The following is a 165,248-nucleotide window of genomic DNA, read 5'->3' on the forward strand; positions in this document are numbered from 1 at the left end:
TGGGTTATGAAGACGCCGCCTTCTTCAGTCGGCTGTTCAAGCGCATCGCCGGGCTGACCCCGGGCGCGTATCGCCGACGGTACCGCGTGCCGGCGATCACGCTGCCAGGGTCGACGCCAGAAGCGCGGGAGTAGACCCCGCTCCGATTTCTGCCGCACGTCAAGAGGCCGGCGGTGCCGTGCTCTCGCGTACGACGAGGCTGGTCGCAAGGTCCATGCGGGGGGTGGTCGCAGGGGTCTCGTCGGCCAGGCGGATGACGAGCGATGCGGCCTCTTCGCCCATGCGCTTCAGCGGCTGGTGCACGGTCGTGAGTCGCGGAGTGAGCCAGCGCGCGAGCGGGATGTCGTCGTAGCCGACGACCGAGAGGTCATCTGGAACGCGGAGGCCGCGCTCGCGCGCCGCCTCGAGCACGCCGAGCGCCTGCATGTCGCTGCCGGCGAAGATCGCCGTGGGCCGGTCGGATGCGTCGAGGAGTTCGCGCGCGCGATCGCGTCCGCCGGTGACGTGGAAGTCGCCGAACCGGATCCACTCGGGATCGATCGGCAGGCCCGCCGAGTTCATCGCCGAACGGTAGCCGTCGATGCGAGCGAGCGAACACATCATGTCGGCGGGGCCGGTGATCGCGGCGATGCGGCGATGGCCGAGGTCGATGAGGTGCCGGGTGGCCGCGAGACCGCCCGACCAGTTCGCCGAGCCCACCGACGGCACGTCGGGCGACGGGTCGCCGGCCGGGTCGACGATCACGACCGGGATGGCCCGTGAGCGCAGCCGTTCGCGGTACTCGGGTGCGAGTTCGCTGAAGACGAGCACGATGCCGACGGGTCGCCTGCGCATGACGCCCTCGATCCAGTCGGGGTCGGGGGCATGGCGGCTTCCGCTCACCGTCAGCACGACGCTCAGGCCGTGGGCCTTGGCGACCGACTCGACGCCCTCGATGAGCTCCATCGACCAGATCGGATCGAGCTCGTGGAAGACGAGCTCGATGAGGTCGGACTTCGCGTCGGCACGGCCCACGCGGCGCTGGTAGCCGCGCTCGGCGAGCAGGCCCTCGACCCGCGCCCGGGTGCCGGCGGAGACATCCGATCGCCCGTTCAGCACCTTCGAGATCGTCGACAGCGACACGCCCGCCTCGTCGGCCACGGCGGCGAGTGTCACACGGTCGTCGGAGGCGGGCGTTCTCATGTTTCGAATCCTAATCCCGAAACTTGCGACCCGATCACGTCGGACCGACACGGAGTTGCGAACGCGGGCAGGGATGGCTTATGTTGTAACCTACAACAAATCACCGATGACGCTGAAAGGCGGATCCTCCATGGCTCCCGCGCCCACTCGCGACGACAAGTTCTCCTTCGGCCTGTGGACCGTGGGGTACAACGGCACCGATCCGTTCGGCGGCCCGACCCGCAACGCCCTCGACGTCGTGCATGTCGTCGAGACGCTCGCCGAGCTCGGCGCCTACGGCCTCACGTTCCACGACGACGACCTCTTCGCCTTCGGCTCGACCGAGGCCGAGCGCCAGAACCAGATCGACCGACTCAAGGGCGCACTCGCCGACACCGGCCTCATCGTGCCGATGGTGACGACCAACCTCTTCTCCGCTCCCGTCTTCAAGGACGGCGGCTTCACCGCGAACGACCGCGACGTGCGCCGCTTCGCGCTGCGCAAGGTCTTCCGCCAGCTCGACCTCGGCGCCGAGCTCGGCGCCAAGACCTTCGTCATGTGGGGCGGCCGCGAGGGCGCCGAGTACGACTCGGCCAAGGACATCCGTCAGGCGCTCGAGCGCTATCGCGAGGCCGTCAACCTGCTCGGCGACTACGTCACCGACAAGGGCTACGACATCCGCTTCGCGATCGAGCCGAAGCCCAACGAGCCCCGCGGCGACATCCTGCTTCCGACGCTCGGCCACGCGATCGCCTTCATCGACTCGCTCGAGCGACCCGAGCTCGTCGGCCTCAACCCCGAGGTCGGGCACGAGCAGATGGCGGGGCTGAACTTCGCCGCGGGCATCGCACAGGCGCTGTACCACGGCAAGCTCTTCCACATCGACCTCAACGGCCAGCGCGGCATCAAGTACGACCAGGACCTCGTGTTCGGCCACGGCGACCTGCACAACGCGTTCGCGCTCGTCGACCTGCTCGAGAACGGCGGCCCCGGTGGCGTCCCGGCCTACGAGGGTCCGCGCCACTTCGACTACAAGCCGAGCCGCACCGAGGACGAGAAGGGCGTGTGGGAGTCCGCCGCGGCGAACATGCGCACGTACCTGCTGCTCAAGGAGCGCGCTGCGGCCTTCCGCGCCGACCCCGAGGTGCAGCAGGCTCTCGAGGCCGCGAAGGTGTTCGAGCTCTCGACCCCGACACTCGACGAGGGCGAGACGTACGACGACTTCCTCGCCGACCGCTCGGCCTACGAGGACTTCGACGCCGACGCGTACCTGGGCGGAAAGGGCGGCGGCTTCGTCCGTCTGCAGCAGCTCGCCACCGAGCACCTGCTCGGCGCCCGCGGCTAGCCGCGCATGGCACTCGTCGCCGGCGTCGACTCGTCGACGCAGTCATGCAAGGTCGTGATCCGCGATGCCGCGACGGGTGCGCTCGTGCGCGAGGGCCGGGCGTCGCACCCCGTCGGCACCGAGGTCGACCCGCACCATTGGTGGGAGGCCCTGCAGTCGGCGCTCGCCGCCGCGGGCGGGCTCGAGGGTGTCGCCGCGGTCTCGATCGCGGGGCAGCAGCACGGCATGGTCGTCCTCGACGGCGAGGGCCGGGTCATCCGCCCCGCCCTGCTCTGGAACGACACGCGATCGGCGCAGGCGGCGCGTGACCTGATCGACGAGGTCGGCGCCGCAGCGTACGCCGAGCGCACGGGCGTCGTGCCGGTCGCGTCGTTCACGGCGACGAAGCTGCGGTGGCTGCGCGACGCCGAGCCGGCGAACGCCGAGCGCGTTGCCGCGGTCGCGCTGCCGCACGACTGGCTGACGTGGCGGCTGCGCGGGTACGGTCCGATCGATGCGACCGATGCGCCGCTGGGGCCCGTGCTCCACAAGCTCGTCACCGATCGATCCGATGCCAGCGGCACCGCCTACTGGGGCACCGGGGGATATGACCGAGAGCTGCTCGTGCGCGCGCTGGGTCATGACGCGGTGCTGCCGCGAGTCGTCTGTCCATCGGATGTCGCAGGTCACGCCGCGAACGGCATCCTCGTCGGCCCCGGGGCGGGCGACAACGCCGCGGCCGCCCTCGGCCTCGACGCCGCACCGGGTGACGTCGTCGTGTCGATCGGAACCAGCGGCACGGTGTTCGCCGTCACCGAGGCGTCGGTCGCGGATTCCACGGGCACCGTCGCGGGGTTCGCCGACGCGACGGGCAACTTCCTCCCGCTCATCGCCACGCTGAACGCGGCGAGAGTGCTCGACGCGACGGCAGGCCTGCTCGGCGTCGACCACGAGCAACTCGGCGCGCTCGCGCTCGAGGCGGAGCCCGGGGCATCCGGGGCCGTGCTCGTCCCGTACTTCGAGGGGGAGCGCACGCCGAACCTGCCCGACGCGACCGCCTCGTTCTCGGGGCTGACGCTCGCGAACACGACCCGCCCCTCGATCGCGCGCGCCGCGTTCGAGGGGCTGCTGTGCGGTCTCGCCGACGGCCTCGATGCCGTGCGCAGCCTGGGCGTCGCCGCAGAGCGCGTGCTGCTCATCGGCGGCGCCGCGCAGAACCCGGCGGTGCGCGCGATCGCAGCGCAGGTGTTCGACGTGCCCGTCGTGGTGCCCGAGCCGGGGGAGTACGTCGCCGACGGCGCCGCGCGACAGGCGGCGTGGGTGCTCACGGGCACTCGCCCGTCGTGGCCGGTCGCGATCGATGAGGAGCTCGTGGTCGACACGCGTGGAGTCATCCGTCAGCAGTACGCGGCGGCCGCGGCGGCCGCCGCTCCGGCCGCGTCCTGACGCACCCGGAGCGTCGCGTCACGCGAGCGCGGCCTCCACGGCATCGGCCGGCTCCATCGTCTGCCCGACCCGGCGCGCGTCCTCGAACGCGGGCGCGTCAGATCCGGCCAGCACGCGCTCGAGGTAGGGCTCGAAGAACGACAGCGGCGAGCGTGTGGGCAGGCCCTTGCGCGCCCGGATGTCCTCGGCAGCACCGAACATGCGACCGGCGCGCTCGATGTCTCCTGACGTCACGGCCGTCGCGAACATCCCCTCGAGCGAATCCGCGATCCCCTCCTCGTGCCCGATGGCCGAGGCGAGCAGGAGCTGCTCGGTGAAGCACCCGCGTGCGCCCTCGGTCTCGCCGCCGAGCAGCCGCGCCCATCCGAGGTGGCTGATGGAGACCGCTTGGCCGAGCGTGTCGTCGATGCGGCTCGCGAGCGCCCGGCTCGTCTCGAACTGCCTGACGGCATCGTCGACGCGCCCGCGCGCGAGCCAGATGCGGCCGACCATGATGCCGACGACGGCGCCGCCGAACGCCTCGTCGAACTCATCGGCCAGGCGGAGCGACCGGCGGGCGTTCCGCTCGGCGCCCTCGATATCGGGCGGCTCCTCCGCGAACTGCGCGACGGCGAGCGACGCGAGTGTGAGCGCCTCGCCGCGGCGATCGTCGACTCGGCGGAAGTACGCGACGCACCGGGCGATGGCGGGGACGACCGACTCATCCGACGTCCCCCAGTAGCGGATGGCGTTGACGCAGTACTCTGCGATGACCCTGGCCCGCTCGGTGAGCTCGACGCCGGGTTCGAGGAGCCGATTCATCCACGCCCGGATCTCACCCGCGCGCCCGCCGCCCCACCAGAACGAGTAGAGCGGCCACGCCAGTTCGGCGACGGCGTCGAACTGACGCGTTTCGAGGAGGTGGTCGACCGCCGCCCGCACCTCGTCGTGCTCGTCGAGCAGGCGGGTCACCCTCTCGACCTGCAGCTGCCAGTTCGCCGCCGAGCCTGCTGAGGTCGCGAGCCCGACGTAGAACCCGGCATGCCGCCCCTGCGCTTCGGCCAGCCGCCCATGCTCGGCGAGACGGTCGCGACCGTACTCGCGCACGGTGGCCAGCATCGTGAACCATGCCCGCGGGCCTCGATCCTGCTCACGCACGAGACTGCCGTCGACGAGTGCTCCCAGCGCCCCGATCGCGTCGACTCCGCTGACACCGTCGGACATCCACTCGACCGCATCGAGCCCGAAGCCGGTGCGGAAGACGCCGAGGCGCAGGAGCAGTTCCCGTTCTCCTTGCGAGAGCAGCTGGGCGCTCCACTCGATCGTGGCTCGCAGTGTGCGCTGCCGTTCGGGGAGATCGCGCGCTCCTCCGACGAGCAGGGGCAGCGCGTGGTCGAGGCGTTCGAGCAACGTGGATGGCGTCAGCACGCGCAACCGTGCGGCGGCGAGCTCCAGCGCGAGCGGCACGTTGTCGAGCGCCTCGCAGATCGCGACGACGTGCCGGGCGTTGGCGTCGGTGAGTTCGAAGTCGGGCTTGACCGCGCGGGCGCGATCGACGAACAGCTCCCCGGCCTCGCGCGACGGAAGCGGTCCGAGCGGGACGTTCTGCTCGCCACGCACCCTGAGCAGGATTCTGCTGGTGGCGAGGACTGATGCATCCGACTGGCCGAGCAGGGCGGTGAGCTTCGGCGCGGCATCGACCACCTGCTCGACGTTGTCGAGCACGAGCAGCACCCGACGACCGGCGAGCGCGCTGGAGACCTTGTCGGCGATCGGTCGATCGCCGGCATCCCGGATGCCCATCGCATTCGCGACCGCCGTGATCACGAGGCCGGGTTCCAGCACGGGAGCGAGGTCGACGAACACCACGCCGTCGGGGAACGACGGCTCCGCATCGCGCGCCGCGGCCACGGCGAGCCGGCTCTTGCCGATACCGCCGGGGCCGGTGACGGTCACCAGGCGCTGGCCGTCGCGGGTGAGCATTCTCGTCAGGGTCGCGAGTTCGTCGGCGCGGCCCACCAACCGGGTGAGTGGAGTCGGCGGTCGCACGGGTTCCGTCGAGAAGACCTCGGCCGCGGGAATCCCGAGGTGCTCGTGCCGGCCCCCGCCCGCGTCGAAGCGCTCGGCGAGCAGCGTCGCGAGGTCGGCGGTGACGAGATCGGCGAGCGATGCGGCATCCGTGAACTCGACGTACGACGCGCCGTCACCGTCGCGGATCCGCGCGATCAGGCCGTCAAGCCGCTCCTGCCGGTGCGCGCTGCGCTTCAGATAGATGAGTTTCGGGATGTCGGGCGCGAGGTTCCACTCGTCCTCGAGCCCCGACACGTCCTCGCCGGGGGCCACCCAGCCGTACTGCTCCCAGTAGAGGCCGACGAAGATGTCGCTCTGGTCGAGGTAGGCGCGGTACAGCTCCCTGGGCGGGTGCGGCCGCGCGCCGAGCTCGAACATCACCGGCGCGAGTGCGAGCCGCTCGATCGCCGATCGCACCGCGCGCCGCTCGGGCGCCAGCTCCTTCAGCGTCGAGCTGACGAAGACGCGCAGGCGCTGGTCGGGCGTCCGGATGCCACCGGCCACCGGGTTCATGCCCCACAGTCTCGTGGTTCGTCCGCACCCGTGTCCAGATGCAGCCGGATTGCGAACTGTCTCGGCATCGAGCGAACATGGGCCGTGACCCGCGTCGCACTCTGGCCGCGATCGAACGGCGGTGGCAGACTCGAGGCATGAGCGATCACGTCGACGGTCGAACGCCCACCCGCCACCTCTCCGAAGACGAGTGCTGGCAGCGCCTTGCCGACGCACCCTACGGTCGCATCGCGATGAGCGCGGCCGGCGAGGTCGACGTGTTCCCCGTCAACCACGCGGTCGACAACCGCACGATCGTGTTCCGCACGTCGGCGGGCACGAAGTTGCTCGAGCTCACCATCCGGCACGGCGTGGCGTTCCAGATCGACGGCTACACCGACGCCGAGGCGTTCAGCGTGGTCGTCAAGGGCGTCGCCCAGGAGTTCGACCGCCAGGGCGAGGTGTACCAGGCCGAGAAGCTCGGCATCACCCCGTGGGCTCCGGAAAACAAGGACAGGTGGGTGCGCATCACGCCCACCGAGGTGCACGGGCGCCTGTTCGAGCGGGCCTCGGGTTCGTAGGCTGGTTTCGTACGACATCGTGAGCGTTCGGTGTCCGACCAGGGCTGAAGTGTCGTCCGAACCCGATGCGGACGGCCCGCTGTCAGCCGCGTGCGGCACACTTGAGCCGTGATCGCGGACGAGGCCCTGAGCTGGCGGCCGCGGCATCCGACCGACCTGCTGCAGACGGTGGGCGTGCTGCGCCGGGGCGGCGGCGACCCCGCGTTCGCGCGTGACTCGGCAGGCGCGGTATGGCGCACGACGCGCACCGCCGACGGCATCGCCACGATCCGGCTGAGTCAGCCGTCACGAGATGGGCTGCGATGCGAGGCCTGGGGCCCCGGCGCGGCGGCGGCCGTCGCCCAGGCGCCCGAACTGCTCGGCGAACGCGACGACCCGAGTGAATTCGACCCCCGGCTGCCGCTGCTCGACGACGCACATCGCCGCAACCCCGGGCTGCGTATCGCACGCTCGGCGCAGGTGTTCGAGGCGCTCGCTGCGGCGATCCTCGAGCAGAAGGTCATCACGCTGCAGGCGCACGACTCATGGCGTCGCCTGGTCGCCGAGTTCGGCACGCCGGCTCCCGGCCCGACGCCGAGGCCCATGCGCGTCGTGCCCTCGGCCGACGAGTGGCGGGCGATCCCCAGCTGGAAGTGGCACCGCGCCGGCGTCGACCCGCGCCGGGCGAGCACCCTGCAGAACGCGGCGCGTTACGCCGGTCGCCTCGAAGAGGCGGTGTCGATGAGCGCCGCAGATGCCGCAGCTCGCCTCACCCTCATGCCCGGCATCGGGGCGTGGACGGCCGCCGAGGTCGCGCAGCGCGCGCTCGGCGACGCCGATGCCCTCTCGGTGGGCGACTACCACCTCGCGAACTTTGTCGGCCACGCCCTCGCGGGTCGCGACATGACCGACGACGAGATGCTCGAGACCCTGGCACCGTGGGCCGGTCACCGCTACCGCGTGGTGCGCCTGCTGGGTGCCGCAGGCGTGCGGGGCCGGCCGCGGCGCGGGCCCAAGATGTCGTTGGTGGATCACCGTGCGATCTGACGCGGGCCGCGCTGCGGCATCCGATCGCTCGGCCTCCGCGATTGCCCGGCGCTTCGCCCCGATCACTCACCGCACAGGCATAGCCAACGCATACCTTTCTCGCGTACCGTCGCTGACGCGGCCCGAATTCGCCGCGCTCCCAAATCGAAGGACATCATGACTTCCACCACGCCCCGCTCCCTCAACCTGCCGCTGCTCGGCGCCTGGCTCGCCGCAGCGGTCATCACGATCGCCGGCGTGGTGCTGTTGATCACCTCGAACGCCGCGCAGGTGGCCTACTACACCGAGCAGATCGCCGATCCCGCGCCCATTCTGGCGGCGCAGTCGGGCACGACGCTCGGCGGCCTCCTCATCGCGGTCGGCGTGCTCGGCCTCGTCATCGCGCTGGCCACGCAGGCGCTCATCGGTGCGGCCGACCGTCGTCACGCCGAGTCGGTGCTCGCGGTCGACGAGTTCTTCGACCTCGACGAGGAAGACGGGCTCGACGTGCTCGACGCCGAGCGCGCGCCCGCCGCTGCTCCGGGTGCCGTCGCTGCGCCGGCCCTCGTCGACGACGCGGCGCCCGCGGCCGCCGCCGAGACGACTCCCGCACCCGCGACCGAGGCGGCACCCCTCACCGACGCCGCGCCGGCCGACGAGCCCGCGAAGACCGCCGAAGCGCCCACCGAGAAGTAGGTCGCGTCAGCCGCCGAGCGCGGCGTCGAGGCTCGGGTGCAGATGCCGTGTTCCGAGCACGGATGCCGCGTGCTCGGCGCCCGCCCGCAACGCGTCGGGCACCTCGGCGCCGGCCAGCGTGGCATCGAGCACGCCGGTCATGAACGCGTCGCCCGCGCCGTTCGTGTCGAGCACGTCGACCGGCACGGCCGCGACCTCGTGGCGCGACATCCGCCCGCTCGCATCTCGGGCGACGGCGATCGCGCCGCGCTCGCCGAGGGTGCACACCACGAGTGAGGCGCCGGCCTCGGCCTGCGCCTGCATGAAGGGCAGCGGGTCGGGGCCGATGCGGTCGGCGTTCATGAAGATCACGTCGGCGGCCTCGATGAACGACCGGTGGAACTCGGCGGTGCCGTCGTAGTCGTGGATGTCGGTCCAGATCGGGCGCCCCGTGGCGGTCGCGAGCGGGATCAACTGCTGGGCGACGGGGGCGAGATCGAGCACGATCGCGGATGCGGCGGCGATCGCCGCTGCGACGGGCTCGCTCGGGGGATGCGAAGCGGTCGGCGTCGCGAGGTAGAGCGAGACCCGTTCACCCGCCGGGGTCATGAGGTTGAGGTGGCGCTCCGTCGCGCCGCCCGCGCCCGGGATGACCGTGACGCCCGCGGATTCGAGCAGGCCGCGCACGCGCTCGCCGTCGACGTCACCGCCGAAGAGCGCGTGCAGCACGACCGGCCGGCCCAGTCCCGCGAGTCCGAGCGCCTTGCCGGCCGACGTCCCGCCGACGGTCTCGTACTCGTCGAGCGCGAACTGCATGTGCGGCACCGGCTCGGGCAGGTGGTCGAGGTAGACGATGCGGTTCCATGAGGCGGCGCCCGCGACGAAGACGTGTTCGGTCACGTCGACCATTCTGGTGGGTTCAGAGCTACCCGGTGGGGCGCTCGGCGTCGTGGCCGAAGGCCGTGCCCCACTCGACCAGAGGCTGCAGCACCTCGATGAGGCGCAGTCCGGCCGCGCTCGGCGTATAACTGATCGTCACGGGGGTGGTCGGGCGCACGTGCCGTTCGATGAGCCCTTCGATCTCGAGCTCGCGCAACCGTGCGGTGAGCAGCCGATCGGAGATGCCGGTGACCGCCGCCCGGTACTCGGAGAAGCGGCGTGCGCCGCGCACCCCGGCGAGCAGGATCGCCGCCGTCCACTTTCGACCTGCGAACTCGACCGTCGCCTGGAAGCGGCGGCACGCGGCCTCGTCGATGTGCCCGAGGTCGTGCAGGCGTTCGCGGTGCCGGTCGAGGTCGGCGACCGGGGGAGTGGGCTCATCACTAACCATGAGTAAGTAGCTTACCCGAAACCTGCGCGTGGGGCGTCCGATCGCCAGAATGGAACGTGCGCGCCGCAGACGTGTGCGCCCCACGACCCGCAACCGACCGATCGGAGCACGATGCACTACGGCCACGAGCTGCAGTTCGGCACCTTCATCACCCCGACGAACGACCCGCCGCACACGCCCGTGCGGCTCGCCGAGCTCAGCGAGGCCGTCGGGTACGACCTCGTGACCTTCCAGGATCACCCCTACCAGCCGCGCTTCCACGACACGTCGACGCTGCTCACCTGGGTGGCGGCACGCACCGAGCGCATCCACCTGTCGGCGAACGTCGCCAACGTGCCGCTGCGCCTGCCCGCCGTGCTCGGCCGGGCGGCGGCGAGCCTCGACCTGCTCTCGGAGGGCCGATTCGAACTCGCGCTCGGTGCGGGCGGATTCTGGGACGCGATCGAGGCGATGGGCGGCCGGCGGCTCACCCCCGGGCAGGCGGTCGACGCGCTCTCGGAGGCCATCGACATCATCCGCGGGGTCTGGGATCAGGGCGAGCGGACACGGTTCGAGGTCGACGGCGCGTACTACCGCGTGAGCGGGGCGAAGCGCGGGCCTGCGCCGGCGCACAACATCCCGATCTGGATCGGCGCCTACAAGCCGCGCATGCTTCGACTCACCGGACGCAAGGGCGACGGCTGGGTGCCGTCGCTCGCCTACATGAAGCCGGGGGAGTTCGCCGAGAAGAACGACATCATCGACGACGCCGCGACCGCGGCGGGTCGCGATCCCCGCGAGATCCGGCGCATCGTGAACATCGGCGGTCGGTTCACCTCGGGCAGCGCCGCGGGCGGCGGTGCACGCGGCGGCTTCCTCGACGGGCCGGCCCAGCAATGGGTCGAGCAACTGCTGCCCTACGTCGTCGACGACGGCGTCGGCACCTTCGTGCTCGCGAGCGACGATCCCGGCACGATCCAGCACTTCGCCGAGCAGGTCGCACCCGCGCTTCGCGAGGCGGTCGCCGGAGAGCTGCGCGAACGTCGCGTCGGTCAGGCGGGCGAGCTGCGCGGGTCGGATGCCTCGCTCCTCGCACCCACGTACACCTCGCGGAGCACCGCGGTGCGGGCCAAGCGCCGCGACGGCATCGACTACGACGCGGTGCCCGAGCACCTCGCCGCGAAGGCGATCGAGCCGGGCGATGCCGGGTTCGCGCGCGTGAAGTCGACCTACATGCGCGGCGGCTCGCCGGGCCTCGTGCTGCAGCCGGCGAGCAGCGACGAAGTCGCCGCGGCGCTCTCGTTCGTGCGCGAGAACCCGACGGTGCCGTTCGGCGTGCGCAGCGGCGGCCACGGCATCAGCGGCCGCTCGACCAACGACGGCGGCATCGTCATCGACCTCTCCGACATGCGCGACATGCGGGTGCTCGACGCGACGCGGCGCCTCGTGCGCATCGAGGCCGGCGCGCGCTGGCAGGACGTCGCGGCGTTCCTCGCCCCGCACGGATGGGCGCTGTCGTCGGGCGACTACGGCGGGGTGGGCGTCGGCGGCCTCGCGACCGCGGGCGGCATCGGCTGGCTCGTGCGCGAGCACGGACTCACGATCGACCACCTGCGTGCCGTCGAGGTGGTGCTCGCCGACGGTTCGATCGTGCGAGCGGATGCCTCGAACCATGCCGACCTCTTCTGGGCCGTGCGTGGGGCGGGCGCGAACTTCGGCATCGTGACCGCCTTCGAGTTCGAGGTCGACGAGGTCGGCGCCGTGGGCTTCGCGCAGTTGTCATTCGACGCGAGCGACATCGCAGGATTCCTGGAGTCGTGGGGCGACTGGGTCGTCGACGCGCCGCGCGACCTCACGAGCTTTCTCATCGTGAGTGCCGGACGTGCTGGTCAGCCGCCGATGGCGCACGTGATGGCGATGGTCGACTCCGACGACCCCGACACCGTGCTCGAGCGGCTGCAGCCGCTCGCCGATGCCGCACCGCTCGTCGGGCAGGACGTACGCATCACGACCTACCAGTCCGTCATCTCGAACGCGGGCGACGCGAGTCACGGCGCCGAGGGCGAGCCGACCGCGCGTTCCGCGCTGATCGGGCGGGTGACCCCGTCGTTCGCCGCCGATGCCGCGCGGTTAATCGAGAGCGGCGCCACGTACTTCTTCCAGTTCCGAGCCGTCGGCGGCGCGGTGCACGACGTGCCGGTCGACGCCACGGCGTTCGCACATCGCTCGGCCGAGTTCTCGGTCGTGGCGTTCGGTTCGAACCGCCGGCACACGAACGAGCGCTGGAACGAGTTCATCGCCCCGCACTCGAGCGGTGCCTACCTGAGCTTCGACACCGAACCGGGCCGAGCCGCAGTCGAGGCGGCGTTCCCGCCGGCGACGCTCGCACGGCTTCGCGAGCTGAAGCGTCGGTTCGACCCCGACAACGTGTTCCGCGACAACGCGAACATCACGCCCGCGTAGCGGGCGCGCACGCGACATCCGTTCACGTCGGCTCTGCGGGCGGGTGCGGGGGTGACCACGCTCCCGCGTCGGGCAGCTACTGCGCGGCTTCGGGGGCGGTGCCGCGCTTGATCGCCGAGATCTCGAACTCGAGCGTGATCTTCTCGGAGACGAGCCAGCCTCCGGAGTCGAGCGCCATGTTCCACTCGAGGCCGTACTCGCGGCGGTCGATGCGCCGCGTGCCCTCGAACCCGGCACGAAGCGCGCCGAAGGCGTCGGTCTGCGCGCCGGTGAACTCGAGCGGAATGGTGATCGACTTCGTGACGTCGCGGATCGTCAGGTCGCCCGATACCACGAGCGCGTTGTCGCCGACCTCCTCGATGCGGGTGCTGCGGAAGACGATCTCGGGCCACTTCTCCGCGTTGAAGAAGTCGGCGCTGCGCAGGTGCTCGTCGCGCTGCGTGTTGCGGCTGTCGATGCTGGCGACCCCCAGAGCGATCTCGGCGGTCGACTTGCTCGTGTCGTCGAAGTCCACGTGCAGGCTGCCCGTGACCTCGTTGAAGGCACCGCGCACATTGGCCACCATGGCGTGCTTGGCCGAGAAGCCGATGCGCGAGTGAGCCGGATCGAGATCCCAGTCGCCGCTCAGGTCGAGTTCGTTGTCGGTCATGATCTCCCCATGCATTGATGCAAAACCCGCTCAGTCTTTCATCCGCTGGCTGATCGAATGCTCCACATTTCGTTCGATGGCTTCCGGGCACGCCCTGATTCCCGGTGTGCGCCGACAGGCGGACACTAGGCATGAGGAACACTCATGAAAGAGGTGTGCCATGTCCGTGACCATCGGCGGCGTAGAGCTCTACATGGGACCGAAGTCGGTCGGCGCCCCCGACGACCTCGATCTCGCCATCCGCGACTTCATCGGCGCGGCCGAGCACAGCCTCGCGATCGCCGTGCAGGAGATCGACTCGCGACCGATCGCCGAGGCGATCCTCGAGGCGAAGCGGCGAGGGGTGCGGGTGCGGGTCATCCTCGAGGGCGACTACCTCACCGAGGAGAAGGCGCTCGCCGATCCCTGGAACAGCAAGGGCGCGCACGAGGAGAACCGCTTGATCCAGGGCGCGCTGCTCAAGGCGAAGGTCGACGTCATCACCGACCTGAACCGCAAGATCTTCCACCAGAAGTTCATCGTGCGCGACTCGCGCAAGCCGCGGGCCGCCGTGCTCACGGGGTCGACCAACTTCACCCTGACCGACACCGGCACGAACGCGACCGCGGGAATCGGTTCCGGACAGAACCTCAATCACATCGTCGTGCTGCACGGACAGCGCGCGGCGACCGAGTACGCTCGCGAGTTCGAGCGCATGCGGTCGGGCACCTTCGGCGACCTGCACGAGCGGGTCGAACCCAAGCCCAAGGAGTTCGACCTGCCCGCCGTGCGGATCAAGCCCCTGTTCGCACCGCGGCACGGTCCCGAGATGGAGATCATGAAGCAGATGCTGAAGGCGAAGGACTCGATCGACTTCGCGGTGTTCACGTTCTCGCAGTCGTCGGGCATCGACGACACGATGATCCGGATCCGCCCGCTCGTCGGACGTATCCGCGGCGTGCTGGACCGCGACCAGGGCGCGGCGAAGTGGGCGGCGACGAGCAATCTGGGGCACGGCGACGTGCAACTCTTCGCCAACAAGCGCAACACCGGCGTGCGCAAGCTGCACCACAAGCTCATGGTCATCGACGAGCGCATGCTCATCGTCGGCAGCTTCAACTACACGGAGCCGGCGAACACGCTCAACGACGAGAACATCATCGTGATCGGCGACCTCGAAGAGCAGGATGCCGTCGCCGAGGCGGCCCAGCGCGAGCTCGCCGCCTACGCGCTCACCGAGATCGATCGCATCATCGCCGACCTGTCGTCACCGATCCCCGTCGTGTGAGACCGTGAATCACGGATGTCCCGCCCCGGCGGACTCGTCGAGGTGCGACATCCGCAGCCCGCAGCCGATCAGACCCGCGTGAGGTAGGCCTCGATGCGGTCGAACGCGCCGACCCACGCCATCGTCTCGAAGAAGTCGCGGATCTCGGGCGTCGGGAATCCGGTCTGCACGACCGTCATGAGGGTGCCGCCGTCGACCGCGTCGAAGGTGACCTCGATGTGCGTGGTCATCTCCTGGCCGCTCGGGTCGCTGCCAGTGGACTCGGTCACGAGCCGGTGCGGGCGGTCGATCTCGAGGAAGGTCTGCACCTCGGTGAACAGCGTGTCGCGGTCGGGACCCCACACCGCCTTCTGCGTGCCGCCGACGCGCAGGTCGACCTCGATCTCGACGATGCCCGGCTCTTCGTCGAGGATCGAGAACCAGATCTTCTGCCTCTCGGCGTCGGTGTAGGCGTCGAAGACCGCCTCGGGACTCGCGGGCAGCTGCCGCGTCATGCGCAGGCCGATCGTCTCGTTCGTCTGGGTGTCGCTCATGATTCCGTTCCCTTCGATTCTTGCTTCGTTTCGTCGTGCAGGGTGAAGTACGCCTCGAGGCCGTCGAGCCTGCGCTCCCAGAGGCGCTGGTAGAAGCTGATCCACGCCATGGCGTCGTCCAATCGCTCGGTACCGAGCCGGCACTGCCGTACACGGCCGACCTTCTCGGTCGTCACGAGGCCGGCCGCCTCGAGCACGTCGACGTGCTTGCGGATGCCCGTGAGCGTCATGCCCGCCGGCATCGCGAGCTCGGTGATCGTGGCCGGGCCGTCGCCGAGCCGGGTGAGGATGCCCCGCCTCGTCTCGTCGGAGAGGGCCGCGAACGCTCGATCCAGCGCCTCGCGCCCCGATGTCTCGCGCCCCGATGCCTCGCGCCCCAATGCCTGTTGCTGAACCATGTGGTTCAGTGTAGAACACTGAACCACAAAGTTCAATATCCATCTGGAGACTACATGGTGTCGAGGATCGCGACCAACTGCTCGAACGTCGTGTTCGGGCTGACGATCGCGAAGCGCGTGTTCGGCCTCCCGCCGTGCGAGCTCGGAGTGACGAACGCGCGCTGCTCGTCGAGCAGTCGTGCCGACCAGGCGTTGTAGTCGGCCTTCGTCCAGCCCTCGCGCTCGAACACGACGACCGAGAGCTGCGGGTCGCGTACGAGCGAGAAGCCCTCGCGCGACTCGATCTCGCGGGCGATGTCGGCGGCGAGCGTGATCGAGTGGCCGATGGCCTCGCGGTATGCAGCGCCACCGTAGGTCGCGAGCGAGAACCAGAACGGCAGGCCGCGGGCGCGGCGGGTGAGGTGCGCGGCGTAGTCCGACGGGCTCCACTCGCTCGTCTCGGTGAGGGTGTCGAGGTACTCGGCATGCTGGGTGTGCGCCCGGCGCCCGGCCTCGGGGTCGCGGTAGATGAGCGCGCACGCATCGAACGGCGCGAACAGCCACTTGTGCGGGTCGACGATCACCGAGTCGGCGTGCTCGACTCCGGCGAAGCGGGCGCGGGTCAGCGGCGAGAGCATCGCGGCGAGTCCGTAGGCGCCGTCGACATGCAGCCAGAAGTCGAAGTCCTCCTTGAGCGCGGCGATCGAGGCGACGTCGTCGACGATGCCGAAGTTGGTCGAGCCCGCGGTCGCCACGACGGCGAAGACGGATGCCCCGTGCTCAGCCAGTGCCGCCCGCACGTCGTCGCCCCGCAGCATGCCGTCGTCGGCCGGCTTCACGGGCACCACGTCGACGTCCATGACGCGTGCGGCCGAGGCGATCGAGGAGTGCGCCTCTGCGCTGCAGACGACCTTCCACCGGCCTCCGGGCGGGGTCGGGGCATCGGGAGCACCGGACTCGGCGAGCACGTGCCGCGCGTGGTCGCGTGCCGCGACCAGCGCCGAGAGGTTGCCGAGCGTGCCGCCCTGCACGAACACGCCGCCCGACGTCGCGGGCAGGCCGAACTCGTGGGCGAGCCACGAGAGCACCTCGTTCTCGGCGTACACGGCTCCGGCGCCCTCGAGCCAGGAGCCGCCGTACAGCGCGCTCGCCGAGACGACGAGATCGAACGCCGTCGCGGCCTTCGTCGGCGCGGTCGGAATGAACGAGAGGTATTGGGGGTGGTCGGTCGTGATGCACGCCGGTGCGAGCACGTGCTCGAACACCGAGAGCGCCTTGGTGGCTCCGATGCCGCGCTCGGTGATGGTGCGACCGGCGAGGCGCGTGAGCTCGGCCTCGGTGCTCGGCTTGTCGAGCGGGGTGTCGTCGCTCAGGATGCGGCGGCGCGAGTAGTCGAGTACGAGGTCGACGATCTGCTCGGTCTCGCCTGAGACGGTGTGCATGCGGTTCGCCGATGCGGGCTCGTGCCGTGCGTTCATGGGTGGATCCTCTCAACTGCCCGGCCCGGGGCTGACCGCGGGCCCGGAGAAGGTTCGCACACGACCGGGCGGTTCTGCAAAAAGACGCTGGAGAATCGGCGCTAGACGCGCGATCTCCGCGTCGAATCAGGAATCTATGCACATTCAGTGCGTCGTCTCACGGATGCCGCAAACCGAAGCTGCGACATCCGTGAGCCGTACTCGCAACCCCTATGCGCGGTCGAAGCGCGCGCCCGCCGGGACGGAATCGAGCAGCATGAACACGAGCAGGATGATGCTGCCGACGAACGGGATGAAGGCGAGGAAGAAGTACCCGCCCGACCGGTTGGTGTCGTGCAGGCGGCGCCACACGAGGGCGAGCCCGGGCACGACCGTGGCCAGCGCCCACGCCGCGTAGATCGCCACGCCGAGGCCGAACAGCGGGCCGGGAACCATGCCACCGGTCGCGCTCGTGGTCGCACCCGAGAAGGCGAGCGTCATCATCAGGCCGTACAGCACGCTCGAGATGATCACGCTCGCGAGCGTCCACCACCAGTACTCGCTGCGGCTGGCGCGACCCGAGAACGTCGCGTACTTGGTGAAGAACCGCGAGACGGCCTGGCCGAAGCTCGCACCGTAGAGCGGTGCGGCGAGCGGAACCTGAGTGGTCGGCACGGTGGTGTTGGTCATGGAACTCCTTCGGGATCGGGTGGCGGCGGTGTGCGCCGCGCCAATACTGTCGGACGCCGGGTCCCGAGCGATAGGGGGAGCGGTGCCCTATTCCGCTCCCGGCCCTTTCAGTTCGATGCTGATCTGCTCGGCGTCGAGCTCCTCGAGGGCGGCACCGAGCGCGGCCGCGCTGAAGAGTCCCTCGTCGCGTGCGTCGAGCAGGGCCTCGCGCTCGGCGCGGATCATGCGCAGTCGCAGCAGCCGCACCTGCTCGGCGTCGATCAGGCGATCGGATGTCCCGTGGCCGCGGCCTGCGGCATCCGCACCGGTCTTCGCAGCGGTGGCCGGCGTCGGCTCCTCGTCGGCGCCCTCGTCGGCCGACGTGAGCCAGGCCGCCCGCATGCGCTCGGCCGTCGTGCGCAGTCGCGGGTCGAGCGAGTCGTCGGCGTCGAGCTCGTCGAACGCGGCGGCGCGCATGACCCGCTTCAGCTCGTGCCGCTCGGCGTACGTGTCACCGGGGTCGCGCACCGGCAGCAGCCACCGCACGAGCCACGGCAGTGTGCCGCCCTGCACGAGCAGCGATCCGACGGCCACGACGAACGCGATGAGCACGAGCATCGCGCGACTCGGCGTGTCTGCGGGAAGGGTCTGGGCGGCGGCGAGGGTGACGACGCCGCGCATGCCCGCCCAGACCACGATCGTTCCCTCGCGCCAGCCGAGCGTCTCGTCGAGGTAGTAGTCGATGTCGGCGACCCGGCGGCGCATCATGGTGCGGAACCGTTCGGACTGCGCGGTCGAGGGCGCGCGCGAGCCGGTGGGCGAACCAGCCGTCGCGCCCGGCGGGAGACGCCCGGCTCGGTCGGCCAGCATCTGCTTGAACTCGCCGCCTCGCCGCGCGCGCCGACCGAGCGCCGCGAGCAGCGGCGCCACGTAGGCCGCGCGGATCAGGATGACGGCGACGAACGCGATCGCCGCGATGCGGATCGCGGCCCACACGCCCTCGTGCGCACGCTCGACCTCGTCGACGATGGCGGCCAGCTCGAGCCCCATGACGAGGAACACCGCGCCCTCGAGCACGAGCTCGACGGTGCGCCAACTCTGCACGTCCGAGAGCCGATGCTGCGGTGACAGGAACCGCGCCGCCCCCCGCCCCGTGATGAGGCCGGCGACGACCGCGGCGACGAGACCCGAGGCGCCGAGCTGCTCAGCCGGGATCGACGCGATGAAGGGCATCGTGAACGAGATCACGGTGTTCACGGTCGGGTTCGACACGCGTGCGCGCAGGCGCAGGTTGAGCCATCCGACGATCGCGCCGATCACGATCGCGACCGCCACCGAATAGACGAACGTGCCGACGACGCCCCAGAGCGTGACGGATGCCGCTGCGCCCGCGATCGCCGTGCGCAGCAGCACAAGCGCGGTCGCGTCGTTCAGCAGACTCTCGCCGTCGAGCATCGCCGAGACCCTCGGTGACACTCCGAGACGTTTGACGATCGACGTCGCGACGGCGTCGGTGGGGCTGAGGATCGCACCGAGCGCGATGCCCATCGCGAGCCCGAGGTCGGGGATGAGCCAGGTGAAGAGCACCCCGAGCAGCACCGAGGTGATCACGACGAGCACGACCGAGAGGCCGCTGATGGCGGTGAAGTCGCGGCGGAACTCCATCGTCGGCATCGACACCGCGGCCGAGTACAGCAGCGGCGGCAGCACACCGGCGATGATCCACTCGGGGTCGACCTCGAACGGGGGCACCTCGGGGAGCAGGCTCACGCCGATGCCCACGAGCACGAGCAGCAGCGGCGACGCCACGCCGAGCTTCGGGCCGATCGCGGCCGCGCCGGTGATCGCCAGCAGCGCGAGTACCGCGATGACGAGCAGTTCCATCGGCGCCGAGGCTACTCGTCGTCGTCGTCGTTGTCGTCGTGGCGGCGGGGCGGAGCCGGATTGTCGATCGCCGGGTCGTGGTCGGGCAGGTGTTGCGTCGTCATCGGCTTCCCCCTCCACCGATCGCGGAATGCCGCGAAGCCGGGTGCGTGCCCCGTGGTCGGCAGAATGGCACGGCACGGCGTGGGCCGCAATGGTCGCGTTCGCCTCGCGTTCGCCTCGCGTTCGCGCTCGCGCGATGTGGGCGGGTCGTGGTCGAGTGGTCGCATGGGCTTCGATGCGCGGTTCCTGGGGGTTCGAGCGGCGATGCCGCGATTCGAGGCGACGGATGTCTCGACCGGCGTCGTTCGCGAGGCCACCGTCGAACTCGACTACCGGCATTTCGCGGTGGTGCTCGACACGACCCGCCGCTTCGCGCGTGCCACCGGCGTCAACATCGACGGGGCGGCGCTCGTCGACCTCGACCGCGGCGGCAACGAGTGGCGGTTCGACGAGCGCATCCCCGCCGACTGGCAGGCCGGACCCGAGGTGTACGCCCGCAACGACCTCGACCGCGGGCACCTCGTGCGCCGTCGCGACCCGGTGTGGGGCGCCCCCGCGGTCGCGGCGAAGGCGAACGCCGACACGTTCCACTACACGAATGCCGCGCCCCAGGCCGCGGGCTTCAACCAGTCGAAGGAGCTCTGGCTCGGCCTCGAAGATCACGTCCTCGAGCACGCCGCCGCACACGGGCAGCGGCTCAGCGTGTTCACCGCCCCGGTGCTCGGCGAGGCCGACCCGCCCTACCGCGGTATCCAGGTGCCGCTGCGGTTCTGGAAGATCGCGGCATGGAACGCCGGCACCACCGACGACGCAGAGCTCGCCGCAGTGGGGTTCATCCTCGACCAGGCGCCGCTGGTCGACACGAGCGAACTGCGCGAGTCGACTCCCGGCGAGGCGCCCGCGGTCGGCCCGTTCCGTACCTTCCAGGTACCCATCGGCGACATCGCGGTGATCACGGGGCTGCTCATGCCTGAACTCGTCGCCGCCGATCGCCTGCCGGCGACCATCGCCGCCGCGGGATGGCGCGAGCTCGAGACATCCGATCAGATCCTGCTCTGAGTGAGCCCGGCTCAGGCGACGGGCGAGGAGTCCTGCAACGCGTGTGACCTTCTGGGGGTTCGGCGACATTCCTGTAGTGAGCGGTGCCGTGGACCGAAGCGGCGGCATCGACATCGCGCGTCCGGGAGTACGAAGCGCACACGGAAGGGGTGATCCATCATGGTGATCCGTTCTCTGCACACGCTCGCTGTGGTCGCCGTCGTGTTGGCGGTCACTGCCTGCGCATCGGGTCCGGCGTCCGGGCCAGGCCCGAGTCCGTCGCCTGCCTCGCCGCCGGCGACATCCCCGGATTCGATCCCGTCGGAGGCTCCGCAGATCACCATCGGGAGCCCGGTCGCCGACGCGACGGTCTCAGTCCCGTTCACCGTGAGCGGTGAGGCGAATACCTTCGAGGCCGCGCTCACCGTCGACGCCGTCGACGAGTCGGGCATGGTTGCGTGCGTTCGCCACCTCACCGCGACGTCAGGCTCGGGCACGCCCGGCACCTGGGAGGGCACGCTGGCATTCGGGCCGGAGGAGGACGCGCTGCCAGTCAGGTTGCGTGCGTATGCGCGCAGCGCGAAGGACGGCTCGGTCGTCGGCCTGGTCGAGTTCCCGATCACGATTTCACCCGATCGACCGCCGATCATCCTGACGAGCCCCGCCTGCGGCCAGGTGTACGAGGTCGGGAGCCTCATCCTGGTGACGGGCACGGCGAACCTCTTCGAAGCCGCGCTCACGGTCGATGTGCGCGACGCGTCGGGGACGACCGTCGCCACGCTTCAGGTGACGGCGGATGAGTGCTGCGTGGAGTCGAACTTCAGCTCGAGGTTGACGCTGCCGGCCGACCTTTCGCCCGGCCTCTACGACGTGGTGGCCTACAGCCTGAGCGCGAAGGACGGCAGCGTCGAGAACGAGTTCCCGGTGCAGATCGAGGTCCGTGGGTGAATCGCGCGAGGGGCCGCTTCTCTCACGGCATGGGAGCCGCCCTCAGGATGTCGGAGAGCATGTCGCCGCGACGAGGTATCAGTTCCGGCGGCATCCCCGCACCATCGAGCGGGTCAGGTCTTGTAGCGAGCGGGTGAAGCGTGCTGGCTTGGGCGGTACTGTCGGACCCGTGACCGGGGAGGACCTCTGATGCGCAGCGTGACCTATTCGATGGGCGTTTCGCTCGACGGATACATCGTCGGGCCCGACGGCGGCTTCGACTGGACGGAGCCCGACAAGGACGTCTTCCGCTTCTGGATCGACGAGATTCGAGACGTCGGCGTTCACCTGTTGGGACGACGGCTGTACGAGACGATGCTCTACTGGGAGACCGCCGAACAGGATCCATCGCTCGATGATGCAGAGCGCGAGTGGGCCGCACTCTGGAACCCGCTCCCGAAGGTGGTGTTCTCCACCACGCTGTCCACGGTCCAGGGCAATGCCCGCCTGGCCTCCGGCGGCCTGGCGGAGGAGATCGAGCGGTTACGCGCCGAGCCGGGGGAGGGCGACATCGCGATCGGCGGCGCGACGCTCGCCGCCGAGGCGGCCGCGTCGGGCCTGATCGACGAATACCGGGTCATCGTCTACCCGGTGCTGGTGGGCGGTGGCATTCCCTTCTTTCCCCAGCACGAGCGCCGCGTGGATCTCGAACTCGCCGAGACCCGCACCTTCAACTCGGGAGTCGTCTACCTCAGCTACCGCGTGGCGCGCTGACTCGGTCAGACTCAGTTACGCGACCTGCGTACGCGTCGAACTCGCACGCGGTCCCCGACCGCGCTACTCGTCGAGGTTGATGTCGACATAGATCGCGGCATGATCGGACGCGGCCTCGTGGTCGGCCTCGATGGTGTCGAAGTGGGGGAACAGGGTGCCGTTGATGCCGCCCCAGACGCCCATGCGGAAGATGCCCGCGTTGGTCGCGCGGGTGAACAGACCGGGTGAGAGCAGCAGGTAGTCGATCTTGTTCGACTTGGTGCCATTGCCGAACGTGCCCGGGCGATCCTCGTCGGGGTCGCCGTCGTCGAACGGCTGCACCAACGCGAGGTCCTTCAGGTCGGTGTCCGCGAGCAGCGGTTGCAGTGCTTCGCTGTCGGGTGTGTCGTTGAGGTCCCCGAGAACCACGACATGCTCGACGCCGGCGGCGCGGAGCTCGTCGTAGATGTCCGCGACCCGTTTCGCCTGTCGTTTCCGCCTGGCGATGCTTGCGGGGTTGTTCCCGCCGAACTTGCTCTTGAAGTGATTGACGAGCACGACCAGCTGCTGCCCGGCCAGAGCGGACCCCGCTGGGAAGGTGAACCAGTACTCGGGGCAATCGCGACTGAACACCCGATCGCCGAAGGGGCCGTCATCGATGTGAGACCGCATCATGCTCAACGGGTACGCCTTCGTGGCGATGACGCCGACGTCGATGCCCCGGGGATCGTTTCCGTCGATCACCATGACATGCGGGTACAGCGGTTCCGCGTCGACCGGGTTCAGAAGCAGGGAGTCGGTGAACCGTGCCAGGGTGAGACGGTCCTCGGCCTCGACGACGCCGACGATGTCCGCCGCGACCTCGCGGATCACACGGGCGGTGTTGGCGATCGCCTTCTCTTCGATGCGGTCTTTGATCAGGTCGACCCAGCCCGTCCAGGCGCCTCGCCCACTCGCGACCACGGTCACCTGCGACCCGTCGGGGTCGTTCTGCGGCCGCCGCAGCAGCCGACCGCGAATGCGCCGCAGGATGGCGAACGTCGAGGTCCGCGTCACATCGCCGTCGTCTCGGAGCAGCTTGAGCTCCTTGAGCAGGACGAGGATCTCCGCCTTCACCTCGGGTGTGTACACCTCCTGATCGAACAGCTCATTCACTCGCGCATGCGCACGCAGAACCGCTGCCGCGACCCCTACGGGCTGATTCATCGCACGTGGACGGGAGAACAGGTTCTCCACGTTGTACGCCGCTATCCGGATCGTGTGCTGCACCATGGCTCCCCCTCGTGCCTGTACACCGACAAGTGTGACAAGAGTGCCCCGTCGCTGTAAATGAACACGACATGGCGAAGTGGCCTCGTCGGCCGAGAGCTGCGGGGCGCACAATGGCCCCAATCGAACCGATTGGAGCGCCGATGCGCGACTTCGGCGGCCCCGGATACTGAGGGGCGCGACCCCTCAGCCGGGGCTCCCGACGGCGAAGCGGAAGGCGTTCCGGAGCGAGTATCCGCCGTCCACGGCGAATGGGCGCGCTGCGGTCACGACCACATCGCGGAGCGCAGATTTCCGCGAGGGCGGTTCGCCGAGCAGCACACCCTCGATGAGCGTTTCACGGTCGGCAACATCCCACGTCACGGGCACCAGCCCTGCGACGGTGACGGTGATTCCTGCTGTCTCGAACAGGCGCTCGAGACCTCCCTCGCATCGGTAGTCGTCGTCTTGGCTGACGTCGGCGCCGTCGAAGCGCGCCACCGCGTCTTCAAGCGTTTCAATGTCGTTGTAGCGCGCCTCTGCCCAGTTCGCGATGCCGATCCGCCCGCCGGGGCGGAGCACGCGAACCGCTTCGCGGAGCGCGTGGGTCATGTCGTCGGCGAATTGGAGGGAGTTCACGGCCACGACGGCATCGAAGGTGCCGGCCGGCCAAGGTATCTGTGCGAAGTCCCCGCGCCGGATGTCCGCACTCGCCGCGGTACGCCTCGCGGCATCGAGCATGCCCGCGGCAGGGTCGATCCCGGCCACTGTTGCGCCGACATCGGTCAGGAGGCGAAGAAACTCGCCGCTTCCGCATCCGATGTCGAGCACGCGCTCGCCCGGTCGGAGCACGACGGCATCGATGAGCGCGGTTCGGGCCGCGTCCGCAGCCCCTCCCCACGTCGCCGCCCAGGCATCGGCGACCTCGGACCAACGATCAGTGCTCGATCCGTTCATCTCGTTCGTATCCCTGCGTCTCTCCATCGCAACGCGCTTCTACATGGTTGCGCTGACCGGGTTCCTCCGAGAGCGTTGCAGCGATGGTAGTCGAGATGGGTCGGTGATGGTTCATCCGCCCAGACGGCCCCGCGCCGAACCGGGTCTGGCGCCGTGCGCGACTCGACCGCTACTGTGACGAGCACAGCACGGGCCGGGTTCCCGTGAGATTGGGGCAGGCCATGGGCTTCTGGAACAGTTTCTGGGACATCATCTGGTGGTTCTTCTGGATCTTCGCGTTCACGGCGTACCTGTTCGTGCTGTTCGCGATCGTCGCCGACCTGTTCCGCGACCACAAGCTCAACGGCTGGTGGAAGGCGGTGTGGATCGTCTTCCTGGTCTTCATGCCCTTCCTGACGGCGCTCGTCTACCTCATCGCGCGCGGCAAGGGCATGACCGAGCGCAGCGTCGAGCGGCAGCAGCAGGTGCAGGAGGACTCGGCCGAGTACATCCGCTCGGTGTCGTTCGCGAACCCGGCCTCGGAGATCACCAAGGCCAAGGCGCTGCTCGATCAGGGCACGATCACGCAGGGCGAGTTCGACGCGCTGAAGGCGAAGGCGCTCGGCGACAAGTTCTGAGCTCGCGCGGACGCGTCAGTCTGCGGCGGCGGCGTCGGGGTTCACGGCGGGCTGACCCGCCCTGCGGGCCTTGCGCGCGGCCTTCGCGTCGGCGTCGAACTTCGCCATGATCGCCTTGGTCTCGTCGAGCTCGCCGAGCATCGGGCGCACCCACGCCATCGCCGGGTTGGTATCGACGAGCAGCAGACGCACGAGCAGCGTCAGCGGGATCGCGAGGATCGCGCCGATGGGCCCGATGACGACCGCCCAGAACAGCACCGAGAAGAACGTGATCGTCTGGCTCAGGTTCACGGCCTTGCCCACGACACGCGGCTGGATCACCGACTGGATGATGCCGTTGATGACGCCGTAGACCACGATGACGGCGATCACCATCGGCCAGCCCCCGACCAGCCCTCCGAAGATGATCGGCGGGATGATCGCGATGAAGTAGCCGATGTTCGGGATGAACGAGCAGACGAACGCGAGCAGACCCCAGATGAACGCACCCGGTACTCCGATGATGAGCAGGGCGATCCAGTTGATCAAGCCCTGCGCCAGCCCGAGCACGGTGGTGACGACCATGTAGCGGCGCACGTTCGATCCGTAGCTCACGAGCGAGACTGCGACCAACGGCCGCACCGGGTACTGCTGCTGCAGCAGGGTTGGCACGAACCCCGCGTCCATGGCCATGAGCAGCAGCATCGTGAACACGATGACGAGGATCGAGACCCAGCCCGTCAGGCCGCCGACGAGCCCGCCGAGGAACCCGATGAGCGACGAGGGGTCGAAGCTCGAGGCGATGTCGTGCAGCTCGTCGGCGTTGATGCCGATCGACGACAGCCAGTCGGCCGCCGACTGGCCCCATGCGACGATCTGGTCCTTGAACTGCGGCAGCAGCTCGGCGAACTGGGTGAATGCCACGAGCACGGCATAGCCGAACGCGATGAGCAGCAGCGTCACCGCCGCGATCACCGAGCCGGTGGCGAGGCCGCGTGGCACGCCGCGCTTCTCGAGCGCGATGCGCAGCGGGTGCACGCAGATCGTCAGTATGAGGGCGAAGAACACCGGGGCGAAGATCCCCCCGATCGCGGCGATGCCGAACGCGGTGACGGCACCACCGGCGAGGCCGAGCAGGATGAAGGCGTTGCGGTGCTGGCTCACGTGAGTGGCGGCCGCGGCGGTGGCTTCGGTCGCGGCAGCCTCGTCGGCGGCCTCGGCCTTCTCAGCCTCGGTCTTCGATCGCCTTCTTGTCCACCACATGAGGACTCCGATCCGCGAGCCGCCCCGACCCGCGCTCGTGCTCACACTAGCGAGCCGGTGCGGTCGCGGTCATCATCCAGTTCGCATGAGTCGACGCCGAGAGTCCGCGTCGCGCTCGACCGCACGCGTGACGCCGGCGGGCACGGGTGGCACAGTGGAGCCATGGCGGGCCCCCGCGAAGAGCTTCACGCCGACGTGCTGGTCGTCGGCGCCGGCCCCAGTGGGCTCATGGCCGCCGTGTGCCTCGCGAAGCTCGGCGTCGACGTGCTGATCGTCGACGGAAAGCAGGGCCCCACCCGCGAGTCGCGCGCGCTCGGCGTGCAGGCGCGCTCGATGGAGTTGTACGACCAGCTCGGCCTCGTCGACCGCGTGCTCGCCGAGCGCGCACCCGCACCCGCGGTGGTGCCGGGTGCAGGTCGCCGCGCGTTCGGCCGGGTCGAGTTCGCGGGGCTCGGCGGCGGCGTCTCGCCGTACGCCGAGATCACCGTGTTCGAGCAGAGCCGCAACGAGCGCCTGCTCGTCGAGGCCCTCGGCGACCTCGGGCGCGAGGTGAGATGGGGGCACGCGCTCGAGCGACTCGAGGTCATCGGGCCAGCGGATCTCGATACGCGCTCCGCGCTACTCGATCAGCGGGAACGCGACGAACCTGACGATGAACGCCGGGGAGGGGCATCCGTCATCGCGACGCTCGCCGGTCCCAAGGGTGAGGTGACCGTGCGCGCCCGCTACTGCATCGGCGCCGACGGGTCGCACTCGCGCGTGCGCGAGTCGCTGGGCATCCCGTTCGAGGGCGTGACGAACGCCTACACCTATTACATCGCCGACGCCAGTGAGGTGACCGGCCTGGCGGGCGACGCGGTCAACCTTCGGTTCACGACCGAGCACTTCCTGCTCGCGTTCCCGATGGGTACAGGCCCGAGGGGCGAGCGGCGGATGCGCCTGCTCGGCATCGTGCGCGACGACGACCTCGATGCCGACGGGCACCTGCGCGAGGCGAACGTGCGGGCGCTCATCGGGCGCGAGTTCGGGGTGGAGTACGTGCAGACGTCGTGGTTCACGACCTACCGGGTGCACCATCGGCTGGCGGGGCGGTTCCGTGAGGGTCCGTGTTTCATCGTCGGCGACGCCGCGCACATCCACTCGCCCGTCGGCGCGCAGGGCATGAACACCGGACTGCAGGAGGCGCACAACCTCGCCTGCGCGCTCGCCGACGTGCTGGTGGGCAGCATGCCCGACCGCCGCCTCGACCGCTTCGAGGCCGAGCGCCGGCCGGTCGGCAAGACCCTCGTCGCAACCACCGACCGCATGTTCGGCGAGATCACCGCGGAGACGCAGTTCGCCCGCTTCGTGCGCGGACGGGCGCTGCCGTTCTTCGGGCCGCTCGGCGTGCGACTGGTGCCGCGGCTGGTCGGCGGCCGAATCTTCGGGTACCTCTCGCAGACGCGAATCCACTATCGGATGTCGCCCCACGACCTTCGGCGCGACCACGTCGTCGGGCGCCGGCTGCCGTGGACGGGCGACAACTTCGACGTGCTGCGCTCGATGACGTGGCAGGTGCACGGCTACGGCGTCTACGCACCCGAGGTGCACGCGATCGCCGCTTCGGTCGGCCTCGAAGGTCACGCGTTCGGGCCCGACCCGCACGGTCGGCTCGATCCCGCGCTCGTGTACCTCGTGCGGCGCGACGGATTCGTCGCGGCCGCGGCATCCGCTCGCGCCGTGCCCGGCGGGCCGCCCGCGTTCCGCGAGCAGCTCGCGGGGTGAAACGCACGGGCGCGACGGCGTCGCTGCAGTGGCGGCGTATCGTCGTACGGTGACCCCTGATTCCGCCCAGCCGCCGATGCCGGATGCCTCACTCCGACGCCGTCGCTTCGCCGGCGCCGCGACGCAGCTCGGCACCGAGGTCTCGATCAACTTCGGCTCGTCGCTCGCGGGCCTCGTCATCCCGGTGGTCGGGTCGTTCGTCGTGGTGGCTGCGCGCCAAATCGTGATGGTCGCGGCCGTGCTGCCGTTCTATCGGCCCAAGCGTGCCGAGCTCACGTCGGCGCGGCTGTGGCCGGCGCTCGCGCTCGGCGTCGTGCTCGCCGTCATGAACCTCACCTTCTACGAGTCGGTGCACCTGCTCGGGCTCGGCATCGCCGCGACGATCGAGTTCCTCGGGCCGCTCGCGATCGCGCTCCTGACGTCGCGGCGACCGCTCGACGTCGTGTGCGCGCTCGCCGCGGGCGCCGGCGTCGTGCTGCTCATCGCACCCGGAGCGTCGGATGCCTCGGCGATCGATCCGTGGGGCGTGGCGCTCGCCCTCACGGCAGCAGCGGCATGGGCCGGGTACATCGTGCTCACCCGGCGGGTTGCCATCGGGTTGCCAGGCCTCGAGGGGCTCACGGTCGCGAGCATCGTGAGCCTCGCGTTGCTCCTGCCGTTCGCGATCGCGACCTTCGACGCCGGCGTGATCGACTGGCGCATCGTCGGACTGCTCGCCGGCGTCGGCGTGCTGTCGTCGGCGTTGCCCTACAGCCTCGACACCTACATCCTGCGGCGCATCAGCCCGCGCCTCTACGCGATCATCACGAGCTTCGGCCCCGTGATCGCGGCGATCTTCGGGTGGCTCGTGCTCGGCGAGACGTTCACGCTCACCGAGGCCATCGCGATCGGCGTGGTGTGCGGCGCCGCAGGCACCGCCATCGCGACCCAGCGGGAACGGCCGAAGTCCGACCTCGAGCAGACCGCCGAGGGCATGGCCTGACGGGGCGGGCCGGACGCCGGGGCATCCGCTCGCCCGTCGAGGAATGTGCATTCCTGCACATCGGGTGTGCGAGATGCGTCCTTGCAAGTGCATCCGTGACTGGCAGAATCACCTGAGCGCGGTCCCCTTCACTCGCGCGCAGACTACAAGGAGGTAGTTCCCATGACAGCCGACGTTTCGGTCCCATCGAGCGGATCCAAAGGTTCATCAGCCCCGAGCGGCCTACGCAAGGTCGTCGGCGCCTCGATGGCCGGCACCATCGTCGAGTGGTACGAGTTCTTCCTCTATGCCACTGCGGCGACCCTCGTCTTCAACGTCATCTTCTTCCCGCCGAGCGAGAACCCGCTCGACAACATCATCAAGGCGTTCCTGACCTACGCCGTCGGATTCGTCGCGCGCCCCCTCGGCGGCATCGTCTTCGGCCACTTCGGTGACAAGTACGGCCGCAAGAAGCTGCTGCAGGTCGCCATCATCCTGGTCGGCGTCACGACGTTCCTCATGGGGTGCCTGCCCACCTTCGACGCCATCGGCTACGCCGCGCCCATCCTGCTCATCGTGCTGCGCTTCTTCCAGGGCTTCGCGGTCGGCGGCGAATGGGGCGGCGCCGTACTGCTCGTCGCCGAGCACTCGCCCGACAAGCAGCGCGGGTTCTGGGCCAGCTGGCCGCAGGCCGCGGTGCCCGCCGGCAACCTGCTCGCGACCGTCGTGCTCCTCACGCTCTCGTGGACCCTCTCGGAAGAGGCGTTCCTCAGCTGGGGTTGGCGTGTCGGCTTCTGGCTCTCGGTCGTGATCGTCGCCGTCGGCTACTACATCCGCACCAAGGTCACCGACGCCCCGATCTTCCTCGAGGCGCAGGCCGAGGTCGAGGCCGCCAAGAAGACGAACTACGGCGTCATCGAGGTGCTCAAGCGCTACCCCCGCGGTGTCTTCACCGCCATGGGCCTGCGCTTCGGCGAGAACATCATGTACTACCTGGTCGTCACGTTCTCGATCACGTACATGTCGGCACACCTGCAGATGGACACCTCCACGATCCTGACGCTCGTGCTCTTCGCCCACGTCGTGCACTTCTGCGTCATCCCGGTCGTCGGCCGGTTCAGCGACAAGCTCGGACGCAAGCCCGTCTACGCGGTCGGCGCAGCGCTCGCCGCCGTCTGGGGCTTCGTGGCCTTCCCGCTGTTCGACACGCAGAACGACGTGCTCATCGTCGGCGTGCTCATCCTCGGCCTCGTCATCCACGCGCTCATGTACGCCGGACAGCCGGCGATCATGGCCGAGATGTTCCCGACGCGCATGCGCTACTCGGGCGTCTCGCTCGGCTACCAGGTCACGTCGATCGTCGCGGGCTCGCTCGCCCCGATCATCGCGACCATGCTGCTGTCGACCTACGGCAGCTGGGTGCCGGTGGCGATCTACCTCGCGATCGCCGCGGGTGTCACGCTCATCGCCGTGGCGGCGCTGCGCGAGACCGTCGGAACGTCGCTCCGCGCGATCGACGACGCCGACCGCGCGAAGGTCGCCTCGGAGGAGCGCGTCGACGCGTAGGCGGAATGCACTGTCGGATGCCGCGGGCGACCGGTTCTTCGGAGCCGGTCGTGCCGCGGCATCCGGATCCGCCGCGCATGTCGCGGGCCGACGTGATGCAAGGATGGTCGTGGTGTCTTGAATCGGACGACGCGGGGGAAGTAGCCGAGTGACCGGTGATGCGGGTAAGGGCATATTCCGTGAGCCCGCATTCACTCGATACTTCTCTGCAGTCGCGGTTGGTGCGTTCGGCACGGCATTGACAGCGGTGGCGCTGCCGGTGCTGGTGGTCGATGTGCTCGATGCGAATGCGTTCGAAGTCGGAATCGTCAACGCGGCGCAGTTCGTCCCCTATGCCGTGCTCGGGCTTCTTGCCGGCGTGTATGTCGACCGCTGGCAGCGTCAGCGCGTGCTGGTGTGGGCGAGTCTTGGGCGGGCGCTGAGCCTCGGGCTTGTACCGGTGCTCTGGGTCGCCGGGATTCTGCACCTCTGGGTGCTCGTCGTGCTGCTCCTCCTCTTCGGTGCGTTCTCGGTATTCGGATTCGCCGCGACGCAGTCGCTCCTGCCGCAGATCGTCGAGCGGCGTGCCCTGCGCGCCGCGAACGCGCGACTCGATCAGGCCGAGGCGGGCGCGCAGACTGCCGGTCCGGCCCTCGGTGGCCTCTTGGTCGGTGCGATCGGCGCACCACTCGCGATCGCCGTGGATGCGGTGACGTACGTCGTCGATGCGGTGCTGATCGCCGGCATGCGCGTCCAGGAATCCGTGCAGCGGACGTCGGTGCGGCGTTCACTTCGACGCGAGGTGGCCGAAGGACTGCGATGGACATATCGTCATCGAACTCTGGGGCCGCTCGCCTGGTCCACTCATGTCTGGTTTCTCGCGAATGCCGCTGCGCTCACGGTGCTGGCGGTATTCGCACTGCGCACGCTGGGCGTCTCACCATTCGTCTACGGACTCTTGTTCGCGGTGCTCGGGGTCGCGACGCTGATCGGTGCCAGCTTCGCTTCACGTCTGGGCGCACGTTTCGGTTCGGGCGCGACGATCACCGCGGGACGGGCCATCTATCCCGTCGCCTGGATCATGGTCGCATTCGCGCCCGCCGGGGGTGCACCACAAGCGGATGCCGTGGCCGTGAGCCTGCTGTTCTCCGCACTTGCGCTCCACGGTTTCGCAGGCGGGCTGGAGAACGCGAATGAGATGAGCTTCCGCCAGGGTGTGACACCCGACGCCCTGATGGGCCGCACGAATGCCACGATGCGAGCTGCGAACCGCACGATGGCCGCCGTCGGTGCGCTGGCAGGCGGCACCGCCATGACGCTGCTCGGCGAGCGGCCGTCGCTCTTCATCATCGTCGGCGTGTACGCGGCCGCATTCATCATCGCGATCGCCTCGCCATTGCGGGCGGCGCGTGACGACGAAGACACCGATGACCGAGAGATGTCCCGCCTCTGAGGGTTACCGTGCTCCGCCTGAAGGAGGTACGAAGTCCTGCCGCCGATCACCGGTGCGTCGCCGCCCCCCTGCCGTACGACCCGCCCGCACGGCGTCGTACTCCACCAGCGCGCGGAACGCCGCGGCGACCGCCGGGTTGCGCAGGCTCTCTTCACGGGTGACCGCCCAGTACGCGATCGGGTGGTGGTACTCCTCGGCGAGGATGCGGCGCAGCCTGGGCGCGAGACCGGCGACGTAGTCGGGCATCAGGCCGATGCCCGCGCCCGCGACCGTCGCGGCGAGATGCGCGAACACGCTCGTCGAGCGCATGCTCGGCAGCGTCGGCGGGAGCTCATCGACGGCGATGTCGAGCTCGTCGATCTGCAGGGCCGACTCGATGTAGTAGTTCAGCCGGTGCCGCGACATGTCCGCGAGCGTGCGCGGCTCGCCGTGCTCGGCGAGGTACTCCTCGCTCGCGTAGAGCGCGAGGGCGTACTCGAACACGGGTGTGGCGAGGGCCTTGCGCACGTCGGGCCGGCCCACGGCCACCTCGATGTCGACTCCCGAGCGCGTCTGGCGCACGCGCTGCGTCGCGCTCAGCAACTCGAACGAGAGACCCGCGTTCGCGATCTGCAGCGGGGCGAGCGCCGGCGCGGCGTAGAGCGCCGTGAACGCATCGGGCGCGGCGATGCGCACGAGCCCGGTCAGGCCGGGCTGGTCGATCTCCACGAGCGAGCGCAAGTCGGATTCGATGCGCTCGGCCGTGGCCATCGCACGGGCGCCGAGCGCGGTGGTCTCCCAGCCGCCGGCGGCACGGGTGAGCACGTGCCCGCCCATCGCCGCCTCGAGCGCTGCGATGCGTCGCGAGACCGTGGAGTGGTTCACGCCGAGCACCTGCGCTGCGGCGGTGTAGCGGCCGAGGCGGGCGACCGCGAGGAACGTCATGAGCCATTCGGGATTCGGGTCGCGCGTTGAGATCATCCGACCATCGTGCATGAATGCACAGGCGTGGTGCAAGATTCGGGGGTTTGCCTCGTTGGTTGTGCGTTGATCGTCACCGTATGGTGAATCTGCGCGGCGCCGTCGGGGGAGGGCGCCGCGTCACGAACATCACGATGTCAAGGAGGACACGATGGCGACGATCGCATGGATCGGTTTGGGCAACATGGGCGGTCCGATGACCGCGAACCTGGTCGAGGCCGGCCACGAGGTCGTGGGATTCGACCTCGACGCCCGAGCGAACGAGGCCGCCGCCGCGCACGGCGTGCGCATCGCGACATCCGTCGCCGATGCCGTCGGCGGTGCCGGCGCGGTGTTCACGATGCTGCCGAAAGGCGAGCACGTGCGCGGCGTCTACGACGGCGACGGTGGTGTGTGGGCGAACGCGCCGGCGACGGCCCTGCTCCTCGACAGCTCCACCGTCGACATCGAGACCTCGCGATACTGCCACGAGGCATCGGCCGAGCGGGGGTTCCGTTTCGTCGACGCGCCCGTCTCGGGCGGCATCTCGGGCGCTGCCGCAGGCACCCTGACGTTCATGCTCGGCGGCGCCGAGGCCGATGTCGCCGCCGCGAAGGTTCTCGTCGAGCCGATGGCCGGCAACGTCTTCGCCGTCGGCGGCGCCACCCAGGGCATCGCAGCGAAGCTCGCCAACAACATGATGCTGTTCATCTCGCTCGTCGCCGCGGCCGAGGGCTCGCAGCTGGCGTCGAGTCTCGGCATCGACCCGCAGATCTTCTGGGACATCGCGCGTGTCTCGTCGGCCGACTCGTGGGCCTTGCGCACCTGGTACCCGGTGCCCGACGTCGTCGAGTCGTCGGCGGCGAATCGCAACTTCGACGCGACCTTCGCGACCACGCTCGCGCTCAAGGACGTGGCGCTCGCGCTGGGGGCCGGCGACGCCGCCGGGCTCAGCCTGCCCGCCGCGCAGCTCGCCCGCGAGCAGTTCGAGCAGCTCATCGCCGAGGGGCTCGGCGGCAAGGACTGCAGCCTCATCGCCAAGCTCGTCCACCCCGACGGCGCCGTCGCCGGCTACGAGCCGGCTTCAGCGGGTTGAGGAGGAGCGAAGCGACGTCTCGAAACCCTGCCGCACATGCCCTGGGTTTCGAGACGGTCGCTGGCGCTCCCTCCTCAACCCGCTCGACGGCGCGTCTCGCGGTTTCGAGACGGTCGCTGGCGCTCCCTCCCCAACCCGCCGATTCTTCGAAAGGAACCACAGACATGACCGACACCCTCACCGCCGTCAAGACCACCATCCCGCACGTGATCGCGGGCGCCCGCGTCGACGACGACGCCCGCCGCGGACCCGTGTTCAACCCGGCCACAGGCGAGCAGACCGCCGAGGTCGTGCTCGCCGACGCCGCGCGCATCGACGAGGCCGTGGTCGCGGCATACGCTGCGCAGATCGCCTGGCGCAACACCGGACTCGGCCGCCGCTCGCACGTCATGTTCAAGCTGCGCGAGATCATCGAGCAGCGCAATATCGAACTGGCTCGCCTCATCACGGCCGAGCACGGCAAGACCGTCGACGACGCCCTCGGCGAGGTCGCCCGCGGGCTCGAGAACGTCGAGTTCTGCGCGGGCCTCATGCACCACCTCAAGGGCGACTACTCCGAGCAGGTCGCGCGGGGCGTCGACGTGCACCAGGTGCGCCAGCCGCTCGGCGTCGTCGCATGCATCACGCCGTTCAACTTCCCCGCGATGGTGCCCCTCTGGATGGTCACGACGGCGATCGCCGCGGGCAACGCCGTCATCCTGAAGCCGTCGGAGCGCGACCCTTCGGCCGCCGTGTGGCTCGCCGACGCATTCCGCGAGGCGGGCCTGCCCGACGGCATCCTCAACGTCGTGCACGGCGACAAGGTCACGGTCGACGCGATCCTCGACCACCCCGACATCAAGGCCGTCTCGTTCGTGGGCTCGACGCCCATCGCGAAGTACATCTACACGCGTTCGGCCGAACAGGGCAAGCGCGTGCAGGCCCTCGGCGGCGCCAAGAACCACATGGTCGTCATGCCCGACGCCGACCTCGACGCTGCGGCCGACGCCGCCGTGTCGGCCGCCTACGGCTCGGCCGGCGAGCGCTGCATGGCCGTGTCGGTGCTCGTCACGGTCGGCGAGGTCGCCGATCCGCTCATCGAGAAGATCAGCGAGCGGATGTCGCGACTCGTCATCGGCGACGGCGCGGACCCCGCCTCGGAGATGGGTCCGCTGATCACCCGCGAGGCGCGCGAGCGTGTCGCCGGGTTCGTCGACGGCGCGGCGGGCGAGGGCGCCACGGTCGTCGTCGACGGGCGGTCGCACGAGTTCGAGGGTGACGGGTTCTTCATCGGTGCGTCGCTGGTCGACCGGGTGCAGCCCGGCATGCGCGTCTACGACGAGGAGATCTTCGGCCCGGTGCTTTCGGTCGTGCGCGTCGACACCTACGACGAGGCCGTCGAGCTGATCAACGCGAGCCGCTACGCGAACGGCGTGGCCGTGTTCACGCGCGACGGCAAGACGGCCCGCAGCTTCGAGTACGACATCGAGGTGGGCATGGTCGGCGTGAACGTGCCGATCCCCGTGCCGGTGGGCGCCTTCTCGTTCGGCGGCTGGAAGGACTCGCTCTTCGGCGACACCCACATGTACGGTCCCGAGAGCTTCAACTTCTACACCCGTCGCAAGGTCGTGACGACCCGCTGGCCCGAGCCGAGCGAGTCGCAGATCGACCTCGGCTTCCCGACCCACTGAGGCACGACTCGTGACCAGGCGCATCACCGGGGCGGTGCTCGAGGAGGTCGGGCGGGCGCGTCCGTTCGCGCAGTCGCGCCCGATCGGGGTCGTCGAGCTCGACCTCGACGGCCCCGGCCCCGACGAGCTGCTCGTGCGCATCGAGGCGGCCGGCATCTGCCACTCCGACCTCTCGGTGGTCGACGGCAACCGGGCGCGCCCGATGCCGATGCTGCTCGGCCACGAGGCCGCGGGCATCGTCGAAGAGGTCGGCGACGCGGCATCCGCTGCGGGGTTCTCCGTCGGCGACCGCGTCGTGATGGCGTTCCTGCCGCGGTGCGGTGAGTGCGACGGATGCCGCACCGGCGGCGTCATGCCGTGCGTGCCGGGCACGGCGTCGAACACGGCGGGAACGCTCTTCGACGGCAGCAGCCGACTGACGCGCGACGGCGTTCGCGTGCACCACCACCTGGGCGTCTCGGGGTTCGCGTCGCACGCGGTCGTCGATCATCGCTCGGCGGTCGTCGTGGGCCCCGACGTGCCGCCAGAGGTGGCGGCGGTGCTCGGCTGCGCCGTGCTCACCGGTGGGGGCGCGGTCGTGAATGCGGGTGCGGCGAAGCCGGGCGACGACATCATGGTGGTCGGGCTCGGCGGCGTCGGCATGGCGGCGCTCATCACGGCGGTCTCGCTCGGGTACGGGCGGGTCATCGGCGTCGATGCGGTGCCCGAGAAGCTCGATCGGGCGCGCGAGCTCGGCGCCGACGCGGTGTACACGCCCGATGAGGCTGCCGAGGCCGGGGTGCGAGCCGCGCTCGTGGTCGAGGCGGCCGGGCATCCCCGGGCGTTCGAGACCGCGTTCGCGCTCACCGCCCCGGGCGGGCGCACGGTGACCGTGGGCCTGCCGTCGCCGTCGGCCGTCTCGAACGTCTCGCCGCTCACCGTCACGGCGGAGGCGCGCACGATCGTCGGCAGCTACCTCGGATCGGCGGTGCCATCACGCGACATCCCGCGCTACGCCGAGCTGTGGCGGCAGGGCCGCCTGCCCGTCGAGGCGCTCATCTCGTCGTACGTCACGCTCGACGACATCAACGAGGCGATGGACACCCTCGCCGACGGGCAGGCGATCCGCCAGGTCATCCGCTTCTGAGGCGGTGGACGAGGCCTCGACACGCGTCCTCCTTCGTCGGGCGCTGCCCGACCACCGGAGGAAGCGCCGACGTATCGTTGAGGCAATGCGCTACGTCGACGAGGTCGGGAGGGGTCATGACTGACATCGCATGGATCGGGTTGGGGCACATGGGCGCCCCGATGGCCGGGCACCTCGTCGCAGCGGGGCATGACGTGCGGGGCGTCGATCCCATGCCCGCCGCGCGGGCGGTCGCCGTGGAACGCGGCGTGCGGGTGGTCGACACGATCGGCGAGGCCGTCGACGGCGCCGACGCGGTGTTCACGTCGCTGCCGCGCAACGAACACGTTCGCGAGGTCTACGGCGGCGATGCGGGCATCTGGGCCACAGCGCCCACCACCGCGCTGCTGCTCGACACATCGACGGTGGATGTCGCGACGTCGAGGTTCTGCCACGAGACCTCCGCCGCTCGTGGGTTCGCCTTCGTGGACTCGCCCATCTCGGGCGGCATCGCCGGCGCCGAGGCCGGAAGCCTGACCTTCATGCTCGGCGGCGAGGCCGATGCCGTACGGCGAGCCGTGCCGCTCGTCGAATCGATGGCCGGGCACGTCTTCGAACTCGGCGGCCCGACCATGGGCATCGCCGCGAAGCTCGCGAACAACCTCATGCTCTTCGTGTCGCTCGTCGGGCTCGCCGAGGGGTCGCAACTCGCCGAGCAGCTCGGGCTCGACGCGGCGACGTTCTTCGAGGTCGCGTCGGTGTCATCGGGGGAGTCGTGGCCGCTGCGCACCTGGTACCCCGTGCCGGGTGTCGTGCCGACGAGTCCTGCGAACCGCAACTTCGACGCGACCTTCTCGACCGTGCTCGCCGAGAAGGACCTGTCGTTCGCGCTCGCGGCGGGCGACCACGCCGGGCTGCACCTGCCCGCCGCGCACCTCGCCCTCGACCAGTTCGAGCGGCTCATCGGCGAGGGCTTCGGCGGCAAGGACTGCAGCCTCATCGTGAAGTACGCCTCGGCCGACGGTTCGCTCGAGTGGTTCGATCCTGAGGCCTGACGCCCGCCCCGATCAGGCGCCGGCGCGCACCGCGTCGATGACCTCGGTGAGGTGGTCGCGCAGCACGCCGAGCTCGTCGAGGCTCATGCCGAGCCGATCGACGACCTGCGGAGGAATGTCGAGCGCGCGCTCGCGAAGCGCGCGGCCCTCGTCGGTGAGGGCGACATCGAGCGCGCGCTCGTCGCGTGCGTTGCGGTGCCGGGTGACGTAGCCCTGCGCCTCGAGGCGTTTCAGCAGCGGCGAGAGCGTCGCCGGCTCGAGCTGCAGCGCCTCGCCCAGGTCGCGCACGGTGCGCGGGTTGCGCTGCCAGAGCGCGAGCATGACGAGGTACTGCGGATGCGTCAGCCCGAGTGGCTCGAGGATCGGCCGGTAGAGGCCGATGACACCGCGGGCGGCGACCGCGAGGGCGAAGCACACCTGGTTCTCGAGGGCGAGCAGGTCGTCGGATGTCGCGGGCCCCGCGGTCTCTGAACGCGTCGTGAGTTCGGTCATCGGAGCCCCATCTTGCTCGACCGGCGATCTGCGCCGGATTTGTTTAGTACACTAATGATTATGGCACGAAAGAACCGAGACGGCGACGAACAACCGCGACGCGGCTACGCGGGCCTCATCGACCGGTTGAACGCCACGCTGCTGCCGTACATCGGTCCGCCTCCGCTCGGCCCCTACGACGAGGAGCCGAAGCCGAATGCCGCGCCCACCTGTCCGCTGTGCGGAAAGCCGATGGCCGACCACGAGATCGACCGATCGGGCGAGCGCACGCAACTGCACTGCCCGTGACGGGCGGCTGCGCGTGACCGGCGGTTGGTGCCGTGATCACCCGTGCAGCGCGACGTGGCGGCTCACCCACCGATCGAACTGCCCCCACGGGTCGTCGACGCCGGTGCTGAGCTCGGCCACGTGGGCGACGAGTGCCTCGTGCCGCTCGAACCACTCGGTGCCGACGATGCGATACTCGGCGAACTGCGCGTGCCGACGTCGCTCGAGCAGCCGACCGCCGCGCTCGAAGGCGAGCACCTCGTCGTGCGGCAGGCTCGCGACGCGCTGCCGAGGGTTGGCCGACGTGCCGATCTTGATGCGATCGCCGTATCGCAGGTAGTAGACGACGTCGACCCGGCCGTCGGCGATCGGGCCGTCGGGCAGCTCGCCGACGCGCCACTCGCACACCGCGCAGAGCCAGCCCGACGGGTACCGAACCCCGAGCCGTGACCCGCACGCCAGGCACGGGCTCGGCAGCAGGTCGGTCACCCCGAATTCGCGGGCGACCCAGTCGTGCGCCTCGAGGAGGTGCGTGAGGCACAGGTCGAATGGCGCACCGGCCTCGACGACGGACCCGCACGGGCCCTCGCCGTCGACGAGCGCGATGCAGCGGCATCGGTCGCTCGTTGTTCTCTCCATCTGCGAACGGTACCCATGGCCGCCGACATCGCTCGCCGACGTCGGAGGGCGAGCGTAGTGTGCAGCCCATGACGCTCAACGACGGTCTCGTCACGGCCAATCTCTCGATCTCGCTCGACGGCTTCGTCGCCGGGCCGAACCAGTCGCTCCAGGATCCACTCGGCGAGGGCGGTGAGCGACTGCACGACTGGATGTTCCAGCAGCGCGAGGCCAACCAGGCGATCGTCGACCAGATCCTCGCCGCGCGCGCCTACATCATGGGGCGAAACATGTTCGGGCCGATCCGCGGCGACTGGCCCGACGACGAGTGGAAGGGCTGGTGGGGCGACGAGCCGCCCTACCGTGGGCCGGTGTTCGTGCTCACGCACCACCCGCGTGCTTCGGTCGAGATGGCGGGCGGCACCACGTTCCACTTCGTCACCACCGGCATCGACGACGCGCTCGCACAGGCGAAAGCCGCCGCCGGCACGGGCCGGGTCTCGATCGCGGGCGGCGCGAGCACCGTACGCCAATACCTCGCCGCCGGCCACATCGACCGCATCATCCTCAGCGTCTCGCCGATCACGCTCGGCGCCGGCGAGCGACCCTTCGACGGGCTCCACGACCTCAGGCTGAAGCCCGTCGACGTGTTGGCCAACGAGCTCGCGACCCACATCACCTACGAGCGTCCGTAACCGCAGCGTGCACGGTTCGCTGACGCGACCCCCGCGATAAGCTCGATTCGGCCGCCGAATGGGCGGTGGATCCGTGGTCGAAGGGCGAACGCGATGGCCTTCTGGCGCAAGCGGCCGAAGCGCCGATTCCGTGCGTTCGACCGCAGCGAACTGCCCGAAGCACCCCAGCCGTCGTTCGACGACATGCTCGCGGAAGGCCTGATGGTCGCCGAGGCGGCGGCACGGATGTCCCTGCGCAACCGATTCGTCATGCACGCGCTGCGCGGCGAAGAGCCGTATGAGCCCGAGCGCGCGTCGGCCGCGGCTCGCGAGGCGCTCTACGAACTCGTGCAAGAGGCCGAAGAAGTCGCCGAACGCACCGCCGACGAGCGCGAGGCGGCCGCGCGCCGTGAAGGTCGCAGCTCGCACGAGCACGACTACCGTCGCGCCGACGGCCCGAACCTGCGGCGACGCGAGAAGGTCTACGCCGCGATCTCCACCGAGCTCTGGAAGCGCCGCAGCGATCCCCAGTACCTCGCCGCGCTCGCCGAGCGCGCACGCGAAGAGGCCTGGGAGGAAGTGGCCGGGGCGATCGACGCCCGTCTCGCGCGCGAGTGGGGCGAGTGGCCGCAGATCGAGGTCGACGAGACCTACGAGGCCGAACGTGAGGTTCGCGTGCACGACCTGCTCGCCGACCTCGACCGCGACGTGCGCGCGGCCGAGGACGAGCGGGCCCGGCGGGCCGAGGCGGCCGATCCGTTCCGCGGGTACGTCGGCTGAGCTACGCCATGCCGTAGCTCGGCTCGCGAACGATGCCGAGTTCGTCGAGCAGTGCGCGCACGCGCTGTTCGACGTCGTCGCGGATGACGCGAACTCGGGCAAGAGACTGGCCGGCAGGGTCGTCGAGCTCCCAGTCGAGGTACCGGCGACCGGGGTACACCGGGCACGCGTCGCCGCAACCCATGGTGATGACGAGGTCGGCGGCACGGACGACCTCGTCGGTCAGGGGCTTGGGGAACTCGTTGCCGATCGGCGCACCGATCTCGTCGAGTGCATCGATGATCGTCGAGCGCAGGGCGCGCACCGGCCTGGAGCCGGCGCTGCGCACGTGCACGCGATCACCCGCGAGGTGCTTGAGGATCGCAGCGCCGAGCTGCGACCGACCCGAGTTCTGCACGCAGACGAACAGCACCTCGAGGGGAGCGCCGGCCGCAGGCTCGGACCGGGCCGTCGCGACTGCGACCAGCCGGTCGGCGGCCCACTGCGCGGTCTCGGCGGCGGTGTCGCGCACGCCGTCGCCCGGCGCATCGTGGCCCGGCGCGTCGTGGTCGGACGTGAACCGGTCGTGTGCGATGTCGCCGCGAGCGGCGAGCAGGTCGTGGCTCTCGCGAACGTAGCGGCCCACCGTTTCAGGGGCGAACACGCCCTCGAACCGGTCTGCGAGTTCGGATGCCACGCGCGCGAGCACCTCGTCGGGTGCGTGCGCGGGGACATCGGGGCGCAGCAGATCGTCGACTCGGCGGGTGGCAGACGGCGCGATCGAGCACCAGACGCGTCCGCCCTCAGTCGAGCACTCGATGACGCCCTCGGAGACGAGCGCACCGATGTGCTGGCTCACGGTGGGTTGTGCCGCGCCGATCTCGTCGACCAGCCGACCCACATGGGTGCGCCCGCCGGCGCTCTCGCGGATGACTCCGAGCATGCGCAGCCGAATCGGATCGGTGAGCAGTCGGATGCGCCGGGCCTCGGTCGATCGATTCATCGCGGTGAGTCTAGCCCTGCGGCATTCAGTCGGCCGGCGGGATGTTGTGGTTCTGCCGGAAGACGTTGCCGGGGTCGACCTGCGCCTTCACCCGACGAAGTCGCTCGAACGTGGCCGGCGGATACATCGAGCGGGTCACGTCGTCGCCGCGTTCGGGCGAGAAGCCGCCGTACGCCCCGTGCGTGAACGCCAGGGCGGCATCGCTGCCCGCCTTCAGCGCCGCGACCTGCTCGGGCGCCGCATCGGGAGCGACGATGGCGTTGACGATGAGCAGTGCCTCGGCCTCGCGATAGGCGATGGCGGTCGCGTCGGGCGAGATTCGCGAGAACGCGCCGCCGAGTGCGCGGAGCAGCACCATGGTCGGGACCTCACGGGCGAACTGCGCGGCGATGACCCCGATCGCCTCGTCGGTGAGCTCGGGCACGAAGCCGTTGCCGCCGACGAACTGGAACGGCGGCTTGCCGGGCGGCGCGTCTTCGAGCAGGTCGCCGAGCGTGACGGGGCTGAGCGACACCGACGTCACCGACGGGAGCGACAGGAGCGGCGCGAGCAGGCGGCGCAGCTCGTCTTCGGTGCCGCGGGTGGCGACGGCGAGTTGCGGGCCCGACGGGATCTCGGGGGCGAACGGCGGCATGAGCATCAGCGACGAGTTGAGAGCGTCGGGCCCGGCTCGCATGACGTCGCGCCACGCGCGGATCACCGCTGCGACGTCGGTCGTGTCGAACATGACGTGACCGCCGACGAGCCCGTCGGCCGGTGCCGCCTGGAAGGTGAACCGGGTCACGACGCCGAAGTTGCCGCCACCCCCGCGGACGGCCCAGAACAGGTCGGGGTGCGACTCGGCGTTGACCGTGAGCACCTCGCCGGCGGCGGTGACGAGTTCGACCTCGCGGAGCGCGTCGACCGCGAGACCGTGCGCGCGCACGAGCCACCCGATGCCGCCGCCCAGCGTGAGCCCGCCCACGCCGACGTCTCGTGTGTCGCCCGAGCTGATGCCGAGGCCGCGCGGGGCGAGTGCGGTCGCGATGTCGCCCCAGTGCGCGCCGCCGCCGACCGTGACGAGTCCATCGTCGCCGACGTCGATCGAGGTGAACTCGGCGAGGTCGATCACCAGTCCGTCTTCGACGGGCAGCAGGCCGTGGCCGCCGCTGCGGACGGCGATCGCCTGACCGGCCGCTGCGGCCCTCGCGACCGCTTCGGCGACCTCGCCTACGGTGTGCGGCCGAACGACCGCGTCGGGTTCGCCGACGCCGGCGAAGACGGTTCGCCCGGCGTCGAACTCGGAGTCGCCGGGACCGAAGGCCCGGCTCGGAACGCTTTCTCTCAGGTCAGTGAGCAACGACATTTCGACAGTCTGGCAGCGGGCACCGACATGCGGAACCGTGCTCGCTCAGCGCGGAATCCCTGCGTTCGCATGCATCAGCGCCGGCCGCGACGTGAGCCGGCATGCCAGGCCGCCCGGCCGACCTCGCGCCTACTCGCCCGACGGATGCGCCCCCGCCGCGTCGATCACCCACGCGTACGCGAACGCCCGCTCGCGCCACGCCGAGTACCGCCCCGACACCCCGCCGTGTCCGGCCGCCATCTCGATCTTCAGCAGCGGGTCGGCTCCGACCTCTCGCAGCTTCGCCACCCACTTCGCCGGCTCGACGTAGAGCACGCGCGTGTCGTTCAGCGACGTCACGGCGAGGATTCGCGGGTAGTGGTTGACGTGTACGTTCTCGAGCGGCGAGTACGACCGCATGTACGAGTAGACCTCTTCGTCGTCGAGCGGGTTGCCCCACTCGTCCCACTCGATCACGGTGAGCGGCAGCGACGGGTCGAGGATCGAGGTCAGCGGGTCGACGAACGGCACCTCGGCGAGGAACCCCGAGAAGTACCGCGGCGCGAGGTTCGCGACCGCACCGATGAGCAGGCCGCCGGCGCTGCCGCCCTGGGCGACGAGCCGGTCGGGCGCGGTGAAGTCTTCATCGATGAGGTGCCGCGCCGCGGCGATGAAGTCGGTGAAGGTGTTGCGCTTCTCGAGCTTCTTGCCGTGCTCGTACCAGAGCCGGCCCATCTCGCCGCCGCCGCGCACGTGCGCGACCGCGAAGATCATGCCGCGATCGAGCAGCGAGAGCCGCGGAATGCCGAAGCCGGGGTCGATCGAGTGCTCGTACGACCCGTAACCGTACAAGAGGGTCGGCGCGGGCTCGCCGAGGGTGACGAGATCGTGCCGGTACACGAGCGAGATCGGCACGCGGGTGCCATCGGAGGCGGTGGCCCACTCGCGACGCTGCGCGTAGCGGGTCGCGTCGTAGTCGCCGAGCACGGGCTGGCGCTTGCGCAGCTTGCGCTCGCCGGTGGCCACGACGACGTCGTAGACGGTCGACGGCGTCACGAAGCTCGTGTAGCCGATGCGCAGGGTCGGCTGCTCCCACGCGGGGTTGCCGCCGACGCCGACCGAGAAGAGCGCCTCGTCGAACGAGAGTTCGTGCAGGGTGTCGTCGGGCGTTGCATCGGCGGGCAGCCCCTGCGGCGGCACCTTCGCGATCGCGACGCGCGGCAGTCCCTCGCGCCGGTACTCGATGGAGACGAAGTCGCGGAACGCGTCGACGCCCTCGATGCGCACCGCGGGATCGTGCGGCAGCAGCATCCGCCGTGCCCCCTGCGGATCGGATGCCGCAACGCTGACCAGCTCGAAATTCACCGCGTCGTCGTTGTGCACGATGAGCAGCCGGTCCCTTCCGCCGGCGACGACGTGCTCGACGTCGTACTCCACCCCGTCTTTGCGCGGCCAGACCACGCCGAACTCGCCGGTGGGGTCGGCGGCGTCGAGCAGCCACGACTCGCTCGTGACGTTCGACCCGGCCTCGATCATGAGGAAGCGGCGGCTGCGGGTGAGGCCCACGCCGAGCCAGAACCGCTCGTCGGGTTCGTGGAAGACCGAGACGTCGTCGGATGCCTCGGTGCCGACCTCATGCCGCCAGATCGTGTCGGGGCGCCACGACTCGTCGACGGTCGCGTAGAAGAGGTGGCGGCCGCTCGGGTCGAAGACCGCCCCCGCCGCGGTGCCCTCGATGACGTCGGTATAGGCGCGGTCGGTGCCGTCGATGGCCCGCAGCCGGATCGTGTAGCGCTCGTCGCCCTCGACGTCGACGCCGTAGAGCATGGTCGATCCGTCGGCCGTGATGTCGAAGCTGCCGAGCGAGTAGAACTCGTGGCCCTCGGCCTCGACGTTGTCGTCGAGCAACACCTGCTCGCCCGGCAACGGCGCGCCCGACTCATCGGTCTCCGGGGGTTCCCAGTCGTCGGGCGAGGCGACCGGCACCCGGCAGTGGATGCCGTACTGCTGGCCCTCGACGGTGCGCGTGTAGTACCACCAGTCGCCCTCACGGGTGGGCACGCTGAGGTCGGTCTCTTTCGTGCGCGCCTTGATCTCGTCGAAGAGCTGCTCCTGCAGGATCGCGAGGTGCTCGGTCTTCGCCTTCGTGTACGCGTTCTCTTCATGCAGGTGGGCGACGACCTCGGGATCGTCCTTCGCGCGCAGCCACTCGTAGTCGTCGACGTAGACGTCGCCGTGGTGCACGCGTTCGATCGGTCGCTTGGCTGTCTTCGGCGGAGTGAGCACGAGTCCACGGTACTCGCCGGTCTCACCGGTCGAGTAGTCGCCGCCGGTTCGGGAAATCGGCTTTGGTTAGGCTAAGCTAACTTGTCCACACTCCATGATCGCCGGGAGCCGAGCTGTGCCGATTCGTTCCGACGTCGCCGGGCTGGCGCTCGCGCGCGGCCGCGTCGAGCATGTCGCGCTCCTGACCGACGAAGGCGAGCTCACCTTCGGCGGGCTGCGCGATCGCATCGACGCGCGCCGCCTCGAGCTGGGCGCGACACGGCGACTCGTGATGATCGAGGGCGCCAATGCGCTCGAGCCGGTCGTCACGTACCTCGCGGCACTCGAGGCGGGACATCCGGTGCTCTTCGTCGACGGCGACCCGCAGCGGTCGGCGCACCGCGACGCGCTCGTGCAGCGCTTCGATCCCGACGTCATCGCATCGGCCGGCGACGAGGCCGATGCGGGCGCCGCCGGCGGCGCGTGGCGGCTCGACGAGCGTCGCCTCGGCACGCGGCACACCCTGCATCCCGAGCTCGCGATGCTCGCGAGCACGTCGGGATCGACCGGCTCGCCCAAACTCGTGCGCCTGTCGCACGAGAACCTGCTGAGCAACGCCGTCGCCATCGGCGACTACCTGAACCTCGGCACCGCCGACCGGGCCATCACCACCCTGCCGCTGCACTACTGCTACGGACTCTCGGTGGTGAACAGTCACCTCGTCTCGGGCGGCTCGCTGCGCCTCACCGAGCGGTCGGTGGTCGACGGCGAGTTCTGGAACGAATTCGCCGAGGCCGGGGCGACATCGTTCGCCGGAGTCCCGTACACGTTCGAGATGCTCGAGGCGGCGGGCTTCGCCGAGCGCGAGCTGCCGACGCTGCGCACCATCACCCAGGCCGGCGGGCGGCTCGATCCCGAGCGCACGCGGCGTTTCGCCCGGCTCGGACGCGAGCGCGGGTTCGACTTCGTCGTGATGTACGGCCAGACCGAGGCGACCGCCCGCATGGCCTACCTGCCGCCGGCGCTCGCCGAGAGCGCCGCGGGCTCGATCGGCGTCCCGATCCCCGGCGGCCGGTTCCGCATCGACATGCCCGCCGGTGCGACGACGGATGCCGCCACCGATGCTCAGTCCGACAGCGAGGCGGTCGGCGAGCTGGTGTACCAGGGACCGAACGTCATGATGGGCTATGCCGAAGAGCCCGCCGACTTCGCGATGGGCCGCACGATCAGCGAGCTGCGCACGGGCGACCTCGCCCGCCGCCGTGGCGACGGCATGTACGAGATCGTCGGTCGCAACAACCGCTTCGCGAAGATCTTCGGGCTGCGCATCGACCTCGACCGGGTCGAGCGGCTGTTCGCCGACGAGGGTCTCGCCGTGCGTGCCGTGAGCGCCGATGAGCAGCTGCTGCTGTTCGTGCTCGCCGACCGGTTCCTCCATCGCGTGCATGCGCGGGCGGGGTCGCTGTTCGGGCTTCCGCTGCACGCGGTCCGGGTGCACGCCGTCGCAGAGTTCCCGCGCACCTCGAACGGCAAGCCCGACAACGCCGCACTCGTGCGCCACGCCGAACTGCTCGCGCACGCGGCATCCGCCACCAACACGGGCGCCACCGACACGGGCGTCGTGGACGCGACGCCCGACACGATCCGGTCGCTCTTCGCCGAACTGCTCGGACGACCCGACGCCTCGCCCGACGACTCGTTCGCCGGACTCGGCGGCGACTCGCTCAGTTACGTCGAGGTGTCGCTGCGGCTCGAGCAGTTGCTCGGCGCGCTGCCGCGGCAGTGGCCGACGATGTCGGTGCGCGAGCTCGCGGGGCTGGCTGCGGTGCAGACGTCGGAACCCGTATCGGCGGATGCGCCCGACGTGTCGGCCGCTGGCGCGCCGGTTGCCTCGAGCACAGCGCGTCCGGCCGCGCGCTCCGGTCGAGGTCGACGTCGGATGCCCCGGCTCGAGACCCCCGCACTGCTGCGCTCGATCGCCATCGTGCTCGTGGTCGGCACGCACGCGAACCTGTTCACCGCGCCGGGCGGTGCGCACCTGCTGCTTGCCGTCGCGGGCTACAACCTCGCGCGGTTCCAGCTCGCCGACGTGCCCGGCCGGGGCCGCGTGCGCGGACTGCTGAAGAGCGGCGCACAGGTCGTCGTGCCCGCCGCGCTGTGGATCGGCGCGGTCGGGCTCATCACCGGGGGCTACGCCGCGACGACCGCCCTGTTCGTGAACAACTTCACCGGCGGGGCGCGCTGGAGCGACCAGTGGCAGTTCTGGTTCCTCGAGGCGATCGTGTGGTCGATGCTCGCGCTCGCCGCGGTGTTCGCGGTGCCGCAGGTCGATCGGCTCGAGCGGCGGCATCCGTTCGCCTTCGCCCTCGGTGTGCTCGCCCTCGCCGTGGCCGCGCGCGTGCTGCTGCTCGGCGGCGTCGGGGCCGAGGGAACCGAGCGATACGCGATCGAGACCGTCGTGTGGTGCATCGCACTCGGCTGGGTCGTCGCGCGGGCCGCGACCGTTTGGCAGCGCATCCTCGTGTCGGCCCTCGCGCTCGCCAGCGTGCCGGGCTTCTTCGGCGACCCGGCGCGCGAGGCGATCGTCGTGGCGGGCGTGCTGCTGCTCGTCTGGGTGCCGCGCATTCCCGTGGCGCGCATGCTCGTGCCGGTGATCGGCGCGCTCGCGGGCGCCTCGATGTTCATCTACCTGACGCACTGGCAGGTGTACCCGCCGCTCGAGAACGAGTTCCCCGCGCTCGCGACCGTGCTGTCGCTCGCCGTCGGCGTGGTGGTGTGGAAGGGCTACACCTTCGTCGTCGCCCGCGGGGGCGCCTGGTTCAGGCGACGGCGGGCTGCGGCTCGTCGCCCGTGACGTCGTCGGTGACCTCGTCGACGACCCCCGTCTCGTCGGATGGGTAGAGCACCGCGCCGCCGTCGACCCGGATCGCCACCCGTGAGCCGGGCCGCAGGTCGCCGAGCTGGTGCGGCGGCACTCGAAGCGTGATCACCGCGGGGTGCGCAGCCCCGGCGGAGCCCGCGAGCAGCGAGACCTCGGCGAGCGATCCCATGGGTCGCACCTCGTGCACGACGGCGTTCAGTCCTGGGGCATCGGTCACGAGGTCGATCTGGGCCGGACGCACCATGGCGACTGCCGCCCGCGACCCGTTGCTGCGGTCATGCCGCACGGGGATCGTGCCTAGCGCGCACTCGGCACAGCCGTCGCTGCGCCTGGCGGGCAGCAGCACGGCCGGGCCGAGGAACGAGGCGATCTCTGGGGTCTCGGGGTCGTCGAACACCGCCGACGGCGAGCCGGCCTGAGCGAGGCGGCCTTTGACCATGATGCCGATGCCGTGGCCGAACGAGAGCGCCTCGTCTTGGTCATGGGTGACCAGCACGGCCGTCGTGCCGGTGAGCTCGAGCGCGTCGATCACGGCACGGCGGGTCTGCTCGCGCAGGCCGGTGTCGAGGGCGCTGAACGGCTCGTCGAGCAGGATGATGCCGGGGCGCGGGGCGAGCGCCCTGGCGAGGGCGACGCGCTGCTGCTGCCCACCCGAGATCTGGTGCGGATAGCGGCCTGCGAGCGCCGGGTCGAGCGCCGTGAGCTCCATGACCTCGCGGACCCGGGCGGCGCGGCCGGCGCGGCCGGCACGGGGCACCCCGAACGCGATGTTTCCTGCCACGGTGAGGTGCGGGAAGAGGCCTCCGTCTTGAGCGACGTAGCCGATGCCGCGCCGGTGCGCCGGAACGGACGTTCCCGGTGCCGCGAGCGTGCGGTCGCCCAGGGTGATGCGCCCGTCGTCGGGGTCGAGGAAGCCGGCGATGAGCCGGAGCAGCGTGCTCTTGCCGCTGCCCGAGGCGCCGACGATCGCGGTGCGTGAGCCCTGCGCGACATCGAGCGAGATGTCGTCGAGCACGCGGGTGGCGCCGAAGGCCTTCGAGATGCCGGTCACGGTGAGGTTCATCTGGCACGTCCTCGAATCTGGGTGAACATGAGGGCCACGGCGGGAATCGACAGCAGGATCAGCAGCAGGGCGTACGGCGCGGCCCCCGCGTAGTCGATCGACGAGGCGGCCGACCAGAACTGGGTGGCGAGCGTGCGCGTGCCGGTGGGCGCGAGCAGCAGGGTCGCGGTGAGCTCGTTCGCCGCACCGAGCGCGACGAGGGCGCCGCCGGCCGCGATCGCGGGCACGAGCAACGGCACGGTCACGCGAGCGCGCGCCACGATCGGGTGCGAGCCGAGCGAGCGCGCGGCCTCTTCGAGCGACTCGGGCACCTGCGCGATGCCGGCCCGCAACGACACGAGCGCCCGCGGCAGGAAGACGATGACGTAGGCCGCGATCACGGTAGCCGGCGTCTGGTAGAGGCCCGGCACGAGGCGCAGCGTGACGGTGACGAGCGCGAGGGCGACGATGATGGCGGGCAGGCTGCTCGCGACGTAGTACGGACCCTCGAGCGCCTTGCTCAGGCGCCCCGGGTACCGACCCGACAGCCACGCCACCGGCAGCGCCACGAGGATGGCGCCGATCGCGCCGCCTCCGGCGAGCAGCATCGTCTGCAGGAGGGCGCCGGGCATCTCGCCGAACGCACTCGCATCGGATGCCGCGATCCACCGCACGACGCTGGCGAGGGGCACGACCGTGGCGGCGATGCCGAGCGCCACCAGGGCGGTGAGCGCGAGCGGTGTCGCGCGCCCGAGTCTCGTTCGCTCGGCCGGCTGCGGGCTGCCGCTGCCGACCCGCGCGTAGCGGCTGCGCCCACGTGCTCCGGCCTCGATGACGAGCAGCACGAGGCAGAGCGTGGCGAGCACGACGCCGAGGGCGGCCGCCGACGAGCCCGCGAACGTCGACTGGTAGGCGACGACGATCGCGGTCGTGAACGTGTCGAACCTGATGAAGGCGAATGCGCCGTACTCGGCGAGCAGGTGCAGCGCGACGATGAGGCCGCCGCCGAGGATGGCGAGACGGAGCTGCGGCAGGATGACCCTGCCGAACACCGCCCACGAGCCGAGGCCGAGCGACCGGGCCGACTCCTCGAGCGCGGGGTCGAGGCCGCGCAGCGTCGCGAGCGCGGGCAGGTAGACGAGCGGGTAGTACGCGAGCGTCGCCACGAGCAGGCCACCCCAGAGGCCCTGGATCGACGGGATCGCGCTGGCCCAGCCGTAGCTGCTGACGAACGCGGGGATCGCGAGCGGGGCGACGAGCAGCACCGAGAAGAAGCCCCGGCCCGGCAGGTCGGTGCGCTCGACGAGCCATGCGCCGCCGACGCCGAGCACGATCGTGGCGGGCACGCCGAGCAGGAGCAGCAGTACGGTGTTCACCAGCAGCTCGCCGACGCGGGGCCGGAAGATGAGCGGTGCCAGGGCGTCCCAGCCGATCTCGAGCACGGTCGCCACGACGTAGCCGACCGGAATGAGCATGCCGACGGCGAGCACGACGACGATCGCGATGAGCGATGCGGGCGGTCGCGGGGTACCGGCGCCCGCCCGGCCCGCGTCGCGGGTCGGGGCGGTGATCGCCGTGACGGTCAGAGCAGCCCCGCCTCCGTCATGAGGTCGATGACCTCGGGTCCGTTGAGGGTCGACGGGTCGACGGCGGGTGCGTCGAGGGTGTCGAGCGCGGGCAGGGGCGGCCTCGCCGGAACGTCGCTGGCGACCGGGTACTCGAAGCTGTAGCCCTCGCCGAGGATCTGCTGGCCGCCCTCGCCCGCGAGGAACGCGAGGAACTGCTGCGCCTCGTCTTGGTGTGCGCTCGACTTCAGCACACCCCCGCCCGAGACGCTCACGAACGCGCCGGGATCTTGATTGCCGAAGTAGTGCAGCTTCGTGTTCGCGCTGTTCTCTTGCGTGCCGTCTTGGTCGCGGTACCAGTAGTAGTGGTAGATCACGCCGCCCGGCACCTCGCCGGCGTTGACGGCCTTCATCGTCGCGATGTTGTTCTGGTAGATCGCCGCGTTCTGCTTCATGCCGTCGAGCCACGCCGACGTCGCCTCGGTGCCCTCGAGTTCGAGCACCGCCGAGACGATGGCCTGGAAGTCGGCGCCGCCGGGCGCGGCACCCCAGCGGCTGTTCCAGTCCTCGTTCTGCAGGTCCATGAGCGAGGCCGGCAGCTCGGACTCGTCGAGCAGCTCGGGGTTGTACACGAACACGGTCGAGCGGGCGGCGATGCCGGTCCACAGGCCGCTCGACGGGCGGTACTGCTCGGGCACGAGGTCGAGCGTCGCCTGGTCGACCGGGGCGAGCAGGTCGGCGTTCTCGACGAGCGACATGGCGGGGGAGTTCTCGGTGAGGAACACGTCGGCGCGCGAGGCCTCGCCCTCTTCGACGAGCTGGTTGCCGAGCTCGCTGTCTTTGCCGTTGCGCAGCACCACCTCGATGCCGGTCTCTTCGGTGAAGGCCGCGACCCACTCTTCAGTGAGCTGTTCGTGCTGCGCGTTGTAGATCACCAGCGCGTCTTCGGAGGGAGCCTCCTCACCGGGAGCCGCAGCTCCCGCGCACCCGGTCAGCGCGAGTGCTGCGATGGCCAGGGGTGCGACGGACAGGGCGATTCGGCGGGATCTCATCGAGCTCTTTCAGATCATGGGCAGGAAAGGCTATCCTAACCTGCCAGGTGCCTGTCGCTCTACGGCCTGGCCCGCCCCAGTACGGTGGACGTCAGCGCTCGACTTCCTCGATCTCCGAGACCTCCCACTGGTCGCCGCCGAGGCTCTTGATGACCCCTCGAATCCGCAGACCGTCTCGTTCGGCCTGGAATGCCGTCACGGCCGGTTCGCCCGGAGCCTGGACCACGTCGGCCGAGAACGTCGGCGAGGTGTAGCCGATCGCCTCGAGTGCCTCGCGTCGCTCGCTCTGGTCCCACGCGCCGGGCATGATCGCGAACATGCTCGCGCCCGCGAGCGCGGCGATCAGGAACAGCGACGTGCCGAGCTCGCGCACGCCCTTCTGGTGGTGGCGCGTGCCGCGGCTCGAGATCACGACGCCGGCGACGGCGACGAGGGCGGGAATGACGAGCGGCCAGGCGTTCCACGGGGCGATCGTCACGATCTCGTTCATCGGCTCGGCCGGCCTTCTTCGCGGTGGCGCGCGGTGCGGGCGCGCCGGACGACCACATTCTATTGCCGGCCCCCGACGACGTCGAGGATCGTCGCGTGCATCAGGGCGAGCGCCTCGCCCAGCAGGGTGTCGCTCGGGCTGGCGTACCCGAACACGATGCCCTCGCGCTCGTCGCCGGGCACGGCCGAGTACTCGGCGAGGCGGGCGACCGCCACGCCCTCGCGCGCGAGGCGGGAGACCACGGCATCGGATGTCCCGGCCGCGTCGAACTCGATGACCGCATGCAGCCCGCCGTCGAGGCCCGACAGCCGCGCGCCGGGCAGGTCGCCGAGCGCGGCCTGCACGAGTCCGCGTCGATGTGCGTAGTCGCGGCTCGTGACCGCGATGTGCCGCCGCACGGCGCCGCTCGCGAGCAGGGCCGCGGCGGCCTCTTGGGCGACGCCCGGCACGGGGCACTGCTCGTCGACGCGCAGCGCCGTGATCGCCGCGCGCAGTGCGGGGTTCTGCGGCAGCACGAGGTAGCCGAGGCGCAGCGCCGGCGTCAGCACCTTCGAGAAGCTGCCCACCAGCACGACCCGACCCTCATCGTCGAGTGACGCGAGCGCGGGCAGCGGCGGCCCGAGATGCCGGAACTCGCTGTCGTAGTCGTCTTCGATCACGAGGGCGTCGGCGTCGCGCGCCCAGTCGAGCAGGGCGAGACGGGAGGCGACCGGGAGTCGGCCGCCGAGCGGATACTGGTGGCTCGGCGTGACCATGACGGCATTCGCGGGCTGCGACATCCGACGCAGGTGCTCGATCGAGATGCCGTCGTCATCGACCGGCACTGTGGTGATGCGCACCCTGCGGTGCTCGATGACGCGCCGCGCCGACGGATACCCGGGGTGCTCGACCGCGATCGTCGGCTGCCGGCCCGCGCGGGCCGGCAGCGCCGTGGCGATGAGCGCGACCGCCTCACCGGTGCCTGCCGTCACGACGATGTCATCGGCCGAGCAGACCACGCCGCGGGCGTGCCGCAGGTGGTCGGCGATCTCGGCGCGCAGCCGCGGCACGCCGAAACGCGGCGCCGAGTCGGAAGGGATCTCGAGGGCGGCCGCGTGCCGCCACGCCGCACGCCACGCACGGGTGTCGATTCGTGCGGTCGACGGGCGCCCGGGTCGCAGGTCGACGCGCGGCGACGGCGTCGCCGGAAGCGTGGCGACGGGCGGGTTCTCGCGGCGGCTCGGGACGACTCGCGCCGCGTTCGGTGCAGGCGGGCGGCCGGATGCCACCGGGCCCGCGAGTCGCGCGACGCGCGTCGGCGCGCCCTGGCGCATCTCGAGGTAGCCCTCGCCCGCGAGCTGCTCGTAGGCGGCGACGACGGCGCTGCGAGAGACGCCGAGCTCGGCTGCGAAGGCACGTGTCGATGGCATGGGGTCGCCGGGCTGCAGCATCCCGCCGAGGATGCCGCGCCGCACGCCCTCGACGAGTTGCACGCCGATGGGGGTGTCGGTGGCGCGGTCGATCACGAGCAATGGGCCGTCCATGTGCCTTCCGCCAGGGACATCCGATCGTGAACTGGACTGGTCTTTCGTGCGTGAACTGGACTGTTCGCAAGACCAGTGTACGGCGACACTCGTTTCGTGACCACTCTCGAAACCACCGCACCCCGCCGCATCCGCCGCCTCGCCGAACGCCAGACCACCGATCGCACCGCGCTCTTCGAGCTGCTCGACACCGAACTGGTCGGCCACCTCGCCGTGGTCGTCGACGGCACGCCGCTCGTAGTGCCCATGGGGTTCGCCCGCGACGGCGAACACCTGCTCGTGCACGGCTCGACGGGCGGCGGCTTCGCCCTGCGCGCGGCCGCCGAGCGCGCCACCGTGGCCTTCGCGGTGACGGCCCTCGACGGGCTCGTGTTCGCCCGATCGCTCTACGACAGCTCGATGAACTACCGCAGCGCCGTGGTGTACGGCGTGCTCGAACCGGTCGCCGAGGACGAGACCGATGCCGCGCTGCTGGCGCTCACCGAACGGCTGATGCCCGGGCGCTCGTCGGAGGTGCGGGCGACGACTCGCAAGGAGCAGGCGTCGACGCGCGTGCTGCGACTGGCACTCGACGACGTCGTGATGAAGGTGCGCGCCGCTGGTGCCGGCGAAGCCGTCGACGACGGCGAGGACCACTCGGTCTGGGCCGGCGTCGTGCCGCTGCGCCGCGCCTGGGGAGAACCCGCGGCCTCAGTGCTGACCCCGGCGGGAACCCCAGTGCCCGACTCCGTGATCGCCCTGACGACGGGCGACCGCGGGTCACGCAGGATCTCGTGATGGAAAGGAGGTGCGCCATGTTCGCAACCATGCTCGTGCTCGGACTGATCTCGGCGTCGGCGATCGTCGCCGCGTTCGTGCAGTTCCGCCGCGACGGATACCACCGCACGCCCACCCGGCTGGCGTGAACCAGGCCACCCGCCCGCGCATCTGAGGCGCCTGCGGCGCGGGGTCGAGAAGAAATACGGCGATCGCCCGATGAGCCTCAGACGCCTTAGCGAGCACGCTGAAGGCATCCGATCGCAGAGGTCGGGGAAACCACAGGAGGACATCGTGCAGTACTCAGCAGACTTCGTCGCCCTGCACACGCATCAGGCGAACGTGCAGGTCGCCGAGCGGCGGATGGCGTTCCGGCGCGCTGTCGAAGAGCGCGACTCGGCCGACGCCGTAGCGTCGGACGGAGGCGTGACGGCGAGCCGCCGCCACCACCACGTGCGTCACGCGCCGCGACTCGCGCTGCGGTGACCGCGAGTCCGGGACATCCGCAGACCCCGGCGATCGTCACGAGCGTCACGCCGTGACGATTCAGCCGCTGGCGATCACGGATGTCCCATCCGGTGCCGCTGTCGGTGCGGCGTGGCACGATGAGAACGTGACCACGTCAGCACCGGCGATGATCGGTCGAGACGCAGACCTCGCCCGGCTCAGCGAGCGCCTCGACGAGGTGCGCGCCGGCGCGCCGTTCACCGTCATCGTCGGCGGCGAGGCGGGCATCGGCAAGACGCGCCTCATCCGAGAGTTCCAGCGCGGGCTGCCGAACGACGTGCTGCTGCTCACCGGCCAGTGCGTCGACCTCGGCAGCGTCGCGGCGCCCTACGCGCCCGTCAAGACGGCCCTGCGCACGCTCGTGTCCGAGGTCGGCGCCGAACGCGTGCTCACGGCCGTCGGGCCTGGGCGGGCGGCCCTCGTGGCCCTGCTGCCCGAGCTCGCCCAGATCGAGCCCGGTGAGATCGGCGCCCCCGGCAAGGGCATCGAGAGCAGCCAGCTGCACGAGGGCATCGCAGTGTTGCTCGAGACATTCTCGCGCGACCGGCCCATCGTCTTCGTCATCGAAGACCTGCACTGGGTCGACGCCGCGAGCCTTGCGCTGCTGCGGTTCCTCATGCGCGCGCTCGGCTCGAGCCGCGTGCTCACGGTGCTCAGCTTCCGCACCGAAGACGTCACTCGCGGTCATCCGCTGCGGGCGTTCCTCGCCGAGGCCGATCGCGACCGATGGGTCGAACGGCGCGAGCTCGGCCGGCTCACGAGGCCCCAGGTGCGCAAGTTCGTGAGGTCGATGATCGTCGACGACGCCCCGAGCGAACGGGTGCTCGACAACGTGTTCCGGCGCAGCGATGGGGTGCCCTTCTTCGTCGAAGAGCTCGTCGGCATCGACGGATGCCGCGACGAGGGCTTCGTGCCCGACACACTGCGCGAACTGCTGCTCGCCCGCTACGAGCGACTGCCCGATTCGGCGCAAGAGCTGCTGCGCCTCATCTCGACGGGTGGAGTGCGCGTCGCACATGCGCTGCTGTCCGAGGTCTACACCGGCTCGGCCGACGAGCTCGATTCCGCTGCCCGCCAGTGCGTGCAGTACGGCGTGATCTCGATCGACGGTGATGACTATGCGTTCCGGCATGCCCTCGTCCGCGAGGCGATCCTCTCCGACCTGCTGCCCGGCGAACGGGCACGCTTCCACGCGCGCTACGCCGAGGCCTACGAGGCCGCAGCCGAAGCCGGCACCCGTCGTCTCGCCGCCGAGATCTCGTTCCACTGGCTCGGCGCGCACGACGCAGCCCGCGCATTCCCGGCCACGATGCAGGCCATGCGCGAGGCCCGCGCCGCCGCCGCCTACGCCACGGCGGCCCAGCTCGGCGAACGCGCGCTCGGCCTCTGGGACGTGGTGCCCGACGCGGCCGCTGCCGCGGGCATGGGCAAGCTCGAGCTCATGGGGCGCACCGCGTCGCACCTGCGCAACGCCGGTGAGGGCGAGCGAAGCCTGGCGCTCATCCGCGCCGCGCTCGCCGAATGCCCCCGTGACGACGCCAACTATCCCCGACTCCTGCGCGACAAGGCGCTCTACCTCGGCAACGTCGGCAAGGGCGGCTCGATCGAGGTGCTCGAAGAGGCGCTCGAGGCCCTCGACCGGCTCGGCGACGCCGTGCCGGGCGAACTGCGCCCCACGGTCCTCAGCGCCCTCGCGGGCCGACTCATGATCGACGGCCGGCTCGACGATGCCGCCGAGGTCGCCGACCGGGCCCTCGCGGCGGCGATCGAGCTCGGCTCGCCGCGGTACGCGTCCATCGCGACGAACCTCGCCGCCATCAGCCGCTCCGACCGCGGCGAGGTCGAGGCCGGGCTCGCCATGCTCGAGCGCGCCCGCGAGCTCGCCCAGGGCGACGGCGCCGCCATGCTGCGCTACTGGGTCAACGCCTCAGACCTGCACTACCTGATCGGCCGTTACCCCGAGGCCGTGCGCCTCGCCGAAGACGGCCTCGCGCGCGCCCGGGCTCAGGGCGTCGAGCGCAGTTCCGGCGTCATCCTCGCGTCGAACGCGGTCGATCCGCTCTTCGCACTCGGCGAGTGGCAGCGTGCCGACGCGCTCATCGAGCGCGCGCTCGCACTCGACCCGCCCGTCCCGTTCACGGCCTACCTGCAGCGGGCCCGCATCTGGGCCGCGCTCTGGCGCGGCGACGTCACCGGCGCCACCGACATGCTGCGTCGCGCCAAGCCGGCGATGGCGTCGGTCATGGAGGTCGAGATGCAGACCCGCCTCGCCGTCGGACGAGTGGCCGGCGAGGTGGCGCTCGCCAACGACGACCTCGGCGCGGCGTGGCGCGAGGCGAACGTGCTGCTGCACGAGCAATACCTTCCGCTCCCCGGCTACGCGCTGCCGTTCGTCTGGGTCGCCGCGCGCGTCATCGCCGCGGTGCGTGCCCGTCCCGGTGCGGTACCGCCGACCGTCGCCGACCAGGTCGATGCCGCCGAACCGGCGTTCCGCGAATTGCTCGAACGGCTCTCGAACTGGCCGACGCACGCGCTCTGGGCGGCCCTCTTCGATGCAGAGCTCGCCACGGTCGACCAGGGCAGTGGTGCCGACGTGCCCGGCGCCGACCCATCGGCCTGGCGCCGCGCGGTCGAGGCCGCTGCCGCGCCCGAGGCGCCGGGCTTCCTCGCGCCATACGCCCTGCTCCGGCGGGGCGAGGCCGAACTCGCCGCCGCCGACCGAGCTGCTGCCCGGGCCACACTGCAGCAGGCGTTCGACCTCGCCGAAGCGGGCGGCGTGGGTGCCGTGCGCGAGCGCATCGAGCGGGTCGCGAGCACCGCCGCCATCGCCCTCGAGGGCGCCGCCCGCCCGCACGGCGCCGAGGCCGCGGGAATCGCGGGGGCCGCGACATCCGACGCCGACGCGCTCGCCGCAGCCGAGCTCACGGCACGTGAGCGGCAGGTGCTCGAACTGCTCGCCGAGGGGCTCAGCAACCGCCAGATCGGCGAGCGACTCTTCATCAGCGGCAAGACCGCGAGCGTGCACGTCTCGGCGATCCTGCGCAAGCTCGGTGCGGCCACCCGCACCGAGGCGGCCTATCGCGCGGGTGCTCTGCGCTGAGCGCCCCGGTCCCGTTGCCGCCGCCGAGATCGCTACAGGCGAAATCCACGATGCCGGATGAGCGCCGGGGCGACCGCTGTGGGCGACGTCGCCCGCGGCTCGTCCTGCATCCTGGGGCGGTTGCGCCTCACATCGTCGGGCGGAACTCCTTGGCGACCTCGATGAGGATGCGGGTGCCGTAACCGGTGGCGCCCTTCGACCGCCACGAGTCGTCGGCGTCGGACTGCATCGTGCCGGCGATGTCGAGGTGCGCCCACGGCGTCTCGCCCACGAAGTGGTCGAGGAACAGGGCCGCGGTGGTCGCCCCGGCGTAGGGGCCGCCGAGGTTCGCGATGTCCGCGACATCCGAATCGAGTTGCTTGCGGTACTTGCGTTCGAGCGGCAGGCGCCAGACCTTCTCGTCGGTCGCCGCGGCGGCCCGCTCGACGAGGCCGGTCACACCGCCGTCGTTGCCGAGCAACGCGGCCATCGAGGGCCCGAGCGCCATGAGGGCCGCGCCCGTGAGGGTCGCGATGTCGACGATCGCGTCGACGCCGTCTTCGTTGGCGAGCACGATGGCGTCCATCATCACGAGGCGCCCCTCGGCGTCGGTGTTCTTCACCTCGACCGTCGTGCCCCCTCGCGCGGTGAGCACATCGCCGAGCTTGTAGGCCGAGCCCGACGGCATGTTGTCGGTGCACATCAGCCAACCGCTCACCGTCGCGGTCGCGTGCAGCGCACGGAGGGCGGTGAAGGTCGCGAGCACCGAGGCCGCACCGCCCATGTCCATCTTCATGAGCAGGTGCATCGGGTCTGACGGCTTGAGGCTGATGCCGCCCGAGTCGTACATGATGCCCTTGCCGACCAGGCCGAGGTGCCCGGTCGAGTCGGTGGGCGGGGCGTAGCGCAGCTTGATCATGCGCGGCGCTTCGGCGCTGCCCGAGTTGACGCCGAGCAGGCCGCCGCAGCCGAGGTCGATGAGCTGCTGCTGGTCGAACACCTCGACGTCGAAGCCGAACCGCCTGCCGAGCTCGACGGCGACCTCGGCCATCTCGGTCGCTGTGAGGTGCCCCGGGGGCGCGTTCGCGAGGTCGCGGGCGATGTTCGCTGCGCGGGCGGTGATCGCGCCGGTTTCGGCGCCCCGCGACGCCGCTCCGATCTCGGCGCCGTCGATGCGCAGCTCGACGCGAGTCAGCGGCACGTCTTTCGGCTCGCGCTTGAGGGCATCGAACCGGTACCGAGCGAGCAGCGCGCCTTCGGCGAGCGCCTGCCCGGCCGTCGCGGCGTCGGCGTCGCCGGTCGCGGGCACGCGCAGGCCGATGCGCGCGAACCTGGCGGTGGCGCGCGTGAACGCCGCAGCGGCGTCGCGCAGGGCCGAGGCCGTCAACTCGCCCGCGGGACCGGCGCCGACGAGCACGAGCAGCGGGCCCGAGCCGTAGGGCAGCACGAGCGTCGAACCGGACGTGGCGTCGAAGCCCGCGCGCTCCAGCGCCGCGCGGTCGAGGTCGAGACCGTCGGGCAGGTCGCCGTCGGTGGTCACGACCACGCCGACGGCGTCGAGGCCCGACTCGTCGAGCCCGTCGACGACCGCGACCGACACCTCGCGCGACCGTTCGAGCGACGGGATGGCCGTGAAGTCCTCGGGGATCAGCTTGTTCGGGCTGCGGCTCATGCGACGGTCTCCTTCTCGTCGACGGGGTCGATGACGTCGTCGTCATCGGGTTCGAGCTTCTCGGGCAGATCGCCCTCACGGCGACCGGGCATGCGTGTGGCGGGCACGATCGCGAGCAGCGAGATCGCGCCGAGCCCGAGCAACGAGATCTGCAGCGCCCGAAGTCGTGCCTCGGCATTGACCGCGATCGCGGCGTCGAGCTCAGGGCCGCTCGCCCGCGATTCGAGCACCGCCGCGAGCTGCTCGTTCGTGAGGAAGTTCGCCTCGTTGAAGTTGACCTGCGCGATGAGCTCGTCGCTGATCTCGGGGTGCTCCTGCGCTCCGGCGAGCAGCATCGACGAGAGCATGCCGACGGCGAACGCGCTCGCCACGGCGATGCCCACGCTGCCCGAGAGGTTGTGCACGAGCCCGCGCCAGGCGCCGACATCGCCGGCGAGCTGCTTGGGTGCGGCCGACAGCAGCGTGTTGAAGACGAGCGCCACGATCGAGCCCTGTCCGAGGCCGAGCAGGATGAGTCCGGCGACGACGAACCCCTGGCTCCACTCGCCGCGAACCGTGAAGGCGAGCAGCGTGAGCGCCGCCGCGACGACGATGAACCCGGTTGTCGCGAGCAGCCGTGGGGTGAATCGCCCGTAGAGGTACGCGACGAACGTCGACGCGAGGAAGATCGAGAGCGTGTACGGGATGATCGAGAACGACGTCTCGATGCTCGAACGCCCCTGCACGACCTGGATGTAGAGCGGGATCAGGAAGTTCGCGGCGGTGCCGACGAAGAGCATCGTCGCCATGCACGCCGTCACCGCACGCTCGGAGCCCGTTGCGAGGACCCGAAGGTCGAAGATGCGCGGCTTTCCCTCACGCCCGCGACGGCGCAGCCACGAGAAGAACACCTGCCCGACCACCAGCCCGAGGATCACGAGCAGGGGAGCCGGCGAGATGCCGAGCACGTCGAACGGCGCCTGCGGCGTGGCGAGCCAGATGCCCCATGTCGCGAGCCCGCTGAACCCGAAGCTCAACAGGATGACGGCGACGGCGGCGATGATCGCGCCGGTCCAGTCGATCGAGAGGCCGGGTTGCGCCGGCACCTTCTTCACGAGGAAGCTCAGCACGAGGTTGACGCCCGCGAGCGCGACCATGAGCACGAACGACCACCGCCAGCCGATCGTGGTCGCGAACCAGCCGGCGAGGATCAGCGCGAGCACGCCCGCCGCCGGGATGGCTGCGGCGAGGAATCCGATCGCCCGGGCCTGCTGCGCGCCGTGGTAGTTCGTCGCGATGAACACCGTGAGCGCCGGTGCGATGAGGGCGATCACGGCACCTGACGACGCCTGCGCGATGAAGAGCATCGCCGGGCTCACGCTGAGCGCCACGCCGAGCATCGCGAGCCCGTGGATCGCCACCGCGATCTGGAACACGCCGCGGGTGCCGAATCGCGAGCCGACCTTCGCGCCGAGCAGGATGAATGCGGCCATGGCGAACGTGCCGGCCGTGATGGCGGTGCCGACGGATGTCGCGGGCGTGTCGAGGTCGGTCGTGATGCCCGCCATCGACACGGTCAACGCGTTCACCGCGAACGACGCCTGGATCTGCGTGAGCACCACCACGATGAGCGGCAGCCATGAGGTCGCCGACGGGCTCTCGTTCGATGCGGTCTCGGTCGGTGCCGCTGCCGTCACTCCGCGTCCCCTCTCGCGTGGTGTCGCGAAGACCGCACCGTCGCGGCATCCGCTCGCCCTCACTGTATTGCCGCGGAGAGCGTGAGCGCCATGAATCCGGTCGTGGTGAGATTCGTGATGCCCTGCCTCGCCCCTGCACCGTAGGCTCCATGGACATGGGCATCGAGCCGGGGAGTCGACGCAAGCCGAGCGGCGCTGCCGGGCGCACGGGCCTCGCAGAGGTGGCCGCCGAGGCCGGGGTCTCGCCATCAACCGTCTCGCACGCTCTGAACGGAACGCGTTCCGTGCGTGCCGAGACGCGAGAGCGCGTCGTGCGGGCGGCCGAGCGTCTCGGGTACGCACGCGACCGCGTCGTGGGAGCGCGAGCGCGGCGGCAGACGGCGGTCGTCGCACTCGTCGTCGACGGGATCGCCGCGACGCCGTTCGCCGGCCGCATCATCCAGGGGGCGCAGGAAGCGGCGCGCGAGCGCGGCACGCTGCTCATGGTGGTCGATTCCGGAGGCGACCGCGATGTCGAGCAGGGCCACCTGCGCTCGCTCGCCGAGCGGGGAGTCGACGGGATCCTGATCGCGCGCGGCTCCCACCAGGAGATCGAGCGCCCCGCCGCGGTCGGCGAAATCCCGGTCGTGCTCATCGACGCGGTACCCGCGCCCGGCTGGGTCGTGCCGGCGGTCGCACCCGACGAGCACGGCATCGCGGCGGCCGCCATCGAGCACCTGCTCGGGGCGGGTCATCGACGCCTCGCGTTCATCACGGCAGCGGACGACACGCCTGCCACCCGCGGTCGGCATGCGGGTTTCCGGTCGGCCGTCGAGTGGGCGGGCCTCTACGACATGCACGCGTCCGTCGAACGCACCACCCCCGATGCGGTCGGGGGGCGCCGCATGGGGCGTCGCCTGCTCGACCACCCCTTCGGTGAGCGCCCGACGGCGATCTTCTGCTTCAACGACCAAGTGGCGATGGGTGTCTACCAGGCCGCGGAGGCACTCGGGCTCGAGGTGCCCCGCGATTGCTCGGTGGTCGGCGTCGACGATCTCGAGGTCGTGGCGGCGGCGCTCGAGCCCGGCCTCACGACGATGGCCCTGCCGCACCGCGAGATGGGCCGGTGGGCGATGACCGCGCTGCTCGAGCGCATCGCGGGCGGCGCAGCGGATGTCCCGGGGCCGGTCCTGCTCGCGGGTGAACTCGTGGTGCGCCGCTCGGTCGCGCCGCCGCGGCGTCGCCTGGGGTGGCTCAGCCGCGGGTGAGCGCGCGGTCGGCGCGAGGACGCCGCATGCCCATCAGGTACGGCATGCCCAGCCCGGCTGCCGCGAAGGTCCTGCCGAGGCGTCCGCGCCACGACGGCCCGGGCAGCGGCGGGAGTTCGCCGTCGAGGTCGCCGACGTCGACGAAGTAGGCGCGGACGGTTCCGATGCCCTCGAGCTCGGGCGAGATCTCGTGGACGTCGCCGGGAAGCGATGCCTCGCCGGTCGTGTAGAGCGCTTCCGAGAGCAGCACGTACTCGGGGATCGGCACCGGATTCTTCAGCAGCCGATGCACGAGGATGACGTCGATGCCGACGAGCTTGTGCCGCTTGTGGATGGTCTGGGTGGCCACGTCGCCGACGTGCGCCACGAACTTCAGCTTGAGATTGCCCGCCTCCTTGCAGCCCGAGCAGGGGCAGAGATTGGTCGCGACGTTCTGACGTTCGAGGTGGAACGCTCGATGCATGGCGACGGCGGCGTGCAGGATCTCGGTGACGATCGCGTCGTCGCCGCGGGAATCGGCTCTGCGCGAGAGGAACGCCGCGTCGCCCTCGATCTCGATGAGTTCGTAGCCGGGAGCGGCATCGATCATCTTGTCGAGCATGCGCGCGGTGTTGACCTCGGCATGCGAGAGGCTGAACCGATGGGTGCTCATGTAGTCGGTGTAGCCACCGATGTCCGCGATCAGAAGGACTGCACGTCCGGACTCCATGCGGCTTAGGCTCCCACCAAACCCCGGGGTGCACAACCATTGAGTGCGCTCACGGCGACGCCGGCGGTTCTTCGAACGGCGCCTTCGGCTCGTACCGGTGCAGCATGTCGTCGACGACCGTCGCCGCCTGTCGGGCACTCGGCGTGTACCCGAGCACGACGGGGAGGAACCGGTCGGAGCTGAGCGCGCGCAGCCTGAGCGCGCTCCTGGCCACCACGGTGGCCGTTCGGCGCGTACGGCGCAGCAACGCGATCTCACCGAAGCCCTCACCCGGGCCGAGCGTCGCCACGACCTGTCCGTCGCCCACGACGTCGACCTCGCCCGATTCGATCAGGTAGTACCGGTCGCCGACGTCTCCCTGCGCGAACACCACCTGGTCGGCGGCCACGGCGACCGGTTCGAGTCCACGGGCGAGCCGCTCGACGGCGGGCAGCGGCAGGGTGCCGAACATCGGCACCTGCTGGAGCAGCCCGACATCGACGTCGAGGTCGCCGACCGACCGGTCGAGCCGTCGCAGTCGGCGCCAGGAGACCGCCGCCAGCACCGGGCACAGCAGCCCGATCGCGATGAGGGCGCCCTGGACGCCGATCCACGCGATCATCAGGGACGCGAAGACGGCTCCGATTCCGATGAACACCGTCACGAGGCTCTCGAGCACGCCGAAGACGCGTGCCAACACCTCGTCGGGTGCCATCCGGCCGATCAGCGTGAACCCGGCGACGTCGATGAGGGCGTTGCCGACGCCGATGAATGCCAGCAGGGGAAGTGCGGCGGATTCCTGCGGGATGAGGCCGACGAGGGTGAGCGGAAGGCCCCACAGGCCGACTCCGACGGCGAACCATGCACCCAGCCGACCGGTGCCGACGAGCAGCGAGGCCGCGAGCGACCCGAGCACCGCGCCCACGCCGACGGCGGTCATCAGGGCGCCGACGCCGGGTTCGCCGGTGCCGAGGAGCTCGATCGCGACCACCACCGACAGCACGGTGAGCGCGCCCCGGGTGAGGGCCTGCGCCGCCGCGAGACCGAGGATGAGCATGAGGCCACGATTCTGCGTGACCGCACGAACCCCGTCGACGGCCTCCTTGGCCAGGTTGGGACGCGCCGGCGCCGGTGGGCGCGGAGGGGCGTCGTACTTGAGCCGCAGCAGCAGCACGGCCGCCCAGAACGACGCGGCCGCCGCGACCGCGAACACGACGTCCACTCCGGTGAACTGCAGCAGCACGGCCGCCAGCAGCGGGCCCACGAGCGTGGCGGCGGAGTCGAGGAGACCGCGGACCACGTTGGCGCTCGCGAGCTCGTATCCGGTGCGGCACAGCGACGGCAGGAGCGCGGAATGCGCCGGACGGTAGAGCGTGGCGGCGATCGTCGACAGCACGGCGAGCGCATAGATGACCACGGTGGGGCCCGCCAGCGCAATCACCAGGGCGGCCGCGGCGGTCGCGACTCCGCGCACGACCGAGACGAGGATGAGCACCCGCTCTCTGCGCCCCCGGTCGGCGATGGGCGACAGCAGCGGCGCGAGGATCGCGGACGGCAACATGCGCAGCAGTCCGACCAGGCCGACGGCGGTCGCACCGCCGTCGCGGTAGGCGACGATGCCGAGGGCGACGGTGAACGCCCACTCGGCGGTCCACGCGCCGAGGAAGCTGAGCTGGGCGCGGCGCAGATTGCGGTTGCGCCAGTTGCTCGTGAAGGCAGCGGCGGCCTGGCCGAGCCTGCTGCGGCCGCCGTCATCGTCACCCATAGGGTGACTCTAGGGTCAGGGCTCGCAGCCGACCAGCCCCAGAGTGGGCACAGCGCGAACGAGCATCGAAGGGTGAGGTGCCCGCGTTCGCGACGGGAATCACGATCTGCTGAACCGAGCGCAGCGTAGGCTCGGTGCCCGTGGGGGAGCGGCGATCGGATGATGCGACGGGGCGTCGCCCGAGCATCCGCGCGGTGGCCGCGCTCGCGGGCGTCTCGCCGACGACTGTGTCGCATGCCCTGAGCGGCACGCGCACAGTGCGAGCCGAGACGCGTGACCGGGTGGTGCGCGCCGCAGCCGACCTCGGATACTCACCCAACCGCCTCGCGAGCGGCCTGCGCCTGCGGCGCACCGGGGTGGTCGGGCTTGCGAGCGACCGCATCGCCATGACGCCGTTCGCCGGCCGGATCGTGCAGGGTGCACAGGAGGCCGCCCGGGAGCGCGGCATCGTGCTGATGACGGTCGACGCCGAGGGTGATCCGCAGCTCGAGGATGCGCAGCTGCACGCACTGCTCGACCACCGGGTCGACGGCATCCTGCTTGCGCGCATGTCACACGATGAAGTCACCCGCCCGTCGGCGCTCGCTGAGACCCCAACCGTGCTCGTCGATGCTGTTCCGGTGGGCGGATGGCGCGTGCCCGCCGTGGCTCCCGACGAGCACGGCATCGCCGCGACCGCGGTCGCCCGCCTCGTGGCTGCGGGGCACCGCCGCATCGGCTTCGCCACGACGATCGATGAGGGCCCGGCGAGCCGCGGTCGCGAGCAGGGGTTCCGCACCGCGCTGCAGGAGGCCGGACTCGACGGCCGAGCCCCGGTCGAACGGGCGTCATCGGACGCAGCGGGCGGTCGAAGCGCCGGCCGCCGACTTCTCGACGTTGCGGCGGCAGAACGCCCGACCGCCGTGTTCTGCTTCAACGACCAGGTCGCGATGGGCGTGATGCAGGCGGCATCCGCGCTCGGCCTGGAGGTGCCGCGCGACTGCTCGATCGTGGGGGTCGACGACCTCGAGATCGTCGCCGCCGCGCTCGTGCCCGGGCTCACGACGGTGGCGCTGCCGCACCGTGAGATGGGCCGTTGGGGCATGTCGACGCTGCTCGACCGCATCGACGGCGCGGTGACGGATGTCGCGGAGCCGGTGCTGCTCGCGTGCGCACTCATCGAGCGCGGGTCCGTCGGCCCGCCGCCGTCCGCGGGTTGAGGAGCACCCGGCGGAGCCGGACGTGTCTCGAAACCCTCGATAGCGCGAACGGGCTTCGAGCCGCCCGCGGTGCGCTCTGCTCAGCCCGTGGGCGACTGCAGCCGTTCGACCGGCGCGACCGCGAGCGGCGCGAGACGAAGGCTGCGCACGTCGGTGGTGCCGCCCACCGACTCGACTGCAAGGCCGTTCGCGCCGGGTGAGCCGAACACGAGGCTCGAGAGCGCCGCCTCGCCGTCGTTGACGAACACCTCCACGGAGGAGGCGTCGACGATGACGTCGAGGGTGACGACTCCGTCGCGCAGCTCTGCGGGTGCGGTGCGCACTGTGCGGTACTCCGCGGGGAGGTCGGCGGCTGCGGCATCCGCATCGCGAGCGATGAACGCGACGCCCGACGCGAAGTCGACCCCGACGGCGGCGAACGTGCCCTCGCCGTCCTTCACGCGGAAGCGGACCTCGGAGGCGGGCGCGCGCGGGTCGGGCGCGACCTCGACACGAAGGCGGTACGCATCGGCGGTCGGCCGCGGGAGCTCCGGTTCGGAGTCGTTCGGCACGGCGAGGTTCCGCACGGTCTGCGCCTCGCCCTCGAGGTCGGCCAGCGCGGCGACCGGGTTCGAGACGAGGGTGGGCCGCCCGTCGACCGTGCGAAGTGCGAGCTCGCGGACGACCGAGTCGCTGCCGCCATGCCAGTCCTCCGTGGGCAGGTTGCCGGCGTAGGCCCAGTTGTTGAGCCAGCCGATCGCGTAGCGCGACGCGAGGCGGTCGTCGTCAGACCGACGAGGGTCGTCCCAGGTGACGGCCGCATAGAAGTCGGCGCCTCGGTCGAGCCAGGCGGGATCCGTGGCATCCGCGGTGAACCGCTCGCCGTCCCATCCTCCGATCCAGTAGGCGGTGCCGGTGGTCATGCCGTACTCGGCGCCGTTCACGCCGGCGGCGAGCACCCAGGTGGTCTTCGCCGGGTCGCCGTCGAGGGACATCTGGAACAGGTCGGGGCACTCGAGGATGCCGAGGTCGTCGCGTTCGAAGCCCGAGCGGTAGGTCCATTCCTTCAGGTCGGGCGAGGAGTAGAAGCCGAGCTTGTGCCCCTCGGCGAGCACCATGAGCCACTCGGCGCGGGCGTCGTCCCAGACGATCTTTGGATCGCGCCAGTGCGCGGCGCCGGGGTTGTCCATCACGGGGTTCCCGTCGAACGGCTCGAAGCGATAGCCGCCGTCCGTCGAGACGAACAGCGACTGGCGTTGCACGCCCTCGTCCTGCTGGGTCATGATCGCGATCACCGCGCCGCGGCCGAAGCCGGCGGTGTTGTCGGTGTCGATTACCGCACTGCCGGTCTCGATGTCGCCGAGCCCGTTCTCGTACTTCGCGATGGCGACGCCCTCCTCGCGCCAGTGCACGAGGTCGGTGGAGGTCGCGTGGTACCACTCGGTGCCGTTCCCGTCGGGGTAGTCGGCGTTGTAGAGGTAGTAGTAGTGCCAGCGACCGTCGAGCCAGAACGGGCGCTGCGGGTCGTTCATCCACCGCTCGGCCGGGGTGAGGTGCACCGCCGGCCGGTAGGTCGACCAGTCGGCCGGCCGGGTGTACTCTCGGCCGGGCTCGGGCTGCCCGGTCGTCGTGGGCGTCGAGGGCCCTTCGCCGCCGGGTGTCTGAGCGGGAGCCGCGATCGCGGCGACGATCGCGACGGCCGCGACGATCGCGACGCCGGAGGTGGTCGCCCAGGCGACCCGTCGTCGCCACCACGGTCGTCGGCGTGCGGGCGCGTCGGTGCCGGGCGGCGCGCCGGGTCGGTGTGTTCGGTTCATGATCCTCCGTCGTGGGTTCGCACACCGCACGAGGTCCCGTGGCGCCGGTGAGGCGTTCCGGTTGGGAATCGACGGTGCGCCTTCGCAGCAGTTCTGTTGGGAGGAGCGCAAGCGCCACTCGAGGAATCGGGGTCACGCTACCGCGATGCAAATCGATTTGCAAACGCCACGAACTTCGTTCATGGCGTGAAAGCGCGACCATCCGCAGCAGGCCGCTGATCGGGGAATCTTCCTTCGATGGCACTGGACATCGATGTTTCCATGCCAGGTTGACAACGTTGTCAGGATGCGCATAGCGTCCTGTGTCGGGGGAAGCACAACGCCACGTTCTCGAGGACCGATCTGGCTCCGGCCGACGATCCACAACGAAAGCGAAGAACGTGAAGGCACCAGACCATGCACCGCGCACGCATCGTGAACGCGGTCGCGCCGTCCGTGAGCGGAGGATCCGCTCGCGGGGCGCCGATGGTCGCGTCATCCGACGGCGTGAAGGGCTCGTCTGAGCCCTCGCGTCGCACCACGACTCCCGACCGCACGGCTGACGCCGTCGGATCGGGCCGGTTCGGATGCCGCGCCCGCGGCCACGCCCGTTCGCGGCATCCGAACCGCCATCGCCGCCAACTCGGCGGCACCGTTCACCCTACGAAAGGCACACCATGTCGACACTCACCCGGCGCATCAGGCGCCCGATCATCGGAGGCATCGTCACGGCCGGCGCCGTGGTCGCGACCCTCTTCACCGGCACGGCGGGAGCCGTCGCCGCTCCTGCAGGCCTGCAGCCCGGTCCCGAGCCGACGGTGCACACGCAGGAGGCCTACGCACCCGAGGACGACTTCACCGCGAAGTGGACCCGTGCCGACGCCAAGCAGCTGAAGCGGCTGTCGGATCCCGACGCCCCGTCGCGGGAGAACTCGATGCCGGCCTCGCTCACGATGCCCGAGGTGCCGCAGGACTTCCCCGACATGTCGAACGGCGAGGTCTGGGTCTGGGACACCTGGCCGCTGACTGACGAGGACGGCAACCAGTACAGCGTCAACGGCCAGGAGGTCATCTTCTCGCTCGTCGCCGACCGCAGCCTCGGCTTCGACGAGCGGCACCACTACGCGAAGATCGGGTACTTCTTCCGGCCGGCGGGAATCGCGGCCGACGAGCGACCCGAGAACGGCGGCTGGACCTATGGCGGCCTGGTGTTCGATGAGGGCGTCACCGGGAAGATCTTCGAGGACCAGTCATTCAGCCACCAGACCCAGTGGTCGGGCTCGGCGCGCATCTTCAAGGGCGGCCAGATCAAGCTCTTCTTCACGGATGTCGCGTTCTACCGCAACCCCGATGGCTCGAACATCAAGCCGTACGACCCGCGCATCGCGCTGAGCGTCGGCACGGTGCACGCGAACAAGAACGGCGTGAAGTTCACCGGATTCGACAAGGTCACCGACCTGCTGAAGGCCGACGGCACCTTCTACCAGACCGGCGAGCAGAACGAGTTCTTCAACTTCCGCGACCCGTTCACCTTCGAGGACCCGGCGAACCCCGGTGAGACCTACATGGTCTTCGAAGGCAACTCCGCCATGCCGCGCGAGTCCGCGAAGTGCACCGAGGAGGACCTCGGCTACCGCGAGGGCGACCCCTACGCCGAGACGGTCGACCAGGTCAACGCCTCGGGCGCGACCTATCAGATCGGCAACATCGGCCTCGCGAAGGCGAAGAACAAGGAACTCACCGAGTGGGAGTTCCTGCCGCCGATCCTTTCGGCGAACTGCGTCACCGACCAGACCGAACGCCCGCAGTTCGTGTTCGAGAACGGCAAGGCCTACCTCTTCACGATCAGCCACCGCGGCACGTTCGCGTCCGGCATCGACGGCCCTGAGGGCGTGTACGGCTTCGTCGGCGATGGCATCCGCAGCGACTTCCAGCCCTTGAACGGCGGCTCGGGTCTCGCGCTCGGCAACCCGACGAACCTCAACTTCGCCGGCGGACAGCCGTTCGCTCCCGACTACAACCAGCACCCGGGCCACTTCCAGGCGTACTCGCACTACGTGATGCCCGGCGGCCTGGTGCAGTCGTTCATCGACACGATCGGCACGCATGACGACTTCGTGCGCGGCGGCACCCTCGCCCCGACCGTGAAGATCGACCTCGACGGCGTGAACTCGGCGGTCGACTACTCGTACGGCGACGGCGGGCTCGGCGGCTGGGCCGACATCCCGGCGAACCTCGACGTCAACTCCGGCGGCAAGGTGCAGTAACGGCTCGCAGCGCGAACGACGGATGCCCCGGGGAACCGTTCCCCGGGGCATCCGCTCAGCGCAGCCGGCGATCAGCCGGCGACCTGCACGACGAGGACGCCCCCGTCGGTGGTGCCGACCGAGTTCTCGAGCTCGACCGAGTAGCGGTGCTCGCCGGGTGCGGCATCCGTGATCGGGAATTCGACGACGCGCTCACTGTCGGCCGAACGGTAGACCCGGCCGATCACCGAGCCGTCCTCGACGAGCCGGACGACCGTCGTCGGCGCGCCCTTGCCGACCTTCACCTTCACCACGTAGTCGCCGTCGGCGTCTGGTCCGCGCTTCGGGCCCGTGAGCGCCGAGACCTCGGCGGCGGGCGGCGCGGCCGCGGCGTCATCGACGCCCGACTCCTTGTACATCGCGCCGTGCAGCGGCGTCACCGTGAGCGACTCGAGCGTCGCGCCGTCACGCTCGGCCCAGAGGCCGATCGCGCGGGCGCCGGCGTTCGGGAACACCTGGTCGGTGATCGTCGTGCGCCCGTCGGCGGTGAACACCTCGACCGACGAGCGGTCGACGTACGCGGTGATCGCGATGCGGCCGTCGACGAGCTCCACCGGCGCGTCGTCGAGCGACGCGAACGCCGAGTGGAACGCCGTGCTGCCCGAATCCCGTCGGTCGACGAACAGCCGACCCGTCGTCGCGTCGTACCCGATGCGGGTCGACGCCTCGTCGTCCCCGAGCACGCTGAGGCCCACCGCGTCGGCGTCGCCCGGCGCGAAGACCGCGTCGATGCGCACGACATCGCCCGATACGGGGAGGGTCTCGGAGCCGTCCGCGATGGGCAGCGAAGCCTGCGTGAAGGCTCGATCGACCTGCTCGAGCTCGGCGAACTCGGGTGCGACCCGCTGCACGAGCCGCGGCCCGCGCTCGGTGGTCGTGAGCGACACGTCGCGCGGCAGCGCCATGGCGCTGCGCCACGACCCGGTCGGGATGTCGTTGGCGTAGTCCCAGTTGTTCATCCAGCCGAGCATCACCCGCCGCCCGTCGGGCGCGTTCGCGAACGACACGGTCGCGTAGTAGTCGCGCCCCCAGTCGAGCCAGTCGTAGCCCTCGATGCGGGGCGCCGCCGGGGCGTCCGCGAACATCACCTGGTCGACGAGGATGTGGCCCCAGCCGAAGCGGTTGTTGTCGACGATGCGAACGGATGCCTCGCGCCCGACATACTCGCGCACGTCCCAGCCGACCCAGTCGAGGGTCTCGCCGTTGCGGCCCGTCGCGGTGCGCACGACCTCGCCGTCGACGACGAGGCTCACGCTCGTCTCATCGGACCGCGGCTGCGCCGGCTCGGCGCCGAGCACGAGGTGGTCGACCGTGAGATGACCCCAGCCGCCGGTGGCGTCGTCGTGCACCTGGAAGCGGGCCTCGGCGCCCGCGAGATCGGACACATCCCACGACTGCCAGTTCAGCTGGCCGGCCTCGGGGCCGGTCGCGGTGCGCACGACCTCGCCGTCGACGACGAGCCGCACCTCGAGGGTGCCGTTGAACCGCTTGCCGCCGCCGATCAGCAAGCTCAGGTGATTCTCTCCGGGCTCGATCGTGAACGCCGGCGAGGTGAGGTCGCCCACGTTGTCGTCGCCCTTCGGTCCGCCCTCCCAGGTGTTCACGCGCTTCGCGCCGAGGGAGTAGTCGCCGCCCGAGGTCGAGGGGTTGCGCGCAGGCTCGGTCGCGAAGTCGCCCGTGATCTCCCAGCCGGAGTCGGCGAGCGTCGTGCCGTCGGCGAGTTCGAAGCCGTCGAAGAGCACGCGGCCGGCCGGCGGCTCGTTGCCGAGCTGCGTGCCGTCGATGTGCGGGTGGTTCCCCCCGCCCACGAGGAGGTTCACGTAGTCCTGCTCGATGGTGAACACCGGCGACTCCATACTGCCCACGGGCCAGTCGTGGTCGGCGAAGCCGTTCACGAGGCCGGCGCCGACGAAGCCCGATACCGTGTTCTGGCCGGGCAGCGTGCCAGCGGCCGGGGCGTCCGTCCACGGGCCGTTCGCCTGGTTGCCGGGCTCGTTGCGCACGGTCCAGCCCTCGTAGTCGCCGCCGTCGAAGCCCGCGAAGACGGTGCCTTCGGGCAGGGCGTCGGCTGCGACGGTGCTCTCCGAGGTGAACGCCGTCCCGTCGAACTCGCCGACGAAGTACTGGCCGCCCGAGCCGCCCGCGACGCTCCCCGGGTTGAGGTTCACGACGAGCACCCACTTGATGTTCGCCGGGTCGCCGTCGACCGCGATCGGGAAGAGGTCGGGGCACTCCCAGATGCCGCCGGTGGCGTTGGCCGGACCGAAGTCGCTGAGGTGCGTCCAGGTCTTCAGGTCGTCGCTGCGGTAGAGCACGACCTGGTACTCCAGGGCCTCGACGGCGACCATCACCCAGTACGACTCGCCGGTGTCGGGGTCGGTGTAGCGGATGACCTTCGGGTCGCGGAAGTTCGCCGAGTCACGGTCGAGCACCGGGTTGCCCTCGTACTTCGTCCAGGTCTGTCCGTGGTCGGTGCTGTAGGCGAGCGACTGCGCCTGCTTCCCGGCGTGGGTCGGATGCGCCGGGGTGTATGCGCTGGTGTAGATCGCGACCATCGGCGGCTCCTCGGCCGTGCCGAAGCCACTGCTGTTCGTCTCGTCGACGACGACGGAGCCCGAGAAGATGTCCTCGATCGCCCGGCCCTCGTCGTCGAACGTCTGCGGAATCGCGACCGGCTGCTCCTCCCAGTGCACGAGGTCGTCGCTCGTCGCGTGGCCCCAGCTCATGTTGCCCCAGCGGGTGCCCGAGGGATTGTGCTGGTAGAACAGGTGCCAGGTGCCGTCCTCGTAGACGAGCCCGTTCGGGTCGTTCATCCAGTTCCGCTCGGGGGAGAAGTGCAGGTACGGCCGGTACTGCTCCTCCGCCGGGTCCGGACCTCCGTCGTCGGCCATGGCCGGAATGGTACCGGTCAGGCCGGCCGCGAGCCCGGCGATCGCGACGGCCGCCAGGCTCGTACGCCACCATGATTTCGTCGTCATCGTCTCTTTCGCCCTTCGTTGCGCGAGTCACCGTTCAGTTGTGACATCGTTGTCAGTCGACGGCGGCGATGCTACGCAGTGTCTGCTGGACAATGCAAGGGGTTCGGATGCCGCGACGTCGCGGCCCGACGTCAGCTCGGGTCGATCTTCTCGTGCGTCGGCATGCGCAGCAGCGCGCCCTCGTGGCGCACCGTGGCCGCCGCGATCGTCATCGCCTCGCGCAGGGCGCCCCTCCAGCCGTCGGCCGAGCGGGGGACGCCGTGCACCGCGAGGTGGTGCACGGCGGCCGAGAGGGTCGCGTCGCCGGCCCCCATGGTGTCGATGATCGGTCCGGGAAGCACGACGATGTCCTCGTGCACGGCCGCGTCGCCGACGTGCACCGCGGCACCGTGGCGTCCGGCCGTGGCGAGGATCGCCTGGGGTGACCCCTGGGCCGACTGCAACCGCGCGACGAAGGCGTCGAGCGAGTCGCCGAGCAGCAGTTCGGCGTCGTCGTCGCCGACCTTGACGAGCAGCGACCGCGTGGCGAAGTCCTCGAAGTTCGCGAGGAACGCATCGCGGTCGGACAGCATGCCCGACCGCGGGTTGCCGTCGACGACGAGTCGCTCGCGCGGCCGTTCGATCGCCTCGACGAGCGAGGCGTACTGCGCGGCATCGTCGAACGGGTAGCAGCTCACCACCACGACGTCGGCTTCGTCGAGCGCGGCGCGGGTCGCATCGTCGAAGCGGATGCTGCGCCGCCATGCCGCCTCGTTGAACTCGTAGCGCGGCTCCCCGCCTTCGGAACGGTCGGAGATCGCCCGCGACGTGCCGTGCATCGACGGGCTCTCGACGAGCCGAACCCCGTAGTCGCGCAGGTAGGCGCGGATGTGCTCGGCGGGTTCGTCGTCGCCGAGCATCGCGATGAGCGTCGCTTCGTCGCCGAGCACGGCGAGCCCGACCGCCACGTTCAGCGCGGCGCCGCCGACGAACTCGCGCGACCCGTGCGCATCGCGCAGTTCGTCGATCAGGGCGTCGCCGACGACGGTGACCCGTCGAGGAGTTGGAGTCGCGTCGGTCATGCGATCAGCCTTCCCGGCGCGGCGGGATCTCGCCTGAGCCGCGTTCGATCAATCGTGTCGGCACGATCGTGCGCACCGGGGGCGAGTGGTCGCCGTCGAGCCGCGCGAAGACGCGCTCGGCCGCCGCCCGCCCGATCCCCTGCGGGTCTTGGGCGACCACGGTGACGCCGGGGTCGAGGAGGTCGCCGAGGGGCACGTCGTCGAAGCCGACGAGCGCGGTGTCGTGGTGTCGCCCGAGCTCGCGCAGGGCGCGGATGACGCCGATCGTCACGAGGTTCTGCGCGCTGAAGATCGCGGTCGGCGGATTCGGCGAGTCGAAGAGCGCGATCGTGGCGGCGCGGGCGGACTCCTCGTCGTGGAGGCCGTCGACGACCGGGACGCCGCGTGTCGCCACACCGGCCCGACCGAGCTCCTCGAGGAACCCGCGACGTCGCTCGCGCGCCGTCTGGATGACGGGCCGGTCGCCCAGGTAGGCGAGTCGCCGATGACCGCCCTCGAGCAGGTGACGGGTGGCCAGTGCAGCGCCGTCGGCATTGTCGCTCACCACAGCGTCGGAGGTGATGCCGGCCGGCTCGCGGTCGACGAACACGACGGGTGTGCCTCGGCGCAACTCCGGCGCGAGGTAGGCCTGACTCTCGGTGACCGTGGTGAGGATGAGCCCGTCGACGCGGCGCCGAAGGAAGGCGTCGACCGACTCCTGCTCGCGGTCGGGGTCGTCGTCGAGGCTCGAGGCGAAGACCGCGACGCCGTGCTGGAGCGCCACGTCTTCGACCGCGCGGTGCACGGCCCCGGCGAACGGGTTGTCGACGCTGCCCACGAGCAGCCCGAGGGTGCGAGTGCGGCCGTCGGCGCGCCGCAGGTTGCCGGCGTGCAGGTCGGGCTGGTAATCGAGGGTGCGCGCGGCCGCCATGACCTTCGCGATCGTCGCCGCCGACACGTTCGGCTCGCCGTTGATCACGCGCGAGACGGTCTTCACCCCGACGCCCGCGAGGGCGGCGACGTGCCGCATCGTCGGGCGGGAGCGAGGGTTCGCCGGGACCTGCGACGTGGTATCTGACAACGATGTCACGATGTGATCTCCAATTTGAAAGTTCGACTTGACTATACACACGGGCATGGTCTAGACCTAGCATGACATCGTTGTCAGGGAGACAACGGTCGCCCAACACCCGGAGGAGATTCATCGATGAATCGCACAGCACCCGCGGCATTCCGCCGCCGCATGATCATGGCCGGCTCGCTCACCGCGGCCGCCGCACTCGCCTTCACAGGATGCGCCTCGAGCGGGTCCGCCTCGGGCGCCGCCGAGGGCGGTGACGAGCCGATCGGCGTCTCGCTGATCGTCAAGACCACCACCAATCCGTTCTTCGTCGCCATGCAGGACGGCGCCGAGACCGCAGCCGAGGACCTGGGCGTCGAGCTGACCTTCGCCGCGGGCAAGGAGGACGGCGACGAGGACACCCAGATCCAGGCCGTCGAGAATGCCATCTCGAAGGGCGACGCCGGCATCCTCATCACGCCGAACGGCCCCGCCGTCGAGGACGCGCTCGTGAAGGCTCGCGATGCCGGCCTCTACGTCATCGCGCTCGACACCCCGCCGGCCGACCCTGAGTCGGTCGACATCACGTTCGCGACCGACAACTTCCTCGCGGGCCAGGAGATCGGCAGGTGGACCGCCGCGAAGCTCGGCGGCGAGAAGGCCACGATCGCGCTCGTCGACCTGTTCGACGACAAGGTCGTCTCGGTCGACGTCAACCGCGACCAGGGATTCCTCGACGGCCTCGGCATCGACCTCGGCGACCCCGCAGTGAACGGCGACGAGGAACCGACCGGCAGCTACAGCGGCGGCGACTACGAGATCGTCGGCAACGAGGCATCCCAGGGCGCCGAAGACGGCGGTCGCACCGCCGCTGAGACGCTCCTCTCCAAGAACCCCGGCATCAACGTCGTCTACACGATCAACGAACCGGCCGCCTACGGCGCGTTCGAGGCGTTCAAGGCTGCGGGCGCGACCGACGATCTCATCGTCGTCTCGGTCGACGGCGGTTGCGCCGGCGTCGCCGCCGTCGCCGACGGCACCATCGGGGCGACGAGCCAGCAGTACCCCGTGAAGATGGCCGAGCTCGGCGTGCAGGCGATCTTCGACCTCATCGAGACCGGCGAGGCGCCCGAGGCCACCGACGGCCTCGACTTCTACAACACCGGTGTCGCACTCGTCACCGACGACGCGCAGGACGGCGTCGAGTCGATCGACACCGCCGAGGGCGGCGAGATCTGCTGGGGCTGATCCCCGGCACCCGACCGTGAGCGCGGTGCGGGTCGGGGCGGATGTCGCGCGAGGGCCGAGCCCCGCGGCATCCGTCACTCCCCACCGATCCGCACCCGCCCACTTCACCCTCACCGAACACACAACGGGAGTAACCACGTGACTCAGCACACGACCGAGCCGCCGACATCGGCGCTCGACCTGGCCGAGGAGTTCCTCGACCGCACCACCCCACTCAGCCGCATCCGCAACGTCCTGCACCGCTACCCGGCCATCAGCCCGGCGATCGTGCTCGTGCTCGCCGTCATCGTGTTCGGCCTGCTCAACGACCGGTTCCTGAACCCGGCGAACCTCTCGCTCATCACGCAGCAGGTCGCCGTGGTCGGCACCCTCGCCGTCGCCCAGACCCTCATCATCCTCACGGCGGGCATCGACCTGTCGGTCGGCGCCGTGATGGTGCTGATCTCGATGGTGATCGCGCAGACGACCGTGCAGATGGGCCTGCCCGCGGTGCTCGGCCTGTTCCTCGGCCTCGTCGTCGGACTCGCGGCGGGCGCATTCAACGGCTTCCTCGTCACCCGGCTGAAGCTGCCCCCGTTCATCGTCACCCTCGGTACGCTGAGCATCTTCGTCGCGCTCACCCTGCTCTACTCGGGCGGCGCGACCGTACGCGGCGGTGAGATGCCCGAGCTGCTCACCGCGATGGGGGCGACGTTCAACATCGGCGGCGTCAACTTCACCGTCGGCGTGCTCATGATGCTGCTGCTCTACGTGGTCGTCGCGCTCATCCTGCAGAAGACGGCGTGGGGTCGGCACGTCTACGCGGTCGGCGACGACCCCGAGTCGGCTCGCCTCGCCGGCATCAGCGTGAACCGGGTGCTCCTCAGCGTGTACCTCGCGGCGGGTGCGATCCTCGCGCTCGGCGCGTGGATCCAGATCGGCCGCACCAACGCGGCCTCGCCGAACGCGGGTGCCGAACTCAACCTCGACTCGATCACCGCCGTCGTCATCGGCGGCACGAGCCTCTTCGGCGGACGCGGAACGGTCTGGGGCACCCTGCTCGGTGCGCTCATTGTGGGCGTCTTCCGCAACGGGCTCTCGCTCGCCGGCCTCGACGTGCTCTGGCAGACCTTCGCCGTCGGCGTGCTCATCATCGTCGCGGTCGCCGTCGACCAGTGGATTCGAAAGGTACGCAAATGACCATCGCAACGGATGCCGCGGGGCAGACCCCTGCGGCCGGCTCCGCCGAGACCCGCACGCCGATCCTCCGGGCCCGCCGGCTCGTCAAGACGTTCGGCAGGGTCGTCGGCCTCGACGGGGTGAGCCTCGAGCTCTTCCCGGGAGAGGTGCTCGCCGTCATCGGCGACAACGGCGCCGGCAAGTCGACCCTCATCAAGTGCCTGACGGGCGCCGAGATCCCCGACGAGGGCGAGATCTTCCTCGACGGCAGGCCGGTGCACTTCAAGCGCCCGCAGGACGCCCGCGCCGCCGGCATCGAGACGGTCTACCAGAACCTCGCCGTCTCGCCGGCGCTCGACGTGGCGTCGAACCTGTTCCTCGGGCGCGAAGAGCGGAAGAAGGGCATCCTCGGCTCGGTCTTCCGGGTGGTCGACCAGAAGGGCATGCGGCAGAAGGCGAGGGACGAGCTGACGGCGCTCGGCATCTCGACGCTGCAGGACGTCACGGTGCCCGTCGAGAACCTCTCGGGCGGCCAGCGCCAGGCAGTCGCAGTGGCCCGTGCCGCGGCGTTCGGGTCGAAGGTCGTCGTGCTCGACGAGCCGACCGCCGCGCTCGGCGTGCGCGAGTCGAACCAGGTGCTCGAGCTCATCCGCAACCTGCGCGAGCGGGGCATCCCCGTCATCCTCATCTCGCACAACATGCCGCACGTGTTCGACGTGGCCGACCGCATCCACGTCCAGCGCCTCGGCAAGCGCGCGGCGACGATCAGGCCTGAGACGCACACGATGACCGACGCCGTCGCGATCATGACGGGCGCGGCGCGCGAATGAGCTGGTCGAGCGAGGATGGCCGGGTCGAGCTCATCGCTCGGTTCACCGCCCTGCCCGGGCGCGAGGAGGAGGTCGCGAACCTCCTCCTCGCGCTCACGGCGAAGGTGCGCGCTGAACCCGGATGCCTCGCCTTCGAGCCGTACCGCGTCGAGTCCGCTCCACCGGGATCCGGTGCGGTCGCCGGGCCCGAGCCGGCCGGCGCCGCCTTCGTCGTGCAGGAGGCCTACCGCGACGAGGCGGCGTTCGCCGAGCACCTCGCCGCGGGCTACGGCGCCGAGTTCAATGCGGCCCTCGTCCCGCTCATCGTCGAGGACGGATCGGTGCTCACCTTCACCGCACTGCTCGGCTGAGTCGAGCCAGCTCGCTGACGATGGTCGGTGTGGTCGGTGTGGTCGGTGTGGTCGGTGTGGTCGGTGTGGTCGTGCCCGGGCCATAGGCTCGAGGAGACATGAACCACGAGCACGCCCGAGCATGAGACCCGGCCCCCGACGCAGCCTCACCCACGCTGAGATCCTCGACGCCGCCTTCGACCTGCTCGAGGCCAAGGGTTTCGCAGCGGTCTCGGTGCGTGGTGTCGCCGGCTCGCTCGGCATCACGCCGACCGCGCTGTACACGTACTACCCGAGCAAGAACGCGCTGCTGCGGGGCATGGTCGAGCACCTGCTCGCCCGCCTCGACCTCGGCACCCTCACCGAAGCCGACAGCGCGGAAGTCGGCGTCGCCGCGGTGCGCGCCCGCCTCGTGCGGATCGCCCTGTCACTGCGCGAACTGCTCGCGGGTCACGCGGGAGCCCTCGGACTCATCATGAGCGGCCCGCTCGACGGACCCAACGCGATGCGGCTCAACGAGACGCTCCTCGAGCAGTTCTGCGCGACCGGGCTGTCGCTCGACGACGCGGCTCGCGCCGCGTACGCGTTGCAGGTCTACGCGCTCGGCTCGATCGCCCTGGAATCGGCCGAGGTCGACGTCGAATCCGACGCCGCGACATCCGACCCGCTGATCGTGACGGATGCCTCGGGCGCGGCCCTCTGGACCGACCTTGCGAGATTCCCGATGAGCGAGCAGACGATGACCCTCGTCGCCGAGCGGAACTCGACGGCGCAGTTCGCCTGGGGCGTCGAGCGGCTGCTCGCCGGGCTCATCGGCTGAGCGGAGCCCGCTGCCCGCACGGCGAGCCTGCAGTCGCCGCCGAGCACGGGCGAGAGGTGCACGCTCGGCGCAGGCGAAATCCCCATCCTGCGCCGCAACGCGACGAGGCGCCGACCCCGGGAGGGGCCGACGCCTCGTCGGTGGTGCTGATGGTTGCGCTGCTCGGCGATCAGCCCGCGGTCGGCGGAGTGATCTCGATGAGCGCGGCGCTGTTGCCGTCGAGGGCCTTCTTGACCTTCACGACCGTGCCGTAGCCCACGCCCGAGTCGGCCGGGTTGCCCGAGCCGAACGGGCCGAGGCCGATGTCGAGGCCGTCGTACGCCGGGAGGCGGTTGCCCTCGAGGTCGTACAGCGGCGTCGTGTACAGCGCGTTGCCCACCGACGGGACGGCCGTCGAGGCATCCCGGTCACGGTAGAACAGCGCGCCGTCGGACTCGCGGAGCGCGAACCCGGGCACCCAGCCCTGGTCGTCGGTGAAGGTGCTCACCGGCTCCTGGGCCGCGATGTCGGTGCAGTACTCGGTGAGCGCGGCGTCGGTGAAGCACTCCGTGAACGGGTGGGTACTCGTGAGTCCGAATGCCGCGTTCGACGACTGCGCCCGCGACGGCATCACGTTCAGCGTCGACGGGTCTGCGGCGGCGGCCGCACCGGTGCGCTGCAGCGGGTCGAAGTGGCTGTCGACGATCAACAGGCCACCCTTCGCGCCGTAGCTCGGCAGTGCCGCCTCGTTCGTCGTGATCTGGTTCGAGCTGCCGTACGTCGTGTCGCGGTACCAGACGAGCGCGCCCGGTGCGTTGTAGGCGAGCTTCTCGACCTTCCACGCGCCGACGCTGTACGTCGAGTTGTAGGCGTGCTTGAGGCCCTCGTCGAAGCCGTCGAAGTTGCGCCACTCGACGAGGTAGTACTGCGCCTTCACCGACGTGCCGGTGTCGAGACGCCAGCCGGGTCCGGTCGTGGTCGTGAACGAGGCGACCTCGGCCTTCCAGCCGTTGTCACCGTTCTCGACGTCGTCGGCCCAGACCTGGGTGCCGCCGCTGGTCAGTGCGAAGTCATCGCTGAACCACCCGCGGTCCTGGTAGGCGGCATCCGTGGCGAGGCGCAGGCGCACCTGCACGGTCTCGCCGGCGTACGACGACAGGTCGACGTAGTGGTGAGCCCAGCCGTGCGAGTCGCCCGTCAGGCCGTACTTCTTGTCGCCGTAGTCGGCCATGCGGCCGTTGGGGTCGGCGTAGCCGTCGGCAGTCGAGACCTCGGTGCCGTTCTCGGCGTAGACCTTCTGCTCGGTCCACGTCGTTCCGCCATCGGCCGAGACCTCGACGAAGCCGTAGTCCCAGTCGCCCTCGATCACGTAGTTGTTCCACATCCAGAACTTGGCGTCGGCGGGAACGTTCTCGACGGTGCGGCCCAGGCGCAGGTCGGCCCAGTCCTGGTCGGCCCCGGTGTACCACATGTTCTCGCCGCTGTGCGGCTGGGCGAGAGTGACCACCTTGTCGGGCAGGTTGACCTTGACGCCGTCTTGCGTGCCCTTCTTCGGCCGCGAGTTCTGGCCGACCTTGACGGTCGTCACGTCGTCGCCGGGGTTCACCTCGACGGGGTCGGCCCAGCCGAGCACCCACTTGTCCCAGAGGCCCATGTGGGTCGGCATCGACTGGAAGATCGGGCCGGAGTGGGAGCCCGAGCTCATGAGGTCCCAGAAGTCGACGTCGGAGCTGCCGACACCCGAGGTGTCGTACAGGTCGGGCAGGCCGAGGTCGTGGCCGTACTCGTGCGCGAACACGCCGACGCCCGAGTCCTCGGGCTGGACGATGTAGTTCGAGAGCTTGAGGTCGGTGCCGGGGATGTCGGCGCCGCCGGCGACCGCCGACGAGTGCGCCCAGAGGGCGTAGGTGCCCTCGGCGCCGCCGCCGCCCGACTTGTCTTCGCCCGCGTGCACGAGCACGACATGGTCGATCACGCCGTCGGGCTCGAGGACGTTGCCGTCGCCGTCGCGGTCGCCCTGGTCCTCGATGTCATAGTCGGCCCAGGGGAAGTCGGGCTGCGCCTCGGCGAGGGCTGCGACCGCATCGATGGGCAGCTGGCCCGGCCCGAGCGGGTTGTCGGGGTGGCCCTGCATGTCCTGGATCGCGCCGGCCTCGTAGACGCCGGCCTCGTTCTTGAAGCAGAGGCTCGCACCGTAGTACGCCTCGGAGTGGGGCACCGTGATCCACGGGGTCGCCTCGCCGGTCACGGTGTAGGCGCCGCGCGACATCTCTTCGTACATGGCCTTCATCGTGTAGCCCGAGATGTCGAAGCCGGGCTCGCCGTCGGGGCCGGTGAGGTCGGTGCGCACTCGCTCGGTGATGCCATCGTCGGTGAAGAGCATCTTGTTGAAGTGCTCCGACGAGAAGTCCTCGACCCACATCGAGTTGTTGTCCTCGAGCTCGTAGTCAGCCGGGTTCGGGATGTTGTTGTGCATGGGACCGTTCTGCACGGTGCCGGGCGTGCAGTCGGTCGCGCCGAACGCGGACGGCACGTAGGACCCGGTGAAGTCATCGTTCGCGGCGTCGTCGAATTCGACGAGGATCGTCAGCAGCTTCGCTTCCTGCGTGCCCTTCGACTGCTTGAGCTGCTGCTGCTTGATCTGCTTCGGGCTCTTGCCGGTCTGGATCGACTTCGACTCGAGCTTGGCGAGACCCTGAGCCGCGACCGGGTTGCCTTGGCCGAACTTGCGGTCGAGCGCGTCGGCCTTGGCGACGGCCGCACTCGCGTCGACCGCCGCGGCTGAACCGGCGACCGTCTTGCCCGCAACGTCGACCCCGGCCGCGTCGTCGGTTCCGAACGCCTCCTCGGCGCGCGGCGCGACGTAGTTCATGTAGTACTCGGAATCGCTGATCACCGGTGGCGATACCGGCGATGCGGCTGCGACCGCAGTGCTCGCACCGAACGACACCAGACCGGTGGCGGCGAGTGCGAGCACTGGAATGGCCGCGACCGCGCGCTTGCGCGCGCGGGGCGTGAATCCAGACATGCTTCTCCCTTCGAATGCCCCGCTGGAGGTGACCGCGGGACACGCACGGCGCCCGCCGGTAGACGGACGTAAACGGCATCCTGCCCCGAACGGGGGGTCAAGGGGAAGCCCCGATGGCGAAATCTTGCGTGAGGAAGCCTCAGTTCATCGCGCGATACCGCAGATCGTGTGGGAGGACGGCGGAATACGCCGGAATCTGCGAATCCAGCGGCGAGAACGTGCGTGGGTCCGTGAAGCTCGTGCGCGCCTCATCGCACGTGAAGACCTGCGGATGACCCGGCACCTACGGTCGCGCCGGCAGGCGCAGCCTGCGCCGGGGCAGCACCGCGGACGTCCCGGCGCACGCACCCCGGGACATCCGCTCGATCAGCCCAGCAGCAGGTTGCGCAGCTGGTCGGCCGAGTGCACGACGGCGTACGAGTCGCCCACCTCGGCGGGGGAGCCGTAGCCCCACTCGACGAGGATCGTCGGTACGCCGTTGGCGAGCGCACCGAGGGTGTCGTAGCCGCGATCGCCGACCATCACCGAGTTGCCGGTGTCGATGCCGGCGGCCTGCAGGCCGCGCAGCGCGTGGGCGACGACGTCGGCCTTCGTGCTGCGCTCCTCGTCTTCGCTGGCTCCGGCGATGACGGTGAAGTACTGGGTCAGGTGATTGTGGTCGAGCACCCGGCGAGCCATGGACTCGGGCTTCGACGTCGCGAGGGCGATCGGAACGCCGGCAGCGTGCAGGCGCTCGAGCACCCCGGCGACGCCGGGGAAGACGGGCGACGAGAGCAGTCGGTCGGCGTAGTGGTCGCGGTAGAGGTTCAGCGCCTCCCACGACTCGGCGTCGCTGAACCCGGCGGTCATGCGCAGGCTGTCGAGCAGGGGCGGGCCGACGTAGGAGCGCAGCACCTCGTCGGGGGGAACCGGAAGGCCCATCTCGGCGAACATGTGCGCGAGCGAGGCGGTGATGTCGGAGGCGGAGTCGACGATCGTGCCGTCGAGGTCGAAGAGCACGGCCGACCACGTACGGGTGGGGGAGAGGGTCGGGGAAGTCACCGTGACATCATAGGGGCCACCACGGCGCATCGTCTGTGCGTCGAGTGGGCAACTTCTGTGCGCAACCGGACACACATCTGTTCGAGCGTCGTCAGAAGAGGCGTGCATGCCCGCCGTCGACGCCCCGCATCGCGTCGTAGTCGAGGACCAGGCAGCGGATGCCCCGGTCCTCGGCGAGGGTGCGAGCCTGGGGTTTGATCTCCTGGGCTGCGAATACCCCGGTCACTGGCGCAATGCGAGGGTCGCGGTTCATGAGCTCGAGGTAGCGGGTGAGCTGCTCGACGCCGTCGATGTCGCCGCGGCGTTTGAGTTCGACCGCCACGCTCCCGCCGGTGGGGTCGGTCGCGAGGATGTCGACCGGACCGATCGCGGTCATGTATTCACGGCGCACGAGCCGATGACCCTCGCCGAGCAGCTCGATCTGCTCGGCGAGCAGCTTCTGCAGGTGCGACTCGACGCCGTCCTTGACGAGCCCGGGATCGATGCCGAGCTCGTGCGACGAGTCGTGCAGCACCTCGTGGATCGACACGATGAGCTGGTCGGCGGTCTTCTGGTGCGTGACGTTCCAGATCTCGGTGATGCCGACCGCGACCTGGTCGTCGTCGGGCTCGGCGGTCGTGAGCGTGCACGGCGGGCTCATCCAGTTGAGCGGCTTGTAGCTGCCGCCGTCGGAGTGCACGAGCAGGCTGCCGTCGCCCTTGACCATGAGCAGCCGCGTGGCGAGCGGCAGGCGGGCGGAGAGGCGCCCCGCGTAATCGACGGAGCAGCGGGCGATGACGAGACGCACCCGGTGAGTCTACTTGCGCCCGTGGCGATCGGCGAGCACGTCACGCTGCGCCGAGCGCGCGCCTGCGAGGCGATCGCACGGCGGGATCTGACGCGCTCGCCGAGTTCTCATGCCGCGGGGCGGGTGTCAGGCTCCGGTGCGCGCCCGCGGGCCCGAGCGTTCCCGTGCCGCGGGCGCCGCGAGCCCCGCCAGCGCCATGAGCCCGAGCAGCAGGATGAGTCCGTTGAGGATCCCGAACACCTCGCCGAGGAACCCGATCAGGGGCGGGCCGACCAGGAAGGCGCAGTAGCCGATCATGGCGACGGCGCTGACGCGAGCCGCGGCATCCGCTCGATCGGGAACGTCGGCCGCAGCCGACATGCCGACCGGGAACGCGAGCGAGCAGCCGATGCCCCAGAGCACCGTGCCCGTGACGATCATCCACGGCTCGCTCGAGAAGATGAACAGCGCGAGGCCTGCGACGCCGATGATCGACATGCTCTGCAGCATCGCGACGCGGCCGAACCGGTCGATGAAGGGTCCGCCGAGCACGCGGGCAGTGGTGATGGCGATCGTGAACACCGTGAACATGGCGGCGCCGGCGGTCTGGTCGAGGCCGTGCCCGTCGACGGCGGCGATGGCCAGCCAGTCGTTGGCACTGCCCTCGGCGAACGACATGCCGAGCATGACGACGCCGATGAGCAGCAGGCGCGGGTCGGCCCAGACGCGAAGGCTGCGCCGCAGACGAACACCCCACGGCTCGCGCGGTGCGTCGGTGTGCGGGTCGTCACCCAGCTCTTCACGTACCGGCACGAACCGCACGGCGATGATCGCCGTCACCGCGATGAGGGCGGCGATGATCGCGAGGTGCGTCAGCACGGGCAGACCGACGGCGGATGCCGCGACCGCGAGTGATGCGCCGGCGACCGTGCCGAAGCTGAAGAACGCGTGCATGAGCGGCATCACCGTCTTGCCGAGCTCGCGTTCGGCTTCGGCCCCTTCGACGTTCATCATGACGTCGACCGCCCCGTTGCCGAATCCGAACAGCGCGAGGCCGACCACGACGAGCGTCACCGACGGCGCGACGGATCCGCCGATCCCGATCAGCACGAGTCCTGCCGCGACGATCACCAGCACGCCCGACATGCCGAGCCGGGCGCCGAAGCGGGCCATGATCCAGGGCGCGCCGATGAGCCCGAGGATCGAACTGATCGACATCGCGAGGATGACGAGACCCACGCCCTGCGTGCTGACGCCGATCTCGTCGCGAATCGCCGGAAGCCGCGCCACCCAGCTCGCGAGACTCAGCCCTGACAGGAAGAAGATCGTGAAGATCGCATTGCGCCACGCGACGAGCTCGCGGGTCGGGCGGGCGGCGGCCGTGGGGCGGGGAGTTTCGGTCATGCGAGCTGCTTCTTCGTCTTCGGCGGATTCATCTGGGTCGAATCGATTCGACCCATCTGCTGTTGAACATTACCGATCACGTCGACTGATCGCAATGCGACCGGATTCCGGGCCGCGATTCCGCAGGCGCCGCGCCGGCATGCCACGAATCGGCGGTTGACGCGATCCGGACACCGCGCTATCTTCGCTCTTGCTAAACGATTAACATCTTCGTCAAGCCCCATCTGTCCCCGTCCGCAAGGTCTTCACACAGAGAGAGAATCATGCTCCGTACCACCACCGGTCGCACCGTCGCGGCCCTCGCTGCTTCCGCGGCGGCACTGCTCGCCCTGAGCGCCTGTTCGTCGGGTTCCGGCACGAGCTCATCCGACGACGTCACGATCTCGTACGGCATCTGGGACCAGAACCAGCAGCCCGCCATGGAGGAGATCGCCGAAGCATTCACGGCCGAGCACCCGAACGTCACCGTCGAGATCCAGCTCACGCCGTACAAGGAGTACTTCACCAAGCTCCAGACCTCGGTGTCGGGCGGCGCCGCCCCCGACGTGTTCTGGATGAACGGACCCAACTTCCAGCTCTACGCATCGAACGGCGTGATCGCGCCGCTCGACGACCAGGGCGTCGAGGCATCCGACTACCCGCAGGGCCTCATCGACCTCTATACCTACGACGGATCGCTCTACGGGGTGCCGAAGGACTTCGACACCGTCGCCCTCTGGTACAACACCGAGCTGTTCGACGCCGCCGGGGTCGAGTACCCGAGTGCGGGCTGGACGTGGGACGACCTGAAGGCCGCCGCGGCGAAGCTCTCCGACCCGGCCGCCGGCGTCTACGGCATCACCGCCACCCAGTACGGCCAGGAGAACTACTACAACTCCATCGCCCAGGCCGGCGGCGAGGTCATCAGCGCCGACGGCACCGAGTCGGGCTACGGCAGCTCAGAGGCGCTCGAGGGCATCACGCTCTGGACGGACCTCATCGCTGCGGGGTCATCGCCGACCGCACAGCAGATGACCGACACCGCAGCCGAGGACTTCTTCATCTCGGGCAAGGCGGCCATGTTCCAGAACGGCTCGTGGGCCGCGATCGCGTACGCCGAGAACCCCGACCTCGCCGAGAAGGTGAACGTCGCACCGCTGCCCGCGGGTGCCGACGGCAACCAGAGCGTCATCCACGGCATCGGCAACGTCGCGAACGCGAAGAGCACCAACCTCGACATCGCCAAGGAGTTCGCCGCGTTCGCGAGCGGCGAGCAGGCCGCCGCGATCCAGTCCGAGTCGGGCACCGTGATCCCCGCCTTCAACGGATCGCAGCAGGCCTGGGTCGACGCGCTCCCGCAGTACGACCTTCAGGTCTACATCGATGCCCTCGAGAGCGCCGTGCCATACCCCGTGTCGAAGAACACCGCGGCATGGACCGCCCTCGAGAGCGAGATCCTCTCGCAGGTCTGGGCCGGAACGGTCTCGCCCGAGGACGGCCTGACGCAGCTCGCCGAAGAGATGCAGGCGGCACTCGACGCGGAGTCGGAGTAGTCGCATGAGCGACCTGATCGCGCAGCGCACCGCGGCGCCGATCGCCGAGCTCGACGGGGGGCGGCCCGGTGCGGCCGCCCCCGCGCCCCGGCGCCGCCGCCGGGGACCCGGCCAGTCGGGTTGGTGGGCCCTCGTCTTCATCGGGCCCACCGCCGTCGGGCTGTTGGCGTTCTACCTCTGGCCGACGGTGCGCACGTTCATCCTGTCGTTCACCAAGTCGGGGCCGTTCGGCGGCTCGGAGTTCGTCGGGCTCGACAACTACGTGCGACTCCTCGAAGATCCCGAGCTCATCGGCGCGCTCCGGAACACGGCCGTCTACACGGTCCTCGTGCTCGTCGGCATCCCGATCGCCGTGGGCATCGCAGCGCTCCTGAACACCACCGGCCTTCGGGGCCGCGGCATCTACCGCACCCTCTACTTCATCCCCGTCGTCACGATGCCGGCGGCGATCGCGCTCGTATGGCGCATGATCTACAACGGCGACTACGGCGTGCTCAACGAGGTGCTCGGCGTCTTCGGCATCCCGGGCAACAGCTGGCTCACCGACCCGACCACGGCCCTGGTCTCGATCGCCGTCGTCGGCATCTGGGCCGGCCTCGGCACGAACATCGTGATCTTCCTCGCCGGGCTGCAGGGCATCCCCGACACCGTGATGGAGGCGGCCGACCTCGACGGCGCCGGCCCGGTGCGCAAGTTCGTCTCGATCACGATCCCGCTGCTCTCACCGAGCATCTTCTTCGTGAGCGTCATCAGCGTGATCGGGGCGCTGCAGGTGTTCGACCTCATCTACATGATGCTCGGCCAGAACAATCCGGCGATGCCGAACACCCGGACGATCGTCTACCTCTTCTACGAGGCGGGCTTCCTCGACAACGAGCGCGGGTATGCGGCGGCCATCGCCTTCCTCCTGCTCGTCATCATCCTCGTCCTCACCGTCGTGCAGTTCCGGCTGCAGAAGAAGTGGGTGCACTATGAGTGACCTGACCCTGACCGAAGACCTGTCGACCCGAGCGGTCGTCGCGGGACCGACCACCCCCGCGGCATCCGCTTCGCCCGTTCGTCGCGGGCGACGCACCGGAGGCGGCAACTGGATCGTGCACCTCCTGCTCGGCTTCGGCGCCGTCGTGATGGTGTTCCCGTTCGTGTGGCAGGCCCTCACCGCGTTCAAGACGTTCCAGGACTCGGTGCAGGTGCCGCCCGTGGTCATCCCCGACCCGTGGGTGTTCACCAACTTCGTCGAGGTGTTCGACTCGATGCCGTTCGCCCAGATGTTCGCGAACTCGGTCCTGCTCACCATCGGCCGCACCGTCGGGCAGGTCATCCTGTGCACGATGGCGGGCTACGCATTCGCCCGCATCCCGTTCAGGGGGCGCAACGTCGTGTTCGTCGTGTTCCTCTCGGTGCTCATGGTGCCGTCGCAGCTGTACCTGCTGCCGCAGTACGAGATCATCCAGTCGCTCGGCTGGCTGAACACCCTGCAGGCGCTCATCGTGCCCGGCATCTTCAGCGCCTTCGGCACGTTCCTCATGCGCCAGTTCTTCATGTCGATGCCGGTCGAGCTCGAAGAGGCGGCCCGCATCGACGGGGCCAACCCGTGGCAGACGTTCTGGCGGGTCATGGTGCCGCTCGCGAAGCCCGGCATCATCGCGCTCACCGTGTTCACCGTGCTGTGGTCGTGGAACGACCTGCTGTGGCCGCTCGTCGTGACGACCGACCCCGAGAAGATGCCGCTCTCGGTGGGTCTGTCGCAGCTCGTCGGCCTGCACGGCACTGACTACCCTGTGCTCATGGCCGGCGCACTGCTCGCGACGCTGCCGATGCTGATCACGTTCATGATCCTGCAGAAGCAGTTCATCCAGGGCATCGCGTTCTCCGGGACGAAGGGGTGACGCGGATGACGCAGGCGAACGAGTCCGACCGCGACCGCGCGACGCGATCGACCGGTGCGAACGGTACCGGCGCGAACGGCGCCGCGCGCCGCCGGCCCACGCTTCGCATGGTCGCCGACCTCGCCGGGGTCTCGACCGCCACCGTCTCGTACGTGTTCTCGGGTCGGGGCGGCGGCGGTTCGGGCGTCGCCGAGCACACGGCCGCGCGCGTGCACGCCGCCGCCCGCGAGCTGAACTACCGGCCGAACCGTGCCGCGCGCACGATCCGTACGGGTCGCAGCGACACCGTGCAGCTCTCGCTGCACATGCTGAGCGACCCGTGGTCGCTCGCCGTCGCCGCGGCGGTCAACGAGGAGGCGAACCGGCACGGGCTCACGACGCTGATCCTCGCCGACGGCGACTGGTACGCCGCGCTCGACCGTGTCGAGAGCGACGTCGCCTACCTCGACGGGGCGGTCGACACCGACGACGGCAAGCGCAAGCTCGCCTCGCTCGTGGAGCGCGGCCAGCGGCTCGTCGTGTTCTCGGAGACGCTCGAGCCCGAGGGGTACGACGTGATCCGCTCCGACGCGATTCCCGGCTGCCACCTCGCGATGGACCACCTGCTCGAACGCCACACGGCGATCGGATGCCTCGTCGCCGAGGCCGCGTTCAGGGCGACGGGCCGTTCGCGATACACGCCATACGTCGAACGCCTGCGGTCGCGCGGACTGCCGGTGATCCCGTCGCACACCGCGACCTTCACCGAGACGCAGGCGAGCGCGTTCACTGCAGCGGTCACGCTGCTCTCGCAGCCTGAGCGGCCGACCGCGATCTACGCCACGACCGACTTCGCCGCGATCGCGGCGATCAACGCGGCGCACATGCTCGGGCTTCGGGTGCCGCACGACGTCGCCGTCATCGGTGTCGGCAACACGCCCGATGCCCGCCTCGTCTCGCCCACGCTGACCACCGTCGGCCCGACCGACTTCTACGAGCGGCAGGCCGAGATCATCGTCGCCCGAGCGCTCGAATCCCACACCGAGGAGCCCCGGCTCCACGACTTCCGCTGGTCGCTCGTCATGGGCGGCTCGACCGATCTCGACACGCCGCCGCGCACGCCCCGCCTGCGCGAACGCGACGCGTAACCCCCTGAAGGAGCACCACCCCGTGGATCTGAACATCGGCATCGTCGGCTTCGGCGCGCGCGCCTCACTCTGGACCGAGGCACATCGTCCGGGCCGCGGCTCCCGCGTCGTCGCCGTCTGCGACCCCGCCGAGCGCGCCCGCGCCGACGCGCGCACGGCGCTGCCCGAGGCATCCGTCACCGAATCGCTCGACGAGCTGCTCGCGATGGGACTCGACGCCGTCATGGTGCTGACCCCCGACCACCAGCACGCGCCCGTCGCGATCGCCGCGCTCGAGGCCGGCGTGCCGGTGTTCTGCGAGAAGCCGCTCGCAGTGACCGTCGGCGACGCCGACGCGATCCTCGAGACCGCGCGCCGCACCGGCACCAAGCTCTACGTGGGCCACAACATGCGGCACATGTCGGTCGTGGTGCTCATGCGCCGGCTCATCCACCAGGGGCGCATCGGCGAGGTGAAGGCCATCTGGTGCCGCCACTTCGTCGGCAACGGCGGCGACTACTACTTCAAGGACTGGCACGCCGAGCGCGAGAAGACCACCGGCCTGCTGCTGCAGAAGGGCGCGCACGATCTCGATGTCATCCATTGGCTTGCGGGCGCGTACACGACCGAGGTGCAGGCGATGGGGTCGCTGAGCGTCTACGGCGACGTCGGCGACCGGCGCGACCGGTCGGGCGAGCGTATGCGCGACTGGTTCAGCCTCGACAACTGGCCCCCGGCCGCGCAGACGGGGCTCAACCCCGTGATCGACGTCGAGGACATCTCGATGGTGAACCTGCGGCTCGGCAACGGCGTGCTCGCCTCGTACCAGCAATGCCACTTCACGCCCGACTACTGGCGCAACTACACGGTGATCGGCACCGAGGGTCGCATCGAGAACTTCGGGGATGTCTCGGGGTCGGAGGTGCGGCTCTGGAATCGGCGTCACCACGGGGCGGCGCCCGCCGACGAGACCTTCATCGTGCCCGAGTCGCCCGAGGATGTCGGTCACGACGGCGCCGATGCGCTGCTCGTCGCCGAGTTCCTGCGATTCGTGCGCGACGGCGGGCTCACCGAGACCTCGCCGGTGGCCGCGCGCGAGGCGGTCGCGGTCGGCATCCGTGCGACGGAGTCGCTGCGCGGCGACGGGGGCTCGCTCGCCGTGCCGCCGCTCGAGCCCGACCTCGTCGCCTACTTCGAGGGCGGTCAGGTCGAGTCGGCAGCGCTGGGTCGTCTGATCGACTCGCGCCGCTACGATGGCTGAGTCATCCGGCGCACCCACCGGACCACCCGCATGAACCGCCGCACCCAGCGGTTCGTGCGCCGAACAACGGAGTTCTCAGCACGATGAAGGCCCTCTACAAACCCGCCCCCGGCGCCGGCCTCGAGTACGTCGACCGGCCCGAGCCCGAACCGGGGCCCGCCGAGGTGAAGATCCGGGTACTCCGCACGGGCATCTGCGGCACCGACCTGCACATCGAGAAGTGGGACGACTGGGCCGCATCGACGATCGCCGCGCCGCTCGTGCCCGGGCACGAGTTCTACGGCGAGGTCGTCGAGGTCGGCGAGCTCGTGCACGACGTCGCCGTCGGCGACCACGTGTCGGGCGAGGGGCACGTCGTCTGCGGCATGTGCCGCAACTGCCGCGCGGGGCGCCGCCAGATGTGCATCCGCACCCAGGGCCTCGGGCTGCACCGCGACGGCGCGTTCGCCGAGTACGTCGTGCTTCCCGGCGAGAACGTGTGGGTGCACCACGCGCCCGTCGATCCCGAGGTCGGCGCGATCTTCGACCCGTTCGGCAACGCGGTGCACACCGCCCTCGCGTTCTCGGTCGTGGGCGAAGACGTGCTCGTCACGGGCTGCGGCCCCATCGGCCTGATGTCGATCGCGGTCGCCCGCCACGTCGGTGCCCGCTTCATCGTCGCCTCCGACGTGTCGCCCGCGCGGCTCGAGCTCGCGCTCGCCATGGGCGCCGACGCCGTCGTCGATGTCTCGGGCGAACGCATCCGCGACGTGCAGCCGCGGCTCGGCATGCGCGAGGGCTTCGATGTCGGCTTCGAGATGAGCGGGTCGCCTCGAGCGCTGCCCGAGATGATCGAGAACATGAATCACGGCGGTCGGATGGCCCTGCTCGGCCTCCCCGCCGAGCCGTACGCCGTCGACTGGGGCAAGGTGGTCACGCACATGCTCACGCTCAAGGGCATCTACGGTCGCGAGATGTTCGAGACGTGGAACTCGATGAGCGCCATGCTGCAGACGAGTTCGCAGCTGCGCTCGCGGGTGGCGTCGATCATCAGCGACCGCTACCCCGCGCGCGAGTGGCGCGCGGCATTCGACGCGGCCGCCTCGGGCGGCGCCGGCAAGGTCATCCTCGACTGGACGGAGCTCTGAACATGTACGGAACGGTTCGCGACCAGCTTCGCGCCGAACTCGACGAGATCGAGGCCGCCGGCCTCACGAAGCGCGAACGCGGCATCCACGGCCCGCAGTCCTCGCAGATCGAGGTCGCCGGGCGCGAGGTGCTGAACTTCTGCGCCAACAACTACCTCGGGCTGGCGAACGACCCGCGCATCGTCGCCGCGGCGCATCGGGGCCTCGACGAGTGGGGGTACGGCCTCGCGAGCGTGCGGTTCATCTGCGGAACGCAGGAGCTGCACCTCGAACTCGAACGCCGGGTGTCGGAGTTCCTCGGCTACGACGACACGATCCTGTTCTCGTCGTGCTTCGATGCGAACGGCGGGGTCTTCGAGGTGCTCTTCGGGGCCGACGACGCGATCATCAGCGATGAGCTCAACCACGCCTCGATCATCGACGGCATCCGCCTGTCGAAGGCGCAGCGGTTCCGCTACAAGAACCGCGACCTGGCCGACCTCGAGGCGCAGCTCATCGCGGCAGCCGGCGCGCGCCGCCGCGTGATCGTCACCGACGGGGTCTTCTCGATGGACGGCTACATCGCGCCGCTCGCCGAGATCTGCGATCTGGCCGACCGGTACGACGCGCTCGTCTTCGTCGACGACTCGCACGCCGTGGGCTTCGTCGGCGAGCACGGGCGCGGCACGCCCGAGTACTGCGGCGTCGAGGGCCGGGTCGACATCACGACCGGCACGTTCGGCAAGGCCCTCGGCGGAGCATCCGGCGGCTATGTGGCCGCGCGCGCCGAGATCGTGGCGCTGCTGCGCCAGCGCGCCCGGCCGTACCTCTTCTCGAACACGCTCGCGCCGGCGATCGTCGCCGGCACGATCGAGGCGCTGCAGCTCGTCGCGGGCTCCGGCGAGCTGCGTGACCGACTGCAGGCGAACGCGGCGCTGTTCCGTGCGCTCATGGAGGCCGAAGGCTTCGACCTGCTGCCCGGCGAGCACCCGATCGTGCCCGTCATGTTCGGTGACGCCGCGCTCACGGCTCGCATCGCCGACGCGCTGCAGGCGCGCGGTGTGTACGTGACGGCGTTCAGCTTCCCGGTGGTGCGGCGGGGACTCGCGCGGATCCGCGTGCAGCTTTCGGCCGCGCACTCCGCGGAGGAGATCCGTCGCTGCGTCCAGGCGTTCGCGGCCGCGCGCGACGAGGTGGCTGTGGGCGCCGCGGCCGAGTAGCCTCTCGCCGGCACTGTCGTTGGTCGAGGAGGCGCGCCGGCGCCGGCACTGTCGTTGGTTGAGGAGGCGCGCCTGCGCCGTCTCGAAACCCGCGCCGCGGCGATCTGGGGTTTCGAGACGCTCGCTGCGCTCGCTCCTCAACCCACGAATGCGCTGAACAGCAACCCCCGATCGAATCGATTCGGCCTAGAATCGGGCGCATGCAGTCCGATGAGCTCGCCCGACCCACGCTCGCCGACGTCGCGGCCCGCGCCGGCGTGTCGGCATCGACCGCCTCGCTCGCCTTCAGCGGCTCCGGCCCGGTGTCTGATGCCACCAAGGAGCGAGTGCTCGCGGCCGCCGCCGACCTCGGCTATGCGGGGCCCGACCCGCGCGCCCGGTCGCTGCGCCGCGGCCGCTCGGGCATCGTCGGCGTCGTGCTCGAGGAACGCATCCGGGATGCCTTCCTCGATCCCGTGAACATCCAGATGCTCGACGGCATCACCGAGGGCATCGCGCCGCTCGGCGCGGGACTGCTGCTCCTGACCGACACCGGCGAGGCGGGCGGCAACGCCGTCGGCATCGAGAGCGCGCCGGTCGACGCCGTCGTGCTCATCGGGTGCAGCCCGCGCCTGGGTCACTCGGTCGAGGCACTGCGTCGTCGCGGCATCCCGGCGGTCGCCATCGAAGGCGCGGCCGGCGAGGACATCCCCGAGATCTCGATCGACAACCGCGAGGCCACGAGGCGCGGGGCCGAGTACCTGCGCGAACTCGGGCACACGGATGTCGCGCTCGTGACACTCCCGTTCGACGCCGACCGCACTCGGGGCGAGCTGACCCCCGAGCTCATCGCCGGAAGCACCGCCGACACCGCGAGCGAGCGGCTCGCCGGAGCCCGGCTGGTATTCCCCGACGCCGGCGGTCGCGTGGCCGCGACGAGCTCGATCGAAGAGGGCCGAGAGGCCGGGCTCACCCTGCTGGCCGACTCGGCGACCCGCCCAACGGCGATCATCGCCCAGAGCGACCTTCTGGCAGCCGGGGTCATCAACGCGGCTGAAGAGCTCGGCATCGCCGTGCCCGCCGAGCTCAGCGTGCTCGGATTCGACGGCATCCGCGTCGACGGTTTGCAGCACGACCTCACGACGCTGGCCCAGCCTTCGGTCTCGAAGGGCAGGGCGGCCGGTGAGGCCGTCGTGCAGTTGCTCGCCGGTCGCCCGGGCGAGTCGGTGTGCTTCACGAGCACCCTGCACGTCGGCGACACGACGGCCGTGCCGCACCACCGCTGACGCGCCGCCGCACCACCGGTGACGCGCCGCCGCACCACCGGTGACGCGGTTGTGCCATGTCGCACTCTGGGCATCCCACCGGGCACCGCACCGGCCGGTGGAGCGCCAGACTTCACCGTATGCGTCCCCGTCACATCCCTCGAGCTCTCGCCATTCTGGCCACCGTCACCGCTCTGGTCGTCGGCCTCACCGCCCCGGCCGCCGCAGACGCGGCTGAGCCGCCCGACCTGACGCAGGCGGCAGGTGCGCTCGGAGAGACGCACGGCATCACGCTGCTGACCGGCGACCGGGTCGAGGTGGCCGAGTCCGCCGACGGGCGGCGCGCTGCCACGGTCACGCCGGGTCCCGGACGGGAGCAGGTCACCTTCCAGACCATCGAGGTGGACGGCGTGCTGCAGGTGCTGCCCAGCGACGCGATCCCATTCCTCGCCTCCGGGGTCATCGACGACAGCCTCTTCGAGGTCAGCACCCTGATCGAGGAGGGGTACGCCGATCTCGAGGCGCTGCCGCTCATCGTCTCCTGGTCGCCGGGCGTGCGGGCGGAGGCGATGGCCGTCGCGGGCGCCGAGCAGACCCGGGCCCTGCCGAGCATCGACGGGGCGGCACTCTCTGCCGGGGTCGACGACCTCGGGCAGGTGTGGGCGGCGATCACCGGCGGCGCGGTTGCGGAAGCGCCCGCGAATGGAAGTTCCGCACTGATGGCCGGTGGCATCGAACGGGTGTGGCTCGACGGTCGGGCCTCGGCCTCGCTGGACCAGAGCGTTCGACAGATCGGTGCGCCCGACGCATGGGAGGCCGGCTACCGCGGCACCGGCATCCGGGTGGCGGTGCTCGACACCGGCGTCGACGGGTCGCACCCCGACCTCGTGGGGCAGGTCGAGGAGGCGGTCGACTTCACCGGCAGTGAGACCGGCACCGCCGACCTCTTCGGCCACGGCACCCACGTCGCGGCCACCATCGCCGGCACCGGAGCGGGCGCTGGAGGCGCCAGGCCCGGCGTAGCGCCCGACGCCGACCTGATGATCGGCAAGGTGCTCAGCGACGACGGGTACGGGTACGACTCCTGGATCATCGCCGGCATGGAGTGGGCGGCGGAGCGCGCCGCAGTGGTCAACATGAGCCTCGGCGGCGGCCCTTCCGACGGGACGGACCCGCTCAGCCTCTCCCTGGACGCGCTCTCCGAGCAGACCGGAGCCCTCTTCGTCGTGGCCGCAGGCAACGACGGCACCGACGAGGCGGTCTCCACCCCGAGCACCGCACCCGCCGCGCTGTCGGTCGCCGCGGTCGACCGGGACGAGTCGCTGGCGGAGTTCTCCAGCCGTGGGCCGCGCACCGGCGACGGCGGGCTGAAGCCCGAGATCAGCGGGCCGGGGGTGGGGATCGTCGCAGCACGCGCGTCCGGGACGGCGATGGGCTCACCGGTCGACGCGCTGTACACGGCGTCCTCCGGCACATCGATGGCGACCCCGCACGTGGCGGGTGCCGCCGTCCTCCTCGCCCAGCAGCACCCCGACTGGACGGGGGAGCGGCTCAAGGACGCCTTGGTCAGCACCTCGCGGGCCAACCCCGACCTCGGGGTCTACGAGCAGGGCGCCGGCCGGGTCGACGTCGCCCGTGCGGTCAGCCAGCAGGTGACCGCCACGGGAATCGCGGACTTCGCGCTCCAGGGTGACGCGGTGGACGACGCGGTGCGCGAGCGCACCGTCACCTACCGCAACGAGGGCGATGAGCCCGTCACCCTCGATCTCGCCATCGAGGCCGCGAACCCCGACGACCCGGGATCCAGTACTCGCGCCTTCAGCGCGCCCGAGCAGGTCACCGTTCCCGCGCACGGCTCCGCCGAGGTCGACGTGGCGATCGACCAGTCCGCGCTCGACCAGGGCCGGTGGAGCGGCGCACTCATCGCGACGGCGCAGGGCGACGTGCTCGTGCGCAGCGCCATCGGTGCGGTCAAGAGAGGTCCGCGGCACACCGTGACCATCCGCGCAGTGGGCTTCGATGGCGGCGACACCTTCGTGCCGTCCCTCTCGCTGATCGGCGACCGGCCAGGCACCGAGTACCTCGGCTACCTCGACACGGGCGAGGTCGCCACCCTCGAGGTCGAGGAGGGCGACTACGTCGTGCAAGGCATCATCGAGGACTTCGGCAACGCTCAGGCGGAGCGGACCGGCACGGTGATTCTGCCCGACCTGGAGGTGACGTCCGATGTCGAGGTGGTGATCGACGCGCGAACGACGCGCCCGATCGAGATCCGGACCCCGGAACGGGCCGAGCAGCAGGGCGTGCTCAGCTGGTATGCCCACCGCCTCCTCACCAACGGCCGCGACATCCAGCACGGCGTCATGTCGTTCGAGCGGACGATGCCCTGGGTGACCCCGACCGATCCCGTCCGTGAGGGCGAGTTCGAGTTCTCCTCCCGATGGCAGCTCGTGCGCCCCTCCGCACTGATCACCCTGCCGGGCACCGAGCTGAGGCCCCAGGCCGGCCTGCTCATGGAGTCCGCGGTGCTCGACAGGGCGCTGCGCCTCGAACTCGTGGCGCCCGGACCGGAGCTGGAGGGCGTGAGCGGCAAGGTGGTCGTGGTGGATGCCCCCGACCAGGGCGCCGAGGTCGCACAGGTGGAGGCGGCTGCGGCTGCGGGCGCGCGGGCGATCATCCTGGTCCGACCCGCGACGAACAGCATCTTCACGGTGTTCGAGCCGGGCTTCGACCCGGGCCCGATTCCGGCGATGGTCACCACCGCCGAAGACGGGGCGGCGCTGATCCGGCACGCGCAGCAGCCGGGCAAGCAGCAGGTGGTCGTCGAGGCGAGCCGCACCAGCCCCTACCTCTACGACGTCATGCAGGTCTCGACCGGCGCGATCCCCGACGAGATCGTCCACCGCGTGACCGAGGCCAACAGTCACCTCGTCACCACCACCTACGTCGAGAGCGGCGGACGGCCCTACGCCCGCGAGCAGCGTTTCGGCTGGCGTCCGTGGATGACCTACTCGTGGAACGACGCGCAGCGCACGGTCGCCACCGGTGAGAGCCGGGTCGAGTGGGTCTCGGCGGGTGACTCGGTGTGGCAGCACCGGGTGCTGCACACCTGGGACAACTGGATCGGCACGGTCATCGGCGGCATGGCCGGACCGGCGCTCAGCTATGAAGCGGGACGTTCGAAGGAGCGCTGGTTCGATCCGGTCGTGCGTCCGGCTGCGATCGCCTCGATGCCGTCGACCCGCAGCGGTGACCGGATGCAGTTGCGCGTGCCCGAGCTCGTCGACGGCGCGGGTCACGCGGATGTGGGCGGTGTCTCCTCGAGCGCACGGCTCTACCGTGACGGCGAGCTGGTGGAGTCGCTGCCGAACGCACGACAGGCCCTCGATGTGATCGCCGAGGAGGCCGAGTACCGGCTCGAGCTCGATGTCGCCCGCGACGACGCGGAATGGCAGCAGGGTGTCCGCTCGTCGACGGCGTGGACCTTCCGGTCCGGCCGGCCGGACGAGGGTGCGACCGAGACGCTGCCGCTCCTGCAAGTGGTCTACGACGTTCCGACCGACGACGAGGGGCAGGCGACCAGTCGCCGTCACACGGTCTCCTGGCAGGTGACCGACCAGCTGGGCGCGGTGCGATCGCGTGCCACGCTGCAGGCGGAGGTGTCGTTCGACGATGGTGCGAACTGGCAGTCGTTGGCGGTCCGGCGGGACAAGGACGGCTTCTCCGCGGTGGTGCCGGCCGGCAGCGCGCCGGTCACGTTGCGGGTCACCGCCGTCGACGGCTCATCCACGGTGACCCAGGAGGTGGTCCGAGCCTACGCTCGGGGCTGAACGGAGTCAGAGCCACCCGCGCCGCGCCGCCTGATAGGCGAGCGCGGTGCGGGTGTCGACGCCCGCGATCGCCATCAGCCGGTCGAGGCGGCGCTGCACGGTGCGCCGGCTGATACCGAGCTGGGTCACGATCGACTTGTCGGGGGTCCCGGCGACGAGGAGCGAGAGCAGCAGGCGCTCCGCGTCGCCGATCCCGTCGAGCTCTCCGGGGGTGCCGGTTCTGTCGTCGCTCTCGGCGACACCGGTGCGCGGGAGCGGGCTGGCCCGCGCCCAGTGACCCTCGAACAGATCGAGCAGCGCGTTGAGCAGTTCGCCGCCTCGGATCACTGCCGCGCTCGGCTCGCCGAGTCCGCGCTCCTGGTCGTGGATCAACGGACAGATGGCAGTGCGCCGGTCGACGATCGCGAGCCGGATCGGGAGAGCGGGTGCGACCCGCGCCTCCTCGCCCCAGCCGATGCCCTCGAGCACGCTGTCGAGCTCACCGGGTCCTTCCAGCAGTGCACGCTCGTAGACCGCCCGGTAGCGGACGCCACGGGCAAGGGCGTCACGTTCCTCGGTGTTGTCGGCGCCCTGCATGGCGAGCGGGTTGGCCCGACAGAACCAGAGAATCTCCTCGCGAGCGGACTGCTGCAGGTCGCGCAGCCGCTCGCGCAGCGCCCCGGCTCCGACGACCACCTCGACCACGTGGTCGGCGTCGCGGCGACGGGCGACGGCGCGGAACTCCTCGCTCAGCCCGGCCACGAGCCGACGGTCGCCCTCCAGCGACTCCTGACGCCGAAGCAGGGCGGTGCCGAGCGCAACGTCAGGCGGTTGCGGGCGGAAGACCGGATCATCGCCGTACCGGACGACGAGGCCCTTCGCCTCCAGCCTGCGCAGGAGGTCGCCGGCCTGCTCGGCCGTGTGACCTGCGACGTCGGCCAACTGGTCGGCGCGCGCGACGGCGAGGCCGACGAGCAGCCGGTAGGCGTTCTCCTCCGCCGGATCGAGTAGCACTGACTCCTGCATCGGCTCCTCCCAGGGGCTCGCGCCCTGTCAGTTTCCGATCGCGGCCGCGCGCGGCTGCCGCGCCTGGCTCCGGAACTGTGCGGGCGATGAGCCCACCACGCGGCGGAACGCGGTGCTGAACGCGCTCTCGGACAGATAGCCCGTGGCCTGTGCGAGCTCGGAGATCGACAGGGCGTCGCGCGCGAGGGCGTCGCGAGCGAGGCTCATGCGCCAGTGGATCAGGTACTCCAACGGCGGGACCCCGACGTGGCGCTTGAAGGCCTGGGCGAACGCGGAACGCGACATGTGGCTGATCTCGGCGAGTTCCTTGAGGCTCCAGGGGTGAGCCACGTCGGCGTGCACGGCGCGCAGGGCTGAACCGATGCCATCCTCGTTCAGGGCACCCAGCCAGCCCGTGGGCCGGTCGGTCTGAGCGGCGTGCGCGCGCAGCATGTGCACGAGCAGGATCTGTGCGAGGTGGCTCTGCACCAGCGGGCCGCCGGCGGCGGCGGCGCCGACCTCGGTGGCCAGGAGGTCGATCAGCTGCGCCAGCCGCCGACCGTGGGGATCGGATTCGCGGACGATCACGAGCGGCGGCAGCAGGTCGGTGAGGAGCGCCGCGTTCCTGTCGTCGAACGCGATGTGCCCGATGCAGAGGTGGAGGTCCTCTTCCGACTCGGGGCCGATCCGCACGGAGCCGTTGTCGACCGCCGCCCACACTCGCTCCGCAGGGCGCGGGCTCGCGTCGAGCGTGCCGGCCAGGACGAACGGCGGCGGGTTCCCCAGCAGGAAGGTGTCGCCCTCTTCGAGGAGAACCGGCTCGTGCCCTTCGAGGATCAACCAGCACGAACCGCGCACGAGCCCGCCGATCCGCACGTGCGGGAACGTGTCGAAGCGCAACGCCCAGGTTCCGGCGGCGCGAAGGCTCGGCCAGACCTCGGTGCGGGGCCGGAGCATGCCGATCGTGTCGGCCACTGGATCCGCGAATCCGAGCATGATGCACCCTTCGGACGATACGTAAAGAATTGTGGACTCTGGTTTATGGATCATACGCCACGAGTCCGGCAGGATCGATGTTGACCTGATCGACACAGAGAGTGATGGAGACACCCATATGGGACAGCTGGATGGCAAGACGTCGGTGATCACCGGAGGAAGCAGCGGGATCGGTCTGGCCACGGCCGTACGACTCGCGGACGAAGGCGCCTACGTGTTCGTCACCGGCCGGCGCGCGGCCGAACTGGAGGCCGCCGTCGCGACCATCGGCGCCGACCGGGCCACCGCCGTCGTCGGCGACGTCTCGAGGCCGGAGGACCTGGACCGGCTCTACGACGCAGTCCGAGCGCGGGGCAGAGGCGTGGACGTGCTCGTCGCGAACGCCGGAATCGGTGGGTTCGTGACACTGGAGCGGACCAGCGAGGAGCACTTCGACCAGACCTTCGCGGTCAATGTCCGAGGCACGTTGTTCACCGTGCAGAAGGCATTGCCGTTGCTCAACGACGGGGCCTCGATCGTGCTGGTGGGTTCGACCGCCGGCGACCGTGGCGTCGAGGGGTTCGGCGCGTACGCGGCGTCGAAGGCGGCCGTCCGATCGTTCGCACGGACGTGGTCCACGGAACTCAAGGGCCGCGGCATCCGGGTCAACGTGGTCTCGCCCGCCTGGATCGAGACCCCCGGCGGAACCGCCGCATTCGGCGACGAGGCGACCGCCCGGGCAGTCAAGGAGACGGTCGCCGCGACCGTGCCGAAGGGCCGCATGGGTCAGCCCGAGGAGGCCGCCGCGGTCGTGGCGTTCCTGGCCTCGGAGCAGAGCAGCTACGTCGTCGGCTCGAACCTCGCCGTCGACGGCGGCACGAACCAGATCTGATCGCCGGTCCGGCCGAGACTGCGAGCACGTCCCGTTCTCCGGAACGACCTCGGGCTGCTCGGCGGCATCGGCCGAACCCGGCCCCAGGACACGGCGGAGCGGTCCATTCATGGGGGATTCCCTTGTTTGGTGCGGAACGGCTTCCGGTGGTCTCGTTCGCGTTCTCGAGAGAAACTGCGTTGTCGGAACCGGGTCAAGCCGCGCCGGCCTGCGCCGGCTGCGCGGCGTCGTCGGCCGTCGCGCGGTGCGCCGCCAAGCGCTCGTTCGCGAGGATGCCGGCGCGTGCGAGCACGTCGATCTGGGCGGGGTTGTACAGCTCCGCCACCGCCTCGATGAACGTCTCCCGCGTCACGTGCTCGCTCTTCGACAGGCGCCCCACCGGGTCCGAGAGCCACGGATACTCGATCAGGTTCTGCAGCAGGGTCGGCGCGAGCCGCTCGGCGAGCCGTTGCCGGGTCGCCTCGTCCGCGTCTGCGGCGAGCGCGTTGATCTCGGCCCCGACCGCAGCGGTCTCGGCATCCACCTCCACCATGCGACGCACATCGGCCATCGCATCGTCGTCGTAGAACTGCGTGTAGATGTGGATGATCGAGCTGTCGGCTTCCGAGAGATGCGACGCGACGGATGCGAACCCGGGGGGCGCATCGGCGGGAGCGTCTTCGCGCAGGATCGCCGCGATGTCGGCTCGCGCCTGCTCCAGGCGCTCGATGTTCGCTGCGAGTTCCGCGTCCAGTTCCCGCAACGCGTCGGGTGTGCTCGCATCGCCCGAACTGACCTGCCCGATCTGGGAGAGCGGCACGCCGAGCTCGGCCAGCCGCCGGATCCGCAGCAGGCGCACGAGATCTCGCACCCCGTACTGCTTGTAGCCGTTGTATCGGCGATCGGGCTCGTCCAGCAGGCCGAGCCGGTGATAGTGCCGGATCGTGTTGACCGTCGTCCCCGACAGTTCGGCGAGCTCTCGCGTACTCCAGGCCATGATTCCTCCCTACGTGCCGCCTGCTGTTCGTCGGATCAGGGTCCCGTCGGTTCTCCTTCCCCACCTCAGCACGGTGCCGCCGAGCACGGCAGCGAGGCTGATGCCGCCCGCGCAACGGGTGCCCTGGTCGTCTGTCGCAGATCGAGGACCGGTCCGGGATCGACTGCACCGAGCGACGCGCCGCCTCGCTTCACCGCGCCGCCCGGGAGCCTGCGTCGCAGGCGACTGCTCTCTCATCAGTGCGTTCCTTCCCGATACGAATCGGTCAGCGCGCGGCGACCGCCGCGCCGAGCTCGTCGAGGACGGTGCCCTCGTCGTGAGTCGCGCCGAGGAAGGCGAGGAGGGCCACGTTGACGTCGTCGGCGTGCGTCCAGAGCAGCCCGTGCGGGGCGCCCTCGACCTCGACGTACCGTGCTTCGGGCAGTGCATGGCGGAAGCGGCGCGCGGTTGCGTCGATGGGGAGGATCCGGTCGGCGGTGCCGTGCAGAATCAGCGCCGGCTTGCCGCTGGCGCGTACCGCCTCGACATCGCCGCGGAAGTCCTCGATCCACGAGGAGACGACGGCGTGGGCGGCGACGGGTGCGCTGGAGATCGCGACGTTCCAGCTGGCGGTGACCGCCTCCTGGCTGATCCGGCTGCCGAGGGTCTCGTCGAGGTTGTAGAAGTCGGAGAAGAACTTCGTGTACCACGCGTAGCGGTCACCCGTCGCCTGCGACTCGATGCCGTCGAAGACCTCCCGGGGCAGGCCATCGGGGTTGTCGTCGCGTGCAAGGAGGAAGGGCTCCAGCGAGGCGAGGAACGCGAGCTTCGCGACTCGCTCGTGGCCGTAGCGCGAGACGTAACGGGCGAGCTCGCCCGTACCCATCGAGAATCCGACGAGGACGACGTCCCGGAGGTCGAGCGTCGTCAGCAGGATGTCCAGGTCGGCGGCGAACGTGTCGTAGTCGTACCCCGACCCGACCTTCGACGAGCGGCCGAAGCCGCGCCGGTCGTAGGTGATGACCCGGTACCCGGCCGCGAGCAGTTCGCGCGTCTGGAGCTCCCAGCTGTGGCCGTTCAGCGGATATCCGTGGATCAGGACGACGGGCTGTCCGGCTCCCTGGTCCTCGTAGTAGAGCTCGATCGGGGTGCTGTTCTCGTTCCCGACGGCGATGTATCCCATGGTCTCTTCCTTCGTTCGCGGGGGCGGTTCCGACCGAGACCGTCTTCGCCGGTCCTGGTCCTGCCGTCAGGGTCCCATCGGGGCCGCTGTCTTCGCGTCGGTAGAAGCCCCGATGACCTGGCAGGTCGCGCGAAGTCGGTTTCGCCTGGTGCGGGTCGTTCGCGTCGGTGACAATTGCGTAAGCAACCGATGTTCCGAGGGGAGCGACTCTGGCGGAGATGTTGGGCCGACGCGCCGAGCGCGACGCGGTCGAGATGCTCCTGTCCCGGGCGCGGGCCGGGCGAAGCGGGGCGCTCGTCGTTCGGGGCGAAGCCGGGATCGGAAAGACGGCGCTGCTCGAACACGCTCGTGATGCGGCCGGCTCATCAGGCTTCCGGGTCGAGTCCTCGACCGGCGTGGCGGCTGAGTCGCAGTTCGCGTTCGCCGGCCTGCACCAGTTGTGCGCGCCGTTGCTCGATCGTGCCGATGCCCTGCCCGAACCGCAGCAGGCCGCCCTCGGGGTCGCGTTCGGACGACGGGGCGGCGTCGCGCCGGACCGGTTCCTGGTCGGGTTGGCCACCCTCAACCTGTTGGCCGAGGTCGCCGAGGAAGCGCCGCTGCTCTGCTTCGTCGACGATTCGCAATGGCTGGACGAGGCATCCGCCCAGGTGGTTGCGTTCGTCGCGCGTCGGCTCGCGGCCGAACGGATCGCCCTGGTGCTCGGTGCGCGCGACCAGGCCGACGGCGAGGCGCCCGCATTCGCCGGACTGCCCGAGCTGCGCCTGGGCGGGCTCGGCGAGCGTGATGCGCGGGAACTGCTTGCGGGCGCCGTCCGCACGCCGCTGGACGACCGGGTACGCGATCGGATCGTCGCCGAAGCGCGCGGGAACCCCCTGGCGCTGCTGGAGCTTCCTCTGAGCTGGCAGCCGGCACGACGAGCCGGCGGGTTCGAACTGCCCGAGGGTCTCGGCGTTCCGAACCGCATCGAGGAGAGCTTCCGACGACGCTCCGGCAGCCTGCCGACCGAGACGCGGCTCTTTCTCCTGGTCGCGGCGGCCGAGCCGACCGGCGACGTCGCACTCCTGTGGCGCGCGGCCGCGCAGCTGGGGATTCCCCGAGAGGCGGCCACGCCGGCGGAGGACACCGGGTTGCTCGAGATCGACACCCGGGTGCGGTTCCGTCATCCGCTGGTGCGCTCCGCGGTCTACCAGGCCGCGACGCTCCCCGACCGGCGTCGCGCGCACGGTGCGCTGGCCGATGCCACCGACCCGCAGGTCGACCCCGACCGGCGGGCGTGGCACAGCGCCCATGCGGTGGTGGGCACCGACGAGGAGGTCGCCGCCGAGCTCGAGCGCTCGGCCGGGCGGGCGCGTTCCCGTGGCGGGATCGCCGCCGCCGGCGCGTTCCTCCAACGATCGGCGGAGCTGACGCCCGAGCCTTCCGACCGGACGAGGCGCGCGTTGGAGGCCGCACATGCCAAGCAGGAGGCGGGCGCGTCGGAGGCGGCACTCGAACTTCTCGCGGTCGCGGCGGCCGGGCCGCTCGACCCGCTGGAGCGAGCACGACTCGCGCTGCTGCGCGCCCAGATCGCGTTCCACCTGACGCGCGGCCCGGAGGTGCCGGGAATGCTCCTGGATGCCGCCACGACGCTCGCCCCACTGGACCCCGCGCTGTCTCGCGAGACCTACCTCCACGCACTCGATGCGGCGATCATCAACGGCGGCTCAGTTGCGGCAACCATCGCGGACCGGTGCCTCGCCGCGGTCTCGCCGGGGATGCCGGCGCGACCGGTGGACCAGCTCTTGGACGGGCTGGCGGTGACCATGGTCCGCGGGTACGAGGCAGGCGTGCCTCGGCTCCGGTCCGCGCTGGAGGCGTTGCGTGACGCCGCGCGCGAGGACGCGGTGCCGGACGACCGGAGCCGGCCGTGGCTGTGGTTGGCGGGCCGAGTCGCCGTCGGCATCTTCGATGACGATCTCGCTCACGAGCTTGCGACCTGCAACGTCGACCTCGCGCGTGCCGATGGTGCGATGGCCGGGCTCCCCTCGGCACTGAGCTTTCACGCCAACGTCCTGATCATCAGCGGGCAGCTCGCCCGCGCCGGCGAGCTGACCGCCGAGGCGACGGCGATCACGGAGTCGATCGGCGGCGTGATGCTGCGCCACGCCCACATCATCCTGGCTGCGTGGCGTGGCGACCGGGCAGCGGCGACCGAGCTGAACGACATGACGTTCCGGGATGTCAGTTACCCCGACGAGGGCACGGATGTCGCCTTGGCCCAGTACGCGCTGGCGGTGCTCCACAACGGGCTCGGCGAGTACTCGGCCGCACAGCAGCCGGCCCGGACTGCGTGCGACTCCGTTGAGCTGTCGATCAGCAGCGTCGCCCTGCCCGAGCTCATCGAGGCATCCGTTCGTGCGGGTGACCCCGAGCGCGCGGCGCTCGCCCTCGATCGGCTGAGCGTGCGAGCGCGTGCCTGCGGCACGTCGTGGGCCCTCGGCCTCGAGGCACGCTCCCGAGCGTTGACGATCACCGGCCCCGAGGCCGAAGAGCACTACCGCGAGGCGATAGCCCACCTCGGGGGGTCCCTGATCGCCGGCGAAGCCGCCCGTGCCCACCTCCTGTACGGCGAATGGCTGCGACGCGAGGGGCGACGTCAGGACGCCCGCGAGCAGCTCCGCACCGCCCACGAGATGCTGTCGGACATGGGCGCCGAGGCGTTCGCCGCGCGTGCCGCCCGTGAACTGGCCGCCACCGGGGAGCATCCGCGCAAGCGGACCGCGCAGCCGAGTGACGCGCTCACCGCGCACGAGCAGCACATCGCACGGTTGGTGGCCACCGGGGCGACCTCTCGGGAGGTCGGCGCGCAGCTGTTCCTGAGCCCGCGCACGATCGAAGCCCACCTGCGCACCATCTTCCGAAAGCTCGGCATCACCTCCCGGCGCCAACTCCGGGAGCTGCCCCTTCCCTGAGTCGGCCGCTCCGTCCCGGTCTGCTGCGACGTCGATGCGGCGTGTTCATTCGTGCAGGTGGGGTGCGCCGGACTGCACATAGGGGTCCGCTACCGACGCGAACCCGCCGTCGCTGATGCGAGCCTGAGGACCCGCACCCCAGGGAGGCCCATGACGACCGCAACCGGCGACCGCTCCCGGCACGCGCAGCGCGACGGACGGAGCACTCGATGAAGGTGTTCATCATCGGCGTCAGCGGCGCCGTCGGAGGGCTGCTGGCGCGGAACCTGATCGACTGGGGCGATGAGGTCTCAGGCCTGGTGCGACGTGACGAGCAGAGAGCCGAACTCTCGACGAGAGGGGTTGCTGCGCGCGTCGCTGAACTCGCGGACCTGACCGCCGATTCGCTGGCATCCATGTTCGAGGGGATCGACGCCGTCGTGTACACCGCCGGATCGAACGGAGGTGCTCGCGACGTCACAGCAGCGATCGACGGTGAGGGCGCCGTGCGAGCCCTCGAGGCGACGCGCCTGGCGGGCGTGAACCGCTTCGCGCTGGTGTCGGTGCTCCCCGAGGCCGCGCGTGGGCGGCCCGTCGACGACGACGAGGAGTTCTACTTCGCGGTGAAGAAGCTCGTCGACGTCACCGTCAGTTCGAGCGACCTCGACTGGCTCATCCTCCGGCCGTCCATGCTCGTCGATCGCGCCGGCACCGGAACGATCTCGCTCGGTCCTGCACAGCCGCACGACGAGGTGTCGCGCGAAGACGTCGCCGCCACGCTGGCAGAGCTGCTCCATGAGCCCCGGATACGCCGGCAGATCCTCGAGCTCACTCAGGGTCCGACGCCGATCGTCCACGCCGTCCGTGCGAACATCCGCTGATCGACTCGAACGCCCGATCCCCGCCCATCCGGGACGACGAACGAAGGAGGCGCTCCATGCCTGCCACACATCACCGCACCGTCATGGTTCGTGGGCTCGAGGTGTTCTACCGCGAGTCCGGGCCGCCGGACGCTCCCGTGCTGCTCCTGCTCCACGGGTATCCGACGAGTTCCCACATGTTCCGGCATCTGATTCCCGCGCTCGCCGACACCTACCGGGTGATCGCGCCCGATCACATCGGGTTCGGCCGCTCCTCGGCCACCACCGTCGACGAGTTCGAGTACACCTTCGACGCCCTCGCCGACGTGACCCGGGCATTCCTCAGCGAACTCGGCGTCGCCGAGTACACGGTCTACGTCCAGGACTACGGCGCACCGATCGCGTGGCGGCTCGCGCTGGCAGACCCCGCTGCCGTCGAGGGCGCCATCTCCCAGAACGGCAACGCCTACGAGGACGGATTCGTGCCGGAGTTCTGGGAGCCGATCTGGGCCTACGGCGCCGACCCGTCCGAGCAGAACGAGCAGAACCTCCGCCCCGACTCCGGCACACCGGTCCTGGCGGTGTGGGGCAGGAACGACGAGATCTTCGACGCCGCCGGGGCGAAGGCCTTCTTGCGCGACGCTCCGGCGGCGCGCGTCGAGCTCATCGACGCAGGCCACTTCCTGTTGGAGTCCCACCTCGACGACGTCGCACGACTCATCCGCGACTGGCGGGGCGGCTTCTGAGGGCCGGGGAGGTCGTGATCGAGACCCTGAACTCCGCTGAAGTGGCCGAGGCAGGACGGACCGGCGTGGGTCATGGCCGACACCGACCGACGCGTGACGGATGCCGACGGCTGGACCCTGCGCAGCGCGTCCGGCTGTCGAACGGCGCACACCGAGCACACCATCGCAATCACCGAGACCGGCGCGCAGATCCTCACCTCGCCGTCCCTCGTCTCCTCGTTCGCGTCCGAACGGCAACGTTCACCGACGTGTCGTCCACCGCCTCTCGGTGCTAGCCGGCTCGCGTGTTCGAGGCGGTTGAGACGCGACGCTCCGGTCGCCGTCCGATCCAGCCCATGTGCGTGTGTCCGAATGCGTCCGGCAGCTTCAGCCCGTAGCCGAGCATGCGGTCCACCCCGACGTGGAACGCCCAGGCGGAGGCGATGATCCCGCTCCAGGTCGCGAGCGCGGGCAGCGCTCCGGTCGCCGTGAGGGCGAGGGCGACCACGCCGAGCGCGGCCGGCCCGGCGTAGTTGTGGACGAGGTTGTAGGTGATCGCTCCCGCGGCCGGCGATCGAACGTACCCGAGCATCGAGAGATCGAACAGGAGGAAGGTCGCGAGCGGCATCCACCACAAGGCGGGGTCGATGATCAGCGTCGCCGTGATCGACAGAGCGGTGATCATCCCGCCCTCGAGCCGCTGCACGGCGTTCACACCGTCGCGCGTGTCGTCGCGCGGTGCCGTCGCATCGGTGGAGGTGCTCATGTTCGTCGCCCTTCGGTCGTGGTCGGCAATGGGTGCGGAGCGCTGAGGCTCGGCCGGTTCACGGGATCATCGGTTCGCGAGCCGGAGGATCCGTCGAGAGCCGGTGCCTAGGCGAGAGCCGGCGCCTAGGCGAGGACCGCTGCGGCTTCGATCTCGACCAGGAGCCCGGGGCTCCACAGGCCTTGGACCCCGATCAGGGTGAGGGGTGGCATCGGGGTGCTGTAGCCGTCGGACTCCTGTGCGCGAGCGATGCCGTCCATGAGTCGGGCCGCCATCTCGGGAGTCCAGTCGACGACGTATACGGTCAGTCGCGCGATGTCGCTGACGTCGCCTCCGGCGCCTCTGACCCCGGTGGCCACGTTCTGCAGCGCGGAGTGGACTTGTCCCGCCAGATCGGTGGAGGTGACGTCGCCGGCGGCGGTGACGGCCACCTGTCCGGCGAGCAGCACGAGACGGGATCCCGTTCCCACGGCGACCGGCGCGTAGTCGGATTGCTGAAGCAATCCATCGGGGTGGCTGAGTTGCACGGGCATGTGTTGCTCCTTCGTTGAGTGCGGGATTCGGGGGCTAGATTCGGGGCAGGACGGTCGCGGCGATGATCACGTTGCTGACGACGATGGCGGTCACGGTGCGCGCGACCGCTTCGGCGGTGGCGCCGGCCCCCCAGTTGCCCTGCTCGAGTTGCTTCGCGCGCGTGATCACCGGCGTGCTCCACGGGATGTCGCGGTAGAACTGGGGCAACGTCCCGCTCCCCGAGATCAGGGCCGCGAGCGCCGCGATGCGAGGCTGCGGTTCCACGCCGTCGACGAGCACGTCGCGAACGCGCTGCAGCAGATCGGCGCGCCGCCCGGTTCGGCCTTCCACGAGCGCGGTCGTATCGAACAGTCCGAGCGCCGTGCGAGCCTCCTCGCGGATGTCGCCGCGCTCGACGAGCCGCGCCAGCAGCGGCGCTCGCAGCCGGGGGCCGGTCGCCGCGAGCACGGTCTGCACGCCTCGGGGCTTCTCGGACACGTAGGCCCACGTGGAGTGGAGAGTGTCGTCGGCCGGGACGCGGTCCTCGACGGCGTGCACCACCATGGATCCGGTCCGGGTGGCGGTGGACCTGACGTGGCCGCGGAGCGCGAGATCCGCGAGTACCGCGCCGGCGAGCACGTAGAACAGGTGGTTCTCGCCCGCGATCGTGCCTGAGCGGGGCTGGAAGAGGAGGAGCAGGAGGTCTTCGGCGAGCGTGGGCTCGCCGGCCCGGCGCAGTTCGGCCGGAGTGCGGAGTTCCTCGCGGGTGGGCTGCTCGTCATCAGGTCCATCGGTCATCGTCGTGTCTCCTTCGTCAGTCGATGAACGGGGTCGGGATGGCGAGACCCCGAACGTTGAGAACGGGGTTCTCGATGCGATTCATGACTCCGAGTGAAGACCGTGTTCACGGAACATGGTCAAGTCGGACCAGGAGACTCTCAGCCACCCGCGCCGGTGATCGCATCGTCACCCGCGGCGACCGCCCGGTCGGCTTCTCCCGCGGCGGAGCCGTCCTGAGAGCCGCACCTAGGCGGGAGCGCCCGTCACCATCCATGCCGAACCGCGCGCCCGCAGCCAGAGGGTGACGCCGCGTGCGGCGAGGTACCCGATCGCGAAGGCCGCCATCAGCCACGCCGGCCCGGCCGCGCCCGGCGGCGCGACGACCACGACCCACGACGCGAGGGGCACGAACACCGCGAGGTTGACGAGACCGGTCCAGGCGAGGTATCGCGCGTCGCCGGCGCCGATGAGCACGCCGTCGAGCACGAACACGAGCCCGCCGAGCGGCGCCGAGACCCCGAGCACGACGAGCGTCGGCGGCAGCAGCGCCTGTACGTCGGCCGAGCTCGTGAACAGTGCGGGCAGCACCCAGGCCGTCGCGGCGACGAGTGCCCCGACGACCACGCCGACGCCGACGCCCCACTGCAGGCAACGGCGCAGCACGACGCGCACCCGGTCGACATCGCCCGCGCCGAGCCCGAGGCCGACGAGCGCCTGCGCGGCGATGGCGAGCGCGTCGAGCGCGAACGCGATGGTGAAGTAGATGGTCATCGCGACTTGGAACGCGGCGAGTTCGTCGGATCCGAGCGAGGTCGCGGCCCACGTGGCCAGCAGCAGCGCCGCCCGCAGGCTCGCGGTGCGAAGGAACAGCCACCCGCCCGACCGCGCCCCGCGCAGGACGCCGGCGTGATGCGGCCACGGGCTCGCCCCCGCGCTCGCCGCGTGGCGCCCGACGACCACGACGTAGACGAGCACCATGCCCCACTGCGCGACGACCGTGCCCCAGGCCGATCCGGCGATGCCCCAGCCCAGCACGTAGATGAACACGAAGTTCAGCGCGATGTTCACGGTGAAGCCGATGCCGGCGACCCACAGCGGCGTTCGCGTGTCCTGAAGGCCGCGCAGCAGCCCGGTCGCCGCGAAGACCACGAGCATGGCGGGCAGCCCGGCCATCGAGATCGACAGGTACACGGATGCCTCGGCGGCGACGTCGCTCGCAGCGCCGAACACGCCGACCAGCAGGGGAGCGGCGAACCAGCCCGCTACGGCGAGCACCGCGCCGAGGCCGAGCGCCAGCCAGAGACCGTCGATTCCCGCCGCGACCGCGCCGCGGCGATCGCCCGTGCCGACGCGCCTCGCCACGGCCGGCGTCGTCGCGTAGGCGAGGAAGACCATGAGCCCGATGATCGTCTGCAGGATCGCGCTCGCGAGGCCGAGCCCCGCGAGCGGCGTCGCCCCGAGGTGTCCGATCATCGCGGTGTCGGCGAGCAGGAACAGCGGCTCGGCGATGAGCGCGCCGAGCGCGGGCACCGCCAGCCGCAGGATGTCGCGATCGACGGCGCGTCGGGCGAGCGCGGTGCTCATGCGCGCTCGACGATCTCCTTGCCGAGCGGCAGCAGCGAGATCGGCACCATCTTGAAGTTCGCGATGCCGAGCGGGATCCCGATGATCGTGATGCAGAGCAGGAGTCCGGTGATGAGGTGTTCGAGCGCGAGCCACCATCCGGCCAGGATGATCCACAGGATGTTGCCGAGGAACGACCAGACACCCGAGAGCACGAGCCAGATGACATTGAGGAGGGTCTTCATCGCATCACCCATCCAATCACGCCATCGTCGTGGCGCCTCGCTCGCGCTGCAGGCTCCGGTGGGACATCCGCTCACCCGCAGGCGATCGGTGCGGACTACTGTTGCGTGGTGAGCACTGGCACGAGGCTGCGAACAGGGCGGCGGATGTCTCGCCGCAGGGCATTCCGGCTGCACCCCGAGCAGGCCGTGGTGGTGGGCTTCGGCTCCGCCGTGCTGGTCGGCACCGTATTGCTGATGCTGCCCATCTCGACGGCCGCCGGCGAGTCGCCGTCGTTCGTCGACGCGCTGTTCACCGCGACCTCGGCCGTCTGCGTGACGGGCCTCACCGTGCTCGACACCCCCACGTTCTGGAGCCCGTTCGGGCAGGTCGTCATCATGCTGCTGATCCAGCTGGGCGGGCTCGGCATCATGATCTTCGCCGCCCTGATCGGCCTGCTGCTCGCGCGCCGCATGTCGGTGCGGTCGCGCCTCAATACGGCGAGCGAGGCGAAGGCGGTCGGATTCGACGACGTCCGGGGGCTCGTGAGGGGCATCGTGCTGATCTCGCTCACGATCGAGGCCGCGGTCTTCGTGCTCTTGTTCCCGCGGTTCATGCTGGGGTACGGCTACGGGGTCGGCGAGGCCGCGTGGCATGCCGCGTTCCACTCGGTGTCGTCGTTCAACAATGCCGGGTTCGCGCTCTACACCGACAACCTCATCGGGTTCGTGAGCGATCCGTGGATCTGCCTGCCGATGGCCGCCGCGACCATTCTCGGCGGCCTCGGCTTCCCGGTGATCATGCAGCTCCGCAAGGAGTTCACCCGCCCGCTGCACTGGACGATGAACACCAAGCTCGTACTGACGGGCACCGTGACCCTGCTCGTCGCCGGCACCGTGTACATCACCGCGATCGAGTGGAACAACCCCGAGACGCTCGGCGGACTCGACCCTGCTGCGCGCGTGCTGGCGGGGTTCTTCCACTCGGTGCAGACCCGCACGGCGGGCTTCAACTCGGTCGACATCGGCCTGATGCACGACGAGACCTGGCTCGGCATGGACGTGCTGATGTTCATCGGCGGCGGCCCCGCGGGCACGGCCGGCGGCATCAAGCTGACCACGTTCGCCGTGCTGTTCTTCATCATGATGACCGAGCTCCGCGGGGAGGGGGCGGTGAACATCTTCGGCAAGCGGCTCTCGCGCGCGGTGCACCGTCAGGCGATCACCGTCGTGCTCCTGGCGGTCGCGGCCGTGGTCGTCGCGACGGTTGTGCTGATGCTCATCACCGGACTCGACCTCGACCGGCTGCTCTTCGAGGCGGTGTCGGCGTTCGGCACGGTGGGGCTCTCGACCGGCATCACGCCCGGACTGCCCGACGCGGCGAAGGTCGTCCTCGTGCTGCTCATGTTCCTCGGCCGGCTCGGGCCGTTGACCCTGGGCTCGGCGATCGCACTCCGCGACCGCCGGATCCTCTACGAATACCCGAAGGAGAGGCCCGCAATTGGCTAGATTCGCGATCTTCGGCGCCGACACGTCGCGGCGCATCGCCGAGGCCGACTCGGTCGCCGTCATCGGCCTCGGGCGGTTCGGCAGTTCGCTGGCGCTCGAACTCATGGCCGGCGGCACCGATGTGCTCGGCATCGACGTCGACGAAGACCTCGTGCAGGCGCTGAACGGCCGGCTCACGCAGGTCGTCCGCGCGGACTCCACGAAGGAGGAGGCGCTGCGCCAGCTCGCCGTCGATGAGTTCGATCGTGTCGTCGTCGCGATCGGCGACGACATCTCGGCCTCGATCCTCACGTGCTCGGTGCTGTTGAGCCTCAACATCCCCATCATCTGGGCGAAGGTCGGCGACGATCGCCACGGCCTCATCCTCGAGCAGCTCGGCGTGCACCACGTCATCTACCCCGAGAAGGACATGGGCCGCAAGGTCGCGCACCTCGTGCGCGGCGCCGCGCTCGATTACATCGAGGTCGACCAGGGCTATGCACTCGTGAAGATCGCCGCGCCGACCGTGCTGCTCGGGCAGCGGCTCGGCGATACCGGCCTGCGCAAGACCCACGGTGTCACGATCGCCGCGTTCAAGCGCGACGACCAGGCATGGCAGAACGCCGACGCCGACACGGTGCTGCACGCCGGCGACACCGTGCTCGTCGTCGGTCCGACTCCGAGGGCTGAGAGTTTCGCCCAGCTCCGCTGAGTCGCGGCAGCCCGCGCATAGGCTGTGGGGATGACCGACGTCGCACTGCCCTCCGGAATCCAGCACGACGAGCTCGACGAGACCGTGCGCCCCCAGGACGACCTGTTCCGCCACGTCAACGGCCGATGGATCGAACGCACCGAGATCCCCGCCGACAAGGCACGGTACGGCTCGTTCCTCGTGTTGCACGAAGAGGCCGAGCAGGCCGTGCGCGAGATCATCGAGGAGGCGCAGTCGGCCGAGCCCGGCACCGAGGCGCGCAAGGTCGGCGACCTCTACGCGAGCTTCATGAACGAGCAGCACGCCGAACTGCTGGGGGCGACGCCGATCGCCGCGCAGCTCATGGAGGTCTCGCTCGTGAACTCGGTCGAGACGTTGCTCGGGACCCTCGGCCGCCTCGAGCGCCAGGGCGTCACCGGCTTCGCCCAGCTCTTCGTCGACAACGACCCCGGCAACCCCGAACGCTATCTCGTGTTCGTCGAGCAGGGCGGCATCGGCCTGCCCGACGAGAGCTACTTCCGCGAAGAGCGGTTCGCCGGAATCCGCACGGCCTACAACGCCCACCTCGAGCGCATGTTCGGACTCGCCCAGCTCGACGACCCGGCCGACCGCGCCGTGCGCGTCTTCGACCTCGAGACCGCCATCGCCGCAGCCCACTGGGACAACGTGGCATCCCGCGACAGTGAGAAGACGTACAATCTCACCGGTTGGAACGAGGTCGTGGCCGCGTCATCCGTCGATCTGAACCTCTGGCGTGACGCCATGGGCGTGCCGGGCGGCGCGTTCGACGAGGTCGTCGTGCGCCAGCCCTCGTTCGTCGCCGGCCTCGGCGCGCTCCTCACCGAAGACCGGCTGGCGGCGTGGAAGGACTGGCTCGCCTGGCAGGTGATCCGCTCGAGCGCCGCCTACCTCTCGAACGACTTCGTCGAGGCGAACTTCGACTTCTACGGACGCACGCTCACGGGCACCCCGCAGATGCGCGAACGCTGGAAGCGCGGCGTCTCTCTCGTCGAGGGCGCCATGGGTGAGGCGGTGGGCCACATCTACGTCGAGCGGCACTTCCCGCCCGCGGCGAAGGAGGCCATGGACGAACTGGTCGCGAACCTCGTCGAGGCCTACCGGCAGTCGATCACCGCGCTCGATTGGATGGGCAAGAAGACCCGCGCACGCGCGCTCGACAAGCTCGCGAAGTTCACGCCCAAGATCGGCTTCCCGGTGAAGTGGCGCGACTACTCGTCGTTGCAGATCACGGCCGACGACCTCGTCGGCAATGTGCGGGCGACCGCCGAGTTCGAGTTCAACCGCGAGCTGGGCAAGATCGGCAAGCCGATCGATCGCGACGAGTGGTTCATGACCCCGCAGACGATCAACGCCTACTACAACCCCGGCTTCAACGAGATCGTGTTCCCGGCCGCCATCCTGCAATACCCGTTCTTCACGCCCGAGCGCGACGCCGCTGCCAACTACGGTGCGATCGGCGCGGTCATCGGCCACGAGATCGGCCACGGATTCGACGACCAGGGTTCGAAGTACGACGGCGACGGCCGCCTCACCGACTGGTGGACCGAGGCAGACCGGGCGGCGTTCGAGGAGCGCACGAAGGCGCTCATCGCGCAGTACGACGCCCTGGTGCCCGAGCAGCTGGCCGACCGCGACGCTGACGCCGAAACCGACGCGGGCTCGGTCGACGAAGGCGAGGGAACCGAGTCGGATGCCCCGTCCGCGACATCCGCTCATCGCGTGAACGGTGCCCTCACGATCGGCGAGAACATCGGCGACCTCGGCGGTCTCGCGATCGCCTGGAAGGCGTACGCGCTCTCGCTCGGCGGCTCGGTCGACGACGCGCCCGTCATCGACGGGCTCACGGCGGCGCAGCGATTCTTCCTGTCGTGGGCACAGGCCTGGCAGATGAAGGGCCGCGACGAGGAGGTCATCCGCCTGCTCGCGATCGATCCGCACTCGCCCAACGAGTTCCGCTGCAACCAGATCGTGCGCAACATCGACGAGTTCTACGCGGCGTTCGACGTGAACGACGGTGACGCGCTCTGGCTCACCCCGGCCGAGCGCGTCACCATCTGGTAGGTCGGTCTCAGCTCCTGACCGAGATGTCGCCGACACTCGTGGTGAACTCGTACTGACGAGCCGCCGACGGGTCGCTCGTGGCATCGACGTCGACGTCGCCGAGGTCGGTGTCGGTCGTGAGCGCGTAGTGCCCCTCCGGCAGGTCGACGTGCACCTGGCCGACTTCGGACTCGACCCGGAGCCCGCTCGGCAGCGCCTCGAGCTCGAGGGTGACGTCGCCCACCGCCGACCGCGCGGTGAGCTCGCCCTCGGTGCTGAAGCGGTCGAGGTCGATCTCGCCGGCATCGGTGTGCACGTCGAGTGAGTCGGCGGTACCGCGCAGCGCGACGTCGCCGACGTGGCTGCGGGCCGAGACATCGGCGAAGGTGCCGGCGACGTCGATGTCGCCGACGTCGGTGCTCAGGTCGAGGGCGATCGGCTCGCGCTCGAGCGACGCGGGGAGCACGAGCACCAGCTCGGCGCTGCGGTCGCCGAACCACGGCCACCAGAGGTCGGGCATGCCGAACTCGCGCACGTGCCGCAGCGAGACGTGCAGCGTGTCGCCACGCACCTCGTGGTCGAGCTCGAGTCGAGTGCGCGCGTCGCCCTGGCGAAGCGTCAGCTCGCCTCGGGCGACGTCGCCGTACTCGACGTTCACGTCGGCCAGGTCACCGTCGAGCACCACGGAGTCGAAGCGCCCGTCGACCTCGAAGGTGCCCGACGCATCGGGGCGCAAGGCGGTGCGAACGACGCCTGCGGCGAGCCACGCGACCATCGCGACGATGATCACGCCCACGACGATCAGCGCGACGGTTCGGCCGGTGTGGGAGGGTCTGGGGGTATCGGTGGCGGACATCGTTCACTTCCTGGGTCGAGCCGCCGAAGCGGCATTCCAATGGGGATGTCACTCACGCTACGAAGCTCCCGCGAACGACGGGAGCCGGGGAGCCGCCCGATCTGTCGGGGGATAACCCCCGCCGCGCCGGTGACGCGTCGGCGGTGACGCCGACGCGTCATACACTGGCTGGGGAGTGATTCCCGATCCCGCCCACCGACGGTCGCAGTCGCGCAGCGACGATCCGGGAATCGACCGCAGCAAGAGTCCAGTCCATCCTTCTCGAGCGCGCCGCGGACCGCGGTGGGGGAGCGCCGAGCCCCCAGAGGAAGATCGTGCAATCACCGTGGTGACGTCGTCGCAGGGTTCCGAGCGCCGCGCACGACACGCCAGCTTCCGCCACGGCCGTCACCGCACCGAAGAGGCGAACGAGGACTTCACCCGGGGGTTCAACGCCCTCGGTGAGCTCGCGCTCGCGGGCGTGCAGGTGTCGGCCCGCGCGACCGACCTCGCGACCGGCAAAGTGCTCTTCTCGGTCGACGACCACGTGGTCATGCCCACCGCGTCGATCGGCAAGGTGCTGCTGCTCGTCGAGGTCGCGTCACGCCTCGTCGAATCGGGGGCCGAGGCGTTCACCGTGCTCGACCGCGACCCGCGCGACGCCGTCGGCGACTCGGGCATCTGGCAGCACCTCCAGTCCCCGTCGCTGCCGATCGGCGATCTCGCCGCGCTCGTCGGCGCCACGAGCGACAACCTCGCCACCAACGTGCTCATCCGCTACATCGGCCTCGAGTCCGTGCGCGCACGCACCGAGGCGCTCGGGCTCACGCGCACCGCGCTGCTCGACCTGGTGCGCGACCATCGCGGCCCCGACGACGCCCCGCAGCTCTCGATCGGGTCGGCGAAGGAGCTCACCTGGCTGTTCGCGTCGCTCGCCCGCGGCGAGATCGTCTCGCCCGAAGTGTCGAAGCGGGTCGTCGGCTGGCTCTCGCTCAACGCCGACCTGTCGATGGTGGCCTCGGCCTTCGGACTCGACCCGCTCGCGCACCGTGCGCCCGACCACAACGTGTTGCTCATGAACAAGACGGGCACCGACGCCGGCGTGCGCAGCGAGGTCGGCGTGCTGCGCGGGCCGAGGGCGAGCGTGTCGTACGCCGTGTCGATGTACTACGCCGACACGATGCTCTCCTCGCGTCTCGCGGTGCTCGACGGAATGCGCCACGTCGGCAGCGACCTGCTGGAGTTCGTGCACTGAACCCGAACCACGGCTTCCGGCCCGTGCGCCATGAATTCGACGCGCGATGGGTTCGACGGGACCGAAGTCCCGGGTGGAGGTGACGAGCGGGGGCAAGGTGGGGGTCGACCCGGCGCTGGCGACGGGCACGATGGCGTGCCGGCCGACACGGGATGCGAGGTGGCGTCATGGACGAGGAACACGGGCTGCGGCCGCTGATCAGCCGACGGCCGATCAGCCGGCGCACGTTCATCGCGGCGGCAGGGGCGGCGGGCGCCGGCTTCGTGCTGTACGCCGTCGGGCCAGGGGGCACGCGTGTGGCACTGGCGCAGATCGCCGGCGGCACGCTGTCGCCGGGCGACGTTCCGAGGTTTCAGACCCCGCTGCTGATTCCCCCGGTGATGCCGAGGGCGCGCACCGCAAAGGCGCGCGGCGGCAAGCCGATCGACGTCTACGAGATCTCCGTACGGCAGTTCGCCCAGCAGATCCTGCCGGCCGGCCTTCCGGCGACGACCGTGTGGGGCTATGGACCGGTCGCGGCCGAGCGCGCGAACGACCCGATGATCCACCATGCCCCATCGCTGACGATCGAGGCCAAGTGGAATCGCCCGGTGCGGGTGAAGTGGGTCAACGGACTCGTCGACGCGAGCGGGAACCATCTGCCGCATCTCCTGCCCGTCGACCCCACGCTGCATTGGGCGAATCCGCCGGGAGGGACCGATGGACGTGACATGCGGCCGGTGTTCGAGGTCACACCCGACGCGTACGACGGGCCGGTTCCACTCGTCACCCACGTGCACGGCGCGGTTGGCGTCGGCGACGAGAGCGACGGGTACGCCGAGGCGTGGTACCTGCCCGCGGCGGCCGACATCCCGCCCGGCTACGCCACCGAGGGAACCTGGTACGACTTCGTCGCGGCGAAGGCGAGCGCCGCCCACGGCGTCGAATGGGGGCCCGGCTTCTCGACGTTCCAGTACCCCAACGATCAACGCGAATCGACCCTCTGGTACCACGATCACACCCTCGGGATGACTCGGCTCAACGTCTACGCCGGCCCCGCGGGGTTCTTCCTGGTGCGTGGTGGGCCCGAGGGCGAGAAGGCCGTGCTCGACAGCCGCGCGGGCACCGCCGCGGTGCTGCCGGGTCCCGCGCCGAAGCAGAACGACAAGTTCCCCTCCGACAAGAGGTACTTCGAGATCCCGATCGCCGTGCAGGACCGCTCGTTCAACGACGACGGCTCGCTGTTCTACCCCGACTCACGCGAGTTCTTCGACGAGATCGTCGGCGACTTCATCCCGGTCGGCGAGTTCTCCCCGATCTGGAATCCGGAGTTCTTCGGCAACATGCTCATCGCGAACGGCGCCACCTGGCCGTACCAGAGCGTCGAGCAGCGCCGGTATCGGTTCCGGTTCCTGAACGGCTGCCAGTCGCGATTCCTGATCCTCGACTTCTCTGACATCCCGGGTGTAGAGGTCTGGCAGATCGGCAACGAGGGCGGCTTCCTGGCCGCGCCGGTGGACGTGACTGCAGACCACGGCGGCCGCCTCCTCCTCGCGCCCGCCGAGCGCGCTGACGTCATCGTCGACTTCGCGAACGTGCCGCTCGGCGAGCACGTGCTTCGCAACGTCGGGCCCGACGACCCCTTCGGCGGCGGCGTTCCCGGCGTCGACTTCGAACCTGCCGATACGGCCTCGACCGGGCAGGTGCTGCAGTTCCGGGTGGTCCCGGCGACGGCGCCCGACCCGACGACCCCGCCGCGGTTCCTCACCCTTCCCGCCATCACCCCGCTCCCACAGGAGTCCGTGACCCGACCGCTCGTGCTCGTCGAGCGGTCGGGCGCCGGGTTCGATGCGAACGGCGAACCGAAGGAGGGTCCGGTCGAGGCGGTCCTCGGCACCGCCGACGGCGGAGTCCCGGTCGAGCACGAGTGGGAGGATCCCGTCACCGAGAACCCGGCTGTCGGGTCGACCGAGGTCTGGGAGTTCGTCAACACGACCGCCGACGCGCACCCCATGCACGTGCACGAGGTCGCGTTCGAGGTCGTCGACCGCGAGGGCCTCGTGCGCGACGCAGAGGACCCCGAAGACATCGTCGTCCCCTTCGAGCCCGACGGCAGCGTGTCGGGCCCCGAGCCGTGGGAGACGGGGTTCAAGGACACGGTGATCGCGTATCCGGGCCAGGTCACGCGAGTCAGGGCGACGTTCGTCAATCCGGGCCAGTTCGTGTGGCACTGCCACATCGTCGAGCACGAGGACAACGAGATGATGCGGCCGTACCGCATCGGGCCCGAGCAGCCCGATCAGCCCGAGTGACGTCGCCTCACCTCAGGAGGAGGGTTCCGCGTCCGTCGCGCCGGTGCCAGCACCGTCGGCGGCGCTGGCGTCGGCGTTCGTGGGGTCGCGCGTGAGCATCGCGATGCCGTCGCGCACGGCCTGCAGCGTTTCGGGTGCGTCGAGCACGCGGAAGTGGCCCGGCACCGGAACGCGCACGTTGACCGCCCCTTCGAGCGCGCTGCCGTCGGGAACGTGCGGATCGAACGTTCCGAACACCGACACGATGCGCGCATTCACGGATGCCGCATTGCCGAGCATCACGATGGTCTCGTCGCTCGGCAGCAGGGCCCTGATGCTCGGGTCGGCGAAGAGCCGCGAGCGGCGCGCGCCCGCGAACGGCGTGCAGATCGCCACGACCCCGCGAATGCCGAGGTGCTCGCCCTCGTCGTCGACGAGCACGTGCTTGCCGATGAGCCCGCCCTTGCTGTGCGCGACGATCACGCGCCCGGCCGGTGGCGGCGCAACCCGGGCGAGCGCCCGGGCGACGCGCGCGGCGGTCTCGGCGATCGGTTTGCGGTTGGCGCGCATGCCGTGCACGACGACGATCCGGTGCCCGTCGGCGTTGAGCGCGTCGCCGAGCCCGCGCAGGAACGACCAGTGCTCGTACACCCCGGGCAACAGCACGACCTGCGGCTTCTCGAGGTCGCCTGTGCTCCAGCTCGCCGGCTCCCGGCCGGCGCCGAAGACCGCGAGTTGGTGCCATCCGGCATACGAGTAATCACGGGCCATCCAGCCGAGGGACGCCGGAATGCTGAGCCTCTCAGCCTTCGACGGCTCTTCGGACAGCGCCATCGGGCGTCCGGCGGGCAGGCCCTGCGCATGCCGTGCGACCAGGTCGGCGACCATGCCGTCGGCGCGCGTCATGATCTCGTGCCCGCGCCCGGGCACCTCGGCATAGCGCCCTCCGGGCAGGAGTGCGGCCACCTGTTCGGCCCAGTAGCGGGGCACGATGCGGTCGTGCTCGCCTCGAATGACGAGCGTCGGCACCGCGATGTCGGGCAGGATGGCCTCGATGCGGTGCTCGAGCATCGGCCTGAGGTTCGCGGCGTACCAGCGCGGACCGGCCTTCACGTACGACACGACCCCGACTCCCAGCACCTTCGGGTTCACGAGGGCGATGTCCTGCAGGAATCGCGCCGTCTGCATGGCCAGGGTCCGCTCGCGTGGGTTGACCGTGGGACCGATCAGCACGAGCCGATCGACCAGCTCGGGATGTCGCGCAGCGGTCTCGGCAACCACCTGCGCGCCGGTCGAGTGCCCGACGAGCACCGGGCGGTCGATGCCCTCGGCGACGAGCAGGCGTGCGAGCAGTTCGCCCGCCTCGGGGATTCGCAGGGGCTCGCGCGGCTCGGGTGCGTCGCCGAACCCCGGCAGGTCGAGCGCGCATACGGTGCCGGTCGGCTCGAGGGCGCCTGCGAGCCCGGCCCAGTACTCGTGCGCCATGCCGAGCCCGTGCACCAGCACGTAGTCGGGGCCACTGCGCCGTCCCGACTCGTGGATGATCACCACGTGTTCGCCGCTGCGGAACTCGCGGGAGTTCGACATGACCGCAGTCTAGGTGCGAGCGTGGATTGCAGCCGCGATCGGGCGGAGCCGCGTCATGCGCGAGTGGCACAGCGGGGTCAGTCGATGATTCCGGATGCCGCGAGCCGGGCCAGCACCTCGGCGCCGGCCGGTGGGCAGCGGTGCGAGTCGGCCGTGGTCACCCAGTGCAGCGCGTCGACTTCGGTCGAGGCGAACGGCGTGGCGTCGGTCTCGGCGCGGAACACGCGCATACGCACGAGCCGGCCGTCGGGTTCGCCGTGCGCCTGCACGACCACCTCGAAGAGTTCGTCGAGCTCGGCGGGGTCGAGCACGAGGGCGACCTCTTCGAGCGCTTCGCGTGCGGCGGCTTCGGCGGCGGTCTCGCCGTGGTCGATCTTTCCGCCCGGCATGTAGTAGACCTCGCGGTCGCGGGCGGTGACCATGAGCACTCGCCGATCACGCACGAGCGCGATCGCGGCGACGAGCAGGTCGGGGAGGGGCATCCGATCGGCGGGCGTCGATTCGGCGGGCGTCGATTCGTCGGGCGTCGATTCGTCGGGCGTGCGTTGGTGCGGCATCCGTTCCACGATATGCGCCCCGCCGCTACGCTGGCTCGCACGTGCCGGTCAGCCGCGGACTGCGAATCGAGCACCGCGCACCCATCGATCGCGAAGGAGCGAGCCCATGGCCGACGACGACCACCGCGGATACGGCCGTGCGACCCAGTCCGAGGTCTACCGGGCAGGCGTCTCAGGTACGCGCCCAGCAGTGCCGGTCGCCACCGACGCGCTCGAACGCGCCGCACGCAAGGCCGTGTCGGCCGAAGCGTTCGCCTACCTCGCGGGCGGCGCCGGCGCCGAGATGACCATGGCGGCCAATCGCGCGGCGTTCGCCCGCTGGCAGATCTGGCCGCGCGTGCTGCGCGACGTCTCGTCGCGCGACCTCTCGATCGAGTTGCTCGGTCGAAAACGGGCCACGCCGTTCGTGCTCTCGCCGATCGGAGTCGCCGAGATGGCGCACGCCGACGCCGACGTCGCGGTGGGCCGGGCCGCTGCGGCACTCGACGTGCCGTACGTGCTCTCGAACCAGGCGTCCCGTCCGATGGAGGAGGTGGCCGCGGCGATGGGCGCACGCTCGCGGTGGTTCCAGCTGTACTGGAGCTCTTCCGACGAACTCAACGCGTCGTTCGTGCGTCGCGCCGAGGCGACCGGATGCGAGGCGATCGTCGTCACCCTCGACACGCACCTGCTCGGTTGGCGCACCCGAGACCTCGACGCCGCCTACCTGCCGTTCACGCGGGGGCAGGGCATCGCGCAGTACACGAGCGACCCGGTGTTCGCCGAGCTCGTGCGCGAGCGTGTCGCGCGCGACGGCGGGGGAGGCCCGAGGCCCAAGGTGACTCCGACGCTGCTCGCCTCGGCATTCGCGATCGCCCGCTCGGGCGCGCACACCCGTCTCGTCGACGGCGGCGTGCGCGAGGCACTGCGTTCGCCGTTGCCGCGGGCGGCGGTCGAGACGTTCCTCGACGTGTTCAGCGACCCTTCGCTGACCTGGGATTCGCTCGCGAAGCTGCGCGCGTGGACGTCGCTGCCGGTGCTGTTGAAAGGCATCCTGCATCCGGATGACGCGGCGCGAGCCCTCGACCACGGCGTCGACGGCCTCGTGGTGTCGAATCATGGCGGTCGCCAGATCGACCGATCCGTCGCGACGCTCGACGCGCTGCCCGAGGTCGTCGAGCGGGTCGGCGGGCGTGTGCCGGTGATCCTCGACAGCGGGGTCCGCGGCGGAGCCGACGCATTCACCGCGCTCGCGCTCGGCGCCACCGCGGTCGGAATCGGTCGACCATATGCATACGGCCTCGCCGTCGCAGGCTCAGCGGGAGTGCGTGAAGTGGTGCGCAACCACATCGCCGAGTTCGACCTCACGTTGGGGCTCGCGGGCCACCGGTCGGTCGCCGAGATGGGGCCCGACTCACTGCGGGAGGCCTGAGCGGGGACATCCGTTCGCCGGGGTCGGCTGGTGGCCGGAACGAACGTGCTCGCGACCGCCCGTAGGATGGTGGCACCGTGTCGTTTCCGGGAATCCCCCCGATCTCAAGGACCATTGGAGCCACCGTGGCCGCACCCAGCCGTCTCGAATCCGTCATCGCCCTCGCCCAGCATCGGGGCTTCGTCTTCCAGGCGGGCGAGATCTACGGCGGATCCCGCTCAGCGTGGGACTACGGCCCCCTCGGCGTCGAGCTCAAAGAGAACATCAAGCGGCAGTGGTGGCGGTACATGGTCACGAGCCGCGACGACGTCGTCGGGCTCGACTCGAGCGTGATCCTGCCGAAGCAGGTGTGGGTGGCCTCGGGTCACGTCGGCGTCTTCACCGACCCGCTCGTCGAGTGCCTGCACTGTCACAAGCGCTTCCGCGAAGACCACCTGCTCGAGGCCTTCGAAGACAAGAAGGGTCGCGCCCCCGAGAACGGCATGGCCGACATCGCCTGCCCCAACTGCGGCACCCGTGGTCAGTGGACGCCGCCGCGCGACTTCAACATGATGCTCCAGACCTACCTGGGTCCGGTTCAGGATGAATCGGGGTTGCACTACCTGCGCCCCGAAACGGCTCAGGGCATCTTCACGAACTTCGCGAACGTGCTGCAGGCCGCCCGCATGAAGCCGCCGTTCGGCATCGGGCAGATCGGCAAGTCGTTCCGCAACGAGATCACGCCGGGCAACTTCATCTTCCGCACGCGTGAGTTCGAGCAGATGGAGCTCGAGTTCTTCGTCGAGCCGGGCACCGACGACCACTGGTTCGAGTACTGGCTCGACTACCGGTGGGACTGGTACGTCGACCTCGGCATCGACCCAGAGAACCTGCGGCGGTTCGAGCACCCCGACGACAAGCTCTCGCACTACTCGAAGCGCACCGTCGACATCGAGTATCGCTTCGGGTTCACGGGTGGCGAGTGGGGCGAGCTCGAAGGTGTGGCGAACCGCACCGACTTCGACCTCACCACGCACTCCGAGCACTCGGGCAAAGAACTGTCGTACTTCGACCAGTCGAAGAACGAGCGGTGGATTCCCTATGTCATCGAACCGGCGGCCGGTCTCACCCGGTCGCTCATGGCGTTCCTCGTCGACGCGTACGACGTCGAGGAGGTGCCGAACGCCAAGGGCGGTGTCGACACCCGCACGGTGCTGCGCCTCGATCCGCGACTCGCGCCGGTGAAGGCCGCGGTGCTGCCGCTGTCGCGCAACGAGCGACTCTCGCCGCTCGCACGCGAGGTCGCCGCGTCGTTGCGCAAGCACTGGAACGTCGACTTCGACGACGCGGGTGCCATCGGTCGCCGCTACCGTCGTCAAGACGAGATCGGCACCCCCTTCTGCATCACCGTCGACTTCGACTCGCTCGACGACAACGCCGTGACGGTGCGCGATCGCGATTCCATGGAGCAGCAGCGCGTGCCGCTCGCGGAGCTCGAGGGGTACCTGGCGGCGCGCCTCGTCGGCGCGTAGTCGCGCGGCCCTCTCTGCGCTCGCTGCCGCATCACGCGGCCGCCGGATCGCTCGCGAGCGATCGAGAGCCTTCGATAGGGTCATGCTCGTGCAGGTGACTTGGAGCTCGAGCGGATTCTTCGACGACGAGGATGCCGCGGCGACGGCTCGGCCCGAACCCGAGGAGTTCCGCGCGCCGGCGTGGATGCAGGCGCCCGACGACGAGTTGCCGGTGCGACTTCTGTCGGACAGGGTGATCGCACGCACCGACGCCGCGGTCGTCGTGTTGCGCGAAGTGCGCGCGTTCAGCGTGGGGTTCGAAGTGCACCTCGATTGGATGCTGCGTCGGCGCGGTGAGGACGCCTGGGAGTGGAGGCGACTCGCGGAATCTGCGACGGCCGGAGGGTGGTCGCGCGACCCCGAGTGCGGCGATTCGAGCCTGCGGTTCGGGCTGGGGTTGCCCGACGGGAGCAAGGTGCGCAAGGCCGAGTTCGGGTTCGCGTTGCCCGGAGGCCCGTCGCCCGAGCCACCCACGGCGATGCCGCGGCATGGTGGAAGCAGTGGTGGTGACCGGTCGGTGTCAGGCTCGAACGGACTGTGGGTATGGTCGCCCGAGCCGTTGTGTGGCGAGCTCCGGCTCGTGATCGAGTGGGCGCAGGTCGGCATCCCGATCGGTTCTGTCCCGCTTGACGGAGACGCCATCGCCGACGCCACGCTCGGCGTGCGGCCGCTATGGGACGAGGCTCGGTAGCGAAGGCACCCTGCCGCCTGCCGCCTGCCGCCGACTACCAGCCACGACAGCGACCTGTCCCGCGGGTCCGACATACCCGAGCAGCCAAACGCCGAGAAGACCTGGCAGCTGAGGGTGGAGGCAGAGTTCTACCTCGCAGCGTGTGGGTGTGGGTGTGGGTGTGGGTGTTCTTGTTCGTGTGTGGTCGCAGGTGTCGGCGGGGTGGCTGGTGGGGGGAGCTGTGCCGGGTTGACGGGGTGGGTGATGTCGGCCGGGGTCTTGGGTCGCATGAGTCGGGGTGTCTGGTGTGGGTCGATGCCGGGTGGGGGGATGAGCCAGTAGGTGGTGCCGTGGCGGCGGATCTGCCAGCCTTCGTTGTGGTATCTGAGGTGGTCGCGTCGGCAGAGCAGGATGCCGTCGGCGAGGTCGGTGCGGCCGTTGTCGCGGTGCCAGTGGTCGATGTGGTGGGCTTCGGTCCAGGACGGCGGGCGGGTGCAGTCGGGGTCCATGCAGCCGCCGTCACGGATCGCGAGGAGCGTCTTCTGTTTCGTGGTGAAGAGGCGTTCGTCGCGGCCCAGGTCAACGCACGCACCCGACTGGTCGAACCGAACCGGGAGGTACCCCTCGCACAGGCCGGTGTGGATCGCGCCGATCGGGATGCGGTCGGGGTGGCCCTCGAGGACGCCCGACCCGTGCCCGCTGGTCAGGGTGTGTTCGTTCACGACGATGCGCACCGACGGTTTCACCGCGTTGAGGAGCCGGGACGGGTCGACCGTGGTGCCGGCACGGAGCAGTTCGACGAGTCCGTCGGCGGCGTGGCGTTCGCGGGTGGTACGGGCGTCGGCGAAGGCCCGGTCGCCGCGGACCGGGTCGGAAAACCCGCGCCGCACGTTGGGTTCGATCAGGCGGGGGTGGGTGAGCTGGTCGAACACGGCCTTCACGAGCATGCCGGTCACGGGTTCGAGTTCGAACTCGCCCCGGACCATGCCGTCGGGTTTGACCCAGACCCGCCAGAACTGCTGCTCCTGCTGCCGTTCCGCGCGGGCGGTGACTCCGGCCGCGTCGATCCGGTCACGGGCCTGCCGCGCGGCCCGACGGGCCGCGTCGGCGTTGGCGTCGCGGCACAGCGGGATCAACTCGCCCAGTGCTGCCCCCAGCTGTTCCTCGTCGGCGTCGCCGCCGGGCTCGCCGAGGCCGGACCGGATCGCGTCGGCGACCGCGACCGTGAGCTCACCGGACACGACCGCATCGCTCAGTGGTGCGAACCATGGCGGCGGCGTTTCGGGGAGCACGCCCGCGATGCCGGGGTCGTCGCGGCGCATCCGTTCGAACTCTGCCGCCGCTTCGGCTTCGGCGACCATCTCACCCACGGCCACCAGCGCGGCCGTGTCACGCTTCGTGGACCGGGTGATGGACTGCAGCATCGCGCCCGTTGAGGTGTGCCCGTCACGACGGGCCAGGGACTGCTGCCCGAACCCGGCCCGGGACCGCCGGGCGACCTCGGCCGCCGCGAGCGCCTGATGCCGTTCGACCTCGTGCCGCAACACCGAGATCGCCTCGAGCGCACCCACCAACCCGGCATCATCGGCGGCATGGAACCTCGCCGGCGTCAACCCGAGCCCACGCAACGCCCCGGTGATACCGGCGAAATCGGGCAGCGTCTCGGACATGACCCCATACTCCCAAGACCCACCGACACCCGAACAGAGTTTCGAACAACTGTGGATAACTCTGTGGAGAACGCGATCAGTGGAGAACTCGAGGGTCGCGGTATCTCGATGCGCGCGGGGTCGCCCCCGCGCGTGCTGCGGCGGGAGGTACCCCGCGCGTGCTGCGGCGGGAGGTACCCCGCGCGTGCTGCGGCGGGAGGTACCCCGCGCGTGCCGCGGCGGGAGGTACCCCGCGTGCCGCCGCCGCTCCTACCGCTGCTCCTACGGCCGCACCCGGCCCTGCCCCCGCGCCGCAGCCCACTCACGGCGCAGGATCCCGTAGATCGCCGTATCGGTCCACTCGCCGTCGTTGTATTCCTCTTCGAGAATGATCGCTTCGCGTCGCATGCCGAGACGTTCGCACAGGGCGGCCGAGGCCCCGTTGCGCACATCGAGGAATGCCTGGATCCGGTGCGGGCTCAACGTGGAGAAGGTGAAGTCCACCAGCGCGCCTGCGCCTTCGCGCGCGTAACCGCGCCCTTGGAAATCGGGGTGCAGCACCCATCCGATCTCGAGTTGGGCGTGCTGAGTGTTCGAGACCCGCACCATCACATCGCCGATGACACGGCCGACCGAATCGACGCCCGCACGCTCGTCGCCGGCCGACGGCTCCCCGGCGAGCATGATCGCGAACACCACGTAGTCGCCATCCGCCGCGAGCACCCGCCCGGCCGCGCGCTTCGCGGTGTGCTCGTAGGCTTGCTCTCGATCGCGCTCGGGCCACGGCAGGTAGCGGATGACCTCGGGCAGCCGCTGGTACTCGAACACGTCGGCGGCGTGGGAGGCCTCGAGCGGTCGCAGCACGAGTCGCTCGGTGCGCAGCGGCTCGTCGACGAGCGCAGTCGCATCGTAGGGGAAGCGCAGGGCCGGTGGGCCGTCGGCCGCCGCGAGTGCGGCGCGTTCGGCGTCGGTCACGGCACGTGCGGAGTCATGCATATCGGGAAGCGTACTGCGAGCCGACGACGTCGGGTTCTCGAGTCACGTCCGCGAAGCTCAGCCCCGCAGTTCGACCGGATGCCCCGACCCGGCGACCGCCGACCCGGCGACCGCCGACCCGGCGACATCCGACCCGGCGACCTCCGACCCGGCGACCTCCGACCCGGCGACCTCCGACCCGGCGAAATCCGACCCGGCGAAATCCGACCCAGCGACATCCGATCCCGCGACTCCCGACCCGGCGACATCCGTCGACCCCGCGTCATCCGCGTGATCCGCCGGATCGGCGACCACGCCGAAGACCGCAGCGACCCCGTCGATCCAGCCGCGCTGCTCGCCGGCACGTGCGTGCTCGCGCGAGCGCACCATGGGCGCGTGCAGCAGCACCCCGGCCATGTGGCGCAGGGCGGCCTCGGTGCGCCCGTCGTCGTCGCCGCGCGAGCGCGCGCGTGCGATCTCGGCGTCGAGGATCTCGGTGACGTGCTGCCGCAGCGCGACGACGGTCGGCGTGACGTCGTCGGCGTCGCGGGCCTCGCGGAAGCTGCGCGCAGCCTGGCCGACGAGCTCGCGAGCGGCGTCGGTGGCGCCGAGCTCTTCGAGGGGGGCGTGGATGCGGATGGTCTCGAGATCGAGCAGTTCGACTCCGGCGACCTCGACGACGTCGGGGGCGACGTTGCGCGGCATGCCGAGGTCGATGACGAGCTGCTGCGCGTCGGCTGCGGCCGACGGCGTCGGGCACCACGCACGGAACGACGCCAGCACCGAGCCGGTGCGCTGTGCGTCGACGAGCATCGCGCGCCCGCCTTCGAGCAGCACGCGGTCGACGACCTGGTGGTCGGCCGTGGTGCAGGTGACGATGACGTCGGCTGCAGCGGCCGCGAATGCGTAGTCGGCGTCGGAGACGGCTTCGATGTCATGGCTCGCCGCGAAGCCGGCGGCACGCCCCGAGGGCGAGTACACGCGCACGTCGGTGGCACCGCGGTCGCGCAGCGCGGCGAGGGACGCGCCGGCGAAGTTGCCGGTTCCGACGAGCAGCACCCGAGCCGACGCCCAGTCGCTCACTCGGCTGGAGGCGAGGTCGAGCGCAAGGCGCACGAGCGAGCGGCCGGCGCTGCCGATGCCGGTCTCGTTCTTCACCTTGCGCGACGTCTGCGAGGCCCTCTGGAAGAGTCGTTCGAGGTCGGGAGTCGTGGTGCCTTCGGCGCGCGCCTGCTCGAGTGCGCGGCGCACCTGGCCGGCGATCTCGCCTTCGCCGACGACGACCGATTCGAGGCCGGATGCCACGGAGAAGAGGTGCCCCGCGACGGCGTTGCCGTGCACGAAGCCGAACGTGGCGCGCAATTCGTCGGCCTCGAGGCCCGCGACGTCTCCGACGGCGTTGATGGCCTCATGCACCGCGTCGACCGGCGACGTGCCCTCGGGGGTGTTCAGGTCGAGGTAGGCCTCGAACCGGTTGCAGGTGGCGACGACGACCGCACCCTGGAGCGTGTCATGACGGTCGAGGATGCGGGGCGCGGCGAGCTCGGCGTGCGCCGAGAGACGCTCGAGTGTGTCGAACCCGGCGTTCTTGTGGCTCGCGGTGAGGCAGATGAGCACGCACCGATTCTACCCGGGGCAAAAGGTGAGGAAACCCCGGGTCGACACTGGGGCCCCGATCTGGGGGTACCGGCACGATTCAGCGCGTCGCGCGGCTTCACGGCGCCGCCGCGTGGACCTGCCCCGACCTGATGATCGGAATGGCGCCGGTGATCGGCGGCGGCTCGATGCCCTCGGCCTTCAGGGCATCGCGGTGCATCGACTTCCAGCTACGCACGACGGCGAAGAACGGGGCATCCGACAGTGCGTATGAACCGGCTCGCGGCGCACCGAGGATGATCGGCAACTCGACGCTCGTGCCGCCGCGCCGCACCCGCAGCACGAGCACCGACACGACCGCGCCGCCGACGATCATCGAGTCGGCCCGGATGTTGCGCACCTCGCGCCACGGGAAGTGCATCGCGCGCCGCGGGCGCCGCCCGCCGTTCCAGAACGCGACGCCGAGTTCGTCGGCGACGATCGAATACCGCGCGGCGAGCTTGATCGCGCGCTTCTCGCTGACGCGCAGCTCGTTGAGGCGCGCGACGAGCATGCGGGTTCGGATGCCGCTGCTCACGTCTCCTCGCACGCTCGCCTCGAGGGCACGCCGACGTGAGCGGGCCCGGCCGGCATGGGCGATCCGCACGACGGCCCAGGTCGCGCAGCCGAGCGCGACCGCGGCGATGACGCCGATCGCCATGTCGGGAGCGGGGCCAGTCGGCATGAGGGCGATGAATCGCTCGAGCCGGGCGCTCTCGAGCACGAGGCCCGCGATCACGAGCGCGGCGAACGCGGCGACGAGCAGGATCAGCTTCACGCGGTGCGGGGTTGCCGCGTTCATCGGAGCGCTCGCTCGGGGGGCGCGAGCTGGGGGACAAACGACGATGTTCGGTTCATGAGTTCTCCGTGGGGTGCGGAGGCGCGCTGGTTCGGGAAGCTGCACGGCGCGTCGTCGTGCTGGGGGGCGCACAACGCCTCCGACCCTAGCGTGCCGGGCGGCGCAAGCGGAAGAGCGCCGCGCGGCGCATGCCGACGCGACGTCGGGCGAACCCGGATGAGTTGTCGCACCCCCGAGAGGCACGGTGGTATCGGATCCGATACTGCGACCGGTGCTCCCGAGCCCCCACCCAGCCCGATACGGGACAATGTCATCCGTGATCCTCTCCCCGCAGCATCCGCTCTCCTCCGGCCTCACTTCCGACTCGCGACTCGTGCGCGCCTATCGCGGCGAGCGCTCCGACACGACACCCGTGTGGTTCATGCGACAGGCGGGCCGGTCGCTGCCCGAGTACCGCGACCTGCGCGTCGGCACGCGCATGCTCGACGCGTGCCTCGACCCGGCGATGGCGAGCGAGATCACGCTGCAGCCGGTGCGCCGCCACAAGGTCGACGCGGGCATCTTCTTCAGCGACATCGTCGTGCCGCTGAAGCTCGTCGGCGTCGACGTCGAGATCCAGCCGGGCCGCGGGCCCGTCTTCTCGAAGGGCTACGCGGATGCCGCTGCCGTCGCCGAGCTGACCGCGATCGACCCTGCGCACCTCGACGAGACATCCGGCCCGATCACCGAGGCCGTGCAGCGCACGATCGCCGAACTCAACACGACCGCCGAGACGGGCGGGTCTCGAGACGCGTCCGACTCCGTCGGGCGCTCCTCGACCCACGGAGGCGCGACCCCGCTCATCGGGTTCGCGGGCGCGCCGTTCACCCTCGCCGCGTACCTCACCGAGGGCGGCCCCTCGAAAGATCACCTCGCAGCGCGCACCCTCATGCACGCCGACCCCGGCGCCTGGCGCGCGCTCATGGAGTGGACGGCCGAGCTCACCGGCCGCTTCCTGCGCACGCAGGTGCTGGCCGGGGCATCCGCCGCGCAGCTGTTCGACTCGTGGGCCGGCGCGCTCTCCCTCGCCGACTACGAGGCGCACGTCGCGCCCGCGTCGGCGCGCGCGCTGAGTTTCGTGCACGACCTCGAATACGAGACGACCCTTCGAGAGCCTCAGGACGGCGCGGATGCCTCGGGCGCGGCGATCTCGCGGGCCGTGCCGGTCGTGCACTTCGGTGTGGGCACCGGCGAGCTGCTCGCCGCCATGGGCGGCATCGGTGTCGACACCGTCGGCGTCGACTACCGCGTGCCGCTCGACGTCGCGTCGGCGCGGGTCGGCGCAGGCGTTCCGCTGCAGGGCAACCTCGACCCGGCGCTGCTCGCCGCCCCGTGGCCCGTGCTCGAGGCGGCGGTGCGCGAGGTGCTGCGCCGCGGCGCCGTCGCCCCCGCCCACGTGTTCAACCTCGGCCACGGCGTGCCGCCCGAGACCGACCCGACGGTGCTCACCCGCGTGGTCGAGCTCGTGCACGAGGCGGGCGCGGCGTGAGCGACCTCCCTCAGCCCGAACCCGAGCCCGAACCCGACCAGGCGCCCGACCAGGCGCCCGACGAGTCTGCTCGTTCAGGGGATTTGCCGCGACACGCCGTCGGCGAGCCCCGAACACACCGCGTGTCGCAAGAATCCCCTGAACGAGCAACAGCGCGGGCCGACGTCGTGGTGGTCGGCGGCGGGGTCGCGGGCATGGTGGCCGCGCTCGAGTGTGCCAGGGTCGGCCTTCGAGTCACCGTGCTCGAACGCAGCGATGTGCTCGGCGGGTGCGTCGGGCGCATCGAGCTCGACGGCCTCACGCTCGACAGCGGCGCCGAGTCGTTCGCGACGCGCGGCGGCACGGTCGCCGAGCTGCTCGAGCGGCTCGGGCTCGCCGGCGACGTCGTCGACCCGAACCCCGCGGGCGCCTGGCTCACGATGCCCGGCCTCAACGGCACCGTCGATTCCGCGCCGCTGCCGAAGACCGGCATGCTCGGCATCCCCGCGAATCCGCTCGGCGACGATGTGCGTCGCATCATCGGATGGCGCGGCGCGAGCCGCGCCTACCTCGATCGGCTCATGCCGATCCTGACGATCGGGCGCGCGCACAGCCTCGGCAAGCTCGTGCGCTCGCGCATGGGGGCTGCGGTGCTCGACCGGCTCGTCACGCCGATCTCGGCAGGCGTGTACTCGGCGAACCCCGACGACCTCGACCTCGCCGTGGTGGCGCCTGGACTCAATCAGGCGATGACGCGCATGGGTTCGCTCTCGGGCGGAGTCGCCGATCTCATCGAGGAGCGCAAGGCCGGGGGCGCCGTCCGCGGCATCCGCGGCGGCATGCACCGGCTGGTCGACGCACTCGTCGCGGAACTCGCACGCTTCGACGTCACGGTCATCACGAGTGCCGAGGTCACCGGCCTGACACGTGTGCAGGTTGCGGCGCCCGCGGGCGAGGCGAACGGCGGTGCGGTCGAGGTCTGGCGCGTGACGGCGGTGCCCAGCGAGGATGACCCTGATGTCGAGCCGGCCGCTATCGAACTCACCGCGATCGACGTCGTGCTCGCCGCACCGGCCCACACCTCGCTCGGACTGATCGGGGAGGCCGTCGACAGCTGGCAGTCGGCCGACGAATGGCCGGCAGCGGCATCCGTCGAACTCGTGACCCTCGTGGTCGACGCACCCGCGCTCGCCGCAGCGCCGCGCGGAACCGGCGCGCTCGTCGCCGTCGGAACGCCCGGCGTCACCGCGAAGGCGCTCACCCACTCGAGCGCGAAGTGGGCGTGGCTCGCCGAGGCAGCCGGCGACCGCCAGGTCGTGCGCCTCTCGTACGGCCGCGCAGGAGCGTCGAACCCGCTCGATGGCCGCACCGACGACGAGGTCGCGGCGCTCGCGCTCGCCGACGCCTCCGCGATCCTCGGCGTCGACCTCGATGCACGGATGCTGCGTGCCTCAGGCCGCACCGCGTGGCGAGACGCGCTCTCGCACGCCACGATCGGGCAGCGCGACCGCGTTCGCGCCCTCGAAGACGCCGTCGCAGCCGAACCGGGCATTGAGATCACCGGATCGTGGGTCGCGGGCACCGGGCTCGCGTCGGTGGTGCCGCACGCGCTCGAGGCCGCACACCGCATCCGGCACCGTCGGGTCACGGCCGACGGGGTCGCGTAGTCACGGCGCGCTCCTCGACGCCCGAACGCCCGAGAGGTGTATCCGCCGGTACACGGTGACCAGCACCCCGTCGCCGTAGCTCGTCGCGTCGGTCAGCTCCCACGAGCTCTTGTCGGGCGTCTCACCCCACAGCCGTCGCCCCTGACCGAGGATCACCGGGAACGACATGAGGCGGATCTCGTCGACGAGGTCGTGCGCGATGAGCGACTGCGCGAGGCGGATGCTGCCGGGCACCGAGATCTCGCCCTCGACGTCGCGCTTGAGGCGCGCGACCTCGTCGACGAGGTCGCCCGAGAGCACGGTCGTGTTGTTCCAGGTGGGCGTCGTGAGCGTGCTCGAGACCACGTACTTCGGCATCCCGTTGTACTTGTCGGCGAGTTCGCCCTCGTACTGCGGCCACGCGCCGGCGAACCCCTCGTACGTGACCCGGCCGAGCAGCAGGACGGCAGCCCCGAGCGCCTCCTCCTCCTTGAACCGCTCCCCGTCGGGGCCGCGATCGAACTCGAAGCTCCAGTTCGGGTACGTGAAGTCCTCGCCACCCGGTGCCTCGACGACGCCGTCGAGCGAGATGAACTCGGTGACCACGATGCGTCCCACGGTCAGGCCGCCTCGATGAACGCGCTGAGCTCGGGAGCGAGCACGTCGGCCGTGGTGCCGTGGTTCTCGCCCGGCACCGCGCGCAGGGTGGCGGTCGGCAGCGCTGCCGCGACCGCTTGGGCGCCGGTGGCGAGGAACGGCCACGTTCCGGTGCCGTGCATGACCAGCACGGGCACGTCGACCCGGTTCCAGCGGACGGTGTTCAACGGCTCGCCCGACATGGCGTCGCCGATGTTGCGCCCGTCGTAGGCGATCGTATGGGCGACCGCCTCGAGTCCCGGCCACATCTCGCTCGACCGCATGCCGGCGACGAACTCGTCGGGCATCAGCACGGCGGCGGTGAGGAAGAGTTCGGCTGCGTCGCCGGGGCGTCCGGCGGCGATCGCCGCATCGAGCCGTTCGACGTAGTCGTCTGGCAACGGCGGACGCGAGTCGTCCACGACCGCGGGCGGTTCGAAGAGGGCGAGGCGAGCGATCGGCACGCCGGCCTGCGCCGCGTTCAGCGCGAGGAATCCGCCCGACGACCAGGCGAACACCGTGGCCGGTCGCCCGCGGGCCGGGCCGGCGATGATCGCCGCGAGGTCTTCGAGTTCGCGTTCCACCGCATACGGCGCGGTGTCGCCGCTCTCGCCCCGGCCGCGCCGGTCGTAATTGATCACCCGGAATCGTGCGGCGAGCAGGTCTGCGGTCGCCGCATTCTCGGGGGTGGTGGCGCGGTACGCTGTCGCGCCGTCGATGATGACGATCGGGTCGCCGTCACCCCACGCCGTGTAGGCGATGGTGGTGCCGTCGGCCGACGTGACTGTTCCGTGATCCATGGTGAGCGGTCCGTTCGTCTCGAGTGCGGTGGCCATCACCGCGACGACTTCAGGCTATGAAGCCGCGGGATCCTCGGGCTTGTACAGAAGCGACAGGGGGTCGGCTGTGGGCTGCGGTCGCTGCAGCTGGGTCGCGGTGCGGCCGATGAACCGCTGCAGGGCCCGCGCCAGATGCGGCTGGTCGTAGAAGCCGAGCCGATGCACGACGTCGAGCGGGGCGAGGCCCTCGGCGAGCAGCAGCGCTGCCTGGCGGGCCCGGTCGATCTGCCGGATCGCCCCCTGTGTGAGGCCGGTCGCGGTCGCCACTCGTCGTTGCACCGAACGGGATCCGACCCGGGCCGCACCGCCCCAGACGACATCATCGACGAGGGGGTCGCGGGTGAGCACGCCGGCTCGTACGAGCTTCTGCACGAACTGCTCGGCGTTGTCGAAGTCGGGAATGTGCCACGCCTCGCCACGAAGCACGAAGCGGCCGTCGGACACGTGGGCGCTCTCGATGCCGCGGTCGACGATTCCCGCGATCGGCAGATGCGGCATCGAAGCGCCGTGGGCGAACGTGATTCCGAAGGAGTCGGACTCGCCGTCGACCTCGGCGCGGGAGGCGGCCGTCTCGGGCCCGCGAGCCCCGGCGTGGACGACGCCGTCCTCCTCCCAGAACACCAGTTCCCAGTTCGAGGTGGCGATCGACGTCATGGTCTCGGCGCCCGAGGCGCGACCCCGCCAGACGCGGGTCACGTAGGGCGAGTCCGAGCCTCGGTGCTCACTCTCGATCGACATGTCGCGCCTCATCCACGGCCGGCGGGTTGACCACGGCCACATCCTGTCACGACCGGTCGGTTTCCGCGTCGGAAGCCGGCTCAGCGATGCGTGCGACCCGGCCCTCCGCATCGCATAGCCGAAACGGAATATTTCGCAGCAACCCCCTTGCGCCGCTTGGCCCGGGGTCTACGCTGGAACAGTCGCTGTGATGAGCACAGGGGGAGATGGGGTGCACATGAAGGGCAAGATCCTCTTCGTCGTCGGACTCGGCGTCGGGTACGTGCTCGGCACTCGAGCCGGCCGCGAGCGCTACGAGCAGATCAAGCGCGCGGCCGAGGGCGTGTGGAACACGCCCACCGTGCAACAGGGCGTCGGCACGGTGAAGGACTTCGCCGCGAGCAAGGTCGGCGACCTCTCCGACACCGTGCTCGACGGCGTCAAGTCGTTCATCGGCAACACCGTGCGCGGCTCCGGCGCCACGAAGACCGACGTGAGCAGCGCCGCGAAGTCGGCGAAGCAGGGGGTGGCCAAGAGCGCTCGTGCCGCGAAGTCCGCAGTCGACACCGCCGCCGATGCGCTCGACGACGTGATCGACCAGACCGCCGAGACCGCGGCGAGCGCGGCGAAGCCGGCCACGAAGCGCAGTACGCCGCGCGGCGCGAAGCCCGCGGCATCCGATTCCTGAGAACGAGGTGATCACGCGATGGCCGCACCGACGAACGACGAGCGCTCGCTCTTCACGCTGATCGGCGAACTGCCGAACACCGTCTCGAACCTCGTCCGCGCCGAGATCGACCAGATCAAGGCAGAGCTCAGCTACAAGGCCAAGCATTTCGGCATCGGCGCGGGCCTCGCCGCGGGTGCCGCCGTCGTGGGCGTGTTCCTGCTCTTCACGCTCATCGTCGCGGCGATCTTCGCGCTCGCGCTCGTGATGCCGGGGTGGGCCGCCGCGCTCACCGTGTCGGGCATCCTCCTGCTCATCATCGTCGTGCTGCTGTGGATCGCCTTCGTCAGCTTCAAGCGCGGCGCCGAGCCGCTCGAATCGGTCGAGAGCATCAAGGCCGACCTCGACGCCCTGAAGGGAACGGGTGACTATGACCGCCGCTACTGACGCCACGGCCCCCCGCCCCAGCGGCCGCAACGCGAAGGCGCGCGAGCGCAACCTCTCCCGGGTGCAGGCGCGGGTCGCGTCGCAGCAGGCGCGCGCCGACTTCGCCACCACGCTGAACGCGCTCGAAGACAAGCTCAACGTGCCCAAGCAGGTCGGCATCCGCGTCGACCGCGCGAAGACCTCGCTGCGCGCGTTCTACGACGAGCAGCCGGGCCCCGCGATCGCGGCGGCCGTCGGCATCGTCGCCGCCGTCGGGGTGGGCGTGTGGCTCATCGTGCGGGCGACCGTCAAGGATTGACCCCGGGTTCCACCAGAGCGGATGTCCCGATGCCCACGTCTCGCACCGCCGAGGCCGCCGCGACCGCCGCGGCCTCGACCGCAGCCGCCGCGACCGCGGTCGACCGGGTCGCTGCGGCGGTGCGCGCCGACATCCTGAGCGGGATCCTCGCCCCCGGCGAGCCGCTGCGCGAGGAGGCCGCCGCCATTCGGTACGACGTGTCGCGTCACACCGTGCGTGCGGCATTCCAGCGTCTCGTCGCCGAGCGCCTCGCGGTCGCCGAGACGTTCCGGGGCGTACGCGTCGCGAGCTTCGGTCGCGACGAGGTGATCGCGCTGCAGCAACTGCGCGCCGCGCTCGAGGTCGAGGCCGTGCGCATCGCGGGCGAGCGCTTCGGCGGCGACTGGCCCGACGACGCGCTCGCGCCCGCCCGCGCGGCCCTCGGGCGTCTCGCGCGCCTCGCCGCCGACAACCCCCATACCCCCACCGAGTTGCCCGAATCGACTCAGAGTCGGGCAACGCGAGATGCGGTGGGCAGCTTCGCCGGCGGTGCCCACCCCGAGGTCGACTGGCTCGAGGTCGAGCGCGCGCACGCCGACTTCCATCGGGCCCTGGTCGCGACATCCGACAGCCCTCGCATCATCGAGGCGCACGCGGCACTGGGCAGCGAGTTGCTGCTCTTCCTGCTGCACGTGCGCCCGCACTACACGATCGACACCCTCATCGAGGAGCACCGCGCCCTGCTCGACGAACTGCCCACACGCGGCGGCGACGCCGTGCGCGAGCACCTCGAGCACTCCACGAGACTCCTCATCGACGCCTGACGCACGCGCCGGGCCGCATGGAAGGAGCCGTCGATGACGACGGAACAGCACGACGCGACCACGGCCTTCGCCGAGCGGGTGTTCGCCGACACCCTCGGAGCGTTCGGGGTGATGAGCATCTACCTCGGCGACCGGCTCGGCTGGTACCGCGCGCTCGCCGACGACGGGCCGCTCGACGCGCCCACGCTCGCCGAGCGCACCGGAACCCAGGAGCGCTACGCCCGCGAGTGGCTCGAGCAGCAGGCGGTGTACGGCGTGCTCACCGTCGACGACCCCGATGCCGCCGCATCCGCCCGACGGTTCGCACTGCCTCCGGCGCACGCCGACGCGCTCGTGAACCCCGACTCGCTCGACTACGTCTCCCCGCTCGGGCGCTTCATCGCCGCGGCCGGCGCGCAGCTCGGCGCGCTGCTCGACGCGTACCGCTCGGGCGGCGGCGTCTCGTGGGCGCAGCTCGGCGACGAGGCCCGATGGGCGCAGGGAGACATCAACCGGCCGTGGTTCCTGCACCGGCTCGGCGACGCGCTCGCGGGCGTGGCCTCACTGCATGAGGTGCTCTCGCGACCGGGAGCGCGCATCGCCGACATCGGCATGGGGCACGGCTGGTCGTCGATCGCGCTCGCCCGCGCGTACCCGTCGGCACGAGTCGAGGGCTTCGATGTCGATGCCGAGTCGGTCGTCGCGGCACGCCGGCACGCCGAGCAGGCCGGCGTCGCCGACCGCGTGCGGTTCCACCACGTCGCGGGCGAGGGACTGCCGCAGGAGGCCGTCTTCGACGCGGCGTTCGTGTTCGAGGCGCTGCACGACATGCCGTTCCCCGTCGAGGTGCTCACCACGATCAGGCGCGCCGTGAAGCCCGACGGCGAGGTCGTGATCATGGACGAGGCGGTCGCCGAGGCGTTCGCACCCGACGGCGACGAGGTCGAGCGCGTCATGTACGGGTACAGCATCTTCATGTGCCTGCCCGACGGGCTCTCCACGCCCGGTTCGGTCGGCACGGGCACCGTCATGCGGCCGTCGACGCTCGACCGTTACGCGCACGAGGCCGGGTTCTCGGGTACCGAGATCCTGCCGATCGAGGGGTTCGCCGCGTTCCGATTCACGCGACTGCTGCACTGATCGGATGTCCCGCATCGGCGTCCGGGCCGACCACGGGTCATCCGCCATCGCTTTTGGCCGTTCGGCGGGAAAGGGGGAGACTGGAGACATGTCTACCCCCGCTGCCGAGGCGGCAGCCGACGCGCACCGTCCAGAATCCGAATCCGGCGAGTCACCCGAGGGGTTCACGGTCTTCGCCGTGCTCCGACGTGATCCGTCACGTCCCGACGACCTCGACGGGCACGACGTGCCACGCTTCGTGCGCGAGCTCGACGACATCATCGGTCTCGTCGAGAACGAAGACGTGACGCTCCGCGGCATCTACGACGTATCGGGGCTGCGAGCCGACGCCGACGTGATGCTGTGGCTGCACGGACCCACGGCCGAAGGCCTGCAGTGGGCCATCCGCGAGATCCGCCGTTCGCGCCTCTTCCGGGCGCTCCTGCCCACGTGGAACGCGATGGGCGTGCACCGCGACGCCGAGTTCAACAAGGCGCACGTCCCCGGCTTCCTGCGGGGTGTCGAGCCCAAGCAGTGGCTCACCATCTACCCCTTCGTGCGCAGCTACGAGTGGTACCTGCTGCCGCCCGAAGAGCGCGGGCGCATGCTCGCCGAGCACGGACGAGCCGGTGCGGCATTCACAGGCGTCATCGCCAACACCGTGGCGTCGTTCGCGCTCGGCGACTACGAGTGGCTGCTGCCGCTCGAGGCCGACGACCTCGCCGACCTCGTCGACCTCATGCGCGACCTGCGCGCCACCGATGCCCGCCGCCACGTGCGCGAAGAGGTGCCGTTCTACACGGGCCGTCGCATCACGACGGCCGAGCTCGTCGAGGTGGTGCAGTAGTGGTCGCGGTGAACCTCGGCGCCACCGACGCACCTGGCGACCCAGGGGCTGCGAACTCAGCCGCGGCGAACCGCGGACACAAGCCCGGCCCCGCGTCATCCGCACCCTGCGCGGTGGGGGCCATCGTGCCGGGCGCGACGCATGCCGCACAGCAGGGGCCCGAGCACGTCGCCGAGCCGGTCGCCTACGACGCGATCCTGCTCGCCGGGTTCGGCGGGCCCGAGGGCCAAGACGACGTGATCCCGTTCCTGCGGAACGTCACGAGCGGTCGCGGAATCCCCGACGAGCGGCTCGAAGAGGTCGCCCACCACTATCGCCACTTCGGGGGCGTCAGCCCGATCAACGAGCACAACCGCGAGTTGAAGGCCGCGCTCGAGGCCGAGCTCGCGAGTCGTGGCCTCGAACTGCCCGTGCTCTGGGGCAACCGCAACTGGGACCCGTACCTCAACGACGCGCTCGCCGAGGCGAAAAAGGCGGGTTACACGAAGCTCATCGCGGTCGCGACGAGTGCGTACAGCTCGTACTCGAGCTGCCGCCAGTACCGCGAGGACTTCGCCGATGCGCTCGCCGACACCGGCCTCGGCGACGGCCCCGATGCCATCCAGATCGACAAGGTGCGTCAGTTCTTCGACCACCCCGGCTTCGTGCAGCCGTTCATCGAGGGTGTGCGCGACGGGATCGCCCAGCTCGAGGCATCCGTCGACGGCCTCGACCGCGCCACCCAGGTCGAGGTGCTGTTCGCCACGCACTCGATCCCGTCGACCGATGCCGCGAAGTCCGGCCCGGCCGAGCGCGGCTTCGGCGAGGGCGGCGCCTATGCCGCCCAGCACCGCGCGGTCGCCGAGGTCGTCATGCGCGAGGCGGGCGCCGCCGACGTGCCGTGGCAGCTCGTGTACCAGTCGCGCTCGGGGCCGCCCTCGATGCCGTGGCTCGAACCCGACATCAACGACGCGATCGAGCAGCTTCCGGCAGCCGGCCGCCGGGCCGTGGTCATCGTGCCGCTGGGGTTCGTGAGCGACCACATGGAGGTGCTCTGGGACCTCGACAACGAGGCGCTCGAGACCGCGGGCGAGCACGGCCTCGCCGCCGTGCGCGTGCCGACGCCCGGCACCCACCCGGCCTATGTCGCCGGCCTCGTCGACCTCGTGCTCGAGCGAGTGAACGGCACGCCGGTCGCCGAGCGCCCGGCCGTCACCGAGCTGGGGCCCTGGTACGACGTCTGCCGACCGGGCTGCTGCGAGAACGTGCGCCTGGGCTTCCGCCCGGCGCTGGCGGGGATCGCACCATGACGCCCAACAGCACCATTCGGGTCGGCACGCGGGGCAGCGCGCTCGCGATGGCGCAGACGCGCCAGATCGCCGACCGCATCGCCAAGGCCGCGAAGGCCGAGATCGAACTCGTGCCGATCACGACCCACGGTGACACGTCGCGGGCATCCCTCGCCGAGATCGGCGGCACGGGAGTGTTCGCGGCGGCACTGCGCGAAGCGCTCCTGGCCGACGAGTGCGACGTCGTGGTGCACTCCCTGAAAGACCTGCCGACCGCCGAACACCCGGGCCTTCGGCTCGGCGCCGTGCCGAAGCGCGTCGATGCGCGTGACGTGCTCTGCGCTCGCGACGGGATGACCCTCGCGGCGCTGCCCGAGGGCGCCCGCGTCGGCACGGGCTCGCCGCGACGCATCGCGCAGCTCGGTGCGGCCAGGCCCGACATCGTCGCCGTCGACATCCGCGGCAACGTCGACACCCGGCTCGGCAAGGTCGAATCGGGCGAGCTCGACGCCGTCATCCTCGCCGCCGCCGGCCTCAGCCGTCTCGGTCGACTCGATGCCGCGACCGACCACCTCGAACTCGCCGACTGGCCGACCGCACCCGGTCAGGGCGCCCTCGCCATCGAGGTGCGGCGCGAGCGCGGCGACCGTGATCTCGAACGGGCGCTCGAGGCGATCGATCACGGCACCACGCGTGCGACCGTGCTCGCCGAACGCCGCGTGCTCTCGGGGCTCGAAGCCGGGTGCTCGGCGCCGGTGGGGGCGACCGCCTTCATCGACGACGAACTTCTGTTCCTGACGGCGAGCGTGTACAGTGCCGACGGGAGCCGCCGACTCACCAGTTCGCACGCGGCCACCCCCGAAAGCCGCTCGGCCGCCGATCTGGCAGACGCGGCACGCGACGTCGCCGACCGCGCCGTCGCCGAACTCCTCGGCAACGGTGCCGCCGACCTCGTGCCCCCTGAGGAGCAGCCGTGACTGAATTCGAACCGATGACGGGTGCCATCAACCTGCCGGCTGCGGGCGGCGGCAAGCCGCTCGCCGGATGGAAGGTGCTCGTGCCTCGCGGCGGGCCCTGGGGCGACGGCGTCGCGGCAGCACTGCGCGCCCGCGGTGCGTCGCCCGTCATCGCGCCGTTGATCAACTTCGCGCCCGCCGACGACCAGCAGGCGCTCGTCGCAGCACTCGAGAAGCTCGCCGCGGGGCGATTCGACTGGGTGACGGTCACGAGTGCGACGACCGTCGACGTGCTCGCGTCGTACGGCGCCGTGATCCCCGAGACGACGAAGGTCGCAGCGGTGGGCGAGACCACCGCTGCCGCGCTCGTTGCCGCGGGGTACCACGCCGACATCGTGCCGTCCGAAGACAACTCGGCCGCAGGTCTGCTCGAGGAGTGGGCGGCCGCCACCGACGGAGCGCGCGGACTGAACGTGCTCGCCCTGCGGTCGGCGATCGCGAAGCAGGTGCTCTCCATCGGGCTCGCCGAGGCCGGCCACCACGTCGAGGCCGTCGTCGCCTATCGCACGGTCGGGGTTCCGGTGTCGGCGAAGGTCGCCGACGATGTGCGCGCCGGCAATGTGCGCGCAGTGCTCGTCACGTCGGGCAGCGTCGCCGAGCAGGTGCAGCAGCAGCTCGGCCCGATCCCCGAGACGATCCTCGTCGCCGCCATCGGACCGCAGACCCGCAACGATGCCGCGAAAGTCGGCCTGCGGGTCGACGTGATCGCGCGCGAGCGCACGGCCGAGTCGCTCATCGACGCGGTCGTCGAGGCCGCGACCGCCCTCGCGTGACCCACTCAGCCGCGGCGACGTAGGCTGGTTCGGTGAGTTCCACGCCGCTTCCCCGTGTCCGTCCGCGTCGACTCCGAGAGACCCCGGCCCTGCGTCGCCTCGTCTCCGAGACCCGCCTGCACCCCGCCGATCTCGTGCTGCCGGTGTTCGTGCGCGAGGGCGTGAGCGCCCCGGTGCCGATCACGTCGATGCCGGGTGTCGTGCAGCACTCGCTCGAGAGCCTGCCCGAGGCCGTCGATGCGGCCGCGGCTGCGGGGCTCGGCGGTGTCATGCTCTTCGGCGTGCCCGAGGTGCGCGATGCGCGCGGCTCGGGGGCCACCGACCCCGACGGCATCCTCAACGTCGCGACGAGGGTCGCGGTCGAGGCATCCGCCGGCCGCCTCGTCGTGCAGACCGACCTCTGCCTCGACGAGTTCACCGACCACGGCCACTGCGGCGTGCTCGACCACCGCGGCCGCGTCGACAACGACGCGACCCTCGAGCGGTACGCGGCGATGGCGCTCGAGCAGTCGCGCGCAGGGTCCGAGCTGCTCGGCCTCAGCGGCATGATGGACGGCCAGGTCGCCGCCGTCCGCGATGCCCTCGACGACGCCGGGTTCACCGACACCGCGGTGCTCGCGTACTCGGCGAAGTACGCCTCCGCCTACTACGGGCCGTTCCGTGACGCGGTCGAGTCGACTCTCGAGGGCGACCGCCGCTCGTACCAACTCGACCCCGGTAACCGGCGTGAGGGGTTGCGCGAGGCGCTGATCGACATCGACGAGGGCGCCGACGTCGTCATGGTGAAGCCGGCCGGCAGTTACCTCGACGTGCTCGCCGACGTGGCCGCCGCGAGCGAGGTCCCCGTCTGGGCCTACCAGGTCTCGGGGGAGTACTCGATGATCGAGGCCGCCGCCGCGCACGGCTGGATCGATCGCAAGCGGGCCGTCGTCGAATCGGTACGGGGCATCCGCCGGGCAGGCGCCGACGCCGTCCTCACGTACTGGGCCGTAGAGCTCGCCGAATGGATCCGGAACGGAGACACGGAATGACCGAGACGCCGGGTTTCGAGACGGCTCCTTCGTCGCCTCCTCAACCCACTCGACCGTCGTCTCGCGGTTTCGAGACGGCTCCTTCGTCGCCTCCTCAACCCACTCGACCGTCGTCTCGCGGTTTCGAGACGGCTCCTTCGTCGCCTCCTCAACCCACCAACGCCGACCTCTTCGCCCGTGCCCAGGCCGCGATCCCGGGCGGGGTGAACTCGCCCGTGCGCGCCTTCCGCTCGGTGGGCGGCACGCCGCGCTTCCTCGTGTCGGCGCGCGGCCCGTACGTCACCGACGCCGAGGGGCGCGAGTACGTCGACCTCGTCGCCGGGTGGGGGCCCGCGATCCTGGGTCACGCCGATCCGCGGGTCATCGAGGCGGTGACGGATGCCGCGGGCCGCGGCCTCTCGTTCGGCTCGTCGACCCCGGCCGAGACCGAGCTGGCCGAGCTCGTCGAGGCCCGCGTCGCCCCGGTCGAGCAGCTGCGGCTCGTCTCGACGGGCACCGAGGCGACCATGAGCGCGATCCGGCTCGCACGCGGGTTCACCGGCCGCGACCTGCTCGTGAAGTTCGCCGGGCACTACCACGGTCACTCCGACGGGCTGCTCGCCGAGGCCGGCTCGGGCCTTGCGACGTTCGCGCTCCCGGGCTCGGCCGGCGTGCCCGCCGACATCGCCGCGCTCACCCTGGTCGTGCCCTACAACGACCTCGACGCGCTCGCCGCGGTGTTCGCCGAGCATGGTGACCGCATCGCGGCCGTCATCGTCGAGGCGGCCGCGGCGAACATGGGCGTCGTGCCGCCGCTGCCCGGGTTCAACCGGGCGCTCGTCGAGCTCGCGCACCAGCACGGGGCGCTCGTCATCAGCGATGAAGTGCTCACCGGCTTCCGCGTCTCGGCGGCCGGTTGGTGGGGTCTCGAGGCCGTCACCGACGGCGCCTACACGCCCGACCTCATGACGTTCGGCAAGGTCATCGGCGGCGGCATGCCGGTCGCCGCACTCGGCGGGCGCGCCGAGATCATGCAGCGCCTCGCACCGCTCGGCCCGGTGTACCAGGCCGGCACCCTCTCGGGCAACCCGGTCGCGGTCGCGGCCGGCATCGCGACGCTGCGGGCGGCCGACGACGAGGTCTACGCCCGCCTCGACGCCACCGCGTCGATCATCGGCGCGGCGGTCTCCGATGCGCTCGCTGCCGAGGGGGTCGCGCACCGGGTGCAGCATGCCGGCAGCCTGTTCAGCTTCGTGTTCGGCGCCGAGGCGGCGGGCGCCGAGGTGCGCGACTACGCGACCGTGCAGCGACAGGAGGCCTGGCGCTACGCACCGTTCTTCCACGCGATGCTCGACGCGGGCGTCTCGCTGCCGCCGTCGGTGTTCGAGGCCTGGTTCGTCACGGCCGCGCACGATGAGGCGGCCATCGGCCGCGTCATCGACGCCCTCCCCGCCGCGGCGCGAGCTGCGGCATCCGCTCGCCCGTCCTGATCCGAAGCCCCTGCGGAAACCGGCACGATTCCGTTATGTCATTGTGGGGTGGCGACACGGCACGCCGCCGCCGCCTCGGGCAGGATGGAACCTATGGCCCAGCTTCGCGTGCACAACGACCGGATCGAGGTTCACCTCACCCCGGCCGAGAAGGCGCTCGCGCTGCGCAGCGCCGACCTCGTGGTGCAGCGTGACGACATCCGCTCGGCGACCATCACCGACGACCCGTGGATCTGGATCCGCGGCATCCGCCGGCGTGGCTCCGAGGTGCCGCTCGTCGTCGCCGTGGGCATGTGGAAGTATCACGGCGGGCGCGACTTCGTGATCGTCAAGGGCAAGCGCCCGGCGGTCGTGCTCGAGCTCGCCGACGGCGAGTTCACGCGCATCATCCTGAGCACCAATCACGCGGCGACGCTCATCAACCGGCTGAAGCTCCCGATCGGGCCCGACGAAACCGACGCGCAGACCACGACCGGCTGAACGCCGCTGGTCTGCCGGGGTTCAGGCGGTCATCGCGAAGAGCACGAACCCGATGAGCGGCAGCGTGCCCTGGATCAGCGCCGCCCGTACATACCCCCGGCCCGTGGTCGTGAGCACGAGTGCGGCGAGCACCATGCACCCGGTCGTGAAGAGCACGAGCGCCTTGCCCGCGTCGATCGCACCGGCCCAGTACAGCACCAGCCCGAGTGCCGCGCCGATGCCGAGGAACAGGTTGTAGAACCCCTGGTTGTACGCCATCGGCCGGGTCGTGTCGGCGGCGGTCTGGTCGGCGACGCCGAAGCGCTTCCATGTCGCCGGGCGGGTCCACCAGACGCTCTCCATGAGGAAGATGTAGCCGTGCAGCAGCGCGGCGAGGGCGACGACGATGCTCGCGATGACGGCCATGCGGCGATGCTACCGCCCGCCTGTTGCGGAATGCGGCAACGTCGGCGACGCCGCGGCGGTTCGCGGAGGGTTGATAGTTAGCTTGGATAGCGAATATGGTTCCGGTGCGGTCTCCGAACGTGCGAGGAGGGCATGATGAAGACAGGCTGGACCCCGCTCGCGATCATTTACGCGGTCTTGTCTCTGGCAGGACTTCTCGGCACCGCGGTGCTCAACGTTTGGTCCGTGGTCACTGCGCGGAACTATGTGGGTGACCTGATCGGAAGCGGTCCGGCGGTGTCGTCCATCGGCGTCGATCTCCTGATCGTCGCCGCATCAGGGTGCGTGCTGATCGTGGTGGAGAGTCGGCGAGTCGGCATGAAGCGAGCATGGCTGTACATCGTGCTCTCCGCGGTAACCGCCTTCGCATTCACATTTCCCCTGTTCCTGGCGATGCGAGAGCGGCACCTCGCGGCGGCCAGGCAGCACTCGACTCCGGTCACCGATTGAGGCCGTCGACGAACCGCACCGTGGCGTCCGAGATCAGCGACCGCGCCTCGCTGTCGCTGATAGTCGGAGTATTGTCACCCGCCTGCGGACCGTAACTGCCGAACTGGGCATGTGATGCGCCTGAGATCACGGTGAACCGAGCCGATGGCGGAAGATCCGCGCGGGATGCTTCGATCTTCGACGGGGTGGCGAGCCCATCGCGGGTGCCCGAGACGGACTCCACGGCGATTGACAGCGTCGTGCTGATATCCGTCGCCGGATACGACGCATACAGCAGCAGTCCGACTACCGGCGAGGTCGCGGCATGCTGCTCACGCTCGGCCTCGATCGCGGCGACCGTGCCGCCCAGCGAATGCCCGCCAGCGACCCAGCGATGAATGCCGGGGAGTGCGCTCCGGGCATCTTCGAGCGCCCCGACGGCGAGGAACGCGATCCCGAGAGGCTGCTTTGCGATCACGACGGTGTGCCCGCGCTCGGCCAGCGGCCGCAGGACTGCCGCGTACGCGCGCGCATCGACCAGCGCTCCCGGCTGGAAGAACACACCGATCGAATCGTCACTCACCGAGGGTGCCAGCACGATCCGTGTCGCCGTCTCGGTCACCTGCACGGACGTGTCCGCGTGCATCGCCGACAGCGCGGGTTCGAGCGCCGGGTATGGTCGCAACCATCCGATCGCTGCGATCCACGCGGCCCCGAGGACCAAGAGCACCACTCTCAGCACGGAACGCCACCCGCCGCGCCGCACCCTCCAGCGCATGCTTGCCCACAATGCGACTGCGCAGCCGAGAGCCGTCAGCGCAAGCAGCACCGGATACGCCGGATTCGCGTGGACGAGCGCGTCCCATGAGCTGGCGCAGACCCAGACGACAACGATGATTCCCGTCGCGGCGAGAATCGCGCCGACCCAGGAGGTCCACACCCGCCGCTGAGCCGTGCTCTTCCCCTGTACGGTCACTCGGAGCCGCCTTCCGCGCCCATGGCCGCGGTTGAGCTTACACGGATGATCGGATTGCCTCGGGTGCGTGCGAAGCGGCGGCCGACGGTTCGGGACGCTGCGACAGCATGTTGCCCGCGAAGAACTCGGTGAGCTCTTCCCTGGCCGTCAACGGCAGCACGTGTGCGACGTATTGGTCGGGTCGGACGACGACGATGCAGCCGCTGCGGTCGATGCCGCGTGCCTCGAAGAAGTCGTCGGTGATCGGGTCGACCGCATAGACCTTCTCGTAGTCGACGAGCTGGAACGGGCCCACGCGCGGGAGGAAGATCTCGGGCACGAGGCCGAGGTCGACCCCCTCGTAGGTCTGCTGATACACGACCTTGACGTCGAAAACGGCGTCGGTGTCGGCGCCATCGGGCGTGAACCGGGCGATCGGGGAGGCCCCTGACGTCGCCATCCACTCCGCCCAGTCGGTCAGGGCCGACCGCTCGCCGGCGGCCGGTGCGTCGGCGAACGCGTAGATGCGCCAGCGGCCGTCGGCCCGATGGTGGTGACCCAGGTGCATCTCGACCGCGTCGGCGACGCGCGTGACGCCGGCGGACTTGAAGCGCTTGCCGATGGGGAAGCCGGTCGCGAGCTCCTGATGAGTTGCCTCCCCGGTGATGGTCGAGGGGGAGTACTGCGTCATGAACCCGGCCGGGAATTCGGCCGTGGCGGTGTAGAACTCGGCGAGCTGCGTGGGGCTGTCGAACTCCTCGGGCTTCTTGGCCATCAACGTCGACCACTCGCGGTCGAAGTCGATGAGGTTCTGCGCGATGACCTGGCGCTCGCCGGAGTAGCTGGCGAGCAGCGATGCGGGGCTGCGGCCTTCGAGCACCTGACCGAGCTTCCAGCCGAGGTTGAAGCCGTCTTGCATCGACACGTTCATGCCCTGGCCGGCCTTGGCACTGTGCGTGTGGCACGCGTCGCCGGCGATGAACACGCGCGGGTCGCGCTGGCCGATGAGCTCGACCGGAACGTCGTCGAACCGGTCGGTGACGCGGTGCCCGACCTCGTAGACGCTGTGCCAGGCGACGTTGCGAACGTCGAGCGAGTAGGGGCTGAGAATGCGGTTCGCCTGGGCGATGATCGCTTCAAGGGGGGTCTGGCGGATCTTGCCGTTGTCGTCTGCGGGTACCTCGCCGAGGTCGACGTACATGCGGAAGAGGTAGCCGCCCTCGCGGGGGATGAGCAGGATGCTGCCGTCTTCGTGCGACTGGATCGCGCACTTGGTGCGGATGTCGGGGAAGTCGGTGACGGCGAGCACGTCCATGACGCCCCACGCGTGCGCCGAGATGCCGCCGACGTGCTTGCACCCGATCGATTCGCGCACGGCACTGCGGGCGCCGTCGCAGCCGACGACGTACTTCGCCCGCACGACGCGCTGCTGGCCCTCGTCGTCACCGGCGGTGCGCTCGAGGGTCACCCGCACGGGGAACTCGCCCTCGTCGTCGACCTCGAGGGTCACGAACTCCCAGCCGTAGTCGGGCGTGACGCGGGCCGGACCGTTCGCGGCGGCTTCGGCGAAGTAGTCGAGGACGCGCGCCTGGTTCACGATCATGTGCGGGAACTCGCTCACGTGGTGCGGGTCATCTTCGGCACGTGAGGTGCGGACGATCTTCGACGGGTCGTTCGCATCGGGGGTCCAGAAGTGCATCGCGCGGAGCTGGAACGCTTCGGCGACGATGCGTTCGGCGAAGCCGAAGGCCTGGAACGTCTCGACGCTGCGGGCCTGGATGCCGTCGGCCTGGCCGATGGCGAGGCGGCCGGGCCGCCGCTCGACGATGCGCGTCGAGACCGAGGGATACTGCGACAGCTGCGCCGAGAGGAGCATGCCCGCGGGCCCCGACCCGACGACGAGCACGTCGATTTCGTCGGGAAGGTCGGCAGGACGGTCGATGCCGGTGCCCTCGGCCGGGAGCACGCGAGGGTCTCCGGACACGTAGCCGTGGTGGTGGAACTGCATCGTCGTCGATCCCTTCCTCGGACTGCGATGTCGAGGTCTTGTGCTGTGGGCGGTGCGGGTTCTATATTAGAATCCCAATCTCCATTATGGAGTGATGAAATCGTAGTGCATTGCTTCAGGCAGTGCAACGCATGTGACGACAGGAGAACTCGACGATGGTCTCCACGACTCGGCCCGCGCCCGCCGCGACCGGCACCACGGCGACCGGGAGCGCGGCTGCCGGGAGCGCGGCCGCTCCCGCGTCGCAGACCCTGAGTCGCGGCATCCGCATTCTCGAGGTCCTCGCCGACGCTCCCAGACCTCTCACGACCGACGAGGTCGCGCACACGCTCGGCGTGCACCGATCGATCGCCTACCGCCTCGTTCGCACGCTCGAGGATCACGGACTCGTCGGGCGCGACTCCGCCGGCCGCATCGCGCTCGGCGCACGCATGGCGGCCCTCGCCTCGGGCGTCTCGCGCGACCTCCAGGCCGAAGCGCTCCCCGAGCTGACCGACATCGCGAACGAGCTCGGCATCACGAGCTTCGTAGCGGTGCTCGACCAGGCGGAGTGCATCACGCTCGCGAGCGTCGAGCCGCGCCACGCCGTCGCGTCGATGGTGCAGCGCCCCGGCTCGCGGCATCCCGTCACGATCGGCGCGCCAGGCAAGGTGATCCTCTCGCAACTGCCCGAGGCCGAGTGGCCCGACGGGGTGTCCGAACACCTTCGGGCCGACGTATCCGAGGTCGTCGTGCGCGGGTACGCGACGAGTCACGACGAGGTGATTCCGAGCGTGCAGTCCGTCGCGGTGCCGCTCAGCCTGCGGGGCCGGCGCCCCGCCGCGATCGCGGTCGTGTACATCGGACCCCGCGACGACCATGCCGAGATCGCCGGCCGACTGCAACGGTCGGCCGCCATCATTCGCGGCGCGCTCGGCGGCTGAGCCTCAGTCGCGTTCGATCTCGACTGTGGCGGGCACCCCGAAGAACGACTCGAGATCGGCGACGGATGCCGCGAGCCCGTGATCCTCGCGTGCCGTGAACCGGCGCCACGGCACGAGTCGCACGGTAGCGCGCTTCGCCTGCACGACCGGAGCCCACCGCCCGGCCATCACCCCGTCGATCATCAGCGCGTGGAGTGGGAACTCGGGCTGCACGGGGTCGGTGCGACCAGGCGGCTGCAGGTAGCTCCGCGGTACCGCGTAGCCCATGATGTACTCGTCGAACGCCTGCAGTAGGTCGACGACTCCACGCTCTACCGCGGCCGTGACACCGTCATCCGAGCGAGCGGATACCGCAGCCAAGGCCTCGGCCTCGACGTCGAGCACATGCGTCACCCCGTCGACGTCGATCTCCTCGATGCGCCCGCCGTGCGCGCCGGCCCGGTCGGCAGCATCGGCGAACGCCTGTCGGGTGTCGCCGAGCGTGAACCCCGACCAGGCCGCGAAGTCCCGGTCGGTCGCGGGCCCTCTCGTGGCGAGGTACCTCGCGGCGAGTTCTGCGAGCGCCTCGGCCCGCGGCTTCGGCGGCGCCGACGGCACCCGCTCGTCGAATGCCGCGTAGGTGCGCTGCTTGCCGACGTTCGGTCCGCTGATCGCGACCCGTTCGAGCTCGGCGTGCATCATGACGTAGGTGAAGCCGAGCCCCGCCTTCGGCATGCCGCCGGCCTCGAGCGCGGCCACGAGCTCGGCCCGCGTGCGATGCCCGCCCTCCAGCGCAGCGGCGACGAGATCCATCGCGCGCGAGACATCCGCCCCTTCGAGCCCCGTTCGGCGGTAGTACGTCGCGTTCGCCCGGTGCACCCGCTCGGCCGACAGCTCGAGCACCCAGCGGGCGTCGTCGCGGTGCAGGAAGTGCCAGGTCGGACGCAGCACGTGCGTGCGCAGGATCTCGCCGTCGTCGATCGCCGCGGCGACGGCTGCCGCATCGGGTCGCCGCGCCCGCGGCACGCGTGCGGCGAGGCCCCACTGGGCGGGCACGAACTCCTGTGCCTGCACGGCGACGAACCGCCGCACGACCTCGGGCGCCGACACGTCGAACGGCGCGCGCAGTCCCTGCACCCGCAGGCGCACCTCGCGCAGCGTCGCGACATCCACCGCTACGACACGTCCCGCCGCCACGTCGTGGCGCCGCCGATGACGGTCGCGACGACGCCGATGGCCAGCAGCGCGAGCCCGCCCTGCCACCATTCCAGCGCCTCGGGCGATCCGACCGCGGCGATGTTGTAGAAGGATGCCCCGACGAGGGCATCGCTCGCCGCCCCGGGCAGGAACTGCCCGATCTGCGCGGTGACCTCGTTGAGCGACGCCGCCAGGCGCAGGATCGGCTCGATGAACTGGGTGAACGCGATCACGATGACGATCGCGGCGACCTGGTTCGGGACGAGTGCGCCGAGGCCGACGCCGATGGCGCCCCAGAGCGCCATCGCCAGCACGCCGCGGCCGATGAGCGCCCACGTGTCGCTCGTGTCGAGCTCGGTGTCGAGGCCGAAGGCCGCGAGCGCTGCTGCACCCGTGCCCACCGAAGTGGTGAACGCGACCACGCCGAGCCCGGCGCCCACGACGAGCTGCGACACGAACTTCGCCGAGAGCACGGTGGTTCGGTGCGGCTCGGCCAGGAAGGTCGGCGTGAGGGTCTTGTGCCGGAACTCGCCGGTCACCGCGAGCGCCCCGAGGAGCACGGGGAACACGTAGCCCACCGATGACGCGAAGCTGTACAACAGTGGTGCGAGCTGCATGCCCGGCGGCAGCTGCGTGTTGTTGCCGGTGGTCTGGGCCGCATCGGGGTTCTCGATCGTCCAGCCGAGGAACGCCCCGAAGCCGCCTGCGAGGAATGCGACGTAGGCGACGAGGAGGATCGCGATGAGCCACCACATGCGCGTCGTGAAGACCTTCTGGAACTCGGAGCCGAGTGCACGCACCGCCCTCATGCCTGCTCACCTCCGCCCACGAGCGAGAGGAACGAGTCCTCGAGTCCCGACGTCACGCGGTGCAGGGCGCTGAGCTCGACGCCGGCGACGAACGCGGCGTGGCCGACGCGCCCCGGGTCGGGTTCGTCGACGACGAACCCCTCGCCGTCCTCGGTGTACTCGAGGCCCGCCTGGTCGAGCGCCCCCGCGAGCCGCAGCCGGTCGGGGGAGTCGACGACCGTGCGCGGCGCGACCTCGAGTTCGAGGCTCGAGAGCGGTCCGCTCTTCACGAGCCGCCCGCGCGAGATGATCACGATGTCGTCGACGCTCTGCTGCACCTCGCTCAGCAGGTGGGAACTCACGAGCACGGTGCGGCCCTCGTGCGCGAGGCTCTGCAGGAAGCCGCGGATCCACCTGATGCCCTCGGGGTCGAGCCCGTTGACCGGCTCGTCGAGGACGAGCACGCCTGGGTCGCCGAGCAGCGTGTACGCGAGCGAGAGGCGCTGGCGCATGCCGAGCGAGAACCCGCCCACGCGACGGCCGGCGAACTCCGACAGCCCGACGGTCTCGAGCACCGCGGGCACGCGCGACTTCGACAGCCCCGCGGCGGTCGCGTAGACCGCCAGGTGCTGCTTGGCGCTGCGCCCGGGGTGGAAGTTCGCATCGAGCGAGGCGCCGACGGTCTCGAGCGGTCGGGGCAGATCGCGGTACCGAGTGCCCCCGAACGTCGCCGTGCCGGTCGTCGCGCGCTCGAGGTCGAGCAGCACGCGCAGGGTGGTGGTCTTGCCCGCCCCATTGGGGCCCAGGAACCCGGTCACGCGTCCGGGCTCGACCGTGAAGCTGAGATCGTCGACCGCGGTCACCTGCCCGAATCGCTTGCTGAGCCCCGTGATCTCGATGGGCATTCCGGCCGCCATGCATGCTCCTCTCGCGTATAGGACGCACCCGACCGTCGGGTTCGCGCCCCCACGCGTCCCGACGGCCGAGCCGCCTCACGGCAACCCTAACGATGCAGATGCGGCCGGGTCATCCGTCGCTCGGGGGATTCGTGGCCGCCGTGCGGCGGACTCAGTTCAGCGGGCGGATGTCGCGGGGCGGAACGCCCCCGCCCTGCAACTCGGTCGCGAGGTCTTGGAGCGCGCCGAGCGCGACCCGCTGGGTCAATGGCCCATACGAGACCCGGGCTACTCCGAGCTCTTGCAGGCGCACCGGGGAGGGGATCTCGGGGAACCCGATGAGGCTGACGCGCCGCTCGCCGATGCCCGCGACGAGTTCGGTCACGACGTCTTCGCCGAAGTTGCCGGGGACGAACACCGAGGTCGCGCCGGCTTCGATGAACGCACGGCCGCGCTCGATGGCGTCGGCGACGTTCACGTCGCGCGGGCGCTCTTTGCCGCGCGCGAACGCGTCGGTGCGTGCATTGAGCGCGAACGGCACGCCCTCGGCGTCGGCAGCGGCGATGATCGCCTCGATCACGGCGACCGACTCGGCGAGTGGCTTCAGCCGGTCTTCGATGTTGGCCCCTGCGACACCGAGGCCGATGGCGCGGCGCACGGTCTCACCGGGGTCACCGTAGCCGGCGTCGAGGTCGGCGGTCACCGGCACGTCGACGGCGGCCGCGATGCGGCCGACCATGTCGAGCATGAGGTCGGCCGGGATCTCTCCGTCGGGATACCCGAACGTCGCGGCGATCGAGTGGCCCGCGGTGGCGATGGCCCGGGTCTCGGGCAGCGCGGCGACGGCTCGGGCGCTCACGACATCCCAGACGTTGACGAGCTGGAGGAGTTCGGGTGCGGCGTACAGGCGGCGGAGTTCGGCAGCGGTGTCGGCGAGGGTCATGCGATCCAGCGTAGGACCACCCGGTGACCATCGGTCCGGCGGTTGGCGATCGAGGGGTGAAGGTGAGACATGCGCAGGTGTAGCGTGCGGCCATGGTCGCGTGCCGCACGGCGCCGTTGCCGCTCGCCGTCCTCGCCGCCGAGCGGTGACGAGCACGAGCACTACGCGAGCCCGACGGCGCGGCCGCCGATCTCGAGCCCGAGCCAGCCCGCCAGCGAGTCGAGCTCGCCGAACACCGCCTCGACGACGTCGCGGGTGAACGGTTCGTCCTCGTGGATCGCATCGACGCGCAGCACCCCCGCACCCCGGTCGGCAGTGGCGTCGACCTTGCCCACGAGGCGGTCGCCGATGAGGATCGGCATCGCCCAGTAGCCCCACCTTCGCTGGTCGCGAGGCTTGTACATCTCGAGCACGTACTCGTAGTCGAACAGTTCCTCGAGGCGCTTGCGGTCGAAGACGAGCCGGTCGAGCGGCGAGAGCAGGGCGGTGCGCTCCTCGAGCGGCTGGTCGACACGGTCGAGGGCGCCGGGGTCGACGCGCCACGCACCGCGAAGACCTTCGACGGTCGCTGCCACTCCGATGCCACGCGTATCGATCGGCTCGTTCGGCGAGCCGCCGGCCTTGCGCTCGCGCAGCACGCCGAGCGAGGCGAGGCGGCGCTCGTTGCGCAGGCGATACGCCTCGACGTGATCGAGCTCGGGTACTTCGGGGTAGACCCGCTCGGCGAGGTCCCACAGGCGCTGCCCGTCGCGTCTGGCCGAGACGGCGATGTCGCCGCGCATCATCAGGCACTCGAGCATCGTCGTGACGTTGCGATCGTTGGTCCAACCGGTCGACGACCACGGCACGGTCGAGGTGTCGGCGATCTCGGTGGCCGGCAGCGGCCCCGCGCCGGTCAGTCGAATCAGGATGTCGCGACGGAAGGCATCGTTCGCGTCGATCCAGTTGCGCGTGCGCTCGTGCTTCGGCCAGCGCCGCATCGACGGCTGGAATAGCGACAGGTCTTCCACCGGCCGAATCATCAGGTCGAGCTCGAAGAGCGTGCGATCGACCTCGAGTGCGGTCGTGACCTCGGCCGGGTCGTACCCCTCACCCAGGCGGCTCCAGAAGACGACGTCGGCACTCTGCGCAACGGCCGAGACCGGATCGACCTTCACGAACGTCAGCCGGCGCACCGTGTCGAGCACCCCCGACGGTCGGCCCGACTCGAACGCCTGCGCGCGCACGGCGATGCGCCGCGCCTGCGCCTTCGTCAGCTCGACCACCACGCGATCACTCTACCGGTCGCTGCGCCCTCGGCCGCGACACCTCCCTGAGACATCTCGCTCCGTCCGATCGCCACCGCAGGCAAGAGATCGGCCATCGGGGCGCGATTGTCATTGCTGCCGTCCTCCTCCCAGATCGCCCGCCGAACTATGGTGGGTCTGTGAAGCGAATCTGGCCGTTCCTCGTCCCCGGCGTGGTCCTGAGCGGTGTCGGGTTGGTGTGGACCCTGCAGGGTCTCGACGTGCTACGCGGGTCGGTGATGAGCGGTTCCTCCCTGTGGGCCACCATTGGACCGATCGTCTTACTGGTCGGGTTGGTGCTGATCGGGATCGCAATCGTCCGGCGCCGGCGCCGGACACAATGATCGGCAACCGCCCCCGTAGGAGCAGCTCATGAAGACCGGCCTCGCAGCGATCGTCATCGGGGCAGTGGCCCTCGCCGTTCTTGGACTCGTCCTCGTGCTGCTTCCGGGTCCGACTGCGTCGTTCGGATGGTTCGCCTATCAACCCGTGGGCGACTTCGGTTTCGTTGGCGGGGCGCCGTTCGTACCCGCTTCCCGGCTCTGGGGCCTGGGAATCCTCGCCATCGCAGCGGTCATCGGCGCATTTGCGACCGGATGGGTTCTTGGGAAGGGGCGGGGCCGCCGCGAGTCCGAACCGCGCTCGGTCGTCGACCGCGCACCCGACGAATAGGAGCGATCGGGGCGCTGCTTTCGTCTCTGTGGGAGGTATCACTCGGGGTGCGACGGTGGAGGCGGCCGTCCTCGGAGACCCGGACGACGAGGGTTCGGCACGCCGGGATTCTTCGCCGCTCAAGGAGCGTTCCGGGGTCGGTCGGGGCTCAGCCGTTGATGAACTGCGGCACGAAGATGACCGCGAGGACAACGACCGGGACAAGCGCGAGCATGAGCAGCGCGCGGTTGATTCTCCGTCGGCTGACGGTGCCCTTTTCGAACGACGAGCGGCTGAGCTTGTCGAGATTCGGCAGGAGCGCCTGATAGGGCGGCTCGGGTCTGTTCGCGACCTGCTCGGCCGGTTGGCTGGAGTCGTCGTCGTCTCCCATGAGCCAACCCTAACCATCCATCGGCCCGATCGAGGGTGGCCACGAGCGCCTCATCCCGGCGTACTGTTCGGGGATCCTTGGGGGCAGGGGACGATCAGCGCGGTCGCGACCCTCTCGGCCTCAGCCCTCGAGCTGCTTACGCAGCGTTTCCTCGTCGTGCAAGGCGGACATCGCGACGAACTTGCCGTCGCGCACGGTGTAGATGCCGTACTCGGTGATCGAGAACGCATTGCCCGTGGGCGCGACGCCCAGCCACTCGTGAACTGGCGTACCCGTGTTCGTCAGGCGCGCACCGATCCACTCGCCGCTGGTCACGATCTCATCGATCACCCAGTGCATGTCGGGCACCGGCCCGCTGATGCTGTGTAGTTGCGCCACGAGCTCGTCGCGTGAGCTCGGCTGGCTGTGCATCACGATCTCGTCATGCACGAACTCGTTCATCCGGTCGAACTCGTGCGCGTTGAGCGCCTCGATGTAGCGCTGGTAGAACTCGCGGAGGTTGATGTCGGGCATGATTTCCTTTCGTGGCCCCTTCGTACGGAGCCGGGGTCATTGGGTGAGATGGAACTCACCCGTAGGCGGCACACGGGAGACAACGGAGCCTACCGAGGTTCTATTCCCCTCGGCATAAAACCCCTTGAGTGACAGAGGAAGGTCCGCGCGTCAGGCGTCGGTCGGCCAGCGGAGCAGTGCGTCGTCGACGACCTCATCGAGCTCTTCGCGTCCGATGCCGTCCGCAGCCTGCACCGCGATGCCGAAGACTAGGGTCATCACGAACCGCGCGAGTCGCGCTGGACGGGCGTCTTCGGGCAGGTCACCCTCCGCCAGGGCCCGGTCGAATCGTTCCTCGAGCTGTTTCCCTGCGGCGTTGCGCCACTCCACGAGAACATCGAATGCCGGCTTGGCACCGGGGCTCGAGACCAGGGCGCCCTGAACGGTCAGGCATCCCCCGAAGCCCGCCGGCATGATGGTCGTCTCGACGGCCCCGCGCAGCGTCGCTTCCGCAACGCTGCGCGACGTCGGCTCGCCCAGAGCACGCGAGGCATACGAGCCCGGGCCCTCCGCATATCGCTCCAGCGCTCGACGGAACAGCTGTTCCTTGGTGCCGAATGCGGCATACAGACTCGGCTTGCTGATGCCCATCGCCTGCGTGAGGCCGGCAAGACTGGTGCCCTCGTACCCGAACCTCCAGAACAGCAGGAGGGCCCGATCCAGCGCCTCATCGACGTCGAACTCCCTCGGCCGACCACCCAGATTAATGTGTGCGCCCGACATGCGGCGAGTCTAAGCCAGAATCCACCGAACGCCACGCATAGGAGAATCCGCGAAACCATCACGGTGGCGAGGTTCGGCGCGAAGGCGACCAGGGAGGCATTTCCATGTCACGACGCCCGATCAGAACCCCTCCACATCGATGGATCGAGGCTCAGAGCCGACGTCGTCGAGCTCGCGCCGCAGATACTTCGGAGCCTGTACGCGCCACGCCTCGGTCACGAGCTCGACAAGATGGTCCTGGTCGATGCCGGCCATGCGGAATGCAACCTTCGGCTCGCCCCACGTGGTCGTGGTGCGCAGGAACACCTCGGGCGCCATCTCGACAAGGGCGAGCGCATCGATGCGGTCGGCGACCTTCACCCCGACGACGAGCTCGGCCGCGATGATCTCGCGGATGTCTGCAGGGATGCTCGGCCAAGGATGGCATTCCCACGCGAACAGCTTGCCGCGAACGAACCAAGCGGCTCCGCCGGTCGTCGCGCGCTCCTCGCTACCGGGCAGGTCGAGGGCGGTGCGGCGCAAATCATCGAGGGTGCCCACGGGTTGAGAGTATGCCGCATCCAGCCCTGAGGGAAAGCCGACTGACGAGCCACCGCGCCGCTCAGCCCGGGTCAGAATCGAATGCAAGCACGGCCCTCGGAACAGCGCGTCGCAGTCGATCCCTCTGCGGGTGTCGGCCCTGAGTGCCTCGGCAGGTTCGCGAATTCAGAGCGACTTCCGCATCTGCTGCGTGACGACGTCGTACCCGGATGAGCGGTAAAGGGCGGTGGCGGTGTGGTTGCGTCCGAAGACGTTCAGCTCCAAGGCAACTGCGCCGGCTTGCCGGGTTGCTTCCTCGACGGCCTCGAGGAGAGCACGGCCCAGTCCGCTTCCTCGCCTGGTCTCGATGACTTCGATGTCATAGAGGAACGCAACACCCGGTGTGCCACGCGGGTGATCAAGGCCCACCCAGGCGCGGCCGACCGGCTCGCCGTCGCCATCGACGCCTCGAAGAACAAGCATCCGCGCTGTCGCCAGCCCATGGGGGAGCAGCCGCGCGTTCTCATCCCGAGCACGTTGCACCGCCCCTTCGCGTTGCCATAAGCCAGCAGCGATCTGCTCGACCGCATATTCCTCCGCGATCGTGGTTTGCCACTGCTCGAACTCGGCCGGAGTCATCGCGCGGACAGTCACCTTCGTCACGAGGCTATGCTGACACGGCTCCGACGCCCCACGAGCAGAAAGGAACGGGAACCAATGCGGCGACGGCAGCAGCGGCGGGACGACGTCCTGACCGCTACGGATCGGCCATCGGGCGTCTGCGTCGCGCTCGCCGAGGCGCGGCGTCGTATCGTGGAAAACGGATATCCGACGCCGCGAGGGAGGTCGAGGATGAGCGAAGATCCACAGCGCGCCGCGTGGCAGTATCGGCTCGATCGCCTCGCCCGTGAAGAGGCGATCGCCCGTGGCGAGGAGCCCGATGCCACCGATGTGGCGCCCGAACCGGCTCGACCGTCCACGCAGGCAGAGCGGTCGGCGTACGTGGAGAACGCGATCCAGCAGGCCATCCGTCGCGGCGAGTTCGACAACCTCCCCGGTGCTGGTAAGCCCCTCGAGGGGTTGACCGGGCAGCATGACCCCGACTGGTGGATTCGACGCAAGATCGAGCGCGAGCAACTGAGCGGATTGGGTCCACCCGCCCTCACCCTGCGGGTCGAGAACGCCGAACTCGAGGCCCGCCTGGATCGAATGCACCGCGAATCCGAGGTGCGCGAGGCCGTCGAGGACTTCAACCGGCGCGTGGTCGAGGCGCGCCGCCAGCTGCTCGGCGGGCCGCCCGTCGTGACCCCGACTCGGGATGCCGGCGGTGAGGTCCGTGCATGGCGCGAGCGCCGCGAAGCCCGACAGCGCCAGGTGAACGAGGAGCGGGAGCAGCTCGAGCACGAGCCGAAGACGTTGCGAACTCGGTGGTGGGGGCGTCGCGACTGAGGATCGCTCTGTGCAACGTCCCGGTGGCGGCCGGTTCGGCGGGAGCCGCTCGGTGCGGCGCCGTGTGGGGAGCTCGGTGGCCGTCGCTACGCTCGAGGTGTGGCGCGAGGAATCTATGTGGAGATCACGATTGGCGCGGGTCTCGAGGATGTCTGGGCGCTGACGCAGCAGCCCGGTGAGCATGGGCGGTGGGATCTGAGGTTCTCGCAGATCGTCCCTGCAGGGATCACGGAGGCTGGCGCCGCCCGCTTCACCTATACGCGTCGCGTTCCGTTCCACACGGTTGCGGGTGTCGGTGTCAGTCTCGGCGAAGCGTCACGCCCCGACGGTTCACGGACATCCGCGTTGCGGTTCGGAACCTCTGATCGGCTCTCGCCGATCCGCGCCGGCCGCGGGTACTGGCGATACGTCCCGATCGACGGGGGCACCCGGTTCATCACCGGCTACGACTACACACCGGGGTGGGGCCGGATGCCGGATCTCCTGGTCCGTCCGATCCTTGGATGGGCGACCGCGTGGAGCTTCGACCGGCTGCGGATCTGGATGGAGCGCGGTGAGGCACCCGAACGGTGGCCGCTGCGCAGCGTGCTGTGGTTCTGGCAGCGCGGAAGGCCACGCGCGGCGCGTTGCCGACGTGCACCTGCCGGTGGTTCGCGGCGCGATGATCACCTTCGTGACGCGCCGGCCACGCTCGCCGTTCTTCCTGCGCCGGAGCCGATCCGATGACGTCGATTTTCGAGCGGGCGCTGGGTGAGGACTTCGCGCGCCTGCATCCGATGATGCAGCGGCGGTTCGGCGTCGGGCTCGACTCCGGTGAGGCGTGCATCGGCACCGGGATGATGACGAGCATTCGGCGCGGTCCGTGGTGGACCGTCCCGTTCCTGCAGGTCGGCAGGCTGCGCAACATCCTCATCCCCGACGTGGGTGCGGACGTGCCGTTCCGGATCGAGAATTTCCCGTACCGTGACCCGCTCGGCCGCGAAACGATCACGTTCGTGCGGGAGTACGACCTCCGAGGCCGCCGGCGACGTTTCGACGCGACCATGATCCTCGCCGGCGACCGCATCGTGGACTACCTCGGCACCCACCAACACCTCGCCGTCGACCTCGACCTCACCGTCGACGACGACGGCGCCCTGATCCTCACCTCGGACGCGCAACGCTTCTACGAAGGCCCGCTCGCGTTCCGCTTCCCGATGCTGTTCAGCGGTCGCGCCCGCGTGCGCGAACGATTCGACGATCGCGACGGCCGTTTCCACATCGACATGCAGGTGCACAATCAGCGCTTCGGATTCCTCTTCGGTTACCGCGGCTCATTCCTCTGCGACTGGATCCCAACCACCGATGCCCCCGACCGACTCAAACCGAGACGACACGAAACACGCACCTGAGCGACCGCCTCGACTCGCGGGAACCAACCCCGCACCTGCGAACTGCGCCCTGACGGACTCCCGGGTACGGACGGAACCGAGAAGCGATGACGACGCTGCATCGTTGATCGTGTTCACTCGTGTTCACTCGTGTTCGGGCAGCAGCGGTGGCGACCAGCCCGGGTCGCCACCGAGTTGCGCAGCTCGCGCGACGGACGCCGCGCCGAAGCGATCGCGTACCGCGTCGAGCACCGTGTCGAGGCGCTCGCCGTCGTTCCAGTCGATCGGCAGCTCCGGCTGGAGGCTGTCGGCGCGCGCCAGCTGCGACAGCGAGACGCCGATCAGGGTGATGCCGCGCTCAGCGATCACGGGCTGTGCGCCGGCGAAAAGCTCTCGTGCGACGGTGAGCAGCACGGCGGTGCGGTCGGACGCGGAGACGAGGGTGCGCGATCGGGTGGCCTTCGCGAAGTCGCCGTAGCGAAGACGCAGCACGACCGTGCGGCACACCCGGTCCCCGTCGCGGAGGCGGCGGGCGAGCCGATCGACGATCTGGGTGAGGATGAGGTCCAGTTCGTCGTCGGGGCGCGGGCGACTGCCGAGCGCGCGCTGAGAGCCGATGGAGCCGCGGCGGCGCGTGGTGTCAACCGGGCGCGGGTCCCGTAGCCGGGCCAGCGCGTGCAGGTGCGCGCCGGTCGCCTTGCCCAGCAGCCTCTCCGCGGTCGCGGCTTCGAGCTCGGCCAGTTGTCCGACAGTGCGGATACCGAGCCGGTGCAGCTTCTCGGCGGTGACTGCACCGACTCCCCACAACCGCTCTACCGGCAGCGGGAGCAGGAACTCCTGCTCCCGCTCGGGCTCGACCACCAGCAGCCCGTCGGGCTTGCTGACCGCGCTGGCGACCTTCGCGAGGAACTTGGTCCGCGCGATCCCGACCGAAATGGCCAACCCGACCTCAGCACGAACCCGCTCACGCAATCGCACCGCGATCTGCTCGGGCATGCCCGCGATGCGTCGGAGACCCCCGACTTCCAGGAACGCCTCGTCGATGGAAAGCCCCTCGACGATCGGCGTCGTATCGCGGAAGATCGCGAACACGGCTCGACTGGCCTCCGAATACGCGTCCATCCGTGGCGGGACGACCACGGCATCCGGGCACAGGTCGCGCGCCTGCCGGCCGCCCATCGCGGTGCGCACCCCACGGGCCTTCGCCTCGTAACTCGCCGCCAGCACGACACCGCCGCCGACGATGACAGGCCGGCCGCGCAACTCGGGCGCGTCACGCTGCTCGACTGAGGCGTAGAACGCGTCGAGATCAGCGTGCAACACGGTCGCCTCGCCCCGCATCCCGTCCTCCCACCGATCGTCCGTCCTGCGGATCGTCGCACGCACCGGGGACACGGGATGCTCCGTTCCCTGGCGTCCCCGGACATTGAGCGGGCGTTGCCGGCTCGGTCAGCTTCAGTAGCGCCCAGGACTGATGAGGGATCCACAGCGGGCGGAGCCCGCTCAGGTCGACGGTGTCCTCCCGTCTGGGACTGCCACCGCGGTGGTCAGTCGTGAGGTGGGCGACGCAGTCGCTTGACGTCGGTGCGCCGCTTCTTCGCTGCCAAGCGCCGTTCCTTGGCACCGCGACTCGGCCTGGTCGGTCGTCGCGACGGCGACGGCGGCCGCAGGGCGTCGGCCACGACGGCGGCGAGCCGAGCGCGCGCAGCATTCCTGTTGCGCAACTGCGCGCGGTGCTCGGATGCGGTGATCGTCAGTACTCCGTCGACAATGCGACTGCTCAGACGCTCGAGGAGTCGCTCCCGCTGGAGCGGAGAGAGGACGGCCGAGCCGGCCACATCCCACACGAGTTCCGCTCGGGAGTCGGCGGTGTTCACCCCTTGCCCACCAGGACCGGAAGACCGCGAGAACCGCCACGACAGCTCAGACTCGGGGATCGTGAGTCCTGAGTCGATCCGAAGTCCGGGACGGTGGGCAGCGGGCATGAATCCATGATCCTCGTGCGCTCGAGATCCGCCCGCATACTTCTGTGCGGTCGGGCTGCGTAGCGAGAGCGCTATTTGACGCTGCCTGCGGTGAGTCCGCCGACGAGTCGTTTCTCGATGAGCATGAACAGGATCACGACGGGGATGATCGCGACGATCGAGACGCCGAA

Annotated in this window: 146 protein-coding genes and 4 pseudogenes (1 of these 150 only partly in view); 78 read left to right on the forward strand and 72 right to left on the reverse strand. The window is 70.3% G+C overall.

The window, feature by feature from the left end:
- Positions 1 to 134: the end of a GlxA family transcriptional regulator gene (locus LSF15_RS06840; protein ID WP_232497773.1), read on the forward strand. 901 nt of this gene lie to the left of the window's left edge; 134 of the gene's 1,035 nt are visible here — the last part of the coding sequence; its start codon lies beyond the left edge, outside the window; it ends in the stop codon at positions 132 to 134.
- A gap of 25 nt (positions 135 to 159) precedes the next feature.
- Here the strand turns inward: LSF15_RS06840 and LSF15_RS06845 are convergent, their stop codons facing one another.
- Positions 160 to 1,182, reverse strand: a complete 1,023-nt coding sequence (locus LSF15_RS06845) for a LacI family DNA-binding transcriptional regulator (protein WP_232497774.1) — start codon at positions 1,180 to 1,182, stop codon at positions 160 to 162.
- 130 nt (positions 1,183 to 1,312) lie between these two features.
- Here LSF15_RS06845 and xylA point away from each other — a divergent pair, with 130 nt between their 5' ends.
- Positions 1,313 to 2,506 (forward strand): xylose isomerase, encoded by a 1,194-nt coding sequence (gene xylA, locus LSF15_RS06850; RefSeq protein ID WP_232497775.1) that lies wholly within the window; start codon positions 1,313 to 1,315, stop codon positions 2,504 to 2,506.
- Between the two features lie 6 nt (positions 2,507 to 2,512).
- Entirely contained in the window at positions 2,513 to 3,931 is a 1,419-nt protein-coding gene (gene xylB, locus LSF15_RS06855; protein ID WP_232497776.1) for a xylulokinase, read from the forward strand.
- An 18-nt stretch (positions 3,932 to 3,949) separates the two neighbouring features.
- Here xylB and LSF15_RS06860 read toward each other — a convergent pair whose 3' ends face one another.
- The gene (locus LSF15_RS06860) at positions 3,950 to 6,493 is read right to left on the reverse strand and encodes a DUF4062 domain-containing protein (protein ID WP_232497777.1); all 2,544 of its coding nucleotides are present in this window, start codon (positions 6,491 to 6,493) and stop codon (positions 3,950 to 3,952) included.
- Between the two features lie 137 nt (positions 6,494 to 6,630).
- Here LSF15_RS06860 and LSF15_RS06865 point away from each other — a divergent pair, with 137 nt between their 5' ends.
- From LSF15_RS06865 to LSF15_RS06875, 3 genes are all read left to right on the forward strand, one after another.
- Complete coding sequence (locus tag LSF15_RS06865; RefSeq protein WP_232497778.1) at positions 6,631 to 7,053, forward strand: pyridoxamine 5'-phosphate oxidase family protein; 423 nt, start codon at positions 6,631 to 6,633, stop codon at positions 7,051 to 7,053.
- 108 nt (positions 7,054 to 7,161) lie between these two features.
- The gene (locus LSF15_RS06870; protein ID WP_232497779.1) at positions 7,162 to 8,079 is read left to right on the forward strand and encodes a DNA-3-methyladenine glycosylase family protein; all 918 of its coding nucleotides are present in this window, start codon (positions 7,162 to 7,164) and stop codon (positions 8,077 to 8,079) included.
- Positions 8,080 to 8,235: 156 nt separating this feature from the next.
- Positions 8,236 to 8,754, forward strand: a complete 519-nt coding sequence (locus LSF15_RS06875) for a hypothetical protein (protein ID WP_232497780.1) — start codon at positions 8,236 to 8,238, stop codon at positions 8,752 to 8,754.
- Between the two features lie 6 nt (positions 8,755 to 8,760).
- Here the strand turns inward: LSF15_RS06875 and LSF15_RS06880 are convergent, their stop codons facing one another.
- Complete coding sequence (locus LSF15_RS06880) at positions 8,761 to 9,633, reverse strand: carbohydrate kinase family protein (RefSeq protein ID WP_232497781.1); 873 nt, start codon at positions 9,631 to 9,633, stop codon at positions 8,761 to 8,763.
- 25 nt (positions 9,634 to 9,658) lie between these two features.
- Positions 9,659 to 10,063, reverse strand: a complete 405-nt coding sequence (locus LSF15_RS06885; protein WP_232497782.1) for a winged helix-turn-helix transcriptional regulator — start codon at positions 10,061 to 10,063, stop codon at positions 9,659 to 9,661.
- A gap of 111 nt (positions 10,064 to 10,174) precedes the next feature.
- Here LSF15_RS06885 and LSF15_RS06890 point away from each other — a divergent pair, with 111 nt between their 5' ends.
- Complete coding sequence (locus LSF15_RS06890) at positions 10,175 to 12,505, forward strand: LLM class flavin-dependent oxidoreductase (RefSeq protein WP_232497783.1); 2,331 nt, start codon at positions 10,175 to 10,177, stop codon at positions 12,503 to 12,505.
- A 76-nt stretch (positions 12,506 to 12,581) separates the two neighbouring features.
- Here LSF15_RS06890 and LSF15_RS06895 read toward each other — a convergent pair whose 3' ends face one another.
- Positions 12,582 to 13,154 (reverse strand): YceI family protein, encoded by a 573-nt coding sequence (locus tag LSF15_RS06895; protein WP_232497784.1) that lies wholly within the window; start codon positions 13,152 to 13,154, stop codon positions 12,582 to 12,584.
- 160 nt (positions 13,155 to 13,314) lie between these two features.
- Here LSF15_RS06895 and LSF15_RS06900 point away from each other — a divergent pair, with 160 nt between their 5' ends.
- Positions 13,315 to 14,421, forward strand: a complete 1,107-nt coding sequence (locus LSF15_RS06900; protein ID WP_232497785.1) for a phospholipase D-like domain-containing protein — start codon at positions 13,315 to 13,317, stop codon at positions 14,419 to 14,421.
- A gap of 68 nt (positions 14,422 to 14,489) precedes the next feature.
- Here the strand turns inward: LSF15_RS06900 and LSF15_RS06905 are convergent, their stop codons facing one another.
- The 5 genes from LSF15_RS06905 to LSF15_RS06925 all read right to left on the reverse strand — a co-directional run bounded on the left by LSF15_RS06905 (position 14,490) and on the right by LSF15_RS06925 (position 19,341).
- Entirely contained in the window at positions 14,490 to 14,954 is a 465-nt protein-coding gene (locus LSF15_RS06905) for an SRPBCC family protein (protein ID WP_232497786.1), read from the reverse strand.
- Positions 14,951 to 15,352 (reverse strand): ArsR/SmtB family transcription factor, encoded by a 402-nt coding sequence (locus LSF15_RS06910; protein WP_232497787.1) that lies wholly within the window; start codon positions 15,350 to 15,352, stop codon positions 14,951 to 14,953. Before LSF15_RS06910 ends, LSF15_RS06905 begins: the two co-directional genes overlap by 4 nt.
- 50 nt (positions 15,353 to 15,402) lie before the next feature.
- Entirely contained in the window at positions 15,403 to 16,809 is a 1,407-nt protein-coding gene (locus tag LSF15_RS06915; RefSeq protein WP_232497788.1) for a pyridoxal phosphate-dependent decarboxylase family protein, read from the reverse strand.
- A gap of 210 nt (positions 16,810 to 17,019) precedes the next feature.
- Entirely contained in the window at positions 17,020 to 17,478 is a 459-nt protein-coding gene (locus LSF15_RS06920) for a DUF805 domain-containing protein (RefSeq protein ID WP_232497789.1), read from the reverse strand.
- A gap of 87 nt (positions 17,479 to 17,565) precedes the next feature.
- Complete coding sequence (locus tag LSF15_RS06925) at positions 17,566 to 19,341, reverse strand: cation:proton antiporter (RefSeq protein ID WP_232497790.1); 1,776 nt, start codon at positions 19,339 to 19,341, stop codon at positions 17,566 to 17,568.
- 267 nt (positions 19,342 to 19,608) lie between these two features.
- Between LSF15_RS06925 and LSF15_RS06930 the strand changes: the two genes are divergently transcribed.
- The 3 genes from LSF15_RS06930 to LSF15_RS06940 all read left to right on the forward strand — a co-directional run bounded on the left by LSF15_RS06930 (position 19,609) and on the right by LSF15_RS06940 (position 22,122).
- A complete protein-coding gene (locus LSF15_RS06930) occupies positions 19,609 to 20,442 on the forward strand; it encodes a DNA/RNA non-specific endonuclease (RefSeq protein ID WP_232497791.1) in 834 nt (277 codons plus the stop codon).
- Positions 20,443 to 20,601: 159 nt separating this feature from the next.
- The gene (locus LSF15_RS06935) at positions 20,602 to 21,369 is read left to right on the forward strand and encodes a Gmad2 immunoglobulin-like domain-containing protein (RefSeq protein ID WP_232497792.1); all 768 of its coding nucleotides are present in this window, start codon (positions 20,602 to 20,604) and stop codon (positions 21,367 to 21,369) included.
- Between the two features lie 189 nt (positions 21,370 to 21,558).
- Complete coding sequence (locus LSF15_RS06940) at positions 21,559 to 22,122, forward strand: dihydrofolate reductase family protein (protein ID WP_232497793.1); 564 nt, start codon at positions 21,559 to 21,561, stop codon at positions 22,120 to 22,122.
- Between the two features lie 63 nt (positions 22,123 to 22,185).
- Here the strand turns inward: LSF15_RS06940 and LSF15_RS06945 are convergent, their stop codons facing one another.
- A complete protein-coding gene (locus tag LSF15_RS06945; RefSeq protein ID WP_232497794.1) occupies positions 22,186 to 23,256 on the reverse strand; it encodes an endonuclease/exonuclease/phosphatase family protein in 1,071 nt (356 codons plus the stop codon).
- A 300-nt stretch (positions 23,257 to 23,556) separates the two neighbouring features.
- Entirely contained in the window at positions 23,557 to 24,306 is a 750-nt protein-coding gene (locus LSF15_RS06950; protein ID WP_232497795.1) for a class I SAM-dependent methyltransferase, read from the reverse strand.
- Between the two features lie 221 nt (positions 24,307 to 24,527).
- Between LSF15_RS06950 and LSF15_RS06955 the strand changes: the two genes are divergently transcribed.
- The gene (locus LSF15_RS06955) at positions 24,528 to 24,923 is read left to right on the forward strand and encodes an SHOCT domain-containing protein (RefSeq protein WP_232497796.1); all 396 of its coding nucleotides are present in this window, start codon (positions 24,528 to 24,530) and stop codon (positions 24,921 to 24,923) included.
- 15 nt (positions 24,924 to 24,938) lie between these two features.
- On the opposite strand, the gene LSF15_RS06960 is transcribed toward LSF15_RS06955, so the two are convergent.
- Positions 24,939 to 26,165, reverse strand: a complete 1,227-nt coding sequence (locus LSF15_RS06960; protein WP_232497797.1) for an AI-2E family transporter — start codon at positions 26,163 to 26,165, stop codon at positions 24,939 to 24,941.
- 162 nt (positions 26,166 to 26,327) lie between these two features.
- Between LSF15_RS06960 and LSF15_RS06965 the strand changes: the two genes are divergently transcribed.
- The 4 genes from LSF15_RS06965 (at position 26,328) to LSF15_RS06980 (ending at position 31,888) form a co-directional block, all read left to right on the forward strand.
- Positions 26,328 to 27,929, forward strand: coding sequence for an FAD-dependent monooxygenase (locus tag LSF15_RS06965; protein WP_232497798.1), 1,602 nt, complete (start codon positions 26,328 to 26,330; stop codon positions 27,927 to 27,929).
- A gap of 49 nt (positions 27,930 to 27,978) precedes the next feature.
- Positions 27,979 to 28,911 (forward strand): EamA family transporter, encoded by a 933-nt coding sequence (locus LSF15_RS06970; RefSeq protein ID WP_232497799.1) that lies wholly within the window; start codon positions 27,979 to 27,981, stop codon positions 28,909 to 28,911.
- Between the two features lie 162 nt (positions 28,912 to 29,073).
- Positions 29,074 to 30,456, forward strand: coding sequence for an MFS transporter (locus tag LSF15_RS06975; protein WP_232497800.1), 1,383 nt, complete (start codon positions 29,074 to 29,076; stop codon positions 30,454 to 30,456).
- A 148-nt stretch (positions 30,457 to 30,604) separates the two neighbouring features.
- A complete protein-coding gene (locus tag LSF15_RS06980) occupies positions 30,605 to 31,888 on the forward strand; it encodes an MFS transporter (protein ID WP_232497801.1) in 1,284 nt (427 codons plus the stop codon).
- A gap of 3 nt (positions 31,889 to 31,891) precedes the next feature.
- On the opposite strand, the gene LSF15_RS06985 is transcribed toward LSF15_RS06980, so the two are convergent.
- Complete coding sequence (locus tag LSF15_RS06985) at positions 31,892 to 32,848, reverse strand: LysR family transcriptional regulator (protein WP_232497802.1); 957 nt, start codon at positions 32,846 to 32,848, stop codon at positions 31,892 to 31,894.
- Between the two features lie 151 nt (positions 32,849 to 32,999).
- On the opposite strand from LSF15_RS06985, the gene LSF15_RS06990 reads away from it, so the two are divergent.
- The 4 genes from LSF15_RS06990 (at position 33,000) to LSF15_RS07005 (ending at position 37,753) form a co-directional block, all read left to right on the forward strand.
- The gene (locus LSF15_RS06990) at positions 33,000 to 33,923 is read left to right on the forward strand and encodes an NAD(P)-dependent oxidoreductase (RefSeq protein WP_232497803.1); all 924 of its coding nucleotides are present in this window, start codon (positions 33,000 to 33,002) and stop codon (positions 33,921 to 33,923) included.
- 164 nt (positions 33,924 to 34,087) lie between these two features.
- Positions 34,088 to 35,593, forward strand: a complete 1,506-nt coding sequence (locus tag LSF15_RS06995) for a CoA-acylating methylmalonate-semialdehyde dehydrogenase (RefSeq protein ID WP_232497804.1) — start codon at positions 34,088 to 34,090, stop codon at positions 35,591 to 35,593.
- Positions 35,594 to 35,603: 10 nt separating this feature from the next.
- Positions 35,604 to 36,719, forward strand: coding sequence for an alcohol dehydrogenase catalytic domain-containing protein (locus LSF15_RS07000; RefSeq protein ID WP_232497805.1), 1,116 nt, complete (start codon positions 35,604 to 35,606; stop codon positions 36,717 to 36,719).
- Between the two features lie 116 nt (positions 36,720 to 36,835).
- Positions 36,836 to 37,753 (forward strand): NAD(P)-dependent oxidoreductase, encoded by a 918-nt coding sequence (locus LSF15_RS07005; RefSeq protein WP_232497806.1) that lies wholly within the window; start codon positions 36,836 to 36,838, stop codon positions 37,751 to 37,753.
- Between the two features lie 12 nt (positions 37,754 to 37,765).
- Here LSF15_RS07005 and LSF15_RS07010 read toward each other — a convergent pair whose 3' ends face one another.
- Positions 37,766 to 38,245 (reverse strand): MarR family winged helix-turn-helix transcriptional regulator, encoded by a 480-nt coding sequence (locus tag LSF15_RS07010; RefSeq protein WP_232497807.1) that lies wholly within the window; start codon positions 38,243 to 38,245, stop codon positions 37,766 to 37,768.
- A 60-nt stretch (positions 38,246 to 38,305) separates the two neighbouring features.
- Here LSF15_RS07010 and LSF15_RS07015 point away from each other — a divergent pair, with 60 nt between their 5' ends.
- Positions 38,306 to 38,533: a hypothetical protein gene (locus LSF15_RS07015; protein WP_232497808.1), complete on the forward strand. Its 228-nt coding sequence runs from the start codon at positions 38,306 to 38,308 to the stop codon at positions 38,531 to 38,533.
- Between the two features lie 36 nt (positions 38,534 to 38,569).
- Here LSF15_RS07015 and LSF15_RS07020 read toward each other — a convergent pair whose 3' ends face one another.
- The gene (locus LSF15_RS07020) at positions 38,570 to 39,151 is read right to left on the reverse strand and encodes a GIY-YIG nuclease family protein (RefSeq protein WP_232497809.1); all 582 of its coding nucleotides are present in this window, start codon (positions 39,149 to 39,151) and stop codon (positions 38,570 to 38,572) included.
- A gap of 68 nt (positions 39,152 to 39,219) precedes the next feature.
- Between LSF15_RS07020 and LSF15_RS07025 the strand changes: the two genes are divergently transcribed.
- Both LSF15_RS07025 and LSF15_RS07030 read left to right on the forward strand, forming a co-directional pair.
- A complete protein-coding gene (locus tag LSF15_RS07025) occupies positions 39,220 to 39,825 on the forward strand; it encodes a dihydrofolate reductase family protein (RefSeq protein ID WP_232497810.1) in 606 nt (201 codons plus the stop codon).
- Positions 39,826 to 39,918: 93 nt separating this feature from the next.
- Positions 39,919 to 40,584, forward strand: coding sequence for a hypothetical protein (locus LSF15_RS07030; RefSeq protein ID WP_232497811.1), 666 nt, complete (start codon positions 39,919 to 39,921; stop codon positions 40,582 to 40,584).
- A gap of 1 nt (position 40,585) precedes the next feature.
- Here the strand turns inward: LSF15_RS07030 and LSF15_RS07035 are convergent, their stop codons facing one another.
- The 3 genes from LSF15_RS07035 to LSF15_RS07045 all read right to left on the reverse strand — a co-directional run bounded on the left by LSF15_RS07035 (position 40,586) and on the right by LSF15_RS07045 (position 45,176).
- Positions 40,586 to 41,566, reverse strand: coding sequence for an arsenate reductase/protein-tyrosine-phosphatase family protein (locus tag LSF15_RS07035; RefSeq protein ID WP_232497812.1), 981 nt, complete (start codon positions 41,564 to 41,566; stop codon positions 40,586 to 40,588).
- Positions 41,567 to 41,591: 25 nt separating this feature from the next.
- The gene (locus LSF15_RS07040; RefSeq protein WP_232497813.1) at positions 41,592 to 42,911 is read right to left on the reverse strand and encodes an FAD-binding oxidoreductase; all 1,320 of its coding nucleotides are present in this window, start codon (positions 42,909 to 42,911) and stop codon (positions 41,592 to 41,594) included.
- Between the two features lie 129 nt (positions 42,912 to 43,040).
- Positions 43,041 to 45,176, reverse strand: coding sequence for a S9 family peptidase (locus tag LSF15_RS07045; protein WP_232497814.1), 2,136 nt, complete (start codon positions 45,174 to 45,176; stop codon positions 43,041 to 43,043).
- A gap of 115 nt (positions 45,177 to 45,291) precedes the next feature.
- Between LSF15_RS07045 and LSF15_RS07050 the strand changes: the two genes are divergently transcribed.
- Complete coding sequence (locus LSF15_RS07050) at positions 45,292 to 48,009, forward strand: AMP-binding protein (RefSeq protein WP_232497815.1); 2,718 nt, start codon at positions 45,292 to 45,294, stop codon at positions 48,007 to 48,009.
- On the opposite strand, the gene LSF15_RS07055 is transcribed toward LSF15_RS07050, so the two are convergent.
- From LSF15_RS07055 to pdxR, 5 genes are all read right to left on the reverse strand, one after another.
- Positions 47,975 to 49,099 (reverse strand): ABC transporter ATP-binding protein, encoded by a 1,125-nt coding sequence (locus tag LSF15_RS07055; RefSeq protein WP_232497816.1) that lies wholly within the window; start codon positions 49,097 to 49,099, stop codon positions 47,975 to 47,977. The genes LSF15_RS07050 and LSF15_RS07055 overlap by 35 nt on opposite strands.
- Positions 49,096 to 50,553: an ABC transporter permease gene (locus LSF15_RS07060; protein ID WP_269756280.1), complete on the reverse strand. Its 1,458-nt coding sequence runs from the start codon at positions 50,551 to 50,553 to the stop codon at positions 49,096 to 49,098. Before LSF15_RS07060 ends, LSF15_RS07055 begins: the two co-directional genes overlap by 4 nt.
- A 107-nt stretch (positions 50,554 to 50,660) precedes the next feature.
- Entirely contained in the window at positions 50,661 to 51,695 is a 1,035-nt protein-coding gene (locus LSF15_RS07065; protein ID WP_232497818.1) for an iron ABC transporter substrate-binding protein, read from the reverse strand.
- A 91-nt stretch (positions 51,696 to 51,786) separates the two neighbouring features.
- Positions 51,787 to 52,185: a hypothetical protein gene (locus tag LSF15_RS07070; protein WP_232497819.1), complete on the reverse strand. Its 399-nt coding sequence runs from the start codon at positions 52,183 to 52,185 to the stop codon at positions 51,787 to 51,789.
- Between the two features lie 59 nt (positions 52,186 to 52,244).
- Complete coding sequence (pdxR, locus tag LSF15_RS07075; protein ID WP_232497820.1) at positions 52,245 to 53,708, reverse strand: MocR-like pyridoxine biosynthesis transcription factor PdxR; 1,464 nt, start codon at positions 53,706 to 53,708, stop codon at positions 52,245 to 52,247.
- A gap of 96 nt (positions 53,709 to 53,804) precedes the next feature.
- Here pdxR and LSF15_RS07080 point away from each other — a divergent pair, with 96 nt between their 5' ends.
- From LSF15_RS07080 to LSF15_RS18765, 3 genes are all read left to right on the forward strand, one after another.
- Positions 53,805 to 54,485: a pyridoxamine 5'-phosphate oxidase family protein gene (locus tag LSF15_RS07080; RefSeq protein ID WP_232497821.1), complete on the forward strand. Its 681-nt coding sequence runs from the start codon at positions 53,805 to 53,807 to the stop codon at positions 54,483 to 54,485.
- Between the two features lie 273 nt (positions 54,486 to 54,758).
- Positions 54,759 to 54,950 carry a hypothetical protein gene (locus LSF15_RS07085; RefSeq protein ID WP_232497822.1) on the forward strand — a complete coding sequence of 64 codons (192 nt, stop codon included), beginning with the start codon at positions 54,759 to 54,761 and terminating at the stop codon, positions 54,948 to 54,950.
- A 52-nt stretch (positions 54,951 to 55,002) separates the two neighbouring features.
- Complete coding sequence (locus LSF15_RS18765; protein ID WP_308188441.1) at positions 55,003 to 58,071, forward strand: helix-turn-helix transcriptional regulator; 3,069 nt, start codon at positions 55,003 to 55,005, stop codon at positions 58,069 to 58,071.
- Between the two features lie 127 nt (positions 58,072 to 58,198).
- Here the strand turns inward: LSF15_RS18765 and LSF15_RS07100 are convergent, their stop codons facing one another.
- Both LSF15_RS07100 and LSF15_RS07105 read right to left on the reverse strand, forming a co-directional pair.
- Positions 58,199 to 59,722, reverse strand: coding sequence for a leucyl aminopeptidase (locus tag LSF15_RS07100; RefSeq protein WP_232497823.1), 1,524 nt, complete (start codon positions 59,720 to 59,722; stop codon positions 58,199 to 58,201).
- A complete protein-coding gene (locus tag LSF15_RS07105; RefSeq protein WP_232497824.1) occupies positions 59,719 to 61,398 on the reverse strand; it encodes an MFS transporter in 1,680 nt (559 codons plus the stop codon). Before LSF15_RS07105 ends, LSF15_RS07100 begins: the two co-directional genes overlap by 4 nt.
- A gap of 149 nt (positions 61,399 to 61,547) precedes the next feature.
- On the opposite strand from LSF15_RS07105, the gene LSF15_RS07110 reads away from it, so the two are divergent.
- On the forward strand, positions 61,548 to 62,645 hold the full coding sequence (locus LSF15_RS07110; protein ID WP_232497825.1) for a LacI family DNA-binding transcriptional regulator: 1,098 nt from the start codon (positions 61,548 to 61,550) through the stop codon (positions 62,643 to 62,645).
- Here LSF15_RS07110 and LSF15_RS07115 read toward each other — a convergent pair.
- Positions 62,632 to 63,297: a DUF2652 domain-containing protein gene (locus LSF15_RS07115; RefSeq protein ID WP_232497826.1), complete on the reverse strand. Its 666-nt coding sequence runs from the start codon at positions 63,295 to 63,297 to the stop codon at positions 62,632 to 62,634. The two genes, LSF15_RS07110 and LSF15_RS07115, sit on opposite strands and share 14 nt — an antisense overlap.
- Positions 63,298 to 63,403: 106 nt before the next feature.
- Positions 63,404 to 65,098 carry an MFS transporter gene (locus LSF15_RS07120; RefSeq protein WP_232497827.1) on the reverse strand — a complete coding sequence of 565 codons (1,695 nt, stop codon included), beginning with the start codon at positions 65,096 to 65,098 and terminating at the stop codon, positions 63,404 to 63,406.
- Between the two features lie 194 nt (positions 65,099 to 65,292).
- On the opposite strand from LSF15_RS07120, the gene LSF15_RS07125 reads away from it, so the two are divergent.
- Complete coding sequence (locus LSF15_RS07125) at positions 65,293 to 66,297, forward strand: LacI family DNA-binding transcriptional regulator (RefSeq protein ID WP_232497828.1); 1,005 nt, start codon at positions 65,293 to 65,295, stop codon at positions 66,295 to 66,297.
- 80 nt (positions 66,298 to 66,377) lie between these two features.
- Here LSF15_RS07125 and LSF15_RS07130 read toward each other — a convergent pair whose 3' ends face one another.
- The gene (locus tag LSF15_RS07130; protein ID WP_232497829.1) at positions 66,378 to 68,093 is read right to left on the reverse strand and encodes a glycoside hydrolase family 32 protein; all 1,716 of its coding nucleotides are present in this window, start codon (positions 68,091 to 68,093) and stop codon (positions 66,378 to 66,380) included.
- A gap of 656 nt (positions 68,094 to 68,749) precedes the next feature.
- Here LSF15_RS07130 and LSF15_RS07135 point away from each other — a divergent pair.
- A complete protein-coding gene (locus LSF15_RS07135) occupies positions 68,750 to 70,339 on the forward strand; it encodes a glycoside hydrolase family 68 protein (RefSeq protein WP_232497830.1) in 1,590 nt (529 codons plus the stop codon).
- 71 nt (positions 70,340 to 70,410) lie between these two features.
- On the opposite strand, the gene LSF15_RS07140 is transcribed toward LSF15_RS07135, so the two are convergent.
- From LSF15_RS07140 to LSF15_RS07150, 3 genes are all read right to left on the reverse strand, one after another.
- Positions 70,411 to 73,356: a GH32 C-terminal domain-containing protein gene (locus LSF15_RS07140; protein WP_372459936.1), complete on the reverse strand. Its 2,946-nt coding sequence runs from the start codon at positions 73,354 to 73,356 to the stop codon at positions 70,411 to 70,413.
- A gap of 131 nt (positions 73,357 to 73,487) precedes the next feature.
- Complete coding sequence (locus LSF15_RS07145; protein WP_232497831.1) at positions 73,488 to 74,417, reverse strand: carbohydrate kinase family protein; 930 nt, start codon at positions 74,415 to 74,417, stop codon at positions 73,488 to 73,490.
- Positions 74,418 to 74,421: 4 nt separating this feature from the next.
- On the reverse strand, positions 74,422 to 75,426 hold the full coding sequence (locus LSF15_RS07150; protein WP_232497933.1) for a LacI family DNA-binding transcriptional regulator: 1,005 nt from the start codon (positions 75,424 to 75,426) through the stop codon (positions 74,422 to 74,424).
- 177 nt (positions 75,427 to 75,603) lie between these two features.
- Between LSF15_RS07150 and LSF15_RS07155 the strand changes: the two genes are divergently transcribed.
- The 5 genes from LSF15_RS07155 to LSF15_RS07175 all read left to right on the forward strand — a co-directional run bounded on the left by LSF15_RS07155 (position 75,604) and on the right by LSF15_RS07175 (position 79,841).
- Positions 75,604 to 76,704, forward strand: coding sequence for a substrate-binding domain-containing protein (locus LSF15_RS07155; protein ID WP_232497832.1), 1,101 nt, complete (start codon positions 75,604 to 75,606; stop codon positions 76,702 to 76,704).
- 138 nt (positions 76,705 to 76,842) lie between these two features.
- Complete coding sequence (locus LSF15_RS07160; protein ID WP_232497833.1) at positions 76,843 to 77,883, forward strand: ABC transporter permease; 1,041 nt, start codon at positions 76,843 to 76,845, stop codon at positions 77,881 to 77,883.
- Positions 77,880 to 78,692: an ATP-binding cassette domain-containing protein gene (locus LSF15_RS07165; RefSeq protein WP_232497834.1), complete on the forward strand. Its 813-nt coding sequence runs from the start codon at positions 77,880 to 77,882 to the stop codon at positions 78,690 to 78,692. The genes LSF15_RS07160 and LSF15_RS07165 overlap by 4 nt, the downstream gene beginning before the upstream one ends.
- Positions 78,689 to 79,042: a putative quinol monooxygenase gene (locus LSF15_RS07170; protein WP_232497835.1), complete on the forward strand. Its 354-nt coding sequence runs from the start codon at positions 78,689 to 78,691 to the stop codon at positions 79,040 to 79,042. The genes LSF15_RS07165 and LSF15_RS07170 overlap by 4 nt, the downstream gene beginning before the upstream one ends.
- 121 nt (positions 79,043 to 79,163) lie before the next feature.
- Positions 79,164 to 79,841, forward strand: coding sequence for a TetR/AcrR family transcriptional regulator (locus LSF15_RS07175; protein ID WP_232497836.1), 678 nt, complete (start codon positions 79,164 to 79,166; stop codon positions 79,839 to 79,841).
- Positions 79,842 to 80,010: 169 nt separating this feature from the next.
- Here LSF15_RS07175 and LSF15_RS07180 read toward each other — a convergent pair whose 3' ends face one another.
- From LSF15_RS07180 to LSF15_RS07195, 4 genes are all read right to left on the reverse strand, one after another.
- On the reverse strand, positions 80,011 to 82,848 hold the full coding sequence (locus LSF15_RS07180) for an immune inhibitor A domain-containing protein (protein ID WP_232497837.1): 2,838 nt from the start codon (positions 82,846 to 82,848) through the stop codon (positions 80,011 to 80,013).
- Positions 82,849 to 83,214: 366 nt separating this feature from the next.
- A complete protein-coding gene (locus LSF15_RS07185; RefSeq protein ID WP_232497838.1) occupies positions 83,215 to 83,889 on the reverse strand; it encodes an HAD hydrolase-like protein in 675 nt (224 codons plus the stop codon).
- 91 nt (positions 83,890 to 83,980) lie between these two features.
- On the reverse strand, positions 83,981 to 84,676 hold the full coding sequence (gene nucS / locus LSF15_RS07190) for an endonuclease NucS (RefSeq protein ID WP_232497839.1): 696 nt from the start codon (positions 84,674 to 84,676) through the stop codon (positions 83,981 to 83,983).
- A gap of 126 nt (positions 84,677 to 84,802) precedes the next feature.
- The gene (locus tag LSF15_RS07195) at positions 84,803 to 86,059 is read right to left on the reverse strand and encodes an MFS transporter (RefSeq protein ID WP_232497840.1); all 1,257 of its coding nucleotides are present in this window, start codon (positions 86,057 to 86,059) and stop codon (positions 84,803 to 84,805) included.
- Between the two features lie 263 nt (positions 86,060 to 86,322).
- On the opposite strand from LSF15_RS07195, the gene LSF15_RS07200 reads away from it, so the two are divergent.
- From LSF15_RS07200 to LSF15_RS07240, 9 genes are all read left to right on the forward strand, one after another.
- Positions 86,323 to 87,591, forward strand: a complete 1,269-nt coding sequence (locus LSF15_RS07200; RefSeq protein ID WP_232497841.1) for an ABC transporter substrate-binding protein — start codon at positions 86,323 to 86,325, stop codon at positions 87,589 to 87,591.
- Positions 87,592 to 87,595: 4 nt separating this feature from the next.
- Positions 87,596 to 88,570, forward strand: coding sequence for a carbohydrate ABC transporter permease (locus tag LSF15_RS07205; RefSeq protein WP_232497842.1), 975 nt, complete (start codon positions 87,596 to 87,598; stop codon positions 88,568 to 88,570).
- On the forward strand, positions 88,563 to 89,480 hold the full coding sequence (locus LSF15_RS07210) for a carbohydrate ABC transporter permease (RefSeq protein WP_232497843.1): 918 nt from the start codon (positions 88,563 to 88,565) through the stop codon (positions 89,478 to 89,480). The genes LSF15_RS07205 and LSF15_RS07210 overlap by 8 nt, the downstream gene beginning before the upstream one ends.
- A gap of 5 nt (positions 89,481 to 89,485) precedes the next feature.
- Entirely contained in the window at positions 89,486 to 90,607 is a 1,122-nt protein-coding gene (locus LSF15_RS07215; protein WP_232497844.1) for a LacI family DNA-binding transcriptional regulator, read from the forward strand.
- A 22-nt stretch (positions 90,608 to 90,629) separates the two neighbouring features.
- The gene (locus LSF15_RS07220; RefSeq protein WP_232497845.1) at positions 90,630 to 91,847 is read left to right on the forward strand and encodes a Gfo/Idh/MocA family protein; all 1,218 of its coding nucleotides are present in this window, start codon (positions 90,630 to 90,632) and stop codon (positions 91,845 to 91,847) included.
- An 83-nt stretch (positions 91,848 to 91,930) separates the two neighbouring features.
- Complete coding sequence (gene tdh, locus LSF15_RS07225; RefSeq protein WP_232497846.1) at positions 91,931 to 92,974, forward strand: L-threonine 3-dehydrogenase; 1,044 nt, start codon at positions 91,931 to 91,933, stop codon at positions 92,972 to 92,974.
- Between the two features lie 2 nt (positions 92,975 to 92,976).
- Positions 92,977 to 94,173 carry a glycine C-acetyltransferase gene (locus LSF15_RS07230; protein ID WP_232497847.1) on the forward strand — a complete coding sequence of 399 codons (1,197 nt, stop codon included), beginning with the start codon at positions 92,977 to 92,979 and terminating at the stop codon, positions 94,171 to 94,173.
- 200 nt (positions 94,174 to 94,373) lie between these two features.
- Entirely contained in the window at positions 94,374 to 95,438 is a 1,065-nt protein-coding gene (locus LSF15_RS07235; RefSeq protein WP_232497848.1) for a LacI family DNA-binding transcriptional regulator, read from the forward strand.
- Positions 95,439 to 95,557: 119 nt separating this feature from the next.
- Positions 95,558 to 99,247 (forward strand): S8 family serine peptidase, encoded by a 3,690-nt coding sequence (locus tag LSF15_RS07240; protein ID WP_232497849.1) that lies wholly within the window; start codon positions 95,558 to 95,560, stop codon positions 99,245 to 99,247.
- A gap of 6 nt (positions 99,248 to 99,253) precedes the next feature.
- On the opposite strand, the gene LSF15_RS07245 is transcribed toward LSF15_RS07240, so the two are convergent.
- Both LSF15_RS07245 and LSF15_RS07250 read right to left on the reverse strand, forming a co-directional pair.
- Positions 99,254 to 100,252, reverse strand: coding sequence for a hypothetical protein (locus LSF15_RS07245; RefSeq protein ID WP_232497850.1), 999 nt, complete (start codon positions 100,250 to 100,252; stop codon positions 99,254 to 99,256).
- A gap of 27 nt (positions 100,253 to 100,279) precedes the next feature.
- On the reverse strand, positions 100,280 to 101,380 hold the full coding sequence (locus LSF15_RS07250; protein ID WP_232497851.1) for an AraC family transcriptional regulator: 1,101 nt from the start codon (positions 101,378 to 101,380) through the stop codon (positions 100,280 to 100,282).
- Here LSF15_RS07250 and LSF15_RS07255 point away from each other — a divergent pair.
- Positions 101,346 to 102,098 (forward strand): SDR family NAD(P)-dependent oxidoreductase, encoded by a 753-nt coding sequence (locus LSF15_RS07255; protein WP_232497852.1) that lies wholly within the window; start codon positions 101,346 to 101,348, stop codon positions 102,096 to 102,098. The two genes, LSF15_RS07250 and LSF15_RS07255, sit on opposite strands and share 35 nt — an antisense overlap.
- 193 nt (positions 102,099 to 102,291) lie before the next feature.
- Here the strand turns inward: LSF15_RS07255 and LSF15_RS07260 are convergent, their stop codons facing one another.
- Both LSF15_RS07260 and LSF15_RS07265 read right to left on the reverse strand, forming a co-directional pair.
- The gene (locus tag LSF15_RS07260) at positions 102,292 to 103,074 is read right to left on the reverse strand and encodes a helix-turn-helix domain-containing protein (protein ID WP_232497853.1); all 783 of its coding nucleotides are present in this window, start codon (positions 103,072 to 103,074) and stop codon (positions 102,292 to 102,294) included.
- A gap of 265 nt (positions 103,075 to 103,339) precedes the next feature.
- On the reverse strand, positions 103,340 to 104,236 hold the full coding sequence (locus LSF15_RS07265; RefSeq protein WP_232497854.1) for an alpha/beta fold hydrolase: 897 nt from the start codon (positions 104,234 to 104,236) through the stop codon (positions 103,340 to 103,342).
- Between the two features lie 218 nt (positions 104,237 to 104,454).
- Between LSF15_RS07265 and LSF15_RS07270 the strand changes: the two genes are divergently transcribed.
- From LSF15_RS07270 to LSF15_RS07285, 4 genes and pseudogenes are all read left to right on the forward strand, one after another.
- Positions 104,455 to 107,187 (forward strand): ATP-binding protein, encoded by a 2,733-nt coding sequence (locus LSF15_RS07270; RefSeq protein ID WP_232497855.1) that lies wholly within the window; start codon positions 104,455 to 104,457, stop codon positions 107,185 to 107,187.
- 209 nt (positions 107,188 to 107,396) lie between these two features.
- Positions 107,397 to 108,047: an NAD(P)H-binding protein gene (locus LSF15_RS07275; protein WP_232497856.1), complete on the forward strand. Its 651-nt coding sequence runs from the start codon at positions 107,397 to 107,399 to the stop codon at positions 108,045 to 108,047.
- 56 nt (positions 108,048 to 108,103) lie between these two features.
- Complete coding sequence (locus LSF15_RS07280; RefSeq protein WP_232497857.1) at positions 108,104 to 108,772, forward strand: alpha/beta fold hydrolase; 669 nt, start codon at positions 108,104 to 108,106, stop codon at positions 108,770 to 108,772.
- A gap of 66 nt (positions 108,773 to 108,838) precedes the next feature.
- Positions 108,839 to 108,979, forward strand: a pseudogene (locus LSF15_RS07285) (type I methionyl aminopeptidase); the annotation flags it as partial.
- Between the two features lie 64 nt (positions 108,980 to 109,043).
- On the opposite strand, the gene LSF15_RS07290 reads toward LSF15_RS07285, so the two are convergent.
- From LSF15_RS07290 to LSF15_RS07310, 5 genes and pseudogenes are all read right to left on the reverse strand, one after another.
- On the reverse strand, positions 109,044 to 109,517 hold the full coding sequence (locus LSF15_RS07290) for a DUF4260 domain-containing protein (RefSeq protein ID WP_232497858.1): 474 nt from the start codon (positions 109,515 to 109,517) through the stop codon (positions 109,044 to 109,046).
- A 125-nt stretch (positions 109,518 to 109,642) separates the two neighbouring features.
- Positions 109,643 to 110,050 (reverse strand): RidA family protein, encoded by a 408-nt coding sequence (locus LSF15_RS07295; RefSeq protein ID WP_232497859.1) that lies wholly within the window; start codon positions 110,048 to 110,050, stop codon positions 109,643 to 109,645.
- Between the two features lie 34 nt (positions 110,051 to 110,084).
- Entirely contained in the window at positions 110,085 to 110,828 is a 744-nt protein-coding gene (locus tag LSF15_RS07300; protein ID WP_232497860.1) for a GOLPH3/VPS74 family protein, read from the reverse strand.
- A 228-nt stretch (positions 110,829 to 111,056) separates the two neighbouring features.
- Complete coding sequence (locus tag LSF15_RS07305) at positions 111,057 to 112,394, reverse strand: MATE family efflux transporter (RefSeq protein ID WP_232497861.1); 1,338 nt, start codon at positions 112,392 to 112,394, stop codon at positions 111,057 to 111,059.
- Positions 112,391 to 112,582, reverse strand: a pseudogene (locus LSF15_RS07310) (YccF domain-containing protein); the annotation flags it as partial. The gene LSF15_RS07305 and the pseudogene LSF15_RS07310, both read right to left, overlap by 4 nt.
- Before the next feature lie 180 nt (positions 112,583 to 112,762).
- On the opposite strand from LSF15_RS07310, the gene LSF15_RS07315 reads away from it, so the two are divergent.
- The 3 genes from LSF15_RS07315 to LSF15_RS07325 are packed head-to-tail and all read left to right on the forward strand — an operon-like array spanning position 112,763 to position 116,876.
- Positions 112,763 to 114,103, forward strand: a complete 1,341-nt coding sequence (locus LSF15_RS07315; RefSeq protein ID WP_232497863.1) for a TrkH family potassium uptake protein — start codon at positions 112,763 to 112,765, stop codon at positions 114,101 to 114,103.
- Positions 114,096 to 114,794, forward strand: coding sequence for a potassium channel family protein (locus tag LSF15_RS07320; protein ID WP_232497864.1), 699 nt, complete (start codon positions 114,096 to 114,098; stop codon positions 114,792 to 114,794). Before LSF15_RS07315 ends, LSF15_RS07320 begins: the two co-directional genes overlap by 8 nt.
- 30 nt (positions 114,795 to 114,824) lie before the next feature.
- Positions 114,825 to 116,876: a M13 family metallopeptidase gene (locus LSF15_RS07325; protein WP_232497865.1), complete on the forward strand. Its 2,052-nt coding sequence runs from the start codon at positions 114,825 to 114,827 to the stop codon at positions 116,874 to 116,876.
- A 7-nt stretch (positions 116,877 to 116,883) separates the two neighbouring features.
- Here the strand turns inward: LSF15_RS07325 and LSF15_RS07330 are convergent, their stop codons facing one another.
- Positions 116,884 to 117,711, reverse strand: coding sequence for a DUF4097 family beta strand repeat-containing protein (locus tag LSF15_RS07330; protein ID WP_232497866.1), 828 nt, complete (start codon positions 117,709 to 117,711; stop codon positions 116,884 to 116,886).
- Positions 117,712 to 118,039: 328 nt separating this feature from the next.
- Between LSF15_RS07330 and LSF15_RS07335 the strand changes: the two genes are divergently transcribed.
- Together LSF15_RS07335 and LSF15_RS07340 are read left to right on the forward strand one after the other, a co-directional pair.
- Entirely contained in the window at positions 118,040 to 118,945 is a 906-nt protein-coding gene (locus LSF15_RS07335) for a serine hydrolase (protein ID WP_232497867.1), read from the forward strand.
- Positions 118,946 to 119,112: 167 nt separating this feature from the next.
- Positions 119,113 to 121,236, forward strand: coding sequence for a multicopper oxidase family protein (locus tag LSF15_RS07340; protein ID WP_232497868.1), 2,124 nt, complete (start codon positions 119,113 to 119,115; stop codon positions 121,234 to 121,236).
- Positions 121,237 to 121,248: 12 nt separating this feature from the next.
- On the opposite strand, the gene LSF15_RS07345 is transcribed toward LSF15_RS07340, so the two are convergent.
- Positions 121,249 to 122,802 carry an alpha/beta hydrolase gene (locus LSF15_RS07345; protein ID WP_232497869.1) on the reverse strand — a complete coding sequence of 518 codons (1,554 nt, stop codon included), beginning with the start codon at positions 122,800 to 122,802 and terminating at the stop codon, positions 121,249 to 121,251.
- 77 nt (positions 122,803 to 122,879) lie between these two features.
- Entirely contained in the window at positions 122,880 to 123,359 is a 480-nt protein-coding gene (locus tag LSF15_RS07350) for an NUDIX domain-containing protein (protein ID WP_232497870.1), read from the reverse strand.
- 106 nt (positions 123,360 to 123,465) lie between these two features.
- Here LSF15_RS07350 and LSF15_RS07355 point away from each other — a divergent pair, with 106 nt between their 5' ends.
- From LSF15_RS07355 to LSF15_RS07365, 3 genes are all read left to right on the forward strand, one after another.
- A complete protein-coding gene (locus LSF15_RS07355; protein ID WP_232497871.1) occupies positions 123,466 to 124,770 on the forward strand; it encodes an alpha-hydroxy-acid oxidizing protein in 1,305 nt (434 codons plus the stop codon).
- 125 nt (positions 124,771 to 124,895) lie between these two features.
- Positions 124,896 to 126,281, forward strand: coding sequence for a glycine--tRNA ligase (locus LSF15_RS07360; RefSeq protein ID WP_232497872.1), 1,386 nt, complete (start codon positions 124,896 to 124,898; stop codon positions 126,279 to 126,281).
- Positions 126,282 to 126,363: 82 nt separating this feature from the next.
- Positions 126,364 to 127,011: a hypothetical protein gene (locus LSF15_RS07365; RefSeq protein ID WP_232497873.1), complete on the forward strand. Its 648-nt coding sequence runs from the start codon at positions 126,364 to 126,366 to the stop codon at positions 127,009 to 127,011.
- A 128-nt stretch (positions 127,012 to 127,139) separates the two neighbouring features.
- On the opposite strand, the gene LSF15_RS07370 is transcribed toward LSF15_RS07365, so the two are convergent.
- From LSF15_RS07370 to LSF15_RS07385, 4 genes are all read right to left on the reverse strand, one after another.
- Positions 127,140 to 128,660 carry an HNH endonuclease signature motif containing protein gene (locus tag LSF15_RS07370; protein ID WP_232497874.1) on the reverse strand — a complete coding sequence of 507 codons (1,521 nt, stop codon included), beginning with the start codon at positions 128,658 to 128,660 and terminating at the stop codon, positions 127,140 to 127,142.
- 261 nt (positions 128,661 to 128,921) lie between these two features.
- Positions 128,922 to 129,635, reverse strand: a complete 714-nt coding sequence (locus LSF15_RS07375) for a GNAT family N-acetyltransferase (protein ID WP_232497875.1) — start codon at positions 129,633 to 129,635, stop codon at positions 128,922 to 128,924.
- A 57-nt stretch (positions 129,636 to 129,692) separates the two neighbouring features.
- A complete protein-coding gene (locus LSF15_RS07380) occupies positions 129,693 to 131,231 on the reverse strand; it encodes a glutamyl-tRNA reductase (RefSeq protein WP_232497876.1) in 1,539 nt (512 codons plus the stop codon).
- Between the two features lie 97 nt (positions 131,232 to 131,328).
- Positions 131,329 to 132,051 (reverse strand): hypothetical protein, encoded by a 723-nt coding sequence (locus LSF15_RS07385; RefSeq protein ID WP_232497877.1) that lies wholly within the window; start codon positions 132,049 to 132,051, stop codon positions 131,329 to 131,331.
- Between the two features lie 304 nt (positions 132,052 to 132,355).
- Between LSF15_RS07385 and LSF15_RS07390 the strand changes: the two genes are divergently transcribed.
- Together LSF15_RS07390 and LSF15_RS07395 are read left to right on the forward strand one after the other, a co-directional pair.
- On the forward strand, positions 132,356 to 133,576 hold the full coding sequence (locus tag LSF15_RS07390) for a uroporphyrinogen decarboxylase (protein WP_232497878.1): 1,221 nt from the start codon (positions 132,356 to 132,358) through the stop codon (positions 133,574 to 133,576).
- Positions 133,573 to 135,222 carry a protoporphyrinogen/coproporphyrinogen oxidase gene (locus LSF15_RS07395; RefSeq protein ID WP_232497879.1) on the forward strand — a complete coding sequence of 550 codons (1,650 nt, stop codon included), beginning with the start codon at positions 133,573 to 133,575 and terminating at the stop codon, positions 135,220 to 135,222. The genes LSF15_RS07390 and LSF15_RS07395 overlap by 4 nt, the downstream gene beginning before the upstream one ends.
- On the opposite strand, the gene LSF15_RS07400 is transcribed toward LSF15_RS07395, so the two are convergent.
- The 3 genes from LSF15_RS07400 to LSF15_RS07410 are packed head-to-tail and all read right to left on the reverse strand — an operon-like array spanning position 135,223 to position 137,414.
- On the reverse strand, positions 135,223 to 135,819 hold the full coding sequence (locus LSF15_RS07400; protein ID WP_232497880.1) for a dihydrofolate reductase family protein: 597 nt from the start codon (positions 135,817 to 135,819) through the stop codon (positions 135,223 to 135,225).
- A gap of 2 nt (positions 135,820 to 135,821) precedes the next feature.
- Entirely contained in the window at positions 135,822 to 136,673 is an 852-nt protein-coding gene (locus LSF15_RS07405) for an alpha/beta fold hydrolase (protein WP_232497881.1), read from the reverse strand.
- Positions 136,674 to 136,691: 18 nt separating this feature from the next.
- Complete coding sequence (locus LSF15_RS07410) at positions 136,692 to 137,414, reverse strand: helix-turn-helix domain-containing protein (RefSeq protein ID WP_232497882.1); 723 nt, start codon at positions 137,412 to 137,414, stop codon at positions 136,692 to 136,694.
- A 190-nt stretch (positions 137,415 to 137,604) separates the two neighbouring features.
- Here LSF15_RS07410 and LSF15_RS07415 point away from each other — a divergent pair, with 190 nt between their 5' ends.
- The 12 genes from LSF15_RS07415 to LSF15_RS07470 all read left to right on the forward strand — a co-directional run bounded on the left by LSF15_RS07415 (position 137,605) and on the right by LSF15_RS07470 (position 147,590).
- Complete coding sequence (locus LSF15_RS07415) at positions 137,605 to 138,081, forward strand: hypothetical protein (RefSeq protein ID WP_232497883.1); 477 nt, start codon at positions 137,605 to 137,607, stop codon at positions 138,079 to 138,081.
- 18 nt (positions 138,082 to 138,099) lie between these two features.
- Positions 138,100 to 138,507, forward strand: coding sequence for a phage holin family protein (locus LSF15_RS07420; protein WP_232497884.1), 408 nt, complete (start codon positions 138,100 to 138,102; stop codon positions 138,505 to 138,507).
- Complete coding sequence (locus LSF15_RS07425) at positions 138,491 to 138,805, forward strand: hypothetical protein (RefSeq protein ID WP_232497885.1); 315 nt, start codon at positions 138,491 to 138,493, stop codon at positions 138,803 to 138,805. The genes LSF15_RS07420 and LSF15_RS07425 overlap by 17 nt, the downstream gene beginning before the upstream one ends.
- A gap of 29 nt (positions 138,806 to 138,834) precedes the next feature.
- Positions 138,835 to 139,608, forward strand: coding sequence for a GntR family transcriptional regulator (locus LSF15_RS07430; protein ID WP_232497886.1), 774 nt, complete (start codon positions 138,835 to 138,837; stop codon positions 139,606 to 139,608).
- A gap of 33 nt (positions 139,609 to 139,641) precedes the next feature.
- Positions 139,642 to 140,727 (forward strand): class I SAM-dependent methyltransferase, encoded by a 1,086-nt coding sequence (locus LSF15_RS07435; RefSeq protein WP_232497887.1) that lies wholly within the window; start codon positions 139,642 to 139,644, stop codon positions 140,725 to 140,727.
- 88 nt (positions 140,728 to 140,815) lie between these two features.
- The gene (gene hemQ, locus LSF15_RS07440) at positions 140,816 to 141,553 is read left to right on the forward strand and encodes a hydrogen peroxide-dependent heme synthase (RefSeq protein WP_232497888.1); all 738 of its coding nucleotides are present in this window, start codon (positions 140,816 to 140,818) and stop codon (positions 141,551 to 141,553) included.
- A 113-nt stretch (positions 141,554 to 141,666) separates the two neighbouring features.
- Positions 141,667 to 142,842: a ferrochelatase gene (locus LSF15_RS07445; RefSeq protein WP_232497889.1), complete on the forward strand. Its 1,176-nt coding sequence runs from the start codon at positions 141,667 to 141,669 to the stop codon at positions 142,840 to 142,842.
- Positions 142,839 to 143,798 (forward strand): hydroxymethylbilane synthase, encoded by a 960-nt coding sequence (gene hemC, locus LSF15_RS07450; protein WP_232497890.1) that lies wholly within the window; start codon positions 142,839 to 142,841, stop codon positions 143,796 to 143,798. The genes LSF15_RS07445 and hemC overlap by 4 nt, the downstream gene beginning before the upstream one ends.
- 14 nt (positions 143,799 to 143,812) lie before the next feature.
- The gene (locus LSF15_RS07455; RefSeq protein WP_232497934.1) at positions 143,813 to 144,610 is read left to right on the forward strand and encodes a uroporphyrinogen-III synthase; all 798 of its coding nucleotides are present in this window, start codon (positions 143,813 to 143,815) and stop codon (positions 144,608 to 144,610) included.
- A gap of 32 nt (positions 144,611 to 144,642) precedes the next feature.
- Positions 144,643 to 145,641, forward strand: a complete 999-nt coding sequence (gene hemB / locus LSF15_RS07460; protein WP_232497891.1) for a porphobilinogen synthase — start codon at positions 144,643 to 144,645, stop codon at positions 145,639 to 145,641.
- Positions 145,638 to 147,110: a glutamate-1-semialdehyde 2,1-aminomutase gene (gene hemL / locus LSF15_RS07465; protein WP_232497892.1), complete on the forward strand. Its 1,473-nt coding sequence runs from the start codon at positions 145,638 to 145,640 to the stop codon at positions 147,108 to 147,110. Before hemB ends, hemL begins: the two co-directional genes overlap by 4 nt.
- Positions 147,111 to 147,203: 93 nt before the next feature.
- Positions 147,204 to 147,590 (forward strand): hypothetical protein, encoded by a 387-nt coding sequence (locus tag LSF15_RS07470; RefSeq protein WP_232497893.1) that lies wholly within the window; start codon positions 147,204 to 147,206, stop codon positions 147,588 to 147,590.
- 21 nt (positions 147,591 to 147,611) lie between these two features.
- On the opposite strand, the gene LSF15_RS07475 is transcribed toward LSF15_RS07470, so the two are convergent.
- Positions 147,612 to 147,995 (reverse strand): DUF1304 domain-containing protein, encoded by a 384-nt coding sequence (locus LSF15_RS07475; RefSeq protein ID WP_232497894.1) that lies wholly within the window; start codon positions 147,993 to 147,995, stop codon positions 147,612 to 147,614.
- Between the two features lie 135 nt (positions 147,996 to 148,130).
- On the opposite strand from LSF15_RS07475, the gene LSF15_RS07480 reads away from it, so the two are divergent.
- Positions 148,131 to 148,484, forward strand: coding sequence for a DUF2834 domain-containing protein (locus LSF15_RS07480; protein ID WP_232497895.1), 354 nt, complete (start codon positions 148,131 to 148,133; stop codon positions 148,482 to 148,484).
- Here LSF15_RS07480 and LSF15_RS07485 read toward each other — a convergent pair.
- The gene (locus LSF15_RS07485; protein WP_232497896.1) at positions 148,474 to 149,439 is read right to left on the reverse strand and encodes an alpha/beta hydrolase; all 966 of its coding nucleotides are present in this window, start codon (positions 149,437 to 149,439) and stop codon (positions 148,474 to 148,476) included. The genes LSF15_RS07480 and LSF15_RS07485 overlap by 11 nt on opposite strands.
- Before the next feature lie 37 nt (positions 149,440 to 149,476).
- A complete protein-coding gene (locus LSF15_RS07490) occupies positions 149,477 to 151,426 on the reverse strand; it encodes an FAD-binding monooxygenase (RefSeq protein ID WP_232497897.1) in 1,950 nt (649 codons plus the stop codon).
- A 155-nt stretch (positions 151,427 to 151,581) separates the two neighbouring features.
- Between LSF15_RS07490 and LSF15_RS07495 the strand changes: the two genes are divergently transcribed.
- On the forward strand, positions 151,582 to 152,349 hold the full coding sequence (locus tag LSF15_RS07495; RefSeq protein WP_232497898.1) for an IclR family transcriptional regulator: 768 nt from the start codon (positions 151,582 to 151,584) through the stop codon (positions 152,347 to 152,349).
- 3 nt (positions 152,350 to 152,352) lie between these two features.
- On the opposite strand, the gene LSF15_RS07500 is transcribed toward LSF15_RS07495, so the two are convergent.
- The 6 genes and pseudogenes from LSF15_RS07500 to LSF15_RS07520 form a co-directional block, all read right to left on the reverse strand.
- Positions 152,353 to 153,501 (reverse strand): winged helix DNA-binding domain-containing protein, encoded by a 1,149-nt coding sequence (locus tag LSF15_RS07500; RefSeq protein WP_232497899.1) that lies wholly within the window; start codon positions 153,499 to 153,501, stop codon positions 152,353 to 152,355.
- Between the two features lie 2 nt (positions 153,502 to 153,503).
- On the reverse strand, positions 153,504 to 154,334 hold the full coding sequence (locus LSF15_RS07505) for an ABC transporter permease (protein ID WP_232497900.1): 831 nt from the start codon (positions 154,332 to 154,334) through the stop codon (positions 153,504 to 153,506).
- Positions 154,331 to 154,681 carry a DUF8746 domain-containing protein gene (locus LSF15_RS19235; protein WP_504754238.1) on the reverse strand — a complete coding sequence of 117 codons (351 nt, stop codon included), beginning with the start codon at positions 154,679 to 154,681 and terminating at the stop codon, positions 154,331 to 154,333. The genes LSF15_RS07505 and LSF15_RS19235 overlap by 4 nt, the downstream gene beginning before the upstream one ends.
- Positions 154,673 to 155,170 (reverse strand): annotated as a pseudogene (locus LSF15_RS19240) (ATP-binding cassette domain-containing protein); the annotation flags it as partial. The gene LSF15_RS19235 and the pseudogene LSF15_RS19240, both read right to left, overlap by 9 nt.
- A gap of 211 nt (positions 155,171 to 155,381) precedes the next feature.
- Positions 155,382 to 156,152, reverse strand: a complete 771-nt coding sequence (locus tag LSF15_RS07515; RefSeq protein ID WP_232497902.1) for an isocitrate lyase/PEP mutase family protein — start codon at positions 156,150 to 156,152, stop codon at positions 155,382 to 155,384.
- Between the two features lie 161 nt (positions 156,153 to 156,313).
- On the reverse strand, positions 156,314 to 157,420 hold the full coding sequence (locus tag LSF15_RS07520) for a DNA glycosylase AlkZ-like family protein (protein WP_232497903.1): 1,107 nt from the start codon (positions 157,418 to 157,420) through the stop codon (positions 156,314 to 156,316).
- A 158-nt stretch (positions 157,421 to 157,578) separates the two neighbouring features.
- Between LSF15_RS07520 and LSF15_RS07525 the strand changes: the two genes are divergently transcribed.
- Both LSF15_RS07525 and LSF15_RS07530 read left to right on the forward strand, forming a co-directional pair.
- Positions 157,579 to 157,782 carry a cytochrome c-type biogenesis protein gene (locus LSF15_RS07525; RefSeq protein ID WP_232497904.1) on the forward strand — a complete coding sequence of 68 codons (204 nt, stop codon included), beginning with the start codon at positions 157,579 to 157,581 and terminating at the stop codon, positions 157,780 to 157,782.
- A 28-nt stretch (positions 157,783 to 157,810) separates the two neighbouring features.
- Complete coding sequence (locus LSF15_RS07530; protein WP_232497905.1) at positions 157,811 to 158,110, forward strand: hypothetical protein; 300 nt, start codon at positions 157,811 to 157,813, stop codon at positions 158,108 to 158,110.
- Positions 158,111 to 158,258: 148 nt separating this feature from the next.
- Here LSF15_RS07530 and LSF15_RS07535 read toward each other — a convergent pair whose 3' ends face one another.
- The 5 genes from LSF15_RS07535 to LSF15_RS07555 all read right to left on the reverse strand — a co-directional run bounded on the left by LSF15_RS07535 (position 158,259) and on the right by LSF15_RS07555 (position 160,937).
- Entirely contained in the window at positions 158,259 to 158,480 is a 222-nt protein-coding gene (locus LSF15_RS07535; protein WP_232497906.1) for a hypothetical protein, read from the reverse strand.
- Positions 158,481 to 158,600: 120 nt separating this feature from the next.
- A complete protein-coding gene (locus LSF15_RS07540; RefSeq protein ID WP_232497907.1) occupies positions 158,601 to 158,993 on the reverse strand; it encodes an ester cyclase in 393 nt (130 codons plus the stop codon).
- Positions 158,994 to 159,143: 150 nt separating this feature from the next.
- Entirely contained in the window at positions 159,144 to 159,755 is a 612-nt protein-coding gene (locus tag LSF15_RS07545; protein WP_232497908.1) for a TetR/AcrR family transcriptional regulator, read from the reverse strand.
- Between the two features lie 120 nt (positions 159,756 to 159,875).
- Positions 159,876 to 160,295: an MmcQ/YjbR family DNA-binding protein gene (locus tag LSF15_RS07550; protein WP_232497909.1), complete on the reverse strand. Its 420-nt coding sequence runs from the start codon at positions 160,293 to 160,295 to the stop codon at positions 159,876 to 159,878.
- Between the two features lie 165 nt (positions 160,296 to 160,460).
- On the reverse strand, positions 160,461 to 160,937 hold the full coding sequence (locus LSF15_RS07555) for a GNAT family N-acetyltransferase (RefSeq protein ID WP_232497910.1): 477 nt from the start codon (positions 160,935 to 160,937) through the stop codon (positions 160,461 to 160,463).
- Between the two features lie 189 nt (positions 160,938 to 161,126).
- Between LSF15_RS07555 and LSF15_RS07560 the strand changes: the two genes are divergently transcribed.
- From LSF15_RS07560 to LSF15_RS07565, 3 genes are all read left to right on the forward strand, one after another.
- On the forward strand, positions 161,127 to 161,723 hold the full coding sequence (locus tag LSF15_RS07560) for a DnaJ family domain-containing protein (RefSeq protein WP_232497911.1): 597 nt from the start codon (positions 161,127 to 161,129) through the stop codon (positions 161,721 to 161,723).
- Between the two features lie 117 nt (positions 161,724 to 161,840).
- Complete coding sequence (locus LSF15_RS19180; protein ID WP_344256802.1) at positions 161,841 to 162,449, forward strand: SRPBCC family protein; 609 nt, start codon at positions 161,841 to 161,843, stop codon at positions 162,447 to 162,449.
- The gene (locus LSF15_RS07565; protein ID WP_232497912.1) at positions 162,446 to 163,114 is read left to right on the forward strand and encodes a DUF4166 domain-containing protein; all 669 of its coding nucleotides are present in this window, start codon (positions 162,446 to 162,448) and stop codon (positions 163,112 to 163,114) included. The genes LSF15_RS19180 and LSF15_RS07565 overlap by 4 nt, the downstream gene beginning before the upstream one ends.
- A gap of 123 nt (positions 163,115 to 163,237) precedes the next feature.
- Here LSF15_RS07565 and dinB read toward each other — a convergent pair whose 3' ends face one another.
- From dinB to LSF15_RS19020, 3 genes and pseudogenes are all read right to left on the reverse strand, one after another.
- Positions 163,238 to 164,434 (reverse strand): DNA polymerase IV, encoded by a 1,197-nt coding sequence (dinB, locus tag LSF15_RS07570; RefSeq protein WP_232497913.1) that lies wholly within the window; start codon positions 164,432 to 164,434, stop codon positions 163,238 to 163,240.
- A gap of 206 nt (positions 164,435 to 164,640) precedes the next feature.
- Positions 164,641 to 165,078, reverse strand: coding sequence for an alternative ribosome rescue aminoacyl-tRNA hydrolase ArfB (gene arfB, locus LSF15_RS07575; protein WP_232497914.1), 438 nt, complete (start codon positions 165,076 to 165,078; stop codon positions 164,641 to 164,643).
- A gap of 71 nt (positions 165,079 to 165,149) precedes the next feature.
- Positions 165,150 to 165,248: pseudogene (locus LSF15_RS19020) on the reverse strand (carbohydrate ABC transporter permease); the annotation flags it as partial.

The sequence above is a fragment of the Agromyces humatus genome, assembly GCF_021228295.1.
Lineage (GTDB): Bacteria > Actinomycetota > Actinomycetes > Actinomycetales > Microbacteriaceae > Agromyces > Agromyces humatus.

Excerpts from the sequence above, each read along its gene's own strand:
- pdxR (WP_232497820.1), bottom strand. The coding sequence starts at position 53,708 with ATGGACGGCCCATTGCTCGTGATCGACCGCGCCACCGACACCCCCATC.
- LSF15_RS07145 (WP_232497831.1), bottom strand. The coding sequence starts at position 74,417 with ATGACCGACGCGACTCCAACTCCTCGACGGGTCACCGTCGTCGGCGAC.
- LSF15_RS06990 (WP_232497803.1), top strand. The coding sequence starts at position 33,000 with ATGGCGACGATCGCATGGATCGGTTTGGGCAACATGGGCGGTCCGATG.
- LSF15_RS07535 (WP_232497906.1), bottom strand. The coding sequence starts at position 158,480 with ATGGGAGACGACGACGACTCCAGCCAACCGGCCGAGCAGGTCGCGAAC.
- LSF15_RS06885 (WP_232497782.1), bottom strand. The coding sequence starts at position 10,063 with ATGGTTAGTGATGAGCCCACTCCCCCGGTCGCCGACCTCGACCGGCAC.
- LSF15_RS07405 (WP_232497881.1), bottom strand. The coding sequence starts at position 136,673 with ATGGCCACCGCACTCGAGACGAACGGACCGCTCACCATGGATCACGGA.
- hemC (WP_232497890.1), top strand. The coding sequence starts at position 142,839 with ATGACGCCCAACAGCACCATTCGGGTCGGCACGCGGGGCAGCGCGCTC.
- LSF15_RS07560 (WP_232497911.1), top strand. The coding sequence starts at position 161,127 with ATGAGCGAAGATCCACAGCGCGCCGCGTGGCAGTATCGGCTCGATCGC.
- LSF15_RS07315 (WP_232497863.1), top strand. The coding sequence starts at position 112,763 with ATGTCTCGCCGCAGGGCATTCCGGCTGCACCCCGAGCAGGCCGTGGTG.
- LSF15_RS06845 (WP_232497774.1), bottom strand. The coding sequence starts at position 1,182 with ATGAGAACGCCCGCCTCCGACGACCGTGTGACACTCGCCGCCGTGGCC.
- LSF15_RS07260 (WP_232497853.1), bottom strand. The coding sequence starts at position 103,074 with ATGGCCTGGAGTACGCGAGAGCTCGCCGAACTGTCGGGGACGACGGTC.
- LSF15_RS06955 (WP_232497796.1), top strand. The coding sequence starts at position 24,528 with ATGGGCTTCTGGAACAGTTTCTGGGACATCATCTGGTGGTTCTTCTGG.
- LSF15_RS07205 (WP_232497842.1), top strand. The coding sequence starts at position 87,596 with ATGAGCGACCTGATCGCGCAGCGCACCGCGGCGCCGATCGCCGAGCTC.
- LSF15_RS07255 (WP_232497852.1), top strand. The coding sequence starts at position 101,346 with ATGGGACAGCTGGATGGCAAGACGTCGGTGATCACCGGAGGAAGCAGC.
- LSF15_RS07215 (WP_232497844.1), top strand. The coding sequence starts at position 89,486 with ATGACGCAGGCGAACGAGTCCGACCGCGACCGCGCGACGCGATCGACC.
- LSF15_RS07120 (WP_232497827.1), bottom strand. The coding sequence starts at position 65,098 with ATGGGTGACGATGACGGCGGCCGCAGCAGGCTCGGCCAGGCCGCCGCT.
- LSF15_RS06905 (WP_232497786.1), bottom strand. The coding sequence starts at position 14,954 with ATGAGCGACACCCAGACGAACGAGACGATCGGCCTGCGCATGACGCGG.
- LSF15_RS06965 (WP_232497798.1), top strand. The coding sequence starts at position 26,328 with ATGGCGGGCCCCCGCGAAGAGCTTCACGCCGACGTGCTGGTCGTCGGC.
- xylA (WP_232497775.1), top strand. The coding sequence starts at position 1,313 with ATGGCTCCCGCGCCCACTCGCGACGACAAGTTCTCCTTCGGCCTGTGG.
- LSF15_RS07235 (WP_232497848.1), top strand. The coding sequence starts at position 94,374 with ATGCAGTCCGATGAGCTCGCCCGACCCACGCTCGCCGACGTCGCGGCC.
- LSF15_RS07035 (WP_232497812.1), bottom strand. The coding sequence starts at position 41,566 with ATGAATCGATCGACCGAGGCCCGGCGCATCCGACTGCTCACCGATCCG.
- LSF15_RS07025 (WP_232497810.1), top strand. The coding sequence starts at position 39,220 with ATGACGCTCAACGACGGTCTCGTCACGGCCAATCTCTCGATCTCGCTC.
- LSF15_RS07275 (WP_232497856.1), top strand. The coding sequence starts at position 107,397 with ATGAAGGTGTTCATCATCGGCGTCAGCGGCGCCGTCGGAGGGCTGCTG.
- LSF15_RS07475 (WP_232497894.1), bottom strand. The coding sequence starts at position 147,995 with ATGGCCGTCATCGCGAGCATCGTCGTCGCCCTCGCCGCGCTGCTGCAC.
- LSF15_RS07210 (WP_232497843.1), top strand. The coding sequence starts at position 88,563 with ATGAGTGACCTGACCCTGACCGAAGACCTGTCGACCCGAGCGGTCGTC.
- dinB (WP_232497913.1), bottom strand. The coding sequence starts at position 164,434 with ATGCGGGGCGAGGCGACCGTGTTGCACGCTGATCTCGACGCGTTCTAC.
- LSF15_RS06875 (WP_232497780.1), top strand. The coding sequence starts at position 8,236 with ATGACTTCCACCACGCCCCGCTCCCTCAACCTGCCGCTGCTCGGCGCC.
- arfB (WP_232497914.1), bottom strand. The coding sequence starts at position 165,078 with ATGCCCGCTGCCCACCGTCCCGGACTTCGGATCGACTCAGGACTCACG.
- LSF15_RS07065 (WP_232497818.1), bottom strand. The coding sequence starts at position 51,695 with ATGAGATCCCGCCGAATCGCCCTGTCCGTCGCACCCCTGGCCATCGCA.
- LSF15_RS07455 (WP_232497934.1), top strand. The coding sequence starts at position 143,813 with ATGACGGGTGCCATCAACCTGCCGGCTGCGGGCGGCGGCAAGCCGCTC.
- LSF15_RS07290 (WP_232497858.1), bottom strand. The coding sequence starts at position 109,517 with ATGAGCACCTCCACCGATGCGACGGCACCGCGCGACGACACGCGCGAC.
- LSF15_RS07515 (WP_232497902.1), bottom strand. The coding sequence starts at position 156,152 with ATGACCCTCGCCGACACCGCTGCCGAACTCCGCCGCCTGTACGCCGCA.
- LSF15_RS07435 (WP_232497887.1), top strand. The coding sequence starts at position 139,642 with ATGACGACGGAACAGCACGACGCGACCACGGCCTTCGCCGAGCGGGTG.
- LSF15_RS07415 (WP_232497883.1), top strand. The coding sequence starts at position 137,605 with ATGAGCACAGGGGGAGATGGGGTGCACATGAAGGGCAAGATCCTCTTC.
- LSF15_RS06920 (WP_232497789.1), bottom strand. The coding sequence starts at position 17,478 with ATGACCAACACCACCGTGCCGACCACTCAGGTTCCGCTCGCCGCACCG.
- LSF15_RS07295 (WP_232497859.1), bottom strand. The coding sequence starts at position 110,050 with ATGCCCGTGCAACTCAGCCACCCCGATGGATTGCTTCAGCAATCCGAC.
- LSF15_RS07300 (WP_232497860.1), bottom strand. The coding sequence starts at position 110,828 with ATGACCGATGGACCTGATGACGAGCAGCCCACCCGCGAGGAACTCCGC.
- LSF15_RS07020 (WP_232497809.1), bottom strand. The coding sequence starts at position 39,151 with ATGGAGAGAACAACGAGCGACCGATGCCGCTGCATCGCGCTCGTCGAC.
- LSF15_RS07040 (WP_232497813.1), bottom strand. The coding sequence starts at position 42,911 with ATGTCGTTGCTCACTGACCTGAGAGAAAGCGTTCCGAGCCGGGCCTTC.
- LSF15_RS06995 (WP_232497804.1), top strand. The coding sequence starts at position 34,088 with ATGACCGACACCCTCACCGCCGTCAAGACCACCATCCCGCACGTGATC.
- LSF15_RS07305 (WP_232497861.1), bottom strand. The coding sequence starts at position 112,394 with ATGAGCACCGCGCTCGCCCGACGCGCCGTCGATCGCGACATCCTGCGG.
- LSF15_RS06915 (WP_232497788.1), bottom strand. The coding sequence starts at position 16,809 with ATGAACGCACGGCACGAGCCCGCATCGGCGAACCGCATGCACACCGTC.
- LSF15_RS07350 (WP_232497870.1), bottom strand. The coding sequence starts at position 123,359 with ATGCCGCACCAACGCACGCCCGACGAATCGACGCCCGACGAATCGACG.
- LSF15_RS07530 (WP_232497905.1), top strand. The coding sequence starts at position 157,811 with ATGAAGACCGGCCTCGCAGCGATCGTCATCGGGGCAGTGGCCCTCGCC.
- LSF15_RS07325 (WP_232497865.1), top strand. The coding sequence starts at position 114,825 with ATGACCGACGTCGCACTGCCCTCCGGAATCCAGCACGACGAGCTCGAC.
- LSF15_RS07195 (WP_232497840.1), bottom strand. The coding sequence starts at position 86,059 with ATGACCGAAACTCCCCGCCCCACGGCCGCCGCCCGCCCGACCCGCGAG.
- LSF15_RS07365 (WP_232497873.1), top strand. The coding sequence starts at position 126,364 with ATGCTCGTGCAGGTGACTTGGAGCTCGAGCGGATTCTTCGACGACGAG.
- LSF15_RS06890 (WP_232497783.1), top strand. The coding sequence starts at position 10,175 with ATGCACTACGGCCACGAGCTGCAGTTCGGCACCTTCATCACCCCGACG.
- LSF15_RS07390 (WP_232497878.1), top strand. The coding sequence starts at position 132,356 with ATGTCATCCGTGATCCTCTCCCCGCAGCATCCGCTCTCCTCCGGCCTC.
- hemQ (WP_232497888.1), top strand. The coding sequence starts at position 140,816 with ATGTCTACCCCCGCTGCCGAGGCGGCAGCCGACGCGCACCGTCCAGAA.
- LSF15_RS07175 (WP_232497836.1), top strand. The coding sequence starts at position 79,164 with ATGAGACCCGGCCCCCGACGCAGCCTCACCCACGCTGAGATCCTCGAC.
- LSF15_RS07170 (WP_232497835.1), top strand. The coding sequence starts at position 78,689 with ATGAGCTGGTCGAGCGAGGATGGCCGGGTCGAGCTCATCGCTCGGTTC.
- LSF15_RS07005 (WP_232497806.1), top strand. The coding sequence starts at position 36,836 with ATGACTGACATCGCATGGATCGGGTTGGGGCACATGGGCGCCCCGATG.
- LSF15_RS07425 (WP_232497885.1), top strand. The coding sequence starts at position 138,491 with ATGACCGCCGCTACTGACGCCACGGCCCCCCGCCCCAGCGGCCGCAAC.
- LSF15_RS07375 (WP_232497875.1), bottom strand. The coding sequence starts at position 129,635 with ATGCATGACTCCGCACGTGCCGTGACCGACGCCGAACGCGCCGCACTC.
- LSF15_RS07385 (WP_232497877.1), bottom strand. The coding sequence starts at position 132,051 with ATGAACGCGGCAACCCCGCACCGCGTGAAGCTGATCCTGCTCGTCGCC.
- LSF15_RS07150 (WP_232497933.1), bottom strand. The coding sequence starts at position 75,426 with ATGCGGCACGTCGCCGCCCTCGCGGGCGTCGGGGTGAAGACCGTCTCG.
- LSF15_RS07240 (WP_232497849.1), top strand. The coding sequence starts at position 95,558 with ATGCGTCCCCGTCACATCCCTCGAGCTCTCGCCATTCTGGCCACCGTC.
- LSF15_RS06960 (WP_232497797.1), bottom strand. The coding sequence starts at position 26,165 with ATGTGGTGGACAAGAAGGCGATCGAAGACCGAGGCTGAGAAGGCCGAG.
- LSF15_RS07155 (WP_232497832.1), top strand. The coding sequence starts at position 75,604 with ATGAATCGCACAGCACCCGCGGCATTCCGCCGCCGCATGATCATGGCC.
- LSF15_RS07265 (WP_232497854.1), bottom strand. The coding sequence starts at position 104,236 with ATGGGATACATCGCCGTCGGGAACGAGAACAGCACCCCGATCGAGCTC.
- LSF15_RS07280 (WP_232497857.1), top strand. The coding sequence starts at position 108,104 with ATGCCTGCCACACATCACCGCACCGTCATGGTTCGTGGGCTCGAGGTG.
- LSF15_RS07345 (WP_232497869.1), bottom strand. The coding sequence starts at position 122,802 with ATGTCGAACTCCCGCGAGTTCCGCAGCGGCGAACACGTGGTGATCATC.
- LSF15_RS06935 (WP_232497792.1), top strand. The coding sequence starts at position 20,602 with ATGGTGATCCGTTCTCTGCACACGCTCGCTGTGGTCGCCGTCGTGTTG.
- LSF15_RS07355 (WP_232497871.1), top strand. The coding sequence starts at position 123,466 with ATGGCCGACGACGACCACCGCGGATACGGCCGTGCGACCCAGTCCGAG.
- LSF15_RS07110 (WP_232497825.1), top strand. The coding sequence starts at position 61,548 with ATGGACATGGGCATCGAGCCGGGGAGTCGACGCAAGCCGAGCGGCGCT.
- LSF15_RS07470 (WP_232497893.1), top strand. The coding sequence starts at position 147,204 with ATGGCCCAGCTTCGCGTGCACAACGACCGGATCGAGGTTCACCTCACC.
- LSF15_RS06910 (WP_232497787.1), bottom strand. The coding sequence starts at position 15,352 with ATGGTTCAGCAACAGGCATTGGGGCGCGAGGCATCGGGGCGCGAGACA.
- hemL (WP_232497892.1), top strand. The coding sequence starts at position 145,638 with ATGACCGAGACGCCGGGTTTCGAGACGGCTCCTTCGTCGCCTCCTCAA.
- LSF15_RS07060 (WP_269756280.1), bottom strand. The coding sequence starts at position 50,553 with ATGCTCATTCCGGTCGGCTACGTCGTGGCGACCGTGCTCGAGATCGGC.
- LSF15_RS07100 (WP_232497823.1), bottom strand. The coding sequence starts at position 59,722 with ATGAGCCGCAGCCCGAACAAGCTGATCCCCGAGGACTTCACGGCCATC.
- LSF15_RS07115 (WP_232497826.1), bottom strand. The coding sequence starts at position 63,297 with ATGAGCACCCATCGGTTCAGCCTCTCGCATGCCGAGGTCAACACCGCG.
- LSF15_RS07070 (WP_232497819.1), bottom strand. The coding sequence starts at position 52,185 with ATGAACGAGATCGTGACGATCGCCCCGTGGAACGCCTGGCCGCTCGTC.
- LSF15_RS07010 (WP_232497807.1), bottom strand. The coding sequence starts at position 38,245 with ATGACCGAACTCACGACGCGTTCAGAGACCGCGGGGCCCGCGACATCC.
- LSF15_RS07165 (WP_232497834.1), top strand. The coding sequence starts at position 77,880 with ATGACCATCGCAACGGATGCCGCGGGGCAGACCCCTGCGGCCGGCTCC.
- LSF15_RS06975 (WP_232497800.1), top strand. The coding sequence starts at position 29,074 with ATGACAGCCGACGTTTCGGTCCCATCGAGCGGATCCAAAGGTTCATCA.
- LSF15_RS07055 (WP_232497816.1), bottom strand. The coding sequence starts at position 49,099 with ATGAACCTCACCGTGACCGGCATCTCGAAGGCCTTCGGCGCCACCCGC.
- LSF15_RS06940 (WP_232497793.1), top strand. The coding sequence starts at position 21,559 with ATGCGCAGCGTGACCTATTCGATGGGCGTTTCGCTCGACGGATACATC.
- LSF15_RS07495 (WP_232497898.1), top strand. The coding sequence starts at position 151,582 with ATGGTCTCCACGACTCGGCCCGCGCCCGCCGCGACCGGCACCACGGCG.
- LSF15_RS07030 (WP_232497811.1), top strand. The coding sequence starts at position 39,919 with ATGGCCTTCTGGCGCAAGCGGCCGAAGCGCCGATTCCGTGCGTTCGAC.
- LSF15_RS07330 (WP_232497866.1), bottom strand. The coding sequence starts at position 117,711 with ATGTCCGCCACCGATACCCCCAGACCCTCCCACACCGGCCGAACCGTC.
- LSF15_RS07505 (WP_232497900.1), bottom strand. The coding sequence starts at position 154,334 with ATGAGGGCGGTGCGTGCACTCGGCTCCGAGTTCCAGAAGGTCTTCACG.
- LSF15_RS07140 (WP_372459936.1), bottom strand. The coding sequence starts at position 73,356 with ATGACGACGAAATCATGGTGGCGTACGAGCCTGGCGGCCGTCGCGATC.
- LSF15_RS07420 (WP_232497884.1), top strand. The coding sequence starts at position 138,100 with ATGGCCGCACCGACGAACGACGAGCGCTCGCTCTTCACGCTGATCGGC.
- LSF15_RS07230 (WP_232497847.1), top strand. The coding sequence starts at position 92,977 with ATGTACGGAACGGTTCGCGACCAGCTTCGCGCCGAACTCGACGAGATC.
- LSF15_RS07430 (WP_232497886.1), top strand. The coding sequence starts at position 138,835 with ATGCCCACGTCTCGCACCGCCGAGGCCGCCGCGACCGCCGCGGCCTCG.
- LSF15_RS07490 (WP_232497897.1), bottom strand. The coding sequence starts at position 151,426 with ATGCAGTTCCACCACCACGGCTACGTGTCCGGAGACCCTCGCGTGCTC.
- LSF15_RS06900 (WP_232497785.1), top strand. The coding sequence starts at position 13,315 with ATGTCCGTGACCATCGGCGGCGTAGAGCTCTACATGGGACCGAAGTCG.
- xylB (WP_232497776.1), top strand. The coding sequence starts at position 2,513 with ATGGCACTCGTCGCCGGCGTCGACTCGTCGACGCAGTCATGCAAGGTC.
- LSF15_RS07135 (WP_232497830.1), top strand. The coding sequence starts at position 68,750 with ATGTCGACACTCACCCGGCGCATCAGGCGCCCGATCATCGGAGGCATC.
- LSF15_RS06895 (WP_232497784.1), bottom strand. The coding sequence starts at position 13,154 with ATGACCGACAACGAACTCGACCTGAGCGGCGACTGGGATCTCGATCCG.
- LSF15_RS07200 (WP_232497841.1), top strand. The coding sequence starts at position 86,323 with ATGCTCCGTACCACCACCGGTCGCACCGTCGCGGCCCTCGCTGCTTCC.
- tdh (WP_232497846.1), top strand. The coding sequence starts at position 91,931 with ATGAAGGCCCTCTACAAACCCGCCCCCGGCGCCGGCCTCGAGTACGTC.
- LSF15_RS06925 (WP_232497790.1), bottom strand. The coding sequence starts at position 19,341 with ATGGAACTGCTCGTCATCGCGGTACTCGCGCTGCTGGCGATCACCGGC.
- LSF15_RS07130 (WP_232497829.1), bottom strand. The coding sequence starts at position 68,093 with ATGAACCGAACACACCGACCCGGCGCGCCGCCCGGCACCGACGCGCCC.
- LSF15_RS06860 (WP_232497777.1), bottom strand. The coding sequence starts at position 6,493 with ATGAACCCGGTGGCCGGTGGCATCCGGACGCCCGACCAGCGCCTGCGC.
- LSF15_RS06950 (WP_232497795.1), bottom strand. The coding sequence starts at position 24,306 with ATGAACGGATCGAGCACTGATCGTTGGTCCGAGGTCGCCGATGCCTGG.
- LSF15_RS07370 (WP_232497874.1), bottom strand. The coding sequence starts at position 128,660 with ATGTCCGAGACGCTGCCCGATTTCGCCGGTATCACCGGGGCGTTGCGT.
- LSF15_RS07340 (WP_232497868.1), top strand. The coding sequence starts at position 119,113 with ATGGACGAGGAACACGGGCTGCGGCCGCTGATCAGCCGACGGCCGATC.
- LSF15_RS07565 (WP_232497912.1), top strand. The coding sequence starts at position 162,446 with ATGACGTCGATTTTCGAGCGGGCGCTGGGTGAGGACTTCGCGCGCCTG.
- LSF15_RS07540 (WP_232497907.1), bottom strand. The coding sequence starts at position 158,993 with ATGCCCGACATCAACCTCCGCGAGTTCTACCAGCGCTACATCGAGGCG.
- LSF15_RS06930 (WP_232497791.1), top strand. The coding sequence starts at position 19,609 with ATGGGCTTCGATGCGCGGTTCCTGGGGGTTCGAGCGGCGATGCCGCGA.
- LSF15_RS06985 (WP_232497802.1), bottom strand. The coding sequence starts at position 32,848 with ATGATCTCAACGCGCGACCCGAATCCCGAATGGCTCATGACGTTCCTC.
- LSF15_RS07245 (WP_232497850.1), bottom strand. The coding sequence starts at position 100,252 with ATGCAGGAGTCAGTGCTACTCGATCCGGCGGAGGAGAACGCCTACCGG.
- LSF15_RS07480 (WP_232497895.1), top strand. The coding sequence starts at position 148,131 with ATGAAGACAGGCTGGACCCCGCTCGCGATCATTTACGCGGTCTTGTCT.
- LSF15_RS06865 (WP_232497778.1), top strand. The coding sequence starts at position 6,631 with ATGAGCGATCACGTCGACGGTCGAACGCCCACCCGCCACCTCTCCGAA.
- LSF15_RS07410 (WP_232497882.1), bottom strand. The coding sequence starts at position 137,414 with ATGTCGATCGAGAGTGAGCACCGAGGCTCGGACTCGCCCTACGTGACC.
- LSF15_RS07270 (WP_232497855.1), top strand. The coding sequence starts at position 104,455 with ATGTTGGGCCGACGCGCCGAGCGCGACGCGGTCGAGATGCTCCTGTCC.
- LSF15_RS07180 (WP_232497837.1), bottom strand. The coding sequence starts at position 82,848 with ATGTCTGGATTCACGCCCCGCGCGCGCAAGCGCGCGGTCGCGGCCATT.
- LSF15_RS07545 (WP_232497908.1), bottom strand. The coding sequence starts at position 159,755 with ATGTCGGGCGCACACATTAATCTGGGTGGTCGGCCGAGGGAGTTCGAC.
- LSF15_RS07015 (WP_232497808.1), top strand. The coding sequence starts at position 38,306 with ATGGCACGAAAGAACCGAGACGGCGACGAACAACCGCGACGCGGCTAC.